General features: G+C 68.4%; 211 protein-coding genes, 1 tRNA gene, 2 pseudogenes and 1 riboswitch (2 of these 215 running past the window's edge). Of the genes and pseudogenes, 105 read left to right on the forward strand and 109 right to left on the reverse strand.

The window, feature by feature from the left end:
• The 5 genes from thiC to G6N26_RS14980 form a co-directional block, all read left to right on the forward strand.
• A protein-coding gene (gene thiC, locus G6N26_RS14960; protein ID WP_067167432.1) for a phosphomethylpyrimidine synthase ThiC crosses the window boundary here: on the forward strand, positions 1-738 show its final stretch. It extends 903 nt beyond the left edge of the window; only the last 738 of its 1641 coding nucleotides appear in the window; its start codon lies off the left edge, out of view; it ends in the stop codon at positions 736-738.
• Positions 739-1001: 263 nt separating this feature from the next.
• Positions 1002-1829 carry a bifunctional hydroxymethylpyrimidine kinase/phosphomethylpyrimidine kinase gene (gene thiD / locus G6N26_RS14965; RefSeq protein ID WP_083019484.1) on the forward strand — a complete coding sequence of 276 codons (828 nt, stop codon included), beginning with the start codon at positions 1002-1004 and terminating at the stop codon, positions 1827-1829.
• The gene (locus G6N26_RS14970; protein WP_067167427.1) at positions 1829-2458 is read left to right on the forward strand and encodes an alpha/beta hydrolase family protein; all 630 of its coding nucleotides are present in this window, start codon (positions 1829-1831) and stop codon (positions 2456-2458) included. The genes thiD and G6N26_RS14970 overlap by 1 nt, the downstream gene beginning before the upstream one ends.
• A gap of 46 nt (positions 2459-2504) precedes the next feature.
• The gene (locus tag G6N26_RS14975; RefSeq protein ID WP_067167425.1) at positions 2505-2939 is read left to right on the forward strand and encodes a MarR family winged helix-turn-helix transcriptional regulator; all 435 of its coding nucleotides are present in this window, start codon (positions 2505-2507) and stop codon (positions 2937-2939) included.
• A gap of 17 nt (positions 2940-2956) precedes the next feature.
• Positions 2957-3832: an LLM class F420-dependent oxidoreductase gene (locus G6N26_RS14980; protein ID WP_083019486.1), complete on the forward strand. Its 876-nt coding sequence runs from the start codon at positions 2957-2959 to the stop codon at positions 3830-3832.
• Positions 3833-3848: 16 nt separating this feature from the next.
• Here the strand turns inward: G6N26_RS14980 and G6N26_RS14985 are convergent, their stop codons facing one another.
• Positions 3849-5297, reverse strand: a complete 1449-nt coding sequence (locus G6N26_RS14985; RefSeq protein ID WP_083019488.1) for a neutral zinc metallopeptidase — start codon at positions 5295-5297, stop codon at positions 3849-3851.
• Between the two features lie 265 nt (positions 5298-5562).
• Here G6N26_RS14985 and G6N26_RS14990 point away from each other — a divergent pair, with 265 nt between their 5' ends.
• The 5 genes from G6N26_RS14990 (at position 5563) to G6N26_RS15010 (ending at position 11837) form a co-directional block, all read left to right on the forward strand.
• Positions 5563-7008, forward strand: a complete 1446-nt coding sequence (locus tag G6N26_RS14990) for a serine hydrolase domain-containing protein (RefSeq protein WP_232067600.1) — start codon at positions 5563-5565, stop codon at positions 7006-7008.
• Positions 7009-7058: 50 nt separating this feature from the next.
• Positions 7059-7970: a class I SAM-dependent methyltransferase gene (locus G6N26_RS14995; protein ID WP_083019492.1), complete on the forward strand. Its 912-nt coding sequence runs from the start codon at positions 7059-7061 to the stop codon at positions 7968-7970.
• A gap of 56 nt (positions 7971-8026) precedes the next feature.
• Positions 8027-9277 carry an HNH endonuclease signature motif containing protein gene (locus G6N26_RS15000; RefSeq protein WP_163648815.1) on the forward strand — a complete coding sequence of 417 codons (1251 nt, stop codon included), beginning with the start codon at positions 8027-8029 and terminating at the stop codon, positions 9275-9277.
• A gap of 390 nt (positions 9278-9667) precedes the next feature.
• The gene (locus tag G6N26_RS15005) at positions 9668-10591 is read left to right on the forward strand and encodes a class I SAM-dependent methyltransferase (RefSeq protein ID WP_083019104.1); all 924 of its coding nucleotides are present in this window, start codon (positions 9668-9670) and stop codon (positions 10589-10591) included.
• A 25-nt stretch (positions 10592-10616) separates the two neighbouring features.
• Positions 10617-11837: a peptidoglycan DD-metalloendopeptidase family protein gene (locus G6N26_RS15010; protein ID WP_083019106.1), complete on the forward strand. Its 1221-nt coding sequence runs from the start codon at positions 10617-10619 to the stop codon at positions 11835-11837.
• On the opposite strand, the gene G6N26_RS15015 is transcribed toward G6N26_RS15010, so the two are convergent.
• The 6 genes from G6N26_RS15015 to G6N26_RS15040 form a co-directional block, all read right to left on the reverse strand.
• Positions 11821-12873: a hypothetical protein gene (locus G6N26_RS15015; protein WP_225323443.1), complete on the reverse strand. Its 1053-nt coding sequence runs from the start codon at positions 12871-12873 to the stop codon at positions 11821-11823. The two genes, G6N26_RS15010 and G6N26_RS15015, sit on opposite strands and share 17 nt — an antisense overlap.
• A 145-nt stretch (positions 12874-13018) precedes the next feature.
• On the reverse strand, positions 13019-14002 hold the full coding sequence (locus G6N26_RS15020) for an NAD-dependent epimerase/dehydratase family protein (RefSeq protein ID WP_083019108.1): 984 nt from the start codon (positions 14000-14002) through the stop codon (positions 13019-13021).
• A gap of 255 nt (positions 14003-14257) precedes the next feature.
• Positions 14258-15730, reverse strand: coding sequence for a M28 family peptidase (locus G6N26_RS15025; protein WP_083019110.1), 1473 nt, complete (start codon positions 15728-15730; stop codon positions 14258-14260).
• The gene (locus tag G6N26_RS15030) at positions 15727-17208 is read right to left on the reverse strand and encodes a M28 family metallopeptidase (protein ID WP_067167285.1); all 1482 of its coding nucleotides are present in this window, start codon (positions 17206-17208) and stop codon (positions 15727-15729) included. Before G6N26_RS15030 ends, G6N26_RS15025 begins: the two co-directional genes overlap by 4 nt.
• Before the next feature lie 53 nt (positions 17209-17261).
• Positions 17262-17687 carry a DUF2752 domain-containing protein gene (locus tag G6N26_RS15035; protein WP_067167321.1) on the reverse strand — a complete coding sequence of 142 codons (426 nt, stop codon included), beginning with the start codon at positions 17685-17687 and terminating at the stop codon, positions 17262-17264.
• Positions 17688-17702: 15 nt separating this feature from the next.
• Positions 17703-18038, reverse strand: a complete 336-nt coding sequence (locus tag G6N26_RS15040) for a CD225/dispanin family protein (RefSeq protein WP_067167289.1) — start codon at positions 18036-18038, stop codon at positions 17703-17705.
• A 337-nt stretch (positions 18039-18375) separates the two neighbouring features.
• Here G6N26_RS15040 and G6N26_RS15045 point away from each other — a divergent pair, with 337 nt between their 5' ends.
• A complete protein-coding gene (locus tag G6N26_RS15045; RefSeq protein ID WP_083019114.1) occupies positions 18376-18906 on the forward strand; it encodes a serine/threonine protein kinase in 531 nt (176 codons plus the stop codon).
• 3 nt (positions 18907-18909) lie between these two features.
• Here G6N26_RS15045 and G6N26_RS15050 read toward each other — a convergent pair whose 3' ends face one another.
• Genes G6N26_RS15050 through thiO form a run of 4 tightly spaced genes read right to left on the reverse strand, consistent with a single transcriptional unit; the run spans position 18910 to position 21641 of the window.
• Entirely contained in the window at positions 18910-19677 is a 768-nt protein-coding gene (locus tag G6N26_RS15050; RefSeq protein WP_067167295.1) for an SGNH/GDSL hydrolase family protein, read from the reverse strand.
• On the reverse strand, positions 19674-20432 hold the full coding sequence (gene thiG, locus G6N26_RS15055) for a thiazole synthase (RefSeq protein ID WP_067167299.1): 759 nt from the start codon (positions 20430-20432) through the stop codon (positions 19674-19676). Before thiG ends, G6N26_RS15050 begins: the two co-directional genes overlap by 4 nt.
• Positions 20425-20622, reverse strand: a complete 198-nt coding sequence (thiS, locus tag G6N26_RS15060; protein WP_067167302.1) for a sulfur carrier protein ThiS — start codon at positions 20620-20622, stop codon at positions 20425-20427. The genes thiG and thiS overlap by 8 nt, the downstream gene beginning before the upstream one ends.
• Complete coding sequence (gene thiO, locus G6N26_RS15065) at positions 20622-21641, reverse strand: glycine oxidase ThiO (protein ID WP_067167324.1); 1020 nt, start codon at positions 21639-21641, stop codon at positions 20622-20624. Before thiO ends, thiS begins: the two co-directional genes overlap by 1 nt.
• A 1-nt stretch (position 21642) precedes the next feature.
• Positions 21643-21761: riboswitch (TPP riboswitch) on the reverse strand.
• 36 nt (positions 21762-21797) lie between these two features.
• Between thiO and thiE the strand changes: the two genes are divergently transcribed.
• Entirely contained in the window at positions 21798-22481 is a 684-nt protein-coding gene (gene thiE, locus G6N26_RS15070) for a thiamine phosphate synthase (protein ID WP_067167306.1), read from the forward strand.
• Here thiE and G6N26_RS15075 read toward each other — a convergent pair.
• Complete coding sequence (locus G6N26_RS15075) at positions 22453-23085, reverse strand: NUDIX hydrolase (RefSeq protein WP_067167308.1); 633 nt, start codon at positions 23083-23085, stop codon at positions 22453-22455. The two genes, thiE and G6N26_RS15075, sit on opposite strands and share 29 nt — an antisense overlap.
• Before the next feature lie 153 nt (positions 23086-23238).
• On the opposite strand from G6N26_RS15075, the gene glnX reads away from it, so the two are divergent.
• Genes glnX through G6N26_RS15090 form a run of 3 tightly spaced genes read left to right on the forward strand, consistent with a single transcriptional unit; the run spans position 23239 to position 27835 of the window.
• On the forward strand, positions 23239-24558 hold the full coding sequence (glnX, locus tag G6N26_RS15080) for a protein kinase G-activating protein GlnX (protein ID WP_067167311.1): 1320 nt from the start codon (positions 23239-23241) through the stop codon (positions 24556-24558).
• A complete protein-coding gene (locus tag G6N26_RS15085; RefSeq protein ID WP_067167313.1) occupies positions 24558-25535 on the forward strand; it encodes a glutamate ABC transporter substrate-binding protein in 978 nt (325 codons plus the stop codon). The genes glnX and G6N26_RS15085 overlap by 1 nt, the downstream gene beginning before the upstream one ends.
• Entirely contained in the window at positions 25535-27835 is a 2301-nt protein-coding gene (locus tag G6N26_RS15090; protein WP_083019116.1) for a serine/threonine-protein kinase PknG, read from the forward strand. The genes G6N26_RS15085 and G6N26_RS15090 overlap by 1 nt, the downstream gene beginning before the upstream one ends.
• A gap of 414 nt (positions 27836-28249) precedes the next feature.
• On the opposite strand, the gene G6N26_RS15095 is transcribed toward G6N26_RS15090, so the two are convergent.
• The 3 genes from G6N26_RS15095 to fgd are packed head-to-tail and all read right to left on the reverse strand — an operon-like array spanning position 28250 to position 32519.
• Positions 28250-29401 carry an acetate kinase gene (locus G6N26_RS15095; protein WP_067167316.1) on the reverse strand — a complete coding sequence of 384 codons (1152 nt, stop codon included), beginning with the start codon at positions 29399-29401 and terminating at the stop codon, positions 28250-28252.
• On the reverse strand, positions 29398-31497 hold the full coding sequence (gene pta / locus G6N26_RS15100) for a phosphate acetyltransferase (RefSeq protein ID WP_083019117.1): 2100 nt from the start codon (positions 31495-31497) through the stop codon (positions 29398-29400). The genes G6N26_RS15095 and pta overlap by 4 nt, the downstream gene beginning before the upstream one ends.
• Before the next feature lie 11 nt (positions 31498-31508).
• Positions 31509-32519, reverse strand: coding sequence for a glucose-6-phosphate dehydrogenase (coenzyme-F420) (gene fgd, locus G6N26_RS15105; RefSeq protein WP_067170576.1), 1011 nt, complete (start codon positions 32517-32519; stop codon positions 31509-31511).
• Between the two features lie 209 nt (positions 32520-32728).
• Between fgd and G6N26_RS15110 the strand changes: the two genes are divergently transcribed.
• On the forward strand, positions 32729-33481 hold the full coding sequence (locus G6N26_RS15110; RefSeq protein WP_083019118.1) for an MBL fold metallo-hydrolase: 753 nt from the start codon (positions 32729-32731) through the stop codon (positions 33479-33481).
• A 42-nt stretch (positions 33482-33523) separates the two neighbouring features.
• Here G6N26_RS15110 and G6N26_RS15115 read toward each other — a convergent pair whose 3' ends face one another.
• Genes G6N26_RS15115 through G6N26_RS15125 form a run of 3 tightly spaced genes read right to left on the reverse strand, consistent with a single transcriptional unit; the run spans position 33524 to position 35295 of the window.
• Positions 33524-34027 carry a GNAT family N-acetyltransferase gene (locus G6N26_RS15115; RefSeq protein WP_067174172.1) on the reverse strand — a complete coding sequence of 168 codons (504 nt, stop codon included), beginning with the start codon at positions 34025-34027 and terminating at the stop codon, positions 33524-33526.
• A gap of 7 nt (positions 34028-34034) precedes the next feature.
• On the reverse strand, positions 34035-34916 hold the full coding sequence (locus tag G6N26_RS15120; protein WP_067174169.1) for an SAM-dependent methyltransferase: 882 nt from the start codon (positions 34914-34916) through the stop codon (positions 34035-34037).
• Positions 34917-34923: 7 nt separating this feature from the next.
• Positions 34924-35295 carry a DUF3054 domain-containing protein gene (locus G6N26_RS15125; protein ID WP_083019119.1) on the reverse strand — a complete coding sequence of 124 codons (372 nt, stop codon included), beginning with the start codon at positions 35293-35295 and terminating at the stop codon, positions 34924-34926.
• 70 nt (positions 35296-35365) lie between these two features.
• On the opposite strand from G6N26_RS15125, the gene G6N26_RS15130 reads away from it, so the two are divergent.
• The 6 genes from G6N26_RS15130 (at position 35366) to G6N26_RS15155 (ending at position 41995) form a co-directional block, all read left to right on the forward strand.
• Positions 35366-36109, forward strand: coding sequence for an SDR family NAD(P)-dependent oxidoreductase (locus tag G6N26_RS15130; RefSeq protein WP_083019120.1), 744 nt, complete (start codon positions 35366-35368; stop codon positions 36107-36109).
• Between the two features lie 27 nt (positions 36110-36136).
• Positions 36137-37321 (forward strand): acyl-CoA dehydrogenase, encoded by a 1185-nt coding sequence (locus G6N26_RS15135; protein WP_067174159.1) that lies wholly within the window; start codon positions 36137-36139, stop codon positions 37319-37321.
• On the forward strand, positions 37321-38478 hold the full coding sequence (locus tag G6N26_RS15140; RefSeq protein WP_083019121.1) for an acyl-CoA dehydrogenase family protein: 1158 nt from the start codon (positions 37321-37323) through the stop codon (positions 38476-38478). The genes G6N26_RS15135 and G6N26_RS15140 overlap by 1 nt, the downstream gene beginning before the upstream one ends.
• A gap of 9 nt (positions 38479-38487) precedes the next feature.
• The gene (locus tag G6N26_RS15145; RefSeq protein ID WP_083019122.1) at positions 38488-39159 is read left to right on the forward strand and encodes a TetR/AcrR family transcriptional regulator; all 672 of its coding nucleotides are present in this window, start codon (positions 38488-38490) and stop codon (positions 39157-39159) included.
• A 5-nt stretch (positions 39160-39164) separates the two neighbouring features.
• On the forward strand, positions 39165-39788 hold the full coding sequence (locus tag G6N26_RS15150) for a hypothetical protein (RefSeq protein WP_083019123.1): 624 nt from the start codon (positions 39165-39167) through the stop codon (positions 39786-39788).
• Positions 39789-40600: 812 nt separating this feature from the next.
• Positions 40601-41995: an NAD(P)/FAD-dependent oxidoreductase gene (locus tag G6N26_RS15155; protein WP_067174144.1), complete on the forward strand. Its 1395-nt coding sequence runs from the start codon at positions 40601-40603 to the stop codon at positions 41993-41995.
• Positions 41996-42011: 16 nt separating this feature from the next.
• On the opposite strand, the gene G6N26_RS15160 is transcribed toward G6N26_RS15155, so the two are convergent.
• From G6N26_RS15160 to G6N26_RS15185, 6 genes are all read right to left on the reverse strand, one after another.
• The gene (locus G6N26_RS15160; RefSeq protein ID WP_067174139.1) at positions 42012-43238 is read right to left on the reverse strand and encodes an O-succinylhomoserine sulfhydrylase; all 1227 of its coding nucleotides are present in this window, start codon (positions 43236-43238) and stop codon (positions 42012-42014) included.
• Positions 43239-43245: 7 nt separating this feature from the next.
• On the reverse strand, positions 43246-43686 hold the full coding sequence (locus G6N26_RS15165) for a rhodanese-like domain-containing protein (RefSeq protein ID WP_067174135.1): 441 nt from the start codon (positions 43684-43686) through the stop codon (positions 43246-43248).
• A gap of 118 nt (positions 43687-43804) precedes the next feature.
• A complete protein-coding gene (gene purT / locus G6N26_RS15170) occupies positions 43805-45001 on the reverse strand; it encodes a formate-dependent phosphoribosylglycinamide formyltransferase (RefSeq protein ID WP_083019124.1) in 1197 nt (398 codons plus the stop codon).
• A gap of 73 nt (positions 45002-45074) precedes the next feature.
• Positions 45075-45722 (reverse strand): PaaI family thioesterase, encoded by a 648-nt coding sequence (locus tag G6N26_RS15175; protein ID WP_067168598.1) that lies wholly within the window; start codon positions 45720-45722, stop codon positions 45075-45077.
• Positions 45719-47017: an adenylosuccinate synthase gene (locus G6N26_RS15180; protein WP_067168595.1), complete on the reverse strand. Its 1299-nt coding sequence runs from the start codon at positions 47015-47017 to the stop codon at positions 45719-45721. The genes G6N26_RS15175 and G6N26_RS15180 overlap by 4 nt, the downstream gene beginning before the upstream one ends.
• 275 nt (positions 47018-47292) lie before the next feature.
• The gene (locus G6N26_RS15185; RefSeq protein ID WP_179960215.1) at positions 47293-48207 is read right to left on the reverse strand and encodes a histidine phosphatase family protein; all 915 of its coding nucleotides are present in this window, start codon (positions 48205-48207) and stop codon (positions 47293-47295) included.
• Positions 48208-48492: 285 nt separating this feature from the next.
• Here G6N26_RS15185 and G6N26_RS15190 point away from each other — a divergent pair, with 285 nt between their 5' ends.
• The 3 genes from G6N26_RS15190 to G6N26_RS15200 are packed head-to-tail and all read left to right on the forward strand — an operon-like array spanning position 48493 to position 50869.
• Positions 48493-49140 (forward strand): peptidase M50, encoded by a 648-nt coding sequence (locus tag G6N26_RS15190; RefSeq protein ID WP_083019126.1) that lies wholly within the window; start codon positions 48493-48495, stop codon positions 49138-49140.
• A 9-nt stretch (positions 49141-49149) separates the two neighbouring features.
• On the forward strand, positions 49150-49932 hold the full coding sequence (locus G6N26_RS15195) for a site-2 protease family protein (protein WP_067168591.1): 783 nt from the start codon (positions 49150-49152) through the stop codon (positions 49930-49932).
• A gap of 40 nt (positions 49933-49972) precedes the next feature.
• Positions 49973-50869, forward strand: a complete 897-nt coding sequence (locus G6N26_RS15200; protein WP_067168589.1) for a cation diffusion facilitator family transporter — start codon at positions 49973-49975, stop codon at positions 50867-50869.
• Between the two features lie 4 nt (positions 50870-50873).
• On the opposite strand, the gene G6N26_RS15205 is transcribed toward G6N26_RS15200, so the two are convergent.
• The gene (locus G6N26_RS15205) at positions 50874-51287 is read right to left on the reverse strand and encodes a DUF3151 domain-containing protein (protein WP_014381301.1); all 414 of its coding nucleotides are present in this window, start codon (positions 51285-51287) and stop codon (positions 50874-50876) included.
• A 123-nt stretch (positions 51288-51410) separates the two neighbouring features.
• On the opposite strand from G6N26_RS15205, the gene G6N26_RS15210 reads away from it, so the two are divergent.
• Positions 51411-52280, forward strand: coding sequence for an Rv0361 family membrane protein (locus tag G6N26_RS15210; RefSeq protein WP_067168587.1), 870 nt, complete (start codon positions 51411-51413; stop codon positions 52278-52280).
• A 46-nt stretch (positions 52281-52326) separates the two neighbouring features.
• Here G6N26_RS15210 and fbaA read toward each other — a convergent pair whose 3' ends face one another.
• The gene (fbaA, locus tag G6N26_RS15215) at positions 52327-53361 is read right to left on the reverse strand and encodes a class II fructose-bisphosphate aldolase (protein WP_083019128.1); all 1035 of its coding nucleotides are present in this window, start codon (positions 53359-53361) and stop codon (positions 52327-52329) included.
• An 83-nt stretch (positions 53362-53444) separates the two neighbouring features.
• Here fbaA and G6N26_RS15220 point away from each other — a divergent pair, with 83 nt between their 5' ends.
• Positions 53445-54137 carry a DedA family protein gene (locus tag G6N26_RS15220; protein ID WP_083019130.1) on the forward strand — a complete coding sequence of 231 codons (693 nt, stop codon included), beginning with the start codon at positions 53445-53447 and terminating at the stop codon, positions 54135-54137.
• Between the two features lie 13 nt (positions 54138-54150).
• Here the strand turns inward: G6N26_RS15220 and G6N26_RS26350 are convergent, their stop codons facing one another.
• The 9 genes from G6N26_RS26350 to clpB all read right to left on the reverse strand — a co-directional run bounded on the left by G6N26_RS26350 (position 54151) and on the right by clpB (position 64630).
• Complete coding sequence (locus G6N26_RS26350; protein WP_083019133.1) at positions 54151-55500, reverse strand: 3-oxoacid CoA-transferase; 1350 nt, start codon at positions 55498-55500, stop codon at positions 54151-54153.
• Positions 55497-56636, reverse strand: a complete 1140-nt coding sequence (locus G6N26_RS15230; RefSeq protein ID WP_083019135.1) for a glycoside hydrolase family 76 protein — start codon at positions 56634-56636, stop codon at positions 55497-55499. The genes G6N26_RS26350 and G6N26_RS15230 overlap by 4 nt, the downstream gene beginning before the upstream one ends.
• Before the next feature lie 161 nt (positions 56637-56797).
• A complete protein-coding gene (locus G6N26_RS15235) occupies positions 56798-57445 on the reverse strand; it encodes a TrmH family RNA methyltransferase (RefSeq protein WP_083019137.1) in 648 nt (215 codons plus the stop codon).
• The gene (locus tag G6N26_RS15240; RefSeq protein WP_083019139.1) at positions 57442-58344 is read right to left on the reverse strand and encodes a hypothetical protein; all 903 of its coding nucleotides are present in this window, start codon (positions 58342-58344) and stop codon (positions 57442-57444) included. Before G6N26_RS15240 ends, G6N26_RS15235 begins: the two co-directional genes overlap by 4 nt.
• A 13-nt stretch (positions 58345-58357) precedes the next feature.
• Positions 58358-58897, reverse strand: a complete 540-nt coding sequence (gene pyrE, locus G6N26_RS15245) for an orotate phosphoribosyltransferase (protein WP_067171911.1) — start codon at positions 58895-58897, stop codon at positions 58358-58360.
• Positions 58884-59657, reverse strand: a complete 774-nt coding sequence (locus tag G6N26_RS15250; RefSeq protein WP_083019160.1) for an SDR family NAD(P)-dependent oxidoreductase — start codon at positions 59655-59657, stop codon at positions 58884-58886. Before G6N26_RS15250 ends, pyrE begins: the two co-directional genes overlap by 14 nt.
• 57 nt (positions 59658-59714) lie before the next feature.
• Complete coding sequence (ttfA, locus tag G6N26_RS15255) at positions 59715-60593, reverse strand: trehalose monomycolate transport factor TtfA (protein WP_067171891.1); 879 nt, start codon at positions 60591-60593, stop codon at positions 59715-59717.
• 89 nt (positions 60594-60682) lie between these two features.
• Positions 60683-61966, reverse strand: a complete 1284-nt coding sequence (locus G6N26_RS15260; protein WP_083019141.1) for an acyl-CoA dehydrogenase family protein — start codon at positions 61964-61966, stop codon at positions 60683-60685.
• A gap of 117 nt (positions 61967-62083) precedes the next feature.
• Entirely contained in the window at positions 62084-64630 is a 2547-nt protein-coding gene (gene clpB, locus G6N26_RS15265; RefSeq protein WP_083019143.1) for an ATP-dependent chaperone ClpB, read from the reverse strand.
• 132 nt (positions 64631-64762) lie between these two features.
• Here clpB and G6N26_RS15270 point away from each other — a divergent pair, with 132 nt between their 5' ends.
• From G6N26_RS15270 to G6N26_RS15280, 3 genes are read left to right on the forward strand one after another with little or no spacing between them, the layout of a single operon-like run.
• Positions 64763-65200 (forward strand): DUF3060 domain-containing protein, encoded by a 438-nt coding sequence (locus tag G6N26_RS15270; protein ID WP_225323440.1) that lies wholly within the window; start codon positions 64763-64765, stop codon positions 65198-65200.
• Between the two features lie 32 nt (positions 65201-65232).
• Complete coding sequence (locus G6N26_RS15275; protein WP_067171885.1) at positions 65233-66423, forward strand: FAD-binding oxidoreductase; 1191 nt, start codon at positions 65233-65235, stop codon at positions 66421-66423.
• Positions 66424-66425: 2 nt separating this feature from the next.
• A complete protein-coding gene (locus G6N26_RS15280; protein WP_067171883.1) occupies positions 66426-67337 on the forward strand; it encodes an aldose 1-epimerase in 912 nt (303 codons plus the stop codon).
• A gap of 139 nt (positions 67338-67476) precedes the next feature.
• On the opposite strand, the gene G6N26_RS15285 is transcribed toward G6N26_RS15280, so the two are convergent.
• Genes G6N26_RS15285 through dnaK form a run of 4 tightly spaced genes read right to left on the reverse strand, consistent with a single transcriptional unit; the run spans position 67477 to position 71588 of the window.
• Complete coding sequence (locus tag G6N26_RS15285; protein WP_067171905.1) at positions 67477-67860, reverse strand: heat shock protein transcriptional repressor HspR; 384 nt, start codon at positions 67858-67860, stop codon at positions 67477-67479.
• Positions 67860-69038 (reverse strand): molecular chaperone DnaJ, encoded by a 1179-nt coding sequence (dnaJ, locus tag G6N26_RS15290; RefSeq protein WP_067171881.1) that lies wholly within the window; start codon positions 69036-69038, stop codon positions 67860-67862. The genes G6N26_RS15285 and dnaJ overlap by 1 nt, the downstream gene beginning before the upstream one ends.
• A 46-nt stretch (positions 69039-69084) precedes the next feature.
• Entirely contained in the window at positions 69085-69726 is a 642-nt protein-coding gene (gene grpE, locus G6N26_RS15295; protein ID WP_067171879.1) for a nucleotide exchange factor GrpE, read from the reverse strand.
• Positions 69723-71588: a molecular chaperone DnaK gene (dnaK, locus tag G6N26_RS15300; protein ID WP_083019145.1), complete on the reverse strand. Its 1866-nt coding sequence runs from the start codon at positions 71586-71588 to the stop codon at positions 69723-69725. Before dnaK ends, grpE begins: the two co-directional genes overlap by 4 nt.
• A 351-nt stretch (positions 71589-71939) precedes the next feature.
• Between dnaK and G6N26_RS15305 the strand changes: the two genes are divergently transcribed.
• From G6N26_RS15305 to G6N26_RS15325, 5 genes are all read left to right on the forward strand, one after another.
• Positions 71940-72533, forward strand: coding sequence for a hypothetical protein (locus G6N26_RS15305; protein WP_067171875.1), 594 nt, complete (start codon positions 71940-71942; stop codon positions 72531-72533).
• 115 nt (positions 72534-72648) lie between these two features.
• Complete coding sequence (locus tag G6N26_RS15310) at positions 72649-73854, forward strand: putative alpha/beta hydrolase (RefSeq protein ID WP_067171873.1); 1206 nt, start codon at positions 72649-72651, stop codon at positions 73852-73854.
• Positions 73855-73865: 11 nt separating this feature from the next.
• Positions 73866-74426: an LpqN/LpqT family lipoprotein gene (locus G6N26_RS15315; RefSeq protein ID WP_232067461.1), complete on the forward strand. Its 561-nt coding sequence runs from the start codon at positions 73866-73868 to the stop codon at positions 74424-74426.
• Positions 74416-75144, forward strand: a complete 729-nt coding sequence (locus G6N26_RS15320; RefSeq protein WP_083019147.1) for a hypothetical protein — start codon at positions 74416-74418, stop codon at positions 75142-75144. The genes G6N26_RS15315 and G6N26_RS15320 overlap by 11 nt, the downstream gene beginning before the upstream one ends.
• A gap of 82 nt (positions 75145-75226) precedes the next feature.
• A complete protein-coding gene (locus tag G6N26_RS15325) occupies positions 75227-75958 on the forward strand; it encodes a hypothetical protein (protein ID WP_083019149.1) in 732 nt (243 codons plus the stop codon).
• 47 nt (positions 75959-76005) lie between these two features.
• On the opposite strand, the gene G6N26_RS15330 is transcribed toward G6N26_RS15325, so the two are convergent.
• Entirely contained in the window at positions 76006-77556 is a 1551-nt protein-coding gene (locus G6N26_RS15330) for a sugar porter family MFS transporter (protein ID WP_232067462.1), read from the reverse strand.
• 566 nt (positions 77557-78122) lie between these two features.
• Between G6N26_RS15330 and G6N26_RS15335 the strand changes: the two genes are divergently transcribed.
• From G6N26_RS15335 to G6N26_RS15355, 5 genes are all read left to right on the forward strand, one after another.
• Positions 78123-78665 carry a hypothetical protein gene (locus G6N26_RS15335; protein WP_083019150.1) on the forward strand — a complete coding sequence of 181 codons (543 nt, stop codon included), beginning with the start codon at positions 78123-78125 and terminating at the stop codon, positions 78663-78665.
• A 93-nt stretch (positions 78666-78758) separates the two neighbouring features.
• Positions 78759-80432 (forward strand): Hsp70 family protein, encoded by a 1674-nt coding sequence (locus tag G6N26_RS15340; protein ID WP_083019152.1) that lies wholly within the window; start codon positions 78759-78761, stop codon positions 80430-80432.
• Between the two features lie 253 nt (positions 80433-80685).
• A complete protein-coding gene (locus G6N26_RS15345) occupies positions 80686-83667 on the forward strand; it encodes a heterodisulfide reductase-related iron-sulfur binding cluster (protein ID WP_167386429.1) in 2982 nt (993 codons plus the stop codon).
• 32 nt (positions 83668-83699) lie between these two features.
• Positions 83700-85004 (forward strand): pyridoxal phosphate-dependent aminotransferase, encoded by a 1305-nt coding sequence (locus G6N26_RS15350; RefSeq protein WP_067171861.1) that lies wholly within the window; start codon positions 83700-83702, stop codon positions 85002-85004.
• A 32-nt stretch (positions 85005-85036) separates the two neighbouring features.
• On the forward strand, positions 85037-86302 hold the full coding sequence (locus G6N26_RS15355) for a YibE/F family protein (protein WP_067171898.1): 1266 nt from the start codon (positions 85037-85039) through the stop codon (positions 86300-86302).
• Here the strand turns inward: G6N26_RS15355 and rfbA are convergent.
• The 3 genes from rfbA to G6N26_RS15370 are packed head-to-tail and all read right to left on the reverse strand — an operon-like array spanning position 86244 to position 88303.
• Positions 86244-87119, reverse strand: a complete 876-nt coding sequence (gene rfbA / locus G6N26_RS15360; RefSeq protein WP_067171859.1) for a glucose-1-phosphate thymidylyltransferase RfbA — start codon at positions 87117-87119, stop codon at positions 86244-86246. The genes G6N26_RS15355 and rfbA overlap by 59 nt on opposite strands.
• Before the next feature lie 24 nt (positions 87120-87143).
• Positions 87144-87518, reverse strand: coding sequence for a nuclear transport factor 2 family protein (locus G6N26_RS15365; RefSeq protein ID WP_083019156.1), 375 nt, complete (start codon positions 87516-87518; stop codon positions 87144-87146).
• Between the two features lie 29 nt (positions 87519-87547).
• On the reverse strand, positions 87548-88303 hold the full coding sequence (locus tag G6N26_RS15370) for a maleylpyruvate isomerase family mycothiol-dependent enzyme (protein ID WP_067171855.1): 756 nt from the start codon (positions 88301-88303) through the stop codon (positions 87548-87550).
• A 101-nt stretch (positions 88304-88404) separates the two neighbouring features.
• On the opposite strand from G6N26_RS15370, the gene G6N26_RS15375 reads away from it, so the two are divergent.
• Positions 88405-89052, forward strand: a complete 648-nt coding sequence (locus G6N26_RS15375) for a class I SAM-dependent methyltransferase (protein ID WP_083019158.1) — start codon at positions 88405-88407, stop codon at positions 89050-89052.
• Positions 89053-89115: 63 nt separating this feature from the next.
• On the opposite strand, the gene G6N26_RS15380 is transcribed toward G6N26_RS15375, so the two are convergent.
• From G6N26_RS15380 to G6N26_RS15405, 6 genes are all read right to left on the reverse strand, one after another.
• On the reverse strand, positions 89116-90441 hold the full coding sequence (locus tag G6N26_RS15380) for a UDP-glucose dehydrogenase family protein (RefSeq protein ID WP_067171851.1): 1326 nt from the start codon (positions 90439-90441) through the stop codon (positions 89116-89118).
• A gap of 97 nt (positions 90442-90538) precedes the next feature.
• A complete protein-coding gene (locus tag G6N26_RS15385) occupies positions 90539-91972 on the reverse strand; it encodes a DUF7159 family protein (RefSeq protein ID WP_443677763.1) in 1434 nt (477 codons plus the stop codon).
• Positions 91973-92136: 164 nt separating this feature from the next.
• Positions 92137-93252: a DUF7159 family protein gene (locus G6N26_RS15390; RefSeq protein WP_163648817.1), complete on the reverse strand. Its 1116-nt coding sequence runs from the start codon at positions 93250-93252 to the stop codon at positions 92137-92139.
• Positions 93253-93399: 147 nt separating this feature from the next.
• Positions 93400-95652 (reverse strand): DUF7159 family protein, encoded by a 2253-nt coding sequence (locus tag G6N26_RS15395; protein ID WP_179960216.1) that lies wholly within the window; start codon positions 95650-95652, stop codon positions 93400-93402.
• A gap of 48 nt (positions 95653-95700) precedes the next feature.
• Positions 95701-96273 carry a dCTP deaminase gene (gene dcd, locus G6N26_RS15400; RefSeq protein ID WP_083020451.1) on the reverse strand — a complete coding sequence of 191 codons (573 nt, stop codon included), beginning with the start codon at positions 96271-96273 and terminating at the stop codon, positions 95701-95703.
• A 29-nt stretch (positions 96274-96302) separates the two neighbouring features.
• A complete protein-coding gene (locus G6N26_RS15405) occupies positions 96303-96938 on the reverse strand; it encodes a hypothetical protein (RefSeq protein WP_179960217.1) in 636 nt (211 codons plus the stop codon).
• Between the two features lie 172 nt (positions 96939-97110).
• Between G6N26_RS15405 and G6N26_RS15410 the strand changes: the two genes are divergently transcribed.
• The 3 genes from G6N26_RS15410 to G6N26_RS15420 all read left to right on the forward strand — a co-directional run bounded on the left by G6N26_RS15410 (position 97111) and on the right by G6N26_RS15420 (position 100061).
• A tRNA-Gly gene (locus G6N26_RS15410) sits at positions 97111-97184 on the forward strand.
• Positions 97185-97401: 217 nt separating this feature from the next.
• Complete coding sequence (locus tag G6N26_RS15415; RefSeq protein WP_120312715.1) at positions 97402-98886, forward strand: biotin carboxylase; 1485 nt, start codon at positions 97402-97404, stop codon at positions 98884-98886.
• Positions 98883-100061, forward strand: coding sequence for a serine hydrolase domain-containing protein (locus G6N26_RS15420; RefSeq protein ID WP_083020452.1), 1179 nt, complete (start codon positions 98883-98885; stop codon positions 100059-100061). Before G6N26_RS15415 ends, G6N26_RS15420 begins: the two co-directional genes overlap by 4 nt.
• Before the next feature lie 70 nt (positions 100062-100131).
• Here the strand turns inward: G6N26_RS15420 and G6N26_RS15425 are convergent, their stop codons facing one another.
• Positions 100132-100911, reverse strand: a complete 780-nt coding sequence (locus G6N26_RS15425) for an emopamil-binding protein (protein WP_083020453.1) — start codon at positions 100909-100911, stop codon at positions 100132-100134.
• Positions 100912-101174: 263 nt separating this feature from the next.
• On the opposite strand from G6N26_RS15425, the gene G6N26_RS15430 reads away from it, so the two are divergent.
• Positions 101175-101981 carry a L,D-transpeptidase gene (locus tag G6N26_RS15430; protein ID WP_083020454.1) on the forward strand — a complete coding sequence of 269 codons (807 nt, stop codon included), beginning with the start codon at positions 101175-101177 and terminating at the stop codon, positions 101979-101981.
• Between the two features lie 141 nt (positions 101982-102122).
• On the opposite strand, the gene G6N26_RS15435 is transcribed toward G6N26_RS15430, so the two are convergent.
• Positions 102123-102620 carry a hypothetical protein gene (locus G6N26_RS15435; protein ID WP_225323502.1) on the reverse strand — a complete coding sequence of 166 codons (498 nt, stop codon included), beginning with the start codon at positions 102618-102620 and terminating at the stop codon, positions 102123-102125.
• A gap of 413 nt (positions 102621-103033) precedes the next feature.
• On the opposite strand from G6N26_RS15435, the gene G6N26_RS15440 reads away from it, so the two are divergent.
• The 4 genes from G6N26_RS15440 to G6N26_RS15455 all read left to right on the forward strand — a co-directional run bounded on the left by G6N26_RS15440 (position 103034) and on the right by G6N26_RS15455 (position 106754).
• Entirely contained in the window at positions 103034-103372 is a 339-nt protein-coding gene (locus G6N26_RS15440; RefSeq protein WP_067175872.1) for a DUF732 domain-containing protein, read from the forward strand.
• Positions 103373-103525: 153 nt separating this feature from the next.
• A complete protein-coding gene (locus tag G6N26_RS15445) occupies positions 103526-103870 on the forward strand; it encodes a DUF732 domain-containing protein (protein WP_067175868.1) in 345 nt (114 codons plus the stop codon).
• Between the two features lie 44 nt (positions 103871-103914).
• Entirely contained in the window at positions 103915-105318 is a 1404-nt protein-coding gene (locus tag G6N26_RS15450; protein WP_083020455.1) for a mannitol dehydrogenase family protein, read from the forward strand.
• A complete protein-coding gene (locus tag G6N26_RS15455) occupies positions 105315-106754 on the forward strand; it encodes an FGGY family carbohydrate kinase (protein ID WP_083020456.1) in 1440 nt (479 codons plus the stop codon). The genes G6N26_RS15450 and G6N26_RS15455 overlap by 4 nt, the downstream gene beginning before the upstream one ends.
• On the opposite strand, the gene G6N26_RS15460 is transcribed toward G6N26_RS15455, so the two are convergent.
• On the reverse strand, positions 106690-108198 hold the full coding sequence (locus tag G6N26_RS15460) for a bifunctional phosphatase PAP2/diacylglycerol kinase family protein (RefSeq protein WP_083020457.1): 1509 nt from the start codon (positions 108196-108198) through the stop codon (positions 106690-106692). The two genes, G6N26_RS15455 and G6N26_RS15460, sit on opposite strands and share 65 nt — an antisense overlap.
• A gap of 41 nt (positions 108199-108239) precedes the next feature.
• On the opposite strand from G6N26_RS15460, the gene G6N26_RS15465 reads away from it, so the two are divergent.
• Positions 108240-109013 (forward strand): hypothetical protein, encoded by a 774-nt coding sequence (locus tag G6N26_RS15465; RefSeq protein WP_083020458.1) that lies wholly within the window; start codon positions 108240-108242, stop codon positions 109011-109013.
• Here G6N26_RS15465 and G6N26_RS15470 read toward each other — a convergent pair.
• The 3 genes from G6N26_RS15470 to G6N26_RS15480 form a co-directional block, all read right to left on the reverse strand.
• Entirely contained in the window at positions 109001-109672 is a 672-nt protein-coding gene (locus G6N26_RS15470; RefSeq protein ID WP_067175849.1) for a GAP family protein, read from the reverse strand. The genes G6N26_RS15465 and G6N26_RS15470 overlap by 13 nt on opposite strands.
• Positions 109673-109738: 66 nt before the next feature.
• Positions 109739-110413, reverse strand: a complete 675-nt coding sequence (locus tag G6N26_RS15475; RefSeq protein ID WP_067175846.1) for a GAP family protein — start codon at positions 110411-110413, stop codon at positions 109739-109741.
• A 37-nt stretch (positions 110414-110450) separates the two neighbouring features.
• Positions 110451-110756 (reverse strand): hypothetical protein, encoded by a 306-nt coding sequence (locus tag G6N26_RS15480; RefSeq protein WP_083020459.1) that lies wholly within the window; start codon positions 110754-110756, stop codon positions 110451-110453.
• Between the two features lie 73 nt (positions 110757-110829).
• Here G6N26_RS15480 and G6N26_RS15485 point away from each other — a divergent pair, with 73 nt between their 5' ends.
• Complete coding sequence (locus tag G6N26_RS15485) at positions 110830-112365, forward strand: glycosyltransferase family 39 protein (protein WP_083020460.1); 1536 nt, start codon at positions 110830-110832, stop codon at positions 112363-112365.
• Between the two features lie 3 nt (positions 112366-112368).
• Here G6N26_RS15485 and G6N26_RS15490 read toward each other — a convergent pair whose 3' ends face one another.
• Entirely contained in the window at positions 112369-113196 is an 828-nt protein-coding gene (locus G6N26_RS15490; protein ID WP_067175835.1) for a glycoside hydrolase family 16 protein, read from the reverse strand.
• Positions 113197-113313: 117 nt separating this feature from the next.
• Complete coding sequence (locus tag G6N26_RS15495; protein ID WP_179960218.1) at positions 113314-114333, reverse strand: NADP-dependent oxidoreductase; 1020 nt, start codon at positions 114331-114333, stop codon at positions 113314-113316.
• A 57-nt stretch (positions 114334-114390) separates the two neighbouring features.
• Here G6N26_RS15495 and G6N26_RS15500 point away from each other — a divergent pair, with 57 nt between their 5' ends.
• Positions 114391-115041 (forward strand): DUF3060 domain-containing protein, encoded by a 651-nt coding sequence (locus tag G6N26_RS15500; protein WP_083020461.1) that lies wholly within the window; start codon positions 114391-114393, stop codon positions 115039-115041.
• Positions 115042-115055: 14 nt separating this feature from the next.
• Here G6N26_RS15500 and G6N26_RS15505 read toward each other — a convergent pair whose 3' ends face one another.
• From G6N26_RS15505 to G6N26_RS15520, 4 genes are all read right to left on the reverse strand, one after another.
• Entirely contained in the window at positions 115056-115442 is a 387-nt protein-coding gene (locus tag G6N26_RS15505; RefSeq protein ID WP_067175826.1) for a hypothetical protein, read from the reverse strand.
• 66 nt (positions 115443-115508) lie between these two features.
• Positions 115509-116900 carry a DUF7159 family protein gene (locus G6N26_RS15510; protein WP_170296247.1) on the reverse strand — a complete coding sequence of 464 codons (1392 nt, stop codon included), beginning with the start codon at positions 116898-116900 and terminating at the stop codon, positions 115509-115511.
• Between the two features lie 133 nt (positions 116901-117033).
• Positions 117034-119013: an Hsp70 family protein gene (locus G6N26_RS15515; RefSeq protein WP_163648819.1), complete on the reverse strand. Its 1980-nt coding sequence runs from the start codon at positions 119011-119013 to the stop codon at positions 117034-117036.
• Between the two features lie 154 nt (positions 119014-119167).
• On the reverse strand, positions 119168-120397 hold the full coding sequence (locus G6N26_RS15520; RefSeq protein WP_083019274.1) for a hypothetical protein: 1230 nt from the start codon (positions 120395-120397) through the stop codon (positions 119168-119170).
• A gap of 38 nt (positions 120398-120435) precedes the next feature.
• On the opposite strand from G6N26_RS15520, the gene G6N26_RS15525 reads away from it, so the two are divergent.
• Together G6N26_RS15525 and G6N26_RS15530 are read left to right on the forward strand one after the other, a co-directional pair.
• Positions 120436-121056 (forward strand): TetR/AcrR family transcriptional regulator, encoded by a 621-nt coding sequence (locus G6N26_RS15525; protein WP_067174181.1) that lies wholly within the window; start codon positions 120436-120438, stop codon positions 121054-121056.
• 4 nt (positions 121057-121060) lie between these two features.
• Positions 121061-121537, forward strand: coding sequence for a nuclear transport factor 2 family protein (locus G6N26_RS15530; protein ID WP_179960219.1), 477 nt, complete (start codon positions 121061-121063; stop codon positions 121535-121537).
• A gap of 4 nt (positions 121538-121541) precedes the next feature.
• On the opposite strand, the gene G6N26_RS15535 is transcribed toward G6N26_RS15530, so the two are convergent.
• Together G6N26_RS15535 and G6N26_RS15540 are read right to left on the reverse strand one after the other, a co-directional pair.
• A complete protein-coding gene (locus G6N26_RS15535) occupies positions 121542-122201 on the reverse strand; it encodes a L,D-transpeptidase family protein (RefSeq protein WP_067174227.1) in 660 nt (219 codons plus the stop codon).
• Between the two features lie 98 nt (positions 122202-122299).
• Positions 122300-122944 (reverse strand): phosphatase PAP2 family protein, encoded by a 645-nt coding sequence (locus tag G6N26_RS15540; RefSeq protein ID WP_139799181.1) that lies wholly within the window; start codon positions 122942-122944, stop codon positions 122300-122302.
• 79 nt (positions 122945-123023) lie between these two features.
• On the opposite strand from G6N26_RS15540, the gene G6N26_RS15545 reads away from it, so the two are divergent.
• Positions 123024-123506, forward strand: a complete 483-nt coding sequence (locus G6N26_RS15545; RefSeq protein WP_067174188.1) for a hypothetical protein — start codon at positions 123024-123026, stop codon at positions 123504-123506.
• Here the strand turns inward: G6N26_RS15545 and G6N26_RS15550 are convergent.
• The gene (locus G6N26_RS15550) at positions 123490-123774 is read right to left on the reverse strand and encodes a hypothetical protein (protein WP_067174203.1); all 285 of its coding nucleotides are present in this window, start codon (positions 123772-123774) and stop codon (positions 123490-123492) included. The two genes, G6N26_RS15545 and G6N26_RS15550, sit on opposite strands and share 17 nt — an antisense overlap.
• Positions 123775-123822: 48 nt before the next feature.
• On the opposite strand from G6N26_RS15550, the gene bluB reads away from it, so the two are divergent.
• Entirely contained in the window at positions 123823-124491 is a 669-nt protein-coding gene (gene bluB, locus G6N26_RS15555) for a 5,6-dimethylbenzimidazole synthase (protein WP_067174217.1), read from the forward strand.
• 69 nt (positions 124492-124560) lie between these two features.
• Positions 124561-125991, forward strand: coding sequence for a sulfatase family protein (locus G6N26_RS15560; protein WP_083019277.1), 1431 nt, complete (start codon positions 124561-124563; stop codon positions 125989-125991).
• A gap of 116 nt (positions 125992-126107) precedes the next feature.
• On the opposite strand, the gene G6N26_RS15570 is transcribed toward G6N26_RS15560, so the two are convergent.
• A complete protein-coding gene (locus G6N26_RS15570) occupies positions 126108-126887 on the reverse strand; it encodes a trans-aconitate 2-methyltransferase (protein WP_083019279.1) in 780 nt (259 codons plus the stop codon).
• 176 nt (positions 126888-127063) lie between these two features.
• Between G6N26_RS15570 and G6N26_RS15575 the strand changes: the two genes are divergently transcribed.
• The gene (locus tag G6N26_RS15575; protein WP_139799186.1) at positions 127064-128251 is read left to right on the forward strand and encodes an alpha/beta hydrolase family protein; all 1188 of its coding nucleotides are present in this window, start codon (positions 127064-127066) and stop codon (positions 128249-128251) included.
• On the opposite strand, the gene eccE is transcribed toward G6N26_RS15575, so the two are convergent.
• The 13 genes from eccE to G6N26_RS15640 form a co-directional block, all read right to left on the reverse strand.
• Positions 128241-129269: a type VII secretion protein EccE gene (gene eccE, locus G6N26_RS15580; protein ID WP_067164987.1), complete on the reverse strand. Its 1029-nt coding sequence runs from the start codon at positions 129267-129269 to the stop codon at positions 128241-128243. The two genes, G6N26_RS15575 and eccE, sit on opposite strands and share 11 nt — an antisense overlap.
• Positions 129266-130684 carry a type VII secretion-associated serine protease mycosin gene (gene mycP, locus G6N26_RS15585; RefSeq protein ID WP_083019282.1) on the reverse strand — a complete coding sequence of 473 codons (1419 nt, stop codon included), beginning with the start codon at positions 130682-130684 and terminating at the stop codon, positions 129266-129268. The genes eccE and mycP overlap by 4 nt, the downstream gene beginning before the upstream one ends.
• On the reverse strand, positions 130681-132105 hold the full coding sequence (gene eccD, locus G6N26_RS15590) for a type VII secretion integral membrane protein EccD (RefSeq protein WP_095578318.1): 1425 nt from the start codon (positions 132103-132105) through the stop codon (positions 130681-130683). Before eccD ends, mycP begins: the two co-directional genes overlap by 4 nt.
• 78 nt (positions 132106-132183) lie before the next feature.
• A complete protein-coding gene (locus tag G6N26_RS15595; protein WP_083019284.1) occupies positions 132184-133080 on the reverse strand; it encodes an ESX secretion-associated protein EspG in 897 nt (298 codons plus the stop codon).
• Positions 133081-133100: 20 nt separating this feature from the next.
• Complete coding sequence (locus tag G6N26_RS15600) at positions 133101-133391, reverse strand: WXG100 family type VII secretion target (RefSeq protein WP_008261663.1); 291 nt, start codon at positions 133389-133391, stop codon at positions 133101-133103.
• Positions 133392-133434: 43 nt separating this feature from the next.
• On the reverse strand, positions 133435-133728 hold the full coding sequence (esxG, locus tag G6N26_RS15605; protein ID WP_008261664.1) for a type VII secretion system protein EsxG: 294 nt from the start codon (positions 133726-133728) through the stop codon (positions 133435-133437).
• A gap of 64 nt (positions 133729-133792) precedes the next feature.
• Complete coding sequence (locus tag G6N26_RS15610; protein ID WP_179960220.1) at positions 133793-135280, reverse strand: PPE family protein; 1488 nt, start codon at positions 135278-135280, stop codon at positions 133793-133795.
• A 2-nt stretch (positions 135281-135282) separates the two neighbouring features.
• Positions 135283-135591, reverse strand: a complete 309-nt coding sequence (locus G6N26_RS15615; protein ID WP_067165003.1) for a PE family protein — start codon at positions 135589-135591, stop codon at positions 135283-135285.
• A gap of 2 nt (positions 135592-135593) precedes the next feature.
• Positions 135594-139583 carry a type VII secretion protein EccCa gene (gene eccCa / locus G6N26_RS15620; protein WP_083019286.1) on the reverse strand — a complete coding sequence of 1330 codons (3990 nt, stop codon included), beginning with the start codon at positions 139581-139583 and terminating at the stop codon, positions 135594-135596.
• Positions 139580-141187 carry a type VII secretion protein EccB gene (eccB, locus tag G6N26_RS15625; protein WP_083019288.1) on the reverse strand — a complete coding sequence of 536 codons (1608 nt, stop codon included), beginning with the start codon at positions 141185-141187 and terminating at the stop codon, positions 139580-139582. The genes eccCa and eccB overlap by 4 nt, the downstream gene beginning before the upstream one ends.
• Complete coding sequence (gene eccA3 / locus G6N26_RS15630) at positions 141184-143037, reverse strand: type VII secretion system ESX-3 AAA family ATPase EccA3 (RefSeq protein ID WP_083019290.1); 1854 nt, start codon at positions 143035-143037, stop codon at positions 141184-141186. The genes eccB and eccA3 overlap by 4 nt, the downstream gene beginning before the upstream one ends.
• Positions 143038-143270: 233 nt before the next feature.
• The gene (locus G6N26_RS15635) at positions 143271-143423 is read right to left on the reverse strand and encodes a hypothetical protein (protein ID WP_163648821.1); all 153 of its coding nucleotides are present in this window, start codon (positions 143421-143423) and stop codon (positions 143271-143273) included.
• Between the two features lie 93 nt (positions 143424-143516).
• Positions 143517-144422 carry a class I SAM-dependent methyltransferase gene (locus G6N26_RS15640; protein ID WP_083019327.1) on the reverse strand — a complete coding sequence of 302 codons (906 nt, stop codon included), beginning with the start codon at positions 144420-144422 and terminating at the stop codon, positions 143517-143519.
• A gap of 404 nt (positions 144423-144826) precedes the next feature.
• Between G6N26_RS15640 and G6N26_RS15645 the strand changes: the two genes are divergently transcribed.
• From G6N26_RS15645 to G6N26_RS26425, 3 genes are all read left to right on the forward strand, one after another.
• Positions 144827-145183: a Fur family transcriptional regulator gene (locus tag G6N26_RS15645; protein WP_067165017.1), complete on the forward strand. Its 357-nt coding sequence runs from the start codon at positions 144827-144829 to the stop codon at positions 145181-145183.
• Positions 145184-145240: 57 nt separating this feature from the next.
• On the forward strand, positions 145241-146383 hold the full coding sequence (locus G6N26_RS15650; protein ID WP_082991263.1) for a GTP-binding protein: 1143 nt from the start codon (positions 145241-145243) through the stop codon (positions 146381-146383).
• Positions 146384-146493: 110 nt separating this feature from the next.
• Positions 146494-146742: a transcription antitermination regulator gene (locus G6N26_RS26425; protein ID WP_332107713.1), complete on the forward strand. Its 249-nt coding sequence runs from the start codon at positions 146494-146496 to the stop codon at positions 146740-146742.
• Here G6N26_RS26425 and G6N26_RS15660 read toward each other — a convergent pair.
• Both G6N26_RS15660 and mrf read right to left on the reverse strand, forming a co-directional pair.
• Positions 146694-146981, reverse strand: a complete 288-nt coding sequence (locus G6N26_RS15660) for a type B 50S ribosomal protein L31 (protein WP_067165023.1) — start codon at positions 146979-146981, stop codon at positions 146694-146696. The genes G6N26_RS26425 and G6N26_RS15660 overlap by 49 nt on opposite strands.
• Positions 146981-148177 carry a ribosome hibernation factor-recruiting GTPase MRF gene (gene mrf, locus G6N26_RS15665; protein ID WP_083019292.1) on the reverse strand — a complete coding sequence of 399 codons (1197 nt, stop codon included), beginning with the start codon at positions 148175-148177 and terminating at the stop codon, positions 146981-146983. Before mrf ends, G6N26_RS15660 begins: the two co-directional genes overlap by 1 nt.
• Before the next feature lie 104 nt (positions 148178-148281).
• Between mrf and rpmB the strand changes: the two genes are divergently transcribed.
• Genes rpmB through rpsR form a run of 4 tightly spaced genes read left to right on the forward strand, consistent with a single transcriptional unit; the run spans position 148282 to position 149253 of the window.
• Positions 148282-148518 carry a 50S ribosomal protein L28 gene (gene rpmB, locus G6N26_RS15670; RefSeq protein ID WP_083019294.1) on the forward strand — a complete coding sequence of 79 codons (237 nt, stop codon included), beginning with the start codon at positions 148282-148284 and terminating at the stop codon, positions 148516-148518.
• Positions 148518-148682, forward strand: a complete 165-nt coding sequence (gene rpmG, locus G6N26_RS15675; protein WP_003873955.1) for a 50S ribosomal protein L33 — start codon at positions 148518-148520, stop codon at positions 148680-148682. The genes rpmB and rpmG overlap by 1 nt, the downstream gene beginning before the upstream one ends.
• Before the next feature lie 2 nt (positions 148683-148684).
• Positions 148685-148990 (forward strand): 30S ribosomal protein S14, encoded by a 306-nt coding sequence (gene rpsN / locus G6N26_RS15680; protein ID WP_067165031.1) that lies wholly within the window; start codon positions 148685-148687, stop codon positions 148988-148990.
• Positions 148990-149253, forward strand: a complete 264-nt coding sequence (gene rpsR, locus G6N26_RS15685) for a 30S ribosomal protein S18 (protein WP_083019296.1) — start codon at positions 148990-148992, stop codon at positions 149251-149253. The genes rpsN and rpsR overlap by 1 nt, the downstream gene beginning before the upstream one ends.
• 67 nt (positions 149254-149320) lie before the next feature.
• Here the strand turns inward: rpsR and G6N26_RS25930 are convergent, their stop codons facing one another.
• The 3 genes from G6N26_RS25930 to G6N26_RS15700 all read right to left on the reverse strand — a co-directional run bounded on the left by G6N26_RS25930 (position 149321) and on the right by G6N26_RS15700 (position 152265).
• Positions 149321-149512: a hypothetical protein gene (locus G6N26_RS25930; RefSeq protein ID WP_179960221.1), complete on the reverse strand. Its 192-nt coding sequence runs from the start codon at positions 149510-149512 to the stop codon at positions 149321-149323.
• Between the two features lie 160 nt (positions 149513-149672).
• Positions 149673-151262 carry a PPE family protein gene (locus G6N26_RS15695; RefSeq protein WP_083019297.1) on the reverse strand — a complete coding sequence of 530 codons (1590 nt, stop codon included), beginning with the start codon at positions 151260-151262 and terminating at the stop codon, positions 149673-149675.
• A 94-nt stretch (positions 151263-151356) separates the two neighbouring features.
• Positions 151357-152265: an oxygenase MpaB family protein gene (locus G6N26_RS15700; protein WP_083019298.1), complete on the reverse strand. Its 909-nt coding sequence runs from the start codon at positions 152263-152265 to the stop codon at positions 151357-151359.
• Between the two features lie 82 nt (positions 152266-152347).
• Between G6N26_RS15700 and G6N26_RS15705 the strand changes: the two genes are divergently transcribed.
• Positions 152348-153010: a TetR/AcrR family transcriptional regulator gene (locus tag G6N26_RS15705; RefSeq protein WP_067165047.1), complete on the forward strand. Its 663-nt coding sequence runs from the start codon at positions 152348-152350 to the stop codon at positions 153008-153010.
• Here G6N26_RS15705 and G6N26_RS15710 read toward each other — a convergent pair.
• From G6N26_RS15710 to G6N26_RS15735, 6 genes are all read right to left on the reverse strand, one after another.
• On the reverse strand, positions 153007-154380 hold the full coding sequence (locus G6N26_RS15710; protein ID WP_169925534.1) for a hypothetical protein: 1374 nt from the start codon (positions 154378-154380) through the stop codon (positions 153007-153009). The two genes, G6N26_RS15705 and G6N26_RS15710, sit on opposite strands and share 4 nt — an antisense overlap.
• 2 nt (positions 154381-154382) lie before the next feature.
• Positions 154383-155858 carry a condensation domain-containing protein gene (locus G6N26_RS15715; protein WP_083019299.1) on the reverse strand — a complete coding sequence of 492 codons (1476 nt, stop codon included), beginning with the start codon at positions 155856-155858 and terminating at the stop codon, positions 154383-154385.
• Between the two features lie 296 nt (positions 155859-156154).
• Positions 156155-157510, reverse strand: coding sequence for a hypothetical protein (locus tag G6N26_RS15720; RefSeq protein WP_083019300.1), 1356 nt, complete (start codon positions 157508-157510; stop codon positions 156155-156157).
• 2 nt (positions 157511-157512) lie between these two features.
• Positions 157513-158988 (reverse strand): condensation domain-containing protein, encoded by a 1476-nt coding sequence (locus G6N26_RS15725; RefSeq protein WP_083019301.1) that lies wholly within the window; start codon positions 158986-158988, stop codon positions 157513-157515.
• Between the two features lie 405 nt (positions 158989-159393).
• Positions 159394-159942 (reverse strand): hypothetical protein, encoded by a 549-nt coding sequence (locus tag G6N26_RS15730; protein WP_067165068.1) that lies wholly within the window; start codon positions 159940-159942, stop codon positions 159394-159396.
• A 32-nt stretch (positions 159943-159974) separates the two neighbouring features.
• The gene (locus tag G6N26_RS15735; protein ID WP_067165071.1) at positions 159975-160556 is read right to left on the reverse strand and encodes a VOC family protein; all 582 of its coding nucleotides are present in this window, start codon (positions 160554-160556) and stop codon (positions 159975-159977) included.
• 96 nt (positions 160557-160652) lie between these two features.
• Here G6N26_RS15735 and G6N26_RS15740 point away from each other — a divergent pair, with 96 nt between their 5' ends.
• The 3 genes from G6N26_RS15740 to G6N26_RS15750 all read left to right on the forward strand — a co-directional run bounded on the left by G6N26_RS15740 (position 160653) and on the right by G6N26_RS15750 (position 164785).
• Positions 160653-161303 carry a TetR/AcrR family transcriptional regulator gene (locus tag G6N26_RS15740; RefSeq protein ID WP_083019302.1) on the forward strand — a complete coding sequence of 217 codons (651 nt, stop codon included), beginning with the start codon at positions 160653-160655 and terminating at the stop codon, positions 161301-161303.
• The gene (locus G6N26_RS15745) at positions 161287-162435 is read left to right on the forward strand and encodes an alpha/beta hydrolase (protein ID WP_095577930.1); all 1149 of its coding nucleotides are present in this window, start codon (positions 161287-161289) and stop codon (positions 162433-162435) included. The genes G6N26_RS15740 and G6N26_RS15745 overlap by 17 nt, the downstream gene beginning before the upstream one ends.
• 139 nt (positions 162436-162574) lie before the next feature.
• Entirely contained in the window at positions 162575-164785 is a 2211-nt protein-coding gene (locus tag G6N26_RS15750; protein ID WP_083019304.1) for an acyl-CoA dehydrogenase, read from the forward strand.
• A gap of 125 nt (positions 164786-164910) precedes the next feature.
• On the opposite strand, the gene G6N26_RS15755 is transcribed toward G6N26_RS15750, so the two are convergent.
• Complete coding sequence (locus tag G6N26_RS15755; RefSeq protein WP_139799184.1) at positions 164911-165231, reverse strand: hypothetical protein; 321 nt, start codon at positions 165229-165231, stop codon at positions 164911-164913.
• Positions 165232-165787: 556 nt separating this feature from the next.
• Between G6N26_RS15755 and G6N26_RS15760 the strand changes: the two genes are divergently transcribed.
• Positions 165788-166150, forward strand: a complete 363-nt coding sequence (locus G6N26_RS15760) for an ATPase (protein ID WP_067165083.1) — start codon at positions 165788-165790, stop codon at positions 166148-166150.
• Between the two features lie 3 nt (positions 166151-166153).
• Here G6N26_RS15760 and fadD2 read toward each other — a convergent pair whose 3' ends face one another.
• Positions 166154-167842 carry a long-chain-fatty-acid--CoA ligase FadD2 gene (gene fadD2, locus G6N26_RS15765; protein WP_067165130.1) on the reverse strand — a complete coding sequence of 563 codons (1689 nt, stop codon included), beginning with the start codon at positions 167840-167842 and terminating at the stop codon, positions 166154-166156.
• A 57-nt stretch (positions 167843-167899) separates the two neighbouring features.
• Between fadD2 and G6N26_RS15770 the strand changes: the two genes are divergently transcribed.
• Entirely contained in the window at positions 167900-169189 is a 1290-nt protein-coding gene (locus G6N26_RS15770) for a DNA polymerase domain-containing protein (protein WP_083019307.1), read from the forward strand.
• On the opposite strand, the gene G6N26_RS15775 is transcribed toward G6N26_RS15770, so the two are convergent.
• The gene (locus G6N26_RS15775) at positions 169186-170577 is read right to left on the reverse strand and encodes an MFS transporter (protein ID WP_083019309.1); all 1392 of its coding nucleotides are present in this window, start codon (positions 170575-170577) and stop codon (positions 169186-169188) included. The two genes, G6N26_RS15770 and G6N26_RS15775, sit on opposite strands and share 4 nt — an antisense overlap.
• Positions 170578-170781: 204 nt before the next feature.
• On the opposite strand from G6N26_RS15775, the gene G6N26_RS15780 reads away from it, so the two are divergent.
• From G6N26_RS15780 to G6N26_RS15810, 7 genes and pseudogenes are all read left to right on the forward strand, one after another.
• On the forward strand, positions 170782-171789 hold the full coding sequence (locus tag G6N26_RS15780; RefSeq protein ID WP_067165093.1) for an ABC transporter substrate-binding protein: 1008 nt from the start codon (positions 170782-170784) through the stop codon (positions 171787-171789).
• Between the two features lie 102 nt (positions 171790-171891).
• A complete protein-coding gene (locus tag G6N26_RS15785) occupies positions 171892-172566 on the forward strand; it encodes a 5-oxoprolinase subunit B family protein (RefSeq protein ID WP_067165096.1) in 675 nt (224 codons plus the stop codon).
• Between the two features lie 13 nt (positions 172567-172579).
• Positions 172580-173505: pseudogene (locus G6N26_RS15790) on the forward strand (5-oxoprolinase/urea amidolyase family protein).
• Positions 173506-173779: 274 nt separating this feature from the next.
• The gene (locus G6N26_RS15795; protein ID WP_067165102.1) at positions 173780-175225 is read left to right on the forward strand and encodes a nitrate/nitrite transporter; all 1446 of its coding nucleotides are present in this window, start codon (positions 173780-173782) and stop codon (positions 175223-175225) included.
• Between the two features lie 89 nt (positions 175226-175314).
• Positions 175315-176466 (forward strand): uroporphyrinogen-III synthase, encoded by a 1152-nt coding sequence (locus G6N26_RS15800; RefSeq protein ID WP_095578322.1) that lies wholly within the window; start codon positions 175315-175317, stop codon positions 176464-176466.
• Positions 176457-177224 (forward strand): sirohydrochlorin chelatase, encoded by a 768-nt coding sequence (locus G6N26_RS15805; RefSeq protein ID WP_067165109.1) that lies wholly within the window; start codon positions 176457-176459, stop codon positions 177222-177224. Before G6N26_RS15800 ends, G6N26_RS15805 begins: the two co-directional genes overlap by 10 nt.
• Positions 177225-177255: 31 nt before the next feature.
• Complete coding sequence (locus G6N26_RS15810; RefSeq protein WP_067165112.1) at positions 177256-177708, forward strand: TetR/AcrR family transcriptional regulator; 453 nt, start codon at positions 177256-177258, stop codon at positions 177706-177708.
• Positions 177709-177720: 12 nt separating this feature from the next.
• On the opposite strand, the gene nirD is transcribed toward G6N26_RS15810, so the two are convergent.
• Positions 177721-178089: a nitrite reductase small subunit NirD gene (gene nirD / locus G6N26_RS15815; RefSeq protein WP_067165115.1), complete on the reverse strand. Its 369-nt coding sequence runs from the start codon at positions 178087-178089 to the stop codon at positions 177721-177723.
• Positions 178086-180680, reverse strand: a complete 2595-nt coding sequence (nirB, locus tag G6N26_RS15820; protein ID WP_083019313.1) for a nitrite reductase large subunit NirB — start codon at positions 180678-180680, stop codon at positions 178086-178088. The genes nirD and nirB overlap by 4 nt, the downstream gene beginning before the upstream one ends.
• A 227-nt stretch (positions 180681-180907) precedes the next feature.
• Between nirB and G6N26_RS15825 the strand changes: the two genes are divergently transcribed.
• On the forward strand, positions 180908-181348 hold the full coding sequence (locus tag G6N26_RS15825) for an Hsp20/alpha crystallin family protein (protein WP_067165121.1): 441 nt from the start codon (positions 180908-180910) through the stop codon (positions 181346-181348).
• A gap of 67 nt (positions 181349-181415) precedes the next feature.
• Here the strand turns inward: G6N26_RS15825 and G6N26_RS15830 are convergent, their stop codons facing one another.
• Complete coding sequence (locus G6N26_RS15830; RefSeq protein WP_083019315.1) at positions 181416-182189, reverse strand: isocitrate lyase/PEP mutase family protein; 774 nt, start codon at positions 182187-182189, stop codon at positions 181416-181418.
• Positions 182190-182294: 105 nt separating this feature from the next.
• Between G6N26_RS15830 and G6N26_RS15835 the strand changes: the two genes are divergently transcribed.
• The 5 genes from G6N26_RS15835 to G6N26_RS25810 all read left to right on the forward strand — a co-directional run bounded on the left by G6N26_RS15835 (position 182295) and on the right by G6N26_RS25810 (position 186521).
• On the forward strand, positions 182295-182600 hold the full coding sequence (locus tag G6N26_RS15835) for a hypothetical protein (protein ID WP_067166401.1): 306 nt from the start codon (positions 182295-182297) through the stop codon (positions 182598-182600).
• A gap of 95 nt (positions 182601-182695) precedes the next feature.
• Complete coding sequence (locus G6N26_RS15840; RefSeq protein ID WP_067166398.1) at positions 182696-183523, forward strand: hypothetical protein; 828 nt, start codon at positions 182696-182698, stop codon at positions 183521-183523.
• 46 nt (positions 183524-183569) lie between these two features.
• The gene (locus G6N26_RS15845) at positions 183570-185486 is read left to right on the forward strand and encodes a fumarate reductase/succinate dehydrogenase flavoprotein subunit (RefSeq protein WP_067166395.1); all 1917 of its coding nucleotides are present in this window, start codon (positions 183570-183572) and stop codon (positions 185484-185486) included.
• Positions 185483-186229 carry a succinate dehydrogenase/fumarate reductase iron-sulfur subunit gene (locus G6N26_RS15850; protein ID WP_067166391.1) on the forward strand — a complete coding sequence of 249 codons (747 nt, stop codon included), beginning with the start codon at positions 185483-185485 and terminating at the stop codon, positions 186227-186229. The genes G6N26_RS15845 and G6N26_RS15850 overlap by 4 nt, the downstream gene beginning before the upstream one ends.
• A 127-nt stretch (positions 186230-186356) precedes the next feature.
• Entirely contained in the window at positions 186357-186521 is a 165-nt protein-coding gene (locus G6N26_RS25810) for a hypothetical protein (protein WP_095577939.1), read from the forward strand.
• Positions 186522-186535: 14 nt separating this feature from the next.
• On the opposite strand, the gene G6N26_RS15855 is transcribed toward G6N26_RS25810, so the two are convergent.
• Positions 186536-187024, reverse strand: coding sequence for a flavin reductase family protein (locus G6N26_RS15855; RefSeq protein WP_083019317.1), 489 nt, complete (start codon positions 187022-187024; stop codon positions 186536-186538).
• An 80-nt stretch (positions 187025-187104) separates the two neighbouring features.
• The gene (locus tag G6N26_RS15860) at positions 187105-188163 is read right to left on the reverse strand and encodes an isopenicillin N synthase family dioxygenase (RefSeq protein ID WP_179960222.1); all 1059 of its coding nucleotides are present in this window, start codon (positions 188161-188163) and stop codon (positions 187105-187107) included.
• A gap of 160 nt (positions 188164-188323) precedes the next feature.
• Between G6N26_RS15860 and G6N26_RS15865 the strand changes: the two genes are divergently transcribed.
• The gene (locus G6N26_RS15865; protein ID WP_067166385.1) at positions 188324-190159 is read left to right on the forward strand and encodes an acyl-CoA dehydrogenase; all 1836 of its coding nucleotides are present in this window, start codon (positions 188324-188326) and stop codon (positions 190157-190159) included.
• 299 nt (positions 190160-190458) lie between these two features.
• On the opposite strand, the gene G6N26_RS15870 is transcribed toward G6N26_RS15865, so the two are convergent.
• A complete protein-coding gene (locus tag G6N26_RS15870; RefSeq protein ID WP_067166382.1) occupies positions 190459-191805 on the reverse strand; it encodes an acetyl-CoA C-acetyltransferase in 1347 nt (448 codons plus the stop codon).
• Positions 191806-191956: 151 nt separating this feature from the next.
• Between G6N26_RS15870 and G6N26_RS15875 the strand changes: the two genes are divergently transcribed.
• Both G6N26_RS15875 and G6N26_RS15880 read left to right on the forward strand, forming a co-directional pair.
• Complete coding sequence (locus G6N26_RS15875) at positions 191957-193321, forward strand: 3-oxoacyl-ACP reductase (protein ID WP_067166379.1); 1365 nt, start codon at positions 191957-191959, stop codon at positions 193319-193321.
• A gap of 16 nt (positions 193322-193337) precedes the next feature.
• On the forward strand, positions 193338-194180 hold the full coding sequence (locus G6N26_RS15880; RefSeq protein ID WP_083019319.1) for a MaoC/PaaZ C-terminal domain-containing protein: 843 nt from the start codon (positions 193338-193340) through the stop codon (positions 194178-194180).
• 27 nt (positions 194181-194207) lie between these two features.
• Here the strand turns inward: G6N26_RS15880 and G6N26_RS15885 are convergent, their stop codons facing one another.
• From G6N26_RS15885 to G6N26_RS15895, 3 genes are all read right to left on the reverse strand, one after another.
• Positions 194208-195461, reverse strand: coding sequence for a chloride channel protein (locus G6N26_RS15885; protein ID WP_067166373.1), 1254 nt, complete (start codon positions 195459-195461; stop codon positions 194208-194210).
• Positions 195462-195486: 25 nt separating this feature from the next.
• Positions 195487-196122 (reverse strand): TetR/AcrR family transcriptional regulator, encoded by a 636-nt coding sequence (locus G6N26_RS15890; protein ID WP_067166370.1) that lies wholly within the window; start codon positions 196120-196122, stop codon positions 195487-195489.
• Between the two features lie 63 nt (positions 196123-196185).
• The gene (locus G6N26_RS15895; RefSeq protein ID WP_095577943.1) at positions 196186-197340 is read right to left on the reverse strand and encodes a glycoside hydrolase family 3 N-terminal domain-containing protein; all 1155 of its coding nucleotides are present in this window, start codon (positions 197338-197340) and stop codon (positions 196186-196188) included.
• Positions 197341-197425: 85 nt separating this feature from the next.
• On the opposite strand from G6N26_RS15895, the gene G6N26_RS15900 reads away from it, so the two are divergent.
• The 8 genes from G6N26_RS15900 (at position 197426) to G6N26_RS15935 (ending at position 208527) form a co-directional block, all read left to right on the forward strand.
• Entirely contained in the window at positions 197426-197620 is a 195-nt protein-coding gene (locus G6N26_RS15900; protein WP_067168353.1) for a DUF2613 family protein, read from the forward strand.
• Positions 197621-197710: 90 nt separating this feature from the next.
• A complete protein-coding gene (locus G6N26_RS15905) occupies positions 197711-197884 on the forward strand; it encodes a DUF2613 domain-containing protein (RefSeq protein ID WP_007769006.1) in 174 nt (57 codons plus the stop codon).
• Between the two features lie 52 nt (positions 197885-197936).
• Positions 197937-202145 carry an alpha-(1->3)-arabinofuranosyltransferase gene (locus tag G6N26_RS15910; RefSeq protein WP_083020394.1) on the forward strand — a complete coding sequence of 1403 codons (4209 nt, stop codon included), beginning with the start codon at positions 197937-197939 and terminating at the stop codon, positions 202143-202145.
• A gap of 98 nt (positions 202146-202243) precedes the next feature.
• Positions 202244-203692: a lipase maturation factor family protein gene (locus G6N26_RS15915; RefSeq protein ID WP_083020393.1), complete on the forward strand. Its 1449-nt coding sequence runs from the start codon at positions 202244-202246 to the stop codon at positions 203690-203692.
• A gap of 230 nt (positions 203693-203922) precedes the next feature.
• Positions 203923-204924: an ABC transporter substrate-binding protein gene (locus tag G6N26_RS15920; protein WP_083020392.1), complete on the forward strand. Its 1002-nt coding sequence runs from the start codon at positions 203923-203925 to the stop codon at positions 204922-204924.
• Between the two features lie 600 nt (positions 204925-205524).
• Positions 205525-206778, forward strand: a complete 1254-nt coding sequence (locus G6N26_RS15925; protein ID WP_083020391.1) for a PPE family protein — start codon at positions 205525-205527, stop codon at positions 206776-206778.
• 14 nt (positions 206779-206792) lie between these two features.
• Positions 206793-208145 (forward strand): PPE family protein, encoded by a 1353-nt coding sequence (locus tag G6N26_RS15930; protein WP_083020390.1) that lies wholly within the window; start codon positions 206793-206795, stop codon positions 208143-208145.
• Between the two features lie 34 nt (positions 208146-208179).
• Positions 208180-208527 carry a DUF732 domain-containing protein gene (locus tag G6N26_RS15935; protein WP_067168359.1) on the forward strand — a complete coding sequence of 116 codons (348 nt, stop codon included), beginning with the start codon at positions 208180-208182 and terminating at the stop codon, positions 208525-208527.
• A gap of 24 nt (positions 208528-208551) precedes the next feature.
• Here G6N26_RS15935 and G6N26_RS15940 read toward each other — a convergent pair whose 3' ends face one another.
• Both G6N26_RS15940 and G6N26_RS15945 read right to left on the reverse strand, forming a co-directional pair.
• Positions 208552-209706, reverse strand: coding sequence for an NAD-dependent formate dehydrogenase (locus G6N26_RS15940; RefSeq protein ID WP_067168360.1), 1155 nt, complete (start codon positions 209704-209706; stop codon positions 208552-208554).
• A 110-nt stretch (positions 209707-209816) separates the two neighbouring features.
• Positions 209817-210728 carry a LysR family transcriptional regulator gene (locus G6N26_RS15945; RefSeq protein WP_083020389.1) on the reverse strand — a complete coding sequence of 304 codons (912 nt, stop codon included), beginning with the start codon at positions 210726-210728 and terminating at the stop codon, positions 209817-209819.
• A gap of 89 nt (positions 210729-210817) precedes the next feature.
• Here G6N26_RS15945 and G6N26_RS15950 point away from each other — a divergent pair, with 89 nt between their 5' ends.
• Both G6N26_RS15950 and G6N26_RS15955 read left to right on the forward strand, forming a co-directional pair.
• Entirely contained in the window at positions 210818-211030 is a 213-nt protein-coding gene (locus tag G6N26_RS15950; protein ID WP_067168362.1) for a hypervirulence associated TUDOR domain-containing protein, read from the forward strand.
• Between the two features lie 15 nt (positions 211031-211045).
• Positions 211046-211615 carry a DUF488 domain-containing protein gene (locus G6N26_RS15955; protein WP_067168363.1) on the forward strand — a complete coding sequence of 190 codons (570 nt, stop codon included), beginning with the start codon at positions 211046-211048 and terminating at the stop codon, positions 211613-211615.
• 33 nt (positions 211616-211648) lie between these two features.
• On the opposite strand, the gene G6N26_RS15960 is transcribed toward G6N26_RS15955, so the two are convergent.
• Positions 211649-212353: a helix-turn-helix transcriptional regulator gene (locus G6N26_RS15960; protein WP_067168364.1), complete on the reverse strand. Its 705-nt coding sequence runs from the start codon at positions 212351-212353 to the stop codon at positions 211649-211651.
• 199 nt (positions 212354-212552) lie between these two features.
• On the opposite strand from G6N26_RS15960, the gene G6N26_RS15965 reads away from it, so the two are divergent.
• Positions 212553-212951: a hypothetical protein gene (locus tag G6N26_RS15965; protein WP_067168411.1), complete on the forward strand. Its 399-nt coding sequence runs from the start codon at positions 212553-212555 to the stop codon at positions 212949-212951.
• Between the two features lie 24 nt (positions 212952-212975).
• Positions 212976-213281: a UsfY protein gene (locus G6N26_RS15970; RefSeq protein ID WP_225323387.1), complete on the forward strand. Its 306-nt coding sequence runs from the start codon at positions 212976-212978 to the stop codon at positions 213279-213281.
• On the opposite strand, the gene G6N26_RS15975 is transcribed toward G6N26_RS15970, so the two are convergent.
• Together G6N26_RS15975 and G6N26_RS15980 are read right to left on the reverse strand one after the other, a co-directional pair.
• Positions 213246-213731: a DUF309 domain-containing protein gene (locus G6N26_RS15975; RefSeq protein WP_067168365.1), complete on the reverse strand. Its 486-nt coding sequence runs from the start codon at positions 213729-213731 to the stop codon at positions 213246-213248. The two genes, G6N26_RS15970 and G6N26_RS15975, sit on opposite strands and share 36 nt — an antisense overlap.
• 54 nt (positions 213732-213785) lie before the next feature.
• The gene (locus G6N26_RS15980) at positions 213786-215432 is read right to left on the reverse strand and encodes an acetolactate synthase large subunit (protein WP_083020388.1); all 1647 of its coding nucleotides are present in this window, start codon (positions 215430-215432) and stop codon (positions 213786-213788) included.
• 81 nt (positions 215433-215513) lie between these two features.
• Between G6N26_RS15980 and G6N26_RS15985 the strand changes: the two genes are divergently transcribed.
• Complete coding sequence (locus G6N26_RS15985; protein ID WP_083020387.1) at positions 215514-216932, forward strand: NADP-dependent succinic semialdehyde dehydrogenase; 1419 nt, start codon at positions 215514-215516, stop codon at positions 216930-216932.
• Between the two features lie 4 nt (positions 216933-216936).
• On the opposite strand, the gene G6N26_RS15990 is transcribed toward G6N26_RS15985, so the two are convergent.
• Together G6N26_RS15990 and G6N26_RS15995 are read right to left on the reverse strand one after the other, a co-directional pair.
• Positions 216937-217878 carry a R2-like ligand-binding oxidase gene (locus G6N26_RS15990; protein ID WP_083020386.1) on the reverse strand — a complete coding sequence of 314 codons (942 nt, stop codon included), beginning with the start codon at positions 217876-217878 and terminating at the stop codon, positions 216937-216939.
• Positions 217875-218558, reverse strand: a complete 684-nt coding sequence (locus G6N26_RS15995) for a TetR/AcrR family transcriptional regulator (RefSeq protein ID WP_067168413.1) — start codon at positions 218556-218558, stop codon at positions 217875-217877. Before G6N26_RS15995 ends, G6N26_RS15990 begins: the two co-directional genes overlap by 4 nt.
• A gap of 243 nt (positions 218559-218801) precedes the next feature.
• Between G6N26_RS15995 and G6N26_RS16000 the strand changes: the two genes are divergently transcribed.
• Positions 218802-219671 carry a DUF5996 family protein gene (locus tag G6N26_RS16000; protein WP_232067602.1) on the forward strand — a complete coding sequence of 290 codons (870 nt, stop codon included), beginning with the start codon at positions 218802-218804 and terminating at the stop codon, positions 219669-219671.
• 201 nt (positions 219672-219872) lie between these two features.
• On the opposite strand, the gene G6N26_RS16005 is transcribed toward G6N26_RS16000, so the two are convergent.
• On the reverse strand, positions 219873-221582 hold the full coding sequence (locus tag G6N26_RS16005; protein WP_083020384.1) for an acyl-CoA dehydrogenase: 1710 nt from the start codon (positions 221580-221582) through the stop codon (positions 219873-219875).
• Positions 221583-221707: 125 nt separating this feature from the next.
• Here G6N26_RS16005 and G6N26_RS16010 point away from each other — a divergent pair, with 125 nt between their 5' ends.
• The 4 genes and pseudogenes from G6N26_RS16010 to istA all read left to right on the forward strand — a co-directional run.
• On the forward strand, positions 221708-222688 hold the full coding sequence (locus G6N26_RS16010; RefSeq protein ID WP_067168371.1) for a phosphotriesterase family protein: 981 nt from the start codon (positions 221708-221710) through the stop codon (positions 222686-222688).
• Complete coding sequence (locus G6N26_RS16015) at positions 222681-224162, forward strand: AMP-binding protein (RefSeq protein ID WP_067168372.1); 1482 nt, start codon at positions 222681-222683, stop codon at positions 224160-224162. Before G6N26_RS16010 ends, G6N26_RS16015 begins: the two co-directional genes overlap by 8 nt.
• Before the next feature lie 632 nt (positions 224163-224794).
• Positions 224795-225430: an acetylserotonin O-methyltransferase gene (locus G6N26_RS16020; protein ID WP_232067465.1), complete on the forward strand. Its 636-nt coding sequence runs from the start codon at positions 224795-224797 to the stop codon at positions 225428-225430.
• Between the two features lie 53 nt (positions 225431-225483).
• Positions 225484-226008 (forward strand): annotated as a pseudogene (gene istA / locus G6N26_RS16025) (IS21 family transposase); it runs 688 nt beyond the window's last position.

The raw sequence follows: 226008 nt of genomic DNA on the forward strand, positions 1-226008 counted from the left end.
CGGCCGGGCTCGATCGCCGACGCCAACGACGCGGCGCAGTTCGCCGAGCTGCGCACCCTTGGTGAGCTGACCAAGATCGCGAAATCCCATGGTGTGCAAGTCATGATCGAGGGCCCGGGGCACGTGCCGATGCACAAGATCGTCGAGAACGTGCGCCTGGAAGAGGAGTGGTGCGAGGAGGCCCCGTTCTACACGCTGGGCCCGCTGGCCACCGACATCGCGCCGGCTTACGACCACATCACCTCGGCGATCGGCGCGGCTATCATCGCCCAGGCCGGGACCGCGATGCTGTGCTACGTGACGCCCAAGGAACACCTGGGGTTGCCGGACCGCAAGGACGTCAAGGACGGCGTGATCGCCTACAAGATCGCCGCGCACGCCGGCGATCTGGCCAAGGGACATCCGCATGCCCAGGAGCGCGACAACGCATTGAGCCAGGCGCGCTTCGAGTTTCGCTGGAACGACCAGTTCGCCCTGTCGCTGGATCCCGACACCGCGCGGGAGTACCACGACGAGACGCTGCCGGCCGAGCCCGCCAAGACTGCGCACTTCTGCTCGATGTGCGGGCCGAAGTTCTGCTCGATGCGTATCACGCAGGACGTCCGCGACTATGCCGCCAAACACGGCCTGGACAGCGAGGAAGCGATCGAGGCGGCCATGTCCGAGGGCATGGCGGAGAAGTCTCGCGAGTTCGCCGAGCACGGCAACCGGGTGTATCTGCCGCTGGCACAGCAGTGATCGCAGGCGCGGCGCGGCCGGGCGCAGCGGGTCGCCGCCATTTGGCCGCGGCGATCGCCAGCGCGGCGCGGCCGGGCGCAGCGGGTCGCCGCCATTTGGCCGCGGCGATCGCCAGCGCGGCGGCCGGGCGCAGCGGGTCGCCGCCATTTGGCCGCGGCGATCGCCAGCGCGGCGCGGCCGGGCGCAGCGGGTCGCCGCCATTTGGCCGCGGCGATCGCCAGCGCGGCGCGGCCGGGCGCAGCGGGTCGCCGCCATTTGGCACAGTGACGTTCCTGCCTGTTCCACCGCCGGGCGCGATACCCCTGCGGGTGCTGTCTATCGCCGGGTCAGACTCCGGAGGCGGCGCAGGCATCCAGGCCGATATGCGCACCATGGCGCTGTTGGGTGTGCACGCGTGCGTCGCGGTGACCGCGGTTACCGTGCAGAACACGGTGGGAGTCAAGAGTTTTCACGAGATTCCCGAAGATGTCGTCGCCGGCCAGATCGAAGCCGTGGTCAGCGACATCGGCATTCAGGCCGCTAAGACCGGCATGCTGGCGTCGCCGCGCATCATCGACACCGTGGCCACCACCTGGCGCCATCTCGCCCTGACTGTCCCGCTCGTCGTCGACCCGGTGGCGGCGTCCATGCACGGAGACGCACTGATGGCACCTGCGGCGCTGGATTCGCTTCGGAACCAATTGTTTCCGTTGGCCACGCTGGTGACGCCAAACCTCGACGAGGTGCGTCTGCTGGTCGACATCGACGTCGTGGACCCGGCATCGCAGCGGGCGGCGGCCAAGGCCCTGCATGCGCTCGGGCCGCAGTGGGTGTTGGTCAAGGGCGGTCACCTGCGCTCGTCGGACCGCAGCTGTGACCTGCTCTATGACGGCACCTCCTACCACGAGTTCGATGCGGAGCGCATCGCGACCGGCAACGACCACGGCGGCGGGGACACCTTGGCCAGCGCGGCCGCGTGCGCGCTGGCGCACGGCTTCACAGTGCCGGACGCGGTCGGCTTCGGGAAGCGGTGGGTCACCGAATGTCTGCGCGCGTCCTATCCCCTGGGCCACGGCCACGGCCCCGTCTCCCCGCTGTTTAGGCTGTCGTGATGACCCAACACCTCGATCAGATCGCGGGCATCGCGCACGAACCCGACGGTGCCGCGAAAGGTGTGGTCGTACTCACCCACGGTGCCGGCGGCAACAGGGATTCTCCACTGCTGCAACAGGTTTGCGATGAATGGGCCCACCGGGGCTGGCTGGCGGTGCGCTATAACCTGCCCTACCGGCGGCGGCGGCCCACCGGACCGCCGTCCGGGTCGGCAGCCAGCGATCGCGCCGGGATCGTCGAGGCGATCGCGTTGTGCCGCGGCCTCGGCGGGGGCCCGCTGATCGCCGGCGGGCATTCCTACGGCGGCCGGCAGACATCCATGGTGGTTGCCGCCGGCGAGGCCCCGGTGGATGTGCTGACGCTGTTCTCCTACCCGCTGCACCCGCCGGGTAAGCCGGAGCGGCTGCGCACCGAGCACCTGCCCGACATCACGGTGCCGACGGTGTTCACCCACGGAACGTCGGACCCCTTCGGCACGCCCGACGAGCTGCGCACCGCGGCGGCGCTGATCAGCGGAACGACCGCTGTCGTCGAGATCGCGAGCGCCCGACACGATCTGCGGTCCAAGACCCTGAATGTCCCGGCCTTGGCGGTCGACGCCGCGCTGCAGTTGCTCGGTCGGAAATAGGCAGCTAGGACTGGACAGTTTTGACTGTCTAATTTAGAGTAGTGCCGTGGATGGCATCAGCGACTCCGCAGTGGCGGCGGCACGCGATATCCGGGTGGTGTTCAGCCGGCTGCGCCGCCGACTGAAGGACATCGCGGTCGACGGTTTGACGCCGTCGCAGACGGCGGTGCTCACTCGGCTGTGGAAAGAGGGGCCGTCGTCGGCGAGCGTGTTGGCCGGTGCGGAACAGGTACGTCCCCAGTCGATGGCGACCATCCTGGCCGCGTTGGGACAGCGGGGGCTCATCGAACGCTCCGCGGATCCGAATGATGGTCGGCGACAGGTGGTCTCGCTGACCGCGGCGGGGCGAAAGCGCGCCGAGAGCGACCGTCGCGCCCGGGAGGAATGGCTGGCGCGGACCATTCAGGAGCGCTACACCGAGGCGGAACGGCGCGTCATCGTCGACGCGCTCTCGCTCCTCGAGCGCTTGACCGAACAATAGGAAAGGCGGCACCCACAATGGAATTGGGATTGCATTTCATCGACTTTCTACCCGGAGACCCAGCACGGCTGGGTTCGACGCTAGCCGACGCGGCCAAGGCCGCCGAGCAGGGCGGCGCCACGTTGTTCACCCTTGCCGACCACTTCTTCCAGATGGAAGAGCTTGGCCCGGCCCAGAATCCATTCCTCGAGGGCTACACCTCATTGGGATTCTTGGCCGCCCAGACCTCCACGATCGACCTGGCCCTGCTGGTCACCGGGGTCACCTATCGTCACCCCGGCGTGTTGGCCAAAACGGTCACCACCCTGGACGTCTTGTCGCAAGGCCGGTCGATGCTGGGGCTCGGTGCGGCGTGGTACGAGCGCGAGCACACCGCGCTGGGCATTCCGTATCCGCCGCTGAGCGCGCGCTTCGAGATGCTCGAGGAGACGCTGCAAATCTGCCGGCAGATGTGGAGCGACGACGACGGGCCCTATGCAGGCAAGCACTATCGGCTGAACGAGACGATCTGTGCGCCACAACCGATTCGGCGGCCCCCGATCTTGATCGGCGGGGACGGCGAGAGGAAGACACTGCGCTTGGTCGCGCAATATGCCGACATCTGGAACAGCATGTCGAACGACGTCGATGAGCTCGCGCACAAGGTCGATGTGTTGCGCGGGCACTGCGACGCGGTGGGCAGGGATTCAGGCGACATTCGTAAGACGTCCGGCGGCCTGGCAACGACAGACCCGTTCGAGAACATCGACGAATATCTGAAGACCGCGGAACGCTTCGCCGCGCTCGGTGTGGACATGATCAATGTCGGCCCGCTGCCCGGCAACCCCGACCCGGTCGGGTTCGTCCGCCGGCTGGGCGACGAGGTCATTCCACGGCTCGCCGAAATAGGTTGACCCGGAGCGTCTTTCGCTATCCCGGATAACGCGAGTAACACGCGTCCACGTTGCCGGTCACGCCGCCGCGGAACGCCGCAATCCGGGTGAAACCGGCGGGCACGCTGGTGCCATCGGCGTCGCTGGCCACCAGGTGGTTGGTGAGCAACCCAGCGACCGCTTCGTCGAGATCACCGGCGGTGAGCTGCAATTGGTTGTGCGAGGGCAGTTCGATGGGCTCGGCTATCTTGCGGTGCGCCACACCGGTGAGGCACGCGGTGCGCAGCGCGGTCCACGGGCTCTGCATCGGCAGGCCGCGTTCATGCTGCACCGCCAGCGCGTATCTCGACATCACGACGGACAGAGCTGTGTCGTCGCCTTGAGGGAGGGTCTGTTCGCTCTCGTCGGCGACCCTGCCCACGACGGCGAGCTTGGGCAACTCGATCGCGATGGTGTTGGTGGCCGGGCAGTAGGACGCCGGCGGGGTGGGCTTGGCGTCCGGACAATTGGCGGGCTGGTAGGACAGCGTCGGCGGTTTGGCCGGGGCGAAGATCTTGCCCAGCAGTTCCATCAGGGTCGACAGGGTGTCCCGGTTGATCGGGACCTCGCCGGTCTCCGGCGTTCCGGTGGTGGCGTCGACGCGCAAGGCGTTCGGCAGATCGCCGCGGCGCTGCTCGATTTCCCTGCGGTCGATCGTCGCGCAGGCCGATGCGCCGGTGAGGAAACCCATCTGGAAGGCGCTGATCCGGTCCAGTGCCGAGCCGTGTGCGTCGTCGTTTTCGGTCTCGCTGTCCATCACCGGGTCACGTGTGGTGATGATTCCCGCCAGCACGTGGTCGAGCCCGTCGGCGGTGCTCAGCGTGAAGCGCGGCGACTTGCCGTCGGCGACCCAGAACAGGTAGACGCCGGCGAAGCAGTCGGCCTGCTGTTCGTGGACGATGGTCGGGTCCCTTCTGGTCACCAGCTTTGCCATCTGTTGCAGCGCGTGCCCGAATTCGTGTGCGAGCACGCCGGTGACGGACATGTCGCCGAAGTACTTCTGCGCGACGGGCATGAACACGCCGCGGTCCCAGGCGATCAGGTTGCAGCGCGACGTGTAGAAAGCGTTGACGAGCTTGTAGGTGTCGTTGTGGCACACGATCGGGCTGCTCGGGTCGTTGGAGTCGTAGGACACCATCTTGCTGACGGGTTTGAAGGTGCCCTTCAGCGATTGGCTGTACGCCGACTGCCAGTAGTCCTCGATGTCGTTGACCGAGAGCAACGCCAGCCTGTCGACGGGCCCGTCGTCGGTGTTGAGCACCTTGCCCGTGGGGCTGGGCGCGTTCGAGCGAATCCCGCTGGGCCCGTTCGTCGCAGGCAGCCCGCCCACCAGGAAGGGGTCGTTGAGCATCGACAGCGCGCGTCCGTCGACGAACGTCGTGCACCCGGCCACCACGAGCACCGCCGCCGCCCAGACCAGTGCCGACCTGAGCGCATGGCTATTCATGACCAACCTCATCCCGACCGGCGACACGGCAGCACCAAGGGGCCTCATTCTAGAGGTGCCGGAAGTCCGCGGCAGGCGAAATCGAGAGACCCAGCAAACCCCGGCCGGACGCGGCTGCGCTAGAAAGGCGGTGGCTCGCCGTCGCCTTCGGCTGACAGCCCGGCGTGTGTCAGGCCTCGCGATGGTCACATAAGCCCAGCTATATTGACGGTCATGTGGACGGTGCCGCGGAGGGCCAAAGGCATCACGAGGCCATTCGGATCGACTGCCGCACGAAGTCGCCGCTGCAGTGGTTGACACTGCTAACTGCGCGGACCTTGGCGTGGCGTTCGACGAACTCGACGCCAAGATCAACGCCGCCATGAAGGACTATGCGATTCCGGGCGTCGCGGTTGCTGTCTGGGTCGACGGCCAAGAGTTCGTCAAGGGCTACGGGGTCACCAATGTCGACCATCCGTTGCCTGTCGACGGCGACACTGTCTTCCGAATCGGTTCGACCACAAAGACTTTCACAGGCACCGCGCTGATGCGCCTGGTCGAGCAGGGCAAGGTGGACCTGGATTTACCCGTGCGCCGCTACATTCACGACTTCGCGGTGGCCGACGAGTCAGTCGGCGCCACGGTGACCGTGCGCCAACTGCTCAACCACACCGCGGGCTGGGATGGCCGCAACGGCCAGGACTTTGGGCGCGGCGATGATGCGGTAGCGCGTTACGTCGACTCGATGTCACGTTTGCCGCAGCTGACTGCTCCGGGAACCGCGTTCGCGTATAACAATTCGGGTCTTGTAGTGGCGGGGCGCATCATCGAGCTTGTCACCGGAACAACCTACGAGTCAGCGGTGCGGAAGCTGGTACTCGATCCGCTGCAGCTTGCTCACACCCACTACTTTTCCGACCAAATCGTCGGTCTGAATGTCGCGGCAGCGCACGCCGTGGTCGACGGTAAACCCATTGTCGAAACGGACTTTTGGGCGTTTCCACGCAGTTGCAACCCCACCGGCGGATTGATGTCCACAGCGCGAGATCAGCTGCGCTACGCTCGGTTCCATCTCGGCGACGGCAGGGCGCCTCACGGTGAGCAGATGCTGAGCCGATGGTCGCTGGAGGCAATGCGCTCGAACCCTGGCGCGGGCGGAACACTTTGGGTCGAGCTGACCGGGATGGGCGTGACCTGGATGCTGCGGCCGTCCGCGGAGCATGTCACCATCGTCGAGCACGGCGGCACCTGGAAGGGGCAACGCTCCGGTTTCTTCATGGTGCCCGATCGCGACTTCGCCATGACCGTACTCACCAACTCTGACGGCGGATTTCATCTGATCAACGACCTTTTCGCCTGTGACTGGGCGTTGCGAAGATTCGCCGGCATCAGCAATCTGCCTGCCGCACCGCAACGCCTTGGCACCGCCGACTTGGCACCCTACGAGGGCCGGTACATCGCCGGGCAAGTATCCCAAAATGGCAACCTCGAGCAAACGGTCATCGAGTTCCGGGCGAGGGACGGCCAGCTCGCTGGAACCCTGGCTGATGCTGCCAATCCGGATGGTCCCGATAACGCCGAACTGGGGCTCGCCTTCTACCGGCCCGACTACGGGATCGACTTGGGACCCGACGGCAAACCCACCGGCAGTCGATCCAACTTCGTCCGTGGACCGGACGGCGACATCGCCTGGTTCTGCACCCTCCACGGGCGCCTGTTCCGACGCCAATGAATGCACCCAACTCAAACAGCCGACGACGAGGACACGGCTAAGGTGAGTTGATGCCTCGCACCGACGACGACAACTGGGATCTGGCGTCTGGCGTCGGGGTCACTGCGACCATCGTCGCGGCCGGGCGCGCGATGGCCACCAGGGATCCGCGCGGTTTGATCAACGATCCGTTCGCCGAATCTCTGGTCCGTGCGGTGGGGTTGGATCTCTTCACCAAGATGATGGACGGCGAACTCGACATGTCGGCGATCGCAGACGTCTCACCGACCGTGGCGCGGGCGATGGTCGACGGAAACGCGGTCCGCACGAAGTACTTTGACGACTACGTCCTCGACGCCACCGACCGGGGGATTCGACAAGTCGCGATCCTCGGGTCGGGGTTGGACGCCCGGGCCTACCGTCTGCCGTGTCCGACCGGGACGGTGGTCTACGAGATCGACCAGCCACGGGTCATCGAGTTCAAGACGACGACCTTGACCGGCCTGGGCGCCGGACCCTCGACGACCCTGCGCGCCGTGCCCGTCGATTTGCGCGCGGATTGGCCGACGGCGTTGCACACTGCCGGCTTTGACGCGGGAGTACCGACGGCGTGGCTGGCCGAGGGTTTGCTGATGTATCTGAGGCCGGAAGACCAGGACCGGCTGTTCGACAACATCACCGCGCTCAGCGCACCAGGAAGTAGGGTGGCCACCGAATTCGTCACCAGCATCGTCGATTTCGACGCCGAGCGATCGCGGACCATATCCAACCCGTTCCGTGACCATGGCGTCGACATTGACTTGGCTTCGTTGGTCTACACCGGCCAACGCAGCCACGCCCTCGACTACCTCGGCGTCAAGGGCTGGCAGCTCGAAGGTGTACCACTGGCAGAACTGTTTCGGCGCAGCGGCCTCGAGGTGCCCGCTCCGGAAGACGACGACACCCTCTTTATCAGCGGCAGCCTGACCAGCCAGCCGCGGTGATTACTGAGTTCGACGGGCGGCCCGGACTTGTCGTACCTGGCTGCGATGATGGCGTCATGTCTTCGATCGCATCTGCTGACGCCGAGGTGGTGACTGCGAGCGACCGCCTTGAGGTGTTGTTCGAGGAGTTGGCGGAGTTGGCCGGTCAGCGCAATGCGATTGATGGGCGCATCGTGCAGATCGTCGCCGAGATCGATCGCGACCAATTGTGCGGTGTGACCGGTGCGCGCTCGGTGCCGGCGTTGGTGGCCTGGAAGCTGGGGTGTTCGTCGGGCAATGCCCACACGATCAGCACCATCGCTGGCCGGCTGGAGGAGTTTCCCCGCTGCGCGGCAGGCATGCGCGAGGGTCGGCTGTCGGCCGATCAGGTCGGGGTGATCGCCGCACACGCGGGCCAGGGATCTGATGACCATTACGCCCAACTGGCCGCGGTCGCCACGGTCAATCAGCTGCGCACCGCGGTCAAGCTGGAACCGCGTCCTGACCCCGAACCCCGGCCCGAGCCCGAGCGGTCGTTTATCGCGACCGCCACCGAGCAGGGGGCGTGTTATCGAATCACCCTGGGCCACGTGGATGCCGCGAAATTCGACGCCGCGTTGGCCTCGCATCGTGACGCGCTCATCGCCGAGTGGCGCCGCGACCACGGCGAGGGCGCCGGCGTGGGCGATCAGCGTCCGCCGGTGCCGGGCACGGCCGAGGCGTTCATGCGTTTGGTGGAGGCGGGTTGGGATGCCGAGGCCACCCGCCGCCCCCACGGGCAGCACACCACCGTGGTGGCCCACCTCGACATCGAGCGGCGCGTTGCCGCGCTGCATCTGGGTCCGCTGCTGCCCGACGCCGAACGCCGCTACCTGACCTGTGATGCCACCTGTGAAGTCTGGTTCGAGCGCCACGGCGAGCCCATCGGCGCCGGCCGGGCAACCCGGGTGATCAACCGGCGGCTGCGCCGCGCCCTCGAGCACCGCGACCGCATGTGCGCGATACCCGGGTGCGGCGCCACCCGCGGTCTGCACGCCCACCACATCCGGCACTGGGAAGACGGCGGCCCCACCGAGTTGGCCAACCTGGTCCTGGTCTGCCCCTATCACCACCGGCTGCACCACCGGGGCGAGATCACCATCACCGGACCCGCGCACGCTCTCATCGTCACCGACGACACCGGCCGATTACTGAGCCCGGGATCACTGGCACGCCCCCCGACCCAACCCCCACCCGCTGTCCCACCGTGTCCCGGACCTACCGGCGAACGCGCCGATTGGTGGTGGTATGACCCCTTCCAACCCCAACCACCACCGACAAACAACTAGCCCGGCTACCGGGCTAGGCGATCAAACGCCATGGCGCACAACACCGTTCGTCCACAGCATCCGGTCGCCTAGCTCGCCGTGGACCTCGTCCACGCCCACGGTAAGCATGCGCACCAATGTGAGCCAAGTCGGGACTGCGTTGGCGCGATTGCCGACTCCCAATATCCGGGATCTGACACACCCTGGAGTTTCGCGAGCAGGGCAGCGCCCCTTGCCAATCGATCCAGCCCACATCGGAGGCGCAGCAACGACGACCAGGGCCGCGCTCCGCCCGTCTCAGTCGTCCTCGGCTAATCGAATTAGGGCGAATAGCTTCACTTGACACCTCGTTTGTATGCGATTCTTTGACCAGTACGCGTGGGCAGTTGTGCGGGAGGACAGGAAGGAATTGTGGTGCGGAGAGACGACGACAGCTGGGATCTGACCAGCCACGTCGGCGCGACCGCAACGCTGGTGGCCGCGGGCCGGGCCAGAGCCACCAATTCGGCCGAACCCTTGATCGAGGACAGGTTCGCAGAGCCGTTGGTCCGCGCGGTGGGTATCGAATTCCTCATCAGGTGGGCCACCGGAGAACTCCGCGCGTCCGACGTCGACGATCCCGAAGCGGCGTGGGGTCTACAGCGGATGACCACCGAGCTGGTGGCCCGCACTCGCTACTTCGATCGGTTCCTCGCAGACGCCACAGCCACCGGGATCCGCCAGGCGGTGATCCTGGCGTCCGGGCTTGACGCGCGCGGCTACCGACTCTCGTGGCCGCCCGGGATGACGGTCTATGAGATCGATCAACCGGACGTGCTGCAATTCAAGGCCGAAACCTTGGCGCAGCTGTGTGCCGAGCCGACGGCACGTCTGCGGATGGTGCAGGCCGACCTGCGTCACGACTGGCCGGCCGCGCTGCTGCGTAGCGGATTCGAGCCGGCGCAGCCGACCGCCTGGATGGCCGAAGGGCTGTTCGGTTATCTGCCCCCGGAAGCCCAGGATCGCTTGCTGGACAACGTCACCAAGCTCAGCGCGCCGGGCAGCCAGATGGCCATGGAGACGTTCGTGGGCTCGTCGGACCTGGACTCCGAGCGGGTCGAAGAGATCATCCGCAGTGCGACACGCACCTGGCGCGACCATGGATTCCATCTCGACATCTGGTCTTTGAACTATTCCGGGGCCCGCAGCGACGTTTCCGCCTACCTCGACAACCACGGGTGGCGATCGGTGGGGACCACGGCCGCGCAGCTGCTGGCCGATCACCTGCCCGAGATGTCTGGCAATCACGTCGCGCCTTCCGAAAAGCCCAGCTACTACATTTCGGTTCTCGCGTGATACACGCGACTCAGAGGACAACGGGATGCGGATTCTGGCGGTAACGCGCGCGCACAATGCCGGGAAAACCTTGGCCGATACCTTGGACTCGCTGGCCACCTTCAGCGACGAGATCTACGCGATCGACGACCGCAGCACCGACGGCACCGCCGCGATTCTCGCGGACCATCCCGCGGTCACCAATGTTGTTCGCGCCCGGGCGGATTTACCGTCCACACCATGGTTGATCCCCGAGTCCACCGGCCTGGAGCTGCTGTACCGGATGGCCGATTTCTGTCGGCCGGACTGGATGGTGATGGTCGACGCCGACTGGGTTTTCCAGATCGACGTCGACATCCGTGAGGTGCTTGCGCGCACACCGGACGACGTGGCGGCGCTGATGTGTCCGATGGTTTCCCGCTGGGATGATCCCGAATACCCGGACATGGTGCCGGTGATGGGCACCGCCGAGGCGCTGCGCGGGCCGTTTTGGCGTTGGTACCCGGGCCTGTATGCGGGCTCCAAGTTGATGCACAATTCGCACTGGCCGGCCAACATCGCCGACCACGGTCGGATAGGGCAGCTGGACGGAATCCGCTTGATGCACAACGGCTGGTCGACGCTGAAGGAACGGATCGCGCGAGTCAGGCACTACATGCGGCTGGATCCGGATTTTCGGCACAACTTCGGTGTGGCCTATGACCGGTCCCTGCTGTTCGGCTACGCACTCGATGAGGTCGACCTCCTCAAAGCGGACTACCAGCGGCGGATGCGCGGTGATTTCGACCGGACCGAACCGGGGGCACGGCTGCCGATCGAGGCGCAGCCACGCGCGATCGGTCGCGGATACGGACCCCGCGCGGACGGTTTCCATCCCGGCATTGACTTCGCCGCTGACCCCGGGAGCCCGATTTACACCGTCATGTCCGGAACTGTCTGCTGCGCGGGCAAAGTCGATCACCTTTACTCGGTGACCATCTCGAACGGCGATACCGAAATCCGCTACGTGTTTCGGCCCGGTGACGCTACGCACATTCCAGTCGGTGAGCGAATAAGTGCGGGAACCCGGATCGGCAGCATCGGTGCGGAGGACCAATCAACAGACGGTTACCTGCATTTCGAGACGCGGGTTCGGCGCGCACATGTCAATCCGCTGCGCTTTCTGGGCAACATGGGCCTGCGGCCCTGGCCGCCGCCGGGGCGGCTGCGCGCGGTATCGGGCAACTACCCGCCCGCCACACCGTGCACAATCACCGCCGACGGGTGATCTCGGGCGACCTCGGCGCAGTGCGCTGGGCCGCCTCGACGCGTTCCAGCAGACTGCGGCCGGCCCGGATCGTCGACCGGACCTCCTGCAGCAGTTTGGCGGGATGCTGCAGATCCATGTCGTGCAGCCCGTCGTAGCGGTCGATGCCGAAGCCCACTGTCTCGATGCCGATTCCGAACGGCAGGGTCAGAGTTCGCAGCGCGTCAAAGTGCTGATAGGGGACAAACGGCTGACCGGTCACCAGTAGACAACTCGATTGCTGCATATCCAGGCTCCGCGCGGTAAAGGTGAAGGTATCCGCGGAGGTGGCGCGCCGGTTGTGTGGGTCCGGCGACGGTGCCTCGAGCAGCGTGATGGGCACCCCGACGTCGTTGCTGTCTTCGCCGAAGTGCCACACAATCTGGCCCCGATGCGGGTCGTCGACTCGCTGCCGCCCATGACGCACCACCTCGCGGGTATCCATCCCGAATGCGTCGGCCGCAGCGGCCGCCAGCAGCTCGAATTCGGTACGCGCGCCTGGCGCGCACGACGCGGCCGCCTCGTGTTCGGACGGCAGTAGCTGCCGAGAAGCGGCGGCCAGCACGATATGACCGACGCGATTCTCGGCAGCCAGATCCCGAGCCCACCGGGCCCGAAGCATGTTCGAATAACGTCCGGTGCCGATCACCAGCAGGTAGTCGAATGCTGTCTCAGTGGGCCATGATTCATCTGTAAGGCCCAGCTGTTGCGCCAGCGTCGTGATTGTGTCGAGTTGGCGGTCTGGCAGGTCCAGACGGGCGATCATCCACCGCGCCCCGCCGTCGGCGTCTTGGGACCGCATCTGCTCCCCGCTCCGACGTGCCCTCGCTCGGCCCCGGTAATCCCATACCGTGCTGAACTCGTCAAGAGCGGCCAGTCGGGCTGCCAGGTCAGCGTGCCGCGGGAAGACTCCGCCGAACATCGCAACCAACTGCGCTAGCGCGTCATGCGCACTCCACGCGTCGATCTCGCGGCGCAGCGATGTCAAAAACTCACCATCGAAGTCGCCGCGACACATCGACACTTCAGCCGGATTGTTCACTTCAAGTCCCTTGCTCCGCGAACACGAAACACCGAGCCATTTGTGGGATGGAACCTTTCACCAGCCTAACGGCGATGGGCTGGGCAAGATGCACTTTTTCCGAAATCGGTAATCGCGGACCTCATAGGGGAGACAAGACGCCGCTGATCCCGTCTTGTTCATAGGAGTGTTGTGGCTGATCCTTCGCCCATTGGATGTAGCGGTCGATGCCTTCCCAGATACCGACCTCGGGCTCGAATCCCAGGCTTTTGGCGAAGTCGATGTTGGCGGGGAAACGAGCGACTTCGCCGGCCCGTGCCTCACGGCGTTCGATTTTGGCGTCGAACTTGTCGGCAACGTATTCGACAATGTCCTTCACGCGGGTGTTTATGCCACTCGCGAAATTGATCGCCTGTCCACGAAGCGCAGTGTTTTCCAATACAAGCTTGTATGCCCGCACGATATCGCTGACGTACAGATAGTCGCGCGTTGCCGAACCGTCGCCGAAGATCGTCAGGTTTTCGCCGTTGATGGCCTGACGGACGAGTCGTGGGATCAGCGCACCGAATCGCCCGGTCTTCTGGCGCACCCCGAAGATGTTGAATGGCCGAACAATCGTGACGTCAAGGCCATAGGACCGGTAGTAGGAGTAGCACAACCGATCAGCCCCCGCCTTGGAGGCGCCGTAGGGGCTGTTCGGTTTGAGCTCTGCTGTCTCGTCGAGAAGCTCGCCCTCCTGCAAATTGTGTCCGTCGCCGTACACTTCGCAGGTTGACACGTAGATCAACCGGTTCTTGTAGCGTCGTACCGCCTCGAGCACGCGATGCGTACCCATGACGTTGGTTTCGAGAAAGCTCTCCGGATCGCCGAGAGACTGGTCAACGTTGATATTGGCGGCCAGATGAAAAACGACGTGGTGCTCGCGCACCGCGCGATGGACCGTTTCGCCATCGGTCACAGAACCCGAGATAAAGGCCGCCCGCGGGTGCGAACGAAAGTCATTCGTGTTTCGGTTCGCACTCTTCGACGACGTATTCAGGACCGTGACCCAATGCCCGTCGGCCAGTAGCGACTCGCATAGATGGCTTCCCTGGAAGCCTGCGCCCCCCGTGACAAGTATTTCCATCTGTTCAGTCCCTCGCGTGCTACTCGTAAGGCGAGAGCTTAATCGATACTCGCGGGCCAGGTGGGCGATCCGACTTGATAGCCGATGCTCTTATGTTCTCAGGCAAGGAGTTCGGTAATTCCCTACCGGGATCGCGGCTGCCTGCTAAACTCCGCGAGCGATGTAGCGCCTGGCGGGACGCATTATTTCGTTTTACTTTTGCCTCAGGCTTGGCGGTCGGCGAGGTACAGCCGGTTTGGCCCGCGGCGTCCGACACTACGGCATTCGGGTGCGATGCCTCTTCTCGTGTGATGGCACGCCGTTGACCCCACCGAGCGACTCGGCGTAGCTCCCGACCGCGAACCCGACCCCAGAACCCATGATCCCCAACGCTTCCCGGTTCATGTTGTCGACTGTGTCCCGCGGGCTCTGGAAGTTCGGATCGAACGGCACGCCGGCCTGGCCGCCCCATAACCGCGCCTGCACGGTGGTTTTCGTCTGCGAGGAACCGGTCGTCAGCCCCCCGATCGGCACGCCCGCGACCATGAAGGGGTGGTAGTCGGCCCGGGAATTGAGCGGCATGTCCGCGGGGCGCTTACCGGCCAGGTTCAGATAGCCGGCCAGGGTGCGCTCGATGCCCGCCGAGCCCTCGGGGACATCCGCGGCGAAGACGCCGGGTCCGGGCGGACCGGATTGATCGCCGTCGTCGGTGAAGAAGCCCGCGTTGGGCGACCCCAGCATGGTGAAGTTCAGATAGAGCGCGATGTCGTTGAGCTGATCACGGTCCAAGCCGAACACGTAATCCATCACCCCGTTGAGCCCTTCGGCTTCGGCCCCCCAGAACACGAACCGCACCGCGTTGTTCACCGGGGCGAGCGGTCCCAGTTGGCGGGCCGTCTCGAGCACCGCGGCCACCCCGGAGCCGTCGTCGTTGATGCCGGGCCCGGCGCGTGAACCGTCGAGCTGCGCACCCACCACGACGACGTCATGGGGCGATCCGGTTTTGGTCTGTGCCAAGACATTTCGGGAGGTGATCTTGGTGTGGACGGCATCGAGCACGAGGCGGATCGGTGCGGTCACACCGGACAGCGCGGAGGCGCCGTAGGGGTTGACGACGGCGACCGGCACGGTCAGCTGCTTGAAGTAACCGGGGCTGAACAACGTGGGCGGAGCCCCCCGCCCGTTGGGGGCGCTCAGCACGATCAGTGCGCTCGCCCCCTTGGCCAGGGCGCTGTTCTGTTTGTCGACCACCGAGCAGCGGGTGTCGTCGACGATGGCGATCGCGCCCTTGGGTATCACGGCCGGGTAGTCGTGGGCCGCGCAACCCGACGGCTGCGCCGGCCGGATCGGCTGTCCCGTCAGGCCGCCGGGCGGTGTCTGCACCAGCAGCGACGCCTGATCGACGGGGTAGGTGCGGCCCGCGACGGTCAGCGACGGCTTACCCATAGACACGGTGTACAGCCGGTCGAACTGCGGTGTCTGCACGTCAAAACCCTTGTCGCGCAGCGTTTTGGCTACGTAGTCCACGCTGCCGCTGAAACCCGGGGTGCCGTCCGCGCGGTTGCCACCGTTGGCATTGGCGATGTCCTGCAGGGCGCGCAAATGAGTGACCATGCCCTCGACGCTGATCTTTTTGGCCAGGCCGTGCCCGAGATCCGGTGTCGCGGCGTGCGGGCCGGGCCGCATCGACGAACACCCGGCCACGAGACCCGCGATCACCAACAGCGTTGCGCCCCAACGGGAAATCATGACTTGGCGAGAACGTGCCGGACGCGGTCTTCCATGACCGGGACCCCGTTGTGTCCGCTGAGGTCTTGAGCGTAGAGCCCGAGCGCGTAGGCCACCCCGCCGCCGTTGATTCCCAGCGCGGTGCGGTCGATGTGATCGAGGGTGTCACCTTTTTGGTGGTAATTCGGGTCGAACGGTTGGTCGGCCGTCCCGCCCCACAGCTTGGCCTGGTCCGCGGACATCTTCCCCTCGGCGCCGGAGAACAGGCCGCCGGCGGGAATCCCCGCCAGGGTGAATCCGTCGTAGTCGGACCGGCCGTCGAAGGAGGTGTCCTGTGCGGTCTTGCCGGCCGACTTCAGGTAGGCGGCCAGCGTGCGCTCGATGCCGGCCGAGCCTTCGGGCACCACCGGCTTGCCGCGGGCGTCCATCGGCAGCGATTGGTCCCCGTCGTAGGTGAAATAGCCGGGGTTCGGCGACGCCAGCATGTCGAAGTTGAGGTACAGCGCAATGTTTTTGAGCGCGGCCAGGTCCAGCGACTCGACGTAGTTCCGCGACCCGATGAGCCCGAGCTCCTCCGCACCCCAGAAACCGAATCGCAGCTTGTTGTGCACCGACGGCGAACTGCCCAGCCGCACAGCGGTTTCCAGCACGGCCGCCACTCCGGATCCGTTGTCGTTGATCCCCGGCCCCTCGGGCACGCTGTCCAGGTGCGCCCCGGCCATCACCACGTTGGCGTCCGAACCGGTCTTGGTCTGTGCGATCACGTTGCGGGCCTTGAAGCTTTGCGCGCTGGCGTCGAGCTTGATCGTGGTGGGTCCCGGCTGGCCGCGCAGCTGCACGCCGGTGGATTTCGTCACGCTGAGCACCGGGATCTTCACCTCGGTGGTCGGACCGAGCGTGCCGCCCATCTGTTCCTCGTCGACGTTGTCGGCGATGATCATCGCCACGGCTCCGCGCTGCGCCGCGACGTCTTCCTTCTGAGCGAACGGGCACGTACCGCGATCGACGAGCACCACCGCGCCCCGCACCGGGAGATCGCCGTAGTCGGAGACCGCACACCCCAAGCTGTTGGCCGGCGCGGGGACCAGCGGACCGCTCACCCCGCCCGGCGGGGTTCCCAGGCTGAAGTCCAGGGCGCGCGCCTCCACCGGCCTGCCGCCGACGGTCAGCTCCGGCTTCTCGGCGTGGAACACCCGCGCCGAGAACTCGGGCGTCTGCACGTCAAACCCGCTGTTGCGCAAGGTATTCACTACATAGTCGACGCTGGCCTCGTACCCGGGGGTGCCCACCGCCCGGGTGCCGTTGTTGGCGTTGGCGATGTCTTGCAGCTTGGACAGATGCGCCATCATGGCGTCGGTCGTCACCTTGCCGCGCAAGGCGGACGCGAACTCGGCCGCACCCGTCGTTTGCTCCGAGGACCGGTGGGAGCAACCGGTCGAGAATGCGGTCAGGGCGATCACGGCGAGCGCCGCCGGCAACGTCGCGAGTTTTTTCACCATCGCGCCCCAGGTTAGACCGCGGCCCCAGCCGCCGGGATCAGGACACGTCGGGATCAGACATACAGCGCAGTGAAGGGCGCAAAGGGGATGTTGCGCACTACGAACCACGCCAGCACCAATGACAGTGTCACGGCGGCGGCCCAGCGGCGGTGTTGCCAACTACGGACCCGCCGTCCCACCACGTGCCCGTAGGTCCAGGCCACGTACGCCCACACCAACAGCCCGACCGCCGCCAGGCCAAGAGCGTTGAACCTGGCGGCCGCCAACACATTGCCGTGCATGAGGGAATACAGCATGCGTAGGCTGCCGCAACCGGGACAGTCGATTCCCAACAACGCCTTGGTGGGGCATACCGGCAGCGGGCCGTTCGGAGTGGTCGGGTCCGCCGCCCAGATGGCGGCGCACATCAACGTCGTGGATGCGGCCACCACCAGTGGTGCACCCAGGCCCGCGTGCGCCGCCCCCCGGCGGGTCACCAACATCGGAACCCGCGCTTAGAACATCGCGGCGAGCGCCGCGTTGGTGTCCGTGTTCAGCGCGCCGACCGACATCAAGATGACGTAGATGATGCCGACGACGACGCCGATGGCCGCCGACCAGATCGCCCATTTCTTGGCGCTCTCGGCCGATGCCTGCGCCTCGGCGTAGCGGCCCTGCGCCCACAAGCCGTTGACCTGGCTGGATTTGACGATCGCCACGATCCCGAACGGAAGACAGCAGAACAGGGTCACCAGGATCGACCACACCAGATAGTTGTTCGGCGCTTGGGCGGCCGGCTGCTGCGGCGGGTAACCGGGAGGAGGCGGCGGCGGGGGCGGCGGTTGTGTCATGGATTCTCCAGTCAAGAGAAGTTAGCTGGCGTAAAGCGGTGCTAACCATACCCGCTCAGCGCCGCGACGGCACTAGCAATGAAAAAACCTGGGCTGCGCAACGGCCGTCGCGGCGCCTCGGCGGCGGCCGCGCATCGGCGGGAAGACCCGATTAATGCCCGGCCTGAACATCATTCGATATCCAGCGCGGTGAAATGCCCGCAAGCTTGGTTGCCCAGGGCCTTTGGAAGCAAAGGACGAGAAAGGTGCCCACACAGACAATTGCCGCCGGAACGTGTTGCATTACCACGACATAGCCCTACTATCCGTGTTAGCAACGGCCGTTAAGGAGCCATTCATGTCTGATTTCAGCAACGCGCTGAAGGCGGCGATGGCAACCACACTCACGGCCGGGTCCGCGTTAGCGGGCAGCGTCACGGCGGCGGCCGACCCCGCCGGCACCGGCAGCTCGTCGGACATCGACACACTGGCGGCCACGCTGTCGAAAGGCTACGGCCTGAACAACTGCACCGCCCAGAACATCGACCGCGGCACGCAACTAGCCGTACTCACGTGCGGACAAAGCCCCGATCCGAATGGACCGGCACAGGCCAAGTACGTCCTGTTCACCAGCGCCGACAACCTGGCCACCGCGTTTCGGGCCACCATCAAGGAGGACGTCCTGACGCCGTGCGGGGACGCCAACCAGTCGCCGTCCAGCTGGCACAAGGACGGTTCGTCCGCCAGCGCCGGGCAGGCGGCGTGCGGCACGTACCACAACGCCGCCGAGATCATCTGGACGACGGACGCGAAGAACACGCTGAGCTATCTGCGCGCGTCCAACACCGACGTCAACGCGCTCTACCAGTGGTGGCGCACGAACGGCTGACGTTTACAGTTGAGCCGCAATCAAATCCGCGACCGCGCACATCCCGGCGGGGTTCGGGTGCACCGGTGCGGGGCGACCCGGTAGCGGAATGCCGAAGCGCACCGGCAGCGTCGTCCATGGCTCGACCGACCAGGCGTGGTGCTCGCGGCTGGCCGCGGCGGCGCGGATGATTCCGCAGCCGGTCGCCGCGGCGGCGTCGGCCGTCATCCGTTCCAGCACGGCGGCCACGTGCCGGCCCAGGTCGGCGTCCGCCGTCGACAGCGGCGGCGCCGCCGTGCCCGCGGGCGGCAGCATCGTCAGGTAGTCGACGAAGAAGATCCGCGCCCCGGCGGATCGCTGACGCACCGCGCGCCCGACCGCACACAGCGATTCGAACACCGCGTCAAGGGCCTGATTTCGCGCGTCGGGATCGAGCAGTTCGCCGATGCGATCGCCCAGCAGCGGCACCCGCCGCAGCGGGCGCGGCAGCGAGGCCGCCATCAACAGCGGGACGTAGCCGACGTCGTTGCCGCCGATGGTGACGGTGACCAGGTCCTCCGAACCGTCCAGGGCGTCGATTTGCGGCGGCGCGCCGCGTTGACGCTCGGTGAGTAGGTTCGCGGTGGTCGCCCCGGAGAAGGTGACGTCGACCAGGTCGTAACCGTATCGCCCGGCGATCAGATGGGCGTAGTTGCGCGCGGACCGGCCCGACCAGCGCGGGGCGCCCGCGGCGCGCGGTCGGATGCCGGGCCCGGCGGCCATCGAACTGCCCAGCGCGACATACCGTTTCATCGCTGTGGGCTCGAGGCCTGCGCCCAGAACCGCTTCGGGATCCGCCCGGCCCGCCGGGCCAGATAGCCGGCGGTGACGGCGGCCGACATCGCGGCGGCCATCGCGGCGGGATCGGCGGCGCGGGTCACCGCGGACGCCAGCAGCACGGCGTCGCAACCCAATTCCATGGCCAGCGCGGCGTCGCTGGCGGTACCGATGCCGGCGTCGAGCACCACCGGAACGTGGGCCCCGGCGACGATCATCTCGATGTTGTGCGGATTGGTGATGCCCAGCCCGGTCCCGATCGGCGAGCCCAGCGGCATGACCGCCGCACATCCGGCGTCCTCGAGCCGGCGTGCCAGAACCGGGTCATCGTTGGTGTAGGGCAGGACGACGAACCCGTCGTCGACCAATTGCTCTGCTGCCCGGACCAATTCGACCGCGTCGGGCAGCAGTGTGCGCTCGTCGGCGATCACTTCGAGCTTGATCCAGTTGGTATTCAACGCCTCGCGCGCCAACTGCGCCGTGAGCACCGCCTCGGCGGCACCGCGGCATCCCGCGGTGTTGGGCAGCGGCGTGATGCCCAGCCGGTTGAGCAGATCGAGCAGCCCGGTGCCGCCCTCGGCGTCGACCCGGCGGATCGCGACGGTGGTCAGTTCCGTGCCCGACGCGACCAGGGCCTCTTCCAGCACTGCGAGGTTGCTCGCTCCCCCGGTTCCCATGATGAGCCGCGAGGCGAAGCTGCGGTCCGCGATGGTCAGTTTCGAGTCAGCCACCTTGCACCGCCGTCACCACCTCGAGTCGGGCGCCGTCGGAAAGCTCTGTCGCCCAGCGTGATCGCGGCAGCACCGCGTCGTCCATCGCCACGGCGACGCCGCGGTCGGGGAAGCCGAGCGACTCGAGCAGCGCGGACACCGTGGTGCGCGCGTCGACGTCGACCCTTTTCTCGTTCACCAGGACAATCATCAATGTGCTCCCACCGGTGCCAGTTCGGAAACGATCTGTTCTGCCGTCCACGGCGCCAACAGGAACCCCGACCGGCCATGGCCGGCGGCGACCAGCGTGCGCTCGTCCAGGCGATGCACCAACGGCAGATTGTCGGGTGTCATCGGGCGCAGGCCGGCGCCGCACTCGGCCAGTTCGTATTCACCCAGGGCCGGCAGCACCGCGCACGCGTCGTCGAGAAGGTCACGCACGCCGGAGACGACCGGGGCAGTGTCGCGCCCGTGCTCGTATTGGGTGGCGCCGACCACGACCCCGTCCGCGCGCGGCACCAGGTAAACCTGCCGGCCGTGCACCCGGGCGCGAATAACCCGCCGCGGCAACGGCATACAGCCTTTTCGCCACCGCAGTCGCAGCACCTCGCCCTTGACCGGGCGCACCGGCAGCCCGGGCCACAACGCCGGAGCGTCGATGCCGTTGGCGATCACCACCGCGTCGGCCTCGACCGCCGACAGGTCGTGAACCGGCGGTGCCCACCGCACCCCGAGCCGCTCGCACTCCGTCTCCAGCGCGTCGAGCACTGCCCGGTTGTCCACGGCCAGCTCGGTGGGCGCCCGAAAGCCATGGCGGATGCCCTGCGCCAGTAGGGGTTCCACGTCGCGGGCGGCCGACTCCCAGACCACGGGATGTCCTTGCGCGGACAACCAGTCCGCAACGGTGCGCAGGTCGGCGGCGTCGGCGCGGTCGACGGCCACCACCAGCGACTCGCGGGCGGTGACCACCCCCGCCGGCAGCCCGTCGAGGAAACCGCCCTCGCGCCACAGCCGCAAGGATTCCAGGCCCAGCCGCAACAACCGCTCTTCGCCCGGCCAGCCTTCGCTGTGCGGGGCCAGCATGCCGCCGGCGACCCAGGACGCGCCCCGCTCTCCGCTGCGGTGCACCCGCACCGACCAGCCGGCCCCCGCGGCGCGGCGCGCGACCGCCAGCCCGATGACGCCGCCGCCGATGACGGCGAGCGACCCCAGCGGTGGCCCCGAGGGCATCCCGGTCATTGTCGAGCCTCCCTTCGCCGGCATGATCCGGATCAGGTGTGACGGTAAGGGCAGGTCCTTGCGGCTGTGCCCACTCTCAGCCCCGCTCCCGGGACTCCCGTGTCTGGTAGTTCTCTGCGCTCCACGCTAGCGCGCTAGCGTCTCGGTGTGCACCGTCCCTTTGACACACGGCTCTCCCGCCTCGCCACTGCGCGGCTGTATCTGTGCACCGACGCGCGCCGCGAACGCGGCGACCTGGCCGAGTTCGCCGACGCCGCCCTGGCCGGCGGGGTGGACATCATCCAGCTGCGCGACAAGGGGTCGGCCGGGGAGCAGCGGTTCGGGCCGCTGGAGGCGCGCGAGGAGCTTGCCGCGTGCGAGATCCTGGCCGACGCCGCCCGCCGGCACGGCGCCCTGTTCGCAGTCAACGACCGCGCCGACATCGCCCGCGCGGCCGGCGCCGACGTGCTGCACCTCGGGCAGGGCGATCTGCCGCTGGCCGTCGCGCGCGACGTCGTCGGGCCGGAGGTGCTGCTCGGCGCGTCTACCCACAGCGCCGACCAGGCCGCCGCGGCGGCGCGCGGGGCGGCGGACTACTTCTGCGTCGGACCCTGTTGGCCGACGCCCACCAAGCCGGACCGCGAGGCCCCGGGTCTGGGACTCGTGCGCGCCGCCGCCGAGTTCGGGACCGAGAAACCGTGGTTCGCGATCGGCGGCATCGACGCGCAGCGGCTGCCCGAGGTGCTCGACTCCGGCGCCCGCCGCGTCGTGGTGGTGCGCGCGATCACCGCGGCGTCCGACCCGCAGGCCGCGGCGCGGCTGCTCAGTTCGGCGCTGGCAGCAGCGAGCTGATCCGGCGGGTCAGCTGCGAGGGCACCTCGTCGGCGTCGCCGGGCATGCACCACACGAAGACGCCGGCGTCGACCTCGATCGTGCGGGGCAGGTACTGGCGCCGTTCGTCGCCGTGGCCCAGCGGCACCAGCGCCGTCGCGGTGCGCAGCCGTTGCCAGCTGGCCGCGAAGCCGGGATGGAGCGGCAGGTCGGCGACCTCGTCCTCGGCCACCCAGCGCATTTCGGCGCTTTCCCGGTTGGGGACGGTGTGCAGTAACTCGTCGGCGTCGGCGACGACGGTGGTGTAGCTCCACTGGGTGCCGCCGATCCCGGCGACCTCGGCGGTGACCAGCGTCGCGCGCACCGCGAGCCGATCGGCGAGCAGCCCGGCCTCTTCGTTCGCTTCGCGGACAGCCGTCTGCTCGGCCGTTTCGTGACTGTCCCGGGCCCCGCCCGGCAGCCCCCAGGTTCCGCCCTGATGGCTCCACACCGCCCGGTGTTGCAGCAGCACCGCGGGCGTGCCGTCGGGTCGCGGGGCGCGCAGCAGAAGACCGGCGGCGCCGTATCGGCCCCAGTAATGGGCGCCGCGCTCCGAAATCACCCAACCGTCGCCGTCGCCCTGCACGGATCAAGGATAGGCAGACTTGGTTGCGGGCGGTCGTCGGCGCGTCGGCAATTGCGTCGGCCTCCACCCATCCACCCGAACATGCTCTTAGACTTCGCTTATAGAGGTCCGTGCAGCGAAATCTAGTGGCCAAGAGATGAGGGCTGATCAGACGTGACGGTTGAGCTGGCGCACCCGTCGACCGAGCCGCAGGGATCGCGGTCACCGGCCGAACCAGCCCATCCCCGCTGGTGGTTCATCTCGACGACGCCGGGCCGCATCCTGACCATCGGCATCGTCCTGGCCGCCCTCGGCGGAGTCAGCGCCTTCGCCACCTCGACCACCATCAACCACCGGCAACAGGTGCTCACCACGGTGCTCAACCACACCGAGCCGCTGTCGTTCGCCGCCGGGCGGCTCTACACCACGCTGTCGGTGGCCGACGCCGCGGCGGCCACCGCATTCATCGCCGAAGCCGAACCGCCGCCCGTGCGGCAGCGCTACGAGCAGGCCATCACCGACGCGGCCGTGGCCGTGACCAGGGCGTCCAGCGGGCTCACCGACGAACCGCAGGTGCAACTGCTGGGCCGGATCAACGCCCAGCTGGCCGTCTACACCGGGCTGATCGAAATCGCCCGAACCAACAACCGCGCGGGCAACCCGGTCGGTTCGTCGTACCTGTCGGAGGCGTCGGGGCTGATGCAGTCGACAATCCTGCCCGACGCGGCGCGGCTCTACCGGGCCACCTCGGAGCGGGTGGACGGGGAAACCACCGCCTCGACCCAGATCCCGGCGCCGGTCATCCTGGTAGTCGCCACCACCGTCGTCTTCGGCGCGTTCTCGCATCGCTGGCTGGCCCGGCGCACCCGACGCCGCATCAACCCGGGCCTGGTCGTGGGCGCGCTCGCTATTCTCGTCATGGTGGTGTGGGTCGGGACTGCGCTAACCATCTCTACGACGGCGAGCCGTAGCGCGAAGGACACCGCCGCGGAATCCCTCAAGACCGTCACCAACGTCGCGATCACCGCCCAGCAGGCGCGCGCCGACGAGACGCTGTCGCTGATCCGCCGCGGGGACGAAGAGAAGCGCAAGCAGTCGTTCTATCAGCGCATCGACTCGATGCACCGCCAGCTCGACCAGTACATGTCCCGCAGCGACGCCGTGGACAAACCCGATCTCGAAGGCGCCGATCAGCTGCTGTTGCGCTGGCGTCAGGCCAACGACCGGATCAGCTCCTACATCTCGGTGGGGAACTACCGCGCGGCCACCCAGGTCGCGCTGGGCAGCAGCGAGGAAGATTCCACCCCGGCGTTCGACAAGCTCGAAGACGAGCTGGTCAAGGCCATGGACCAGGGCCGCATCCACCTGCGCAACGACGTCATCAACGCGCGCAGCGGGCTGTCCGGCGCCCAGGTGGGCGGCGTAGTGCTGAGCCTCGGGGCGGCCATCGCGGTGGCGCTGGGCCTCTGGCCGCGGCTGAAAGAGTATCGATAATGGTCCGCCTGCCTTTGCTGCGCCGGGCGGCCACCGTCGCCGCCACGGTTGTCGTGCTGGCGGGCTGTGGGCACACGGAATCGCTGCACGTGGCCAGCGTCCCGACATTGCCGCCGCCGACCCCGGTGGGCATGGAACAACTACCGCCGCAGCCGCCGCTGCCGCCCGACGGCCCCGACCAGGACTGCGACCTGACGGCCAGCCTGCGGCCCTTCCCCACCAAGGCCGAGGCCGACGCCGCGGTCGCCGACATCCGCGCGCGGGGCAGGCTGATCGTCGGGCTCGACATCGGCAGCAACCTGTTCAGCTTCCGCGACCCGATCACCGGCGAGATCACCGGCTTCGACGTCGACCTGGCCGGCGAGATCGCCCGCGACATCTTCGGCGCGCCATCCCACGTCGAGTACCGGATCCTGTCGTCGGACGAGCGGGTCACCGCGCTGCAGCGCGGCGAGGTCGACGTCGTCGTCAAGACGATGACCATCACCTGCGACCGGCGCAAGCTGGTGAACTTCTCTACCGTCTATCTCGACGCCAACCAGCGCATCCTCGCCCCGCGCGACTCGTCGATCGTCAAGGTGAGCGACCTGTCCGGCAAACGCGTCTGCGTGGCCAAGGGCACCACCTCGCTGCACCGCATCCGCCAGATCGCCCCGCCGCCGGTCATCGTGTCGGTGGTGAATTGGGCCGACTGCCTGGTCGCGATGCAGCAGCGCGAGATCGACGCCGTCAGCACCGACGACTCGATCCTGGCCGGTCTCGTCGAAGAGGACCCCTACCTGCACATCGTCGGGCCCAACATGGCCACCCAGCCCTACGGCATCGGCGTCAACCTGAACAACACTGCGTTGGTGCGGTTCGTCAACGGCACGCTGGAAAGGATCCGCCGCGACGGCACGTGGAACACGTTGTACCGCAAGTGGTTAACCGTGCTGGGCCCCGCACCGGCCCCGCCCACACCGAGGTATCTGGACTGATGGCCGAGCCGGATAAGCCATCCGAGCAGCCGGAATCCGGCTCAGACGACGTGGCAGACGTGGCAGACGTGAACCCCGGCACCCAGCCGGCGGAGGTTCAGACCGGCGCCTCGACGGGGCGGCTGCAGGCCACGCAGGCGCTGTTCCGGCCCGACTTCGACGATGACGACGACGACGACTTTCCGCACATCTCGCTGGGCGCGCTGGACACCGACACCCCCGATCGCATGACGGTGGCGACGCGGGCACTGCCGGCGGTCCGGCAACTCGGCGGTGGGCTCGTCGAGATCCCCCGGGGACGCGACATCGACCCGCGCGAAGCGCTGATGACCAACCCGGTGGTACCCGAGTCCAAGCGCTTCTGCTGGAACTGCGGGAAGCCGGTGGGCCGGTCCAGCAAGAAGGACAAGGGCGCGTCAGAGGGTTGGTGCCCGGCCTGTGGCAGCCCGTATTCGTTTCTGCCGCAACTCAATCCCGGTGACATCGTCGCGGGCCAGTACGAGGTCAAGGGCTGCATCGCACACGGCGGGCTGGGCTGGGTGTATCTGGCCGTCGACAAAAACGTCAACGACCGGCCCGTCGTGCTCAAAGGCCTGGTCCACTCCGGCGATGCGGAGGCGCAGGCGATCGCGATGGCCGAACGGCAGTTTCTCGCCGAGGTGGTCCACCCACAGATCGTGCAGATCTTCAACTTCGTCGAACACAAGGACCAGCACGGCAATCCGGTCGGCTACATCGTCATGGAGTACGTCGGCGGGCAGTCGCTCAAGCACGGCAAGGGCGAGAAGCTTCCCGTCGCCGAGGCGATCGCCTACTTGCTGGAAATCCTGCCCGCGCTGAGCTATCTGCACTCTATCGGCCTGGTCTACAACGACCTGAAGCCAGAGAACATCATGCTCACCGAGGAGCAGCTCAAACTCATCGACCTGGGCGCGGTGTCGCGGATCAATTCGTTCGGATACCTGTATGGCACACCGGGTTTCCAGGCGCCGGAGATCGTGCGCACCGGCCCGACGGTCGCCACCGACATCTACACGGTGGGGCGCACGCTGGCGGCACTCACGCTCAACCTGCGCACCCGCAACGGCCGCTACGTCGACGGCCTGCCCGAGCACGACCCGGTCCTGAGCACCTACGACTCGTTTCACCGGTTACTGCGCCGCGCAACCGATCCCGACCCGCGCCGCCGGTTCGCCAGCACCGAGGAGATGTCGGCGCAGTTGATCGGCGTGCTGCGCGAGGTGGTCGCGCACGATAGCGGCGTGCCGCGGCCGGGCCTGTCGACGATCTTCTCCCCCAGCCGCTCGACGTTCGGGGTGGACCTGCTGGTCGCGCACACCGACGTGTACCTGGACGGGCAGGTGCATTCGGAGAAGCTGACGGCCCGCGAGATCGTCACCGCTTTGCAAGTGCCGCTGGTCGATCCGGCCGATGTCGCCGCATCCGTGCTGCAGGCGACGGTGTTGTCGCAGCCGGTGCAGACCCTGGACTCGTTGCGCGCGGCCCGGCACGGGACGCTGGACGCCGACGGCGCCGAGCTGTCCGAGTCCGTCGAGCTACCGCTGATGGAGGTGCGAGCGCTGCTGGATCTCGGCGACGTCGCCAAGGCCACCCGCAAGCTCGAGGACTTGGCCGAGCGGGTCGGTTGGCAATGGCGGCTGGTCTGGTACAAGGCCGTCGCCGACCTTCTCACCGGCGACTACGATTCGGCCACAACGCATTTCATCGAGGTACTTGACACGTTCCCGGGTGAGCTCGCACCCAAGCTGGCGTTGGCCGCCACCGCCGAGCTCGCGGGCGACGTCGATGAGCACAAGCACTACGAGACGGTGTGGAAGACCAACGACGGCGTGATCTCGGCGGCGTTCGGGTTGGCCAGATCGCTGTCCGCGGAAGGCGATCGGTCCGCCGCGGTGCGCACGCTGGATGAGGTGCCCGCCACCTCCCGCCACTTCACCACCGCGCGCCTGACGAGCGCGGTGACGCTGTTGTCCGGCCGGACCAAGAGCGAGATCAGCGAAGAGGACATCCGGGACGCGGCGCGACGGGTGGAGGCGCTGCCGCCCACCGAGCCCCGCGTGCTGCAGATCCGCGCGCTGGTGCTGGGCTGCGCGATGGACTGGCTGGAGGACAACAAGGCCAGCACCAATCACATCCTGGGCTTCCCGTTCACCGAGCACGGGCTGCGGCTCGGCGTCGAGGCGGCGCTGCGCAATCTGGCGCGCGTCGCCCCCACGCAGCGGCACCGTTACGAACTGGTCGACATGGCCAACCGGGTGCGGCCCACGAGCACGTTCTGAGGGTTTGCGGGCTTTCGCGCCTTCGCACCTTTCGCCGGTCTTCGCCGGTCTTCGCCGGTCTTCGCCGGTCTTCGCCGGTCTTTCGCCGGTTGAGTGTGAATCCTGGGCTTTCAGTGTGAACACCGGGCGGCGACACGGCGAAAAATCCCGCCATAGGTTCACACTGAAAGCCCCGAGTTCACAGTCGATTTCGCCAGAGCCTCGCGAACCCGGCGGACGATACCGGCCGGCCGGTCCTCCGCGACCACCCGGACGACGACCCACCAACACCAGGCGGTATCCCGCCCGCAGCTGGCGGCGATTCAGCCTTCCCGAGGCCAGCGCCTCGCTGCCGATGAACGGCTCTTGGGTCATGCCGCGAACCATCGCACACCCGCGAGGGACCGCGCGTGCGGCTGCGCACAGGGTGAACCGCTAAGACGCCAGCACGTTCACGCAGTCGCGGGCGATGGCGAGTTCTTCGTTGGTCGGGATCACCAGCACGGCGATCGGCGAATCGTCGGCGGAGATCTGCCGCGCACCCTTGCCCCCGCCGAGGTTACGGCGCTCGTCGAGCACGATGCCCAGCTCCTCCATGCCCGCGACCGCATCGCGGCGCACCGCCGCGTCGTTCTCGCCGATCCCGGCGGTGAAGCTGATGACGTCGGTGTGCCCCAGCACGGCCAGGTAGGCGCCGACGTACTTGCGCAGCCGATGCGTGAACACGCTGTAAGCCAATTGCGCTGACTCGTCACCGGATTCGATCATCGTCCGCAGCCGGCGGAAGTCGCGCTCGCCGGACAGACCCAGCACCCCGGACCGCTGATTGAGCATGGTCTCGACGTCGTCGACGCCCATCTCGGCCGTGTGGGACAGGTAGCTGACGACGCTGGGATCGATGTCCCCGCTACGGGTGCCCATCACCAGCCCCTCCAGCGGCGTGAGGCCCATCGAGGTGTCGAGCGGGCGGGTGCCGGCGATCGCCGAGGCCGAGCAGCCGTTACCCAGATGCAGCACAATCTGTTTCAGGTCGCCGGGCGAGCGGTCCAGGAAGGCGGCGGCCTGCTCGCCGACGTAGCGGTGCGAGGTGCCGTGGAACCCGTACCGGCGGATCTGATACCGCTGCGCCAGCTCGCGGTCGATGGCGTAGGTCGCGGCCGCGGGCGGCAGGTCGTGGAAGAACCCGGTGTCGAAGACCGCGATGTGCGGGATCTCGGGCAGCAGCCGTCGCGCGACCTCGATCCCCTTGAGCGCGGGCGGATTGTGCAGCGGCGCGAGGTTCGACAGTTCACCGAGCCGGGCGATCACCGCGTCGTCCAGCGGCGTGGGGTCATAGAAGGTGTTGCCGCCGTGCACCACTCGATGACCCACCGCGACGACGCCGGATGTCTTCAGGTCGATGCCGTCGTCGGCCAACGCGTCGAACGCGCGCCGCAGCGCCGCGTCGTGATCGGCAACCGGCGACCCCGCCTCGCCGATCCGCTCCACCAGGCCCGTCGAAAGTGCCGTGCCCGAATCGGGATCGACCAGCTGAAACTTCAGGGATGACGATCCTGAGTTGATCACCAGCACCAAGCGAGCGGTCATGGGATTCCCTGCGCCTGAATCGCCGTGATGGCAACGGTGTTCACGATGTCCTCCACCAGCGCACCCCGCGACAGGTCGTTCACCGGCCTGCGCAGGCCCTGCAGCACGGGTCCGATGGCCAGGGCTCCGGCGCTGCGCTGCACGGCCTTATAGGTGTTGTTGCCGGTGTTGAGGTCGGGGAAGATCAGCACCGTGGCACGCCCGGCCACCGGCGAGTCGCGCAGCTTGGTGGCCGCGACCGAGGGTTCGATCGCCGCGTCGTACTGGATGGGACCCTCGACCGGCAGGTCGGGGTTACGCTGGCGCACCAATTGCGTTGCCGTCCTGACCTTGTCGACGTCGGCGCCGGTTCCGGAGTCGCCGGTCGAGTAGGACAGCATCGCGACACGCGGCTCGATCCCGAACTGTGCGGCGGTGCGCGCAGAGGAAATCGCGATGTCGGCCAGCTGCTCGGGTGTCGGGTTGGGGATGATGGCGCAGTCGCCGTAGGCCAGGACACGATCGGGCAGGCACATCAAGAAGATGCTGGACACCGTGGACACGTCCGGGACGGTCTTGATGATCTCGAACGCCGGCCGCACGGTGTGCGCGGTGGTGTGCGCGGCACCGGACACCATGCCGTCGACCATCCCGTTGTGCACCATCATGGTTCCGAAATACGTTGTGTCACGCATGATCTCGCGGGCTTGCTCGACGCTGACACCCTTCGCCTTGCGCAACTGTGCGTACTGGTCGGCGAACTCGTCGCGCAGCCGGCTGGCGCGCGGATCGATCACGGTCACGTCGGCCAGATCGACCCCGAGTTCGCCCGAGCGCTGGCGGATTTGGGCCTCGTCGCCCAGGATGGTCAGGTCCGCGACGCGGCGCTGCAGCACGCGCCCGGCGGAGCGCAGGATGCGGTCGTCGTCGCCCTCGGGCAGCACGATGTGCTTGCGATCCGAACGCGCCTGCAGCGTCAGCTGATAGATGAACATCTGCGGCGTCGTCACGGTGGGGATCGGAATGGCCAGCTGCGCCAGCAGATCGGTGACGTCGACGTGGCGGTCCATCAGCTCGAGCGCGGTGTCGATCTTGCGCTGCGACGCCGCCGTGACCCTGCCCCGGGCGGAGGCCGCCGCGCTGGCCGTGTCGTAGGTGCCCAGCGCGGTGGCGACGATGGGAAGCCGCAGCCGCAGCCCGGCGACCAGGGCTGCGATGGACGTGTGCAGTTCGAAGCCGCCGTTGAGGACGATGCACGACAAGGACGGAAAGCCTTCCGCCGCATGGGCGCTGGCGACGGCGAGCACCACGTCGGAGCGATCACCGGGGGTGATGACCGCCATGCCGTCGCGCATCCGCTCCAGCACATGGTCGGCGGTCATCCCGGCGACCATCACGCCGGTCACCTCGCGCTCGCGCAGTGACTCTTCGCCGCTGACCGGCGTTCCCCGCACCGCGTTTTGCAGTTCGGCCACTGTCGGCGCCGACAACAGCGGTTCGTCGGGCAGCACGTAGCTGCGCAAGGCCGACGGGCGCAGCGCCTCGTCCAACTTCTTTCGGATGGCGTCCAGCTCGGCGGGTTCGCAGCGGTTGGCCACCACAGCCGCGGTGTGGGCGTGTTGGGCGTCGAGCTCGGCGAGGCAGACCTTGACGACGTCGGCCACCTCACCGGCGGTCCGGCCCTTGCCGCTGACCGTCAGCAGGAGCGGCGCGCCGAGGTTGACCGCGATGCGCGCGTTGGTGGACAGCTCCGCGGGCCGGACCGCCTGTCCGAGTTCGGAATAGTCACTGCCGACGATCACCACGACGTCGCACTGCTCGGCGACGGCGTGGTAGGCGTCGACAATCGCGGCGATCGCCGCGTCATCGTCGGCGTGCAGCTGCTGGTAGGTGACGCCCACGCATTGCTCGTACGACAGGTCCGCCGTGGTGCGCGAGAGCAGCAGTTCCAGGATGTAGTCGCGGTCTCCGTCGGCAGAGCGCGTAATGGGCCGGAACACACCGACTTTCGCCACCGTCGCGGTCAGCCGGTGCAGCAGGCCCAGCGCGATCGTCGACTTCCCGGTCTCCGGCTCGGGCGCGGCGATGTAGATTGCCGTTGCGGAGCCCGAGGCCACCCGTCCGCCCCTCAGGCCAGCCGCCGCAGCCGCGGCGCCAGGTCCTTCTCGAAGAGGTCCAGGAAACGGCGCTGGTCGTGACCGGGCGCGTGGAACACCAGGTGGTTAAGGCCCCACTTCACATACTGGCCGACCTTCTCCACGGCCTCGTCGGGATCGGATGCCACGATCCAGCGCTTGGCGACCTGTTCGATCGGCAGCGCGTCGGCGGCCTTCTCCATTTCGATCGGGTCGTCGATGCTGTGCTTCTGCTCGGCGGTCAGTGACAGGGGCGCCCAGAACCGGGTGTTCTCCAGCGCCAGTTTGGGATCGGGGTCATAGGAGATCTTGATCTCGATCATCTTGTCGATGTCGTCGACGTTGCGCTCGTTGATCGCCGCGCCCTCCTTGACGGCGGGCATCAGCTTGTCCTTGTACAGCTCCTCGCCCTTGCCCGAGGTGCAGATGAAGCCGTCGCCGGCGCGCCCGGCGTACTTGGCCACCGCCGGGCCCCCGGCCGCGACGTAGATCGGGACCCCACCCTCGGGCACGTCGTAGATCGAGGCACCCTTGAGCCGGTAATACTCGCCGTCGAAGTCGACGCGGTCACCGCGCCACAGTTCGCGCATCAATCGCACCGACTCGCGCAGCCGGGCGAAGCGTTCCTTGAACTCGGGCCAGTCGCCCTCGTATCCCGTGGCGATCTCGTTCAGCGCCTCGCCGGTGCCGACCCCGAGGAAGATGCGATCCGGGTACAGGCAGGCCATGGTGGCGAAGGCCTGCGCGATGACGGCCGGGTTGTAGCGGAAGGTCGGGGTGAGCACCGAGGTGCCCAGCGTGATCCGCTTGGTGCGTTCGCCGACCGCGGTCATCCAGGCCAGCGAGAACGGCGCGTGCCCGCCCTCGTGCCGCCACGGCTGGAAATGGTCACTGACGGTTGCGCTGTCCATGCCGTGACCTTCGGCGGCGACGGCAAGCTCGACGAGCTCACGCGGTGCAAATTGTTCGGCGGACGCTTTGTATCCGAGTTTCAGTTCAGCCACCCGTTCTTTCTACTCCTGTCCTGAGGGTCGCGACCCGCCGCGCCCGACTACGCCGCGCTTGCGATCGCTCCGGTCCTGAGGGTCGCGACCCGCCGCGCCCGGCTACGCCGAGCTTGCGATCGCTCCGGGCCTGAGGGTCGCGACCCGCCGCGCCCGGCTACGCCGCGCTTGCGATCGCTCCGGGCAGCGACGCTCCTACACTCGCGGGCATGGGACCGGCGCCAACACTTGTTCACGTCACCGACACGGTGCACCTCGCCCGGGGCGACGCCGTCAACTGGACGATCGTCGCGGATACCGCCGGCGTGATCCTGATCGATGCCGGCTATCCCGGGGACCGCGCCGACGTGCTGGCGTCGCTGCGCGAGCTGGGCTTCGACGCCGGCGACGTGCGCGCCATCCTGCTCACCCATGCCCACATCGACCACCTGGGCTCGGCGATCTGGTTCGCCAACGAATACGGCACCGACGTGTACTGCCACGCCGACGAGGTCGGTCACGCCAAGCGCGAATACCTAGAGCAGGCCTCCGTTTTCGATGTGGCCCTGCGCATCTGGCGGCCACGCTGGGCGGCGTGGGGACTGCACGTGGTGCGCAGCGGCGGCCTGAACCGCGAGGGCATCCCGTCGACGCGGCCGCTGACCGCCGACGTGGCCGCCGCTCTGCCCGGGCATCCGATGGCCGTTTTCACCCCCGGGCACACCAGCGGGCACTGCTCGTATGTGGTCGACGGGGTCCTGGTCAGTGGCGACGCCCTGATCACCGGCCACCCCCTGCTCAAGCACGACGGGCCGCAGCTGCTGCCGGAGGTGTTCAGCCACAGCCAGCAGAATTCGCTGCGCAGCCTGGACGCGTTGGCCCTGCTTGACACCGAGGTGTTGCTGCCCGGGCACGGCGACGTGTGGCGCGGCCCGATCCGCGAAGCCACCGCCCGGGCCATCTCGCTGGCCAGTGGTGGGTGAAATCGCATCGCCGGTCGGCGGTGAAACCCGTTGCGACGCTGGCTATGCCAGCCACTTCTCGAAGGCGATCGGGATGAACGGCCCCCAGGACGGCAGCGGGTCTGGAGTCACCCGGGTATAGCCCGTCGCGTCGTAGAGCGCCTCGGCCTCGGGCTGCCGGTTGCCGGTGATCAAGTAGAGCCGCCGGTACCCGCGCGCCAGCGTTTCGGCCTCCAGCGCGACCAGCAATGCCCGCGCATAGCCGCGGCGCCGGTGGGCGGCGTCCGTCCAGATCCGCTTGAGTTCGGCGGTGTGGGCGTCGTAGCGGCGAAACGCGCCGCCGGTCACGGGCACGCGGCCCACCACGCCGATCAGCAACCCGCCGTCCGGCGCAGCCAACTCGGCCTCGGGCACGGGCAGCCAGGACAGGTGCGTGCTCGGTGTGCCGCCGTACCGCTCGGCGTATTCGACGGCCAATTCGGCCAGCAGGGGTTGTGCCAGCGGGTCGTCGTGGGTGGCCGAGACGAACCGCAGCTGGCCGTCTGGGGCAATGGATTCCGGCATCATCGAAAGCTCAAACGCGTGTCGCGGTGACATATTCCGGGATGAACTCCGCGTCGCCGCGCCCGGTGCGCCGCCGCCTTCCCAACCCCATGGTGCGCAGTAGGTCGGCGATGTCGCTCCCGCGTGTCTCCCAGCCGTGGTTCTCCAAATACTCAGGGACGTAGTGGTATTCGCCCGGATAGGTCAGGCTGGCCAGATCGACGTCGAGGCCGCGGCGCCGCCAGCCGTCGACAAAGGCGCGTTCGGCCCCCAGCTGCAACGGATTCCAGGTGGGCATGTGGTCGGCGGCCAGCCGGCTGCCGCGGGCGCTCGCCGCGGTGACCTCGTGCAGCAGCCGGCTCTGCTCCTGGGGCGGCAGATACCCGACCAGCAACTGCTCGGCCACCCACACCGTGGGCTGTGCCGCGTCAAAACCCACCCGCCGCAAGGCCGCCGGCCAATCGTGGCGCAGGTCGATGCCGACCGCGCAGCGGTTGGTGGCCAGGGTGGCGTCCAGCCCGCGCAGCACGCCGGACTTGAAGTCGAGCACCTGCGGCCGGTCGATCTCGTAGACCGTCGTCCCCCGCGGCCACCACAGCCGGTACGCCCGGGTGTCCAGGCCCGACGCCAGGATCACCACCTGGCGGATGCCCGCCCTGCCCGCGTCGGCCAGGAATTCGTCCACGAAGCGAGTGTGCGCCGCCAGCGCGTCCATCAGCGCCGTCATCGCCGGGTCGTCGCCGTCGTCGGCCGCGAACACGTGGTCCTTGATCGCCCGGGTGAGGTAGTCGATCCCGACGGCGCACAGCAGCGGCTCGGCGAACGGATCGTTCAGCAGCCCCTTGTCGGTGGCCACGGCCCGCGCGGCGGCGCCGAACGTCGCGGTCACCTCCACGTCGGCCGTCGGTGCCATCGCGCGCTCAGACGCCGGAGCGGCGCCGCAGGGTCAGCCCGACGGCCACTCGCCAGCCCAGCAACAACAACGCGGTGACCGTCGTCGCCACCACGACGAAACTGGCGGCCACCCCCGCAGCGGTCGCCTTGCGCAGCACCATGCCGACGACCACGGTCGACAGCCAGACGACGACCCCGGTGGGCGCCACGACGGTGGGCCGCCGCCAGCCGCGTGCGGCCAGCCAACCGATCGCGGTGCCGGTGAGAAACGGCCATGCCGTCGCGGCGACGCCGGTGACATTGAGCCCTTCGTCGTGGCTGCGGCGCCCCACGGCGCAGAACACCAGCACGCCGACGACGTCCACGGCGAGCCAGCCCAGCCACCGGAGCCTAAGCATGCAGCGAGACTACCGGGCAGGGCCGACGATCCTTGACCCGGCGACCGCGGTGAACCTAGATTCGTCAGCAATGAATACTCATTCACCGGACCTCGCGGTGGTCACCGGCGCCGGTTCCGGCATCGGCAGGGCGATCGCGCTGGGACTCGCCACCCGCGGCGACCGCGTCGTGGCCGCCGACCTCGACGAGGCAGCCGCCTCGGCCACCGCCGACGAACACCCCGACCTGATCACCGCGCTGCCGGTGGACGTGGCCGATCCCGAGCAAGTCGGCGCGCTGCGGGATCGCATCCACGCCGATCTCGGGGTGCCCAACGTCGTCGTCAACGCCGCCGGATGGGACCGCACCGACCAATTCCTCAACGCCACAGCGGAATTCGCGCAGAAGGTGGTCGCCATCAACTACCTGGGGCCAGTGCATATCTGCTCGGCATTCCTGCCGGGGATGATCGAGACGCACGGCGGCGGGCGCGTGGTCAACCTGGCCAGCGACGCCGGCCGGGTGGGCAGCGCGGGCGAGAGCATCTACGCCGGCGCCAAGGGCGGGGTGATCGCGCTGACCAAGTCGCTGGCCCGCGAGATGGCGCGCCACCAGATCACGGTCAACTGCGTATGCCCCGGACCCACCGACACGCCGCTGTTTCACGCACAGCCCGAGAAGCTGAAGGAAGCCCTGGTCAAGGCGATCCCCTTTCGCCGCCTGGCTCGGCCCGACGAGGTCGCCGCGCCGGTGTTGTTCTTCGCGTCGGAGGCCGCCTCGTTCATCACCGGACAGGTGATCAGCGTCAGCGGCGGCCTGACGATGGCCGGTTGAGGGCCGGCTAGTGGCAGGCTGACTTCTATGAGCACCAAGACCCCACCCGCCTTCGACCGCTACGACCCCCTGGGCCTGGACGCCTCTCTGTCCGACGACGAACGCGCGGTGCGCGAGACCGTGCGGGAATTCTGCGCCGAACACGTCCTTCCCCACGTGGCGGAGTGGTTCGAGATCGGCGACCTCCCGGTCCGCGAACTCGCCAAGGGGTTCGGCCAGCTGGGCCTGCTGGGCATGCACCTGGACGGCTACGGCTGCGGCGGGGCCTCGGCCGTGCACTACGGGCTGGCCTGCGTGGAGCTCGAAGCCGCCGACTCCGGCCTCCGGTCGATGGTCTCGGTGCAGGGCTCGTTGGCGATGTTCGCGATCTGGAACTTCGGGTCCGAGGAACAGAAACAGGAATGGCTGCCGGGCATGGCCGCCGGCGAACTGCTCGGCTGCTTCGGGCTGACCGAGCCCGACGTCGGATCCGACCCCGCTGCGATGAAAACCCGTGCGCGACAGGATGGTTCGGACTGGGTGCTCAACGGCCGCAAGCTGTGGATCACCAACGGGTCGGTCGCCGACGTGGCGGTCGTGTGGGCCAACACCGACGACGGGATTCGCGGTTTCATCGTGCCCACCAAGACACCGGGCTTCACCGCCAACACCATTCACCACAAGCTGTCGCTGCGGGCCTCGATCACCAGCGAACTCGTGCTCGACGACGTGCGGCTGCCCGCCGAGGCGATGCTGCCCGAGGCGAAGGGACTACGCGGGCCGCTGTCGTGCCTGTCCGAAGCCCGCTACGGAATCATCTGGGGCTCCATGGGAGCCGCCCGCTCGGCCTGGCAGGCCGCCCTCGACTACGCCACGCAGCGCACCCAGTTCGGCCGCCCGATCGCCGGATTCCAGCTGACCCAGGCCAAACTCGTCGACATGGCCGTCGAGCTGCACAAGGGCCAACTGCTGTCGCTGCACCTCGGCCGCCTCAAGGACAGCGTCGGCCTGCGTCCCGAGCAGGTGAGCTTCGGCAAATTGAACAACACCCGGGAGGCGATCGAGATCTGCCGGACGGCCCGAACAATCTTGGGTGGCAACGGGATATCGCTGGAATACCCCGTGATCCGGCACATGGTCAACCTGGAATCGGTGCTGACCTATGAGGGCACACCGGAGATGCATCAGCTCGTCCTCGGCCAGGCGTTCACCGGCAGCGACGCCTTCCGCTGATGAGCGGCCTGACCTACACGCCAGAGCATCACCAGTTCCGCGAACTGGTACGGGATTTCGTCCAGCAGACGGTCGTGCCCAACCACGAGAACTGGGAACGCGACGGCCAGTGGGACCGCTCGCTGTTCATCGAAGCCGGCAAGCTTGGCCTGCTGGGCTTTTCGGTCCCCGAGCGTCTCGGCGGCCCGGGCGTGGACGACTTCCGCTACAACGCGATCGTGATCGACGAGTTGCAGCGGGCCGGGGCGGCGGCCGAGGCCATCGCGTTCACGCTGCAAAACGACGTGGTGCTGCCCTATCTCACCGATTTGACGACACCCGAGCAGCAGCAGCGCTGGCTGCCAGGCGTGGTCACCGGCGAGACGGTGCTCGGCATCGGGATGACCGAGCCCGGCACCGGCAGCGATCTGGCCGGGATCCGCACGACGGCGGTGCGCTCGTCTGATTCGCAAGGCGACCACTACGTCGTCAACGGCGCCAAGACCTTCATCTCCAACGGTCAGGCCGGGGACCTGTTCGTCATCGCCGCGCGCACCTCGCCGGATCGCCACCAAGGACTGTCACTCCTGGTGGTCGACGCCGACACCCCCGGCTTTTCACGCGGCCGCAACCTGGAGAAGATCGGCCTGCACGCCCAGGACACCAGCGAGCTCACCTTCACCGATATGCGGGTGCCGAAAGAGAACCTGCTGCAGGAAGAGGGCCGGGGCTTTTATCAGTTGATGACGAACCTGCCCCAGGAGCGGCTCGCGCTCGGCGTGGGGGCGGTGGCCGCCGCGGAAGCGATCCTGGCCGGAACACTCGACTACGTCCGCGATCGCAAGGCATTCGGATCGCCGATCGCCAGCTTCCAGCACAGCCAGTTCGTGCTCGCCGAACTGGCAACCGAGATCGACATCGCCCGAACGTATCTCGACGACTGCCTTGCCCAGCACCTCGAGGGCGAACTGACCGCGGCCCGGGCCGCCCGGCTGAAATGGTGGACCACCGACCTGCAGGTGCGTACCGCCGACCGCTGCCTGCAGCTGCACGGCGGGTACGGCTACATGCGCGAGTACAGCGTGGCGCGCGCGTTCGTCGACGCCCGCATCCAAACCATCTACGGCGGCACCAACGAGATCATGAAGACGATCATCGCCAAGGACCTGGGCCTCTAGGGGCAGCCGATGGCCACCGACGTCGCCGATTACAGCGCCCTTCCCGCCGAGGAGGCGGTGCGCGCGGCGCGCGTCAGCTCGCGACGCCGCCAGGTGCTCGATGCCGCGGTCAAAGTCATGGGCAGGACCGGGTTTCACCAGATGTCCATGCAGGACCTGGCCACCGAGGCCGAGGTCAGCGTCGGCCTGATCTACAAATACTTCGGCGGCAAGGAGGACCTCCTGCTCGCCACGATCGTGCGCATCCTCGACGTGTTCCGCGATCAGCTGGCGCCGGTCATCGACGCCGCCGGCGACGACGTCGTGGACCAGCTGGCCGCAGGGGTCCGGCGCTACATCCAGATCGTCGACGAGAACCTCGACGGCGTGGTGCTGACCTACCGGGAGAGCCGAACCCTCGGGGCGCCCGGCCGCACCCAGATCAAGGACCTCGAAATCGCCACCGCCGCACCGCTGCGCGCGGTGATCGAGGCCGGCATCGCCCGGGGCGTCTTCCGCGGGGTCGACGTCGACCTCACCGTCTTCGACATCATGCTGCTCGCCCACGGCTGGGCGCTCAAGCACTGGCACTTCGGGCCGATCTACACCATCGACGAATACATCGCCCTGCAGATCCGCCACGTGCTGGGCGGATTGATCGCCGACGACCGCCGCGCCGACTACGCGCACGTGCTGAAATGAGGGGCATGGGAGTCACCGCACGCCGAGTTCGCGGCGCGATCGCGCTGCTGGTACTGGGAACGTCCGCCGGTCTGCCGGCGGCGGGCGCCGACCCGGCCGCGGGGCTGCCCCCGATGGCGTCCACCGGCAGTGGGCCGATCATCGGCGGGGGCTCCGCGGCGGCGCAGGGAATCACTCAACAGCTCTTCAGCTTTGGCAATCCCGACGTCGTGCAGGAGGTCGACGGCTCCGACGCGGCGCAGTTCATCACGTCCGCCGCGGGAGCCGCCAACCCGCAACTCACGGGGCCCTTCTCGCTGCTGCGCCGGGCGTTGGCGTGCCAGACCGATAACGCGGGATTCGGGGCGCGCGCCTATCGGCGCAACGACGGTCAGTGGGGCGGGGCGATGCTGGTCGCGGCCAAGAGCGCGACACCGAGCCTCGACAACCTGGTCGGCTGCGTGAAGACCAATTGGCGCAGGACCGCGGCCGGCGGCGAAACCGCCATGTGCAACAACGGCTGGACCACGCCGACGTCCTACGAAAGCCGCCGGGGCGAGACCTATTACATCCTGCTCGCCGGCACCGCCGCCGACTTCTGCAGCGACCTCAACACCAAGTACAAGAGCGACGCCAGCGGGTGGCCGTGATGACCGGCCGCGATGCGTCGGCTCGTCGCTGAAACCAATTGTCATCCCGGTCGTTTCGCCGCGCGGCCGGCGACGCCGGTTCGCGGCTTATTTGAATTCATATCCAATTTGCGCAGCCGCGCCAGTGAGCAGCGGTTAAATAGCGTTCCAATATAGCCGCGGCATGGCCCCCGCGCAGGATATTTGCAATTCATCGGGACACGGGATTTTGCTGAATTCCGTTCGCGGCCAGGCGGTCGCATCGCAGCAGGGTTCGTCGGTCATCCGTTTGACGAATCGCCGCGCAATATTCGCGAAATCGCTTATCTGCGAGTCACTGACCACGTAAACTCGCCGACATCGGGCCTTAGAATATCGTCTCCCAGACGTAGGGGGTTCTAATGTCACGTCGTACTAGCAAAATCGTCGTCGCCGTGGTGCTGGCTTTCGCAGCTCCAATGACCTCGGCGTGCACGGTTCCGCTCGTTATCGACTGTGGACCCGGTTTGACCTGCACCGGATAGCAGCAACCGAACGGGCCTCGACCTCAATCGAGGCCCGTTCGCTCACTTCACGCTTCGCGTAGCGAAGACCACACGGTGACCGACCCGAGCCGCCGCATGGCTTGGTCCGTGCCGCGGCTCCGGTCGGGATCCGTTACCACACACGCCATTTCGGTCTATGGCGGACGTCGCGACGTCGAGATTCGCTTGGTCACAAGCATTTCGGCTGCTGCGGCTCCTTCTGCTGCCCTGGTCATCCCGATGCGCCGAGCAGCGGCCGGGACGCGCCGGGCCTCGCCTTTCCTGGGTGCGGCGTCGTACGGTGGAGGCATGTCGCGCCATCGTGTGGTCATCATCGGAAGTGGTTTCGGCGGGCTGACTGCGGCAAAGGCGCTCAAACGCGCCCCCAAGGGCAGCGAAGTCGAGGTCACCGTGATCTCGAAAACGACGACGCACCTGTTCCAGCCGCTGCTGTATCAGGTGGCCACGGGCATCCTGTCCGAAGGCGACATCGCGCCGACCACCCGACTGATCCTGCGCCGCCAACGCAACGTCCGGGTGCTGTGGGGGGACGTCTCCGCCATCGACCTCACCGCCAAGACGGTCACATCCCATCTGATGGGCATGGTGACGGTGACGCCTTACGACAGCTTGATCGTGGCTGCCGGCGCACAGCAGTCCTACTTCGGCCACGACGAGTACGCCGCCTTCGCGCCCGGGATGAAGAGCATCGACGACGCCCTGGAGCTGCGCGGCCGCATCCTCGGCGCCTTCGAGGCCGCCGAGGTCGCCACCGACCCGGCCGAGCGCCAACGCCGCCTGACCTTTGTAGTGGTCGGGGCCGGTCCCACCGGTGTCGAGCTGGCCGGCGAGATCGTCCAGCTGGCCGAGCGCACCCTGGCCGGTGCGTTCCGGACGATCACCCCCAGCGAATGCCGGGTCATCCTGCTCGACGCGGCGCCCGCGGTGTTGCCGCCGATGGGCACCAAGCTGGGCCTCAAGGCGCAGCGGCGGCTGCAGAAGATGGACGTCGAGGTCCAGCTCAACGCGATGGTGACCGCGGTCGACTACATGGGCATCACGATCAAGGAGAAGGACGGCGCCCAGCGCCGCATCGAATGCGCGTGCAAGGTGTGGGCGGCGGGCGTGCAGGCCAGCTCGCTGGGCGCCATGCTCGCCGAACAGTCCGACGGCACCGAAACAGACCGCGCCGGAAGGGTGGTCGTCGAGCCCGACCTGACCGTCAAGGGTCACCCGTACGTGTTCGTCGTCGGTGATCTGATGTCGGTTCCCGGCGTCCCCGGGATGGCGCAAGGCGCGATCCAGGGCGCGAAGTACGCCGCCTCCGTCATCAAGCAGGCGGTCAAGGGTGAAGATAATCCCGCCGCGCGCAAGCCGTTCCGGTACGTGAACAAGGGCAGCATGGCGCTCATCTCCCGCTACAGCGCCGTCGCGCAGGTCGGCAAGGTGGAATTCGCCGGATTCTTCGCCTGGCTGGCGTGGCTGGTGCTGCACCTGTACTACCTCATCGGCCACCGGAACCGGCTGGCCGCCATGTTCGCCTGGGGGATCTCGTTTTTGGGTCGCACCCGCGGCCAGATGGCGATCACCAGCCAGATGATCTACGCACGGCCGCTGGTGAACTGGGTGGAACAGCAGGCCGCGGAGGGAACGCTCGCGGCGGCCGAACGCGCCGAGACGGCCGAGCAGAAGGCGGCCGGCTAAAACGCCGGGGAAGCGGTCAGCTCAGGGCCCGATCGATGTCGGCGATCAGGTCGTCGGTGCCTTCGAGCCCGACGGAGATGCGGACCACGCCGTCGCCGAGCCCGATCGCCGCGCGGCCCTCCGGGCCCATCGCCCGGTGAGTGGTCGTCGCCGGGTGTGTGACAAGGGATTTGGCGTCGCCGAGGTTATTGGAGATGTCGATCAGCGTCAACTTGTCCAGCACCTCGAAGGCCCGCTGCTTGGCCCTACTGTCCGGGCAGTCGAGCGCGAAGGTGATCACCGTTCCGCCGCCCGACATCTGGCGCTTGGCCAGGTCGTATTGCGGGTGTGAGGACAGGTAGGGATAGCGGACCCAACTCACCGCCGGATGGGTCTCGAGGAATTCGGCGATCCGGTACGCCGAGGAATTGCTGTGATCGACCCGGATGGCCATCGTCTCAAGGCCTTTCAGCAGCACCCAGGCGTTGAACGCGCTCATCGCCGGGCCGGTGTGCCGCATCAGCTTCTGCACCGGGCCGTCGATGTACTCCTGGTCGCCGAGGATGGCCCCGCCCAGCACGCGGCCCTGGCCGTCGATGTGCTTGGTGCCCGAGTACACCACCACGTCGACACCGAGCGGGATGCCCTGCTGCAGCAGTGGTGTGGCGAAGACGTTGTCCAACACCACCTTTGCGCCGGCCCCGTGGGCGAGTTCGGTCACCGCGGCGATGTCCACCAGCGACTGCATCGGGTTCGACGGCGTCTCGAAGAACACCGCCGTCGTGGGCACCGACAGCGCCTGTTCCCACTGGGCCAGGTCATCGCCGTCGACGAACACGGTTTCGACTCCCCAGCGCGGCAGGATCTCGTTGCACACCACGAAACACGAGCCGAACAGGCTGCGCGACGCGACCAGCCGGTCCCCCGCGCCCAGCAGCGCGCCCAGCGACGTGAACACCGCCGCCATGCCGCTCGCGGTGGCGAACGCCGCCGGTGCGCCCTCGAGGAGGCGCAGCCGCTCCTCGAACATCGTCACGGTCGGGTTGCCGTAGCGCGAGTAGACGAAGCGGTCGACCTCGCCGGTGAACGACTTCTCGGCGACCGCGGCCGATTCGTAGACATAGCCCGACGTCAGGTACAGCGCCTCGGCGGTCTCGTCGAACCCCGAACGCAGCAGCCCGCCGCGCACGCCGATGGTCGCCTGGCTGACGCCGTCGGGCAAGCGTGCGGGCGTGCGGACGGAATCGTGGTCGGCGGGCGTCATGCCCGGATCAGCCTTGCTTCCAAGGCAATCCGATCGCCCGCCACCCCGAATCGCCGCGGTGACCGTTGGCGTCGAGCTGGCCTTCGAAGCCGTCCAGGATGTTGTAGGCCGGGGTGATGCCCAGCTCGGTCGCCACCTCGGCGGCGCCGATGGAGCGGTTTCCGGAGCGACACAAAAACAGCACCGGGCGATCCGCGTCGGCGTCGCCCGGCGCCACCTGCTCGCGCAGCTGGTCGGCGAATTTCGTGTTGGGCCTGCCGTCGGAGGAATTCCATTCGAGGAACAGCACCTCGCGGCCGAGGCTGGACAGATCGGGCACCCCGACGAAGCGCCACTCGGCGTCGGTACGCACGTCGACCAGCACGGCGTTCGGATTGTCGCTGAGCAGTTTCCATGCCTCCAGGGGTGAGATGTCCCCCGCGTAGGAGTGTCCGCGCTCTGTGCTCATGCTCGTATTCCCTCGTCCTTCGTACGCATCGTCAGCCACCCCGGCGAGATTGCCCCCTGCCCGCGGCGATACCTGACCTGCGATCGTATCGAGACCGCCGCGGCGCGCATCTCGGGGCTCAGCCGCGCGAGCCCGGGCCGGCCAGCCGTTCGGCGGCCTGGCCGGCGCGCTCGCGTGCGGCCGTGACCTCCGGCGCCGTCGCCAAGGCCCGGAACCCACGCCCGGAGACGCGCACGTCGCTCTCCGGCACGCTCAGCGCGCCGATCAACGCCGCGGGGTCAGGCGAATCGGCCCGGCCCGCCAGGCGAGCGGCGGCCGGCGACACCATCATGGTGTCCACCGGCAGGCCGAGGATGGTGCGGGCCTGCAGCTCGAACGCCGAAAGCCGCTGGCTGCGCAGGGTCACCCAGGCGCTGTCGGTCGGGCACGACGTGACGTCGGCGAAATACACCTCGTCGCCGTTGATCATCAATTCGACCCCGAACACGCCGCGCCCGCCCAGCGCCTTGACGATCCGCGCAGCGATCGATCGCGCGGCGTCCGTCGCGGCCTCGCTCATCTTCTGGGGCTGCCAGGATTCCAGCACCCGCCCGCCGGATCCGCGATGCCCGATGGGTGAGCAGAATTCGATCGCGGGTCCCGACGGGCCTTCGCTGCGCACCGCCAGCAGGGTCACGTAGAACTCGACCTCGACCACGGTTTCGGCCAGCACCCGGGCGACGGACGCTTCGCCCACCGCGCGACGCCAGGCCGGTTCGATGTCCTCGCGCCGCGCCGCCACCGACTGCCGCTCCCCCGTCGGCCCGGCCGCCGGCGTGACCAGCAGCGGATACCCGGCGTGCGCGCCGACCGCCTCGAGTTCGCCCAACGACCCGACGAACCAAAACGGCGCGGTCGGCAGCCCCAGCTCGTCGGCGGCCAGCCGGCGCAGCCCTTCGCGGTCGGCGGTGAGCCGCGCGGCGCGGGCGCTGGGCACCAGCTCGCCGTCGAGGGCGTCGAGGGCCCGGGCGGCCACCGCGTCGGTGGTGGTGACGACGAGGTTGGGTTGCACGCGCCCGATCGCCTGCGCCAGCTCGTCGGCGTCGGTCATGTCGAACGTCAGCGCCTGGTCGGCGACCCCGTGCGCGGGCGCGTGGGGCTGCCGGTCGGCGGCGATCACGCGGGCCCCGAGGCGCCCCAGGGCGATCGCCAGCTCCCGGCTGATCTCGCCGGCACCCAGCAGCAGCACCGTCGGCCGTGCGTCGGCGGGGGCTGGTGCGGGCACGACGAGCGCCGTGGTCTCGTCGTCCCGTCCGTCCGTCACGCCGTCAGTCACGGCTCAAGGATAGGTCGGGCCTAAGAGTGCGGGGCCGTGCTCGCGCCTGACGAGGGCTGATGCAGAGGCCGCCTCAGGGTTGGCCGGGGAGCAGCCGCACCATCAGGCCGTTGCCCTCGGCCAGCACGGTCTGGTCTTCGCCGACCAATTCCGCGGAGACGAACGCCTTGCGGCCCTCGGTGCCGGTGACCCGGCCGCGCACCAGCAGCGGGACGTCGATCGGGGTGACCTTGCGGTAGTCGACGTGCAGGAAGGCCGTGCGGCTGATGGGCCGGTTGGCGGCGTGGGAGATCATGCCGAACATGTGGTCGAACAGCAGCGGCAGCACGCCGCCGTGCACCGCGTAGTTTCCGCCGACGTGGAACCGGCTGAAGTGGCCGGTCATTTCGACGCCCTCGGGGTCGTACCGCGTCAGGACCCACGGCGGTAGCAACAGGCTGCCCATGCCGGGCAGGTCGGGGGTGCGGCCCGCGGGCGCCTGACCTTCGACCTCTGCCTGAAACGGCCCCAGCAGCTCGGTCAGCGCCGCGACCCGGTCGGCGGCTTGGTCCCAGACGTCGTCGGCAGGGTCGGCCGACACGGCGAGGTCCTGCAGCCGGCGCATGGAGGCGACGAAGCGGGCGAAGCCGGGACCGGGGCTGGCCGGGCCGTACTCCGGGAAGCCGCCGTGGTGTTCGTATTCGGGATCGAGGTCTATCGGGTTGGGCTCCGACTCCGTCACGGGCGGGCCGCCAGGACGTCGCGGCGCACGATGGTCTGTTCGCGCCCGGGCCCCACCCCGATACACGAAACATGAGCTCCCGCAAGCTCTTCGAGGCGAAGTACGTAGTCGCGCGCCTTGGCCGGCAGGTCGTCGAACTCCCGCGCGTGCGAGATGTCCTCCCACCAGCCGGGCAGCTCCTCATAGATCGGCTCCGCGCGGCCGAGGTCGCTTTGGGTCATCGGCATCTCGTGGATGCGCGCCCCGTCGATCTGATAGCCGACGCACACGGGAACGGTTTCCAGGCTGGACAGCACGTCGAGCTTGGTCAGGAAGTAGTCGGTGATGCCGTTGACCCGGGTGGCGTAGCGGGCGATCACGGCGTCGAACCAGCCGCACCGCCGGCGCCGCCCGGTGGTGACGCCGAATTCGCCCCCGGTCTTGGACAGGTATTCGCCGTTCTCGTCGAACAGCTCGGTGGGGAACGGGCCCGAACCCACGCGAGTGGTGTAGGCCTTGAGGATCCCCAGCACGGCGGTGATCCGGGTGGGCCCGATGCCTGACCCCACCGCCGCCCCGCCCGCCGTCGGATTCGACGACGTCACATAGGGATACGTGCCGTGGTCGACGTCGAGCAGCGTGCCTTGGGAGCCCTCCAGCAACACGGCTTCGCCGGATTCCAGTGCGGTGTTGAGCAGCAGCCGCGTATCGGCGATGCGGTGCCGGAAACCCTCGGCCTGCTCCAGCAGGGCCTCGACCACCTGGTGCGGGTCGAGCGCCTTGCGGTTGTAGATCTTGACCAATATCTGGTTCTTCAGTTCCAGCGCGGCCTCGACCTTGTGGGTCAGGACGTCGGGGTCGAGCACGTCGGCGACCCGGATCCCGATCCGCGCGATCTTGTCCTGGTAGCAGGGCCCGATGCCGCGGCCGGTGGTGCCGATCTTCTTGTTGCCCATGTAGCGCTCGGTGACCTTGTCGATGGCCACGTGATAGGGCAACAGCAGGTGCGCGTCGGCGGAGATCAGCAGCCTGGAGGTGTCGACGCCGCGGTCTTCGAGGCCTTTGAGCTCGTCGAGCAGCACGCCGGGGTCGACCACCACACCGTTGCCGATGACGTTGGTGACGCCGGGCGTGAGCACCCCCGATGGGATCAGGTGCAGGGCGAAGTTCTCCCCGGTCGGCAGGACGACGGTGTGCCCGGCGTTGTTGCCGCCCTGGTAGCGCACGACCCACTGAACACGCCCCCCGAGCAGGTCGGTGGCCTTACCTTTGCCCTCGTCGCCCCACTGGGCGCCGATGAGGACGATTGCCGGCATGAGTTCGCTCCCGCCTGCTTATTGTGGTTCTGCTGGCAAGACGCCAGATCTTGCACCGCTGCAACGGTTCTCGGCATCGCCCGAGGGCTGGTAGTGCCGTCGGGTGACGGCATCTCGGTTAGCCGCGTCGTGACCGTGCGCGTTGCTCCACGCGTCTTTGCTTGCCGCGCTCACGTGGCGATCCTAAACGTCGGGTAACGACGGGCTTGCCGCAAGGCCCGTTGATCCCGGCCCGTGTCGCGCCAACACCCGGGCCCGTCTCGTCGCGCTGGCGCTCAGGGGCTCGCCGTCACCGGCGCTTTGGCCGCGCACACGCCGTCGCGGGTCGGCGCGTCCAACATCAGGCACAGGCCGTTCGTGTCGCGGTTGGGCCGTTTGGCCGCCCAACCGGACCACGCCGGTTTGCCGTTCCAGCTGACCAGCGTCCAGCCATCGTGGGGATTGCCCTGGATCTCGACGATGCCGGTGTTGGGCAGCGGGTCGAACAGCAGGAGCAACTGTTCGGGGTTCCTGACGGACGTCATCGTCCCGATACCGATGTCGAATTCGCTGGAGAACGCGACCTCTCTGATCCTGCCGTCGGCCGCCCGGACCGGGTTGGCCAGCGCGCTGCCGTACATCGTTCCGAGCATGTCGTTGAAGCGGCCGGCGCTGGTCGCCGCGTTGCCGTCCATCGTTTGGAGCGCGCCGTTGAAACGCTTGTGGAACTCGTACCCGTTCGGGTCGGCGGAGCCGGGAGCCAGCATCGGCACGATGCGCAGCCCGAGCAGCCACGCGATGGGGGCCAACAGGTATGCCAGCCCGGCGAGGCTGATCTGCGGCATGCCGTTGAAAACGCCCGCGTCGATCTCGTTGAGCCCCGGCAGCACCTGGGCATTCGTCCCCAGCATGGCCGCCAGCGGCGCCGCGGTCTGCTGTGTCCTGATCAACTGCGACGCGAAGATCCCGGCGACCGGACCCTTCGCCGCGAGCACGTTGGCGACGTTCTGCGCCTGTTGTTGGCCGAGCGCGGTGAGCGCCGCCCCGGGCACCGCCGTGTCGATCAGCTTCGCGGCGTTGGCCACCGACTGCCCGTGGCGCACCAGGTCGATCACGATCGATTCGTCGGCCGAGGCCCTCGCCGATGCGAGGCACAGCAGGACAGCCGAAAGCAGCACGGCGCCAACGCGGCCGAGGTGCGTCGTCAGCACCGGAGGCGAGTAGGGCCGGCGTCGCACCCGGGCGGCGCGGGCCGCACGGCGGACAGCATGGCGGTGAGGCGGTGAATGGTCGTTCTCCGTTCTCTCAACCACTCGTTGGCGGGAATCCGCTCAACGTCGGCCCTGTGGCAGGAGTAAAGTATCCGGTTGTTTCCAGGCGGCGCGGCAACAACTTTCGCAGTCCGAAACCATGTTGTGACTGTGTCGTTATAGCCCATTGATCGGGCGAGAGTCGTTGGAAGTCAAACAGATTGGGCCACCGCGATTGGATAGCTTGTGACACAAGGGAATCGAGGCGCCGCAGTCCTACTGTTCGGCCGCGGGCGAACGCATGGCGCGTTGCGGGGTCTGCGCTCCCACCGGGTCGCCGGCGAACCCGACCTCGACGCCGCGATAGGCCCCTACCGGCGGCTGGTCGTGGTGGGCGCCGACGCCGACCTGGCGGCCGTGCTGACCCGCCTGCTGCGCGCGGAGCGCCTCGACATCGAAGTGGCGTACGTGCCGCCGCGGCGCACCCGGGCAGCCCGGATCTATCGCCTGCCTGCCGGACGCCGGGCGGCGCGCCGGGCCGTCCGCGGTTCCGCGCAACGGGTGACGCTGATCCGCGACGAGACCGGCTCGGTGATCGTCGGGCGCGCCGCCTGGGTGCCGACGAAGGACGAGCGGGTCATCCACGGCGAGGCGGTCGTCGACGACACCACGCTGTTCGACGGCGACGCCGCCGCGGTGTTCATCGAGCCGACGCTGGCCATGCCCGGCCTGCGGGCCTCGCTCAAGGGTCGCTGGCGCCCGTGGGTCACCGGCCGCGCGGCCCAGCTCGGCAGCACGGGCGCCGTCGTGCTGCGCGACGGTGTCCAAGCGCCCCGCCCCGGCCGCCGCTCGGCGTTCTACCGCAACATCGAGGGCTGGCTGCTGGTCCGCTAGTTTCGTGCGGTGAGCTTCCCCTCGCCCCAACGCGAATCGGTCCGACCCAGCCCGATCTTTCTGGCCCTGCTCGGGTTGACGGCGGTCGGCGGCGCGCTGGCCTGGCAGGCCGGCTACAGCGCCCGGCCGCTCGCCTATGTCGGGGTGTTCATTTTCGTCATCGCCGGCTGGCTGGTGTCGCTGTGCCTGCACGAATTCGGGCACGCGGTGACCGCCTGGCGATTCGGCGACCACGATGCGGCCGTGCGCGGGTATCTGACGCTGGATCCGCGCCGGTACACCCATCCCGCGCTGTCGCTCGTGTTGCCGCTGGTGATCGTCGCGCTGGGCGGGATCGGCCTGCCCGGCGCGGCGGTCTACGTGCGGACGTGGTTCATGACGCCGGCCCGCCGCACCCTGGTCAGCCTGGCCGGCCCGGCGGCCAACCTGGTCTTGGGGGCGCTGCTGCTGACGCTGACCCGGTTGTTCTTCGACCCGACGCACGTGGTGCTGTGGGCCGCGGTGGCGTTCCTGGGATTCCTTCAGGTCACCGCGGTCGTGCTGAACCTGCTGCCCATCCCGGGGCTGGACGGCTATGACGCCCTGGAGCCGCACCTGAGCGCCGAGACGCAGCGCGCGCTGGCGCCGGCCAAGCAGTGGGGCTTCGTCATCCTGTTGTTTCTGCTCCTGGCGCCGGTGCTCAACCACTGGTTCTTCGGGATCGTGTTGTCGCTGTTCGACCTGTCCGGGGTGCCCGACGTGTTGGTGAGCTGGGGCAACGGGCTGACCCGCTTCTGGAGCCGCTGGTTCTGACCCTTGCAATATATGCGTCGCCACGCATATATTTCCGGGCATGGGCGCCGGCCACAACCACACTCCCGCCGAGACGAACGACGCCCGGCTGATCCCGCGCATGGTCATCGCCGCGGCGATCCTGGCGGCGTTCTTCGTCGTGGAACTGGCCACCTCGTTGCTGATTAATTCGATCGCGCTGCTGGCCGACGCCGGCCACATGCTGACCGACGTCGTCGCCGTGTTCATGGGGCTGGCCGCGGTCACGCTGGCCCGGCGCGGCAGCTCGTCGCCGGCCCGCACCTACGGCTGGCATCGCGCCGAGGTGTTCACCGCGGTCGCCAACGCGGGGCTGCTGATCGGGGTGGCGGCGTTCATCCTCTACGAGGCCGTCCAGCGGCTCAGCGAGGCGCCCGCCGTCCCCGGCGTGCCGATGATCGTCGTCGCGCTGGCGGGGCTGGCCGCCAACTTCGCCGTCGCGCTGCTGCTGCGGTCCCACTCCTCGGGGAGCCTGGCCGTCAAAGGCGCCTACATGGAGGTGGTCGCCGACACCGTGGGCAGCCTGGGCGTGCTGATCGCCGGGGTGGTCACCGTGACGACGCACTGGCCCTACGCCGACGTGGTGGTGGCCGTGCTGGTCGCGCTCTGGGTGCTGCCCCGGGCGATCGCGCTCGCGCGCGACGCGCTGCGGATCCTGTCCGAATCGTCGCCGACCCACATCGACGTCGAGGAGCTGCGCTCGGCGCTCGGCGCCATCGGCGGCGTGACCGGGGTGCACGACCTGCATGTGTGGACGCTGTCGCCCGGCAAGGACATGTGCACGGCGCACCTGACCAGCACCGGGGACCCCGCCCAAGTTCTGCACGACGCGCGAGAAGTGTTAGCGGGCCGGGGGCTGGAACACGCCACCGTCCAGATCGACTGCCCCGACGACACCGATTGTTCGGAAAGCTTTTAAAGCGTTACAGCCCCAGCGCTTTGCGCGCTTCGGGGTCGCAATCGTCGAGCAGGTCCAGGCAGCGCGCGTACTCGTCGGTTTCGCCGATCGTGTCGGCGGCCCGCGCCAGCGCGGCCACACAACGCAGGAAGCCGCGGTTGGGCTCGTGCGAATACGGGACGGGTCCGAAGCCCTTCCAGCCGTTGCGGCGCAGCTGGTCCAGGCCGCGGTGATAGCCGGTGCGGGCGTACGCGTAGGCGGTGATGGCCTGGTCGTCGGCCAGCGCCTGCTCGGCCAGCGCCGCCCAGGCCAGCGACGCCGTCGGATGCGCGGCGGCGACGATGCCGGGCTTCTCGCCGGCCAGCAGTTCGGCCTCGGTATCGGGGTCTCCGGGCAGCAGGATCGGGTCGGGCCCTAGCAGATCCTTCATCGGCGTCATGGCTCTATTCTGCAGCTCGCCCGTTTTGCCCGTGGGACGCACCTCGGCCGTCGCCCCGGGCCGGGGTCTCGGTCGCTAAGCTCTGCAACTACCCCACTCGACAGCGGGAGGACAGTAGTACTCATGCCCAACCCATCCGAGCCCGACCGCGGCGGCGCGCCGAACCGGCCCGGGTTCGACCCACGTGAGGCGCGCGGCGAACCGAGCGACGAGTGGGGGGCCGAATCCGGCCCCGAGACTGGTGACGACGCCACCGAGAGCGTGCCGCTGGTCCCCAGGGACGCCGAGACCGAGACCGTGGTGATCAAACCCGATCCGCACAGCGGTCCCCAGGAAGTGCCCGACTCGCCGCAGCGCGAACGTCGCTTCACCGCGCCCGGCTTCGACGCCAAAGAAACCACGGTCATCTCCACCACCCCGGAGCCCGCCACCGAGGTCTTCGCCACGGCGCCGGGACCGGACGGCACCACCCAGTTTGGGGTCCCCCCCAAAGCCGCTGTCCCGCAATCGATCCCACCCCGGCTCGGCGGGAAGCTGCGCACCTCCAGGCAGTTCAACTGGGGGTGGATCCTGGCGATCGTCGTGATCGTGCTGGCGCTGGCGGCGATCGCGATCCTGGGCACCGTGCTGCTCACCCGAGGCAAACACACCGGTGTTTCGCAGGAGGACCAGGTCCGGCACACCATCGGCAACTTCGACGTCGCGATTCAGCGGGGCGATCTGACCACGCTGCGCACCATCACCTGCGGCACCACCCGCGACGGCTACGCGGATTACGACGAGCGCGCCTGGGACGAGACCTATCGGCGCGTCTCGGCGGCCAAGCAGTATCCGGTGATCGCCAGCATCGACCAGGTCGTCGTCAACGGCCAGCACGCCGAGGCCAACGTCACCACGTTCATGGCCTACGACCCGCAGGTGCGCTCCACCCGCAGCCTCGACCTGCAGTACCGCGACGACCAGTGGAAGATCTGCCAGTCCCCCAGCGGCTAGCGTTCGGTGTCGAGTGTGCGGCCAGCCGCACGTTCGGGGCCAAGGGTTAGCCCGACAGGGACTTTCCGGCGCAGTGCAGGTCGGCGCACGCCTCGACCACCCGCTCGGACATCGACGCCTCGGCCTTCTTGAGGTAGCTGCGGGGGTCGTAGACCTTCTTGGCCCCGACATCGCCGTCGACCTTCAGCACGCCGTCGTAGTTGCTGAACATGTGACCGGCGATCGGGCGGGTGAACGCGTACTGCGTGTCGGTGTCGACGTTCATCTTCACCACGCCGTAGCGCAGCGCCGCCTCGATTTCCGACTTCTCGGAGCCGGAGCCGCCGTGAAAGACGAAGTCGAACGGCTGGGCACCGTCGGGCAGCCCGAGCTTGGCGGCCGCCACCTTTTGGCCCTGGGCCAGGATGTCGGGGCGCAGCTTGACGTTGCCGGGCTTGTAGACGCCATGGACGTTGCCGAACGTGGCGGCCAGCAGATACTTGCCGTGTTCGCCGTGGCCCAGCGCGTCGAGGGTCTTCTCGAAGTCCTCCGGCGTGGTGTAGAGCTTGTCGTTGATCTCGTTGGCGACGCCGTCCTCTTCCCCGCCCACCACGCCGATCTCGATCTCGAGGATGATCTTGGCGGCCGCCGCCTCGGCGAGCAGTTCCTGCGCGATCGCCAGGTTCTCGTCGATCGGCACCGCCGACCCGTCCCACATGTGCGACTGGAATAGCGGGCCCTCGCCTGCTGAAACACGCTCGGCCGAGATCGCCAGCAGCGGGCGGACGTAGGTGTCGAGCTTGTCCTTGGGGCAATGGTCGGTGTGCAGCGCGACGTTGATCGGGTACCTGGCCGCGATGGACCGGGTGAACTCGGCCAGCGCCACCGCGCCGGCGACCATGTCCTTGACGCCCAGGCCGGACGCGAATTCGGCACCGCCGGTGGAGAATTGGATGATGCCGTCGCTGCCCGCATCGGCGAAGCCCTTGATGGCGGCGTTCACCGTCTCCGACGAGGTGCAGTTGATCGCTGGGAAGGCGTACGAGTGATCCTTGGCGCCGCGCAGCATCTCGGCGTAGACCTCGGGCGTGGCGATGGGCATCAGAACCCCCTTCTGCGGCCGGGTCCACCCAGTATCGTCCAGGTCGGTCAGCGGCTCACCGCGGGCCGGTATGTTGATGGATCATGAGCTCCGCCGTGACGGCCCTGCCCGCCATCCTCGATCCGCTGTATTGGCTGGGCGCCGACGGCGTCTTCGGGTCGGCGGTGCTGCCCGGGATCCTGGTCATCGTCTTCATCGAGACCGGGCTGCTGTTTCCGTTGTTGCCCGGCGAGTCGCTGCTGTTCACCGGCGGCCTGCTGGCCGCGCATCCGCATCCCCCGGTCAGCATCTGGGTGTTGGCGCCCTGCGTCGCCACGGTCGCGGTGCTGGGCGATCAAACCGGGTACTTCATCGGGCGGCGGATCGGGCCCGCGCTGTTCAAGAAGGAAGACTCGCGGTTCTTCAAGAAGCACTACGTGACCGAGTCACACGCGTTCTTCGAGAAGTACGGGCCCTGGGCGATCATCCTGGCCCGGTTCGCGCCGTTCGTCCGGACGTTCGTCCCGGTGATCGCCGGGGTGTCCTACATGCGCTATCCGCTGTTTTTGGGCTTCGACATCGTCGGCGGTATCGCCTGGGGCGGCGGCGCGACGCTCGCGGGCTACTTCCTGGGCAACGTGCCGTTCGTGCACCACAACTTGGAAAAGATCATCCTGGCCATCCTGTTCGTGTCGATGATCCCGGCATTCGTCGCGGCCTGGCGCGGCTATCGGGGCCGCCGCCGCGCGACGGACACGGAGGCGCGGGAACCCGAGCGGCTACCGGCCTCCGAGTAGCCGGCCGCGCGGGTCAGACCGCGACCCGGAAATCGCACCCGGTCTTGGCGCGGACATCCTCGACCGTCACCCCGGGGTGCAGCTCGGTGAGCACCAGCCCCTCCCCCGGCTCGACGTCGAAGACGCAAAGGTTGGTGATGATCATGTCGACCACGGCCTTGCCGGTCAGTGGCAACGTGCATTGCTTGAGGATTTTCGGGCTGCCGTCCTTCGCGGTGTGATCCATGACGACGATCACGCGCTTGACGCCCGACACGAGATCCATTGCGCCGCCGGGCCCTTTGACCATCTTGCCCGGCACCATCCAGTTGGCCAGGTCGCCGTTCTCGGCCACCTCGAGCCCGCCCAGGATGGACAGGTCGATGTGGCCGCCGCGGATCATCGCGAACGAGTCGGCGCTGCTGAAAAAGCTGGAGCCGGGCAGGCTCGTGATGGTCTGCTTGCCGGCGTTGATGAGGTCGGGGTCGACGGTGTCCTCGCTCGGGTAGGCCCCGATGCCGAGCAAGCCGTTCTCCGACTGCAGGGTGACGTTGATGTTGTCGGGAATGAAGTTGGCCACCAACGTCGGGATGCCGATGCCCAGGTTCACGTAGTAGCCGTCGCGCAATTCGCGGGCGGCGCGCTGGGCCATGAGCTCGCGAATGGGGCTGTCGCTCTTCAGGGCGGCTCCGCCGCTGGTGGTGCGGAACTCGATGCGCTTCTCGTAGCCGGTTCCCACGATGATGCGGTCCACGTAGATGCCGGGGGTGTGGATCAGGTCCGGATCCAGCTCGCCGACCTCGACCAGCTCCTCGACCTCGGCCACCGTCACCGCGGCGCACGTGGCGATCATCGGGTTGAAGTTGCGCGCGGTCTTGCGGTAGACGAGGTTGCCGGCCGTGTCACCCTTCCACGCCTTGACGAGCGCCACGTCGGCCCGAATGCCTTCTTCCAGAACGTATTCCGTGCCGTCGAAGACCCGGGTGTCCTTACCTTCGGCGAGGTTGGTGCCGTAGGCCGTGCGCGTGTAGAACCCGGGAATGCCCGCGCCGCCGGCGCGCAGCTTTTCGGCCAGCGTGCCCTGGGGCGTGAGCGCGAGGTCGAGCTCGCCGGCCAGCACCTGGCGCTCGAATTCTTTGTTCTCGCCGACGTAGGAGGCGATCACCTTCTTCACCTGCCTGCCCTTGAGCAGCAGGCCCATGCCGAAATCGTCGACGCCGGCGTTGTTTCCGACGATGGTGAGGTCCTTGATGCCGCTGTCCACCAGAGCCCGGATCAGCTTCTCCGGGATGCCACACAGACCGAAGCCGCCGGCGGCGATGGTGATGCCGTCCTTCAGCAGGCCGTGCAGCGCCGACTCCGCGTCGGGGTGGACTTTCTTCACAGGGCGCTCCTGTCTTCGTGCGACGATTCGGCGGAGACGTTACAGGCGGCCTCCATGAGCATCCACCCCGACAGCTGCACCGACAGATCGCGTTCGGGGACCTCCGAGGCCATCACCGCGCCCTCGACGAACTCCGCCTGTTTGCCCTCCGCCGTGGGCACCTGGGCGTCGCGGTCCCAGAACGGGCCGAACACCGGCAGCCCGTCGACCGTCTGGCGGTAGTCCCACGCCGACTTCGCGCTGGCCAGCACGATCTTTCGGGCGGTGTCGCGGGCCACCGCGTCCTCCGGCGACTCCCCCGGCAGCATGGTCGCCACCAGCGCCAGGTAGCGGGCGGTCACGCCGGCGAACAGGCCGCCGTCCCCACCGCCACCGCCGGCCAGCACGCCCGCCGGCGCCATGTGCTCGCGCACGGCCGCGACCAGCCGATGCACTCGGGCGGCGTGCCGCGCCCGGACCTCGGCCCCGGCGCGGGCGGCCAGCTCGGTCTCGAGCCCAAGCACCACGCCCTGGCAGTAGGTGTACTGCGCGCGCACCAGCGAACCGGCCTTGATGCCGTCGAACACCAGGTGCGTCTCCGGGTCAACGAGCGTCTGATCGATCCAATTCGCCATCTGCTCGGCACGTTTCAGGTGATCCCCATACCGGGCGAGGAAGATCCCCGCGGGACCATTGGCCGGGGCATTGAAGAACTTGTCCTGCTTGCGCCACGGGATGCCGCCGCCGTCCTGCGGCGACCACGCCCGGAGGAATTGGTTGGCGAGCTTGGGCAAGGCTTTTCGGCGCTCGACGCCGGCGATGCGGGCGGCGCGTTCGAGCGCGAGCGCCAGCCACGCCATGTCGTCGTAGTAGTTGTTGATCCACGAGAAGTTGTTGCGCAGCCGGTGCGAGCGAACCTGCCGGTTGATCTCGGTGTGCCGGTGCGGCTGCGGATCACGCGCTTCGGCGTCGACGAGGCAGTCCAGCAGGTGCGCCTGCCACCAGTAGTGCCAGGTCCCGAACAACCGGTCTTTGCGCTGCGCGGGCCAGGACACCACGCCGAGCTGGGTGGTGGGTAGTCCCCACAGCCGCTTCAGGTGCCGTTGTGTGACAGCGGCTTCGCAGCTGGCCGCCCGGTTGGCCCATAGCTGATCCATACCTGCCGATCCTGCCGCATGGGGTTTCAGCGTGCGGCCGGGGCGTCGAGTGTGCACACCGGGCTTTCGGTGTGCCTGTGCGGCGGCGACACGCCGAGCTCGGCCACCCTCTGCGCACACTCAAAGCCGTCAGCGCATACTCGACGCGTTCGGGGGCCGGCTCACCAGGCGCGGGAGAGGTCGGCGTGCTGCTCGACCCAGGCGTGCATGGCGATCCCGGCGGCGACACCGGCGTTGATGCTGCGCGTCGAGCCGAACTGCGCGATCGACACCGTCAGCGTCGCGCCGGTCCGGGTGTCGTCGGTGATGCCGGGCCCCTCCTGGCCGAACACCAGCAGGCACTCGCGCGGCAGCGCGGTCTCCTCGAGGCGCGCCGCGCCCGGGACGTTGTCGACGGCGACGACGCTCAGACCGGCGTCCGCCGCGAAGTCGAACAGCTCGGCGGTGCTGTCGTGGTGGCACAACCGCTGATAGCGGTCGGTCACCATGGCGCCGCGCCGATTCCACCGCCGCCGCCCCACGATGTGCACGGTGTGCACGGCGAAGGCGTTGGCGGTGCGCACCACCGAACCGATGTTGGCGTCGTGGCCGAAGTTCTCGATCGCCACGTGCAACGGATGCCGGCGCCGGTCGATGTCGGCGACGATCGCTTCGCGGGTCCAGTACCGGTAGGTGTCGACGACGTTGCGAGTATCGCCCTCGCGCAACAGGATTGGGTCATACCGTGGGTCGTCGGGCGGTTCGCCCGGCCAGGGCCCGACGCCGGCGGGCGGGGCCGCGGACCATTCGGTGGGTCCGGGCCCGCTCATCGCTGCGTCCACACGCCGGCGTGGGTTCCGTCGATGGCCAGCGTCGCGTAGAGCAGCGCGTCGTTGATTTCGCCCTGGGTGCACAGCGACGCGTTGACGTGCACCGCGTCCAGGGACGCGTCGGGCAGGATCAGCACCGACGAACCGTACGTCGCGCAGGCCGGGTTGAGCCCCGGGGCGGGCAGCGTCGGCGAGGCCAGCAGCATCATCGGGCCGCCGCGCTTGGCGGATTCGTCGCGATAGCGGGCCGCGACCGCGTTGGCTTCCAACCCGAGCAGCATGTAGCCGTTGCCGGTGAACGCCCCCGGGTCGCCCAGCTGCGCCTTGGTCACCGGTTTGCCGTCGGTCCGCCATGCCGTCAGGCTGGCGGTCTTGACGGCCAGGCCGCCGCTGTCGTTGGGATTGGTCGGCAAGAGGCCGACCGGGAAGGCGACCGGGTAGGCCGACGAGCTGTTCGGGATCCGGTCGCGCGGCGAGTAGGTGTAGACGCCGCGGACCTGGCTCCGATCCTTCAGCGGCCCAAGGCAAACCGTGCCGGTGAGCCGGTCGCGCGGAGCCGACAGCGGCGCGGGGATGTCCCGCAGGCCGGTCTTCGCGTTGTCGCAGCTGCCCAGGCCGTCGGCTTCCATGGGGTGGGCCAGCGCGCCGTAGAGGCCGAAGCGGACGTCCTCGGGTTTGGCGTGCGGGTCCTTGGAAGAGGACGGGCTCGCGTCAACGTCGACCAGCACGTAGTCGCCGTCCCAGCGCAGGTTGGACACCGACATGTTCCAGCCCAGCAGTGCCAGCGATTCGCCGAGCCGCGCGCCCTGGGCCCCGTAGGGCCGCGCGGCAGGGTTGCTCGCTGAGCAGCCGGTCAGGCAGAGCGCCAGGCACGCGGCTATCGCAAGGACGGTGCGCATCGGTCAGACTTGCCTAGGCCAGCCGCAGCTCGGCCAGGCCCAGCACGCTGCGGTACGGCAGCCCCTCGGCCTCGATGGTCTCGGCGGCGCCGGTGGCGCGGTCCACCACGGTGGCCACCCCCAGCACCTCGCCGCCCGCCTGCTGCACGGCGCGCACCGCGGTGAGCGCCGAATTGCCGGTGGTGCTGGTGTCTTCGACCACCAGCACCCGCTGCCCGGAAACCTCGGAGCCTTCGATAAGTCGTTGCAGCCCATGGGCTTTGGCCGACTTGCGCACGACGAACGCGTCGATGGGCCGGCCCGGCGCGTGCATGATGGCCGTGGCCACCGGGTCGGCGCCCAGGGTCAGCCCGCCCACCACCGCGTAGTCCCAGTCGCTGGTCAGTTCACGCATCAGCTTGCCGATCAACGCCGACGCGCGGTGGTGCAGGGTGGCACGGCGCAGGTCGACGTAGTAGTCGGCCTCCTTGCCGGACGACAGCGTGACCCGGCCGTGCACCACCGCCAGACGGCGCACCAGTTCGGCCAGCTCCTCGCGCTCAGGTTCGGCCACGGCCACCCCCGACTCGTTTGGTGACCGCCCGCATCAGGGTCCGCGGGATCATCCGCTCGGCGGCGATGATCGCCTTGTACTGCAGACCGGGGATGCTGATCACCTTGCCGCGGGCGATGTCGGCGAGGCTCTGGTTGACCACGTCGTCGACCTCGAGCCACAGGAACGACGGCGACTTGGACATGTCGATCCCGGCGCGGGCGTGAAATTCGGTGCGCACGTAGCCCGGACACACCGCGTGCACCGAAACCCCGGTGCCCTGCAGACCGACGGACAGGCCCTCGCTGAACGAGACCACCCACGCCTTGGAGGCCGAGTACGTCGAGCCCCGCCCCGGCACCAGGCCGGCGACGCTGGCGATGTTGATGACCGTGCCGGCGCCGGCGTCGAGCATGCCCGGTAGCGCCGCCCGGGTGAGGTGCATGACCGCGGTGACGTTGACGTCGAGCTGGGACTGCAGCAGCGCGGGGTCGGTGGTCCAGAAGTCGCCGGAGGTGGCGAAGCCGGCGTTGTTCACCAGCACGCGCACGCCGGCGGCGAGGCGATCGCACACCCGTTGCCGCTCAGCGGCATCGCCCAGGTCGGCGGGCAACACCTCGACGTTGCCGCCGCCGCTCTTCACCTCGTCGGCGAGCCTCGTCAACCGTTCGGCGTCGCGGGCGACCAGCACCAGGTCGTAGCCGTCGCGCGCGAAGCGTCGCGCATACCCGGCGCCGATCCCGGAGGTCGGCCCGGAGATCAGGGCGACGGGGCGAGGCATGAGCGACATCTTAATGACGGCGACGGCACCGGCCCCCGGGCTACCCGGGGCCCGCCGTCAGCGCTGATAGTTGCTGGCCTGGTGGCCGTTGCGCCCGTTCGGGGGCGGACGGCGCAGCGCGTCGGGGCGCTCCTCCGGTCGCGGCTGGTCGCGGCGGACCGGCTCCGGCGCGCGGCGTCCGGGCGCGACGTCGGGACCGAGCAGGCCGGCCACGTCTTGCTGCGCGCGCCTCGGCGGCAGCTCGGCGCGGCCCGCCGGCGCCAACGGGCGGCTCGGCGACGCGTTGCGCAGTCCCGCCGGCGCTCCCGTCTCTTGCGGGGTCTCCTCCGGCAGCGGCGGCAACACCCGCAGCAGGTCGTTGAATTGCCGCACGGTGCGCAGACCCTCGTCCCACTGGGTGCGGGTGCTGGTGATCGGCATGGCGACCAGCGTCCAGTTCTGCTCGTTCCACATGATCTCGGCGGAATCCGGCGCGGTGTGGGCGAAGGTCACCATGCGGCGGTCGCAGGCGCGGCGGGCGGCGTCGAGGTTGGTGGAGTACACCATCCGCGGCCCGATCGCGCCCAGCAGCCAAATGTCGCTCTCCCGAGGCTCTTTGAGCCCCTTGAGCCGCAGGTCCACCACGACATTGGTGCCCACCTTGCGGTGCAGCGCGATCACCGTGGCGACTTCCTCGAGGTCGAAGATGTACACCGCCTCGCCGCGGATCTGGCCCAGCACCACGTTCTGGGCGGCCACGTCACCCACGGTCGACATCACGCCGCGCTTCCAGCGTTTGAGGATGTCGGTCGATTCCCGCTCGTAGTCGAATCCGTGCGACCGCGCCCACGACTTACGGCGCCTGCTGCGCCCACGCCGACGGTCGACATCGACGTACAGCAGCACGCCCGCGCCGACAAAGCACAGCGCGGAAAGCGTGAACCAGAGGGGGACCATCCAAAACAGGGTATCTGCTATTGGCCCGGAACACAGAAGGCGACCAGGTCACAACCCAATCACAGGATGCATTACCGCCCGGACGGACGTCAGCGCCGGCGCGCGAAGTACTTCTTGGAGTCCTCGGCCGCGGCCCGCAGTTCGGGTTCTGCCTGGAACTTCGGCTCGAATTTCGCCCACGCCGCCTCCCGCTTCGCCGGGAAATACTCCGTCGGCCAGTACGGATGCTGCTGCGGGCTGTAGTCGCGCAGCAGGCGGCGGGCGACGGTGGCCTTGTGGACCTCGTCCGCGCCGTCGGCCAGCCCCATCGTCGGCGCGCTCGCATACATCGCCTGCAGCGGCGTCAGGTCCGTGGTTCCGAGTGATCCGAGGATGTGCAGGGCGTTGAATGACACGTCGCGCAGCACCTTGGCCATCGTGAACTTGACCGTCGCGATGTCGGTGCGGGCCTCCTTGGTGCTGGAATTGTCGATCTTCCACGCCGTTTCGAGCACCAGCAGCCGCAGCATGCGGATCGCGGCATAGGAGTCGGCGATCTTCTCCTGCACCATCTGGTGCTCGGCGATGACCTTGCCGTGCGACTCCCGCGACAGCGCCCGCTCGCACATCATGTCGAACGCGAGCCGACACTGGGCGATGGTGCGCATCGCGTGGTGGATGCGGCCACCGCCGAGGCGACGCTGGGCCAGCGTCTTAGCGCCGTCCTCGGGGCCGAGCAGGTGGTCGAGCGGCACCCGGACGTCGTTGTAGATGATGTGGTTGTGGTTGCGCGGTTCCGGCTGGATCTCGACGCCCGGGGTGCGGCGCGGCACGACGAACATGCCGTTGGTGCACATCACGAAGAGGATGTCGGCCACCCGTCCCGCCGAGGTGAACCACTTCTCGCCGTTGATCACCCACTCCTCGCCGTCGCGCACGGCGTGGGTCTTGAACAGGCTGGGGTCCGATCCGCCCTGCGGCTCGGTCATCGAATACGCCGAGAACATGTCCTGGTTGAGCAGCGGCTCGAGCCACCGCTTCTTCTGCTCCTCGGTGCCGAACGCGGCGAGCATCTCCATGTTGCCGGTGTCGGGGGCGGCGGCGCCGAACATCTGCGGGGCCTGCGAGTAGCGGCCGATGACCTCGTTCAGTAGCGCCAGCTTGAGCTGGCCGAAACCGGGGCCACCCAGCTCCTCGTCGAGGAAGATCGCCCACAGCCCCTGGTCCTTGATCTGCTGCTGCAGGCCGCGCACATAGGCGTTCACCCGGGGATCGGGCGAACGCACCGCGTACGGGAACACGAAGTCCAGCGGCTCGATCTCCTCGCGGCAGAAGTCCTCGACCCAGTCGAGCTTCGCCTGGAAATCCGGCTCGGTGCTGAAGTCCCACGCCATGCTGGGACGCTACCAATGCGCGTTCAAACGCCGAACGTCGACTTGTTGGGCGGTTTCCGGGGAAGAACCGCAACAAGTCGACGTTCGAGCGGGCCTAGCCCAGATAGTGGCGACCCACTAGCCCAGGATCAGGGAGTCACCGTCCGGGCTGACGTTCACCGGCACGGTGTCACCGTCGTGTACGTCGCCGGCCAGCAACAGCTTGGCCAGCTGGTCACCGATGGCCTGCTGCACCAGCCGCCGTAGCGGCCGCGCGCCGTAGACCGGGTCGAACCCGCGGTGCGCCAGCCACTGCTTGGCCGGCAGCGACACCTCGAGGGTGAGGCGGCGCTGCGCCAGCCGCTTCTGCAGCTGCGCCAACTGGATGTCGACGATGGCCACCAGCTCACCGGGCTCGAGGCCGTGGAAGACGATGACGTCGTCGAGCCGGTTGATGAACTCCGGCTTGAACGCCGAGCGCACAGCGGCCATCACCTGCTCCTCGGTGCCACCCGACCCCAGGTTGGACGTCAGGATCAGGATCGTGTTGCGGAAGTCGACCGTGCGGCCCTGCCCGTCGGTGAGCCGGCCCTCGTCGAGCACCTGCAACAGCACGTCGAACACGTCCGGGTGCGCCTTCTCGATCTCGTCGAACAGGATCACGGTGTAGGGACGCCGGCGCACCGCCTCGGTCAGCTGACCGCCCTGGTCATAGCCGATGTATCCCGGAGGCGCTCCGACCAGGCGGGCCACCGAGTGCTTCTCGCCGTACTCGCTCATGTCGATGCGGACCATCGCGCGCTCGTCGTCGAAGAGGAACTCCGCCAGCGCCTTGGCCAGCTCGGTCTTCCCGACGCCGGTGGGCCCGAGGAACATGAACGATCCGGTCGGCCGGTTGGGGTCGGCGACACCGGCGCGGGCGCGCCGCACGGCGTCGGACACCGCCGTCACCGCTTTCTTCTGGCCGATGACGCGCTGACCCAGTTCGTCCTCCATGCGCAGCAGCTTGGCGGTCTCGCCCTCGAGCATCCGGCCGGCCGGGATGCCGGTCCACGCCGACACCACGTCGGCGATGTCGTCGGGGCCGACCTCCTCCTTGAGCATCACGTTCTCGCGGGCCTCGGCCTGTGGGAGTGCGGCGTCGAGCTTCTTTTCGACCTCGGGGATGCGGCCGTAACGCAGCTCGGCGGCCTTGGCCAGGTCGCCGTCGCGCTCGGCGCGCTCGGACTCCCCGCGCAGCGCTTCGAGCTGTTCCTTGAGCTCGCGCACGACGTCGATCGCGTTCTTCTCGTTCTGCCATCTCGTCGTCAGCTCCGCCAACTTCTCTTTCTGGTCGGCCAGCTCGGAGCGCAGCTTCTCCAGCCGCTCCTTGGACGCCTCGTCCTCTTCCTTGGCCAGCGCCATCTCCTCGATCTCGAGGCGGCGCACCAGGCGTTCGACCTCGTCGATCTCGACGGGCCGCGAGTCGATCTCCATCTTCAGCCGGCTGGCGGCCTCGTCGACCAGGTCGATGGCCTTGTCCGGCAGGAAGCGCGCGGTGATGTAGCGGTCGGACAGCGTCGCCGCGGCCACCAGCGCCGAGTCGGTGATGCGCACCCCGTGGTGCACCTCGTAGCGGTCCTTGAGGCCGCGCAGGATGCCGACGGTGTCCTCCACCGACGGCTCGCCGACCAGCACCTGCTGGAAGCGGCGCTCCAGCGCGGCGTCCTTCTCGATGTACTTGCGGTACTCGTCGAGCGTGGTGGCGCCGACCAGGCGCAGCTCGCCGCGGGCCAGCATCGGCTTGATCATGTTGCCGGCGTCCATCGCGCCCTCGCCGGTCGCGCCGGCGCCCACGATGGTGTGCAACTCGTCGATGAAGGTGATGATCTGCCCGGCGGAGTTCTTGATGTCGTCGAGGACCGCCTTGAGGCGTTCCTCGAACTCGCCGCGGTACTTCGCGCCGGCAACCATCGAACCGAGGTCCAGGCTGATGACGGTCTTGTCGCGCAGGCTCTCGGGCACGTCGCCGGCGACGATGCGCTGGGCCAGGCCCTCCACGATCGCGGTCTTGCCGACGCCGGGCTCGCCGATCAGCACCGGGTTGTTCTTGGTGCGCCGGCTCAAGACCTGCACGACGCGGCGGATCTCGTTGTCGCGGCCGATGACCGGGTCGAGCTTGCCCTCACGGGCCCGCGCGGTCAGGTCGGCGGAGTACTTTTCCAGCGCCTGATAGGTGGCCTCGGGGTCGGCGCTGGTGACCCGGGCGCTGCCGCGGACCTTGACGAACGCCTCCCGCAGGGCCTGCGGCGACGCGCCATGCCCGGTGAGCAGCTTGGCGACCTCGGAGTCGCCGGTGGCCAGGCCGACCATCAGGTGCTCGGTGGAGACGTACTCGTCGTCCATCTCGGTGGCCAGTTGCTGGGCCGTGGTGATGGCCGCCAGCGACTCCCGCGACAGCTGGGGTTGCGAGCTGGCCCCGCTGGCCTGTGGCAGCGCCTTCAGCAGACGCTCGGCTTCGGCGCGGATGGTGGCGGGCTCGACGCCCACGGCCTCCAGCAGCGGCGCGGCGATGCCGTCCGCCTGGGTCAGCAACGCCATCAATAGGTGGGCGGGCCGGATCTCGGGGTGGCCGGCGGCCGACGCCGCCTGCAGCGCCGAGGTCAGCGCCGCCTGGGTCTTGGTGGTCGGGTTGAAAGAGTCCACGACGCCTCCATTCGGTAGAAAAGGAGCTGGCAAAAATGCTTGTCTGCTTGTTCAACGTCGTCAAGGTTGAGTGTGTTCCGCTCAACTCTATCGAGTTTTGGGCAATACCCCCGACGGGGTACCCCCGTAGCGATGACGCAGACGATGCAACACCCCGACCAGGCCGCCGACCTCGCAAAAGCCCCGCGCCAACACACCGGCTTATGGCTGGCCGCCCTGGCCGCTGGACTGGCGGTCGCCGGCCTTGTCTCGGTCGGATTGCATACCGACCTCGCCCACGGCAGCCAGCCGAGTGAAGTGCCCGACGCCGGGACGCTGCAGGTCAGCGGCGCCGGCACGACCAAGACGCTGCCCTGTCACGCCGGCTATCTGTCAGTGAGCGGAAAAAACAACACGATCACCCTCACCGGCCACTGCACCAGCGTCACCGTCTCCGGCAACAACAATCGCGTCGCGGTCGACAGCACGGACGCGCTGAGCGCATCGGGAACCGGCAATGTCGTTGTCTATCACTGGGGTTCACCCAAGGTCGTCAACGCCGGGACCGCCAACGTCGTCCGGCAAGGCTGAATCCACGGAGTCCGAGCCTAGAATCGGGGCCCGTGAGCCTCGAGGACGTCCAAGCGCTGGCCGTGCTGCGCGACGCCTTCGACCCGGACGGCGCGGGCCGCGCGGGCTCCCAGGGTGATTCCGGCGACCTCGTGCACCGCTTCTACACCCATTGGTTCAACCTCGACGCCTCGGTGCGCGATCTTTTCCCACCCGAAATGAGCGCCCAGCGCGCGGCTTTCGGTCATGCCCTGCACTGGGTGTACGGCGAACTGGTCGCGCGGCGCGCGCAGGAGCCGGTGGCGTTTCTGGCCCAGCTCGGACGGGACCATCGCAAATACGGTGTGCTGCCGCACCACTACGACACCCTGGGCCGCGCGTTGCTCGCGACGCTGCGCTCCCATCTGGGTGCGGCCTGGACCGGCGCCGTCGACGATGCGGCCCGGCAGTCGCTGCACCTGATCACCGGGGTGATGAGCGGCGCCGCGGACGCCGAGGAGGGACCCGCCTGGTGGGACGGCACCGTCATCGAGCACCTGCGGGTGTCACGGGACCTGGCGGTCGTTCGGCTGCAGCTCGATCAGCCGATGCACTACCACCCCGGGCAATACGTCAACGCCCATGTGCCGCAATGCCCGCGCCGCTGGCGGTATCTGAGCCCCGCCATCCCGGCCGATCCGGGCGGCGGGATCGAGTTCCACGTGCGCCAGGTGCCCGGCGGCCTGGTCAGCACCGCGATCGTCAACGAAACCCGGCCCGGCGACCGGTGGCGACTGTCCAGCCCGCACGGCGGCCTGGGCGTCGACCGCGAGGGCGGCGACGTGCTGATGGTCGCCGGCAGCACGGGTCTGGCGCCGCTGCGGACGCTCATCATGGACCTGTCCCGCTACGCGGTGAACCCGCGGATACATCTGTTCTTCGGCGCGCGCTACCGCTGCGAACTCTACGACCTGCCCACCTTGTGGCAGGTCGCGTCGCACAATCCGTGGCTGTCGGTCTCGCCGGTCTCGGAGTACAGCGCCGACCCCGCCTGGGCCGCCGACTATCCCGACGTCACCCCGCCGCGAGGCCTGCACGTGCACCAGATCGGCCGGCTGCCCGACGTGGTGACCAAGTACGGCGGCTGGGGCGACCGGCAAATCCTGATCTGCGGCGGGCCGGCGATGGTCAGCGCCACCAAGTCCGCGCTGCTCGCCAAAGGCGCTCCGCCCGAACGCATTCAGCACGATCCGCTCTGGAGGTAGCCATGCACGTCGTCACCCTGCGGGATCCTTCGTCGCAACTGGTTGCCCAGTTCGTTCCCGACGCCGGGATGATCGGCACGTCGCTGCGCGACGCCGGCGCGGAGTTGCTCGGCCAGCGTCGGGGCCTGGACGCCTACATCAGTGACGGCAAGACGATGGGGATCCCCATCCTGTATCCGTGGGCAAACCGGTTGGGCGAGAACACCTATACCGCGCAGGGCGCGGCGGTGGACCTGACACCGGGAGACAACGGGGTGCGCGCCGACCCCAATGGGCTGCCCATCCACGGCGTGCTGGCCGCCTACCCCGGCTGGCACGTGGTTGACGAGTCTGCCAACGAGCTGACCGCCCAACTGGATTTCGGCGCCGATCCCCACCTGCTGGCCAGCTTCCCGTATCCGCATCTGCTGACGGTGACCGCGCGACTGGCGGAGCGGACCCTGACGGTGCAGACCACGGTCGCCGCCACCGGCGACGCGGCGGTGCCGCTGTGCTTCGGCTTTCACCCCTACCTGCAGCTGCCGGGTGTCCCTCGCGGCGACTGGGTCATCGAGACGCCGGCGCTGCGGCACCTGGGCCTCGACGACAAGGGCCTGCCCAACGGCGACTCGGAGCCGCAGCCGGCGCGCAAAGAGGCGCTGCGCGACAAGACCTTTGACGACGCCTACGACCAGGTAGCCGGCGGCGCCGTCTTCGCGGTGTCGGGGGGCGGGCGCCGTATCGAGGTGCATTTCGAGCGCGGCTACCCGGCGGCACAGATCTTCGCACCGCCGGTCGATGATCCCGGCAAGGCCATCGTGTGCTTCGAGCCGATGGCCGCGCCGACCGACGCGCTGCGCCGCGGCGGCTATCGCTGCGCTTCGCCGGGCGAGCCGGCGGAGACGCAGTTTTCGATCCGGGTGCGATCACAGTGACCACATTCGTCACTGCAGTCGCTGTCTGGTGGCTATTAGGTGAATGCGAAAAGCGCTAGCACATGCGCTAGCGCTTTTGCGACCTTTGCATCCCCCCGGAGACAGGAACCCTTGGGGCGCAAGTGAAACCGAGCGGGAATCAGCGTCCCCGGCGCGGCTGCCACACCACCAGCGCGGTGCTCTTGGGCACCACCGCCACGTCGCGGCGCTGGCTGGCACGCGTCTGAGCCAACTCCTCACTCAACTCTTTGATCCGCGCCTGCAGCGCATCGACCTGATTGGTCAGCTCGATGATGCGCTTGATCCCGGCGAGGTTGACCCCCTCGTCCTGCGAGAGCCGTTGCACCTCGCGCAGCAGGTCGACGTCGTGCTCCGAATAGCGGCGTCCCCCACCGGAAGTGCGGCGCGGGCTCACCAGGCCGAGGCGGTCGTAGGTGCGCAGCGTCTGGGCGTGCATGCCGGCCAGCTCCGCGGCGACCGAGATCAGGAACGTTCGGGCATCCTCTTTACGACTCTTGGCCATCAGCGATTGCCCGCCCATCCGGCCCGAGGGTCAAACCCGCTGGAGCGCTCGGCGGCGGCATACGCCTCCAGCGCCTCCTGAGCCTCGCCCTCCAGATTCGGTGGCACGGCGACCTTTACGGTGACCAACAGGTCCCCGTTGCCGCCGCTGCGCTTGGGCACACCGCGTCCGCGCACCCGCAGGATGCGGCCGTCGGAAGTGCCCTTGGGCACCCTGACACCGACTTTGCCATCCAGTGTGGGCACCGAAATGGTTGAGCCCAAAGCCAATTCGGTGAAGCTGACGGGGACGGTGACGGTCAGGTCATCGCCGTCGCGCCCGAACACCTTGTCCGGGCGCACATGCACCGTCACGTACAAGTCGCCCGACGGCGCCCCGCGCAGGCCGGCTTCACCCTGGCCGGGCAGCCGGATGCGCTGTCCGTCCTCGACGCCGGGCGGGATGCGCACGTTGATGGTGCGGGTGCGCGTGGTGACCCCGGTGCCCTTGCATTCGTCGCAGGGGTGCTCGATGATCGAGCCGCTGCCCCGGCAATCGGTGCACGGCTCGGAGAAACCGAACGCGCCCTGGTTGCGGTTGATCACGCCGGAACCGTTACAGGTGGGGCAGACCTTCGGGCTCGTGCCCGGCCGCGCCCCGCTGCCATGGCAGTTGGTGCACGGCGCCGGGCTGGTCAGCCGCAGCGGCATCGCCACGCCCTTGGCGGCCTCGACGAATTCCAACTGGGTTTCGGTCTCGAGGTCGTTGCCGCGGCGCGGCCGGCTGGGACGGGCGCTCGAGCCGCGCCCGAACAACCCGCCGAACAGGTCGCCGATGTTGGTGCCGCCACTGCGGCCGGCGGCGTCGAACAGGTCGTTGAGGTTGAATTCCGCCCCATCGCCGCCGACGTTGAAGCCACCGAAGTTGCCGGAATCGAACCGGCGCCCGCCAAAACCGCCGCCGGCGAAAAGCCTTCGGGTTTCGTCGTATTCCTTGCGCTTGGCCGGATCGGAGAGCACGTTGTGCGCCTCCGACACCGCTTTGAACCGTTCACCGGCGGCGGGATTGTCCGGGTTGGCGTCCGGGTGCAGATCGCGCGCCAATTTGCGATAGGCGCGTTTGATCTCTTCGGGACTGGCGTCAGAGGAGACGCCCAGCTCCTTATAGAAGTCTTTTTCGACCCATTCACGCTGGGCCATGTCGCGTCACCCCCTCACCTTTGGCGTTGTGTGCTGATTGTGTGGTCTAGTCACCGGGTGTGCCGGCGTTATCGTCCGATTCGACCGGCGCGGTTTCGTCAGTCTCACCGGCCGCGGCCGATTCGTCGCCGTTGTCGTCGACCGTGTCGACGACGCCGACCATGGCGTGGCGCAGGATTTGATCGCCGAGCTTGTAGCCCTGCCGCATCACGGTGCCGATCACCGGGCGGGACCCATCGCCCTCGTGCTGAACGGCTTCGTGCAGCACCGGGTCGAAGTCTTCGCCCTCCTCGCCGAAAGCCGTGAGGCCGAGCCCGGTCAGCGCGCCTTCCAGCTTGTCGGCCACCGCCTTCAGCGGGCCCGACTCCAGGTCGCCGTGCTTGCGTGCGCGGTCGAGATCGTCGAGCACGCCCAGCAATTGGTTCACGACGGCGGCCTTGGCCCGGTTCTCCGCGGCCTGCTGGTCACGCAGCGCCCGCTTGCGGTAATTGGCGAAGTCGGCCTGCACGCGTTGCAGGTCGGCGGTCAGCTCAGCGAGTTTGCCCTCGCCCTGGACCGCGGCCTCGGCGGCCGGCGCCGCCCCTCCCGGCGTATCGCCGGGAGGGACCTGCCGTACTTCACCGGTCTCAGGATCGATTCGCCGCTTGTCGGTGACGGTCACCTGTTCCTGTGGATTTCCTTCTGTCACTTGGACTCCCGGTCATCGTCGACCACCTCCGCGTCCACGACGTCGTCAGCGGAGCCTGCCGGCCCGCCCGTCGCGTCGGCCTGCTCGCCGGCGGCCTGGGTGGCCTCGTAGATCGCCTGCCCGAGTGCCTGCGACTCCTGGCCCAGCTTCTCCATCGCCGACTTGATCGCGGTGATGTCGGTGCCGCCCAGGGCCGTCTTGGCCTCGGCGATCGCGGCGTCGACCTTGGACAGCGTGTCCTCGGGAACCTTCGACCCGCCGGACTCGGACGCTGCGCCCCTCTGTTCAGCGACGAACTTCTCCGTCTGGTAGACCAGCGATTCCGCCTGGTTGCGGACGTCGGCCTCCTCGCGACGCTGACGGTCCTCCTCGGCGTGCGCCTCGGCGTCCTTGATCATCCGGTCGATCTCCTCCTTGGACAGGCCGGAGCCCTCCTGGATTTTGATCGTGTTCTCCTTGCCGGTGCCCTTGTCCTTGGCCGTGACGTGCACGATGCCGTTGGCGTCGATGTCGAAGGTGACCTCGATCTGCGGGACTCCGCGCGGCGCCGGCGGGATGCCGGTCAGCTCGAAGGAGCCGAGCAGCTTGTTGTGCGAGGCGATTTCGCGCTCACCCTGGTACACCTGGATCTGCACCGAAGGCTGGTTGTCATCAGCCGTGGTGAAGGTCTCCGACCGCTTGGTCGGGATCGTGGTGTTGCGCTCGATGAGCTTGGTCATCACGCCACCCTTGGTCTCGATACCCAAGCTCAGCGGCGTAACGTCCAGCAGCAGAACGTCTTTCACCTCGCCCTTCAGCACGCCGGCCTGAAGAGCCGCTCCCACCGCTACAACTTCGTCGGGGTTGACGCCCTTGTTGGGCTCCTTGCCGCCGGTCATTTCCTTGACCAGTTCCGAGACCGCGGGCATGCGGGTGGAACCACCCACCAGGACCACGTGGTCGATCTCGGACACCGAGATGCCGGCGTCTTTGATCACGGACTGGAACGGCTGACGCGTGCGGTCAAGCAGATCCTGTGTGATGCGCTGGAACTCGGCGCGGGTGAGCTGTTCGTCGAGGAACAGCGGGTTCTTGTCCGCGTCGACGGTGATGTAGGGCAGGTTGATCGAGGTGCTCTGCGAACTCGAGAGCTCGATCTTGGCCTTCTCGGCGGCCTCACGCAGCCGCTGCATCGCCATCTTGTCCTTGGTCAGGTCAATTCCGCTGGTGCCCTTGAACTTGTCGACGAGCCACTCGACGACCCGGTCGTCCCAGTCGTCCCCACCAAGGTGGTTGTCACCGCTGGTGGCGCGGACCTCGACCACGCCCTCACCGATCTCGAGCAACGACACGTCGAACGTACCGCCACCGAGGTCGAAGACCAGGATGGTCTGCTCCTTCTCGCCCTTGTCCAGGCCGTAGGCCAGTGCGGCCGCGGTCGGCTCGTTGACGATGCGCAGCACGTTCAGGCCGGCGATCTGGCCGGCCTCCTTGGTCGCCTGACGCTGGGCGTCGTTGAAGTACGCCGGCACGGTGACGACCGCGTCGGTGACGTCCTCACCCAGGTACGCCTCGGCGTCACGCTTCAGCTTCATCAGCACGCGGGCGCTGATCTCCTGGGCGGTGTATTTCTTGTCATCGATCTCGATGGACCAGTCGGTGCCCATGTGCCGCTTGACCGAACGGATGGTGCGGTCGACGTTGGTGACCGCCTGGTTCTTGGCGGGCTGGCCAACGAGCACCTCGCCGTTGCGCGCAAACGCGACAATGGACGGGGTAGTCCGCGAGCCCTCGGAGTTGGCGACGACGACGGGGTCACCGCCCTCGAGGACTGCGACGACGGAGTTGGTGGTCCCGAGGTCGATACCGACCGCACGAGCCATAGTGATTCCTCCTGATTGTGTAGAGCTTGCTTGGTGCCACTATGCTGAGTGAACCCCGCTCAAGCCTGCCCCTGAGGGCGATCGGCTGTCAACCTAGTCTTGAGTCTGGTTCACTCAACTTGTCGATCATGTTAACGGCCCGCGGTCCCGTGTTGTTCCCGGGGGCCGGATATCCGCCCGCGGCGCCGACGACCCACGCAGCGGTGGCGGCGCGTAGTCGCCCCGCGAGTCGGTCACGCGGCGATAAAACTTCACCATCGGCGCCGCATCGATAGGCACTCGAGTGCAGCGACTGTCGTCGGAGGGTGAGTAACCTGAGTGCCGCCATTCGAATCGTCTGGGGAGCGGCGGGTGCGGTTATCGGATAATGCGCGGCGGAACCTGGCCGGTGGTTCGCTGCTGCTCGTGGCCCTGTTCGCCGGTTCCGGGCTGGTGTCGGGCTGCAGCTCGGTCATCGGCGGCCGCCCGGTGGCTTCGCCGGGGGCGGGCGCAGGCGAACCGTCCTTCCCCACGCCCCGATCCACGCCGGCGCCGCCGTCGGCCACCGCCGCTCCGGCCCCGACGGCTCCGGCCGCGCCAACGGGCCCCACGAATCCGGCCGGCGCCATCCCGCTGCCGCCTGACGAGAACGGCTACGTCTTCATCGAGACCAAATCCGGCGTGACCCGCTGCCAGATCAACAAGGACACCGTCGGCTGCGAGGCGCCCTTCACCAACTCCCCCCTGCAGGACGGTGAGCACGCCAACGGCGTCAGCATCACCACCGGCGGCAAGGTGCAGTGGGTGCTGGGCAACCTGGGGGCCATCCCGACCGTCAAGATCGACTACCAGACCTACGCCGCCCAGGGCTGGACGATTATCGCCAACGCCGACGGCACCCGCTTCACCAACGACCAGACCAAGCACGGCATGTTCGTGAGCATCGACAAGGTCAACACGTTCTAGGCGCTAACCTTGTCGGCAGCGCGGCGGGGGCGGGTATCGGTCTTCCGCGTGATGTCGCCGACCAGCTACCGGTGCTCGCTCAGGCCCGGCCTAACCAAGAAGACCTCACGATTCCATGCAACTCCGCTACATCAGCGTCGCGGCGCTGATCGCCGAAGCCGGTGGTGATCCGTGGGCGGTCAACCAAAGCCTGCAGGCCGGTAGCCCGTTTCAGATTTCTCAGCTGGCGGAGGCGTTTCTCAAGGCGGGCCGATGCACTGCCGAGGCCAGCAATGCGTTCGACCAAGCCCGTAGCCGCTTTGACGCAGCCTGGAACCATCAGAATGGGGATCATCCGATCACCGGCACCGACGAAGTGCAGCGAGTCACGAAAACCCTTGGGGCGCAGTCTTTGCAGCTGCCCAAGATCGGTGCGGACCTGGAAAACATCGCTGCCAACCTGGCCGAGGCGCAAAAGGCCGCGGCGGGACAGATCGCGGCGCTAGAAAGTCAGTTGCAGCAGCTGGACGGCTTCATCGGCCAAGCGGTGGAGCTGGAAAAAGATCCCACACTCACCGCGGAAGACCGACACGCGCTGGATGCGTTTATCAGCGGCCGCGAAGACGACGCGATCCGCGACACCAAAGCCGCGCTGGGCCAGCTGCAATCGACCCGCAACGGCTACGCCAACTCGTTCCAGAACGCAATGGGGACCTTGCACGCGGACGGATACGACCTCACACCTACCCCGGCAGGTCCCGGCCCGGCGCCGGCCGAGCAGCCCGGCGCGGGGCCCGCGTTGGCCCCGACGAAGGGCGAGGTGCTCACCGGGGCCGCGGGCGCGATCGCCGGTGGCACCGCCGACGGTGTGCGCGGGGCGACGACCAAGTTGATCGCCGAGTCCCCCGGTACCGGCCCCGGCAAGGCTGATCCGGGCTTGTTGAAGTGGTTCGAGGATCCGAAGATCGGCGGCATCGAGCTGAAGGGATTCTCCCGCGTCGGCGGGGTGGTTGCTGCCGCCAGCGCGGTACCCGCCGTCATGTCCGATATCCATGACGGCAATTCGGTGCCAGAGGCCGTCACTCGAGAGGGCGCAGGTGTCACCGCCGGTCTCGCAGTTGGCGGTTGGGTAGGCGGCGCGGTGGCTGGTTCGGAGTTCGGTGCAGCGCTTGGTTCGGTCGTTCCGGGGGCGGGCACCGCACTTGGCTTGGTCGCCGGCGCTGCTATCGGAGGTATTGCGGGCTACGCGGCATCTAAGGGTGTCGAATTGGCCTGGCAACCTGTCGCGGATGCCGTCGGTAGCGCGGTGCACGGCGTGGAATCGGTCTTCGGCTTCGGGTAGGGGCGTTTTCAATGCGGTTCGATGAGTTCGTGCAGGCATCTGGCATCTCGGTGTCCCCAGTCGACCGGTTTGTCGGTTTTGTGGTGGAGGTGGGAGTACCGCAAGGTTGGGAACCACTCGACTCGGCTCTCGGGGCCCGTGTGTGGGCCTGTCGCAACGACCCGTGCATCGACATGTTCTGCGCTAACGCAGTGTTGACGATGCATCGCGTCGAGGCCACTTTGGATCCCGCCGAAGCGTTCGGGATGCTGAGTGAGCAGCAGCTGCAGTCTGTGCCGGCCTGTCGTGAGGTGCGCCGTGAACTCGCCGCAGCCACCGAGGGTCCGGGCCTAGTGGGGTTGCTCGCGATGGAGATCGCGCATGAACTCGGCACCATCGACAGCGTGTCACGATCGCGGATCATCACGGCCGAACAGGAGACCCTGATCGCGCAACTCACGACGACCGAGTTACACGACTCACCAGTGGACGGATCAGGTGTCTGGCTGACCGCTCGATCGGGTCCGGCACCCGCACGTTACCGCGGCACTGTACCGCGAACCGAACAAGGGACCGTTGCAGATGGCAAGTAGTACAGCGAAAGGCCGTCGCGTGCCGAAACTGCGTTACGCCTTTGGTGGGGGCCTGTGTCTGTTGGCCGGCATCAACGCGCTGATTGGATCGGCTTGGTACCTCTGGCTCGGCATTGCTGCGTGCGGTGTCGGCATCATTTATGGGAGCGGCCGCCGGACTTTTGGCGCTGGGGTCAGCCGGACGGGGGACGCGATTGTCTGCCGCTACATTCCTTGGTTCGAGGGAAACACATACGTTTTCGGCACTTTTTTTCCGCTGATGAGTGCCGTTGCTATCGCCGCAGGATGTGCTCCCGGTAATCCGGTTTGGCTCTGGTACAGCGGGATCGTCCTGCTCGCGATTTTTGCCTTACTGGTGGTAGTTGCCATTTGGATTTGGCGGCGATCACTTCTTCGTATCACCCCGTCGGTGTTGACGGTGCGAATAGCAGAGCGCGGCAGCGAGTTGACCGACATCCGGCGCGAGCACGTCCGTTCGATCGAGCCCAAGCTCGTCTCGAACGCGGCGGCTGGTACCGAGCGGTTGCAGGTCGAAATCGCCTACCAGCCCGCTGATGTCAGCAACGAGACGACCGCCACGGTGATGCTCGGGATGTATCTGACCGTTCAACCGATCAACCTGCTAAACGCCCTGGTGGCCTGGAAAGACGGTGCCCACCAAAACCCGAGCGAGCTGCTGGACCGGGTCGAAGGGATTCTTCGAGGCAATCCACAGTGACCGCCAGACGGGGGCCGGCGGCGTGCTCAGTGTCTGCGGGCCGGCACCCCGACCCGGTCACCGCAACACGAGACGGTCACTGATGGCCGACGGCACCGCGAAATACCGTCGGAGGCGGGCGCTGCGCCATTCCATCGGTGGCGCCTCGTGCCTAATGGCGGTCATCGGCGTGATGGTCGGAGCTAGTTGGTCTTTGTCTGTCACCCTCGCTGCGATCGGCGCAGTCATCCTTATCGGTCCGCGCCGGATTTTCCATGCCGCGGTCAGCCGGACCGGTGGTGAAATAGTCTGCCGCTACATTCCCTGGTACGAGGGCAGCGCCTACAGCACCACATTGCTTCTTCCGCTGATAGGAATCGCCTCGGTCGCTCTGGGATTCGAGCCGGGCAATCCAGCGTGGTTGCGATTTACCGGCCTCCTCCTTCTTGGCGTGACCCCGTTGACCGTGTACGGCGTCGTACGCATGTGGCGACGTTGCCTTCTCTGCATTACCCCGTCGGTGTTGACCGTGCGGTTGGTCGACCGTGGAAGCGAGCTGACCCAAATCCGGCGTGAGCTGGTTGTGTCGATCGAACCCCAAATAGTCCCGTTGCCACGGGGTGCTCAATCGTTGCAAGTCGCTGTTACTTACTGGCCCGTGGCGGTCGGCGGGGACGCCACCAAGACGCTGTTGCTCGGCCTGCGGCTGACTGTTCAGCCCGTCAACCTGCTCAACGCCCTCGTCGCCTGGAACGACGGCGCCCACGACAACCCGAGCGAACTGCTGGACCGGATCGAACGGACCCTTCGAGGCCAGTCAACGGCCGTTGTGTGACCGCGTCGCACAGCAGCCCGAAAAATCCCGCCGCGCAAAGACATTCGTCAGCGTGCGAAGTCAGACGGCCGGAATTTCCCCTCGGCCAGGTTCTTTTCGATTTCTTCCAGGCTTTTACCGGTGAGGTCGGGCATGCGGAAGAAGACGAAGATCCACGCCGCCACGTTGAACAACGCGTAGAGCCACATCGAGGGTCCGACCCCGATCGCATTGATGAGCGACAGCAGCGTCAGCGTGATGAGTAGGTTGGTCCCCCACAGCGTCGCCGAATGCACGGCGGTGCCCTCCGGTCGCACCGCCAGCGGATAGGTCTCCGAGCCGGTCAGCCATCCCATCAGCTGCAGGCCGCCGGCATTGAACACCATGAAGGCGATCAGGCAGATCATGATGTAGGTGATCACGTCGTGACCGCTGTCGGCGGTGACGAAGATCAGGCCGAGCGCGAACAGGCTGATCGCCGCACCCGGCACCATGATGAGGGTGAGCCGGCGCCGACCGACCCGGTCGATAATGGCCAGCCCGACCAGTTGGGCGATCACGTAGGTCGCACCCAACATCACCGACACCAGCAGGGCCACGGACCGGTACACGCCGTCGTCGGTCAAGATGGTCGGCGCGTAGTAGATGATCATCTCAATGCCGCTGAGCTGGGTGAACACCGCGATGCCGCAACCCAGAACCAGGGCCGGGCGCACCCAGGCGTCGCGCAGCCCACTCCAGCCGCGGGTGCTGGCCTTGCGTTCCATGCGCGCGAGTTCGGTCGCTTCGTCCAGCTCGGCACCCACGTCGTACCCGTCGGGCCGGACCCGCTCCAACACGGCTCGTGCAGCGTCTCGATCATCTTGCTTGACCAGCCAGCGCGGACTTTCCGGGAGCCGCAGCAACAGCCACAGCATGATCGCGGCGGGTACGCACGCGATTCCGGTCGGGCCCCGCCAGGAGACCGAGTCGAAGACCCCGACGACGTTAGCGGCGAGGATGCCCACCCCGATGGCGATTTGGAAGCACAGCACCAACCGCCCCCGGTAGGCCGACGGCGAGAGCTCGGCGACATACATCGGCGCCGTCTGCGTCGCCCCGCCGACCGCGAAGCCCAGGACCAGCCTTCCCAGCGACAGCACCACGACATCCGGCGCGTCGGCGCACCACACCGCACCGACGATGAACACCACCGACAGCATCAACAGCGTGCCGCGCCGGCCGAACCGATCCGAAAGCCAGCTGCACGCCAAAGCCCCGATGATGGCGCCGAACAGGATGCTGGCGGCGACCACCTGCTTCCAGGCCGCGCCGATGTTGAACTCCTCGGTGAGCTGCAAGAGGGCCCAGGAGATGACACCGGTGTTGTAGCCGTAGAGCAAGCCCGAGATCGCCGAGACGAGCGCGATGACGACCACGGCGCTCGTCAGTTGGTTTCCCGTCTCCGCGCCGGCGCCGACGGCACTCTGCGACGCTTTCTCGTGAGCCGCATCTGTGCACTTTGCCGGGTCGGTCCCGTTTTGCGATCCCGCCTCGGGATGCCACTGGTTCGCCGCGGGCAGAGCGTCATCGCCGGCCTCTGACCACCATTCGCGGTATGTCGAATCGTCGGTGGCCACTAGCAGAGCCGAACGTGGTAGCGGAGATGACGAATCCGGGGCGCATCGGCGGGCCGGCCGGACATCGTGATCGTCCCCCTGCCCTGTGCTCGGATTTCCTGCTCGCTCGCCGCGCTTCAGGGGCCCGATGTCATAACCGGCGTCCCTGCTGTCACGGCAGGTGCGTGGTCGCTGGCACGGTCAAGGTATTCGCGTATCGCGCGATTCCGCTCGGCTTGGTCACAGATCTGCCCAGGCGCGACGCTGGGTGCGGGACTGCCGTTCGACTTTACATCTCGATGCGGAAAACGAGCCTGTCACGAATTTTTTTATTAGTCAAAGTTGACGTGCCAATCGAATTTCATTGTAGAAGAACACTATTCGGCCCGGACGGTCAAGCGATTGTGTTAAGCGCCACAGTCCAGCGGTGGGCTGCGGTCCGCGCTTGGCACCTTATCGGCGACCGACGAGAGCGGCCCTGAGGAACTGCACGCACCCAGCGCGCCGGCCCTGCTGAGCCACGCCACGCGACCCCCTCAGGGGTTGGCATCAGCGGACTGGCAGGTGCGGTCAGTACCATCGGACCCGTGGCATCCAACGGTCCACGCGATGACTTCCACAACCGGCCGACCCAGCATGCCGATTTCGACGTGAGCGAGCCGCCGACCGGTGAAGTCCCGCCACCGAACTTCCCGCCCCAGCCGCCCCACGGGTTCGAGCACCCCCCGGGCTTTGACCCGTTCGACCAGGAACCCGAGCCCACGCCCTGGTACCGCAAGCCCGCGATGCTCGTCGCCTGGTTGATCTCCGTCGTCATCCTGATCGGGCTGATCGTGTTCGGCATCATCGAGCTCATCAACGGCGACCAGTCCGTCAGCCACGTGCCCAAGTCGACGACGAGCACCACCACGACGACAACCACGACGACCACGCCGACGACCACGACGACCACCACCGAGCCCAGCAGCAGCGCCGAAGAACAACCGCCGGCCCAGCAGCCGACGCAGCAGCGGCCCACTGGACAACAAACGCAGCAACCCACGCATCGCCACCATCTGCCACAGCTGCCGCCGGTGATCACCATTCCGCAGGTGCCGACCGTCATCACGGTGCCGCCGGGCCTTCGCTAGCAGTCGGCGCCGGGCCGATCATGCGCGGCGACGCGGCGCCGGCGGCGCCCTAGACTCGCTGCAATCCACGGGACAACACACAGGGGTGCGGACATGAGCCAGTCGCTCGGGCTATCGATCGGGGTGGCCAACCTGGTGGCGGCCCGCGCCGGCAGCGCTCCGGTCACCCGCAGCTCGGTGCTGACCCTGTTCGAGCACCGCCCCACCGAAGTTGGCCTGCCGGAAGAGAACCCGAACCTGACCACACCCGGCCTGGTACTGCGCGGGTTCGTCGAGCGCGTCGGCGACCGGGCTCCGCTGGTGGCGGCCGACGGCACCAAGTACCTCGGCGCGGCGCTGACGGTCGAGGCGATCGAGGCGATGGCCCGCACGGTCGGCTACGGGACACCGATCAGCATCGCGGTCCCCGCCTACTGGTCCGACGAGCAGTTCGCGGCGCTGCGCGAGGAGTTCTTCGCCCAGTCGGACCTCGCGCGTGGCGGGGTCGCGCCGATGCTGGTCTCCGACGCCACGGCCGCGGTTGCGGCGCTGCGCGGCACGCCGGGTTTCCCGGCGGACGGCGTCGTCGCGCTGTGCGACTTCGGCGCGGGCGGCACCACCGTCACGGCGCTGGACGCCCAGGCCGGCTTCGCGCCCGTCGGCCCGGCCGTGCGGCACACCGATTTCTCCGGCGACGCGATCGATCAGCTCATCGTCGATCACCTGCTGGCCTCCGACGTCAGCACCGCCGTCCTGGGCGGCAGCGCGCGGATGGGCTCGCAGTCCCGCCTGCTCGCCGCATCCCGCCGCGCCAAGGAGCAACTGACGACGGCCGCAGTGAGCACCGTCGCGGGGGCGTCCGGGGAAGCCGCTCAACTGACCCGGACCGAGCTCGAGCAACTGATCTCCCCGCCGCTGGACCGGTTTGTCACAACTCTCCAAGAAACGTTGCGGCGCAACGGAGTTCCGAACACCAACCTGCGCGCCGTGGCGATCGCCGGGGGCGGCGCGAGCATCCCGCTGATCACCGCGCGATTGTCGCAGCGCTTCGGGGTCCCGGTCCGCAGCGCGGCGCAGCCGGCGTCGCTGGCCGCGCTCGGCGCGGCGGTGCTCGGTGCGCAGTACGCAGCGGGGGGCGCTGAAACCGCCGCGGCCGCCGCCGTGGAGACACCGACCGAAATGGTGGGCACCGCGGGGATCGGGGTGACCCAGGCCGCGTGGGCGGCCCAGGCCACCGACGTGGACGACGCCCTGGCGTGGTCGCAAGACGCCGATTCCGACGAACCGGTGCCCTACACCGGCCGCGATGCCACCGGCGAATACGCCAGCGAGGCACGGGAATTCGAGTACCCGGCGCAGGGCGGGCTGCCCTGGTACAAGCGCACGGCCCTGGTGTTGACCGTGGCCGGGGCGGGGGTGGCGGTGCTGGTGGCCGTGGCACTGGCGATCGGCCTGTTGATGACGAAGTCCACCCCGGCCCCTCCGACGTCGCCGACCCAACCGCCACCGCCGCAGACGGTGACCATCACCGGCCCCAACGACAGCACCACCGTCACCGTGGTTCCGGCTCCACCACCCCCGTCCAGCGAGGCGCCGCCCGCCACGACCACCACGACACCGCCGCCGGAGCCGTCGACCACGACAACGACGCCCCCGCCGACCACCACGACGACCACCACCGCGCCGCCCACCACGACGTCACAGGCGACCACCACCGCGGCACCGACAACCACGACGCGGGTACGACCGACCTTGCCGCCGATCTTCCAGCCCCCATTCGGGCGCTGACGCGAACGATTGCGCCCCGGCCCCAGAAAAGGGCTCCGGAAAAGGGTCATTTAGCGAAATTTGGTGGCGCTGGTCACTCCGACAAACGTCACATCCGGCGAGTGGGTATCAACTAGCAGGCCAGAGGCGTCGACGACTCCCAAGTTAGGGCAGCCTTTCTCGCGCCGAAAGCCGCGAAGATGTAACTATGAGCGGGGCTTAAGCAGGCAAATAAAGCACAGGCCGAATTATCTATGCATTGGGGAGACCTTCTGTGACAACGCAGATGCTCATCAGGCTGGTCGTGGGCATGGGCATGACGCTGGTCGTGGCCGCGCTCGCCGCACGACGGGTCCTGTGGCTGTTCAAGCTGATCACGTCCGGCAAGCCGTCCCCGGGGCACACCGACGAACCCGGCAAACGAATCTGGGCCGAGCTCTCCGAGGTCTTCGGGCAGCGCAAGCTGTTGAAGTGGTCGATCCCCGGCCTGGCGCACTTCTTCACCATGTGGGGCTTCTTCATCCTGCTCACGGTGTATATCGAGGCCTACGGTCTGCTCTTCCAGGACAACTTCCACATCCCGTTCATCGGGCGGTGGGACGCGCTGGGGTTCCTGCAGGACTTCTTCGCGACCGCCGTCTTCCTGGGCATCGTCACCTTCGCCATCATCCGGTTGATGCGCAGCCCGAAGGAGATCGGGCGGTCATCCCGGTTCTACGGCTCCCACACCGGCGGTGCCTGGCTGGTGCTGTTCATGATCTTCAACGTCGTCTTCACCTACGTGTTCGTGCGCGGAGCCGCGGTCAACAACGGCACGCTGCCTTACGGCAACGGCGCCTTCCTGTCGCAACTGTTCGGCGTCATTCTGCGTCCGCTGGGCCAGCCCGCCAACGAGATCATCGAAACGACGGCCCTGCTGCTGCACATCGCAGTCATGCTGGCGTTCCTGATCATCGTGCTGCACTCCAAGCACATGCACATCTTCACGGCGCCGATCAACGTCATCTTCAAGCGGCTGCCCGACGGGCTGGGCCCGCTGCTGCCGCTCGAGCACGACGGCAAGCCGATCGACTTCGAAAACCCGCCCGACGACGCGACATTCGGGCGCGGCAAGGTCGAGGACTTCAGCTGGAAGGCCATGCTGGACTTCGCCACCTGTACCGAGTGTGGCCGCTGCCAGTCGCAGTGTCCGGCGTGGAACACCGGCAAGCCGCTGTCGCCCAAGCTCGTCATCATGGATTTGCGCGATCACTGGATGGCCAAGGCGCCCTACATCCTGGGTGACAAGGAGAGCCCCCTCGAGAGCACGCCGGCGGGCGGGCTCGGCGAGGAGCTGTCCGGCGAAGAACACGCCGAGGCCCACCACGTTCCCGAGTCCGGGTTCGGCCGCGTCATGGGGTCCGGTCCGGAGCAGGCGACCCGGCCGCTCGTCGGCACCGAGGAACAGGGCGGCGTCATCGACCCCGACGTGTTGTGGTCCTGCGTGTCCTGCGGCGCCTGCGTCGAGCAGTGCCCGGTGGACATCGAGCACGTCGACCACATCATCGACATGCGCCGCTACCAGGTGATGATGGAGTCCGAGTTCCCCTCGGAACTGTCGGTGCTGTTCAAAAACCTGGAGACCAAGGGCAACCCGTGGGGTCAGAACGCGTCGGACCGCACCAACTGGATCGACGAGGTCGACTTCGACGTGCCGGTCTACGGCGAGGACGTCGACAGCTTCGACGGCTACGAGTACCTGTTCTGGGTCGGTTGCGCCGGCGCCTACGACGACAAGGCCAAGAAGACCACCAAGGCCGTCGCCGAGTTGCTGGCCATCGCCGGGGTGAAGTACCTGGTGCTGGGCACCGGCGAGTCCTGCAACGGCGACTCCGCGCGCCGCTCGGGCAACGAGTTCCTGTTCCAGCAGCTGGCCGCCCAGGCCGTCGAGACCCTGGACGGCCTGTTCGAGGGCACCGAGACCGTCGACCGCAAGATCGTGGTGACCTGCCCGCACTGCTTCAACACCCTCGGCAAGGAATACCGGCAGCTGGGCGCCAACTACAGCGTGTTGCACCACACCCAGTTGCTGAACCGGCTGACCCGGGACAACAAGCTGGTGCCGGTGACGCCGGTGTCCCAGGACATCACCTACCACGATCCCTGCTACCTGGGCCGGCACAACAAGGTCTATGAGGCGCCGCGTGAGCTGATCGGGACCTCCGGGGCGAACCTGACCGAGATGCCGCGGCACGCCGAGCGCAGCTTCTGCTGCGGCGCCGGTGGCGCGCGGATGTGGATGGAAGAGCACATCGGCAAGCGGATCAACCACGAACGCGTCGACGAGGCGCTGGCCACCGGGGCCACCACCATCGCCACCGCGTGCCCGTTCTGCCGCGTGATGGTCACCGACGGCGTCAACGACCGGCAGGAGGAGGCCGGGCGCTCCGGCGTCGAGGTGCTCGACGTCGCCCAGATCCTGCTCGCCTCCCTCGAGTACGACAAGGCGACGCTGCCCGAAAAGGGCACGGCCGCCAAGGAAGCCGAAAAGCGGGCGGCTGAGGCGCCCAAGGCCGCGACGGCCACGGCAACGGCTCCCGCCGAGGAGGCCGAGGAGGCACCCGCCGAGGCGGCCCCGAAGTCTGAGGCCGCAGCCGCACCCGCCGCCCCGGTCAAGGGCCTGGGCATCGCCGGGGGCGCCAAGCGGCCCGGGGCGAAGAAGGCGGCACCGGCCGCGGAGGGCAAGGCCGAGGCGGCAGCGCCGGTCAAGGGCCTGGGCATCGCCGGCGGCGCCAAGCGGCCCGGCGCCAAGAAGGCGGCACCGGCCGCGGAGGGCAAGGCCGAAGCGGCCGCGCCGGAGGCCGAGACCGAAACCAAGGCGCCCGCCGCGCCCGTGAAGGGTCTGGGCATGGCCGCGGGCGCCAAGCGACCCGGCGCCAAGAAGGCGGCGCCGAAAGCCGAGGCCCCCACGGCGGAAGCGCCCAAGGCGGAAGCGGAAGCGGAACCGAAAGCCAAGGACGAGCCCACGGCGCCCGCCGCGCCCGTGAAGGGCCTGGGCATCGCCGCGGGCGCCAAACGACCCGGCGCCAAGAAGGCGGCACCGAAAGCCGAGGTCCCTAAGGCCGAGGCTGAGCCCGCCGAACAGGCCCAGGCCGAGGCCGAGCCGGCACCGAAAGCGGAGCCGGCAAAGCAGTCCGACGGCGCCGACGCGCCGCCGCAGCCGCCGGTCAAAGGCCTGGGCATCGCCCGCGGGGCGCGTCCCCCGGGCAAGCGCTGACCTGCGAATTTTGCGCTTGACAGCAAATTTCAGTGGACAGTGATGGCACCATTGGTGATGTGACCACCCACCAGCTGCCTCATCAGCTGCCACCGCACCCGTCGGCCCATCACCGGCAGCAGCGTAGTTTCGCGCAGTCGTCGAAGCTCCAGGACGTCCTGTACGAGATCCGCGGCCCGGTACATCAGCAGGCCGCGCGGCTGGAGGCCGAGGGTCATCGCATCCTCAAGCTGAACATCGGCAACCCGGCGCCGTTCGGTTTCGAGGCGCCCGACGTCATCATGCGCGACATGATCCAGGCCCTCCCCTACGCGCAGGGCTACTCCGACTCGCAGGGCATCCTCCCGGCCCGCCGGGCGGTGGTCACCCGCTACGAATTGGTCGACGGTTTCCCCCGCTTCGACGTCGACGACGTCTACCTGGGCAACGGGGTGTCCGAGCTGATCACGATGACGCTGCAGGCCCTGCTCGACAACGGCGACGAGGTGCTGATCCCGTCGCCCGACTATCCGCTGTGGACGGCGTCGACGTCGCTGGCGGGCGGCACCCCGGTGCACTACCTGTGCGACGAGACGCAGGGCTGGCAGCCCGACCTCGCCGACATGGAGGCAAAGATCACCGACCGCACCAAGGCGCTGGTGGTGATCAACCCGAACAATCCGACGGGCGCGGTCTACACCAGCGAAGTGCTCACGCAGATCGTCGAATTGGCGCGCAAGCACGAGCTGCTGCTGCTCGCCGACGAGATCTACGACAAGATCCTCTACGGCGACGCCAAGCACATCAACTTGGCCTCGCTCGCGCCGGACATGTTGTGCCTGACGTTCAACGGCCTCTCCAAGGCCTACCGGGTGGCCGGGTACCGGGCCGGCTGGCTGGCGATCACCGGGCCCAAAGACCACGCCGGCAGCTTCATCGAGGGGATCAACCTGCTGGCCAACATGCGGCTGTGCCCCAATGTCCCGGCGCAGCACGCGATCCAGGTCGCGCTGGGCGGCTACCAGAGCATCGACGACCTGGTCCTGCCCGGCGGCCGGCTGCTCGAGCAGCGCGACATCGCCTGGACCAAGCTCAACGAGATTCCCGGGGTGTCCTGCGTCAAGCCGGACGGCGCGCTCTACGCCTTCCCGCGGCTGGACCCCGAGGTCTACGACATCGACGACGACGAGCAGCTCGTCCTCGATTTGCTGCTGCAGGAAAAGATTCTGGTCACCCAGGGCACCGGCTTCAATTGGCCCGCACCGGATCACCTGCGCATCGTGACCCTGCCCTGGGCCCGCGATCTGGCGGCCGCGATCGAGCGGCTGGGCAACTTCCTCGTCGGCTATCGCCAGTAAGCACCCAGGAAACCGTCTCTACGGTGGAGCGCGTGACGCACTCCCACTCGCACAGCATGCCGCCGGGCCCGTCCGGCGTTGATCCATTGCCCGCCAGGATCGTCGTCGGGCTGCTCGTCGCGATCGGCGTGGCGGTGGCCGTCGGCGCGATCCTGTTGTGGCCCAGTCGGCAGCGCGTCGACATTCCGATGCCGCTGCAGAGCGCGTCCGGCGGCGCGGTGAGCACGCAGGCCGGGCACGTGGTGTCCAGCGGGTTGGGCGACTGCGGCAGTCCGTCGGTCAGTCAGGTCCTCACCGGCCCGCCGCAGCCCGCCGCGCCGGGAGCCGGGCGCTGCGTGTTGACCCAGGTCGCCATCGATTCCGGCCCGAACGCGGGCGCCACCACCCTGCTCGAGTCCTCCCCCGGACCCAGTCAGCCGAAATTCGCGGTGGGCGACCGTATTCGGGTCGTGCGGCAGGTCGACGATCAGGGCGCCACCAGCTACGCGTTCTACGACTTCGAACGGGGTTGGGCGCTGGTCGGTTTGGCGATCGCGTTCGCGGTGGTGATCGTGGCCGTGGCGCGCTGGCGCGGGTTGCTCGCGCTGGTGGGCATCGTCGTCGCGTTCGTGGTGCTGGTGCTGTTTCTGCTGCCGGCCCTGCGGGACGGTGCGCCCGCGGTCCCGGTGGCTCTGGTGGCGTCGGCGGCGATCCTCTACGCGGTCATCTACCTGGCACACGGGGTCAGTCTGCGGACCAGCGCCGCATTGCTGGGCACCCTGTCGGCACTGCTGTTGGCCGCCGGATTGTCATGGGCAGCAATACAACTGGCGCATCTCACCGGTCTGTCAGACGAGCAGAACACCACCGTCAGCGCGTACCTGGGCAACGTGTCGATCGGCGGCCTGCTGCTGGCCGGGTTCATCATCGGGTCGCTGGGTGTGCTCAACGATGTGACGGTGACCCAATCCTCGACGGTCTTCGAGCTCGCGCGGCTCGGGGGTTCGCGGCGGGCGATCTTCGTGGGGGCCATCCGGGTGGGACGCGATCACATCGCCAGCACCGTTTACACACTGGTGCTGGCCTACGCCGGGAGTTCGCTGCCGCTGCTGTTGCTGTTCAGCGTCGCCAACCGCTCGTTGACGGACGTGCTGACCGGCGAGAGCGTGGCGATCGAGATCGCCCGCTCGGCGGTGGGCGGGATGGCGCTGGCGCTGTCGGTGCCGCTGACGACGGGGATCGCCGCGGTGCTGGCCAAGCCTAGTGAAACCGGCTCCGCTCCAACAGATTCAGCAAATAGGAGCCATACCCGGACTTGAGCAGGCTGTGCGCGCGCTCGGCCAGCTGCTCGTCGCTGATCCAGCCCTGCTGCCACGCCACCTCCTCCGGCACGCTGACCTTGAGGCCTTGCCGTCGTTCCAGCGTGCGCACAAAGTCACTGGCGTCCAGCAGCGAATCGAACGTGCCGGTGTCCAGCCAGGCCGTTCCGCGGGCCATCACCTCGACCGAGAGCCGGCCGCGGTTGAGGTAGATCTGGTTGACCTCGGTGATCTCGTACTCGCCGCGCGCCGATTTCTTGAGCCCCTTGGCGATTTCGATCACGTCGTTGTCGTAGAAGTACAGACCCGGCACCGCGTAATTGGATTTCGGTGTCTGGGGCTTTTCTTCCAGCGACAGCGCCAGGCCGTCGTCGCTGAATTCGACCACACCGTAAGCCGACGGGTTGGCCACCCAGTAGGCGAAAACCGCTCCCCCGCTTATGGTTTGGAAGCGGCTCAAGCTGGTGCCCAGCCCGGGCCCGTAGAAGATGTTGTCCCCCAACACCAAAGCCACCGACTCGTTGCCGATGTGCTCGGCGCCCAGGACGAACGCCTGGGCCAGGCCGTCGGGGCGGTCCTGCGTCACGTAGGTGATGTTGACGCCGAACTGCGCGCCGTCGCCCAGCAGTCGCTGGAATCCGGGCGCGTCATGCGGGGTGGTGATCACCAGGATGTCGCGGATTCCGGCCATCATCAGGGTGGACAGCGGGTAGTAGACCATCGGCTTGTCGTAGACCGGCAGCAACTGCTTGCTGATGCCCGTGGTGATCGGGTGCAGGCGGGTGCCCGACCCGCCGGCCAAGATGATTCCGCGCATGGATAGCTCCTGGTGCCTGTGGTCCTAGTCGATGGCGTCGGATTCGGTGAGCTCGGTGGCCGCCAGCGCCGACGCCAGGCTGTCGTGCCGGAACACGGAGGTGACGTGGTCGTGGACCACCCGGAACGTCAGCGCACCGTCGGTGGCGGTCCCCGGCTCGCCGGGGCTGCCGGGTTTCAGTTCGACGGCCACGACGCCGTCGTGCACATACATCCGGCCGAGCTCCGTGGCCGGGCGGTGCGAGGCCGCCCACGTGCGCAGCGCCTCGTGGCCCTGGGCGGCCCCGTGCGCATCGCCCATCTCGATATCGTCGCTGGACAGGGACGCCAAGGTCTCGATGTCGGCGGCGTTGAGGGCGTCGTGCCATGCCAGAACGGTGGCGATCTCCGATGTGGTCATGGTGTGCAAATTACCGTGCGGCCCCGCGGCTAGAGAGGCGTACGGTCCAACCAGCGCTGCCACACGGCGTCGTCCCCGAACAGTTGGACGCCCGTGTCGGCGATCGGGCGCCGGCGCAGGATCGCCAGCAGCAGCTCGGTGGCGCCGCCGCGCAGTGCCACGCTGCCCTTGCCGTGCTCGTGTGACCACGTGACCCGTCCCTGCTCGACGGCGGCCGTCCACTCCCCGGCTTCGCCGAGGCCGGGGTCGGTGGCGTGCAGGTGCAGCGTGGTCCCTTCCTCGAGCGGCAGCGGCGACCCCTCGGTTCCCGCCTGGATCGCGAGGCGCTCCAGCCATTCGGTGATTCCGTCGGCCGCGATCTCGGGTTCGAGACTGAAATCGCCGCCCAGCGCGATCGCGGCGTCGGCCCGATGCACGGCCACCTCGTGCAGTCGCCGCCGGATCCACCAGTTCGCCGGACGCGGCCCGAGGAACGTCCAGACCGGAGTTTCGACTCCCGTCAGTTCCACGGCGTCGACGAGGCGCTGAGCGCCGCCGTGGAGCCAGGAGATCGCGTCGGCGGGGTCGGGCGGCGGCTTGCCGCCTTCCACCGTGCGGGGGTCGAGGTAGCTCTCGAGTCGGTCGCGCACGATCTGGGCCGCCCAGCGGTCGCCGCGCCCGACGTGGCGGAACAGGTGCCGTAGCGTCCACTCCGGGCAGGTGGGCACCGGTGTGGATTCGTCGGCGCCGTCGAACAGCTCCGCGAAAGCTCGGTTCTCGTCGAGGAATGCGCCGGCATAGTCCACGCCGGTCAGGCTACTCGCGCGGGCCGCGCCCGCCCTCCTTGCGGTGACGATCGCGTCCCCTGCAGACTTGTCGACGATGACGAGACGATGGGGCGTGTGCAGTGCTTGCTGACAGCGTGGGGCTTCCCGGCGCGCACGCGGCGATCCGGGCCTTTTGGGAGCGTGAGGGTTCGGAATACGACCAGCGGGCCGCGCACGGCATCTCCTCGGAGCCGGAACGCCAACGGTGGACGGCGGCGCTGAGCGCAATCCCCGATCATTCGCGGGTGCTCGATATCGCCACGGGCACAGGCTTTGTTGCGTTGTTGCTGAGCGAGCTCGGCCACCGGGTGACCGGTGTGGACGCCTCCGAGGCGATGTTGGCCCGGGCGCGCGCCAAGGCCGCACCGACTGTCACGTTCGTGGAGGGAGTGACCGAAAAGCTGCCGTTCGCCGATGCCAGCTTCGACGCGGTGACGGCGCGGCACTTCATCTGGACGCTGCTCGAGCCGGAGAAGGCCTTCGCGGAATGGCGCCGGGTGTCGGTGCCGGGCGCAACGCTGATCGCCGACGTCTCGCTGAACCCACACGTGGCAGGCCACCACTACGACGACGACGTCGCGGCCACGTTGCCCTTCCGCGCACTTTCCGATCCCGCGCCGGTTGCCGACGCGCTCCGGTCGGCCGGGTTCGCCAACGTTCAGATCGAGCTTTCCCGAGATGGCGGGGAATACCCGCGAGCCATGCTGCGCGCCCGGGTCAGCCGATAGCGGGTTCGGTCGACCAATACCTTCTGAGCCGCAACGCATTTCGTCTGTTGCGCTTGGCCCCAGCTACGGTCGCGGCGCGCCGAGCCGGTACACCCGCCAGCCCGCCCGCTGCCAGCGCCCTACGTCCAGGCAGTTGCGGCCGTCGACGATGACGCGGGCCCGCACACCGCCGGCCAGGTCGGCGGGATCGAGCTCGACGAATTGGCGCCATTCGGTGAGCACCAGCACCGCATCCGCGCGCTCGCAGGCCTCTTCGACCGAGACCGCGTAGTTCAGGGTCGGGAACAGGCGTTGCGCGTTGTCGAGCGCCTTGGGGTCATAGACGTTGACCGCGGCGCCGTTGAGTTGCAGTTGGCCCGCGACGTTGAGCGCGGGCGAGTCGCGCACGTCGTCGGATTCGGGCTTGAACGCCGCGCCCAGCACCGCGACGTTGGCACCCAGCAGCGAGCCTCCACACGCTGCGCTGGCCAGTTCCACCATCCGGGTGCGGCGGCGCATGTTGATGCTGTCCACCTCACGTAGGAACGTCAGCGCTTGGTCGGCGCCCAGTTCGCCGGCGCGCGCCATGAAGGCCCGGATGTCCTTGGGAAGGCAGCCGCCGCCGAAACCCAAACCGGCGTTGAGGAATTGGCGTCCGATCCGGGGATCGTATCCGAGCGCATCGGCCAGCAGGCTGACATCCGCGCCGGCGGCCTCGCACACCTCGGAAATGGCGTTGATGAACGAAATCTTGGTCGCCAGAAAGGCATTCGCGGAGACCTTGACCAACTCCGCGGTCTGCAGATCTGTCACCAGGAACGGCACCCCCGCGTCCAGCAGCGGCCCGTACAGCTCACGAACGGCGGCCTCGGCGCGCGCCGAATCGTGGTGGATGCCCAGCACAATCCGGTCCGGCCGCAGGGTGTCCTGCACGGCGTAGCCCTCGCGCAGAAACTCCGGGTTCCAGGCGATTTCGACGTCCACGCCGCGGGGCGCCAGCGTGGCCGCACGGTGGTTCAGCTCGGCCGCGGTGCCCACCGGAACGGTCGATTTGCCCACCAGCACCGCCGAACTCGTCAACCGGGGCACCAGCTCATCGATCACGGCATAGACGTGGCGCAGATCGGCGCCGTATTCGCCCTTCTTTTGCGGGGTGCCCACGCCCAGGAAGTGCAGGTCGGAGAACTCAGCGGCCGCGTCGTAGTCGGTGGTGAAGCGCAGCCGGCCCGCAGCCAGGTTCTCGTTCAACAACTTTCGCAAGCCGGGCTCGTAAAAGGGGATGTCGCCCCCGGCGAGCTTGGCCACCTTGCCCGGGTCGATGTCGATCCCGAGGACGTCGTGCCCCAGGGCCGCCATCCCGACCGCGTGGGTGGCGCCGAGGTATCCCGTGCCGAACACGGTGCATCGCATACCACTGGTGTAAGCGACCCCGATGAGCTAACTGCGTCCCGGGGCTAAGCGGGAGGCAAACGGCAGATGACGGGTGGCCGCCGATGCCGGGTACGTCTTACAGCCCGGGGATGCCCGGGATGCCGATGTGGGGGCCGCCGAAGCCGCCGTGACCGTGGCCACCGCCGAACCCGCCGCGCGGGCCGCCGGGGAAGCCGCCGCCGTCGTGGTCGCCGTGGCCTCCGCCGTGACCGGGGCCCCACCCGCCGCCGGGCGGGCCACCGATGCCCGGGATCGGCAGCGGGATCGGCACGGGAACGGGCGCCACTGGAGGCGGCGCGGGCGGCGGGGCCGCCGGAACCGGGATCGGAGCGGGCGCCGGGGCCACGGGGGCGGGCGCCGGGGCGGCCGGGGCCGGCGCGGGAGCCTCTGGTGCGGGGGCCGGCGCCTCCGGGGCCGGCGCAGGAGCCGCGGGCGCCTGGGCAGGAGCCGGGGCCGCGGGTGCCGGTGCGGGCCTTGTGGGCGCGACGACGACGTTCTCATTCGGGCTGGGCCGCACGTTCGCCGTCGGGCGGATGGCAATGGCCAGCGAGACGACCAGCGCCACCACGCCGATGACGAAGACCGCCGCCACGGCGCTGCCCACCAACCTGAAGTTGCGCGCGCGATAGTCCGCGCCGACGAGTTCTGTCGCCGCGGTCTGCGAGCCCGTGAAGAAGTCGTCGGGGTCGTCGGGCACGGCGCTGTATGCCAGGGCATCCACCCCGGCATCCCCGGGCGCATCGAAGTAGCCGGGAGCCACGGCGAGCGGGTTGATCGCACCGGTGCCGGGGTCCTGCGCGTAGGCCAGGGCCGCGGTGGACGACGCGAACAGCGGCGCATGCGCCGACGCCAGCGCCGCACCGCGGGCCAGCGCCGTCTCCGGTTCCTCGGCCGCGGTCAGTGGCAGCGTGGTCGCCGCCTCCAGCGCGGGCTTGATCAGCGGGATGTCGATGCCGGAGCCCACGACGAACACGGCGTCCGGGCGGCTTTCCATGTTCTCCGCGCCGGAGACCAGGCGAGTCAGCTCGGCCACGGCCGCCTCGTCGTCTTCGGGGAGGACCTGGCGCCGTACGTCGGCGATGGAGCCGTCGGCGCTGTCGACGATCGCCAGCGTCGCGGTGTCGGGCTCGATGTAGAGCAGCGCGGTCTGCGCGTAATTGGTTCGGTGGCCGACCGCCTGGGCGAGTGCGGCCGCGGCCAGAAAGGCCGAGACCAGCATCACATTTTCGACCTTGTGGGCGGCGAGCTTGTCGCGCAGCGCGGCGGCCTCGACGGGGTCGGTGAACGTGACCCCGGTCGACGCCAGTTGGTAGCCACCCTCCGCTGCGCCCTGACGCGTCCCCAAGATGGCCGAGACTACCTGGTCCGAGGCGGTGACAGTTGCTGCATCGGCAGCCGTCGTCACGTCGAAATTGTCTTCATCGACGGTGGCACCGTCGCCGTTTTCCCCCTCGACCAGCACCATCCGGACTGCGGTCGGCGCCATCGACACACCAAGTACGGTGTCCAAAGCTCCTCCAATAGTCGGTTGCTAGTCATTCACGGTGAGGGCGTCGTCGTCGCACAAAATGGTGGCGCGCGACATCGCTGAGTCCCCACCGTTATTCCCCTAGGGTCCCGATTTTACGCGTGATCGGCCGTCGGGGGGTGGGCCGGGACCCGGTCGTGGTCGGACTACGGGACCGGAAAATCGGGCCCCAAATGGCGATGCAGCCAGTCGTCCCAGTGTGGGTGGTCGCCGGACTGCGGCGGGGGCGGTGCCGGCGACTGGGGTCCCTCGGGCGGTGCCGGCGCCTCGGGCGTCGCTGGTGCGGGGGCCGCAGGTGGGGGCGGGCCGGGCGAACCGGCGTTCGGGGGCGGCGGGCTCTCCGGAGCGACGACGTTCGTGCTCACCTCCGGTGCTGGGTCGGCGTCCGGACCGCTACCGAAGAGCAGCGCCCACGCCAACGTCACGAAGCCGGTGACGAAGATGATCATCACGCCGACGACGGTGGCCACCGGCTTCCGGCTGTGCCGTTCGCGGGGCCGGGTGTCGCGCGCGTCGGCGTCGTGGTCGATCTCGGCCGCGGTCGAGGAAATCCGCGCGGACGGCATCGTGATCGTCCGCGGCGCTCCCATCCGTGCGTTCGCCGCGGCCAGCGAGGCGCCGCGGGCCAGGGCCATCTCGGGTTCCTCGGGTGTGGTCACCGCGAGCGACGTCGCGGCCTCCAGCGTGGGCTTGATCAATGGGATGTCCACGTCCGAGCCGACCAGGAACACGCCGTCCGGTCGTGCCCGCATCGATTCGGCGCCCGAGACCATCGCGGTCAGCTTCGCCAGCGCGACGTCGTCGCGGCCGGGCAGTGGGTGCCGGTGGACGTCGGTGACCGTCCCGTTGGAGGTGTCGACGACCGCCAGGGTCGCGCTGGTGGGTTCGACGAGCAGCAGCGCGGTGCGGGCCCAGTTGGTGGCGCTGCCCATCGCCTGGGCCAGCGCCGCGGCGGCCATCACCGCCGAGACCAGCATCACGTTCTCAATCCTGCGCGCCGCCAAGACATCTCGCAGGGCCGCCGCCTCGGCGGGGTCGCTCCAGCTCACCCCGCTCGATTTGAGCTGATAACCGCCCTGGGCCGCGGTGTCGCGGGTGCCGAGAATGGCCGCAACGACGTGATCGGCCGCGGCAGCTGGGGTCGGATGGCCGACGACGTCGAAGCCGTCCTGATCGACGGTCACCCCGCCCGCGGCCGCACCTTCGACGAGCACCATGCGGACGGTCTCCGGTGCCATCGACACACCAAGTACGACCTCCACCGCTCCTCCAAATCGCCCGACGCTTGGTTGCTGCGCTGCGCCGGCACACCTGCGCCGGCGCCGCATGGGGGTTCGCGACGCCACCCTAGCGCGCTGCGCTATCGGCGCCCGTGACCGCTTGCTGCGGGGAGGTTCGACAAACCAGGGCTATTTGTGGCCGCCGCCACCGCCGCCGCCGTGACCGCCACCGAAGCCACCGCCACCGCCACCGCCGTGACCACCGCCGAAACCGCCCAAGCCGCCGCCGCTGTGGCCGCCCCCGAAACCGCCCAGGCCACCGCCGCTGTGCCCGCCGCCGAAGCCTCCGCCGCCGCGAGGTGCTGGAGCGTGGCCGCCGCCAAGTCCGCCGCCGGGCGCAGGAGCGTGCCCGCCACCAAGTCCGCCGCCGGGCGCAGGAGCGTGCCCGCCACCAAGTCCGCCCGGACCGCCACCACCCGGCTTGGGAACATGGCCACCGCCCGAACCGGGCGTCGGGACATGGCCGCCACCGGAACCACCCGAACCCGGCGTCGGAACGTGACCGCCACCCGAACCACCCGAACCCGGCGTCGGCACATGGCCACCACCCGAACCACCCGAACCCGGCGCCGGCACATGGCCACCACCCGAACCACCCGAACCCGGCGCCGGCACATGGCCACCACCCGAACCACCCGAACCCGGCGCCGGCACGTGACCACCACCCGAACCACCCGAACCCGGCGTCGGCACATGGCCACCACCCGAACCACCCGAACCCGGCGTCGGCACATGGCCACCACCCGAACCACCCGAACCCGGCGCCGGCACATGGCCACCACCCGAACCACCCGAACCCGGCGTCGGCACATGGCCACCACCCGAACCACCCGAACCCGGCGTCGGCACGTGACCACCACCCGAGTTACCCGGAGCGCCCGGCTTGGGCGGAGTGCCCTCACCGGGAGGCGTTTGATGCGGCGGCGACTGCGGAACCGTGCCGCCCACCTTCGGGGGCGTCGGCGGCTGAGGAAGGTGCACCGGCGGTTGGGGCAACACCGGCTGAGGGACCGACACGCGCGGCGGGACCTCGAACAGCGGCGGCCTGACGACCGGATTGGGGATCGGGATACGCACCGGCACCGGAACGGGAACGGGCGGCACCACGACGGGAACCGGAACCACCGGCGGCGCCGCGGGAACGGGCGGGGCTTCCGGCGGCGGAGCCGCGGGCAGCGGGGCGGCGGCCGGGGGATTCAACGGCTTGGGGGCCGCCACCGGCTCCGGCAGGCTGATCTTGGGCTCCGGCACGGACGCCTGCGCCGGCGCCGGGGCCTGCTCGGTGGGAACGATCAGGTGCTGGTTCGGGGTGGGCTGCAGCGCGACGGTTCCCGTCGTGCGGATGCCGATCGCCAGCGCGATCTCGAGCGCCAGCACCGCGCTGATGCCGGCCACCGCCAGCCCGCTACCGACCAGCAGGGCCGGCCGCCGCTGCGGCTGACTCTCTTCGGGGAGAAAAAGCCGTTCGATGACGACTGTCGGCGAGTCGGCGTCCTCATCGTCCAGCGCGCTGTAGGCGAGCTCGTCGTCGCCGGGCTCTGGAGCGAAGGGAACATAGAGGTATTCGGGCAGGGAGTACTGGTCGACCGCGCCGGTGCCGGGGTCTTGCGCATAGGCCAGCGCGGCGGTCGAGGAGGCAAACAGCGGGGCGTTCGCCGACGCCAGCGCCGCGCCGCGGGCCAGCGCGGTCTCGGGTTCCTCGGCCACACTCACGTCGAGCGATGTCGTCGACTGCAGGGCCGGCTTCAACGGGGCGACATCGACGCCCGAGCCGACCAGGAACAGCCCGCCCGGCAGCGATTCCAGCTTCTCCAGCCCGGCGACCATCGCGCTGAGCTGCTCGGTGGCGGCGCCATAGGACTCGGCGTGGATCTGCTGCTTGTAGACATCCGGGATGGAGCCGTCGGAGGTCTCCACGACGGCCAGCGTGGCGGTCTCCGGCTCGACCAGCAGCACCGCGGTGCGCTCGTAACCCATTGCGCCGCCGACATTTTGCGCCAGCGCCGCGGCGGCGAGAAACGCCGAGACCAGCATCACATTGTCGAGCCGGTGAGCGGTCAGCGCGTCGCGCAAGGCGACCGCCTCGAATTGATCGGTCCACGTCACGCCGATGGACGACAGCTCGAGGCCGGCCTCGGCGGCGCCCTCGCGGGTACCCAGAATCGCCGAGATCACCTGGTCGGGTGCGCTCGCGGTGGCTGTGTCGTCGGCGGCGGTGACGTCGATCGCGTCCTCTTCTACCGTGGCGCCGTCGGCGTATTCGCCTTGCAGGACAACCATTTGGATCGACGACGGTGCCATCGACACCCCGAGCACGATATCCAAAACAAACCCCTCCAAAGGCATTGCGGTGAACCACGGCCAGGCGGAGGTAAAAACCATGGCTAACTAAGTATCGCGCAGAACGAGGGCGAGCGGGCCCCGCAGAACCTATGTAGACGATATGAAGTTCTGATAGGAGCGCGACGGCGTGGGTCCTCGCTGGCCCTGGTACTTCGACCCCACTCGCGAACTGCCGTAAGGATGTTCGGCCGGGCTGGTCAACCGCAGGATGCACAGCTGGCCGATCTTCATGCCCGGCCACAGCGTGATCGGCAGGTTCGCGACGTTGGACAGTTCCAGGGTGATGTGACCGCTGAAGCCGGGATCGATGAACCCGGCGGTCGAATGTGTCAGCAGGCCGAGACGGCCCAGCGACGACTTGCCCTCCAGCCGCCCCGCCAGGTCCTCGGGCAAGCTGATGAGCTCCAGTGTGGAGCCGAGCACGAACTCGCCGGGGTGCAGCACGAACGGCTCCCCCTCGACGGGTTCGACCAGGGTGGTCAGCTCGTCCTGTTGCTTTGCCGGGTCGATGTGGGTGTAGCGGGTGTTGTTGAACACCCGGAACATGCAGTCAAGGCGAACGTCGATGCTGGACGGCTGCACCAGGGCGTCGTCGAAGGGGTCGATGCCCAACCGCCCGGCGCTGATTTCGGCCCTGAGGTCGCGATCGGAGAGCAGCACGCGACGAGCCTATCTGCTGCGGGACGGGCTCAGCGGAGATAGACCTCGTCGCCGGTCGGATATCCGCCGCCGAGGGTCGTGACGTGGACGTGGTCGTAGTGGCCGAGCCGGCTGGCCTGAGATCCGCCGGGCGTGTAGTAGACGCCCCGCCAGATCGCATCCTGGATGCCGAACCGGGTGGCGTTCTGCATCACGTAGGCGACGATCGAGTTGCCCAGCGCGATGCCCTCGGCGCTGCCGGGGTCGGGGATCATGACGTCGAGCGCCAATCCCCGGGGGTGCCAGGGCAGCGGATCCGGCCGCACCCCACCGATCTCGTGGACCTGGGGGAACTCCGCGCTGATGCTGCGCTCGACCAGGATCGTCCGGACCTGTAGCCCCTGCTCGGGCGCGAGCCCGGCGGGCAGGAAACGCGATCGCGTGTGGTAGCGCGAGGCCGCGGTGGGCTGGCCGTCATCGAGTCCTTTGGCGGGCCGCTTCGACGCGGCTGTCACGATTTGCACGCAACAGGGAGCGACCTCGTTGATAACGGGCTTGGGTTCCTGGCGGGCGGCAAATGGATGAACGTCGCCAGAGACCGCGAAGAACACGGCCGCGGGGGCGAGCACTGCAGCCAGGGCCACTGACGGCCTGCGCCGCTTCCTGGCTAATGCGTGTCGACCCACCCGGTGCACATTACGTTGCGATAACGAAATAATAAATCTGAGCGTTATGAGAATAGTTAGATAGGCGTCTTAGATTTCGTGGTTGCGCTCTTAATCGGGCCGTCGGGGGAGGTCAGGCCCCCGCGCGGGCGAGCGCGCCCCCTTACGGATGCTAGCCTTCTGAGGCAACTGTGCCGATGTAGTTCAATGGCAGAACATCAGCTTCCCAAGCTGAATACGCGGGTTCGATTCCCGTCATCGGCTCCACCCCCGATCAACTGAGCGCGCCTTGGACGCCCGCGCGCTCGATATGCCGCAGGTCATCCGCACCCGCGCCAGATGGCGCAGCTGCTCGAGCGGGAAGCCCAGCGGCGCAGCCGCATTCGACCAGCGAAACGCTTGCACTTCCACAGGCTCATGGGCGGGTGCAGACTTGTGGGATGCAGGAACGTGAGCTCGCCACCGTTACGCCACCGCGGCCGGCCTGATCGTGTCCGCCGGGGAGACGGAGCCCGCACCCCGCCGGGTGTTGAACGGAATCTCGGACGTACGCGCGTTCTTTCACACCAACACCGTGCCGCTGTATTTCATCTCGCCGACCCCGTTCAACCTGCTGGGCGTCGATCGCTGGATACGAAACTTCTTTTACTTGACCTACTTTGACTCGTTCGAGGGCATACATTCGCGCGTGTTCGTGCCCCGCCGGCGCGACCGCATTGATTTCGACTCCATGGGCGATGTGTGCAACCACCTCCTGCGCGATCCCGAGACACTCGAGTTCATCGCCAGCCGAGGACCTGGCGGCAAGGCCTGCTTCGTGATGCTCGATGAAGAGACACAGGGCCTCGCGCGTCAGGCGGGTCTCGAGGTCATGCATCCGCCGGTGGAGCTGCGCAAGCGCCTAGGTTCCAAGCTCGTCATGACGCGCCTGGCCGACGAGGCGGGCATACCCAGTGTGCCGCACGCGATCGGGCGGGCCGGCTCCTACGACGAACTGACGGCGCTCGCGCAAAGCGCCGGACTGGGAGATGACCTCGTCATCTCGGTCGCCTATGGCAACGCCGGCAGCGGGACGTTCTTTGTGCGCGGTCAGAGCGACTGGGACGAGCACGCCGGCGACCTGACCTCGCAGCAAGAAGTCAAAGTCATGAAGCGCATCCGCAATGTCGAGGTGTGCCTCGAGGGTGCCGTAACCCGCCACGGCACCGTGGTCGGTCCCGCGATGACGAGTCTCGTCGGTTATTCGGAGCTGACCCCGAGCCGGGGCAGCTGGTGTGGCAATGACATCTGGCGCGAGGTGCTGCCGCCCGCCCAGACCCACGCCGCGCGGGAAATGGTGGCAAAGCTGGGCGACGTCATGCGTCGCCAGGGTTACCTCGGCTACTTCGAGGTGGACCTTCTGCATGACCTGGACTCCAACGAGCTCTACCTCGGCGAAGTGAACCCCCGCCTGTCCGGCGCCAGCCCGATGACGAACCTGACCACCGAGGCCTACGCCGACATGCCGCTGTTCCTCTTTCATCTGCTCGAGTACATGGACGTGGAGTACGAGCTCGACATCGATGAGATCAACTCGCGCTGGGAGCGCGGCTATGGCGAGGACGAGGTCTGGGGTCAGGTGATCATCACGGAGACGTCGCCGGACGTCGAGCTGTTCACGGCAACGCCACGCACCGGGGTGTGGCGCATCGACGACGACGGCCGGGTCTCCTTTTCGCGGACCGCCAACGACTGGGCCACACTGCTCGACGGCTCCGAGGCCTTTTACATGCGGGTCGCGGCGCCCGGCGACTTACGTTCCGAGGGTGCCCAACTCGGCGTGCTCGTCACTCGCTCACACCTGCAGACGGACGACTACAAGCTCAGCGAGCGCTGCCAGCGCTGGGTCAAGGGCATGAAGGCGAAGTTCGTCTCGACACCGTTGACGCCGGCCGCGCCGATCGTCTCTCGGCTCGTCGCACGAGCGTGAAAGACGCCCCGACCGGTATCTCACTGGACAACTGGCTGTCGGCGCCCTACGCGCACTGGTCGTTTCAGCACGTCGAAGACTTCGTGCCGACGGCGGTGATCTCGCGCGGGACCGGGCCGACGGCGGCATTGCCCGCCGCGAGCGCTGCGATCGCCGACATCGGGGTGACCGGCACTGATGGCGTGGCCACCACCGTTGGCGCGGTGATGGCCCGCACCGCCACCGACGGATGGGCCGTTGCCCACCGGGGTTCGGTGGCGGCCGACGAGTACCTCGGCGGGATGGGGGCTCGGACGCGTCACCTGGTGTTCTCGGTGAGCAAGTCCTTGGTGGCCGCCGTGGTCGGCGCGTTGCACGGCGCCGGCGCGATCGAGCTCGACGCGCCGGTGACGAAATACGTTCCCGCCCTGGCGAACTGCGGCTACGCGGGTGCGACGGTGCGTCAGCTGCTCGACATGAGGTCGGGGATCGCGTTCTCGGACAATTACCTCCACCCGACCGCAGAGATCCACGTCCTGGACCAGGCGGTCGGGTGGGCGCCACGCAGCCATCCGGAAGTCCCGGCCACGCTGCGTGACTTCCTGCTGACCTTGCGCCAGAAGTCTCCTCACGGCGGCCCGTTCGAATATCGGTCGTGCGAAACCGACATGCTCGGCTGGATCTGCGAGGTCGCAGGCGGCCAGCGAATGCCCGACCTGATGTCGGAACTGTTGTGGAGCCGCATCGGCGCCCAATGCGACGCCACCATCGGGGTGGACGCGGCCGGCACCGGATTCTTCGACGGCGGCATCAACGCCTGTCTCACCGACATGGTCCGATTCGGGTCGCTGTTCCTGCGCGACGGCGCCTCCTTGACCGGTCAGCAAGTGGTGCCGGCCGCGTGGATCGCCGACACCCTCGACGGCGGTCCCGACTCGCGCCAGGCCTTCGCCGCCAGCCCCGACGACACCCAGATGCCCGGCGGCATGTACCGCAACCAAGTGTGGTTTCCCTACCCGGGCAACAACGTGGTGTTGTGCCAGGGCATGTGCGGCCAGATGATCTATGTCAACCGTGCGGCGGAGTTGGTCGCCGCCAAGTTGTCCACCCAGCCGGACGCCGGGGACCCGCAGATGCTCTTGGACACGTTGCGCGCATTCGATGCGGTGGCGGACAAACTGGCGCGGGATCAGTAGTCAGCCCGAAATTCCGCTACCCGCATGCCGGCCCGACCTTACGGCCCGGCGGTCGCACCTAACTCTTTAGCTACACACCGGCGTTGACCGGCGCGGGCGCCTGTGTCGTCGCCCCGACGCGCCTGGTCAGGTAATCGACCTGGAGATAAATGGCGTAGAGGACGAAGACCGGCAGGATCATGTAAGGGACGTTCTCCCCGACCAGCTTGAACCACAGGCCGTAAGCGCCCTGGCCGATGTCGTTGAAGCCGGTGCGGATTTCGCTGACGTAATAGACGAGGGTCCCGGTGAGCAGCACCGCGACGCCGAAGAACGTCAGCCAAAGACACTTGATCCGCGACTCGTCGGGTAAATCCTTGCGCAACAAGCGAAGCCACACGATGGTGAGCATGATGCCGACGAGCACTGCGCCGAATTCCAGGCCGAAGATCCACGGGTCGTCGCTGCGGTAGCGGGTATCGGCCAGGCCGTACTGCCACCACAGCCACCGCCACCCGGGGTCCGTGGTGGCGGTCCACAGGTTGAACGGGTGGCCGAGCAAGAACGGCAACTCATACGTCAGCTGGCTTCCCGCCGTCAGAGGGATGTAGATCAGCGTCAGCTCGGCCGCAAGCTGCAGACGCGATCGCTGCTCTCCTCGTCCCTTCCAGAACAGGATGAGGGGCAACAGCAGCACCGGGATGCCGAAGATCAGGTTCGCCGCCACATCCACCGTCAGCGTCGGCGGCAACAGCCGAGTGGCCTCGGCGATGGTCATAAGGATGAAAACGACGCCGACGACGGTCAGCAAGCCGACATAGGCGCGCTGTCGGTGCGGTGCGAACGGACGGGCAAGCTCGGGTGATTTCATGACGCAACCCCTGCTTCGACGAACTAGTGTCAAGTAGTTGATATCAGGTAGTTGACCTTATTGCCGCCACGATCGGCCGTCAATAACTTCCTGGTCGCGTCGTGTCCGGGCGCCTGATCACGAGCGCCATTGCCGAACTAAACGCCCGTGGCCAAAACGTGACCGAGGCGTGCCCAAATATCAACGTGCCGTTGCGCTTCCGCAGGTCAGCGCCCATTTATCATCCCTATTGCAACGATGTCAGTTAAAAGGGAATTGAGGCCATGCGGACGGGTGTTCGAGGTGTTCTTGCGATGGCGGGGGTTGCTGCGAGTGTGGTCGCCACGCCGGCCGGTGTGAGTCTGGCGTCGGCCAGCCTGTCGCACGGCCCGGCCGTGGCGTCGATTTCACCGGCGCGCGGCGAAGTGGTGGGCGTGGCGCACCCCGTGGTGGTGACGTTCCGCGCCCCCATCGCGGATCGGAGCGCCGCTGAGCGTGCCGTCGAGGTCAAGTCGACGCCCGCGATGACCGGCAAGTTCGAATGGCTCGACAACAAGGTCGTCCAGTGGGTCCCGGACCGATATTGGCCGGCGCACACCACTATTGCGCTGACGGTCGGCGAGGCGACCTCGGAGATCAAAACGGGTCCCGCCGTCATCGGAGTGGCCAGCATCTCGCAGCACACCTTCACCGTGAGCATCGACGGCGTCGAGGCGGGACCGCCCACCCAACTCCCGGCGCCGCACCATCGGCCGCACTTCGGCGAGCAGGGCGTGATGCCGGCCTCGCTGGGCAGGCCGGAATACGCGACGCCGGTCGGCTCGTACACCGTGCTCTCCAAAGAGCCTGCGGTGACCATGGATTCGAGCAGCGTCGGCATCCCCGTCGACGATCCCAACGGCTACCTGCTCACGGTCAATGACGCCGTCCGCATCACCAGCCGCGGCCTGTTCGTGCACTCGGCCCCGTGGGCCGTCCCCTCGCTGGGGCTCGAGAACGTCAGCCACGGCTGCATCAGCCTGAGCCCCGATGACGCCGAGTGGTACTACAACCACGTCAACGTCGGCGACCCGGTGATCGTGCAGGAATAACCCCGGCCCATTTCACGAAGCTGCGCACCCACGAGCAGGACGGGTGCGGAGCTTCGATTGTGTCGAGGGCCCATTTATCCCAACGGAACGGGCCCGCTGGTGGCAAACCAGCGGGCCCGTCCGACGGAAAGAGCGTTGACGTCAGCTCGCGGGGCCGGGGCGAACCGGCTCACCGGCCACCGGCCCACCGGTGGGCGCCGGACCGGTCGGCGCGTCCTTCACCCCAGCCATGTCGATGAGCGGCGCAGCCGCCTCCAGGGGCGCACCCGCCACCGGCCCGCCCAGGGCGATCAGTGGCGCACCCGCGGGCACCACCGGCACCGGCGGCACCACCGGCACGGGCGGCGCCAGCGGCAGCGGCGGCACGATCGGCACCGGCGCACCGAGCGGCAGCGGCCCGGGCACGGCCATGGGCACGCCGGACATGTCAGTGAGGGGAGCCGCGCACATGTCCGCCGGCGCACCCGCGGCCACGGGACCTCCGGCGGCTGGCGCCGCATCGCCCGCTTGCCCCTGGATGCACGCGTGGCCGCCCGTTATCAGCGGGGCGGCCGCCGCGTCGGGGCTCAACGCTATAGCTGCTCCGCACAACCCAGCGCCGGCAACTACCTTCATGTTGAACCGATCGACGATCGCCATCAGCGCCAACTCTCCTTTATTCACGCTCAGCTATTTCCGCAATCAATCAGTGCAGCAGGCCCGCCTAGCCGTACCGAGGCCGTCTTTTCACGACCGGGCCAATTGTCAGCAGCCGACACGCGACACGAGCCACGCCGCACCGAGCCGTTTCCAAATGGTGACGTCACAACGGTGTTACGAAACAGAACACCGCCGGAAAACATCCCCGACCTGCGCCAACGCGCCCGGGCGTGTGGCTCGCTCGGCCGGTCGCGCCGACACGCCGCCGGGCCCGCGGCCGACTTCGAATCGCGCGGACTTTTTCTTCCCGCAGGTCATTCACAGGGAAAATTTGGTGCACAAAGCTTGTCCGCGAGGTTACATAGAGGTGAACACCGTGAGAGCAACAGTTGACAGACAGAGGGGAAGGGCATATGTCACCACGTCGTCTAGCTGGCGGTTTCATGGCCTCGGCGCTGTTCGGTGCCCCGCTTCTCGCCGGCCTCGTCTGGGCCAGCCCCGCGCAGGCTGACGCGGCCAGCTTTCTCAGTGACATGCACAAGGACGGCGTCCACGCCGTGAGCGGCGGCGACGCCGCGCTCCTGGAGGCGGGCCTGAACATCTGCCAGCAAATATCGTGGGGCGCCCCGCCCGCGCAGCTCCAGGGCCTGGCGCTGCAGCGTTCCGACGAGCGGCAGGGCGCGGGCGGGCTGAGCCCCCAGCAGGCCGGCGACATCGTCGTCTACGCCATGCGCGATCTGTGCCCGAGCTAGCCATCCTGACCTAATTTTTCGCCCTCCGCGCGCATAGCCGCGCGGCCAATCTTCGCCGACTGTTCATCCGCCGGATTTTCTGCACGGCGGATCCTGCGCTGTTGTGTAAAGGTGCATCATCCACATCGCGCAGAGACACAAGGAGAATGTTGGATGGCGGCACGCAGGCTGCCCGGCCGGTTGATCGGCGCGGCGCTGACGGTGGGTCCACTTCTGGTCTCGGGGATCGTCTGGGCCGGCCCGGCACGCGCCGACCAGGCCGCTTTTCTCACCGACCTGCACAATGCCGGGATCCACGCCGTCGACGGCGGTGATGAGGCGCTGCTGCAGATGGGTGCGGATCTGTGTCAGCAGCTTTCGTGGGGCGCCTCGCCACAGCAGCTGGAGGTGCTGGCCGTGCAGCGCTCCGATGCCGACCAGGGCGCCGGCGGGATCAACGGCCGCCAGGCCGCCGACGTCGTGATCTTCGCGCTGCGCGACCTGTGCCCCAACGCCTAGCAATGAGCTAGCCGCGGTGGAGTCCGCGCTAAGGTGACACTCGAGTGAAGCTGAACGCACGGAACCTGACCGGTCTCGACATCCCCGTCCCGACCTATGACCGCTGCCAAATCGGCATCGGCATAGCGCATTTCGGCGTGGGCGGCTTTCACCGCGCCCACCAGGCCATGTACATCGACCGGCTGCTCAACGCCGGCCTCGCCCGGGACTGGGGCATCTGCGGTGTCGGCGTGCTGCCGGGCGACCAACAGATGCGCGACGCGCTGCGCGACCAGGACCACCTGTACACGCTGATCCTCAAACGCCCCGACGGCACCCGGGAGCCGCGAGTCATCGGCTCCCTAGTCGACTTCCGTTATGCGCCTGAGGATCCCGACGCCGTCATCGAGTTGCTCGCCGACCCGGCCACCCGGATCATCTCCCTCACCATCACCGAGGGCGGCTACCAGCCGCCCCTGAGTGCCGTGTTCGGGTTGGTGGCCGAGGGGTGCGACCGACGCCGGGCGCGCGGCCTGCCCTCCCCGACCATTGTGTCCTGCGACAACATCGTCGGCAACGGGGACGTGGCACGCCACGCGTTCACGTCCTACGCGGAGCGGATCAATCCCGAACTCGCGCAGTGGATGCGGGAGACGACCCGGTTTCCGAACTCGATGGTCGACCGGATCACGCCGGTCACCACCCCCGACGTGGCGCAGCGGCTGGAAGCCGAATACGGCGTGCGCGACGCCCGGCCCGTCGTGGCCGAGCCGTTTGCCATGTGGGCGCTCGAGGACGATTTCGCCGACGGGCGCCCGCCCTTGGACCGGGCCGGCGTGCAGCTCGTCGACGACGTGGCGCCATACGAGGCGATGAAGCTGCGGCTGCTCAACGCCGGCCATCAGGGCCTGTGCTATTTCGGGTATCTGTCCGGATACCGGCTGGTGCACGAGGCCGCCCAGGACCCGGAGATCGCCGAATTCCTTGTCCGCTACCTGGATTCGGAGGCGATGCCGACGCTGACGCCCATCCCGGGGCTGGCCGAGTTCCGCGGCGAACTCCTCCCCCGCTTCGCCAACACCCACGTGCGCGACACGATCGCCCGGCTGTGCGCCGACTCCTCGGACCGCATCCCGAAATGGCTGCTGCCCGTCGTGCACGACAATCTGCGCACCGGGGGCCCGGTGCGACTGTCCGCGGCGATCGTCGCGAGCTGGGCCCGCTACGCCGAGGGCAGCGACGAACAGGGACGGCCGATCGAGGTGAGCGACCGGCTCGCCGACACGCTGGTCCCGATCGCCCGCTCGCAGCGCGACGACCCGGACGCGTTTCTGGCCAACCGCTTGGTATTCGGCGACCTCATCGATGCCCCGCGCTTTCGCGAGGCCTACCGGTGGGCGCTGGACTGCCTGCACCGCCGTGGCGCGCGCGCCACGCTGCAGGCCCTGCTCGGGTACGACGAGTCATGACGCTGGTCGCCGGGATCGACTCCTCGACGCAATCCTGCAAGGTGCTAGTGTGTGACGCCGCCACCGGCGAGGTGGTCCGCGAGGGACAGGCCGCCCACCCGGACGGAACCGAAATCGACCCGGCCGCTTGGCAATCCACCGCCCACGAGGCCATCGCTAACGCGGGCGGGCTCGACGGCGTCGATGCTCTCGCCGTCGGCGCGCAGCAGCACGGCATGGTCTGCCTGGACGCAACCGGCCGGGTGGTGCGCCCCGCGCTGCTGTGGAACGACGTGCGCTCGGCCGACGCCGCACGCGCACTCGTGCGCGAACTGGGCGGGGCGCGGGCGTGGGCCCAGGCCGTCGGTGTCGTGCCGCTGGCCGCGATCACCGTGGCGAAGTTGCGCTGGCTCGCCGACCACGAGCCACGCCACGCCGACCGCACCGCGGCCGTCTGCCTGCCCCACGACTGGCTGACGTGGCGCCTCCGCGGGGAGGCCGACATCGCGGCGCTGACCACCGACCGCAGCGACGCCAGCGGCACCGGCTACTACGACGCCGCCACCGGCGACTACCGCCTCGATCTGCTGGAACTCGCCCTGCGTGGCCGCCGTCCGCAGCTGCCCACCGTGCTGAGCCCGTCGGCCGGAACCACCAGTGGCGCAACGACGTTCGCTGCGGGTCTCGGCGACAACACCGCCGCGGCGCTGGGCCTCGGCGCCGAAGAGGGCGACGTGATCGTCTCGATCGGCACGTCGGGGGTGGTGGCTGCGGTCACCGCGGACCCGGTCCGCGACGACGCGGGCTACGTCGCCGGATTCGCCGACGGCACCGGGCGCTACCTTCCGCTGGTGTGCACGCTCAACGGCGCGCGGGTGCTCGACGCCGCGGCCGCGATGCTGCGGGTCGACCACGACGAGCTGTCCCGCCTCGCGTTGTCGGCGCCGCCGGGAAGCGATGGGCTGGTGATGGTCCCCTACCTGGAGGGTGAGCGAACCCCCAACCGGCCCAATGCAACTGGTGCCCTGCACGGGCTGCGGGTCTCCAATGCGGCCCCGGCCAATCTGGCCAGGGCGGCGGTGGAGGGGCTGCTGTGCTCGCTCGCCGACGGCCTGGCGCATCTGGTCGCGCGCGGCGTCGTCGCGCGGCGCGTCCTGCTGGTCGGCGGCGGCGCCCAATCCAGGGCGCTGCGCGAGATCGCGCCGGCGGTGTTCGGCATGCCGGTGCTGGCGCCCGCACCGGCGCAGTACGTCGCGGCGGGAGCGGCGCGGCAGGCGGCCTGGGCGTTGAGCGGCTCCCCGCGACCGCCGGCATGGGATCCGCCGCCGACGCACGAATACACCGCCGACCCCTCGCCCGAGGTGGCGGCGCGCTACGCGCAGGTGCGCGACCTCACCGAGGGGGCGGCAAGTCGGGAAGCGGACGAAACACGGGAAGAATCCGGTATTTCGCGCTGAAGCTGGCGTTGTCGTAGCGGTCGTCGACCTCGCCGTCGCGGGCAATGGTCGTGGGGCCGTCGACGGCGCTGAAGCTGAATTCGGGCACCTGCAACTCGTGATAAAGCGGGCTGCGTTCGAGCCGGCCCAGCGCCAACGCGGTCAGGATCCGGGTCCTGGCCCACGGCCGGCCCGCCTCGAGGATGCGGACGTCGATCAGGCCGTCGTCCATGCGGGTCCGCCGCGCGGGTGCGAACCCGGTGGGCAAATACAGCGAATTGCCCAGGAAGAACAGCGAAGTCAGCAGGGTCTTGTTGTCGTAGCGGATGCACACCGGTTCGTCCTTGCGCAGGGTGCGCAGCATCGCGTAAAGACCCGCCAGCGGCTTGCCGATGCGCTTCTCGAGCTTTTCGCGCCGCCGCACGAACGCCGGGTACGCGCCGATGCTGACGGTGTTGAGGACCATCTGAGAGTCGTTGAGGCACACCAGGTCCACGTACGCCACGCTGCCGCACCGAATCGCGTCGACCGTCTTGGCCACGGTGTCGCAGCCGATGTCCTTGGCGAAGTGGTTGAACGTGCCGGCGGGGAAGACCGCGAGCGGGAGGCCGGCGTCGATGGCCACGCCCGCGGCGGCCGCCACGGTGCCGTCGCCGCCGCCCACCGCCAGCACCTCCGCGCCGGCGGCCGCGCCGCGCAAGATCTCCACGGGGTCGTCGTCGGGGCCCAGCTCGCGGATGTCCACCTTCGGCAACTCGGCGCGCACCTCGTCGACGACGCGGGCCCCGGTACCGCTGCCCGACTCCGGGTTGATGACCAGGACCACTCCGGCGCCATCGGGCCGCGGCGGCGTCTCGACGCGCAGCGGTTCCGTTCGCGGAAGGGCGGTTTCGACGATCGGCGGCACGAGCCGGCCGCCGATCACGGCCAGCCCGGACCCGATCCCGAATCCGGCGAGGACGTCGCCCGGGTAATGCGCGCCGGTCGCCACCCGCGACAGGCCCACCAGCCCGGCCAGCAGCGCCAGCCCGGAGCCCAGCGGGGGATTCTCCAGCCCCACTCCGACGGCGAACGCGGCCGCGCTGGCCGAATGCCCCGACGGCAGGGAATTCGACGTCGGGCGGCGGCGGACCTGCCGGACCAGGGGCACCAAGTCGTAGCCGGGACGGGGGCGCCGCCGGATGCGCTTGGCGAACTGGTTGGTGACCAGGCTGGTGGCGGCCAGTGTCACCATGCCGCGGGTCGCGCCGCGCTGCGCGCTCTGCCTGCCGGTGGCGAGCAGGGCCGCGCCGATGGCCAGCCACAGCTTGGAGTGGTCGGCCGCTCGGGTCAGCGGCGGCATGACGGTGTCCAGCAGCGGGGTGTCCGTCTCGGCGATCGCATCGAACAGTTCGCGATCCAGCGTGCCGAGTCCTCGGGTGATCTGTTTGATGCCGCGCGCGCGTCGCCAGGGCCGACTGTTCATCCGCTCCACCCTAACCATGGATAACAATTGACCGGAAAGACATGGACGCACAGGGTTATTGCACGAGATGGCGGGAGAACGCCGAGCGCCGCGGCGTGCTCCCGCACGCGGTCACCGAGATCGGCCGCCGCCACGACATCACGCGCAGCAGCTTCGCGGTCCTCGCGAGGATGCAGGAGATCAGGGATCCGGCCGGCCAATCCTTCTTCCTGCTGCCGCCCGGCGCCCGCGGGGGCGAGGCCCGCGCGGCGGTGCTGATGACCTACATCCTGAACGCCGGCACCGGCTACGGCGTGAAGGGCAAGCGGCCCACCGACTTCCCGGCCACCCCGTACAGCGCCGCCGAGGTGACCCGAATCCGCCTGCGCCAGCACGCAAACGCCTGGAGCTACGGCCGCGACGTCCCGTTCGTGCACCGCAACGGGGGTCGCCTGGTCACCACGCCCAACGGGATGCTGATGGGGCTGGGCGGCAACTGGATCCAGCGGCTGTTCAGCCAGCGGGGCGGCACGACCTGGGGCGAGGTCTTCATGGTGAACCTGGGCCGTGTCACCGACCCGGCCGAGCAGCTGCGCCGGGTCGTCGCCTCCGGGCACACTTGGTGCCTCGACGGGGACGGCGCGCCGCGCTGCACCCGCCTGGATCTGGACCGGGTGCTGCACCACGAAGAGCGGCACGCGCAGCAATGGGCGGCCCGCGGCTATCTGGGCATGCTGACCGGCTACGGCCGGGAGCTGTTCCGCGAGTTGGCCTTTGGGGCGATCAACAGGCTCGAAGCCGACGCCGGCCTGGCCGATGGCGGCTACAGGGCGTGAATCCCGTGGTAGAGCACCATCGCACCGATCACCACGAGGACGGCCGCAAGCAGGGCGGCGTTGTTGCGGTCCATCCAGTCCTTGAGGCGTGCCAGCGTGTCGTCGAGGCGGCTGCCGGCGGCCACGTAGGCCAGTATCGGGATCGCGACGCTCGACGCCGCGATGGCGACGAAAAACGCGGCGGCCGCCCAGTCGCCGGCGGCGCCGAGCCCGCTGGTCCCGATGCCCAATCCGGCCGGGACGCAGATGAGCGCCACATCCGGGCGCACCAGGGCCAGCACCGCTCCGGTGATCCCGGCGCGGGCCGGGGTGATGTTGGCGAACGACCGCATCCACGCCGGAGACTCGGCCTGGCCGTTCCGCCTGAGCCACCGGAAGACGCCGAACACGATCAGCGCCGCCCCCAGCACCACCCGCAGCCACGACGACCACCGCGGCGGCGCCTTGTCCAAGCCACCAAGCAGGCCGGAGGCCGCAACCGCCAGCGCCGTCAGCGCGGCCAGACTGAGCAGCCAACCGCCCAGAAACGCCAGGCTGCTCGGCCGCGGCCGCGGCGCCTGCAACACCAGTACCGCGGGAATGACCGTCAGTGGCGACAGCGAGATGACCAGACCGAGCGGCACCAGCCCCGTCAGGACGGTGCCCCAGCTTCCTGCCATGGGCGGCATCCTCCCATCGCCGCGCCGCTGTGCGGCCGAAACTCGCCGGAGACGGCCGAACGCGGATCAGGCCAGCGCGCGAATCCCGTTGTAGAGCACGATCAACCCGATCAGAAACAGGATCACGGCCAGCATCGCGTCGTGGTTGGCTTCCATCCAGGCCTTGAGACGCTCCAGCGTTCCCTCGAAGCGGTCGCCGGCGCCGACGTAGGCCAAGATCGGGATGGCCACCGTCGACGCGGCGACGACCACGAAGAGCGCGGCCGCGACGAGCTCGCCGCCGGCGCTCAGGCTGCTGTTGCCGACGGCCAGACCGGCCGCCGCGCACAGGATGAGCACCTCGGGCCGCAGCGGCACCAGGACAGCGCCCACCACGCCGGCGCGCGCGGGGGTGAGCGTGGAGAACGACCGCATCCAGCGCGGCATGCTGCGATTGCGGTGCCGGGTGAACCAGTGGAACGCCGCCAGCGCGAGGAGCGCCACCCCGAAGGCCAGACGCACCCACGAGGCCCATTTCGGCGGGGTCGCGTGGAAACCGCTGAGCGCCTCCGAGCCGGCGACGAACGCGGCCGTGAAGGTGACCAGCCCGAGCAGCCAGCCGCCAAGGAAGGCGAGGCTGGCCGGGCGCGGCCGCGGCGCGTGCAGCACCAGCACCGCGGGAATGACCGTGATCGGCGACAGCGCGATGACGGCCGCCAGCGCGATGAGCTTGCTCAGGACCGAGGCCCAACTTGCTTCCACGGGCAGCAATCATCGCATTGGCACGGCGCCCGCGCAGTCAGGCTTTGCGGCGCAGCGTCCAGGCCGGCACCCAGTGCGTCACGGTCTTGCGCTGGGATCCGTAGGCGACCGGATAGGTGACCAGCCCCCACCAGTCGCCCTGTTCGCAGAGGGCCCAGCAGCTCAGCCACCCCTCGACGACCTTGTGCAGCTGCAGGCCGTTGGGCTGATAGCGCCCCGAGCGGTGCGGCTCACGCGGGAAAAGCACCGTCAGGTCCACCAGCACGGCGACGGCCGGGCGGACCACCCGGAACGGGCTACGGACCGGCTGGCCGTTGTACCCGATCGATGCGAGCCGTCCCATTGATCGATCATACGTTCGAATCACGGGCCGGAGCCGGCCGATCGCCCCGGTGGGGTTCTGGCACCATAGCGGTGTGTTCAGCCCCGGCGTGCTTGGCGGCTGCCGAGCTGCCGTGGTGACGGCGCTGGACCCGCTGCTCGCCGCGGTGCTGGCCGTCGCGGTGAGCATGGCCGGGGCCGCCCGGCCCTCCTTCTGGTACGACGAGGCCGCGACGATCTCGGCCGCCTACAGCCGTTCGCTGGCCCAGATGTGGCACATGCTGGGCAATGTCGACGCCGTCCACGGCCTGTACTACCTGCTCATGCACGGGTGGTTTCAGGTCTTTCCGCCCACCGAGTTCTGGTCCCGCGCGCCCAGCGGCCTGGCGGCGGGGGGCGCGGCCGCCGGCGTCGTGGTGCTGGGCAAGCAGTTCTCGTCGCGGACCGTCGCTTTGGCCTCCGGGGTGTTCTGCGCGATCCTGCCCCGCACCACGTGGGCGGGCATCGAGGCGCGCCCCTATGCCATGTCGATGATGGCCGCGGTGTGGCTGACCGTCCTGCTCGTCTACGCCGCGCGCCGCGACACCCGGGGGGTGTGGCTGGGTTACGTTGTCGCGCTGGCTCTCTCGATCGTGCTCGACGCCTATATCGCACTGTTGCTGGGGGCGTACGGCGTCTTCGTCGTCGTCTTCCATCGCCGCCGAACCGTGTTGGTGCGCTTCGGTATTGCCTCGGCCGTCGCGGTGGGCGCCCTGCTGCCGTTCCTGCTGACGGTCGCCGGGCAGGCGCACCAGATCAGCTGGGTCGCCCCGATCGGTCACCGAACCTTCGAAGACGTGGTGATGCAACAGTATTTCGAACGCAGCCCCCCGTTCGCCATCCTGTCGGCGCTGGTGCTGTGTGCGGCGATGGTGTTGTGGCTCAGTGGGTCCGCGCGATTGGCGCCACCGCAGCGGCAGCTGTTGGTGCTCGCGGCGGGATGGCTTGCCCTACCCACCGCCGCGATCCTGACCTATTCGGCGTTGGTGCACTCGATCTACACGCCGCGCTACTTGTCCTTCACCGCGCCCGCGATGGCGCTGGTCCTGGGGATCTGCGCCGGCGCGGTGACCGCCAGACCCTGGGTCACTGCGGCGCTGGTCGGCCTCTTCGTCGTGGCGGCGGCACCGAATTATGTTCGGGCGCAGCGCAACCCGTACGCCAAATACGGGATGGACTACAGCCAGGCGGCCGACCTGATCACCGCGCAGGCGGCGCCGGGTGATTGCCTACTGGTCAACGACACGGTGACGTTCATGCCGGCCCCCATGCGCCCGCTGTTGGCGGCGCGCCCGGACGCCTACCGCAAGCTGGTCGACCTGACGCTGTGGCAACGCGCGACCGACCGCAACGACGTCTTCGACACCAACCTCATCCCCGAGGTCGTCGCCACGCCGTTGGGCCACTGCGGCGTCGTCTGGATCATCACCCAGGCCGACCCGGCACAGCCGGCGCACGAGCGCGGCGCCGCGCTGCCGCCGGGCCCCCGCTACGGGCCGACCCCGGCGTTCGCGGTGCCGCACGACCTGGGCTTCCGGCTCGTCGAGCGGTGGCAGTTCAACCTGGTTCAGGTGCTCAAAGCGACGAAATGACGGCTACCAGATGCGCAGGTAGTCGACCAGCATGGACGACGGGAACACGCCCGCGGCGGGGTCACCGGCGCCCACCCCGCCGACGGCGAGCGTGAACATCGGGGTCATCCAGTAGCCGGGGTTGTTGAACGGCCACCGGAAGTCGTCGGGGGCGCCGCCGGCGACGTGGATGGGCTTGTTCGCCACCTTGTAGTACTGCGCCCCGTCCCGGAAGAACTCAAATCCCTCTTCGCCCCAGTGCATTCGCCACGTGTGCCAGTTGCCGTCGACCAGACCGGGAATCGACCTGCCCTCCCAGGTCTTCCCGTTGGACGCCGCGTGGACGGTGGTGCCGGGGGCCCAGTCGCCGTTGCCGTACCACTCGAAGATGTCGACCTCGCCGTCGGGCAGCGGGTCCTCGTTGACGCCCCAGAACGACGGCCACAGGCCGGGGAACAGGCAGTCGAGCTTGATCCGTGCCTCCCAGGTCTGGTTGATCATGCTGCGGAAGTTGCCGCGCAGCTTGCCGCTGTAGTAGGTGTTGCTCATCAGATCGTGGGTGGCGCACAGGACGAGGTTGGAATTGCCGTCCTGGAACACGTTTTGGCGATCGTCGCGGTAGATCCCCTCCACGGGTGGGAACACGTCGTCCTGCCAGGTCTGGATGGTCCACTTGCCCGGATCGGGAGGCGAGCCCGCGGGCCCGTCGAACTCGTCGGCGAAGATGTAGGGCCCGCCGCCTGCCGCCGGCGGCGCCTGCGGCGCCGAGGGGGTCGCCCACGCGCCCGGCAAGCGCATCGCAGCCCCCAACATGCCGAGCCCCGAGATCAACATCATGCTGCGACGATCCATCTACAAACCACCCATCGTTGAAAGCCGGCTCGTCAAGCCCCGGCAAAATCTCCCCAGGCAACTCTCGCAAACGGTGTTATAACACCACGCGGTGGGGGTGTGGCGCATCCCGCGGCCTCAGCGCGCGCCGGGTTCGCTGATTTTGACCAGCGTCTTGCCGACGTTGACGCCGGTGAACAGGCCGTTGAGGGCGTCGACACACGACTCGATGCCCTCAAAGATGGTCTGCCGGTGGTGAAGTCGGCCCTCGGCCTCCCAGCCGCGCAGGGCCGCGAACGCCTCGTCGAAGCGGCCCCACTGATCCAGCGCGTTGAAGCCCTGCATCAGCGCGGTCTTGGACAACAGGTTCACATAGTTCGCCGGCCCCGGATGGTCTCCGGTCAGGTAGCTGGAGATGACGCCGCACAGCACCACGCGCGCGCGGGAGGCCAGCCGACCCAGCACGGCGTTGAGGATGGGACCGCCCACGTTGTCGAAATAGACGTCGACCCGTTGCGGGCAATGCTTTTTGAGCGCCGCGACGACATCGTCGTTCTTGTAGTCGATGCACGCGTCGAACCCGAAGTCCTCCACCACCGCCCGGCACTTTTCCGGGCCGCCCGCGATGCCCACCACCCGGGCGCCCGCGATCTTGGCGATTTGCCCGGCCACCGACCCGGTGGCCCCCGCCGCCGCCGACACCACGACGGTCTCCCCGGGCTGCGGCCGGCCGATGTCGGTCATCCCGAAATAGGCGGTGGCGCCGGTCGGCCCGTACACCGACATGATCGCGAGTTGATCGTCCTCGCCCGGGATCGGCGTGCTGAACAGGTCGTCGCGGATGATCACGTATTCCTGAAACCCGGTCAGCGTGGTGACGACGTCGCCGACGGCGAACGCGTCACACCGCGACGCGACCACCTCGCCGATGCCGGCCGCGCGGATGACCTCGCCCAGCTGCACCGGCGGAAGGTAGCTCGGCTGGTCGTCGAGCCAGGTGCGGGCGGCCGCGTCGATGCCGACGTAGGTGGTGCGCAGCAACGCCTCCCCCGCGGCGGGTTCGGGCGCGGCCGCGGTGACCATTTCGGTGTCGTCCGGTTGGACGAGCCCGGACGGGCGGCGACGCAACAACACCTGGCGGTTCGGCAAATCGGGCACGATCCCCAAAACTACCGAACGGGCCGAAAACGCAGAAGCGAATGGCATATTCAATGCATGGCAGCAAACGACGACCCGGAAGAGCGGATCCGGGAGCTCGAGCGCCCGCTCGCCGAGTCTGCGTGGGCCTCAGAGCAGGGCAGCGCCGTGTCCGCCGGCCGGGATCAGCCGCCGACCGCCCCGGGCGCCCCGCCGCCGTGGACCTTCGGCGGCCCGATTCCCGGACCGCCTCCGCGGCGCCCCTCGGGCAACCGCGCGTGGTGGATCCTGGGGACCGTCATCGCCGTCGGAGTGGTCGCGCTCGCGGGCGGCATCGCCGCCTTTGCCGCACACCAGATTTCCGGGGTGAAGTCCTTCATCACCTCGCCGCCGAGCGTCTCGACGGGCCCCGCCCCACCGACCTCCCGGCGCACCTCGCCGTCGACCTCACCCACCCCGCCGCGCGGCGCCCGGCTCAGCGTCGCCGGCGTCAACGAGAACCGGACCATCGCCTGCAACGAGAACATCGTCAGCGTCAGCGGGGTGTCCAACACGGTGACGATCACCGGGCACTGCGCCAGCCTCTCGGTTTCCGGTGTGCAAAACGCGGTCTCCATCGAGGCCGTCGAGGCCATCACCGCGTCGGGCTTCAACAACAAGGTGACCTACCACTCGGGCGCGCCGAAGATCAGCAACTCTGGCGACTCGAACGTCGTCGCCCCAGGCTGAGCCGAAACCGACTGCTACACAGGGTCTTCGGAGTCGTCGTCGAGGACGCTGACCGCGATCCCATAGGGCAGGAAACGGACTTTGCGTTTCGGGTCGAGGTTGTCCTTGTTCGCGCGCAACGCGTCGAGTTCGGTCGCATAGACCTGTTCGACGTGGGCGCCGCCGCCGTCGTCCACGGTGTAGATGGCCCACACGCCGTCGCCGGCCTCGCCGGCGGTCTCCGGCGCGGGGCGGGGGCGCCGCGACAAGTCCTCGAAGATCGTCGACCAGCCCGACCGGGCGCCGGGTGCGGCGACGAACCGGCTGACGCGCTCGAACACGTCGCGCAGCCCTTCGCTGCCTTCGCGGATCATGCGATCGAATTCATCGGGGTCGAATCCGAACCCACCGTGCTCGCCCATGCGACCTCCTCGCCAGCGCGTGCCGTCATTGCCAGTGTGCGCTCAACCGGCCGGGTGTGCCACGTGTCACGGGGGCGGGGGCGGCGCCGGTGGGGTGATGGGGATCGGCACCGTGACGAATGGGAAGTGCAGGTACATGGTCACCGGCGCCGGCCTGGGCGGCGGCGGTGCGGCCGGCGGCGGTGGTGGCGGCGCGGCGGGCGGGGCTGCCGGGGGCGGCGCGGCCGGCGGGGGCGCCGCCTTCTCGACCGGTTGCGGCACGTACTGCGGCGTCTGTCGGGTCGGGGCGCGATAGACCGGCGCCGGGGGCTTCGACGTGGCCGTGGTCTGCGGCGCCGGTTGCTGCACGACCGGCGCGGGCGCGGGCGCGGGGGCGGCCACCTCCGCAGGCGGCGCGGGCGCCGGCGGGGTGGTGCTGGGGGCGGGCGGCTGGGCTTGCGGCGGGCTGCTCGGCGGCGCGGCGGGCAACTGGATGCCCGGGGTGGCCACGTTGACGCCCGCGTTGTGCCCTTCCCCCGTCGGCTTATCCGACGTCAGCGTCACCAGCACGACCCCGGCGATCACGGCGGCGATGCCGGCCAGGGCGCTGCCGGCCAGCAGCATCGCCCGGCTCCGGCGCGGGGGTTTGTGCTCTTCGGTTTCGTCAACCTCGTCGGCCAGGGCGCTGTAGGCGCGGAAACCGGTGCCCGTGCCCCCCTCGCCCCAGACGTCGAGGTAGGACGGGCCCAGCGCCGGCGGGCTGAATTCGCCGGTACCCGGGTCCAGCGCGTAGGCCAGGGCCGCCGTCGACGACGCGAACAGCGGCGCGTTCGCCGACGCCAGCGCGGCCCCGCGAGCGAGCGCCATGTCCGGCTCCTCGGGGCCGGTGACGCGCAGCGAGGTGGTCGCCTCGATGGCGGGCTTCAGGGCAACGATGTCGGTTCCGCAGCCGACGATGAACACGCCGTCGGCCCCGGACCCGCCCGCCTCGAGACCGGCGACCATCGTCGCCAGCTCGGCGGGCGCCGCCGCGTCTGTGATCCGGCGGCGGTGCAGGTCGACGATGGAACCGTCGCCGACCTCCACGACGGCCAGCGTCGCGCTCGCGGATTCGACGAACAGCATCGCGATGCGCTCGTAGGCGAGGGCGTAACCGACCGTCTGCGCCAGCGCGGCCGCCGCCAGCAACGGCGCGACCATCATCACGTCGCCGAGGTCGCTGGCGTTGATCGCCTGCCGCAGCGCGGCGACGTCGGCGGGGTTGGTCCAGGTGACCCCGGTCGAGCTCAACCGGTGGCCGCCCTCGACCACCCCTTCGCGGGTGCCGCTGATCGCATCGATCACCCGATCGACCGCACTGCCGGCGGAGCCCACCTCGAACTCTTCTTGTTCGACGGTCACACCGTCGGCGTCTTGGCCTTCGATCGCTACCAGGCGGACCGTCCCGGGAGCCATCGACACCCCAAGCACGATGTCCACGTAACGCCTCCAAGGTTCTCTGAACGCCCTCCGAGTGAGGGCATGACGGGGTAAACCCCATCCGAACTTGGTGACACAAACGTTACCCGTGCGCGACAAGCCGCGCAGGCGGACCGCCTAAGCAGGACGGACGCTAATAACCCGGGCCCAGGAAGGGATTCTGGGAGCTCCCCGGATATGGCTGATACTGCGGATACTCATTCCCCGGATACGGCTGGTACTGCGGATACTCGTTCGACGGGTACTGGGACGGGTACTGCGGGGTCGCGGGAGCCTGCTTCTGCGGGACCTGGATCGGTATCGGCACCGGCAGCAGCGGGACGTGAATCCACTCCGTCGTCATCGGCACCGTCGTCGTGGTGCTGGTGGTGATCGGCTCCTCGCTGGTGGGCGGAGGCGGCGGTGTCGTCGTCGTCGGCGGGGGCGGCACCGTGGTGGTGACCGACGGCTGCGGCGGCGCGGTCGTCGTCGGTGGCGCCGTGTGCCTCGGGGTGTAGACCGGCGCCGGCGGCGCAGACGTCACCACGACCGGAGGCGGGGGCGGTGGCGGCGGCGGAGGTTCGGGGGGTGGCGGCGCCGGGCTGGGGATGGGTTGTGCGCTCGGCGGCGGGGGTGGGGGCACCGCGGTGGGCGGCGGTGGGGCGGCCGGAGGCGGCGCCGCGGGCTTGACGGACGGCACCGGCGGCGCGACCGACGGCGCCGGCGGGGCCTGACGGTTTTCGATCCCGGTCAGCGTGTAGGCCACGCCGCCGACCGCCGTCATGGCGACCACCGCGGACATCCCGATGATCAACTGGGAGAACCGAAGCCGCCGCCAGGGCCGGCGTTCCCGCGGCGGGTCGATGACGTTGAGCCGCATCGACCAGCCGGCCGGACCGTCCTCGTCGTAGGTTTCGCCGCCGAACCGCATCCGCAGGTCGCCGGGATCGTCGGTCTGCGACCAGGCCAGTTCGCGATCCGTGAGCGCCTCGTCGTCGATCACCAGCACATCGCCGGCGCCGAGGTCCACGACGTCGCCGGCGGCGTCGGCCGCGGCGAGCAGCCCGATCGACGTGCGAGTCCGCAGATCCAGCTCTCCCCCGCGGGAGGCCAGGAGCAACGCCCCGCAGGCCGCCGCGAAGGCCGGTTGCGATGGTGTCAGGATCGGCGTGCGCCCGTGCATCGAAAGCCGTTCGGTCACAAGCGGAATGCGCGCGCCGCCACCGACCGTGACCACCGCCGCGAGGTCCGACCAGCTCTTGCGGTAGCGCACCAGCATGTCATCGAAGGCGTAGATGAAGCCGGTCAGCCGATCCTGGATCAGTTCCTCGAGGTCGTCCTGTGTCACCGTCATGCTGCAACTGCGGCCGCCCAGCACCGCGGCGATGTCGGTGGCCATGTCGACCGACAGCCGCTCCTTGGCCGAGCGGCACTGTTCCCGGAGTTCGCCGAGCTGCCCGACGCCGGCGGTGCTGCCCGGGTCCAGGCCGCTGCCGTGGCCCAGCTCCTCGAAGGCGCGCAGCTGCAACTCCTGGTCGATCTCGTCCCCGGACAGCGCGGTGTACCGCATTGTGGCACTGACGAGTTCGAAGTCTCCGGCGATGTTCACCAGGGTGGCCGACGTGCCGCTGCCGCCGAAGTCGAGGAGGCCGACGATGCCCTCGTCGGGCAGGCCGAGCTCGGATTTCACCGCCGTCACCGACGCGATTGCATCCGAGACCAGGCGCGGCGCCATTCCGCTGCGGACGAACCCCACGTGCGTCCGCAGGGCGTCGCGCAGCGCCTGGACCGTGCTCGGTTTCCAGTGGGCGGGAACGGCGATGGAGATCTCCGACGACGCCGCGTCCGCGCCGGCGGCGAGCACCATCGCGTCCAGGGCCTCCACCGTCAGCAGCTCCGGATCGTGCGCGGAACCGTCGGGCGACACCAGCGCGACCGAGTCCCCGATGCGCTCGACGAAATTCTTCATCGGCACGCCGGGCTCGGCGAGTGGCGGATTCTCTTCGGGCACACCAATTTTAGGTGCACAGTGCGGATAAAGGGTGAGCACGCAGCGGCGGTTAACCGGCGGGCTTCCATTACGCGCAGCGACCAGGTTCGTGGTCCCGATCGACAACCCAAGTGGGTCGTACATAGAGCGAAAACCTTCGTCTATAGGGGTCGGTGGCCAGCGTTAACGATAGCCTCGGACACGCCCAAAGCCGATGCTTCGCAATGTCATTGGTATCCGCTCGATGCGCTTGCGTCACCGAAGCGGTACCAAAAACCCCTTGACACGTAGCTTTCTGTTACAACACGGTCAGCGGCAGCGAACGCCTGGGCTCGAACTGGAAGGTCGATCCGCCGCTGACCCGGACCACCGAAACCTCTGGCAGTTCCTCGGTGGGCGAGTCGGTTTCGACCAGTTCCGCCGTCCAGTCGGTGGCCGTTCCGCTAACTCGAACCTCGATGCGCGGCTCCACCGCGGTGGCGATCGCCTGCAGCGGCTGCACGGATTCCGGGGAGCACAACGAGATCCAGGAACGGTCGTCGTGGGCCGGCGACGGGCGGACGTGCAGCCGGTTCGACTCCGTCTCGGCGACAACGTAGCCCGCGGGGTTCAGCAGGGGGTGCAACTCGAGCACCCGCAGCACGCCTTCGGTCCCGCCCGGCAGCTTCAGCGCGCGGTGGATGCGTTCGGCGGCCACGCCGGCGATGCCGATCAGGCCGCGGGTGCACACGCCGAGCGCTTCGTCGTCGGTGGCGGCTCGCGCGGCCACCGCGATCGCGAACGACAGGTAGAGCAGGTGCATCTGCAGGCACACCTCGTCGGCCATCCGGACCAGCGCCGAATGCGAGAAGGCGGCGAAGTCGAAATCGGACAGCAACGGACCCGAGTAGTCCGCCTGCCCCTCGTCCGAGCGATCGATCGGATCGAGTTTCCATCCGGCGGCGCGGGTTTGGCTGACGATCTCCAGAGCCGGGATGGCCTGCGCCTCGGGGTAGGACTCGTCGATGATGACGGTCCACGCGCAGTGCGGATGCCGGTCCGCCGGCGTGCGCGGCGGGCGGTGGATGGGGCGCACCTGCGCGCGCGGGTTGGTCGCGATCGCGGTGGCGTCGAAGGTCGGGTCCTCGATGGTATGGCACATTCCGAACACGTAGTCTTCGCCCATCGGCTCCACGTCGAGCAGGGCGCCGCAGTGGTCGAGCTGGAATTCGCCGTGCCACCGGTCGTGCACGGTGTAGCGGAAATCCATGAATTGCGGTGGCGCGCCGATATCGAGCTGCAGGCCCTTGAAGATCGTCGGCACGTCATCGCCCTCGTAGTTCAGCGCTTTCTGCATGCGCCTGGTGTAGATCGGGCTGGCGCCCGCCCACTCCTCGATGGCGATCTGCACCATCTCGTCGCGGCCGAAAGAGGAAATGCACCACGCCATTCCGGATCGGTCGATCAGCTGTCCGATCAGCAACAGTTCGGGGACCAGGACGACGAGCTCGTCACGGGACAATTGCGCGTATCGCGAGGGGCTGCTCACGCCACAAAAATAGACGCGACTATGTTATAAAGTCAACAATGTCCATTGTCGCCGGCCAGCCGCCCGGTCGCCCCGTCGGCCCCACCAGGCGAACCACCGCGCCCCGCAAGCGCGGCGATGACACCCGCGCGAAAATCATCGACGAGACGGTCCGCTGCATCGTGGAGGAGGGATTCTCCGCCGCCACCGCCAAGCATGTCGCCGAACGCGCGGGCGTGACGTGGGGGGTCATCCAGTACCACTTCGGAGACCGCAACGGCCTGCTGATGGCCGTCGTGGACGACGGGGTGGCCCGCCTGGTGGACAGCCTGTCGTCGGCCGACGTCAGCGAGCTGCCGCTGCGGGAACGGATCGAGGTCGTCGTCGACACCGCGTGGAGCTGCTACAGCAGCCCGACGTCGATGGCCGCCTTCGAAATCCTGCGCGAGACCCGCGGCGGCCCGGACCCCTCGTCGCGACGCCACCTGCTCGACATGAACGCCGCGGTCGGCCAGCTGGGACGGTTGATCACCACCGAACCCGCGCATGCCGGTGTGGCCGAGGTCATTTGGGCCACGCTGCGCGGCGTGGTGCTGGCGCAGATGCTCACCGGCACCGCCATCGATTGGAGCCTGGAGCGACGTGCCCTCATCGACATGGTCACCCGTGTGCTGCAATGACCTGATGACCCTCGACGATCTCGCCGATATCGAAGCGATCAAGCAAGTCAAATACCGGTATCTGCGCGCGCTGGACACCAAGCATTGGGATGACTTCGCCGACACCCTGGCCGAGGACATCAAGGCCGACTACGGGCCATCGATCGGCAACGAGCTGCACTTCACCAACCGTGCCGAGTTGGTGAAGTACATGCGGACCTCGCTGCCCGGCAACGTCATCACCGAGCACCGGGTGACGCATCCGGACATCACCGTCACCGGCGACACCGCAACGGGCAGTTGGTATCTGCAGGACAGGGTCATGGTCGCCGACCTGAACTTCATGTTGATCGGGGCGGCCTTCTACCGCGACACCTACCGTCGCACCGAGGCCGGCTGGAAGATCAGCGGTACCGGCTACGACCGAACCTATGACGCCACAATGTCTTTGGAGGGCATGAACTTCACGCTCAAGCCCGGTCGCGCCATCGCCACCGACTGAGGCGCTACTTCGTGATGGCGATGACGGCGCCGGGCCGCAGCCATTTCATGATCGACACCAGCTGAGCGTCGTCGACGGCCACGCACCCCTCGGTGGGCTTGCCGTCGGTGGTATGGAAGAAGAACGCGGCGCCCCCGCCCGGGGTCTTGTTCTTGTTGACGCCCATCACGACCGCGTGCTTGTACTGGGGGATCTGCAGGTTCTCGCTTTCGGCGGTGCTGAACGGGCACTGGGCCTTCTGGCACACCTGCATCGAGTTGAAGGTGGCGCTGTGGTCGTCGCCGCTCCACCAGTAGTTGGGCCCGGACACCTGGGTGTAGGGCAATCCGGTACCGGGATTCGGCGCGGTGCCGAACGCGGAGTCCAGCGTGTAGACGCCCATCGGGGTGGCCGGCACGCCGCTCTTGGCCTGCGGCGCCATCCCCGCCGAACCGACGTGGGTGGGAATGCCGGACCGCAGCGACTGCCAGCCGGTGCCGGTGCGTTGGAAGATCTCCATCGTCGCGTTCGAACCGCCGGTGCTGACCACCGAAACCACCTGTGTCGCATTGCCAACCGCATTCGCGAACCAGGGAGCGCCGGCGGCCGCGCCGATCGGCGCGAGCACCACCGAGGCGAATATCACGCACGCCGCAGCGCACAGTGACGTGAGCAGTCGGTGCATGCACTCCATCGTCAGACCCGCACATCCTGTGGGTCAAGTAAAGGTTTAGCCCCGGTTAGGTCACCGCACCGTGACCAAATACCCACCGCCGCAGGGCTTTAGCCTGAACGGGCGGGAGCGGGTGGCCGAAAAACCCAGAGGCACACCAGGAAATACAGGTATCCCAGCGACCAGCCGGCCAGCACGTCGGACGGGTAATGCACGTTCAGCGCCACCCGGGAGAGGCCGACGGCCGGCAGCGCCACGGCCACCGCCGCGATCGCGACGCGCCGCGCCGGCGCGTTCATCATCGGCAGCGCAAAGCACAGCATCGCGAGCAGCCCGGCGGTCGCTTCGAGCGCATGGCCGGACGGAAACGAGGTGGCGTCCGCCGGGACCAGCATGGTCGGCGGCCGCGGGCGCCCGGCCAGCGCCTTGGCCGCCGCCGTCGCGAACTCGTTGCATGGCGCGCACGCCAGCAACAGCACCAGCGCGGCCCGCAGCCGGCGCATCACCAGGGCGAACACCGTCACCGCGATCCCCAGCACGGCCAGCACGCCCGGGCCCAGCACGAACGACACCGATTCGGCGAACCGAAGCCACGACGGGTGCTTGATCGCGAGCGCCCGCGCCCCGTCCAGCAGCGACCAGTCCACGCGATACAGCCACGCCCAGTGCTGGCGGTAGCCCACCCACAGCAGCGCGTACACCGCGGCGGCCAGCGCGGCGATCGGAGCGGCCAACGACGTCCTCGGGCGGGTCATCATCCACCGATACCAGCACGGCCGCGGCGCCGGCCGTGCGCCCGCCCCACGCAGCCGCCGGCGCGGTCATACTGGCGGTATGGCCGTCTTTGTCCGCAGGTTGTTCGGCATCGGCAAGCTGCCCGACGAGCTGCATGCCCAGGTCGAATCGGAAGGGCTCACCTATCTTGCCGATTACGTCGCGGTGACCCGGCGGTTCAGCGGCACCATCCCGGGTGTGCGGTTGCCGCACAGCGTGGCCAGCTACACGGGGTCACTGGCCTTCACCTCCGAGCGGGTGCTGGCAACGCTGTCCATGCTGCCCCGGCTGGCGGGCCCGACGGTCAACGTGCGCTGGGACGCGCCGCAGACCGGCCCGGCGAAGGTGGAGATCTCGTCGACGGGCCTGCAGGTCGACGTCGACGTCTCCCGGGTCGACGAAAAGTTCAGCGGCGAATTGTCGCTGCACTACAAGGTCGCCATTCCCCCCGACGTGCTCGACGGCCTGCCGCGCCGGTCGCTGGCGTTCGACATGCCGCCGGAATACGTGTTCCGCGCGGTCGGCGTTACCTATAGTCCCTGATCGTGATCCGCGGCCAGGGCGGCTGCCGCAGCACCGCCAGGCTGCCGATCACCCCGGCCAGCAGGCCGGTGACCACCCCGATCAGGGCGATGCGATTCGCGTCCACGGCCGGCGTCCAGGTGGCCCGGCCGTTGCGGATGGCGAAGACCCCCAGCGGCTTGGCGACCACGATGACGGTGGTGCCGTCAGCGGTCTGGTAGGGCTCGCCGTAGGTGCGGCCGGCGGCGGTATCGGCGGCCAGCTGCTCGAGTACGTCGGAAGGCTTCACGCGGACACTCCCTTCAGGACACGTCCACGCTAGTGCGGATTTCCTACGATGGCTGACGTGACCGGTCAGGCATTCAGCCCGCAGGAGCGACGGGCCGTCTATCGCGTCATCTCCGAACGCCGTGACATGCGCCGGTTCGTGCGCGGCGCGGTGGTGGACGAGGACGTGCTGGCGCGGCTGCTGCAAGCCGCGCACGCGGCGCCCAGCGTCGGGCTGATGCAGCCGTGGCGGTTCATCCGGATCACCGACGACGCGTTGCGGCGGCGCATCCACGCCCTCGTCGACGAGGAACGTCCGCTGACCGCCGCCGCGCTGGGCGAGCGCGCCGACGAATTCCTGGCGCTCAAGGTGGAGGGCATCCTCGATTGCGCCGAACTGCTCGTGGTGGCGCTCGGCGACGACCGCGACAAGCACGTCTTCGGCCGGCGGACGTTGCCGCAGATGGACCTGGCGTCGGTGTCGTGCGCCATCCAGAACCTGTGGTTGGCGGCGCGGTCGGAGGGCCTCGGCGTGGGCTGGGTGTCGCTGTTCGATCCGCGCCGGTTGGCCTCGCTGCTGGACATGCCCGCCGGCGCCGAACCGGTGGCCATCCTCTGCCTGGGGCCGGTACCCGAATTCCCCGACCGCCCGGCCCTCGAACTCGACGGCTGGGCGGTGGCGCGACCGCTGTCGGAGTTCGTCTGCGAGAACCGCTGGGGCCGCCTCGAGTCACCCTGACTCGCCGACGTGGCGGGGATCGCCGCAGGACGTTGCGGTATCGTCGCCGGTCGCAAGGCAAGGTGAGAGGTGACGCAATTGACGTCGGGCGAGACCGCGGACACGACAGGCGACCCGCGGCCCAAGGACAACGTGCTGATCGTGCACTGGCACGACCTGGGCCGCTACCTCGGCGTCTACGGCCACCCCGACGTCTCGAGCCCGCGCATGGACCGCCTTGCGGCCGAGGGCATCCTGTTCACCCGGGCCCACGCCACCGCGCCGTTGTGCTCGCCGTCGCGGGGATCGCTGTTCACCGGGCGCTATCCGCAATCCAATGGCCTCATCGGCCTGGCCCACCACGGCTGGGAATACCGCAGCGGAATCCGGACCCTCCCGCAAATCCTGTCCGAATCGGGTTGGTATTCGGCGCTTTTCGGCATGCAACACGAGACGTCCTACCCCAAGCGGCTGGGCTTCGACGAGTTCGACGTGTCGAACTCCTACTGTGACTACGTCGCCGACAAGGCCGACGAGTGGCTGCGGCAAAGCGCCGATGGCCTTGTGGGACAACCCTTTTTGTTGACCGCCGGCTTTTTCGAGACGCACCGCCCCTACCCCGAGGACCGGTACACGCCGGCCGAGCGCGCCGACGTCGACCTGCCCGACTACCTGCCCGACACCCCCGAGGTGCGCGGCGACCTGGCCGCCTTCTACGGGGCGATCAGCGCGGCTGACGCCGCCGTCGGGCGGTTGCTGGACACGCTGGCCGAAACCGGGTTGGATGCCACCACCTGGGTGGTGTTCTTCACCGACCACGGCCCGGCGTTCCCGCGGGCGAAATCCACCCTGTACGACGCCGGCACCGGCATCGGCATGATCGTCCGCCCGCCCACCAACCGGGCCGTGTCCCCCCGCGTCTACGACGAACTGTTCAGTGCCGTCGACCTGGTGCCAACCCTGTTGGGGCTGTTGGGAATCGACGCCCCCGCCGACGTCGAGGGGGTGTCGCACGCGGGCGTCCTGCTGGAACCGGACCCGCCCACCACGCCGGTGCGCGACGAGGTGTACACGATGAAGACCTATCACGATTCGTTCGACCCGATCCGCGCGATCCGCACCAAGGACTACAGCTACATCGAGAATTACGCGTCGCGGCCGCTGCTGGATCTGCCGTGGGACATCGAGGAAAGCCCGTCCGGGATGGCCGTCGCGCCGCTGGCCACGGCGCCGCGGCCCGAGCGCGAACTCTACGATCTGCGCGCCGATCCCACCGAAACCACCAACCTGCTGGCCGGCGACGGCGCGGACGTCGACGACGTCGCAGCCAATCTTGCCGTCCTGCTCCATGATTGGCGTCAGCGCACCGGTGACGTCATCCCCTCGGAGTTCGCCGGGACCCGCATCGCCGCGCGGTACACCGAGACCTACCTGCAGATCCATCACGGCACCAGGCCGACCCCACGGTCGGCCATCGCCGCCGATCGGGGTATCGAAGAAGGCAAGCCCACGCAGCGGTAGTCGCCACTGGTCCGATGGTGGCGACCCGCCGCGCCCGGCTACGCCGCGCTTGCGGTCGCCACTGGTCCGATGGTGGCGACCCGCCGCGCCCGGCTACGCCGCGCTTGCGGTCGCCACTACGCGCGATCCGCCCCGCCCACCACGGCGACCACGAACACCCGCCGGAACGGAAAGATCGTCGTGCCGTCGGATCGGGGCGGGTAGGCGTCGGACAGCAGCGGAATCAACTCCTCGCGGAACTGCTCCCAGGTGTCGTCGTCGAGCCGCTCGCGGACCGGGACCAGCGCCGTGCCGGTGATCCATTCCAGCACCGGATGCTCGCCGGTCAGCTGATGCAGATAGGTGGTCTCCCAGACGTCGACCCGGCATCCCGCGTCGAGCAGCAAGTTAGCATAGTGCGCGGGTGGCTGTACCACCGCGCCGACGCGAAACGGTATGTCGCGCAGCAACTTCGCGTACGGCTCCCGGCGGGCCAGCGCCCGCACCGCCGCGTAGGACGGTGACTCGAAGTTGCCCGGCATCTGCACCCCGATCCACGATCCGGGCGCCAACTCGCCCGCCCACCGCAGCAGCAGATCGGCATGCTCGGGCACCCAGTGCAGGGCCGCGTTGCTGACCACCACGTCGGTGTCGGGCTGGGGCTTCCACTCGCGCAGGTCGCCGGTGACCGCGTCGATGCCGCGTTCCTTGGCCGCGGCGACCATCTCCGGGGAGCTGTCCAGCGCCTCGATCACGGCGTCCGGCCAGCGCCGGCCCAGGTATTTCGTCAGGTGTCCGGGCCCGCACCCGAGATCGACGACGCGGCGCGCCCGCTCCGCCCCCACCCGCGACAGCAGGTCGTAGAAGGGCCGGCCCCGGTGGTCGGCAAAGGCCAGGTAGACGTCCGGGTCCCACATGTCGGTCCTCCTGATCAACGCGCCGTCGCTAGCCGGCTGATAGCAAACCGTATTACTCCTATGGTGCCCCCACACCACTGCGGTGGTCCCGCGATAAGACCGTAGCGACCGAAACCGGTCAAAGGCCCTGGAAGCGCGAGTCCCTCCGGCTACCATCGGCGTTCGTGGCGCCCGACATGGATCCGATCGACCCGCCCGTCCCCGTTCCTGACGTCCCCGGCGCCGACGTGCCGGCCGGCGCCGGCGGATTACCCCCCAACTCGGCGTTGTCGCCCCGTCAGCGAATGGTAGTCGAGGCATCGGCCCTCGGCGATCTGGCCCTGCGCACCTGGGTCGCCTCGCTGCTCACCACCACGGTGGCGCCGTTCGTGGTCGCCAACGCCCTGCGGCGGGCCGACGTCGCGTCCGAGCGGAGCAACCTCGATTTCTACGCCGAGCTGGGCGCGGCAGGAGATCCCGCGCGGTCCTTCCCACCGCCCCCCGAACTGCCCCGGGTGACCTCGCGGCGCGCCAGCCCGCTGGCGGAGTGGGTCGCGCGCGGCACGGTCGACAACATCGCGTTCCCCAGCAGCTTCACCGCGATCAACCCAGCGATGCGTGCGCGCTGGAGCGCGTGGGGCGCCAACAACATGGTGCGCGCCCAGCACTGGCGCCACGACGACGGGCCGCGGCCCACGCTATGCGTCATCCATGGCTTCATGGGCTCGTCGTATCTGGCCAACGGCCGGTTCTTCTCATTGCCCTGGTACTACCGGGCGGGCTACGACGTGTTGTTGTACACGTTGCCCTTTCACGGCAAGCGGGCCGAAAAGTTCTCGCCCTTCAGCGGTTTCGGCTATTTCGCCGGCGGACTCAGTGGTTTCGCCGAGGCGATGGCCCAGGCCGTCCACGACTTTCGTTCCATCATCGACTACCTGCGCCACACCGGTGTCGACCGGATCGCGCTCACCGGCATCTCGCTGGGCGGCTACACCTCGGCGCTGGTGGCCTCGGCCGACGATCGGCTCGAGGCCGTCATCCCCAACTGTCCCGTCGTCACCCCCGCGACGCTGTTCGACGAATGGTTCCCGGCCAACAAGCTGGTCCGCATGGGCCTGCGCCTCTCCGACATCGGCCACGAGGAGCTCAGTGCCGGCCTGGCCTATCACTGCCCGCTCAACTACCGCCCGCTGGTCGGCCGGGAGCGCCGGATGATCATCACCGGACTCGGCGACCGGATGGCACCGCCGGACCACGCCGTCAAGCTATGGCACCACTGGGATCAGTGTGCGCTGCACTGGTTTCCGGGCAGCCACGTGATGCACGTGAGCCAGTTGGACTACCTGCGTCGGATGACCGCATTCCTGCAGAAGGTCATGTTCTAGCGGCCTCGAGGGTGTCGGTGGTCTCGGAGTTTTCCGCGCCGCCGGTCGACGATGCCCGATGCGCCCCGCCGGCCAGGGTGGGCCAGTGCAGCTGGGCGAGCAGCCCCGCGGGCGCGGGCGTGTGTCCGTCCAGTCGCGCCGTGGACAACAGGTCCAGCGCCGTCAGCGCGGGCAGGTGATTGCCGCGCTGCGGGGTCAGCCCGTCCAGCGGAGCCCCGCGGTCGGGCGGGGTGTCGGTCTGGAATGCGCACGCCACCGCGACGGTGGGGTGGTCCTTGTCGCCGGCGAGCTCCAGCGCGGTGCAGGTCTCGCGGGCCGAATGCGACCGGATGGCGTCCAGCGTCTCCGGCAGGGCCTCGTCCACCCGGATCTCGTATGCCGCAAGGTAATCCGATGCACCGCGCTGCACCCCGCGCCACTTCTCGCGGGGGTTGGACGTGACCAGCCGGGGGACGTCGTCGGGTGCGACGGCGGTGGCCTCCCATCCGGTCTCCCGGAGGTGGTCGGCCAGCCGCCGCGCCACGACCTGAGCGGTCTCCTGCAACGGGATCCGCGACGAGCGGGCCCGCAGCGCGGCCAGGTTCTCCGGCGCCGACACGGTGAGCCCGATCCAGGTCTCCCGCCGCGAGGCATCGGATGCGTTGTCCCGGCTGGTGATCCGGATCTTGTCCGCCCGGATGCCGTAGCGGTCCAGGTAGCCGGCGATCAGCGGCAGCGGCAGCACATCTGAGTCGTCCTCCGGCGCGCCCACCCGGATCAAAGCGGTGGTCGCCGTGGCGGGGGACTGCGGGGTGAACGCGTTGGCGCGCCCGATGATCGCCACGCGCCGACGCAGCAGGGTGGTGAAATACAGGCCGCCCCACCAACCAAACAGCACGATCACGACGGCCGCGGCGATGCCGAGCAGCCAGTAGTCCCGGGGCGACCGCCACGGGTAGGCCATCACCGCGGGCACGATGGCCAACAGCGCCAACGTGATTCGCCCGCTCCCGGGGGTGGGGATCGAAATCTTGCTCACGGGGTGGGGTCCTTTCGACGGCGAGCGGCGATGGTGGTGACCGCGGCGGCCACCGCGACCAGCACGGCCAGCACGGCGGTGCCGGCCACCGCGACGGTCCGCGGCGTGGTGTTCTCGGGCGTCGGCGTCGGCGGCAGGGCGACCTGCTTGGCCGCCGCCCCACTCGGCTGATCACCGGCGGGCAATTGCCAGGTCAACGCAGCCACCGGGTCCACGCTGCCGGCGCCGACCACGTTGGACGGGTCGCGGGCGCCGTTGTGCGCGGTCGCGGTGATGCGATGCGTCACCGCGGTGGCGGACAGGTCGGGATACTTGCTGCGCACCAGCGCGGCGACGCCGGCGACGTAGCCGGCCGCATAGCTGGTGCCCTTGAGGGCGACCAGTTGCTGATGGTCATCGGGCAGGCCGTTCGCCAGGCCCGCGCCGTCGCCGTTGCCGACCGACACGATGCGCTCGCCCGGGGCCGCGACACCCACCCACGGGCCCGCCACGGTGAATTTCGATGGCTGGCCCTCCGGCGTCAGCGACGCCACCGACAGCACGTACGGCTGCCACAGCGACGGGATCGACACCGAGGTGACACCGGCCCAATTGCGCGGATCGTTCGGGCGGCTCAGGTCGGTGAGCGGGTTGGATTCGCACGATGTCCCACCGGCGAACGATCCGGTCGGACCGCTGTTGCCCGCGGCGGCGACGATTACCGCGTCCTTGTCCACGGCCGCGTAGCGCACGGCGGCGCCGAGCGCGGCCTGGTCGACGGGGCGGTCGACGGGCAGGCAGGTCGCCGAGCCGACGTCGATCACCCGGGCGCCGAGGTCGGCCGCGTGCACGATGGCCCGGGCGAGGGTCGTGACTTCGGACGACACCCGGGCCATGAGCGGATCGCCGCCCGGTGTGCGGGGGGAGAACCTGGCCGACGACGTCCTGATCGACACCACCCGTGCCGCGGGCGCGACGCCCGAGAACCCGTCGTCAGGCGACGGCTGGCCGGCGATGAGCCCGGCGACCAGCGTCCCGTGTCCGTCGCAGTCGGTCAGGCCGTCGGTGGTCTCGACGAAGTCGCCGCCCGGTTCGACGTTGGGCAGCCGTGGGCCCGGCCGCACGCCGGTGTCGAGGACGGCGACCAGCTGGCCGTCCCCGCGCGAAAACTGCCATGCCGCGGGCAGATTCAGTGCCGACTGGCTGGGCGTGGCGGCGCCTGGGTCGCTGCCCGGAATGACCCCGGACGTGACGCAGGGTCCGCGCTGCTCCATCGGCTGCACCGGGCCCGGCGCCCCGCTCGGTGGGGGGACGCCGGGATCGACCGTCGGCGGGCTGATCGCGAAAGCCGGCGGACTCGTCCACGTCGCGGTGGCGGGCAACAGGGCCAACACCGCCGCGAGGCAGGCTGCTGGACCTTGCCGCGAACGAATCATCGATTGAGCACCAGGCTGAACAACCCGACCACGAACGCCATGACGGGGATCAACGAGGCGTCGAGCCCGGCCGCAGCGAAGCCCACCAGCCGGCGCACGGGCAGCGAATAGCTTTCCGGCTCAGCGATTCCCGGGTTCAGCGCCAGCACGATCCACACCGCCACGAGCGCCAGGAGCACCAGCGCCGCGCCGAGCGCGGCGCCGTAGCGCCCCGTCGCCGTGTAGATCACCAGCAGCACACCGGCGGCCAGATAGGGCTGGGCGAGCAGCCACGCCTTGCAGGCGGCCGAGTCCCACACCCGGGCGCGCAGCACCGACGCCGCGGCGGTCGCCCCGACCACATACCAACCCGCGCCGCTCAGCGTCTCGGGACGCAGCGCGATCGCGACCGAGCCCAGGACACTGAGCAGCACCGCGGCGGCGATGAACCCGCTCTGGTGGGCGTCGCTGACGCGCACGCGGCGCGGCAGGTCCTCGAGCACCTGCAGTGACGGCGCCGACGGCGTGGGATCCCCGGGCGCCGGGATGACCGGCAGCGGGAAGCGCGCCCACAGCGCGGACAGCTGCGCCGCTTCTATGGTGACCAGCAAGGCGGCCACGATCAGCCCGCAACCGATCGCGACAAGTTTGACGTGCCACAGCAATTCGGCCCCGGCGGCGAGCAGCACCGCCGCGCCCAGCACGGCCGTCGCGGTGAAGAATCCGGCAATCCGCTCGCGTTCGGCGCTGGGCACCATCAGGGCGATCAGCGACCACGCGGCGACTCCGGCCGCGGCCAGCATCACCTGCGCCGGGCCGAACCTGCCCGGCACCGCCAGTACCAGGGCGGCGGCGATGGGCACCAGCGCGGCGATCGACAGCGCCATGCCGGTGCGCGCCGAGCGCGCCGTGACCAGCAGGCCGACGATCGCGGTCACCGCCGCCACCGCGCTGACGGCAACCAGCCCGGACAGCGCGCCGGTGGCGAGGCGGTAGGTGACCGACAGGCCGGTCGCCAGGAAGGCCACCACGATCGCCGCGGCCAGCGCCCCACGCTGGATATGCGTTGTGCCCCAAGGCTTGAGCCGAGAGGTGGAGAAGATCATGGCGGCGTCGGCGATGTCCTCGACGATGCCGGGTGCGGCCGGGCCGACCGGGACGGGCTGCAGCGCCAGCAGGTCACCGTCGACGACGCCGACCGTGTCCAGGCTCGCGTCCAGACTGAACGGTGCGCCGCCGATGGGCGCCAGGCTCAGTTGGGTCGCACCGCCGATCTCGGCGGCACCGCGCGCGCCGGAGCCATCCTCCGCGTCGCCGTTCGCGGTGGCCGGAACCACCAAACGCTGGACCGCGGGCAGGATTTCGCGCAGCGGCAGCTCGGCAGGCAAGGCCATTTCCGTCAACCTGCTGTCCGCGAGGATTGCCACGCGGACGATCGGCATGACGGTTCCGGACGTCACCGGACCCTCGAAGAATGTTGTGGCCGTTCCTGGAACATCGTGCTCTCTTCTCTATTTCTCTCAGTGGTGGACGGACAGTGTTGAAGGGGAAAAGTCTCGTGCTAACCGGTGTTCGGAGAACCATCCGGCGTCGGGTAGTTGAGCGGTCAGTTGTTCGATCGCGACGGCGATCGCGAACTGGGAGCCGGGCGCGAAGGTCGAGACCCACTCGCCGTCGAACGCGCGGGACGGGCTGACCAGCACCCGCCCCTCGCTGGTGTCGACGATGCTCATCCCCACCTCGGTGGTCGAGTGCCGGCCGTCGCGGTGGCAGCCGGCGACGATCTCGACGTAGCTTCGCGACCCGTTGAACACCGACTCCACCACCGCCCGCGCCGATTGCGGAATACCAAGATAGTCAAGCACTTCGGCAAGCGGGGCACCGGATCGCAGCCGCTCGTCGGCGCGGGCGCCCACCCGGGTCGGCATGCTGAACTCGTCGAACCGGCCCGGTTGCCGCTGGGCGAGCCCGACGCACAGCACCGGAACCAGGGCGCGCGGATCATCGATGTCCATGGCGGTGAACGTGATCAGCTGCGCGCTGCGCAACGCGACCACCGTCATCGACGACCGCCCGCCGGCACCGGTGCGCTGCGCGACGATGCCGCGCAGCAGCTCGCCGGTGCCACCGGCCGTGTCGTTGGTGGGGCCGACGTAACGCAGGTCGAGCCACCGCTCGGGAAAACACACCACTTTGATCCACTCGGCAACCGCGGGGTTGATGAGTCCGCCTTCTGATACCAGGCCCATTTGGGTGAGCTCCGCCTTCTGACGGTCGAGGAACGCGCTGCGTTCCGCGGCATCACGATAGGGGCAGGTGATTGCCAATACCCACGGGAAGCTTCCCGCCCCAATCGTTTCCGCGATGAACCACGCGTGATCGACCGTCAGCTCGACGGCGTTGGGAGCTGGTTCCATCAGGCTCGTTCAGCCACGAGCTAGCCGCCCCACTTGGCGGCTTCGGCCTGGTCGCGGGCCAGCATCGACATGGTGTTGGCCTCGTGGGTGCTGGCCATCGACTGGTAGGCGCGCACCAGGCTTTCCATGGCCTGGTTCCACTGGGCCTGCCACACCTGGTAGGTCATACCGGTGTCACCCTGCCAGGCGTTGGACAGCGTGGCCTGCTCGGCGGAGATGTCGGCGCCGAGCCCCTGCATCGTGCCGGCGTAGCCGGACATGTCGGCGGCGTGGCTCAACATCGCCGGGTAGTTGTACATGATTTGCGACATCACAAGTCCTTTCGCGGGTTGGTGGCGTCTAGGGGCGGCTGTGTCAGAACGCGGTGTAGCCGGAGGCGGCCGCCGCGTCCGCGGCGACGTAGGTGCCGGCGGCGTCGCCGAGGTTGGCCTGGGCGATGTCCAGCAGCGTGTTGACGCGCGCGGCGACTTCCACGAACCGTGCGTGCGCGGCCTGGAACGCCGCCGAGGACTCGCCCTGGTGGAAGGCCTGGGCCGACATCGCTTCCTGCTCGGCCTGGCTGATTGTGCTGCGCAGCAACGCGGCCTTGGCGCTGAACGCCGACTGCGAGGCGACCAACTGCGGGATATGAGCGTCCAACATACTCATGGTGATTCCTTTCTATTGCGTCCGTTGGGGTGTGAAGTAATTCACCTGGATGTGGCTTACTGCCTTATCCCCCCTTCCCCGGCTCGGTTGGGCCCGTACCGTTGACGGCGTCGTGCTCCCACGTGCCGGGCACCATTGGCATCCGTGGGCCGCCGCCGAAGTCGTCGTCGGCCAGTTTGGTCAGTCCCGCCGCCTGAAACGCCTTGTGTCTCTGCCTGGTTCCGGCGAATCCGAGCGGTCCGGCTCCCTGCGCGGAGGCGACCGCCGCGGCCAGTTCCTCCTCGGCGCCGTAGTCCGGGGATACACCGAAATCGGATTCCATATCCGCGAATTCGTCGGCGTGGTCGTGCAACGCTGCCCGCCGCCGGCGCCGTGCTCGCGCCTCGGCGCGGGCCGGTGCCGCCGCGCCGGCCGCCGGGATCGTCGCCGCGGGCGCCTTGGCCCCGCCGCGGCCACCCAGGGTGGGACCGACGCCGGCGTCCGGGTCAGCGCCGTAGGCGACCGCGTAGGCGAACTGGCCGGCCGCCGCCGCCGGTGCCGGGGCGGCGGGCGCACCGGTGCCGGCCGCGACCGTCGTGGCCGGGGCGCCGGCGGGAGTCGCGACCGTCGGGGCCAGGGCGACCGCCGGCAGCATGGGCGGCTTGTTCGACGTCAGGACGGGGACTACGGCGGCCGGGGCCTCCTCCGGCGCGGCCTCGACGGGCGTGGTGAGCAGGGAACTGAGCCCGACACCCAACAGGATCGGAATCAGGAAGGGCGCGGTCAGGATCGCACCCCAGGTCGGCCAGCCGACGGCGTTGAAGAACACCTGGTAGGCGACGAAGAACAGTAGCGGTCCGTTGGCCGCCAGGAACGCCGGCAGGTTCGAGAAGAAGTCCTGCAGCATCTGCTGGATGTTCTGGAAGAAGTCCTGCAGGAACTTGGTCAACTGCTGGATGAAGTTCTGCCACCAGTCCCCGGGGTTCTGCGTGGCGTTGGACGTGACATTGTTGGTTTCGCCGCCGGGAGTCACGATGGTCGGTGCGGCCATGGTGCGCGGCGCCGCGGCCAGCGCCGAGCCCGAGACGGCCTGGTAGGTGCCCATGGTGGTGGCCGCCTGAACCCACATCCGCGCGTAGTCGGCTTCGTTGACGGCGATCGGAATGGTGTTGATGCCAAAGAAATTCGTCCCCACCAGCACCCCGTGCACGGTGTGGTTGGTGGCCAGCTCCCCCAGCGTCGGCATGGCCGCCAGCGCGGCCGTGTAGGCCGTCGCCGCGACCTCTTGTTGCGCCGCCGCACCCGCGCTGTCGGCACTGGCCTGCTGCAGCCACGCCAGATAGGGCAGGTGGGCCGCCACATACTGCTCCGCGCTGGGCCCTTCCCACGCCCCCGCCTGCGCCTCCCCCAACAGCGCGCTGAGTTCTCCGGCCGCCGTGGCGTATTGGGCGCTGAGCGAGGTCCACGCACCGGCGGCCGCCAACAGCGGCCCCGGTCCTGGACCGGCGCTCAGCAACGCCGAATGCACCTCTGGAGGCGACGCCATCCAGATGGGGCCGAAGGGGGCGGTCATCGTCAGGCGCCCGCGATCCCGAACGTCGCAGCGGCCGCGGTGTCGCCCGCGAGATAGCTTGCGCCGGCTTCCCCGACGCCGAGCCCGGCGCGGCCCAGCTCTTCAACACCCTGGGCCGCCATGGCCGAGTGCTCCTGGCCCTGGGCACTGAACCCCACGGCCGTCTGCAGCGACACCGGATCGACCGCGGGCGGCACCACCGCCGTGATCGCCGGGGCCGCCGCCGCGTGGGCGGCCGCCAGCCGTGCCGTCAGCGCCTCCACCGCGGCGCTGGTGGCGGCCAGTCCCTCGGGAACCACTCGCAGCGTCATCTCTACTCCTCCCGTTGCGCTTCACTTGCCATTACGGATTCCCCGATCAAGGGGTTGACCAACTGCACATACGTCGGGCCATCGCTGTCGCCCAACAGAATCGCCCGCCCGGCCGGCAACCGGCCGAACCGTTGACCGCGGATCTTGCCGCTGTCCTGCGGGTTGCCCGCCAACATCAACGTGGTCGCCTGCAGGTCGTTGAAGCGGCGCAGCAGCGGGTTGGTCATCAACGCGTGCCCCGAACCGGTGGCCCGCGCGGTGACGATCACCCGGATCCCCAAATCGGCTGCCTGCGAGAGCAACCCGATCAACGGAGACCACGGGCGCTGCCCGACGTAGGGGCCGCTCATCGCCGGCGAGTCCGGGATCTGGTCCACGTCGTCGATGATCAGGTAGTGGGTCTGGCCCGCGAACGTCCAGCGGGCCAGTTCGGCCGGCGACAAGCCGGCCGGCGGCCGGCGCGACTCGATGAGGTTGGCCAGCCCCAGCATCGCGGGGATGATGCGGTCGATGTTGGCCGTGTACTCGTTGTCGGCGAACAACGGTTCGTCGACCAGGTGCAGCCGGCGATCCAGCACCGTGAAGGCCACCTGATCCGGCGTGGAGTTTTCGCGGACCGTGCGAATGAGGTGGCGCAGCAGCGTCGTCTTCCCCGACTTGCTGTCCCCGAACACCATCAGCAACGGGTTGTCGGCGAAGTCGACCACCACCGGCGCGAGGTCCTCCTCGCGCTGCCCGATGACCACCTGTTCCGGCCCGCGGTAGAGCGACCCGACGGCCTCGGGGGCGAGATTGGTGGGCAGCAGCCGCACCGGCGGCGCGGCCATGCCCGGGTAGCGGTCGTTGATGGCGCCGACCTGGTCCAGCTCCGGGGCGGCGAACAGGAAATGCTCTGCGGCCATGGTCAATCCGCGACCCGGTTGGTCGTGCGGCACCGCTTCGGCGGGCCGGCGCAGGGCGCCGACCACCCGCACGTTGCTGTCCCGCGGGTCGTGCAGCTTGAGCTCGAGCCGCAGCCCGAGGCCGTCGCGCATCGCCAGCGGCACCTCCAGCCAGCTGGGAGTGGTGATGACCACGTGGATGCCGTAGGCCAATCCGATGTTGACCAGCTCGGTGACCTTGGCCAGCAACGGGTTTCGCGTGTTGAACTGGTCGGTGTTGTCACGGCCGAACGCGTAGAGGTTGTCGATGAGCAGGAACACCTCGCCGAACCCGTCGTCGGGCACCGCACCGCGGGAGTCCCGGAACGCCTCCCGGCGCTGCCGCGACAACAGCAGCTGCTCGAGCTCCCCGAAGGTGCGCCGGATCCGTTCGGGCTCCAGCGCCGAGGCGACGCTGCCGACGTGCGCCAGGCCTTCCAGCGCGCGCAGCTTCCCGCCGCCGTAGTCCAGGCAGTAAAACGTGACCTCGCGCGGCGAGTGCAGGCTGGCCGCCGACAACATGAACGTCTGCAGCGCAGTCGATTTCCCTGACTTGGGGCCACCGTGGATGACCATGTTTCCGGCCGACGACGCGGCATCGAAGATCAGCGGGTCGCGGCGCATCTCGAACGGCTTGTCGATCTCACCCAGCGGCCACTGCCACTGCCGCGGCGGCACGCCGGCCCGGGCCAGCATCGCGCTGACCGGGATCGGCTCGTCCAGCGGCGGCAGCCACAACTGCGGCGCGCGCGGGCCGTAACCGGCCAGCTGCTCGCCGATGGTGGCGATGAGCTTGCGCGGCGGCCCGGTCAGTTCGACCTCGTCCGGGCTGGTGATCACGGTGTCCTGATCGGGCTCGACCCGTCCGGCCGTGAACACCTTGGGTTCCGGGATGGACGGCACCACAAGCGATTTGGCCTTCTGCGGCGGATCGTAGATGCCGTCGACATAGGTGCTGCGGAACTTGATCGGGGTCGCGCCGGGCGCCGGCACCAGGAAGCCCACGCCCTTGTGCTCCTTGCCGGATTCGATGTGGTAGGCGTCCTCCACACCGATGATCTGGCGGGACACGCTGGGACTGGCCACCTTCAACCCGATGCGGTAGGAGGTGTTCTTGTCGATGTCCTTGATCTTGCCCACATCCAGCGTCTGCGACGCGAACAGGATGTGGATACGGAACGAACGGCCCTTGCGGGCAACGTAATCGAACAGTTCCGCGTACTCCGGGTGGTCGGCCAGCATCAACGTGAACTCGTCGGCCACCACGAACAGCGTCGGGATCGGCGGCAGGTCGTGCCCAGCCGCGATGGCGTTCTCGTATTCGACGACCGAGTTGAAGGCGCTGCCCTGCACCCGGCGGCCGGCCTCACGCAGCAGCGTCTCCCGACGGGCCACCTCGCCGCGCAGCGTGTCGGCGAACCGGTCGGCCAGCGACTTCTTTTCGGCCATGTTCGAGATCACCGCGACGACCTGCGGGAAATTGCGGAAGCTGTCGGCCCCGGCCTCACCCTTGAAGTCGGCGTAGATGACGATCAACCGGTCCGCCGAGTGGGTCGTCAACAGCGACAACAGGATCGACATCAGGGTCTGGGACTTACCCGATCCCGTCATACCGATCATCAGACCGTGCGGGCCCATCCCGCCCTCGGCTTCGTCCTTCAGGTCGAACATCAGCGGCTCACCGGTCGCGGTGACCCCGATCGGGATGCGCAGTTCGTCCTCGCGGCGCCGCTGCGCCCACAGCGTCGGCACGTCCAGCTGCGACGCGTCCGGGATGCCCAGCATCGTGGTGAACGTGGCGCCACGGGTGGCCGCCGAGCGCAACCCCGTGTGCGTCGGGTTGGAGTCCCAGCGCGACAGCTGGCGCGCCAGGTGGGCGGCCTCGTCGGCGCCCAGTTGGTCGGCGACGTCGACGTAGGGCTGCCAGCCGCCGGTCTGCCAGCGCTCGAGGGAATGGGTCCGGCCGTCCTCGCCGTCCCGCCCGCTGATGCGCAGGATCGGCTTCTCCGGGTCCGAATACTGCTCGCGGTTCGGGGCGGTGGCGCCGCGGTGCACGACGGTGACACCCGCCCGGCCCATCGCCAGGGTCGAGGCGTTCAGGTCGTAGTCCGGGTCGTCGACGACGATCAGCAGGTGGCGCAGCGCGTCGGCGGGTTCGCCGGTGAACGCTGGGCGGTCGACGAGCGCGGATCCCAGGCTGGCGACCAGCTCGTCGACGTTGGTGGCCATGAAGCGGGCCGGCCCGACACCGTCGAGCTCACCGGGAATGTCGACGTGCGGCAACCACTTCAGCCACGACCAGTCCGCGCTCTCGAGGTCGGGAGTGACCAGCGCGACCCCGAGCACCGTCGGGTCGTGCCAGGTGACGGCCTGGGCGACCCAGGCGCGCATCGCCGAGCGCGCCTCGTCTTCGGAGCCCAGCACGGTGATCCGCGAGACCTTGGCCAGGTCGATTCCGGTCGGCACGTCGCGCACCGTGCGGTGGGTGTCGAGCAGGCTGCGTAATGCGCTGTGCGACACCGGCTCCAGGTCGATTTCATCCGCGGTGTCGTTGACCCGCAGCGCGGTCGCCAGGGGCACGTGGTGGCGCCCGGCCCGCAGCACGAGGAAGTCGGGGTCGTGCGGGTCGCGCTCCCACTGACGCCGCGATCCGGGCACGGCGGCCAGCGCCGCCGGCTCCGGGTGGGACCACTGCGCGGCGGCGCGCTGCGCGGCGGCCTGGGTGCGGATGTTGTCCCGGACCACCGACAGGTAGCGCAGGTAGTCGGCGCGCTCGGCGTCGACCTCCTCGGTGCGCGTCTTGTTGTCGTTGCCGCGATACATCGCCGTCGCGGCGAGCAACAGCACGAACGGGAAGAACAGGGTCTGCGGGGAGATCAACCGCATCCCAGTCGCGAACAGGGCGACGATCATGCCGACGATCAGGATCACCAGCACGTACGGCATCGCCCGGCGCAGGAACGACGGCGGAATCACCCGGGGCAGCTCGGGCGGCGCCTCGATGGCGATGGTGCCCTTGCGGGTCACCGGCGGCGCCAGCCGGCGGCGCGCTTCGAAGATCAATCGACTCATCGGGGGGCTCCCTCAGCAGATGCGACGCGGCCGGGCTTCTGGTCGGGCGTCAGCCCGTCGTGTGCCAGCAACGCGTCGGCGCGCGATAGTGTCGGGCCGCTCGCGAACAGCGACAGCACCGACCACGGAATGGGGACCGGTGACCCGGTAAGGCCAAGGGCTTCAACGGTTTTGCCCTGCCCGGCGGCCGAGTGCTCGGCCTCGTTGTCGATGCCGTAACGGACACCGGTGTCGGAGACCCAGAACAGCGACCCGGCGCCCGGCGAGTTCGGGCCGCCGCCGACGGACTGGGTGAAGTAGCCGGTACCCGGCGCCAGGGCGACGCGGGTGGCGGTGGCCGGCGAGCCGCCGCCCACCAGGTCGACCGTGCGGATCGAGTCGGCGACAGGCAGAGCCGAGCCGGACAGCAGGTTCACCGAACTGCTGGCGGCGCGGGCGGGCTTGCTCCAATAGGCGCACGCGACAGGCGATTTGGCCGCATCCACCAGGCCGACCTGCTGGTCCGGGTACCGCGCGGTGTCCAGCATCCGCGACACCGGCAGCTTGGCCACCGCATCGGCGCCCAGCCGCGGAGGTTGGTCCAGCCCATAGGAATTCGTGTTCCGCAGGATTGCGGCGAGCACCGGTGAGATCTGCTGCAGACCGTCGGGCAACACCGCGTAGTAGCGCGGCGCCCCCGAGGAGCTCTGGTCCAGGGTGTAGGACACCACCACCGCGCCGATCGGGGCCGGCGCGGTAAACGGCGCCGGCGCACCGGCGTTCGGAATGCCGGGCGCGGTCAGCGGCGGCGCTTCGGGAATAGCGTTGAACAGGCCCAGGGCGATCGGGCGAGGCGCGGGGATCTCGGAGTTGCCCTGTCCCAAACCAAGTGCGTTCGTGATCGCGTGGTCGGTCAGGTTGATCTGGCTGCGCTTGCCGTCCCACAGCAGCCAGGTGGTGCCGTCCCGCTCGGCGAGCAGCGCCTGCCGCGGCGCGAGCGTGGCGGCGCGGGCGCCGCTGCTGTCCGGCCGGCCGGCGATCACCGTGACGCCGGTGCTGTGCGCGGCGTGCCCACCGGGGTCACTCACCGCGTCGCACACGGTCCAGTTCGCGTCCGTCGACGGGTTTTGCACCATGCGTTCCGGCGCGCCCGGGATGCCGATCAGGTTGCCGCGCGGAAACCGATCCAGCTCAGTGCTTTTCACCATGGTGGGGTCCACCGGCCGGCCCGTGATCAGGCGGGCCGAGGTCAGGTTGAGCACCGGATGCAGGTCCTCACCGACACGGACATACAGCGCGGCGGTGGACCGGTCGGCGAGCACCGCGTTGGTACCCGCCGTCCCGTTGGGCCGGATCAGCGAGAACACGAAGCAGCCGGCCAGGCCGGTGACCAGGAGGACGATCCCCATCGCGACCGCGCGCGACTGTGTGCGCAGGGGGTCGACGAGCATCCTGGTGTCGTGCAACGCAATACCGGAGGCGATCCGGCGCATCACGAATCGCCAGCCGGTGACCTGGTGCCGGGTGACGAAGCCGCGGCGGTACTCGACCTGGTCGGGGTTGTCGTTGACCGGGGTGCGAGAGGCGAACGAACGCCGCTCGTCAGGTTGATTATTGGAGGTCATGCCGGCACCGACAGCCCGAGGCCGCGCAGCAGCGGCTCAACCGACCTTGCGACGTCGTCGTCGGTGATCGTCATCAGCTCCTCGTCACTGAATTCGCCGGTTCCGGCGTGTTCCGAATGGTCGAGCCGGAACTCTCGTTCTTCTTCGGAGCGTTCGACGATGTTTCGGACAAAACGACCGTTACCGGCGATGTCCAAGTTGCGTCGCGAGATTCCGTTGGCGTCGGGTGTCGACTCGGTCGCCAACTTGGTGAACAACTCCTCCATGTGGTCGAGCGCGGCCTTTTCGAAGATGCTGTCGCGCTGCTCGGCCATCTTGTTCGCAATCTCGACGAGTTCCGACGGTGCGTAGGAAGGGAAGTCGATGTTGCGGGTGAACCGAGAACGCAAGCCCTCGTTGGTGTCCAGGAACTTGTCCAGGTCGGCCCGGTACCCGGCGATGATGACCACCAGGCGGTCGCGGTCGTTCTCCATCCGCGCCAGCAGCGTGTCGATGGCCACCAGGCCGAAGTCATTCTTGGCGCCCGTGGCGACCAGCGCGTAGGCCTCGTCGAGGAACAGCACGCCGTCGAGCGCGCTGTCGATGATGGCGTTGGTCTTGGCCTCGGTCTCGCCGATGTGCTGGCCGATGAGGTCGGCGCGGTGCACCTCGCGGATGTTCTCCCGCTTCAAAAGCCCCAGGCCGCAATAGATCTTGGCGACCACGCGGGCGATGGTGGTCTTACCGGTTCCGGGCGGGCCGGCGAAGACCAGGTGGTGGGCGCGCTGCGCGACCGCGAGCCCGCGCTGCTTGCGGACCAGCTCCATGGCGACCGAGCTCTTCAGCCGCGACACCTGGTTCTTGACCTCCTCGAGGCCGATGAACTCGGCGAGCTGGCGTTCGGCCTCGTGCAGCAGCACGGCCTTGCGTTCGTGGGCGGCGGGATCGACGAAATCCTCGGCGCTGGGCTCGGTTTCGGGATCCCACGGATCGGTGCGGGCCTCGATGCGGGCCGCCGTGGTGGTCACGATGCCGAAACTGGTGTCGGTCAGGGCCTGCTCGACCTGTTCGTTCTCGGGGTGGGCCGCGTACAGGTCCTGCAGCACTTCGCTCGCCGAGTCCTCGTCGACGTGCGCGCGCAGCACCAGAGCTTTGGCCAGCGCGCCGTCCACGGCCGCCACCGCGACCGGTCCCTCGGGCTCTTCCAGATAGGACAGCGCCGGCGCGAACATGCCCAGCCGGGCCAGCGCGGTGCCCAGGGCGATCTTGGCCGCGTGAGAGAACGCCTCGTCGAGATCCGTGTCGTTGACGATCGGGGTCAGCAGCTTGACGACGTCCGACCAGCGCTCGGCGCGGTAGTTGGTGACGACGGACACCCAGCGGGCTTCGCGCCAGTTCGGGCGGTCGGCGGTCAGGCCGGCGACGATCGAGTCGGCCTGCGCAAACCGTCCCGCGGTCGCGAGCGCGGCCGCGTAGGCGAGGTGGAAGTCGTCGGGAGTCGTCGCGCGGAACTGTAGATACAGTCCGGTGTCGTAGCGGAAGCCCAGCGAGTCGGGCGCCAGATCGACCTGACGCTGCAGCACGCCCGCGGTGGCCGCGGTGCGCGACACCGACTCGAGCACCCGCAGGGACGCGTCCCCGGCGGCCGCCAGTCCCGTCCACGCGTCGCATTGGTCGTGGGCGATGCGCGTCAGCGCGGTGAAGCCCGAGCGGGCCGCGGCCAGGTCGGCCGGCCGCTGGCGCTGGTAGACCACGATGCCCAGCGCGCGGCAGCAGGTCGCGAACCGGCTGACGACGTCGCCGTCAACGCGCGTGTCCACTCGCGAATTGACTGGCTGAACTGTGAGCATGCCGGTGTCACCGTGTTCCACGGCCGCGTCTTTTCATGTATGTAGTCTCCCCTAACCTGACCCGCCTGAAGTTAGCATTGCATAAGCTAACTGTCGAGGCGTTTGGGCCTGTCCGACTCACCACTGCACTGCCCTTCTTTTACCGCCGATGAGGACGTTCTGCCTACGGTTTTGCCGCATTTTCGGCATACTCACAGCCGCACGTCGGGGGGTCTCACAGCAAGGCCCCACGTTACTGAAAATCATTTTCATTATCAATCCCGGCGCGCAACTTCGGCGACCGCCGGCGCGGCCGAGCGGAACAGGGACGACACCGTCCGCACCGGCGCGGTCATAGCGGGGTTCTCCTCGACGATCGGGTTGTGCTCGACGATCGCCTCGACCCGGGCGGCCGGTGGAACGATCACGCAGCCACTAGTCGGCTGGCGGGCCGGAAAAGTTCCGCCGCCCGTCGCTTCCCCGGGCGAACTCGCCCGGCCCCCGCAAATCCCGTCGAGGGCTCAGGCCCGGACGGCGCTCACCAACGTGTTACGCGCGATCATCGGACCGGCTTCGGTCTCCGGGCCGGGCACCGGGCGGCCGACCTCGCGCAGGTAGTCGGCCAGCGGGGTGCCGACCGCGGTCCACCCGTGGTTGCCGAACCATTCGGTGGCGGGCGCGCACTGCTCGTTGTAGACGAGCTGGAAGAACACGCGCTGGTCGCCCTGCGCGGTGGCGGCCCGTTCTTCCGCGACGGCGGTCTCGAAGTCCTCGGGCTTCATCGGGGCGCCGTCCTCGACGGCGACGTGGCTGCCGTGGCCGGCCAACCCGTCGATACCGGTGAACAGCTGCTCCTGGGCGCTCGCGGGCAGATAGATCAGCAGGCCCTCGGCGATCCACGCCGAGGGTTTAGCCGGGTCGAAGCCGCTGTCGCGCAGGGCCTGCGGCCAGTCCTCGCGCAAATCGATGGCGATCTCGCGGCGCTCGGCCCGCGGCTGGGCGCCGGCCTCGGCGAGCACCTCACGTTTGAAGTCGAGCACCTGCGGCTGGTCGAGCTCGAAGATCGTGGTCGCGGCCGGCCAGTCCAGGCGGTAGGCGCGCGAGTCCAGCCCCGCCGCCAACACGACCACCTGACGCACGCCCGCGTCGGCGGCGCGCACGAAGTAGTTGTCGAAGTACCTGGTACGGGCGCCCTGGAAGTTGACGAAGTTTTCGCCGAAGTCGGCGGTCTTCAGCTGATGGTCGGGATCCTTACCGTCGAGGACGTCGGCGGCGGTACCGCCGACGGCGCGGCAGAAAATCTCCGCGTACGGATCCACGGCCAGCGGGTCGGGCTTTTGCGCTTCCAGCGCCCGCGCGGTGGCCACGAACAACGCGGTCGAACCGACGCTCGTAGTGATGTCCCAGGTAGCGCCTTCGCTTCGCACCCCGCCCACAGTACGCCGCCGGGCGGTGAGCCCTTTTCCGCTGGCGCGCAACGCGAATGGCGACGGTGGGCGCATGTTGCCGCTCAAGCGGGCCAGCCGGGGTCCCGCGGAACCGGGCCGGCGCGCACCGCGAGGCGGAGCGCCTTTGCGGAAGATCTCGCGCGATCTACATGAAAACGGTTATCGTTTGCAGAGAGGGTGCGGCTCAGGTATTGCCACCACGCATCAGACAGCCGCGGCACTGCCGCGCCGCCCCGCGCTGACGTCAGCCACTGGCCCGCGAGATCGCGGATCTGCAAGGAACCACGTCGGGATCAGTTCGACAAGGAGTAGCACCGGTGCCATCGCCGCCCGCAGCGCCCCGACGGCGACGTACGACGGTCAAGCAGCGCGCCGTCCTAGAGGTGCTGCGTGCGCAGGAGAACTTTCGCAGCGCCCAACAGCTTTATCAGGACATTTGCCAGAAGCGGCAGCTCAGGATCGGCCTGACCAGCGTGTACCGCATCCTGCGCACGCTGGCAGCAGACCGGATCGCCGAGACACAGCGCGCGGAGGACGGCGAGATCCTCTACCGCCTCCGCACGGAGGCGGGCCATCGTCATTATCTGCTGTGCCGGCAGTGCGGCACGGCCGTCGCCTTCACCCCAGTCGACGTCGAGGAACACACCCGCCGGCTGAGTCGCCAACATCACTTCGCCGACGTCACCCACTATGTCGACCTTTACGGCACCTGTCCGCTCTGCCAGGCCCCTCAACCTTGAGCTCCTGCCGGCAGCCGGCCTTTGCGCCCTTAATGAAAATGATTATCATTAACAACCATGCCGCCACAGACTTCTGCGCCGATTCCCGTGACCGTCCTGTCCGGCTTCCTGGGAGCGGGCAAAACCACTTTGCTCAACCACGTTCTGGCTAACCGGGAAGGCCGACGCGTCGCGGTCATCGTCAACGACATGAGCGAAGTCAACATCGACGCGGCCCTCGTCGCCGGTACCGGCTTCCTGGATCGCACGGAAGAAAAACTCGTCGAGCTGACCAATGGCTGCATCTGCTGCACCTTGCGTGAAGACCTCATCGAATCGGTTGCCCGGCTGGCATACGACGGTCGTTTCGATTACCTGCTGATCGAGTCGACGGGCATCTCCGAACCGCTGCCGGTCGCCGCCAGCTTCAGCTGGGAATTCGAAAACGGCTTCAGCCTGAGTCGGATCGCGCGCCTCGACACGATGGTGACCGTGGTCGACGCATCGACGTTTCTGCGCGAACTGGCGCGCGGTGAAGCCCTGGCGGCCCGCCAGCTCGCCGCCGGGGACGCCGATGTCCGAACCATCGCCGACCTGCTTGTCGATCAAGTGGAGTTCGCCGACGTGATTCTGCTCAACAAGACCGATCTGGTGAGCGACAGAACCAACGCGACGGTGGCCGCGGTGCTGCGGCGTCTTAATCCGGCCGCGAAGATCGTGCCCGCCGACCACGGCCGCGTGGCGCTGTCAGAGGTCCTGGACACGGGCCTGTTCGATCCCGACTTGGCCGCCGAGTCACCCGGCTGGGCGGACGAAGTTGCCAACGGGCACTCACCGGAGACCGAGGAATACGGCATCAGCAGCATGACCTTCCGAGCCCAACGCCCGCTGCACCCGCAGCGACTACACGTGGCACTGGAGCGGCTGCAGGGGGTCCTGCGCAGTAAAGGCTTCTGCTGGATCGCCAGCCGACCCGACATCGCGGCCATCTGGTCACAAGCCGGACCCAACCTCGCGATTGAACCGGCCCAGAACTGGTCGACCGCCGGCTTTCCCGCCGGCCAGGAAATCGTGTTCATCGGGGTCAAACTCGACCGCAACCAGGTACTGGACCTTATGCAATCGGCGTTGCTGACCGATACCGAATTGGCCGAAGGTCCCCAGCGCTGGGTCGACTACCCCGATCCCTTGCCGCCGTGGGCCGTCGTCCACGCCCACTAACCCTCGGAAGAACTTCGCCACCGCTGGGAGCGACCATGATCCACACGCCCAACTACCGGCCCGCCGACCATCGGTCCCGACGCGAGATCGATCAGGCGATCGGCGTCGTCATGGGTCTCAAACGTTGCTCGGCAGAACAAGCGCTCACTGAGCTCACGGGTGTCGTGCGCGCCAGCGGGGTCGGGCTGGGTGGGGTATCCCGCGCGTTGCTCGCTCTGGTCACCGGCGATGTCGCTTCGGCCGCGCAAGCGGCCCTCGTCCAGTGGGAAGCGTTTCTGCGCGCGCCCGCACAGGATCAGACCTCGTCAGGTCAGGGAGCCGCGACGTCCGGGTGGTCGGCGGGTCGACGTGCGCCGTAGCGGCGGTGGAATTTCTCCACCTGCCCGGCGGTGTCCACGATGCGCCGGCCGCCCGTCCAGAACGGGTGCGAGTCCGACGTGATCTCGACGACGACCAGGGGATAGTCGCGCACCCCTTGTGGCGTCTCCCACTCGACGGTGCGCGAACTGGTGATGGTCGATCGGGTCAAGAACCTCGCCCCGGTGGTGGCGTCCTGGAAGACGACGGGGTGGTAATCGGGGTGAATGCCGGATTTCATCAGCGGTCTCCCTCGGTGCTGTGGTGGGCGGGCGTGCTCTCGTCGGCATCTTGCGGGGGATCACCACAGGGTTCTTCGTGCCAGTCCCCAAAGGGATCCTCACCGAAAGTCCAGTCACACGAAGCGAACTCGTCATCGGTGAGCAGTGCGCCGTTGAGGGCGTCAAGGATTTCGGTGACGTTCGCGCCGCACACCAGGATGGTCATTGCGATGTGCCGGTCGCCATGGTCGGCGTCCCATTCCAGCTCGGCGAAGGCGCGTCGGGCCGGATCGATACCGGCCAGCTGGTTCGGAGTGAGGGCCGCCAGCCACGTGCCGGCCGAGCTGACCCGCAGGCCGGCGCCGGCCGATTCCAGCCACATCGCGCGGTCGGGCTTGCCGGCCAGCCACAGCCGCCCCCGGGTCCTGATCACGCCGTCGAGCAGCAGATCCAGACAAGCGTGCAGGCGCTGCGGATGAAAGGGACGGCGGGCATTGAACTCCACCAGGGCGATCGGCCCGCGGGACTCCAGCGGCGGCTGTCCGGCCAGCAGCGGACCGTGCGGATCGTCGCTTCGGCCGCGGCGCGCGTCGCGGTACAGATTGCGCAGCGCATCCTCGATGCCGCCGGCGCCCACGCGAACGCGTGCGCGCGGAGAAAGCCGGCGCAGCACGGCCGCCACGAACGGGTTGGGGCGGTCCAGCACGACGACGTCGGCGAACTCGGCCTGTCCGATCACCACCTGTGCCCGGGTGCGCCCATCGCCGAGTTCGTCCTCCCCCAGCGCCTGGTTCAACCACGCCGCCGAGTCGACACAGGTCACCACCGCGGCGATCGCCACGTCCAGTGCGGCGGGCCCGTCGATATACCCGGGCGCCACACGCACCCGAACGTGCTTGATGGCCAAGCAAATTGGTTCGGGTTCCAGCCAGGGCGCGAGGTGCACCACGATCCGGTTCACGTCGTCGCGGCGGTGCAGTTGGCGCAGCAGCACCAACAGGTCATTGCGGATGGTGCATGACACGCAGCCGTGCGCGAGCTCCAGTCCGCTCTCGTGACTGGTCAACACGCCGTCAGAGAGCGTCACGGTCGTGCGGCGCACCACCTGGCCGTCGAATCGGTGATCGACGACCAGCGTTCCCGGGGTCTGCAGCAGCGCACCCACGACGGCGTCGGTGTCCCGCTGGCCGGCAACCAAGATGACGGGGGTCCGCATCAGGCTCCTTATTGATAATCATTTTCATCTAGGCCCTTCCTACGGTACCGTCCGGGGGAGACCTTGTCGAAAATGATTTTCAATAAGCGAGATGGAGGTGCGCGGTGTCCGCCCACTGCCAGGTGACCGGCCGGCGGCCGGGTTTCGGTAACGCGGTGTCCCATTCCCATCGCAGGACCCGTCGCCGGTGGTCGCCGAACATCCAACTCAAGACGTACTACCTGCCCTCGGAGGGCCGCCGGATCCGGCTACGGGTCAGCGCCAAAGGCATCAAGGTCATCGACCGCGACGGCATCGAGGTGGTCGTCGCGCGGTTGCGCCGCGAAGGGCAGCGAATCTGATGGCGCGCAACGAGATCCGCCCCCTGGTGAAACTTCGGTCCACCGCGGGCACCGGCTACACCTACATCACCCGCAAGAACCGGCGCAACGACCCCGACCGCCTGGTCTTGCGCAAGTACGACCCGGTGATCCGCCGTCACGTCGAATTCCGGGAGGAGCGCTGAGCATGGCCAAGAAATCCAAGATCGTGAAGAACGAGCGCCGCCGCGCGATCGTGGCGCGCTACGCCGAACGCCGCGCCGAGCTCAAGGGGATCATCCGCTCGCCGGCGAGCACCGCCGGGCAACGAGCGGCGGCACAGGACGAGTTGGCCCGCCAGCCGCGCGACGCCAGCGCGGTGCGGGTGCGCAACCGCGACGCAGTCGACGGGCGACCGCGCGGCCACCTCCGCAAGTTCGGGCTGTCAAGGGTCCGGGTCCGCGAGCTGGCCCATGCCGGCCAACTCCCGGGCGTACGGAAGGCGAGCTGGTAATGGCCAGAAAAGTCGCGCGCCGCCGGGCCACAGCCCCGGCCGGCCGCTCGCCCAAGCGGAATCTGCTCGACAGCCTCGGGTTGCGCACCGTGGACTACAAAGACACCGCGGCGCTGCGGATGTTCATCTCCGAACGCGGCAAGATCCGTTCCCGCCAGGTGACCGGTCTGTCCGTCCAACAACAGCGACAGGTCGCGGCGGCCATCAAGAACGCCCGCGAAATGGCGCTCCTGCCCTATCCCGGACGGCACACGGCGCCTTGACGTCCCCGCGCCGCGGCACCGATCGCCCATTCACCGTAATCGTCTGTGCCGCATGCGCCGTCGACGATCAACTGTCGGTCATCGACGAATTGCGCCCCGCCATCCGGCGCTGCCCGCGGTCCATGTTGGTCTCGGCCGCCTGCATGCTCGGACCACTCACCTGCGCCTCTCGGCCGACCGGTGGGGGTGTGATGGCCCTGGTCCAGCCCTGCACGATCGATCGCGTGGCCAGCGGCCCGGCCCAGTGGATAGGACCCATCGCCGACAGCGATTCAGCCGCGGCGCTGCGCGACTGGCTGGTGCTCGGTCAATGGGAAAACATCCCCGTCCCAAGGCAACTCGATCGGCATCAGCGTTGGGCACGCGGCTCGCATCGGCGCAACTGACCCGAACGAACCGCGGACCCCGGCGCCCCTTGGCTAGTCGTCCCGCCCCGGCGCCTCATCGGCGCCCCACGTGCCCGGCATCATCGGTGCCGTTGGGCCCCCGTTGAATTCGTCCCCGGCCAGCGTGGTCAATCCGGACGCCGCGGCAACCGCCTCCCTGCTCGCGGTGCCGGCGAACCCCAGCGCGCCGGCTCCCTGCTCGGACGCCAGCGACCCGCTCGGGGGCGACCCGCCCCATTCCGGGTCGACGTCGACATTCATGTCCATGTACTCGTCGCCATAGCCGCGCTGCGTCGCCCGCCTGCGCCGGCGCGCCCGGGCAGCTTTGCGGGTGCGCGCGGCCGCGGCAGCCGCTGCGGCGGCGCTATCCGGTTCCGGCGCCTTCCTTTTGGCGCTGGAGCTGGCGCTGGAGCTCATCCCGGAGCCCGTTCCTATTCCGGGAGGACCGACGACGTACGGAGGGAAGAACCCCGCTGCGGCCGGCGCTGGAGCGGGTGCCGCCGGAGCGGTGGCGACCGTGGTGGCCGTGGGGGCGGGCGCCGGCGCCGGAGCCGTTGCCGGAGCAGCGACCGGCGCCACGGGAGTCGGGGCCAGGGCGATGGCCGGCGGGATGCTCGGCGTCGGCGCCGGCGGCGGTGCCGCGACTACGGCCGGGACGACCGCGGGGTGGGGCAGGGCGGCCAGGCCGGCCAATCCGGCGAAGCCGCCAACGGCAGCGAAGGGGGCCGCGGCGAGCAGGAGGGCGGGGGCGAGCAGCTGCGGCGCGGTGGTCAGAATTTCGAGGATGTGTGTCGGCCAGTCGAACAGCGCGAGTTGCACCAGGTATTGGAAGGCCAGCGCCGGATTGTGCACCAGGTAGTAGCCGAATTGTTCGAAATCCTCCAGCAGTTCTAGCGCGCGCACCACCCAGAAGATGGGCTGCCCGGCGTTCGTATAGGCGTCGTAGTCCAGCCCGTTCACCGTGCCCTGGGCGGGATTCCAGTTGATCCCGAAGTTCTTCAGGATGTTCGCGATGAATTGATTGAACGGATTGTCGATCGTGGGGTCGTGGTCGACGTCACCCGGATCATCGCTTGTTGCATCGGATTTCACGATCGGCGGCGCCGGGTCGGTGTGTGGGGTCGCGGCGACGGCGGCGGTGGACACCGCCTGATAGGTGGACATCGTGGTCGCCGCCTGGGTCCACATCCGCGCATAGTCGGCCTCGTTGACCGCGATCGGGACCGTGTTCATGCCGAAGAAATTCGTCGCCACCAGCGCCCCGTGGACGGCGTGGTTGGTGGCGAGCTCCGGCAGCGTCGGCATCGCGGTCAATGCGGCGGTGTACGCGGTGGCCGCCAGTTCGTGCTGCGCGGCGGTCGTCGCGCTGTCGGCGCTGGATTTCGTCAGCCACGCCAGGTAGGGGGCGTGCGCGGCCACGTAGGACTCTCCGCTGGGCCCCTCCCACGCGCCCGCCTGGACCCCCGCCAGCAAGGTACTCAATTGTTCTGCGGCGGAGGCGTATTCGGAGCTCAGCTCGGACCACGCGCCGGCGGCCGCCAGCAGCGGGGCGGGGCCCGGGCCGCTGCTGAGCAGCGCGGAATGCACTTCGGGAGGCGAGGCCATGAAAATCGGCGCCGTCATAGGTACTCCTCAGGCTGGAAGGGTTACCCGACTGAGGAGAGCTTAATGAATATGATTGTCGTTATCAACATGGCGGGCGCGCCCGCCGGGCCGGCTACACCAGCGGTCGCCCCTTCTTGATCCTGCGATCAAGGTCGTGCAGCAAGACGTTGAACGGGAATTGCCGGAGGAACCGCGGCAGGTACCGGTTCACCGTGGCCAACACGGCGATCAGCCTGTCGAAGCGGCGCTGCTTGGTCGCGTCCCACGGCAGCCGCATCTCGTCGCGGAACCGTTGCGGCAGGAAGCCCGTCGTGATCATCAGCGCGAAGCCCTCGGACAGGCGCTGAATGGGGCCGGGCAGCTTCACGCCCCGGATGCGGTTGGCGGCGATCGGGTACAGGTACTCCCGCACGGCGTCGTCGATGTGCACCTTTTCCAGCGATTCTTCCCAGTAACGGTCGAACGCCGCCCGGTCGGCCGGCCACATCTTCGGCGGCACCTGCAAGGTCGTCGCCAGCGTCATGCCCTCGCGGTAGTGGCGCTCAGCGTCCTCGCCGTCGAGCTCACCGATGAACATCCGATAGATGTCGAGCCCGCCCTTGTACAGGCAGGCCCCCACCCAGAGCTGCAACGCGGGGTCGAAGGCGTTGTAGGACACCGGGCTTTCCGGCATCGAGTAAACCTGCGCGTGGGCCTTGTTCACCGCGCGGCGGAAGGCGTCCTTCTGGGCATCGCTGCCGTTGGTCGCCACCGCCAGGTAGGTGAACGTGGTGCGGGCCCGCTTGAACGGGTGCCTGTCGACGCGGCCGCTTTCGACGCGGCTTTCCATCACGCCGTAGCCGACGCCGGGCTGCGCCAGTTGCATGATCACGTTCGCCGGTCCGGCCAGCAGGGCGACGCCCATCAGACCCTCGTCGATGCCCAGCGTCCGCCCGCGCTTGCGCCGCTGCGGACGCGGCGGATCGGTGGCTCGGCGCTCGACGTGCCCGATCGGTGAGTGCACCGGCTCGTGAATTGCCATCGTCAGATCCTCCCGCAGCGCGGCCCGCTAATGTGCGAACGCTTGTTTCCTGATATTGTCGTGCCGCGCCGTTAGTGTCAAGATGGTCCGCATGAGCGAGTCGTCCAGCACGCGCCCGTATCGGGGCGTCGAGGCCGCCGAGCGCCTGGCCAGCCGCCGCAACCGGCTGCTCGGCGCGGGACTGGACCTGCTCGGCGATCAGCGGCCCGACCTCTCGGCGGTCACCGTACGCGGCGTGTGCCGTCGCGCCGGGCTGGCGGCCCGGTACTTCTACGAGAGCTTCACCGACAAGGACGAATTCGTCTCCTGCGTCTTCGACTGGGTGGTCGCCGAGCTGGCCGCCACCACGCAGGCCGCGGTCGCCGCCGTGCCGGCCGACGAGCAGACCCGCGCCGGCATCGCCAACATCGTGCGGACCATCACCGACGACGCCCGCGTGGGCCGCCTGTTGTTCAGCACTCAGCTGGCCGATCCCGTGGTGGTGCGCAAACGCGCCGAGTCCAGCGCCCTGTTCGCGATGTTGTCCGGCCAGCACGTCGGCAACGCGCTGCGGGTGCCGGCAAATGATCGCATCAAGGCCGCCGCGCACTTCGTGGTCGGCGGGGTCGGGCAGACCATCAGCGCCTGGCTGGCCGGTGCGGTCCGGCTCGAACCCGGCGAGCTCGTCGATCACCTCGCCGCACTGCTCGACGAGCTCGCCGAGCCAAACCTGTACCGGCTCACCGAAACACGTGCCGAAGCCTAGCGGCCCCTCACGCACTCACGCGGGGGGAGACCGTGTGCCAAATCCGTCGTGACAGTGAGCGAGAAGTCGCTCAGAGTGCTCGAAATATGCTGCATCAGCGCATCATTCGAGTTGGGACGCCCCGGTTCGTAGGAGAGGAACGAGACGAAGACCTGTCCGCGCGCCCGTCCAGCCAACAACGCCAGCACCCCGTTGGTGCGCTTCATCGTCGAGCTGGTCACGCCCGGGTACAAGGACTTCATCGCGAAATAGTCGGCATCCGTGCCGTCTGGCCGATTGGCCGCCGAGTCGATCGCACCGAGGTTGGACGACACGACAGCGTTCGAACTACCGGTGGCCACGCTGATCAGTCGCCGGAAGACGCGCTTGGGGATCCACGGAACCAGCGGCAGCAGTGCCCACCGCTCGTCGGGCGAATCCTGGTGGCCGGCCAGCGCTTGCTTGATCGCGGCGCGGATCTCGCGCAGGTCCGGCACCAGCGCGGGGTCGACCACGATGTCGACATTCGTGACCGCGTTGGCGCGGGTATCACCCGGGGCGCGCTCATTGACCGGCATCCCCACATTTACCGAGCCGTCGGCGACGACGCGTCCCACTCGCTGGGCGAGCCGGGCCGCCAATCCCGCCAGCAGCGCATTGCCGGTCCCCCCGAGGGCGCGAGCGCGGTCGTCCCACTGGTCGGCGTTGATGAAGATCGTCGCAGCGGGGAGCGTGAGGCTGTCGTCCGGTCCGGCTGCCGGCGCGCCTCGCTTTTCGGGGGGTGGGGCGACGGATCCGGCTCCGCGGCGATCCGCTCGTCCCAGTCGCGCCGCCGCGACGAGCGCGCGGCCGACATCCGTTGTGTCACGTACAGTTTGCCGTGCATCCTCGCGCAGCGCCCGCCAGCGCCGTCGCGATTGCGCGGCGGGCCAGCGAATCGCGTCGTCGCGTCCGCACGCCGCGTCCGCCACCGCCTCGCACAGCCCGACGCCGTCGCTGAGGCAATGCGTGATGACGAGGCTCACCCCCGCTCCGCCGTCGGTGAACGGCAGCAGCGCAAGGTGCCATCCGGGTCCATGCTCGGCATCCGGCCGCATGTTTGCTTGCTCGTCGCACCAGGTGTCGAACTCCGCCCGCGGCCGGGCCGTCGCGGCGATTTCGAGGCCCGGCCGCTCGCCGGGCGATACCCAGCGGTGGCGGCCGAACGGCAAGGGGGACCGCTCGATTCGGCGGGCCAGGCGCCCCCTGCCCAGATGGTCATGAAACCGTTTCAGACCGCCGATGTCGACGGGCCGGTTGTACACCCAGACACACTGCACCAAGCTGGTGGTGCCCGTCGCGCGCTCCCCCAGGAAGAGGGCCTGGTCGGCCAGATCCAGTACGTTGCTCATTTTTAGGCCGCCTCCGTGTCGTCTTCGTCCGCACGGTCCTGAAGTACATCCGGGCTTCCTTGGGGTGCAATCACACCCGCGTTGGCTCCGACGCTTCTGGCGGCCTGCGTGAACACCTCAATCAATGTCGCGACGTAGCGTCGCACCGACTCATGCGCGACTTCGTTGTCGGGGAAGGAGATGGTCACCGTGGTTTTTTCAGCGTGACGGTTGATCCACATGTTGATGCCGCCGGCGGACAGATTGTCGCCGTAGGTACCGAAATTGGTCTCCCCCCACAATCCGGCGAGGGGTATCTTCCGGAAATCGAGGAAGGACAACATCATCGGCAGAGTCGTCGGCAACTTGATGTCCAGCTGTTCCGGTGTGGCCAACTCCAACACTCTCTCAAACGGCACCTCAGCAAGACCTCGCGCGGCTTCGAAAGACTCCTGGGCTGCTTGGGCCGCCTCGCAGAATGAGACGCCCGTGGCTGGCACGGTAACCGGAATCAGGCTGGCAAACCAACCCAGCGTCATCGTTTCGATGCCTGGCATCCGCGTGTCCTTGGCCGTGAAGCCGCGGTAGATCTCGTTTCCCGTCAATTCGTGTTCGGCCAAGGCGGTGCAGGCCAGCACTCCCCCGATGAACCGGGCGCCGGCCGCCACACATGCGGCATCGAAAGACTCCGTCTCGCCGGCATCCAGCAACTGGACCGTCAGGAAATCGCCCGCGCTGCTCGCCCACGTATCACCCAGCGACAGCGGGAAACTCGGCCATGCGCCGTCGGTGTCACGCGCGAACGCGATCCAGTCCTTGATTTCAGGCGATGACAGGGTCAGGCCCGCCGCGGCCTCGCGCTGGCGCGCGACGTAGTCGCGATAGCTCCTGACCTCGGCGAGCTCGGGCTGATGTCGATGCGTGCCCTGGGACAGTTCCTGATACGTCAGATGGATGTCAACGAAGATCAGGCCGGCGGACAAGCCGTCGATGTGCAGATGGTCGACACTCGCGTAGAACGTGAAATAGTCGGCGTGCTCGACGATTCCGAATGTGAAGCAACCCCATTCGAGTGTTTCCGGGGTCGTCGTCAAGACGTGGGCCCGCACTTCCTCGGCGCTCATGCGCCCGAACGACACCGGAACGAGTTCGATATCGGTGGGGTCGTCGATCGCTCGACGCACGATGGAGCCGTCCTCGAATTCGAACCAATTGTGGTAGGTGTCGTGACGGCGGACGTGCGCGTTGATCGCCGCGGTCATCGTCGGGACGTCGCACGCGCCGGGGATGTCCCACGCCACGACCATCAGGCGCGGCAAGTTCCTGTTCATGGCTCTGCCGACGTTGGCAGCCCAAAGATGTTGATTCTGTTGATAACTCGGACTCATCTCACATCTGCGTGCGGTGCGCGCCGCGTGATGCGCTGCCTGCGTGGGCGTCCACATGGTAAGCGGACCGTGCGGTGGTTGCCATTCGTTGATGTTGCCGAGTGCGACCATTTTCTTAAGTCGTTCCTCCCCGTGATACGGACATTTATTGCGCAGCAAGGGAGCAGCGAAAAGGCGTCGGTCTATGGCCCCCGCGCAGCATGAATTCCATTCGCTGGAACCTTTTACGACGACTTGGCAAGTTGGACTGATGTTGCCGCGCCCCTCTGCGCCCCCTGTGTCGCCGAAGTGACGCTAGTGGACATAGGTCACATAAGGGGGCAATTTGTGAGGATCGTCACATCACGCGCCGGCCCCGCGCTGCCCTCACCAAGCACGCGCACACGACTAGCGGGCCCCTCGCACGCTCACACGGAGCAAACGGTGCGCCAGCCCGTCGTCGCGGTTAGCGAAAAGTCGCTCAGCGTCTGCGAAAGCGCCTCGCGCAGACCCTCATTCGAATTGGTGCGACCCAGTTCGTAGGCCAGGACCGAGACGAAGACCCGGCCGTGGACCCGTCCCGACAGAAGCGCCAGCGCCCCGTTGGTGCGGTGCATCGTCGCCGCGGTCACGCCCGGATAGACCGATTTCATCGCGAAATAGTCGGCGTCCGTGCCGTCCGGTCGGTTGGCCGCCGGGTCGAGCGCGCCGAGATTGGACGACACCACGGTGGCGGCCCCGCCGGTGACCACGCTGAGCAAGCGCCGGAACACCGGCTTCGGGATCAGGGGGACCAGCGGCAGCAACGCCCACCGCTCATCGGGCTCCTCGTGATGGCGAACCAGCGCGTGCTTGATCGCGGCGCGGATCTCGTGCAGGTCCGTGGTGATCGCCGCGGGATCCAGCATGACGTCGACGTTCGTGACCGCGTTGGCGCGCGTGTCGCCCGGGACGCGTTCGTTGACGGGCATGCCCACGTTGACCGACCCGTCGGGGGCGACCCGTCCCACCCGCTGGGCAAGGTGGGCCGCCAATCCGGCGAGCAGCGCGTTGCTGGTGCCGCCCAACGCGTTTGCGCGCGCATCCCAGTCGTCGGCGCTGACGAAGAGCATCTCCATCGGCAGGGTGATGCGGGCCTCCGGCGCGGCGGGACGGGCGGGTCGCTTCCCGTGCGGCGCGGTGACGGCCGTCGTACCGTCGCGGCCCCGCCGGAGCATTCGGGCCGCGGCGCCGATGGCGCGGCCGACATCGCGTGCGTCGTGCGCGGTTTGACGTGCGTCCTCACGCAGGGCCCGCCACCGCCGCCGGGCTCCACCGGCGGGCCAGCGGGTCTCGCCGCCGCGTCCGTGTGCCGCGTCGGCCAAGGCCTCGCACAGCCCGACGCCGTCGGTGAGGCAGTGCGTGGTGACCAGGCTCACCACCGCGCCGCCGTCGTTCAGCGGCAGCATCGCCAGGTGCCAACCGGGGCCGCGCTCGGCGTCCGGTCGCTTCTCGCCTTGCTCGTCCAGCCACGCGTCGATGTCCTCGCGCGCCCGCGGCGCCGCGACGATCTCCAAGGAGGAGCACCCGCCGCTGGCCACCCAGCGGTGACGGCCGAACGGCAGGGCGGAGCGCTCGACCCGCCGCGACAGGCGCCCCCGGCCGAGGTGGCGGTGGAACTCCCGCAGCCCGTCGATGTCGACGGCGCGGTCGTACACCCAGACGCACTGCAGCAGGCTGGTGGCTCCGGTCGCCCGCTCACCGAGAAAGAGGGTCTGGTCGGCAAGGTCCAGCACGTTATTCATCGCTACGCCGCTTCGTGGTCGTCCGTGTCCGGCGCCGGAGCGAACGTGTCGTCCGGGTTCATCTGGGGCGCAACCACAATCGGCTCATCCGCGGTGGGCGTGGCGACACGTCCGAACACCTGGATGAGCGTCGCGATGTAGCGCAGGATCGACTCCCGCGCAATCGCGTTGTCCGGGAACGACATCGTCACCGTGGTGTTCGCGGCTTGGCGGTTGATCCACAAGTTCACCCCGCCATGGGACAGACTGTCGCCGTAGGTGCCGAACTTCGTCTCCGCCCACAACCCGTTGAGCGGGATCTTGCGGAAATCGAGGAACGACAACATCATCGGCAGCTGGGTGGGCAATTTGATGCCCAGTTCGTCCGGTGTGGCCAGCTCCAGCACCCGCTCGACCGGCACATCGGCCAGGCGCTGAGCGTCGTCGAACGATTTCTGGGCCGTCCTGGCCGCCTGGGCGAACGTTTCGCCGGCGGTGGGCACGGTGATCGGGATCAGGCTGGCGAACCAGCCCACGGTCATCGAGTCGACGCCCGGCGTCCGGGTGTCCTTGGCCGTGAACCCGTGATAGGTCTTCTTGCCGGTCAATTCGTGCTCGGCCAGGCCCGTGCAGGCCAGGACTCCCCCGATGAACCGGGCGCCGGCCGCCACACATGCGGCGTCGAAAGACTCCGTGTCGTCCGCGTTCATCAGCTCGACCGTCAGCAGGTCGCCCTTGGTGCTGGACCATGTGTCACCTAGGGGCAGCGGGAAACTCGGCCAGTCGCCGTCGGTGTCGCGGGCGAACTCGATCCAGTCCTTGATCTCGGGTGACGACAGCGTCAACGTTGCGGCCTTCTCGCGTTGGCGCGCAACGTAATCGCGATAGCTGCGGATCTCCGGCAGCCCGGCGGGCTGGTGCCCGGTCTGCGCGAGTTCCTGATACATCAGGTGGACGTCGAGGAAGATGAGGGCCGCGGACAAGCCGTCGATGTGCAAATGATCGACGCTGGCATAGAACGTGAAATAGTCGGCGTGCTGGACGATTCCGTACGTGAAGCAGCCCCATTCGAGTGTGTCCGGGGTCGTGGTCAGGGCGTGGGCGCGGACCTGCTCCGCGGTCTTGCTCCCGAGCGCCACGGGAACGAACTCGATCGCTTCGGGATTGTCGATCACCCGGCGCACAAAGGTGCCGTTATCGTATTCAAACCAGTTGTGATAGGTGTCCTGACGACGCACGTGGGCGTTGACCGTCGCCGTCATCGCCGGGATGTCGCAGGTGCCGGGGATGTCCCACGCGACGATCATCAGGCGGGGCAGCTGCCGGTTCATGGCCTTGCCTTGGTAGGAGGCCCAGAGGTGTTGATTCTGTTGGTAACTCGGTGGCAGGCCGCCGCGCCGCGCGGCGCGGGCCGCTTCCCGTGCGGCGGGCGCGGCCATCCACATGGTGACCGGGCCGTGCGGCGGGTGCCATTCGTTGATATTTCCGAGTGCGACCATTTCCTCAAGTCCTTGTGCTGTGAGACGACGACGGGTACGGGCGGTCTGGGGGGCGCTGGAAGTGCGTTTGGCGCTTGGCTTTTCGAGGACTGTCGATGTGTGTGTCGCGCTTGAAATCTGCCGACGGACTTTCGCCTGTGGTGGCTGACTACCCCGCCGCTCATACCCCCTATGTCGCTGCTGTGGACGCTAGCTGACGCAGGCGCAGATTTCGCGGTTTTGTGAAGACTCGAAATCCGCCGCGAGATCGCCGGCGGTGCAGTAATCTTTCTTCCTTCGACGGCCGCGACGACCCCCGGCAGGGTCAACTCGCGACAATTTATCGCCGATTCGGCTCGCTACGTCTGCAACTCGGGATACAGTTGTTCGGCTTTCGAGCCTGGCTCGGGCCAAACCCTAACCGCCTCACGGGAACAGCGGCAGATCCCAGAGCTTCATCCCGGGACGCAGCAGCCACAAGCGCATCATAGTGAGCCGCATGATCCGCATGGCGCTGAAGATCATGAAGATCGCCAGCGGCACCTCGATCAGCAGGGCGGTGATCACCGATAGCCACACGTCCTTGGGCCCGGCGGTCATGAGGTCGAACCACGCGTCGCAGATCAGCAGCACCCCGGTGGTGAACGCGGCGAGCACCAGCAACTGACGGCGCAGATAGCCGAGGGCGGCCGTCGTCAGCATGAAGGCGACCAGCAGCACGTCGAACCCGATCCAGGTGACCGGCCAGTTGTGGGCGACGTACTTCTCGGGCAGGGTCACGGCCAAATACGCCAGCCAGGGGACCATCGCGATGGAGCCGCCGATCATCAAACTCAGCCGCACGCGTCGCACGCGGTCCAGGAAGTCCGGGTCGATGACGTCGCCCAGGGGCCGCTCCAGCCGGGAGATGAGGTCCCGCCGCTGCCCGGGCGTCAGCGCCGCGATCTGTTCGTCGGTCAAAATGCCGTCGGTCATACCTAGCATTCTCCGGCTCGCCAGCGGCGCGGTCAGCGACCGGCGGCCACCGGGGGGCGGCGGTCTGCCGCGGTCTTGGGCACGGCCTTTGCGTCGCCGCTTTCGAATTCCTTCACCCAACAGGCGAACTCAAGGGTGATGCCGTCGGGGTCCTGGAAGTAGAACGAGCGCACATAGACCCCGGGATGCACGGTCGCCGAGACCTGCATGGGGCTTTCGTCGTGGTTGAGCACCGGGCCCACCCGCACGCCTTTGTCCTTGAGTTGCTGGCGGTAGGCGTCGAACTTCTCGGCCGGCACGTGGAAGGCCAGGTGGTTCATCGTGCTGACCGCGCTGGTGATGTCGCCGATGCCCGGGATGGCGCCGGGCGACGAAATGCCCGGCACCCGGTCGGGGGCGTCGGCGAACCAGAAGAAGGCGACGCAGTCGCCGTTTCCGGCGTCGAAGAAGAAGTGCTGGCCCGCCCCGCCGGGCAGGTCGAGCGATTTGATCAGCGGCATGCCGAGGATGTTGCTGTAAAAGTCCACGGTTTTGGCCATGTCGGCACACACCAGCGCGACATGGTTGATCCCGCCGAGTTCGAATTCCGCGTTGGCGTTGTGCGGCTTGATCATCGTGCGGCTCCCCTCGGTTCCCGGCTCGACGAGCCTGGCCAAGATCCGAATCTGAATCTAACATCAGATTTAGTTTTGGCCCAGGGAGGTGCGTAGGTGTCCACCGCGGCATCCCCTGCGCAGCGGAGCGGGCCGCCTGCGGAACTGCCCACGCGCCGCGGCAGGCGGACGCAGGCCGCGATCGATCTGGCCGCGCGGACCGTCATCGCGCGCAAAGGCGTGCTGGCCACGACCATCGCCGACATCGCCGCGGAGGCCGGCCGCTCGGCGGGGTCGTTCTACAACTACTACGAGTCCAAAGAGGCGATGGTGCGCCAGTGGGCGCTGCGCTTCCGCGACGAGGCCAACGAGCGCGCAATGTCTGTGACCCAACACGGGTTGACCGATCGTGAGCGCGCGTACGGGGCGGCCGCCGCGCACTGGCACACCTACCGCCACCGGCTCGCCGAGGTGATCAGCGTGTCACAGCTGGCGATGGTCAACAACGACTTCGCCCAGTACTGGGCCGAAATCTGCTCGATCCCAATCTCTTTCATTGCCGAGTCGGTCCGCCGCGCGCAGGCCGAGGGCCGTTGCCGCGACGACGACCCGCAGCTGATCGCCGAGGCGATCGTAGCGATGTTCAACCAGTTCTGCTACATCCAGCTCGGTTCGGCGCGTTCCGGGGAACCCGACGACCAGGCCTGCATCCAAACCTTGGCCAACATCTATTACCGGGCCATCTACGCCGATGAGGGGGACCACTGAATTGACTCGTCGTACCGGTGCCGGAGTGATCCGTGAGTTCGTCGGACTGCCGTCGCCCACGGCCGGCCGCGCCGGCGCCGGCGGACACCCCTGCCAGGGGCTGTATCACCGGGGGGTGGGGCGAAAGCCCAAGGTGGCGATGATCGCCGCGCATTACCAGATCGATTTCTCCGAACACTATCTCGCCGACTACATGGCCACTCGCGGCATCGGATTCCTCGGCTGGAACACCAGGTTCCGCGGCTTCGAGAGCAGCTTTCTGCTCGACCACGCGCTGGTGGACATCGGCGTCGGGGTTCGCTGGCTGCGCGAGGTCCAGGGAGTGGATACCGTTGTGCTGCTGGGCAACTCGGGTGGCGGTTCGTTGATGGCCGCCTACCAGTCGCAGGCCGTCGAACCGAACGTGACGCCGCTGGACGGCATGCGCCCGGCGGCCGGGGTGACCGAGTTGCCCCCCGCGGACGGCTACGTGGCCACCGCCGCGCATCCCGGCCGACCCGAGGTGCTCACCGCCTGGATGGACGCCGCCGTCGTCGACGAGAACGATCCCGTCGTCACCGACGCCGACCTCGACCTGTTCGACGGGCGCAACGGCCCGCCCTACGCCCCGGAGTTCCTGGGCCGCTACCGGCGCGCTCAGGTCGCGCGCAACCACGCCATCACCGACTGGGCCGAATCCGAGCTCAAACGCGTTCGCGCGGCGGGGTTTTCCGATCGCCCGTTTTCGGTGATGCGAACCTGGGCCGATCCCCGCATGGTCGATCCCGGCATCGAGCCGACCAAGCGACAGCCCAACATGTGCTACGCGGGCGTCCCGGCCAAGGCGAACCGCTCGGCGCACGGCATCGCGGCAGCCTGCACGCTGCGCAACTGGCTGAGCATGTGGAGCCTGCGGGTCGCCCAGACCCGGGCCGAACCGCACCTGGCCCGGATCCGCTGTCCCGCTCTCGTGATCAACGCCGACGCCGACACCGGCGTCTTTCCCTCTGACGCGCAACGCATCTTCGACGCTCTTGCCGGCGCCGACAAAACGCAGGCATCGGTGGACACCGATCACTACTTCACCACCCCCGGGGCCCGCACCGAGCAGGCCGACACCATCGCCGGATGGATCGGCAAGCGATGGCGCTGAGACTCAGCGAACGGATCGTGACGACCCGCCGCGCCCGCACTTGCGACCGCCACGAGCCCATGTCGTCAACCAACCGACTGGTTGTTAGCTTGGAAGGTACTTGGCCGACACGGCGTCCTGCAGCAACGGAAGGCGACCAATGCCGATCGCGATAAATCCCGAGCATCAAGAACTGGCCGATTCAGTGCGATCGCTGGTGGCGCGCGTCGCGCCGTCCGAGACGCTGCACGAGGCGATGGAGACGGCTCCGGAAAACCTAGTGAACCCTCCCCCGTATTGGCAGGCCGCGGCCGAGCAGGGCCTGCAGGGCGTTCATCTGGCCGAATCCGTCGGCGGCCAGGGCTTCGGCATCCTCGAGTTGGCCATCGTGCTGGCCGAATTCGGTTATGGCGCGGTGCCGGGCCCGTTCGTGCCGTCCGCGATCGCCAGCGCGTTGATCTCCGCGCACGACCCGGACGCGAAGGTGCTCGCCGAGCTGGCATCCGGCGCCCAGATCGCCGCCTACGGCCTGAATTGCTGCGCGCTGACCGCGACCCGGCAAGGCAATTCGCTGGTGATCCGCGGCGAACTCCGGGCGGTGCCCGCCGCGGCGCAGGCCTCGCTGCTGGTCCTTCCAGTCGCGATCGACAGCGGCGAGGCGTGGGTGGTGCTGCGCGCCGACCAGCTCGAGATCGAGCCGGTGAAAAGCCTGGACCCGCTGCGGCCCATCGCCGACGTGCGCGCCAACGCCGTCGAGGTCGGCGACGACGTCGTCTTGACCAACCTGAGCATGGGCACCGCGCACGCGCTGATGACGACGCTGCTGTCCGCCGAAGCGATCGGTGTGGCGCGCTGGGCGACCGATACCGCGTCGGACTACGCCAAGATCCGTGAGCAGTTCGGCAGGCCGATCGGCCAATTCCAGGCCATCAAACACAAGTGCGCCGAGATGATCGCCGACACCGAGCGGGCCACCGCGGCGGTGTGGGATGCCGCCCGCGCGATCGACGAGGCCCGCGAAAACCGTTGGGACACCGCGGGTTCCCACGTCGAGTTCGCTGCCGCCGTGGCCGCGACGCTGGCGCCGGCGGCCGCGCAACGGTGCGCGCAGGATTGCATCCAGGTGCACGGCGGGATCGGCTTCACCTGGGAGCACGACGCAGGCGTCTACTACCGTCGGGCGCTGATGCTGGCCGCCTCCTTCGGCCGCAGCTCGGACTACCCACAGAAGGTGGTCGACACCGCGACCACCACCGGGATGCGCGCGGTGGACATCGACCTCGACCCCGACACCGAGAAGCTGCGGGCGGAGATCCGGGCTGAAGTGGTGGCGCTCAAGGAGATCGAGCGCGAGCAGCGCAAGGTCGCCATCGCCGAGGGTGGCTGGGTGTTGCCGTATCTGCCCAAGCCGTGGGGCCGGGCGGCCGGGCCGGTGGAGCAGATCATCATCGCCCAGGAGTTCGCCTCCGGGCGGGTCAAGCGGCCACAGACCGGCATCGCCACCTGGATCGTCCCGTCGATCGTGGCGTTCGGCACCGACGACCAAAAGCAGCGATTCCTGCCGCCGACCTTCCGCGGCGAAATGATCTGGTGTCAGCTGTTTTCCGAGCCGGGAGCCGGTTCGGATCTGGCCAGTCTCACCACCAAAGCCACCCGGACCGACGGGGGCTGGCGCATCACCGGCCAGAAGATCTGGACCACCGCCGCACAGTTCTCGCAGTGGGGGGCGCTGCTCGCGCGGACGGACCCGAGCGCGCCGAAACACAGTGGCATCACGTACTTCCTGTTGGACATGAAGAGCGAGGGCGTCGACGTCAAGCCGCTGCGCGAGCTCACCGGCAACGCGATGTTCAACACCGTCTACATCGACGACGTGTTCGTGCCCGACGACTGCGTCCTGGGCGAGGTCAACCGGGGCTGGGAGGTCAGCCGCAACACGCTGACCGCGGAGCGGGTGTCGATCGGCAGCAGCGAGGCGAACTTCCTGGCCACGCTGGCGCAGTTCGTCGAGTTCGTCCGTGACGGGCAGTTCGATCAGGTCGCGCAGCACCGCGCCGGTCAGCTCATCGCCGAGGGGCATGCGGCCAAGGTGTTGAACCTGCGTTCCACCCTGCTCACGTTGGCCGGCGGGGACGCGATGCCGTCGGCGGCGATCTCCAAGCTGCTATCGATGCGCACCGGCCAGGGTTACGCCGAATTCGCGGTCTCCTCGTTCGGCACCGACGCCGCGATCGGCGACGCCGAGCAACTGCCCGGCAAATGGGGCGAGTACCTGCTGGCCAGCCGCGCGACCACCATCTACGGCGGAACGTCCGAGGTGCAGCTGAACATCATCGCCGAGAGGTTGTTGGGCCTACCGCGCGATCCGTAGACCGGGCGCAGAAATGGGCCATGCCGGCCTGACGGAGTCAAGCCGGCATGGTTCCCCCCATACGCGGGCCGTCCATCCCGAGGGTTGGCGTGTCGTGATGGCCGGCTACCGCGCGGAGATGGTGGTCACCACCACCAGTTCACCCAGTGCTGGGGGTGGGCCCAATAGCCACCTCCGTGGCCCCAGCCGTTGCCCCAGCCGTTGCCCCAGCCGTTCCCCCAGCCGCCATGTCCCCGACCATCATGGCCGCCCCAGCCATGACCGCCGGGGCGGTCGGGGATGAGGCCCGGTCCGCTGTGCGGCCCGGAACTGGAGAAACCCGTGGAGGGACTCGGGCCGGGGGCGGCCTGAGCCACGGGGGCGCCGCCGAACAGCAGCGCGCCCGCCACGGCCCCAGCACCCAAAACACCTACGGCCGCGCTGCGTAACGATGGTGATGAGATCATCGAGAGCGCTCCTTCCAAAGACTTGATGACGATGCTTAAAACGCTAACCGGACATTTCCAAGCAAACAAGCGAAGTCGGGCAATTTTGGGTGTGAATTGCGCAACAATGGTCCTGAATGCGTGCAATAGACTGCGCGTCGTCAATACGAATTTCCGCAATTCATTTATCTGACAATACTGAATAATTCCCGGTCGACTGGGATAACTTAGCAGCTCACCACCCATCTACTGATGTACTGCGACGCGTTACCGTATTTACTGAAGTCTGGAATTGCGGATTGGCAGATCCACTGATTCACCGCCGAATGACGGCAATGCATGTGGGGATGAATGTCTCGCCATCCGCGGTATTGCTGTCCTTTCCAGCTATCTTCGGTAATTTGCTATTTCACCTGCGCCCGAAGGTGTGGGACCGCCCGTGAATCCGTCGGCGGCCGCCCGGGCCGTCCGCGGCCTGGCGACGCGACTTAGGGTGGCGTCGGTGAGAGAATCAGTATTGACACAGAGGCGACGAGCGCTGATTTACTGATTCACACTCACGGAGGAAGACACCGAAGTGAACTTCAAGCCCAGTCCCAACGGACCCAGCGCCGGATCCTTTCGCGCCCAAACTCCGGCCGGCGGCCCCGCCGGAGACGCCGCCCCGACCGAGCGCCTCAGTCTCGGGCAGCCGCGCGGCCAGCGCATCGCCAGCCAGCCATCGGCCAATCAGGCGGGGCGCACCCAGCGGACCCGCCGGACCGTCGACCTGGCGGCCGCCACCCACCGGGCACTCGACATCTGGCAGCGCGAAGCCGCCGATCGGCTCGGCGTCGCCCGCGTGACCGGACAAGAGGTGCTCACGGCGCTCATCGACCAGCTCCTGGTCGACCCGAAGCTCACGGCCCAGATCACCCGGGCCATCAAAGAACGCCGCTGAGGCTTACTCGATCTCCATCTCGCGCAGCTCGCGCTTGAGGATCTTGCCCGTCGGGTTGCGCGGCAGCTCGTCGAGGAAGATGACCTCACGCGGCACCTTGTAGCGGGCCAGATGGTCGCGCACGTAGTGCTTGACGGTGTCCTCGTCGAGGTCGGCGCCGTCCTTCTTCACCACGAACGCGCGCAGGCGGTGGCCCCACTCCTTGTCGTCGACGCCGATCGCGGTGGCCTCCACGACGTCCGGGTGCCCGGTGATGAGGTCCTCGACCTCGGCCGGGAAGACGTTCTCGCCGCCGGAGACGATCATCTCGTCGTCGCGGCCGCTGATGTAGAGCAGACCGTTCTCGTCGAAGTAGCCGACGTCGCCCGACGACAGCAGCCCGTCGATGATCTGCTTCTTGCCCCCGCCGGTGTAGCCCTCGAACGGGAAGGCGTTGCCGACGAAGATGCGGCCGACCTCGCCCTGCGGCAGCTCCTTGCCGTTGTCGTCGTAGATCTTGACGCGCACACCCTTGACGACCGGCCCGACGGTCGAGGAGTTGTACTCCAGGTGCTTGGGCTCGGCGATCGTCGCAAAGGCGATCTCGGTCGAGCCGTACATGTTGTAGATCACCGGGCCGAGGTCCTTGAGCGAGCGCTCGGCCAGGTCCGCCCCCAGCGCCGAGCCCGACACGAACACGATCTTCAGGCTGGACAGGTCCGGCTTGGAGTCCATCTTCTCGACGGCTTCGAGGATCCGCGACAACATCACCGGCACGACGACCATCGCTGTCACCTTGTACTTCTCGACGTCCTGTAGGACCAACGGCGGCTTGAACTTGCGGCGCAACACCAGCGTCGAGCCCAAGAACATCGCGATGGTGCCGTGCAGATAACCCAGCGCGTGGAACATCGGCGCCGGCAGCGACGTCACCTCGCCGGCCTTGAACGGGACGTGCGACAGGATTCCGCCGACCGGCGCCAGGGTTGGCGGCGTGCTGCGGTTTGCGCCCTTGGGCGTGCCGGTGGTGCCGCTGGTCAGGATGATGATCGACGCGTGCCGGGCCGCCTTGGGGGCGGGCTCATTGCTGCTGCGCCCGATCAGGTCGGCCAGCGTGTCGTCGGTGCTGCCGGACGGCTCGTCACTGTCCGGGTTGGTCCCCAGCGCCCGCAACTTGCCCAGCTCCGGCGAGGCTTTGCTGACCGCCTTGGTGTACTCGTCGTCATAGATGATCAGCTTGGCGCCCTCGCGCTCGGACACCTCTTTGATCTGCGGGCCCGAGAATTCGCTGTTGAGCAGGATGATGCGGGCGCCGACCCGCGCGGCGCCGTAATTGGCGATCAGGAACCAGCGGGAGTTGCGGGCCAGGATGGCGATGCCGTCGCCGCCCTTGACGCCCATGTCGATCAACCCGTTGGCCACCGCGTGCGCCGCCTCGTCGAGTTCGCGGTAGGAGAATTCGCCCTCTTCGTCGATGCACGCCGCCTTGTCGGGGTGGCGCCGCGCGTTGAGGGAGGGCAGCATGCCGAACTCGCCCCACTTGTAGATGTCGGCGGCCATCGCGGCGTAGTTCTGCGGCGGCTCGATGCGGAACGCGCCCGACTCGAAGATCTTGCGCACGTAGTGCAGTTCGGCGGAACCGCGCTCGACGTACTGGTGCAGTTTTGCTACCGCTTTAGAGGCCTGACCGGGCAGACCGAGGAGGTTAGGCATGGAATCCACCATATGTGACGTCCGTCTCAGCACGGCCAGAAATTCTGGCGAATTAACATGAACCGCATGACCCGTCCGGTTTTGCTGGAGGTGGCCGGGCGCGAGGTCACCGTCACCCATCCGGACAAGGTCGTGTTTCCCGGTGCGGACGGCCACAAAACCTCCGGCCCCTACACCAAGCTCGATCTGGTCCGCTATTACCTGTCGGTGGCCGACGGCGCGCTGCGGGGTGTGGCCGGGCGCCCCATGATCCTGAAGCGCTTCGTCAAGGGCATCACGGAAGAGGCGGTGTTCCAGAAACGCGCGCCGGCGAAACGACCGGACTGGATCGACGTCGCCGAACTCCGTTACGCGCGCGGCACTTCCGCGGCGGAGGCGGTCCTCCGCGACGCCGCGGGGCTGGCCTGGGCGATCAACCTGGGCTGCGTCGACCTCAATCCGCACCCGGTGCTCGCCGACGACCTCGATCACCCCGACGAACTGCGCGTCGACCTCGATCCGATGCCCGGGGTCTCCTGGCGGCGCATCGTCGACGTCGCCCTGGTGGCCCGCGAGGTGCTCGAGGACTACGGCCTGACCACGTGGCCGAAGACGTCGGGCTCGCGCGGCTTCCACATCTACGCCCGCATCGCCCGGCGCTGGGAGTTTCGCCAGGTGCGGCTGGCCGCCCAGACCGTCGCCCGCGAGGTGGAGCGGCGCGTGCCCGAGGCGGCGACCAGCCGGTGGTGGAAGGAGGAACGCGAGGGGGTGTTCGTCGACTTCAACCAGAACGCCAAGGACCGCACGGTCGCGTCGGCCTATTCGGTGCGGGCGACCCCCGACGCCCGGGTGTCGACGCCGCTGCACTGGGACGAGGTCGCCGGCTGCGACCCCCAGGCGTTCACGATCGACACCGTGCCCGGCCGGTTCGCCGAGATCGGTGACCCCTGGGCGGGCATGGACGACGCGGCCGGCGAGCTCGACCGGCTACTGGTGCTGGCCGAGGAGATGGGGCCTCCCGAGCGCGCGCCGAAAGGGTCGGGCAAGCGCCGTGACGGCCGGCGGCAATCGTCGATGCCGCTGATCGAGATCGCCCGCACCAAAACCAAGGACGAGGCGATGGCGGCGCTGGACACCTGGCGCGACCGCTATCCCGCGGTGGCCGAGCGGCTGCAGCCGGTCGACGTCCTCGTCGACGGCATGCGCGGGCCCAGCTCGATCTGGTACCGGATCCGGATCAATTTGCAGCACGTGCCCGAAGACCAGCGGCCACCGCAGGAAGAGCTGATCGCCGACTACAGCCCTTGGAAGAGGGAGGGGCAAAAGGAGGGGCAAACCTTCGGCGGCAAGCAGCGGCCCCCGAACTAGATCCCGACCCGCGTGACCGCGTTGTGCTTGCGCAGGTAGCAATACCAGGTGACCCCCAGCAGGGCGAGGAAGAACGCGATGTAGAACCGCAGCGCCGGCTCGATGCTGCCGAACTCCGACTTCGACCAGGCATAGGCCAGCGGCACGATGAAGCCGCCGAAGGCGCCCACCGCCGAGATGACACCCAACGCGCCGGCGGCCTGGCGGCGCATCTGGACCATGGTGTCGGGATCGCCGCCGGCCAGCTCGCCCTTGATCTTGAAGATCCGCGAAATCATCCGGTAGGTCGAGCCGTTGCCGATGCCGGTGGCGACGAACAAGAACATGAAGCTGGCGAAGAACATCGGCAGGTTCACCGCCCGCACCGACCACAACGCGGCCGCCGCCCCGAGGGCGAGCAGCGCGAAGCTGACGGCGGTGATGCGCGCCCCGCCGATCCGGTCGGCCAGCTTGCCGCCGAGGGGCCGGATCACCGATCCGATGCCGGCGCCGAGGAAGGCCCACGTCAGCGCGATGTCGCCGCGGCCGAACACCGTCTTGAGCAGGGTCGGGAAGGCGGCCGAGTAGCCGATGAAGGACCCGAACGTGCCGATGTAGAGCAGCGACATGACCCAGGTGTCGGGATGGCGTAGCGACTGCCACACCGGCGTCACGTCGGCCCTGGCCTCGGTCAGGTTGTTCATGAACAGGAACGCGCAGACCGCGGCCACGACGGCCAGCGGCACATAGCAGAGCCCGGCGCGCGACAGGGCGACCCCGCCGCCGGCGATGACGATCGGCGGGATGATCTTCTGCACGACGGCGACGCCGACGTTGCCGCCGGCCGCGTTCAGGCCCAGGGCCCAGCCCTTGTCCTTCTCCGGGTAGAAGAAGGAGATGTTGGCCATCGACGAGGCGAAGTTGCCGCCGCCGAAGCCGGCGGTCGCCGCGATGGCCACCAGGGCCGCGAACGGGATGCCGGGATGGCTGACCGCCCACGCCAGCAGCAGGCACGGGACGAGCAGCAGCGCCGCCGACATGGTCGTCCAGTTGCGGCCGCCGAAGATGGGGACCGCGAAGGTGTAGGGCAGCCGGAGCAAGGCGCCGACCCCGCTGGGGACGGCGACCAGGCACAACGCCTGGCTGGCGGTCAGCGCCCACCCGGACGCGGCGGGCTGCCCGTGCGCGCCCGCGGTCATCTGCACCACGACGATGCTCCACAGCATCCACACGCTGAATCCGACGTGCTCGGCGAAGATCGAGAAGATCAGGTTGCGGCGCGCGATCGCCCGGCCGGTCGTCGCCCAGAACTCGGGGTCTTCGGGCCGCCAGTCGTCGATCCAGTGCCGTCCCGCGGGACGCTCGCGCGTCGGCGCGGGCTTCGCTGCCGGGCTGATGGTCGTGGTCATCGGATGGGGCTCCCTTGCGGACGAGGCGCGCGGGTGAACGGGCGCCGGGCGGTGACCACTTGACGCTAGAGACGCACTGTTACCGGTCCGGGTGTGCACAGTTACGCGGGCGATACGCAGAAATCGCAACGCCCAACGCCGGTTTGTCAGAACTCTGCAACGCGGCGGTGCATCTGGGCGGGCGGAACGCGATACTCTCACGCGATGCGACAGGGATGGAATCGACGGGGATTCTTGCAGCTCGCAGGGGCTTCCGCCGTCGCCGCGATCGCCGGGTCCGCCGCGCTGTCGGCGGGCTGCTCGTCACGCCAGGCTCCGCCGGGCGGCGGCGGGCCGGGCTCGGTGACCCTCACCCACCTGTTCGGCCAGACCGTCATCAACCAACCTCCCAAGCGCGTCGTCAGCGCCGGCTTCACCGAGCAGGACGACCTGCTCGCCGTCGGGGTGGTGCCGATCGCGGTGACCGACTGGTTCGGCGACCAGCCATTTGCGGTGTGGCCGTGGGCCGCGCCCAAGCTGGGCGGCGCGCGCCCGGTGGTACTGAACCTGGACAACGGCATCCCGGTCGACCGGATCGCGGGCCTGAAGCCGGACCTGATCGTGGCGATCAACGCCGGCCTGGACGCCGACACCTATCAGAAGCTGTCCGCGATCGCCCCGACCGTGGCGCAATCCGGCGGGGACGCCTTCTTCGAGCCATGGAAAGAGCAGGCCACCGCCATCGGGCAGGCGGTGTTCCAGGCAGACCAGATGAAGTCGTTGATCGACGGTGTCGACCAGAAGTTCACCGAAATCGGTAAGAAGAACCCGCAGTGGACCGGCAAGAAAGCGCTGCTGATGCACGGCGCGTTGTGGCAGGGGACCGTCGTCGCCACCATGGCGGGCTGGCGCACGGATTTTCTGAACCAGATGGGGCTGGTCATCGCCGAGGGCATCAAGCCGTTCGGCACCGAGCAGCGCGCCGTCATCCCGCGAGACCACATCAAGTCGGTGCTCGATTCGGCCGACGTGGTGATCTGGACGACCCGCAACCCCGACGATCAGAAGGCCCTACTGGCCGATCCCGAGGTGGCCGGGTCGCTGACCACCGCGCAGAACCGCCACATCTTCACCACCACCGAACAGGCCGGCGCGATCGCCTTCGCCTCGCCGCTGAGCTACCCCCTCGTCGCCGACCAATTGCCTCCGCTGCTCACCAAAATCCTGGGCTAGCATCGCGGCTGTTTGAGCGTTTGCTAAGGCAGCTCTGGCAGTGCTCGAAAATCCCGCCGCCGCCCCTCGCACGAGGCCCGATCCCGGGGTTACCGTCGAGTAATGAGCGTGACGGACCTTAGCGGCGACCTGGCCCACGACCTGCCGACCGAGCTGGCCGGCAACACCGTCCTGGACTACGGCGATCGGGCGCTGATGGTGCAATGTGGCAGTGCCGCAGAGGTTTTGGCGTGGGCGGCCGCGCTGCGCTCCGAGCCGATACCGGGCGTGGTCGATGTCGTGCCGGCGGCCCGCACCGTGCTGGTCAAGCTGGAGGACCCCTGCCGCCAAGGCGTCATCCGCCGGCGACTGCGCACGATGTGCGTCACCGCCACGCCACCGGCCCCGTCCGAGCGCGGCGCCGACGTGGTGATCGACGTGGTCTACGACGGCCCCGACCTCGCAGAGGTCGCCGGCCACACCGGGCTGACCATCCCGCAGGTGATCGACGCCCACACCGCCACCCTGTGGCGGGTCGGATTCAGCGGCTTCGCACCCGGTTTCGCGTATCTGGTCGACGGCGACCCGCGCCTACGGGTGCCCCGGCGTCCCGAGCCGCGGACTGCCGTGCCGGCCGGATCCGTCGCCCTCGCCGGGGAATTCAGCGCGATCTACCCGCGCCGGTCCCCCGGCGGTTGGCAACTCATCGGCCACACCGACGCGGTCCTGTGGGATCTGCAACGTCGCGACCCGGCGCTGCTGATGCAGGGCATGTGGGTTCAGTTCCGGGCCGTCTAGCAAGGAGGCAATCGTGGCAGTCCTGGAGATCCTCCGCACCGGGCCGTTCGCCGTCGTCGAAGACCTCGGTCGGCCCGGGCTGGCCCACCTCGGCGTCAGCCGGTCCGGAGCCGCCGACCGACGCGCCCACAAACTGGCCAACCGGCTGGTGGCCAACCCCGACGACCGCGCCACCGTGGAGGTGACGTTCGGCGGGTTCGCGGCCAGGGTCCGGGGCAGCGACGTCGACATCGCGGTGACCGGCGCCGACACCGATCCGACCGTCGACGGAATCAAGTTCGGCACCAACAGCATTCAGCACGTGCGCGACGGCCAGCTGATCTCTTTGGGTCCCCCCGCGCGGGCCTGCGAAGCTACCTCGCGGTCCGCGGCGGCATCTGGGTGGAGCCGGTGCTCGGCTCGCGCAGCTACGACGTCATGTCGGCCATCGGGCCGTCGCCACTGCAGGCCGGGGATCGGCTCCCGATCGGCGAGCACACCGCGGACTACCCCGAGTTGGACCAGGCGCCGGTGGCGGCCATCCCCGGCAGCGTCGTCGAGCTGTCCGTGGTGCCCGGGCCGCGCGATGACTGGTTCCTCGATCCCGACGCGCTGGTGCGCACCGCTTGGGTGGCGTCCGACCGCAGCGACCGGGTGGGGATGCGGTTGGTCGGCCGCCCCCTGCAATGCCTGCACCCGGACCGGCAGCTGCCCAGCGAGGGTGCCGCCCGAGGCGCAATCCAGGTGCCGCCCAACGGTTTACCGGTGATCCTCGGCCCGGACCACCCCGTCACCGGTGGCTATCCGGTAGTCGGCGTGGTGATCGACGACGACGTCGACAAGATCGCCCAGGTGCGGCCCGGCCAGTCGGTGCGACTGCACTGGGCGCGCCCGCGGACCCCGGTCGGCGCGGTTGCCGGCGCCGGCGTCGGTGCCGCGAGTTGGAGCGACCGACTGTAGGACAGCTCACATCGACCCGCCCGCCGGTGTGAGATCACTTGGCGGCGGCCGATATTCGCGCACCGGCAAACCGCTGTCGCGCGATCGAGGCGCCCTTCAGGGACTTACCAGATAACTGGTAATCAACTAACAGCCGAGATCGGTAGATTCCGGTTGACCCGCTCACGTCCTAGATGTGAGCATCGGAATCTACGGTGGGGCATGCCCCTTCACGCGGGGCGCCCATACGCGTCGCCGGCCAGACCCCGAACTGCTTCTGAGGAGAGGGATCGGTATGCACGCACGCGCAACGCCCACATGCCAACGTGCCCAATCGGTTTCGCCGCGACGCGATCACCGCATCGCGGACTGGAATCCGGAGGACGCGGCGGCCTGGGAGGCCGGCAACAAGAAGATCGCCCGGCGCAATCTGCTCGGCACCATCGCCGGTGACCACGTGGCCTTCTCGATCTGGACGCTGTGGCCCGTGATGGCGCTGTTCATGCCGGGGGCCGTCTACGGCTTCTCCGCCGGCGACAAGCTGCTGCTGGGCGCGGTGGCCACCCTGGTCGGTGGTTGCGCCCGGATCCCCTACACCCTCGGTATCGCCGCCTTCGGCGGTCGCAACTGGACGACGTTCTCGGCCTTCGTCCTGCTGATCCCGACGGCGGGCACGATCGTGCTGTTGGCCAACCCCGGCCAGCCCCTGTGGCTCTTCGTGCTGTGCGCCGCCCTGACCGGGCTCGGCGGTGGCAACTACGCGGCCTCGCTGGCCAACGTCAACGCGTTCTACCCGCAGCGGCTCAAGGGCGCCGCGCTGGCGATCAATGCCGGCGTCGCCAACCTCGGTGTCGCGGTGATCCAGCTGGTGGGCCTGCTGGTGCTGGCCACCGCCGGGCACGAGGCCCCGTACTGGGTGTGCGCGATCTACCTGGTGTTCCTGGTCGTCGTGGGGATCGCGGCCGCGCTGGTCATGGACAACATCCACCACGGCACCCAGCTGAGCACCATGCGCTCGATCCTCTTCGAGCGCGATACCCACGTGATCTCGCTGCTCTACATCGCCACCTTCGGCTCCTGGATCGGCTTCTCCTTCGCCTTCGGACAGGTGATGCAGGTCCACTTCCTGGAGAGCGGGGAAACCGCCAAGCACGCCGCGCTCCACGCCGCGCAGGTGGCCTTCGTCGGCCCCCTGCTGGGCTCCGTGGCGCGCATCTACGGCGGCCGGCTGGCCGACCGCCTCGGCGGCAGCCGCGTCACGCTGGGCGTCCTCGCCGGGATGACCCTGGGGGCCGCGTTGTTGGTCACCATCAGCGCCCTCGAGGACCAGCACGCCGTGGCGCGCTCCGTCAGCATGATCGGCTGCATCGTCGGCTTCATGGTGCTGTTCATCCTGTCCGGCATGGGAAACGGGTCGGTGTTCAAGTTGATCCCGTCGGTCTACGAGGCGCGCAGTCGCGGGCTGGACATGAGCGAGGACGACCGCCGCCGTTGGGCGCGCGCGCAGTCCGGGTCGCTGATCGGCATCTGCTCCGCGGTCGGCGCGTTCGGCGGCGTGGCGATCAACCTGGCGCTGCGGCAGTCCTACCTGAGCACCGGCACCGAAACGGCGGCGTACTGGGCGTTTTTGGCTTCCTACGTCGGTGCCGCGATCATGACCTGGATGGTCTACGTCCGGCGTCCCGCCACGGCCCCGGGCCTGTCCGGCGCCCGACCCGAAGGCGAGGCCGCGCATGTGTGAGCGGACTCGCAACACGGGCAATGCCACAGCAATTGCTCGGTAACGCAACCGAAACGTCGCAGGCATACACACTTCATATGGCCCCGCACCTGGCCCCACCAGACTCCGCGCCGCTGACCGGCTACCGGATCGCCGTGACGTCGGCGAACCGGGCCGAAGAGCTGTGCGCGTTGCTGCGCCGTAACGGCGCGGAGGTCTCCAGCGCCGCGGCCATCAACCTCATCGCGCTGCCCGAAGACGAAGAGCTGCAGCGTCACACCGAGGCGATCATCGCCCAGCCTCCCGATATCCTGGTGGCGCACACCGGCATCGGCTTCCGCGGCTGGGTCGCGGCGGCCGACGGCTGGGGCCTGGCCACCCAGCTGCTGGCGTCGCTGTCCCGGGCGCGGATCGTGGCCCGCGGGCCGAAGGCCACCGGCGCGTTGCGCGCCGCCGGGCTGCACGAGGAGTGGTCCCCCAAATCCGAATCGTCGCGCGAGGTCCTGCGGTACCTGCTCGAGTCGAACGTCGCCGGCAAGAGGATCGCCGTCCAACTGCACGGCGCGGCCGACGGCTGGGACCCGTTCCCGGAGTTCCTCAACGGGTTGCGGTCGGCGGGCGCCCAGGTGGTTCCCATTCACGTATACCGCTGGAAGCCAACGCCGGCCGGCGGTGACTTCGACCAACTCGTTGCCTCGATCGCCCGGCGGCAGTTCGACGCGGTGACCTTCACCTCGGCCCCCGCCGGGGCGGCACTGCTGGAACGCAGCCGCGAGTTGGGCATCGAAGACCAACTGCTGCAAGCACTTCGCAGCGATGTGCATGCGATGTGCGTGGGGCCGGTCACCGCGCAGCCCTTGATCCGCGCCGGTATTCCCACGTCGTCCCCCGAGCGAATGCGGTTGGGGGCGTTGGCCCGTCACATCGCGCAGGAGCTGCCGTCCCTTCGGTCGTGCACCATCCGCGCGGCCGGTCACGAGATGGAGATCCGCGGAACCTGCGTCCTGGTCGACGGTTCGCCGCGAGCCCTGTCGGGATCGGGAATGGCGACCCTGCGGGCACTGGCGGAGCGCCCCGGCGACGTCGTCGCGCGCAACGACCTGTTGCGGGTGCTTCCCGGCAACAGCAACGACCCCCACGCCGTCGACACGGCCGTGCTGCGGCTGCGAACGGCGCTGGGCGACAAGAACATCATCGCGACGGTGGTCAAGCGTGGCTACCGGCTCGCGATCGACCAGCCGGACGTATCCCCATGGCACTGATCCTGGTAGCGCACGGCACCCGCAGAACCGGGGGCGTGGCGATGATCGAAGGCCTTGCGGCACAGGTGAGTACGCTCGTCCGCAGCACCGTCGACGTCGCGTTCGTGGACGTGGTGGGACCCACGCCCAGCGAGGTGCTGGCAAAAGCGAAGGCCGCCGGCCGGCCCGCCATCGTGGTGCCGGCGTTCCTGTCGCGCGGATATCACGTCCGTGCCGACCTGCCCGCCCACGTCGCGATCAGCGGTCACCCGAACGTCACCGTCACCCCCGCGCTGGGTCCGAGCGGCCAGATCGCGCGGATCGTCGGCGATCAGCTGCTGAAATGCGGCTGGCGGCCAGGCGATTCGGTGATCCTGGCGGCCGCGGGCACCTCGGATGACAAGGCCCGGACCGACCTGCACACGACGGCCACGCTGGTGTCGGCGCTCACCGGTTCGAGGGTGAGCCTGGCGTTCGCGGCCACCGGCGATCCGCAACTCCACGAGGCCTTGGAAGGGGCGATGGATCGCGCGAGACGGCGCGGGCACGGTGGACGCGTGGTGGTCGCTTCCTACCTGTTGGCCGACGGCCTGTTCCAGCAACGGCTGCAGGGCTGCGGCGCCGATCTGGTCAGTGAGCCGCTGGGCACCCATCCCGGCCTGGCGCGCCTGATCGCGACCCGATTCCGCCGGGCACTGCCGCCCGCACTGGCCGCCACCGCGCGGCAATCGTCGCGCCGATCGATCCCCCACGCGCGCGCGTTGCGGCCAATTCCTTGATCTTTGGGCCCGAACCGGCGATCCTGGCACCATGCCCCGTCGCGAAGAGCCGTCGCGTGGGCTCCTTGACCCGGTCGCCAAGGTGCTGCGGTTGCCGTTCGGCACACCGGAATTCATCGACCGGATCGTCACCGGCGGGGTCAACCAGGTGGGCCGCCGGACACTGGCGATGTTGATCACCACCTGGGACGCCGCCGGGGGCGGACCGTTCGCGGCCAGCGCCGTCGCATCCACGGGCATGGCCAAGACCGCCGAGATCGTCCAAACCAATTTCGTAGGCCCGGTATTCGGCCCGTTGCTGAAGATTTTGGGCGCGGACAAGGCCGCCACGCGGGCCTCGTTGTGTGCCTCTCAACTCGTGGGCCTGGGGATCATGCGCTACGGCATCCGATCCGAACCGCTGCACTCGATGTCGGTGGACGCGCTCGTCGACGCGATCGGCCCGACGATGCAGCGCTACCTGGTCGGCGACATCACCCGCTGAGCGACCGGGCGCTCAGGCCGCCCGGGCCTCGGCGTCGCGCGCGATCTGGACGAAGCCGTCGGCGGTGATCCGCACCGGATAGACCGGCACCGAAACGGTCGGATCGTCCAGGCAGGAACCGTCTTCCAGCGAGAACGCCTGCTTGAGAATGGGCGACTGCACCGTGGCGCAGCCGCCGCGGTCGCCGACGATGCCGCGCGACAGCACGGCCGCCCCGGAGAACGGGTCGACGTTGCCCACGGCGTGGACCGACCCGTCGTCGAGCCGGAACAAGGCGGCCTGGGAACCGTCGTCGAGCAGGACGCCGACGCCGCGCCCCGGAATGAGGTGGTCGTAAGGGCAAGCGCTCGTCCACACGGCAATGTCGTTGAGAAGCGTCATGATACCTTCCTCGTTCCTCCGGAGTTGTCCTCGCGGATCGTCGGCATGCCAATGGACACAGGGATTTTGCGCCCGGCGTGCTCGGTGAATGTCACCGTCGAATCGACGGCGTCGGGGGCGTTGACGAACGACACGAAGCGCGAGAGCTTGTCCGGGTCGTCGAGCACCCCCTTCCATTCGCACTTGTAGTTCTCCACATGCCGCTCCATTGCGGCCTCGAATTCTTCTGCCAGGCCCAGCGAGTCCTCGCAGACGACCTCGCGCACGTGATCCAGGCCGCCGTCGAGCGACTCGACCCACGGCGCGGTGCGCTGCAGCCGGTCGGCCGTGCGGATGTAGTACATGACGAACCGGTCGACGTACCGGACCAGCGTCTCGGTGTCGAGGTCGCTGACCAGCAGCTGCGCGTGCTTGGGGGTCATCCCGCCGTTGCCGCCGACGTAGAGGTTCCAGCCCTTTTCGGTGGCGATGACACCGACGTCCTTGGAGCGGGCTTCGGCGCACTCCCGCGCGCAGCCCGAGACGCCCATTTTGATCTTGTGGGGCGCCCGCAGGCCGCGGTAGCGCAGTTCGAGGTCGATGGCCAGCTGCACCGAATCCTGCTGCCCGTAACGGCACCAGTCGGTGCCCACACAGCTCTTCACCGTGCGCAGCGCCTTGCCGTACGCGTGCCCGGATTCCATGCCGCCGTCGACCAGGCGCTTCCAGATCTCCGGCAGTTGGTCCACGCGCGCGCCGAACAGGTCGATCCGCTGACCCCCGGTGATCTTGGTGTAGAGGCCGAAGTCCTGGGCGATCTGCCCGATCAGGATCAGGTGCTCGGGCTTGATGTCACCGCCGGGGACCCTGGGCACCACCGAGTAGCTGCCGTTCTTCTGGATGTTGGCCAGGAAGTGGTCGTTGGAATCCTGCAGCGAGGCCTGCTCGCCCTCGAGGATGTGGTCCGAGCCGGTGGACGCCAGGATCGAGGCGACCACGGGTTTGCAGATATCGCAACCCTTTCCGCGGCCGAAGCGCTCCAGCAATCCGGAGAAGGTCCGCAGCTCGGTGGCGGAGATGATCTCGAAAAGCTCGGCGCGCGACTGGCTGAAGTGCTCGCACAGGGCCTTGGACTGCTCAACGCCCTCGGCCTCCAGCAGCTGCTTGAGCAGCGGCACGCACGACCCGCACGACGTGCCGGCCGAGGTGCACGACTTCAGCGCGGGAACATCGGCGCAGCCGTCGGCGATCGCGCACTTCAGATCGCCCTTGGTGACGTTGTTGCACGAGCAGATCTGCGCCGAATCCGGCAGCGCCCCAATGCCCAGCGCCTCACCGCCGCCGGATTGGGCCGGCGCGATCAGCGCGAGCGGATCCCCGGGCAGCTCGCTGCCGACCATCGGCCGCAGCACTCCGTAGGAGGAGGCGTCGCCGACCAGCACGCCCCCGAGCAGGGTCTTGGCGTCGTCGGAGAGCACTAGCTTGGCGTACGTCCGGTTGACCGCGTCGTTGACGGCGACCTCGAGGCAGTTCTCGGTGACCCCCATCGCGTCACCGAAGCTGGCGACATCGACGCCCAGCAGTTTGAGCTTCGTGGACAGGTCCGCCTCGCCGAACTCGGCGACGCCGTCCAGTAGGCGGTCGGCCACTACCTCGGCCGAGGTGTAGCCCGGGCCCACCAGGCCGTAGCACCGGCCGCCGATCGCGGCGACCTCACCGATCGCGTAAATGTCGGGATCGCTTGTCTGGCAAGATACGTCGGTGAGCACGCCGCCACGCTCGGCGCGCGTCAATCCGGCGGCGACCGCCAGCTCGTCGCGCGGCCGGATGCCGGCCGCGAAGATCACCAGGCCGGCATCGACCACCTGCCCGTCGCCCAGGCTCACCCGCACCGACGTAGACCCGTCCGGGTGATCGACCGATTCGATCGACTCGGTGCCGGTGCCGACATGCACGGAGATGCCCAGGTCGCCGACCATCCGGGCCAGCAGTGCGCCACCGGCCTCGTCGATCTGCTGGGCCATCAGCCGCGGCATCATCTCGACGACGTGGGTCCGCAACCCGAACTGGCGCAGCGCATTTGCGGCTTCCAGTCCGAGCAGCCCGCCACCGATGACCACGCCCGCGGTCGCGTGCGAGGTTTCCGCCGCGCGCTGGGCGTCGGCGCGGATCGCGTCGAGGTCGTCAAGCGTGCGGTACACGTGGCAGGCGGGCAGATCGTGGCCGGGTACCGGCGGCACGAACGCGTAGGAGCCGGTCGCCAGGACCAGGGTGTCGTAGTCGTGACGCTGGCCGTCGGCGGTGACCACCGACTTTGTCGCGCGGTCGATTTCGGTGACCCGCTGGTTCAACACCAGCCGGACCCGGTCGTCGCCCTCGTACTCGTTGCCTGGCAGTGCCAGCAGCTTGCGATCCCAGCTTTCGGTGTAGGAGGTGAGCCCCACGCGGTCATAGGCCGCGTCGGTCTCCTCGGCGAAAACCGTGATGCGCCAAAGGCCCTCGGCGTCACGAGCGCGAAGCGCCTCGACGAACCGGTGCCCCACCATGCCATGTCCGACCACGATGATGTGACGCGGCGCACAGCTTGCGCGCGAAATCCCGTCTGCAGACATGGCTTTGAGAGTAACGGCCAGAAATTACGTCTTTTTCGCGCAATGTGACAGTCCTATGACGAGGATCTCACAACTCACAGCTATGGCTGTGATTGATTGTTCGCTGCCGGCGAACGGCCAGTTGGAACTTAAGCGGGGTCGACTCAGGTTTGTATTAGTAGCCGGTCGTCGGAGCGCCGGTCACAGGAATCTCACAACGAAGATCAAGGTATTGAAAGGGAAGCACCATGAGCAACCTCGCACTGTGGTCGCGACCGGCCTGGGACACCGACCGGTGGCTGCGCGACTTCTTCGGCCCCGCCGCCGCGGCGGACTGGAACAACCCGGTGAACAGCGGTTTCAAGCCCGCCGCCGAGATCGTCAAGGACGGTGACGACGCGATCGTACGGGTCGAGCTTCCGGGCGTTGACGTCGACCAGGACGTCAATGTGGAGGTCGAGCGCGGCCGTCTGGTCATCCACGGCGAGCACCGCGACGAGCACGCAGAGGAGAAGAACGGCCGCACGCTGCGGGAGATCCGGTACGGCTCGTTCCGCCGGTCGTTCCAGCTGCCCGCCCACGTCACCGGCGACGCCATCTCGGCGTCCTATGACGCCGGCGTCCTGACGGTGCGGGTCACCGGTGCGTACGCCGGGAACCAGGCGCAGCGCATTTCGATCACCAAGTAAGTCGCCGAGACGACGCAAAAGCCCCCGCACGCACCGCGTGTCGGGGGCTTTTTGTGTCTGTTCGGCGTCAGCCCCAGCGGGCGAGCAGCTCGGTGGCCCGCCCCGTGAGTGCGGCCTGCAGGAAGGGCCCGAAGCTGATTCGCGCGACGCCCAGCGGGCCGAAGGATGCGGGGTCGTCCTGGTCGGGCAGCGCGATCGCGTTGACCGGCAATGCCAATTCCGCGGTCAGGCGCCGCAACGTGTCGGGCTGGTGGCGGCCGACCGGGTAGAGAACGTCGGCGCCGGCGGCGGCCGCCTGATTCAGCCGCGCCACGGCGCGGTCGACGCGGTCGGACTCCTCACCGTCTTGGCGCAGGAACAGATCGGTCCGGGCGTTGATGACCACGTGCACTCCGGCCGCATCGGCGGCCGACCGCAGCTCGCCGACCAGTTCGGCGTGTTCGTCGGCGGACCGCAGCCGCCTGCCCTCGGAGTGCACGGTGTCCTCGATGTTCAGCCCCACGGCCCCCACACTCAGCAACCCCTCGATCAGTCGGGCCGCCGGCAGGCCGTAGCCCGATTCGATGTCCACCGACACCGGGACACCTTCCGTTTCCGAGACGGCCGCGGTGATCTGGGCGACGCGGGTCAGGACTTCGTCGAACGACATGCCCTCGTTGTCGGGTTTGCCGATGGAGTCCGCCATCGGATGGCTGCCCACGGTGAGTGCGGCGAACCCGGCGCCGGCCGCCAGCCGCGCCGACCAGGCGTCCCACACGGTCGGCAGGATGACCGGGTTGCCGGGCCGGTGCAGCTTCAACAGGGTGGCGGCGCGCTCGGCCGGCGTGGTGGGGCCCGTCATAAGTGTTTGCTCCCTTGGCGTCCGGGCTCAATGGTCTGACGTTCGCGTGTGCCGTGGATAGTATTGGGGACGTACTGTGATCCGAAACACTGCCGAGGAGATGCCTTGACGAGCACGACTGGCACGACCGAATTCGCCGAACTGCACGATCTGATCGGCGGCCTGCGGCGGTGCGTGAGCTCCCTGCGGTCGCGATACGGCGACAGCCCCGCGATGCGCCGCATCGTCATCGACGCCGACCGCATCCTGTCCGACGTCGATCTGCTCGACACCGACGTGTCCGAGTTGGATCTGGCGGGCGCCACCGTGCAGCAGTCCGGTGAGAAGATCGTCATTCCCGACACCCAGTACGACAGCGAATTCTGGCGTGATGTCGACGACGAGGGCGTCGGCGGTCACAACAGGTCCTGAACAACCCGAACGCCCCGACTCCAAGCCCCCCGCAGGAGGGGGCCTTCTCTCTGTGTACCCTTCGACAGACAGCCCGTTCGAAGAGGAACAACTAGATGAGCGCACCCACGGCGAACCGTCCTGCGTCCGGTGTCTTTTCACCCACGCGCGCCCGTATCCAGCAACGCACCCTACGCACCGACCGGTGGTGGATGTCGCCGCTGAGGATCGACCTCGGCTTCGCCGCATTCGTCATCTACGCGACGGCGCGGGCATTCCAGCAGAATTACTTCTTCGTCCCGAAATACCACTACCTGACACCGTTCTACTCGCCGTGTGTCAGCAAGGGTTGTGGTGAGGCCGGCGACATCTGGCCTCAGTTCCTGCCCGACGTGTGGTGGCTGCCGTATGCGGCGGTGTCGCTGCCGTTCCTGCTGCTGTTCCGGTTGACCTGCTACTACTACCGCGGCGCCTACTACCGCACGGTGTGGCAGTCGCCCACCGCGTGCGCGGTGGCCGAGCCCCGCGCGCACTACACCGGCGAGACCAAGTTCCCGCTGATCATCCAGAACACCCACCGGTACTTCTTCTATATCGCCTGCCTCATCTCGATCGTCAACAGCTACGACGCAATCGTCGCGTTCCATTCCGACAGTGGGCCGGGCGGATTCGGCTTCGGTCTGGGCAACCTGATCCTGTTGGGCAACGTCATCATGCTGTGGGTCTACACGCTGTCCTGCCACTCCTGCCGGCACGTCACGGGTGGCCGACTCAAGCACTTCTCCAAAAACCCTGTGCGGTACTGGATCTGGACGCAGGTCAGCGTGATGAACACCCGGCACAAGCAGTTCGCCTGGATCACGCTGGGCACCCTGATGCTCACCGATTTCTACATCGCACTGGTGGCCAGCGGCGCCATCAGCGACCTGAGATTCGTTGGCTGAAAAGCCATTTGACTTACAAATCAGAACGTAGCTAGCGAGGATTTTCATGGTTGATGTCGAGCGGCATGCCTACGACGTAGTCGTCATCGGCGCCGGCGGCGCGGGATTGCGCGCGGTCATCGAAGCGCGTGAACGCGGCCTGCGGGTCGCGGTGGTGTGCAAGTCCCTGTTCGGCAAGGCCCACACGGTGATGGCCGAGGGTGGGTGCGCGGCCTCGATGGGCAACACCAACCCCAAGGACAACTGGAAGACCCACTTCGGCGACACGATGCGCGGTGGGAAGTTCCTCAACAACTGGCGGATGGCCGAATTGCACGCCAAGGAGGCCCCGGATCGCGTCTGGGAGCTGGAAACCTATGGCGCGCTCTTCGATCGCCTCAAGGACGGCAAGATCAGCCAGCGCAACTTCGGCGGGCACACATACCCGCGGCTGGCGCACGTCGGTGACCGCACCGGCCTGGAGCTGATCCGCACCATGCAGCAGAAGATCGTCTCGCTGCAGCAGGAGGATTTCGCCGAGCTCGGCGACTACGAGGCCCGCATCCGGGTGTTCGCCGAGACCACGATCACCGAGCTGATCAAGGACGGCGACGCGATCGCCGGCGCGTTCGGCTACATCCGCGAAAGCGGAAACTTCATCTTGTTCGAGGCGCCCGCGGTGGTGCTGGCCACCGGCGGCATCGGCAAGTCGTTCAAGGTCACCTCGAACTCCTGGGAGTACACCGGCGACGGGCACGCCCTGGCGCTGCGGGCGGGCGCGTCGCTGATCAACATGGAGTTCGTCCAGTTCCACCCGACGGGCATGGTGTGGCCGCCGAGCGTGAAGGGGATCCTGGTCACCGAGGGTGTCCGCGGTGACGGCGGGGTGCTGAAGAACTCCGACGGCAAGCGGTTCATGTTCGACTACATCCCGTCGGTGTTCAAGGGGCAGTACGCCGAGTCCGAGCAAGAGGCCGACCAGTGGCTCAAGGACAACGACTCGGCCCGGCGCACCCCGGACCTGCTGCCGCGCGACGAGGTCGCGCGCGCGATCAACTCCGAGGTCAAGGCCGGCCGGGGTAGCCCACACGGTGGCGTCTTCCTCGACATCGCGTCGCGGCTGACGCCGGCGGAGATCAACCGCCGCCTGCCCTCGATGTACCACCAGTTCAAGGAGCTGGCCGGAGTCGACATCACCAAGGAGCCGATGGAAGTCGGGCCGACCTGCCACTACGTGATGGGCGGCGTCGAGGTCGACGCCGACACCGGGGCGGCCACCGTGCCCGGGCTCTTCGCGGCCGGCGAATGCTCCGGCGGCATGCACGGCTCGAACCGGCTGGGCGGCAACTCGCTGTCGGACCTGCTGGTGTTCGGGCGGCGGGCCGGCCTGGGCGCCGCCGACTACGTGCGGGCGCTGAGCAGCCGTCCGACGATCGGCGACAGCGCCGTCGACGCGGCGGCGAAGCGGGCGCTGTCCCCCTTCGAGGCGCCGGCCAACGGCCCCGGCGAGAACCCCTACACCCTGCAGCTGGAGCTTCAGCAGTCGATGAACGACCTGGTCGGCATCATCCGCAACGCCGACGAGGTTGCGGAGGCGCTGGCCCGGCTGGACAAGCTGCGGGAGCGGTTCAAGAACCTGCACGTGGAGGGGGAGCGCCGCTACAACCCGGGTTGGAACCTGGCCATCGACCTGCGCAACATGCTGCTGGTCAGCGAATGTGTCGCCAAAGCCGCGCTGCAGCGCACCGAGAGCCGCGGCGGGCACACCCGCGACGATCACCCGTCGATGGACTCGTCGTGGCGCAAGCTGCTGCTGGTCTGCGAGGCGGGCGGCGGCGACGAGGTGATCCCCGACATCACCATCACGAAGAAAGAGCAGACGCCGATGCGGCCCGATCTGCTGGAACTGTTTGAAATCGGTGAGCTGGAGAAGTACTACACCGACGAAGAACTCGCCGGGCACCCAGGACGGAGTGGCAAATGACCTACAACGCGACGATGCGGGTGTGGCGCGGCGACGACGCCAACGGTGGTCTGCAGGACTTCACCGTCGAGGTCAACGAGGGTGAGGTCGTCCTCGACATCATCCACCGCCTGCAGCAGACCCAGACGCCCGACCTGGCGGTCCGGTGGAACTGCAAGGCGGGCAAGTGCGGCTCGTGCTCCGCGGAGATCAACGGCTATCCGCGGTTGCTCTGCATGACCCGGATGTCCACGTTCGCCGAGGACGAGGTCGTCACCGTCACGCCGCTGCGGGCGTTCCCGGTGATCCGGGACCTGGTCACCGACGTCTCGTTCAACTACGAGAAGGCCCGCGAGATACCGTCTTTCGCGCCGCCTAAGGACCTGCAACCCGGCGAGTACCGGATGGCGCAGGCGGATGTCCAGCGCTCCCAAGAGTTCCGCAAGTGCATCGAGTGCTTCCTGTGCCAGAACGTCTGCCACGTGGTCCGCGACCACGAGGAGAACAAGAAGGCGTTCGCCGGCCCCCGGTTCCTGATGCGGATCGCCGAGCTGGAGATGCACCCGCTCGACACCCGGGACCGGCGCAAGGATGCACAGGAAGAGCACGGCCTGGGCTACTGCAACATCACCAAGTGCTGCACCGAGGTCTGCCCGGAGAACATCAAGATCACCGACAACGCGTTGATCCCGATGAAAGAGCGCGTCGCCGACCGCAAGTACGACCCGGTGGTGTGGCTCGGTAACAAGCTGTTCCGCCGCTGAGCGCAGGCGCCGCGCGCGCCCACCCGGTCTACGGGGTTAGGCCGTCGCGGTACCCGGGTAACCAACCTGCATCCTGTCGGGCCGTCCGGATGGATGGCCGCTGTACCAACGACCGGAAAGGCAGCTCATGGAACCCAGGCGAGAAACCGCCAGCATCAACAACATTCGGACCGCAATTCGGCAACTGTCGGTGCGCGCTCAGCTCGCGCAGAAGGAAGGGCGGCACGGCGACGCCGCCGAGCTCGAGACGCGCATCCAGGGTTTTCGGGAAGAACTGAGCCACCGCCCCTGACGGGCGGACCGGATTCAGGCGCCCAGGCGCCGGAAATTGCTGCGGTGGAACACGATGGGCGCCACCTCGGCGTCCACGGTCACCTCGCTGACCCGCAACACGACGATCGTGTGGTCGCCGGCGGGAATGAGTTGCTCGATCGCGCTTTCCAGCCAGAGGCCGGTGCCCTTGATGAAGACCGCACCGGTGGCCCGGGACACGGTCTCCAGCCCGGCGAACCGGTCGCCGGTCTTGGCGGCCAGCGTGCGGGCGGCCTCGTCGTGCGCCTCGCCGAGCACGCTGATGCCCAGCATGGGCAGCTCCTTGAGTTTGGGCCACGTCGTCGAGGTGTTCTGCACGCAGAACGACACCAACGGCGGGTCCAGCGAGACGGGCACGAAGGTGCTGGCGGCCAGCCCTTCCCGGGTTCCGTTCACCTCGGCGGCGATGGCCACCACGCCGGACGGGAAATGACCGAAGGCCTCACGAAGTGACGACGCTGTCAGCTTGTTGTTCGAGTTCACCGGCTTTTTCGCCCCTAGAGCGCCAGACGTAATTTCGGGCTCGACCCTACCCGGCGCGGGTCGCCCCGGCGCGGCCACCCTTACCCGTTTTCTAAGCGTTCTGCCGAATACCCGTGCGCGGAAGCGACATCGGGGTGCGAGCGCAGCCGGCTCTTCCAGGCATTGCGGCCGTAGACGGCGAAGATGGGGTCGGCGGGGTCCTGCGCCGCGCTCCACTCCGCCGCGGACGCGCGTAGTTCGGCGGGCAGCGACAGCACCGGTATCCGGGCGTCGAGGCGCGGATTGAAGAAGTAGGGCACCGAGATCCGCTGGGTCGCCGGACCTTGCAGGCTGACCCGGTGCTCGGTGGCCCGCAGGTAGCCGCGCGTCGCCGCCTCCAGCAGCTCGCCGATGTTGACGATGAACGCACCGTCGCGCGGGGGGACGTCGATCCAGGCGTCGTCGAAGGCCCGCCGCACCTGCAGGCCCTGGCTGCCCGGCTCCGCCAGCAGCAGCGTGAGCACCCCGGCGTCCCGGTGCGCGCCCACGCCCTGGGAGCCGGCCGCGCGCCCCGGGTAGCGGATGATCTTGATCAGCGTGGCCGGGGTCTCGGCGAAGGCCGCGTCGAACACGTCGGCCGGGCTGCCCAGTGAGGCCGCCCAGTGCCGCAGCAGGGTGCGGGCCACCGCGGACAGCGCGGCGTCCCATTCCTCGACGAGTCCGGGCAGCTCCGGCAGCGCGGCCGGCCACTGGTTAGGGCCCTGTAGCCACCGGTAGTCGGACTTGCCCAGCCCGCCGATCGGCGGGCGTTGCGGACCGATGTCGATCTGCTCGCGCCAGTCCACCTCGCCGCGGGTCACTTCGCCGCCCAGGCGGGTGTAGCCGCGGAAATGCGGGCTGCGCACCATGGCGACCGAGTCCTTGTCCTGCTGTGGCAGCGCGAAGAGCCGGCGCGCGCCCTCGAGCACCCGCGTCACCAGGTCCGGTGGGACCCCATGGCCGGTCAAATAGAAGAATCCGACCCGGTGGCCGGCCTCGCGCAGGCCGTCCCGCAACCGCCTCGGATCGGACCGCAGGTCGACGGCCGGCACCGGAGTGACGCCCCGCACATCGGTCGCGCCGTTCCCGTCGCCGCAGGTAGAGCGGGTATTCGACGGCATCGGCGCACCCTCCCCAACCGGTTGGTTAATTAGGCAATGAAATCTAGCTCACATCCGCTTGCATCCCACTGACGCTAACGATATTTTAGGTGTTGTTACTGGTGGGTAACTTAGACCTAGTACCCAACCACAAGTGGCATTCTCAACGAGGAGGACCGTAGTGAGCCACTACAAGAGCAACGTCCGCGACCAGGCGTTCAACCTGTTCGAGGTATTGGGCGTTGACAAGGCGTTAGGCCAGGGCGAATACAGCGACCTGGACGCCGACACCGCCCGCGAAATGTTGAACGAAATCAGCCGGCTGGCCGAAGGGCCGATCGCCGACTCGTTCGTCGAGGGCGACCGCAACCCGCCGGTCTTCGACCCGAAGACGCACTCGGTGACGCTGCCGGAATCCTTCAAGAAGTCCGTACACGCCGTCATCGAGGCCGGGTGGGACAAGGTCGGCATCGACGAGGCCCTCGGCGGCGTGGCAATGCCCAAGTCGCTGCTGTGGGCGCTGCACGAGCACATCCTGGGCGCCAACCCGGCCGTGTGGATGTACGCCGGCGGCGCGGGTTTCGCCAACATCCTGTACCACCTCGGCACCGAGGAGCAGAAGAAGTGGGCCGTCCTGGCCGCCGAGCGCGGCTGGGGTTCGACCATGGTGCTGACCGAGCCGGATGCCGGCTCCGACGTCGGCGCCGGGCGGACCAAGGCCGTCAAGCAGGACGACGGTTCCTGGCACATCGACGGTGTGAAGCGATTCATCACCTCGGCCGACTCCGGCGACCTGTTCGAGAACATCTTCCACCTGGTGCTGGCGCGTCCCGAGGGCGCCGGACCCGGCACCAAGGGGCTGTCGCTGTTCTTCGTGCCCAAGTTCCTGTTCGACTTCGAGACCGGTGAGCTGGGCGAGCGTAACGGCGTGTACGTCACCAACGTCGAGCACAAGATGGGCCTGAAGGTGTCGGCGACGTGTGAGCTGAGCTTCGGCCAGCACGACGTTCCGGCCAAGGGCTGGCTGGTCGGCGAGGTGCACAACGGGATCGCGCAGATGTTCGACGTGATCGAGCAGGCACGCATGATGGTCGGCACCAAGGCCATCGCGACCCTGTCGACGGGCTACCTGAACGCGTTGGAGTACGCGAAGTCTCGCGTCCAGGGCGCGGACATGACCCAGATGACCGACAAGACCGCCCCGCGGGTGACCATCACGCACCACCCCGACGTGCGCCGCTCGCTGATGACCCAGAAGGCCTACGCCGAGGGTCTGCGCGCGCTGTACCTGTTCACGTCGACCTATCAGGACTCGGCGGTGGCCGAGGCCCTGCACGGTGTGGACGCCGAGCTGGCCGTCAAGGTCAACGACCTGATGCTGCCGGTGGTCAAGGGTGTCGGCTCGGAGCAGGCCTACGCCAAGCTCACCGAGAGCCTGCAGACCTTCGGTGGGTCCGGCTTCCTGCAGGACTACCCGATCGAGCAGTACATCCGTGACGCCAAGATCGACTCGCTGTACGAGGGCACCACGGCCATCCAGGCGCAGGACTTCTTCTTCCGCAAGATCGTCCGCGACAAGGGTGTGGCGCTGGCCCACGTGTCCGAGCAGATCCAGAAGTTCGTCGACAGCGAGTCCGGCAACGGGCGGCTGAAGACCGAACGGGAGCACCTGGCCAAGGCCCTGACCGACGTTCAGGCAATGGCGGCCTCGCTGACCGGCTACCTGATGGCGGCCCAGGAGGACGTGACCAGCCTGTACAAGGTGGGTCTCGGTTCGGTGCGCTTCCTGATGAGCGTCGGTGACCTGGTCATCGGCTGGTTGTTGCAGCGTCAGGCGGCCGTGGCCGTGGCGGCGCTCGACGCCGGCGCCAGCGGCGAGGAACGGTCCTTCTACGAGGGCAAGATCGCGGTGGCGTCGTTCTTCGCGAAGAACTTCCTGCCGATGCTGACCAGCACCCGCGAGGTCATCGAGACGCTGGACAACGACATCATGGAGCTCGACGAGGCCGCCTTCTAGGCCGCGGTCGACAGGACGCACAAATCCCCCGCTTCGCGTGCGAAGCGGGGGATTTTGCGTACGTCGGCCCGCCGGAACAGCACAAAAGACCAAAAAGGCCGCCGCTGGATCCCCTCACTCCAGCGGCGGCCCTTTTCGGACGCCCGTCGGCAAAGACTGACAGGCGGTCGTTCCGGGGGATGCCCCGTATTGCCGTCGGGGTCGGGGGGTCAGACCACAACACGGGGCTATCCGGGGTCACGGATACCCGTCGTCTCTGATCGCTAATCCGATGTGACCCATCTCATGGGCCCGGGTGGTCAGGCCTGAAGGATCGCGGCCACTCCCTGGCCGCCTGCCGCGCAGATCGAGACCAGGGCGCGCACGGGTTTGCCCCCGCCCTTCTGCTCGGCCTTGCGTTGCGCGAGCTGCTTGGCGGCCTGGGCCAGGATCCGTCCGCCGGTGGCGGCGAACGGGTGGCCGGCGGCCAGCGACGAGCCGTTGACGTTGAGCTTGGACCGGTCGATCGAACCCAGCGCGGCGTCCAGACCCAGCCGCCCCTTGCAGTACTCCTCGGACTCGAAGGCCTGCAGATGGCACAGCACCACCGACGCGAACGCCTCGTGGATCTCGTAGAAGTCGAAGTCCTGGAGGCTCAGGCCGTTGCGGGCGAGCAGCCGCGGCACCGCGTACGTCGGGGCCATGAGCAGGCCGTCGCGCCCGTTGACGTAGTCGACCGCCGCCGTCTCCGAGTCCACCAGGTAGGCCAGCGGGGTCAACGAGTGGGCCTCGGCCCACTCGTCGGTGCCCAGCAGGGCGACCGAGGCGCCGTCGGTCAGCGGGGTCGAGTTGCCCGCCGTCATCGTCGCGTCGCCGGCCTTCACGCCAAACACCGGCCGCAGCTTGGCCAGCTTCTCCGCCGACGAGTCCGGTCGCAGGTTGTCGTCGCGGTACAGCCCCAAAAACGGCGTGACGAGGTCGTCGAAGAAGCCGCGATCGTAGGCGGCGGACATGTTGCGGTGGCTGGCGGCGGCCAGCTCGTCCTGGGCGACGCGGGAGATGCCCATTTGCTTGGCGGTGATCGCCTGGTGCTCCCCCATGGACAGCCCGGTGCGCGGTTCGCTGTTGACCGGGATCTCGACGCCCAGGGTCGCGGGCAGGGTGCCCACCAGCTTCAGCCGCTGGACGTTGGACTTGGCGCGGCGCAACTTGAGCAGCGTGCGGCGCAGGTTGTCGCCGAGGCCGATCGGCGCGTCGGAGGTGGTGTCCACCCCGCCGGCGGCGGCCACCTCGTAGCGGCCGGCCGCGATGCCCTCGGCGGCGGCGATCGCCGCCTGCAGCCCGGTGCCGCAGGCCTGCTGCAGGTCGAACGCCGGCGTATACGACGCCAGCTGCGAGCCGAGCACGCATTCGCGGGTCAGGTTGAAGTCCCGGCTGTGCTTGAGCACGGCCCCGCCGACCACCACGCCGAGCCGCTCCCCGGCCAGCCCGAAGCGCTCCACCAGCCCGCCCAGTGCGGCGGTGAACATGTCCTGGTTGGAGGCCTCGGCATAGGCGCCGTCGGATCGCGCGAACGGGATGCGGTTGCCGCCCAGGATGGCGACGCGCCGCCGCTCGGAGCTGCGCTGAGCAGCCGGTGTACTTGCCTCAGAACTTGCAGGGGCCACTGTTTTCTCCGTGCTCGTGCGGTCTTCTGGTTTGGGATTCGCCCGTCTGGGGCCATACTACCCACTGTTCTTACTCTGCAGTAAGTTCGTCCTCGATACGGTTGTGCTGTAGGCATACCCCGACTTCGCAAGAACATGGAAGGTAGCTCCGGTGGCTCCCAAGGTCTCGTCCGATCTGTTCTCCCAGATCGTCAACTCCGGTCCTGGTTCGTTCCTCGCCAAGCAGCTCGGCGTTCCCCAACCCGAGACGCTGCGCCGCTACCGCGCCGGTGATCCGCCGCTGGCCGGGGCGCTGCTGATCGGCGGGGAGGGCAGAGTCGTCGAGCCGCTGCGCGCGGCGCTGGCCGCCGATTACGACCTGGTCGGCAACAACCTGGGTGGGCGTTGGGCCGACAAGTTCGGCGGACTGGTATTCGACGCCACCGGCATCACCACGCCCGAAGGGCTCAAGGGGTTGTACGAGTTCTTCACCCCGCTGCTGCGCAACCTCGGCCACTCGGCGCGCGTGGCGGTGGTCGGCACCACGCCCGACGCGGCCACCAGCCCGCACGAGCGGATCGCGCAGCGCGCGCTGGAGGGCTTCACCCGCTCGCTGGGCAAGGAACTGCGCAACGGCACCACGGTGGCGCTGGTGTACCTGTCGCCGGACGCCAAACCCGCTGCGACAGGCCTGGAGTCGACCATGCGGTTCATCCTGTCGGCCAAGTCGGCGTACGTCGACGGCCAAGTGTTCTACGTCGGGGAGGCGGACTCCACCCCGCCGGGCGACTGGGAGCGTCCGCTGGACGGCAAGGTCGCGATCGTGACGGGCGCGGCCCGCGGCATCGGTGCGACGATCGCCGAGGTGTTCGCCCGCGATGGCGCGCGCGTCGTGGCGATCGACGTCGAATCGGCCGCCGAGGCACTGGCCGAAACGGCCAGCCGGGTCGGGGGCACCGCGCTGTGGCTCGATGTCACCGCGCCCGATGCCGTCGACAAGATCACCGAGCACCTGCGCGAGCACCACGGCGGTCGCGCCGACGTCCTGGTCAACAACGCCGGGATCACCCGCGACAAGCTGCTGGCCAACATGGACGACGCGCGCTGGGACGCCGTCTTGGCCGTCAATCTGCTTGCCCCGCTGCGCCTTACCGAGGGGCTGGTCGGCAACGGCAGCATCGGCGAGGGCGGCCGGGTGGTCGGCCTGTCGTCGATGGCCGGCATCGCGGGCAACCGCGGGCAGACCAATTACGCCACCACCAAGGCGGGAATGATCGGCCTGACCCAGGCGCTGGCGCCGGAGCTCTACGACAAGGGCATCACCATCAACGCCGTCGCACCGGGATTCATCGAAACCCAGATGACGGCCGCCATCCCGCTGGCCACCCGCGAGGTCGGCCGCCGGATGAACTCGCTGCTGCAGGGCGGCCAGCCGGTGGATGTCGCGGAGGCCATCGCCTACTTCGCCAGCCCAGCCTCGAACGCGGTGACCGGCAACGTCATTCGCGTCTGCGGCCAGGCCATGCTGGGCGCCTGAGCGTCAGGAGACAGTGATGAACCAGCCAAGCGGCCTGAAGAACATGCTGCGCGCGGCCGCCGGGGCCCTGCCCGTGGTGTCCCGCGGCGGCGGGTTGCCCACCCGCACGGTCACCATCGAGGAACTGCCCATCGACCGCACCAACGTGGCCGAGTACGCGGCGGTCACCGGCCTGCGCTACGGCAACTGCGTGCCGCTGACGTACCCGTTCGCGCTGACATTTCCGGCGCTGATGTCGCTGGTCACCGGGTTCGACTTTCCTTTCGCCGCAATGGGATCGGTGCACACCGAAAACCACATCACGCAGTACCGGCCGATCGCGGTCACCGACACCGTCGGCGTGCACGTGCACGCGGAGAACCTGCGCGAGCACCGCAAGGGTCTACTGGTCGACCTGGTGACCGATGTCAGCGTCGGCGACGACACCGCGTGGCATCAGGTGACGACCTTTTTGCACCAGCAGCGCACCAGCCTGTCCGACGAACCCAAACCGCCCCCGCAGAAGCAGCCCAAGCTGGCGCCACCGCCCACCGTGCTGCGCATCAGCCCGGGCCTGATCCGGCGCTACGCGGCCGCCGGAGGCGATCACAACCCGATCCACACCAACCCGGTCGCGGCCAAGCTGTTCGGATTCCCGACCGTGATCGCGCACGGAATGTTCAGCGCCGCAGCCGTACTGGCCAACATCGAGGCCGCGATCCCCGACGCGGTGCGGTACTCGGTGCGCTTCGGCAAGCCGTTGGTGCTGCCCGCGACGGCCGGCCTCTACATCGACGAAAACGACGATGGCTGGGATCTTTCGCTGCGCAACATCGCCAAGGGCTACCCGCACCTGACCGGGACGGTCCGACCGCTCTAGCCCGACGGTGGCGACCCGCAATCGCCACTAGCCCGCGTGCGTCGAATTGCGGCCGCAGACAAGCACTTTCAGCCCGTGGGCCGCGGTCGAGGTCAGCAGGAACAGCACAAACAACCACAGCGGCGGGCGGGCGAGCTCCCACACGAAGATCGCCGCCCAGATCGGTGAGCCCTGGGTCACCGCGAGCACACCGGCGGCCCCGGCCAGCGACACCGCCGGCACGTGCAGGTGCGTCCCGCTCGCCCAGTTGATCGCCAGCACCAGCGCCGCCCCCGCGGCCGCGCCGGTGGCCAGCGACGGCGTCAGCAGTCCGCCTGCGCCTCCGGCACGCAGAAACAGCGCTGTCAAAAGGGGTTTCAACGCCAGTATCGCCAGCGCCGACACCAGGGTCATGCCGCTGGCCAGGCTGACCGTCAGGATGCTGCGGCCGTTGCCGGGTAACTCGGGCCACCAATGCGAGCAGATGCCCATCACCAGGCCCGCCCCGGCCAGCGCCGGGACCAGCACCCAGCTTCGCATCGGCCGGGCCGGCCGCGCCGCGACCATCAACCGGTTGAAAGCCCAGCCCGTGGCGAAAGCCACCGGCGCCAACAACAATCCGTGCGCGGTCAACAGATAGGTCGACTCCCCGACCGGCCATTGCAGGTTGGCTTGGTCGCGCGTGACGGCCGAGCCGACGGCGACCGCCAGGCCGGAGGACAGGAACGCCGCTCCCACCGCCCGCGGCCGCCAGGTGCCCAGCAAGATCCGGATCGAGAAGAGCGCCCCGGCCAGGGGAACGGCGTACACCGCGCCCAGCCCCGCCCCCGCCGCGCAGGCCAGCAGGATCTCGCGGTCGCGGGGGCACAGCCGCCTGAGCCATCCGGTTCCCAAATCGCCCAGCGCCGCGGCGAATTGTCGCGGCGCGCCTTCCCGTCCGAGCGATGCCCCCGACCCGACGAGAAGCACCTGCAGCATGGCGTCGACGCTCCAGGAAAGCCGCGGCACGCGTTCTCGCTGAGAAAGCGTTTCCGCCAGGGGCGGCACGTCGGCGCGGCGCCGCAGCAGCCACCACCCGAGCGCGGCCAGCGTCGCGCCGATCATCGGGCCGACCACGCGGCGTACCGGGCTGCTGGCAGCGACCCCGGTCAGTAGCGCGCCGAAACTGTAGTTGTAGGTGGCGTGCTCGACTGCCCGCAGCACGAGGGTCGTCGCCAATCCGGCCACGCCGGCCAGCAGCCCGACGATGATGACCGCACAGAAGAAGTCGAGGTTGCCGCGGTCCGTGCGGGGGACGGGCATTCGGGCCACCTGACGAAGAAGGGATTTAGTCGCCGGCGGCGTCCGGCTGGGACCGGGCCGCTTCCCGCTCCTCGGGCGAGCCCTTGAGGCCGTACCAGAACAGGTCGATCATCAGCTGGGCCGCCTCGTCGACGTCGATGTCGCCGGTGGACAGCCGATTGGCCACCGCCTCGCCCGCACCCACCAGCGCCACGGCCATCATCTCGTGCTCGATGTCGGGTCGCGGCGCCCGGCTGCCGGCCCGCATCAGCCCGGCGACCAGGTCGATGATCTGCTCGCGTCCCTCGCGCACCATGTGCGCGAACGCCTGCGAGCTGGTGGCCTGGGTGTACATCACGATCCAGGACGCCCGGTTGGCGTCGATGTAGCGCATGAACGACGCGATCGTGTTGCGCAGCATGTCATTCGGGCTCTGCCGAAAGTCGATGTCGGCGCGCAACACGTCGATGAACCGGCTCATCTCCCGGTTCAGGCAGGCGCCGAACAGGTCCTCCTTGGAGCCGTAATACAGGTACAGCATGGGTTTGGAGATCTGCGCCTGGGCGGCGATGGCGTCCATCGAGGTCTCGTGGTAGCCGTTGACTGAGAACATCTGCACGGCGGCGTCGAGCATCTGCTGCTCGCGAACGGCACGCGGTAATCGCTTGGTACCACCCGCCATCGCTCGCCTCTCTAGACCGTCTATCTGACTCAAGAGTAAGCAATGCGGCCGCGCGGCACAGCGCTAGTGCCCGCAGGCCGGGCCGGGGCCCTTCATCTTCGCCACCCGCACCAGCGCCTCGTCGACCCGTTGAGCCGGCAATTCGCCTGAGGCCACGGCCTTTTGCAGCCGGTCCAGGACCGCCGGCACCTCATCGGTGGTGACCCACAGCGCGATGTCGACGCCGGCCAGCAGGGTCCGCAGCACCGCCTCGGAGACCCCGTACCGGTCGGAGATGGCGGCCATGCTGGACAGGTCGTCGCTGAACACCGGCCCGGTGAACGGCGGCCCCTTGTAGCCGACACCGTTGCGCAGCAACTGCACCGCCTCGGGGCTCAGGCTGGCGGGGACGTCGCCGGTGAGCCCCGGGACCTGCAGGTGGCCCACCATCACCGCGACCGGCGACGCGGCCGCCAGCGACCGGTAGGGCACCAGGTCACTGGTTTGCAGGTCGCTCAGCGGCGGCGTGACCACACCGCCGGTGTGCGAATCGCCCGAGCCGTGCCCGTGGCCGGGGAAATGCTTGAGCACCGGCAGCAGTCCGGCGTCGCGGAGGCCCTGCGCGTAGGCCCCGGCGTACTCGGTCACCGTCTGCGGGTCCGCGCTGAACGAACGGTTGCCGATGACGGCGTCGTCGTCCTCGTCGCTGACGTCGACCACGGGGGCGAAGTCGACGGTGATGCCCAGCTCGCGCATCTTGCGGCCGCGGTCGGCCGCCAGATCGTGGACCTGCTGGACGGTCTGTGTCTGCGCCAGCTCCCGGGCCGAGGGCGACGTGCCGATCAGGGTCTTCAACCGCGACACCCGGCCACCCTCTTCGTCGACGCTGACCGCCAGCGGCAGCGGTCCCGCCTTGGCGCTGATGTCGGCCAGCGACCCCTGGAAGATCGCCAGGTCGGTCCAGCTGCCGATGAAGATCCCGCCGACGTGGTAGCCGTTGACGACAGCCCGGGCGTCGTCGGCGTTCTTCACGCCCACCATCAGCAGCTGGGCCAGCTTGTCGCGGATGCCCAGCGCGGCCGGCACTGCGGTCGGGTCGGCGCACACCGGGGGCGCCGGCGCGGCCGCCGGTTTGCTCGAGGTCGATGAGTGGGCGGGTGGGGGTGCGGGGTGGTGGGCGCAGCCGGCCACCAGCGCCGACGCGGCCACGAGCACGGCGAAGGTGCGCGAAAATGCCATCGGGCCATGTTTTCACGCGGGGCGTTTCGTCCCCGGCGCCAGGGGGCACTAGCGGTACGTTGCCGATCAGGGGAGGTCAGAGGTGATGAGCGGTTTCACCGTGGCGGCCGCCGCCAGCATCGCGGTGGGTTTGTCCATCGGGGTCGCGACGACGGTCGGCATCACGCTCGCCGTGGCCGACGACACCGCCGTCCCCGTGCCGGCGCCGCCGCGTCCTGCCGCGCCCTATCAGGTGCAATACGGCGACCGCTGTTTCCACGGACACTGTCTGCACTGGTGACGAGCGCTCCCGTCGAGCGACCGCCCTTCTGCTAGGTTGGCGCTAGGTTGAAGTCACGACCGCAAGCCCCGCAAAACCCAGGAGCCGTCGATGAACCGGATCGTTGCGCCCGCCGCAGCGAGCGTTGTGGTTGGCCTGTTGCTCGGCGCGGCCGCGATCTTCGGGATCACGTTGATGGTCCAGCAAGACACGAAACCGCCACTTCCCGGGGGCGATCCGCAGTCGTCAGTGCTCAACCGGGTCGAGTACGGCAACCGTAGCTAGCCGATCGAGGTCGGGGACCGCGTCGTCGGTCCCGTGCTCGACGGCCGCGCCCCTGTCGCGCCGCTGGTTGTGGTTGGTCGGCGCGATCGCGCTGGCGCTGACGTTCGCCCAATCGCCGGGGCGGATCTCGCCCGACACGAAGCTCGACCTGACCGCCAACCCGCTGCGCTTCCTGGCGCGCGCGACCAACCTGTGGAACAGCGAGCTGCCGTTCGGGCAGGCGCAGAATCAGGCCTACGGATACCTGTTCCCGCACGGCACCTTTTTCCTGATCGGTCACGCGCTGGGCGTGCCCGGCTGGATCACCCAACGGCTGTGGTGGGCGGTGCTGCTCACCGTCGGCTTCTGGGGCCTGCTGCGGGTCGCCGAGGCGCTGCGGATCGGCAGCCCGGCGTCGCGGGTGATCGCCGCGGCCGCGTTCGCGCTGTCGCCGCGAGTGCTGACCACGCTCGGCTCGATCTCGTCGGAAACCTTGCCGATGATGCTGGCGCCCTGGGTATTGCTGCCCACGATCCTGGCGTTGCGGGCGTCGACGGATCGATCCGTGCGCGCGCTGGCCGCGCGGGCGGGCCTGGCCGTCGCGCTGATGGGCGCGGTCAACGCCATCGCGACCCTGGCCGGCTGCCTACCCGCGGTGATCTGGTGGGCATGCCACCGACCGAACCGGCGGTGGTGGCGTTACACCGGGTGGTGGCTGCTGGCGCTGCTGCTGGCCACGCTGTGGTGGCTGGTCGCGCTGGTGATGCTGCGCGCCATCAGCCCGCCGTTCCTGGACTTCATCGAATCCTCCGGCGTGACAACGCAATGGTCGTCGCTGACCGAGATGCTGCGCGGGACCGACAGCTGGACCCCGTACGTGGCGCCGAACGCCACCGCGGGCGCCCCGCTGGTCACCGGGTCGGCGGCCATCCTGGGCACCTGCCTGGTCGCCGCGGCCGGGCTGGCGGGGCTGGCCTCGGCCGCCATGCCGGCGCGCGGCCGCCTGGTCACGATGCTGTTGGTCGGGGTGGTGTTGATGGCCGTCGGCTACAGCGGCGGGCTGGGCTCGCCGGTGGCGCACGCGGTGCAGGCGTTCCTGGACGCCGGCGGCGCCCCGTTGCGCAACGTGCACAAGCTGGGGTCGGTGATCGGCATCCCGGTGGCGTTGGGCATCGCCCAGCTGCTGGGGCGGATACCGTTGCCCGGCAGCGCCCCGGCGCCGGTGTGGCTGCGCGCGTTCGCCCACCCGGAGCGGGACAAACGCGTGGCGGCCGCGATGGTGGTCCTCACGGCGCTGATGGTCAGCACGTCGCTGGCGTGGACGGGCCGGCTGGCGCCGCCGGGGACGTTCACCGCCATCCCGCCGTATTGGCATGAGACGGCCGACTGGCTCACCGAGCACGACACGGGCTCGCCCACGCCGGGGCGGGTGCTCGTCGTCCCGGGGGCGCCGTTCGCCACTCAGGTGTGGGGCACCAGCCACGACGAGCCGCTGCAGGTGCTGGGCAGCAGCCCGTGGGGGGTGCGGGATTCGATCCCGCTAACCCCGCCGCAGACCATCCGGGCGCTGGATTCGGTGCAGCGCCTCTTCGCCGCCGGCCGACCCTCGGCCGGGTTGGCCGATACCCTTGTGCGGCAAGGAATTTCCTATCTCGTGGTGCGCAACGACCTGGATCCCGACACGTCACGCTCGGCGCGGCCGATCCTGGTGCACCGCGCGGTGGACGGATCGCCGGGGCTGCGGAAGGTGGCGCAGTTCGGCGCCCCGGTGGGCCCGGGCACGCTGGCCGGCTTCGTCGCGGACAGCGGGCTGCGGCCGCGCTACCCGGCGGTCGAGATCTACCGGGTCACCGGCGGCGGTGAGGTCGCCGACCCCGCCACGCCCTACCTCGTCGACGCCGACCGGCTGGCGCGCATCGACGGCGGCCCCGAAGTCCTGCTGCGCCTTGACGAACGGCGACGGCTGCTGGGCCAGCCGCCCCTGGGTCCGGCCCTGATGACCGCCGACGCGCGCGCCGCCGGGCTGCCGCCGCCGCCGGGAGCGGGCGTGACCGTCACCGACACACCGGTGGCCCGGGAGACGGATTACGGTCGGGTGGACCACCATTCGTCGGCGATCCGCGCCCCCGGCGACGCGCGGCACACCTACAACCGGGTGCCGGACTATCCCGTCCCCGGCGCCGAGCCGGTGGCCGGCGCCTGGACGGGCGGGCGGATCACGGTGTCGAGCTCGTCGTCGGATTCCACCGCGATGCCCGACGTCGCCCCGGCGACCTCCCCGGGCGCCGCGATCGACGGTGACTCAGCGACCGCCTGGGTGTCGAACTCGCTGCAGGCCGCCGTCGGCCAGTGGATGCGGATCGATTTCGACCACCCCGTGACCAACGCGGCAATCACGTTGACTCCCAGCGCAACCGCCGTCGGCGCCCAGGTGCGCCGCATCCTGATCGAAACCGCCACCGGCAGCACGACGCTGCGGTTCGACGAGCCGGGCAAGCCGCTCGCCGCGGCGCTCCCGTACGGCGAGACCCCGTGGGTGCGGATCACCGCCGCCGGCACCGATGATGGATCCGCCGGCGTGCAGTTCGGCATCACCGACCTGACGATCACCCAGTACGACGCCTCCGGTTTCGCCCACCAGGTCGACCTGCGGCACACCGTGCGCGTGCCCGGACCGCCGCCCGGCGCGCCGATCACCGGCTGGGACCTGGGCTCGGAACTGCTCGGCAGACCGGGCTGCGCCCCCGCGCCCGACACCGTGCGGTGCGCGCCGTCGATGTCACTGACCCCGGAGGAGCCGGTCAACTTCAGCCGGACGCTGACCGTGCCGGCGCCGCTGTCGGTGAGCCCGACGGTCTGGGTGCGGCCCCGGCAAGGCCCCAAGCTGGCCGCCCTGATCGCCGAGCCCAATACCACCGTGGCCCATGGTGATTCGGATGCAGTGGACGTTCTTGGCTCGGCCTACGCGGCCACCGACGGCGACCCGGCCACCGCCTGGACGGCGCCGCAGCGGGTGGTGCAGCACAAGAGCCCGCCGACCCTGACGCTGACCCTCCCCCGGCCCACCGAGGTCACCGGGCTGCGCCTGGTCCCCAGCCGGGCGGCCCTGCCCGTGCGTCCGACGATGGTGGCCGTCAACCTGGGGGACGGCCCACAGGTGGCGGCGATCAAGGCCGACGGCGACGCGGCGCAGACGCTCACGCTGAAACCCCGGGTGACCGACACCGTGACCGTGAGCCTGCTGGACTGGGACGACGTCATCGACCGCAACGCGTTGGGCTTCGACCAGCTCAAGCCGCCCGGGCTGGCCGAGGTGGCCGCGCTCGGCGCCGACGGGAAGGCGATCGCGCCGGCCGACGCCGCCCGCAACCGCGGCCGGGAGGTCACCGTCGGGTGCGATCAGGGCCCGGTCATCGCGGTCGCGGGCCGATTCGTGCACACCGCGATCCACACCACCGTCGGGGCGATACTGGACGATCGACCGCTGGCGGCGGTGCCGTGCGACCGCGACCCGATCGCGCTGCCCGCCGGTGACCAGGAGCTGCTGATCAGCCCGGGCGCACAGTTCGTGGTCGACGGGGCCGAACTGTCGACCTCAGTGGGCACCGAAACCGCACGGGCCGAACGCCTTTCGTCGTGGCGGGCGTGGGGCCCGGACCGCCGTGAGGTCCAGGCTCCCCCGTCGGCCACCCCCCGGATCCTGGTCATCCCGGAAAGCATCAACCCCGGCTGGGTGGCGCGCACCGGCACCGGGGCCCGGCTGACGCCGATCGCCGTCAACGGCTGGCAGCAGGGCTGGGTGGTCCCCGCCGGCGACCCCGGCACCATCACGCTGACGTTCGCCTCCAACCCGCTCTACCGCGCGGGCCTGGCCGTGGGGCTGGGCGTATTACCGCTGCTGGCGCTGCTGGCATTCTGGCGCACCCGAAGAAGCGACGCGGCCGCCCCCGCGCAACCATGGCGGCCCGGGGCATGGGCGGCCGCCCCGGCCATAGTCGCAGCGGCGCTGATCGCCGGCGCCGGCGGCGTCGCGGCGATGGGTGCCGCCCTCGGGCTGAGGTACACGCTGGACGGCCGGCGCTGGGAGCGCCTCGCGCTGGTGGGCAGCGCCGGCGGGCTGATTGTGGCCGGGGCGGCGCTGTCGCGGCAGCCCTGGCGCTCGGCGGACGGTTACGCGGGCCATGCAGCGAATATCCAACTGCTGGCGCTGGTTTCGCTCGCGGTGCTGACCGCCTCGGTGATCGTGCTGCCCAACCGGCGGCGCGGGCCGGGCGACGAATAGTGCCGAATAGTTTTGGCGGGTAGTGGCTATCCCGTTTATCGGCTGATTGACTGGATATGCGGGTCGGTGCAACAGCCACCGATCGAGGAGTGAGCGCCATGAGCTGGTTTTCCGCGCCCGAATACTGGGTGGGCAGACTGGTCCTCGAGCGCGGCGCCGCGGGGATCTATCTGCTGGCGTTCGTCGCCGCCGCCGCGCAATTCCGCGCCCTCATCGGCGAACACGGCATGCTGCCCATTCCGCGGTTTGTGGCGGCGCAGTCGTTTTGGCGCACGCCGAGCATCTTTCACCTGCGCTATTCCGATCGGCTGTTCGCCGCGGTCGCCTGGTTCGGCGCGGCGCTGTCGGCGGCCGTCGTCGTCGGGGCGGCCGATGCGGTGCCGCTGGGGGCCGCGATGGCGATGTGGTTCGTGCTGTGGGTGCTCTATCTGTCGATCGTCAACGTCGGGCAGACCTGGTACTCGTTCGGGTGGGAGTCGTTGCTCCTCGAGACCGGGTTCCTGATGATCTTTCTCGGCAACCACGACGTGGCGCCCCCGGTGCTCACGTTGTGGATGGCCCGATTGCTGTTGTTCCGGGTCGAATTCGGTGCGGGGCTGATCAAGTTGCGCGGCGATCCCTGCTGGCGCGACCTGACATGTCTGTACTACCACCATGAGACGCAGCCGATGCCGGGCCCGCTGAGCTGGTTCTTTCACCATCTACCCAAGCCGCTGCACCGAATCGAGGTGGCGGGCAACCATTTCGCGCAGCTGATCGTGCCGTTCGGGTTGTTCGCGCCACAACCGTTCGCCAGCATGGCCGCGGCGATCATCGTGATCACCCAGCTGTGGCTGGTCGCGTCGGGGAATTTCGCCTGGCTCAATTGGGTGACGATTCTGTTGGCGTGCAGCGCCATCGACGACGCGTCGGTCGCGTTGCTGCTGCCCGGGAACCTTGTTCCGGCGCACGACGGCCTCGGGGCGCCCGCATGGTTTGTCGGCCTGGTGGCCGCGGTGACGGCGGCGGTGCTGTTCATGAGTTACTGGCCGATACGCAACATGTTGTCGTCACGTCAGCGAATGAACATGTCGTTCAACTCATTCCACTTGGTGAACACCTACGGCGCCTTCGGCAGCATCGGACGGATCCGCCGCGAGGTGGTGATCGAGGGCACCGACGACGCGCACCTCACCGACCAGACGGTCTGGCGCGAATACGAATTCAAAGGCAAGCCAGGCGGAGTGCGCCGGCTGCCACGACAGTGGGCTCCCTATCACCTCCGACTGGACTGGCTGATGTGGTTCGCCGCGATCTCCCCGGGCTACGCGCAGCCCTGGCTGCGGCCGTTCCTACAGCGGCTGCTGCGCAACGACCGGCCGACCCTGCGCCTGTTGCGCCACAACCCGTTCCCCGATGCGCCGCCGCACTATGTGCGCGCCCAGCTCTACCAGTACCGCTTCACCACGCCGGCCGAGTTGCGGCGCGACCGGGCATGGTGGCATCGCGCGCTGGTGGGTGGCTACGCACCGCCGATGACGCTGTCGACGTCGACCACCACCAAGTGATGGCCAGTTGGCCAGGACGCTACGCACCAATGCTTGAAACCGCCGTCTAGGCGCCGTTCCGTTCACCGCAATTCAAACCCTTTTCAGCCCAACCGATCTGCCATAGCCTCGCCTTCCACAGCGCCGCAGTCTTGCCGGCGCGAAATCGCACGCGCAAAAGCGCGCGGCCCGACCACCGGTGCCGCACCGAACTGCTGAGCCAAGCTCGGTGTCCGAATCTGAGGAGCTCAATGTCGACACGACGCCGTACCGCGCTACTGCTGGCTGCCATCGCTGTGCTGCTGCCGGCGTGCGTCACCCGCCAGCAGGCCGCCGGCCCCAGCGCGGAGCCCGACCGGGTTCCGCTGTCACAGCTGGCCGGCCTGACGCTCAGGGTCGGCGATCAAAAGAGCGTCGGCACCGAAGCCATGCTGCGGGCCGCCGGCGAGCTTCAGGATCTTCCTTACCGGATTGACTTCTCCACCTTCTCATCCGGACCGCCGATGATCGAGGCTGCCACCGCCGGCAAGATCGATTTCGCAATCACCGGTGACACCCCACCAATTTTCGGCGCGGTCGCCAACGCCCGCATCAAGGTGGTGTCCGCATTCGACGGCGGGGGCCCCGGCGATCAGATTCTGGTACACGCCGATTCCCCCATTCACTTGGTCACCGACCTGCGCGGCAAAACCATCGCCCTGGCCAAGGGCAGTTCGGCGCACGCCAACGTGCTTGATCAGCTGGACCAGACCGGCCTCAAACCCACGGATGTCCACCTCGTGTTCCTGCAACCGGCCGACGCCCTGTCGGGATTTCGCAATGGCCAGGTCGACGCCTGGGCCGTGTGGGATCCCTACACCGCGCAGGCCGAGCAGCAACTCTCGGTGCGGGGCCTGGTCGTACGCAAGCACAAATACTCGTTCGGGATCGCCTCCGACCACACGCTGGTCGACGCCAAACGGAACACCGCCCTGGCCGATCTGCTGGCGCGATACGCCAGAGCCGCGGCCTGGGCGCGCGAGCACCCGCCGGAGTGGGCCGCTCAGTACGCCGAGTCGGCCGGTATCGACCCCGCCGTGGCCGCCGTCGCGCAGGGGCGCACCCTGCGGCGCCCGATCCCGCTCGACGACACCGTGGTTGACGCCGAGCAGCGCCTCACCGATCTATTGGCGGCGGCGGGCCAGATTCGGTCCGCACCGCGATTCGGCAACTGGGTGGATCATCGCTTCACCACCACCGCCGAAACTCGCTGACTCCCCTGAGATAGGACTTCTGACCACGAAGTCGGACCGCCTCGTGCGGTAGGCCGATGTGTTGATGGTCGCACGGGTGCACGCCGACTCGGCCGGCTCCGGCACCGGAGGCCCTGGAGCGAAACACCATTCGCGGTCATCGCCGCGCTAGTGATTGACCCCGCGACGCCGTGTTGCCAGTGTTCTTGGGACAAGGGTGCACGGATGACTACGCCCGGGCCGGGTCCGCGAATTTTGGATGGCGAGATTTTTATTGGGAAAACCGCGCGGCCGGCGCATGTTTGCTTCGTGTTGATCGTATTTTCACTCCGGGACGTGTATGAATTCGCCCGAGGTAGGCGGGGCTATCGGCGCCTTGCCTACCGAACTGCGGCGTTGCGGGCCTTGCCCATTCGAACGCGGCGATGACGCGGCATCAGCCTGAGTTGCCACAAGTCTCGTCGGGTTTTGCTGGCTAGTCTTCTGAGCACCCGAGCACTCAAGCATCTGGCATCCCCTGGTGGGTGTTGGCCGAAGTTGCTCAATGTTGTTGAAGATCAACCTTATCGGCACGGAAGTCGCGGTGCGTGCGGTGATCGCAGCCGGAGGCGGAGGAACCACATGGAATTCGGAGCGTTACCGCCGGAGATCAACTCCGGGAGGATCTACTCAGGTCCGGGGGCGGCGCCCTTGTTGGCCGCGGCGGTCGGTTGGGACGGATTGGCGACCGAATTGCGCGCCACGGCAGCGTCTTACGGGGCCGCTGTCGCGGAGCTGAGATCCGGATGGCATGGTCCCTCGTCGACGTCGATGGCTGCCGCGGCCGCACCGTACATTGCGTGGCTGAGCAGCAGCGCTGCGCAAGCCGAGCAGTCGGCAATTCAGGCGAAGGCGGCGGCGGGCGCGTATGAGGCCGCGTTCGCGGCCACCGTGCCGCCGCCGGTGATCGCGGCCAACCGGGCGTTGTTGGCGGCACTGGTGGCGACCAATGTTTTGGGTCAGAACACGCCGGCGATCGCGACCACGGAGGCGCATTACACCGAGATGTGGGCCCAGGACGCGGTCGCGATGTATGGCTACGCCGGGTCCTCGGCGGCAGCGACGCAACTGGCCCCGTTCACCGCGCCACCGACGACCGCCGACAGCGCTGGGGAGACGAACCAGGCCGCCGCGGTCGCCTCCGCCTCCCAGTCATCGGCGTCCTCCAGCACGGAAAGCGCGCTGTCCCAGGCGCTCTCGCAGACCCCGGCCGCGGCACAAACAGCGGCGGCGACGACCTCGCCCGGGATCTCGCTCGGTCTTGGGGAAGCCACCGGGGGCCTGAAGAGTTTCAACAGCTTCCTCAGCACCCTTACCGGGCCCTACTCGCCGCTGGGGGTCGCAGACGCGGGGAAGGGTTTTTATCAGCTTGCGCTCAACACCAAGGCGATGGGCGGTAACGTCCAAAGTGTCGACCCCACACTGCATCCCAAGGGGATGCACGGCGTGCTGACGCCGCTGCTGCACAGCGACCTGTTGACCGGGTCGACCTCGTTGCAGGCGCCCAGTGCGGGAACGGTGTCGGCGGCGGTGGGCCGTGCCGGTGTCGTCGGTACGTTGTCGGTGCCGGCGAACTGGGCCTCGGCCGCGCCGGTGATCAGGACCCTGGCCGCCGAGTTGCCCGAGACGATGCTGGACGCCGCGCCCGCGATGACCACCGTGAACCCCGGCCAGGGTCTGTTCGGGCCCACGGCCCTGTCGAGCCTGGCCGGACGGGCCGTCGGTGGCACCGCCACCCGCGCGGTGTCCCGGCCCGTCCGCGTGCCCGGTGCCGTGGCCCTCGACGACATCGCGACCACCTCCACGGTCATCGTGATACCGCCGAACGCGAAATAAGGAAAGGCATAGCAATGGTTTTCGGTGATTTCGCAGCGCTGCCACCCGAGGTGATCTCCGCCCAGATCTACTCTGGTCCCGGCGCGGCGTCCATGCTGTCGGCCGCCGCCGCGTGGGAGGCGCTCGCCGCCGAATTGCACTCCACCGCATCGTCGTACGGCTCGGTGATCTCAGAACTCGTCAGCGAATCGTGGGAGGGGCCGTCATCAGCCACCATGGCGTCCGCCGCGGCACCGTACGTGGGCTGGATCTCGACCACGGCGGCCCAAGCGGAGCAGACCGCCGCCCAGGCCCAGGCCGCCGCCAGCGCCTACGAAGCCGCGCTGGCCGCCGCCGTCCCCCCAGCGTTTGTCGCGGCCAACCGCAGCCAACTGGCAACACTGCAGGCGACCAACATCTTTGGCCAAAACGGGGCGGCGATCGCGGCCACCGAAGCCGAGTACGGCCAGATGTGGTCCCAAGATGTCGCCGCGATGTTCAGTTATGCCGGTGCGTCAGAAGCCGCCGGGGAGCTGACCCCGTTCGAGCAAGCACCCGCTGTCACCAAAGACACCGGGCAGACGACCCAGGCGACCACCACGGCCGCCGCCGCCTCAAGCTCGTCGTCGTCGTGGTCGCAACAGCTGCAGGACTACATCAACTCGCTTACCACGGGATACACCCAATCGTGGCAGAAGCTGATCGAGGGAATGACCGGCAGTAAGGAAGTCGCGCCCCTGTGGGAGGCGCTGTTTTCCGGTGTCAAGGGAATCGGCGGCCAAGCCACCTGGACCAACGTCGTCGGCGCGAGTGGCGGACTCGGCATCTCGGAATGGAAGGGCGCCTTCGTCTATGCGCCATGGAGCGCCGGCATGCCCAAAGCATCGCTGGGCGCCGGTCTGGCATCCCCCGGCCATCTCGTCAGCGGCGTCCCGGTCAGACCCGCATCAGCGGTGCTGGGCAACGCGCCCACCGTGGGAAAGTTGTCGGTGCCCTCCAGTTGGGCCGCCGCCGCGCCAGCGATCAAGCTGGCCTCCACTGCGCTCCCGGGAACCAGCGCGGCCGCGGCCGCCGTGGCCGGTTTCCCCGGCGGGCTGGTCAACGAAGCCACCCTGGGCAGCCTGGCCGGCGGCGCGCTGGGCGGTCCCGCCTCCCGCGTCATGAACTCAACACACATCCAGACCCGCGCCATCGCCGGCCAGCGCCGGACAGAACCGGTCAAGCTCGACCGCATCATCGCGCAACTGCAAGAGATGCCCGACCAGGTGCAGCACTGGAACGTCGACGAAGCCGGCCTCGACGACCTCGTTGCCAAACTGCGAACGACACCGGGCGTGCACGCGGTGCACGTCAGCGACGAACCGGCGGCCGCGGCCGCACGGCCCTAATCCCGGTTGGGATAACCACGCCGAAGGAGGCTTTATGAAACTGCTGCTAGCGCTGATCGGGGTATCGATGGGCATCGTTGCCGCGGCGCCGGCTCACGCCACGCCGGGCGAGGACGAGGCGCCCACCGATGACAACAATGGATCCTTCCTGTCCGACCTCCACACCGTAGGGATCAGCTTCAAGGATCCGGGCCAAGCCGTAGCCGCTGGAAAGTCCGTGTGCGGCATGATTTCTCGCGGCGTGTCCGGACTCCAACTCCTCACCGACATCCGGGACAACAACCCCGCCCTGACCACCAGCGGCGCCGCCCAATTCGCGACGATATCGGCGAAGGCGTACTGCCCGAGCCAACTCGAAGGCGGCAAGGGCAAAGGGGGCTGAGCGCCGCCTGGCAGCTGCCCGCGACTACTTCTGGTACGACAGCGCCCCCGTGCCCGCGAGCTTGCCGCCCTCGACGATCAGGTACTCCGGACGGATCGGCGTGCCGGCGAACCAGCTTTCCAGGATCTCCCGGGTGCCGGCCGCGTAACGGGCCTGGGCCGACAGCGTGGTGCCCGAAACATGCGGCGTCATCGCGTTGTTCGGCATAGTCCGCCACGGATGGTCGGCCGGTGGGGGCTGCGGGTACCACACGTCGCCGGCGTAGCCACCGAGTTGCCCGCTGCGCAGCGCGTCGGCGATCGCTTCCGGGACCGTCTCCTCGGCGCGGGCGGTGTTGACGATGTAGGAGCCGCGCCGCATCGTCGAGATCAGCTTCTCGTCGAACATCCCACGGGTGTCCGCGTACAGGGGCGAGTGGACCGAGACCACGTCGACCGCCTGCACCAGTTCCTCCACGGTCGGATGAAACGTCACGTTCAGTTCCTTCTCGACCTCGGGGGACAGCCGGCGGGTGTCGGTGTAGTGCAGGTTGACGTCGAACGGCGCCAGTCGGCGCAGCACCGCGCGACCGATCCGTCCGGCGGCGATCACGCCCACGTCCATGCCCTCGAGGTCGTAGGCGCGCTCGACGCAATCGGCGATGTTCCAGCCGCCTTCGGTGGCCCACCGATGGGACGGGACGAAATTGCGTACCAGCGCGAGGATCTGCATCACCGCGTGCTCGGCGACGCTGATGCTGTTGCTGTAGGTCACCTCGGCCACGGTGATGCCGCGCTCCTTGGCCGCATCCAGATCCACGTGGTCCGAGCCGATGCCCGCGGTCAGGGCCAGCTTGAGCTTGGGCGCTTTGGCGATGCGCTCCTTGGTCAGGTAGGCGGGCCAAAACGGTTGCGAGATCACGATTTCGGCGTCGGGCAACGCGCGCTCGAACTCCGAGTCGGGTCCGTCCTTGTCCGACGTCACCACCAGTTCGTGCCCGGCGTCTTCGAAAAACTTGCGCAGCCCCAGGGCACCCGACACGCAGCCGAGCAGCTCACCGGGGGTGAAGTCGATCGTCGACGGGGTCGGCACCGTGCTGCCGTCGGGATACCCGTGAATCGTCGGGATGCTGTCCCGCGCGTAGGCCGGGGGGTATCCGTCGACGGGGTCGGGATAGAGCACCATCACACACTTGGCCACTGAATTCTCCTTTGACTGGCGATCAACCCAGTCTCACGGCGCGGCCGCTGGGCTGTCCAAGACGAGATTCCGACCGGCTGATAGGCCACGCCGATCAATGGAGGCGGCGGCTAGGACTGCTCGCTGAGGGTGGCGCCGATGCGGGCCTCGCGCGCGGTCCGTCGCAACGCCCGGGCCAGCAACGAGCCCGGCTCGGCCCGGTTGGTGACCAGCGCGATCAGCGCGGTGACCGAGGGCCGTCGCAGCCGCAGCACGCTCGCCCCGGCAGGGACCCCCAGGGTGTGGATCCACGGTTGCGGCACGATGCTCGCCCACCGCCCGGTGCGCACGTGCGCGAATAGCGCTGCCACGGAATCGGTTTCCAGCTGCGGTGTCACGTGCAGATCGTGGGTGGCCAACGCGTCGTCGATGACCCGCCGCCCGCGCATGCCCTGGACCAGCAGGCACAGCGGCAGCTGCACCGCGTCCGCCCACGCGATGGTGTCCGTCTCGCCGCCCAGCAACTCGGCGGCGGCGATGAGCACCGGCTGTTCGTGGTAGAGCGGGGTGACCAGCAGGTCGGCGGTGTCCTGTTGGTCCGGATAGAGGATGCCGGCGTCCAATTCGAACTTGCGGACGCGTTCGACGATGCCGGCCGAACGCAGATTGACCTCGAGTCGGACCCGCACCAGGGGATGCGCGGCGCAGAACGGATCCGTAAGCAACGCAACGGTGGTCGAGGCCGCCGGGACCACCCCGAGCCGCAGCTCTCCGGTCAGCCCGGCCTGCAGCGCGGTGACCTCCCGTTTGAGCGCGTCGCGGTCGGCGAGGATGCGCCGCGCCCACGGCACCAGGCGCTCGCCTTCGGGGGTGAGGCCCTCGAAGCGCTGCCCCCGCCGCACCAGCGGGACGTTGAGTTCGGATTCCAGCTTGCGGATGGCCTCCGACAGTGCGGGCTGCGACACGTAGCACGCCCGTGCGGCGCGCGCGAAGTGGCGCTCGGAGGCGAGCGCGACGAAGTACTCCAGCTGACGAAACAGCATGCGCCCATTCGACCACGCGAGCGGTTACTCGTCGCAGTCGCGGGGGAACCCTCGCAACGAACCACAAACGCAAGCCAAGGAGGCGCACGGTGGCGAAACAGTTCGAGGTCGGGGACCACGTCAGATGGAATTCGGAAGCCGGTCACGTCAGCGGCGTCATCGTCAAGAAGCACACCCGTGACACGGAGTACAAAGGCCACAAACGGCATTGCACGAAGGACGACCCGCAATACGAGATCAAAAGCGACAAAACCGACCACATCGCGATGCATAAGGGCGACGCCCTGGAGAAGACCGACTAGGACGGCCACCACACCATGAGCGACGGCGGCGAGATCTGGACCATCGGGCACTGGACGTGCCCGGTGCCGACCTTCCTGGAACCCCTGGATAGCGTCGGCATCACCCTGCTCGTCGACGTGCGCGCCCAGCCCGGCTCGCGGCGCAACCCTCAGTTCGGCAGCGCGGAGATGTCGCGCTGGCTCAACGAGGCCGGCATCGGCTACCGCCACCTTCCCGAGCTCGGGGGACGCCGCCGCCAACAAAGCGTCGATCCCACCATCAACGCGGGCTGGCAGAACGCGAGCTTCAAGAACTACGCCGACTACACCCTCACCGACGAATACCAGCGCGGCCTCGCCGAATTGATCGCCCTCGCCCGCTCCCACCGGGTGGCGATCATGTGCGGTGAGCCTGTGCCGTGGCGGTGCCATCGACAGTTGATCGCGAACAGCCTTGTCGCCCAGGGCTGGACGGTATGGCACCTCATCAGCGGATCCGCCCCGCGCGAGCACCGGCTCGGGCAGTGGGGCGCCACACCGGTCGTCGACGAGGGCAAGCGCGTGACCTATCCGGCGGAGGCCGGCAGCGCCCCAACGGCGGTCTGACGCAGCGGGTTTGGTGCGTCGTAGCGCCGTGAGCTAATCAGCGTCGGGTGCGACGACTACGCAGCAGCGGCCCGGGGTCGGCTGCAGCCGGGCATGCAGGCATTGCGGGGTCATCGCGTCGACCATCCCGTTGATCAGCGCGTGGTTCATGCCGCAGGCCAATTCGGTCTGTTCCTGAGCCAGCGCGTGGAAGGGACAGTTGACCAGGTACACGCCGTCGTCGCCCTGCCGCGGTTCGTAGCCATGCTCCTGCAACACCCGTGCCACCAGCCTGAGGGCCGCCCGCGCGTCGGACAGCGGCCGGCGCGCGGCACTGAGCGCGGTAGCGGCGATGCTGCGGCCGTAGTCGTGGGCGATGCGGTGCAACGCCTCTACCACGGGCGCGCCGTCTTGCTGGGATTGGACGATGGCGTGGGCCATCAGCCGCCCGGCCAACTCGTATTGGCGTTGCGGCAAACTGACCGCGATGTCGCGACGGACCCGCCGATACAGTTTCGAGGTGCGTCCCGCTCCCGGGCCGGACCGGCCCGTCAACCGGGCGTAATCGCATTCCAGTAGGCCCTCGGCGGTCAGCCGGTCCAGGTGAAACTTGGCCTGGTGCCGAGCGATTCCCACCTCTTCGGCAGCCTGGTCACGGCTCACCGGTCCCGGTTGCGAACACACGAACCGGTACAGCTCGTAGCGCACCGGGTCGGCGAGGGCGCCGATCCCGGCGGCGTCGCGTCGCAGTTGGTCCATCACGCCTACTTCTCGATCACAGAGCCTTGACGTTACCGCCATTGATTTCTAAAGTTTAGTTAATTATCCGTTAGCTTTCAGGAGCAGTCGTGATCACCTTCCCGAACGGCGCCGCCCTCAGTGAACGGTTCGACGATCAGGCTACGCGCGCGCATTGCCGACCGCGATGCGCTGGCGCCGGAGTAAAGCCGTCGGCGTCGTGAAGCACTTTGTGCTGCGTACCGCCGCGCGATCGGCCACCTGGACCATCGGATTGGCGTTGGCGGCCAAGATTGTTCCCCACGTTGCGTTGTCGGTGTCCGGCCTCATCGTCGCCGCGGTGTTTTTCTCGATCACGCAAACCACTTTGTCGCTGAAGATCTTGAAGTTGCCTTACGGCTACGCGTCACTCCTGCTGGGTTCCACCGGCCTGATCCTGACGCTTGTCGCGATGGGCCTTGCTTCCCTGTCGACGCACGGGCTCAGCATCTATGGCGCCGCGTCCTGGCTCGCCGCGACGGTCATGGTGTGGCTGGTGACGACGATCGGCGCGATTCTGCTCTTCGACGTCTACCTCCCGCGGTATCCAGCGCAAGCGCGGGTCATCCACCGCTACTAGGGAATTGACTCACGAAAGGGAGAAATGGGCGACACACACCACGACCCGACCGATCGGCACCGGACAGCGCAGCCGCGCGCCGGCCTCACCATGAAAGACAATTTCTTTTGGCCCGGGTTCATTCTCCTGGGCGTCGCCCTGTCCGGCATCATTGCCACCGTCGCGGTCGCCGCCTATCAACATTACGAGTGGCTCACCACGTTGGCGCTCATCGCGTTGCTTGCCACCGCGGCGGCGATCCTGTGGTTCGTCGTGGAACTTCGCCGGGTCACCCTTTTAGAACAGCAGCTCAGGCTACTCGGCGCTTCCGACCACCAGGCGGGGCCGTAGCCGCGACGCGCTGATACCGGCCCCGCGGGCGAGGTCGTCGATCAGCACATCGGCGAAGTCCGCCAGTCCACGGGCGTCGATGGCGTGCGGCGCCGGCCGTTGCTGCTGCGCGAGGTGGGCGGAGGCACGGCGAAGCAGCGTCATCGCACCCTTGAGGTTGCCCCGCTGGGCGTGGGTGAGCCCCACCGCGAGCTGCGTCAGGCCCTGCCACAGGGCCTGCTCGTCGGCCGGACCGTTCTTCCAGGCGGCCTCGAGCACCTCGTGCGCGTTGAAGGCGAGGCCTCGGTCCAGCAGATCCTGGGCATAGGCGAGCGTTTCGGCCGGCGTCAACGCCAGGTCGTCCGGAATGCGGGGAACGCCTTCGCTGCCCGGCGGCAGTGGCCGGCCCAACGCGTCGCGGGGTCGGGCGCTGCGCGGCCGGCCCGATTCGTCGCGATCACGCCCGGTCATCTCTCCATCATGACAAGCGACCCGCCCGGCACGCTCGCGGTATGGGTGGGCGGATTACAGCGTTTCGTCCAGCTCGCCGAGCCGGTCGGTCAGCCGCAGGTTCTCCGAGTAGTCGACCGGACAGCTGATCAGCGAGACACCGTCGTCGTCGAGGGCGGCGCGCAGCGTCGGCAGCAGCTCCTCGGCATGAGAGATCCGATATCCCTTGGCGCCGAAGCTTTCCGCGTACGTCACCACGTCCGGGTTGTTGAACTTCACGTAGTAGTGCGCCCCGAGTTCGAGATCCATCTTCCATTCGATGAGGCCATACCCGCCGTCGTCCCAGATCAGCACCACCAGCGGTATCCGCTCGCGGACGGCCGTCTCGATCTCCTGCGAGTTCATCAAGAACGCGCCGTCGCCGACGACGGCCAGCACCTTGGACTCCGGCTGCGCCAGCTTGACGCCCAGCGCCCCCGGGAGGGCAAAGCTCATGGTGGACAGGCCGTTTGAGATCAGGCAGGTGTTCTTTTCATACGTCGGGTAGAGCCGGGCCATCCACATCTTGGTGGCGCCGGTGTCGACCAGGACGACGTCGCTGCGTCCCAGCGCCGCGCGGGTGTCGGCGACCACCCGGGCCGGCGCCAGCGGGTAGCGCGAATCCTGTTGTCCGCGGGCGAATTCCTCGGCGAGCAGCCCCGACCCAGGCACCTCGGCGGACTGGCTGAAGCTGTGACCGGAGAGCGCGTCGGTGAGCGCGTTCAGCGAATCGCTGATGTCCCCGATGATCCCCACGTCGACCGAGTAGTGCGCGTCGACCTCGGCGGGGAACCGGTGAATGTGGATGATCTTCTTGTCGGCCTGCGGGTTGATGCGGACAGGGTCGAATTCCTGCAACTCGTAGCCGACGGCGATGACGACGTCGGCGTTGTCGAATCCGAAGTTGACGTAGTCGTGCCGCATGAAGCCCAGCGTGCCGATGCTGTTGCGGTGGTCGTCGGGCATGACGCCCTTGCCGTGGAAGGTGTTGGCCACCTGGATGTCGAACTCGTCGGAGAAGCGGACCAGGGCTTTGGTGGCGTCGGCGCGCGCGGCACCGTGCCCGGCCAGCACCACCGGTCGGCGCGCGCTGCGCAGGATTTCGACGGCGCGTTCCACCTGGCGGGGCGCCGGGGCGTCGGGACGGACGACGTTGCGCGGCAATGGCCCCAGGTCGTAGTCCTTCTCGTCGGCATCGATGTGCTCCGGCACCGCGAGATACACCGCGGCCGGGCGTTCGGACTCGGCCAGCTTGAACGCCTTGCGCACCATCTCGGGAATGGCGCGCGGGGTCGGGATGCCGGCCGCCCATCGGGTGATCGGGGCGAACATCGACACCAGGTCGACGTATTGGTGTGACTCCTTGAACTCCCGGTCGTGGCCCACCTGCGCGGAGATGGCGACCAGCGGGGTGCTGTTGGTGGTGGCGTCGGCCACGCCGAGCTGCATGTTGATCGCGCCCGGCCCCAGGGTGGCCGACACCACCGCCGCCCGGCCGGTGACCCGCCCGTACATCTCGGCCATGAAGGACGCCGCCTGCTCGTGCCGGGTGAGCACGTAGCGGATGGGCGACGACGCCAGCGCCTGCACCAATCGGATGTTCTCCTCGCCGGGCACCCCGAACACGACGGAAACACCCTCGTTTTCCAGGCACTTGACGATCAGCTCAGCGGCTTTGCTCATCCGACACCTCCCTTAGGGGAACGATAGTGGCAGGCTGGGGGTTGGACTTTTCAGCTACTCATCCGATGAAGGAGGGCCAACGTGGCCATCGCCACCATTAACCCGGCTACCGGCGAGACGGTGAAGACCTTCACCCCGGCCACCGACGAAGAAGTCGATGCCGCGATCGCCCGTGCCTACGAGCGCTTTCTCGACTACCGTCACAACACCACGTTTGCCCAGCGCGCCGCGTGGGCAAACGCCACCGCCGATCTGCTGGAAGCGGAGGCCGACGAGGTCGCCGCCATGATGACGCTGGAGATGGGCAAGACCCTGAAATCGGCCAAGGCCGAGGTGCTGAAGTGCGCCAAGGGTTTTCGCTACTACGCCGACAACGCCGAGCAGCTGCTCGCCGACGAGCCGGCCGACGCCGAGGCGGTGGGCGCGAAGAAGGCCTACATCCGCTATCAGCCGCTCGGAGTGGTGCTGGCCGTGATGCCGTGGAACTTCCCGCTCTGGCAGGCCGTGCGGTTCGCCGCGCCGGCGCTGATGGCCGGCAACGTCGGGATCCTCAAGCACGCCTCCAACGTCCCCCAGAGCGCGCTGTACCTCGCCGACGTCATCACCCGCGGCGGCTTCCCCGAGGGCTGCTTCCAGACCCTGCTGGTTTCCTCCAGCGCCGTCGAGCGCATCCTGCGCGACCCGCGCGTGGCGGCGGCCACCCTGACCGGCAGCGAGCCGGCCGGCCAATCGGTGGCGGCCATCGCCGGAGACGAGATCAAGCCGACGGTGCTCGAGCTCGGCGGCAGTGACCCGTTCATCGTGATGCCCTCGGCGAACCTGGACGAGGCCGCCAAGACGGCGGTCACCGCCCGGGTGCAGAACAACGGCCAATCCTGCATCGCCGCAAAGCGATTCATCGTCCACGCCGACATCTACGACGCATTCGTCGACAAGTTCACCGAGCGCATGCAGGCACTCACCGTCGGCGACCCCACCGACCCCGACACCGACGTGGGCCCGCTGGCCACCGAGTCGGGCCGCGACGAGATCGCCAAGCAGGTCGACGACGCCGCCGCCGCGGGCGCCACCATCCGCCTCGGCGGCAAGCCCATCGACCGGCCGGGCTGGTTCTACCCGCCGACGGTGGTCACCGACATCAGCAAGGACATGGCCCTCTACACCGAAGAGGTGTTCGGTCCGGTCGCCTCGATGTACCGGGCCGCCGACATCGACGAGGCCATCGAGATCGCCAACGCCACCACCTTCGGCTTGGGCTCCAACGCCTGGACCAACGATGAGGCCGAGCAGCAGCGCTTCATCGACGACATCGAGGCCGGCCAGGTCTTCATCAACGGGATGACGGTGTCCTACCCCGAATTGGGGTTCGGCGGCGTCAAGCGGTCGGGATATGGACGCGAACTGGCGGGCCTGGGCATCCGCGCGTTCGTCAATGCCAAGACCGTGTGGGTCGGCGAATCCGAAAGCGGCTCCTCGTCGAGCGACGACAAGGTGGAGTGAGCCGCTAGGCGGACACCCCCGCCAGCAGCTTCTCGTCCTCGTCGGCGAACGTGTCCTCGAGTTGCAGCGGGGAGTAGTCCAGGTCGATCTCGCCGAGCGGGCGGCCCCGGGCGCTGGAGATGGTGCCGAACCGTCGCATCCCCTTGTCGCTGGCGTACTGCATGAACTCGTCCAGCGACAGGTTGAAGGGCATCGGGTCGTAGAGGGCGAAGCCCTCCTCGATCAGCCGCAGCCCGAGCGGCATGAGTTCGTTCATGCGCGTTTCGAAGACGCCCCAGTTGGCGTCGTCGGCGGCGACGTGGCGGCGGCAGGTGAAAGTGCCCCACGCCATGTGGCGTCGCTCGTCGTCACCGATGCGACGCACCAACTCCTGCATGCCGGGCAAGATGCCGCGTTCCACGCAGATCTTGTGCCAGCCGAAGTAGCCGGTGAGCGCCAGCATGCCTTCGACCATGTGGTTGTAGGTGACCGACGCGCGGACCTGGGCGGCCGGAGACGGATCAAGCGTCAGCGCGTTCAGGCAGTCGGGCAACTCCTCGTAGAAGATCGTCTTGTAGGTGGGAACGTCCTCGAGGAAGTCGTGCAGGTCCTCGGTGATGCCGACGGCATCGAGCCACATGCGGAACACCTGGACGTGCTTGGCTTCCTCGAACGCGAACTGCGTCAGATACATCTCGTCGCCAAGGCGGCCCTCGGCCCGCATCGCGGCCATGAACGGCTGGATGTCCTGGGTCACCGATTCCTCGCCGGCGATGAACTCGGCGCACAACCGGGTCGCATAGCTGCGTTCGTCGTCGGTGAGGCGTTCCCAGTCCTCCCGGTCGCGGGAGAAGTCGATGTCGGCCGGATTCCAGAATTTCGCGTTGCCTCCCGCAAACAGCTTGAGCGGCAAGCTGTCCCAGTTGAGGCCGCCCTCGGCCATCGAGGCGATTCGGGTTCTGTTCATGTGACCTCCTCAGATCGTTTGGGGGCGGAGCTGACCGGCGCGGCCGAGAACGCGGCCGCCAGCACGGCGACGAGCCTGCGCACGGCCAGCGCGGGCTGCTCGGGGGTGGGCTCGTCGAGCCCTAGGATCGGATCCAGGCCGCGCATGTAGGGCGCCAGCGCCAGGTGCGGAAAGATCAACAGCAGCAACGACAACAGCGCGTCGGTGTCCGAATCCGCGCGCAGGTCGCCGCGCACGTGCGCGTCGCGGACCAGCGGGCGCATCACTTCCAGGTAGTGCCGGTGGATGACGTTCTGCACGCTGACGCGGGCCTCGGTGTCGACTTCGAGGGTCGCCGCGGCGTGCAGCGCGCGCTCGTGCGGGTGGTCGGCGAAGTAGGCCACCCAGGCGTCGAGCCAGTCGGTGAGGAACTCGAAGAAGGGCCGGCTGGGGTCGAGCTCGCGGATGCGGCCCTCCATGTAGGCGCGCACCCGCTGGCTGGCGATGTCGGCGATGAACGCGTACAGATCGCGCTTGTCGGCGAAGTACTGGAAGAGGCTCCCCTTGGCGACCGACGCGCGGCGCGCGATGACGTTCAGGCTGCCGCGGGAGAAGCCGTGCGCCCCGAATTCGGCCTCCGCGGCCTCGATGATCGCGGCGCGACGAGCGGGGTCGACGCGTGCCCAGGTGACCGTCGGCAATGTTGCCTCCTCGATCGAGTGACCACTGGTCATCCTACTGTGAGCCACGCCACAGTCAAGGGCTGCGGCCGAGTGGCAGACCGCGAGCAACCCTCAGCGGGAAATCCGACGAGCGAGCACTATCGGTGGTAGCGACCCCGCCGAAAAAGCCGAGGAGTAACCGTGACGACGCACCACGACGACAGCGATGCGTGGCCCAGCCTGCGGGTAGACGACTGGGCTCCAACCAGGCAGACACTGCACATGTGGGCACAGATCGTCGGCAAGGTCCGGCTGGCCCATTCGCCGTTGGTCAACCACTGGTGGCAGGTCACCTCGTATGTGACCCCCCGCGGCTTGACGACGTCGGCGATTCCGTATGGGACAGCGGTCTTCGATATGGAGTTCGATTTCATCGACCACGTGCTGATGATCCGCAGCAGCACCGGCGCGACCCGCAGTGTGCGCCTGGAACCGAAGCCGGTCGCCGAGTTCTACGCGCAGACGATGCGGGCACTCGACGAGCTGGGTTTCTCCACGCGCATCCAGCCGCACCCCAACGAGGTGGACCCGGCCGTGCCGTTCGCCGAAGACATCGATCACGCCTCATACGACCCTGATGCGGCAAACCTGTTCTGGCGTCAGTTACTTGCGGCCAATCGCGTGCTCGGCCAGTTTCGGTCCCGCTTCATGGGTAAGGTGAGTCCCGTCCATTTCTTCTGGGGTGCAATGGATCTCGCGTGCACCAGATTTTCCGGGCGCGCTGCGCCTCGCCACCCGGGTGGCGCACCCAACTGCGGAGACTGGGTGATGGTCGAGGGCTACTCGCGAGAACTGAGCAGCTGCGGATTCTTTCCCGGCGGGGGTGACGAGGGCGCTTTCTACGCCTACGCCTATCCCGAACCCGATGGCTTCGCCGACCACCCCGTCGGTCCCGAAGAGGCGCGCTACGACAAGGATCTCGGTGAATACCTGTTGCCGTACGAGGCGGTGCGGCAGGCAGCCGACCCCGACCAGGCGCTCCTGGGGTTCTTGCAAGACACCTACGAAGCGGCCGCGGTGCATGCCGGCTGGGACCGCGCCGCGCTCGAAGACGACCCCGATCGCTGGAAGGCCCATCAAACCCGCGCATGAGCGCGTTTGGTATCGGGCCTTGGTTCAGCTTGTCGAGCGTGACGTAGCGCCAGTGTGCGGCCAGGCGCGCACACGGCGTCGAGGGTGCGGCTGGTCGCACACTCGACGAGAGAACCTCGGGCCTTGGTTCAGCTTGTCGAGCGTGACGCCACAGTCACTCTCGAGCTCCAGCGTGACTGCAGGGTCACGCTCGGCGGGAAGCTACGGCCGCATCGCGTAGGCGCCGCTGAGCGGCAGCACGTGCTCCTTCCAAATCTGGTCATACCGCGCGGGGTCGTGGAGCGGGCGACGGATCATCCGCAACGCGTAGCGCGCCTGCGCGTCCGTCGTCGCGGGCTTGTCGCTCAGCTCCACGGCGTAGGCGTTGAAGTCGCGGACCAGCACTGCGAAGATCCCGTCGATCAATCCCTCGTCGACTCCCGACAGCCCGGCCTCCTCCAGGATGAGCTGGGCGTAGGGCACCGTGGCGAACAGTTGGCCGACGGCGAACGCGAAGTCAATGTCCTTCTGCTGCACCGCATCCGGGGTCGCGCTGGCCAGCATCTCGGCGAGCACGTCGATCTGTGCGCGCAGCAGCGCGACATTGGGTAAGTGGGCGAAGCTCTCGAACGGCGCGCGCCAATCGTGGAACCGCACCTTGCCCAGGCCGCCGGTCGCGCCCTGCGCGAACAGGAAGGTGTCGTCGGCCGCGTCGTCGCGGCGGCCGATCAACGGCAATTCGCCGCTGGGCGCGAACAGAAAGTTGGGCATGAACTTGCCCAGCAGCCCGATGTTGATGTGGACCGTGCCCTCCAGCCGCGGCAGCAGGCCGATCTCGCGGGTCATCGCCTCGAAGATGGTGTCCTTCTCCACGCCCTTGGCCGCGATCACGTCCCACAGCGCGGTGATGACACGTTCGCCCTCGCTGGTGATCTTGGCCTTGGTCAGCGGGCTGTAGAGCAGGTAGCGGCGGTCGTCGGCCGACGCGCTGCGCATGTAGTCGCAGGCCCGGGTGGCGACCAGTCGCATCGCGACCAGCCGCGCGTAGGCGTCGGTGAGTAGGCGCCGCACGTGGGTGAAGTCGGTGACGACAGTGCCGTACAGGATGCGGTTGGACGCGTGGGTGACCGCCTCGTACATGGCGTGCGTGCACATGCCGACCGCGCCCCAGCCCAGGTTGTACTTGCAGACGTTGACGGTGTTCAGCGCGGCGTGGAAGGCAGCCGGGCCGCGGTGCAGGATGTCGGCCTCGCTGACCGGGTAGTCGCGCAGCGCGTAGTTGGCGACGAAGTTCTGCGAGTTCACCACGTTCTTGATCAGCTGGTAGCGCTCGTGCTGGGAGTCGGCGGCGAAGAACACGTACTCGGCGTCGTTCTTCGAGGCGCCGGCGAACTTGCCGAAGGTGGACACCATCCGGGCGACGTTGGCGTTGCCGATGTAGTACTTCTCCCCATTGGCGACCCAGCCCCCATTGGAGGGCGTCAGGTTCATGTCGGTCTGGTAGACGTCGGCGCCGTGCGTCTGTTCCGACAGGCCGAACGCGAACACCTCGCCGGCCTCGAGCAGCGCCGCGGCCTTGCGCTTGGCGTCGGAGTTGGCGCTCATCCAGATCGGGCCCAGGCCCAGGGCGGTGACCTGGAACGGGTACCAGTAGTTGAGCCCGTAGAAGCCGACGATCTCGGCGAACGCGCTGATCCGGTAGGTGTCCCAGCGGCAATCTTCGGCGCCGTACTCCTTCGGCGTCAGCAGCGACGCGAAGATGCGCTCGCGGCCGATGTGGTCCAAAAACTCGGAGTACCAGACCCGTTCGTGGTCGTCGGACTTCAACCGCGCCTTGCCCCGGGACTCGAAGAAGTCCACCGTCGCGGCCATGATCTCGCCGGAGCGGCGGTCGGGGTACTGGCGTTGCAAGTGGTTGGGATTGAGCAACATGGCGGGACTCCCAGCGGGTTCTCGACGCAGACGAGGGTGAGGGTACTGCAATAACCCGGCCATCGGGCCGCACCGAATAAAAACGACCCTGTTGGTCGGGTGCCCGTCGCCCTAGCATCAGTGGCGTGTCAGAACTCAATACCGCCCGCGGCTCGATCGACACCGGTCAGTTGGGCGTGACCCTCATGCACGAGCACGTGTTCATCATGACCACCGAGATCGCCGAGAACTATCCCGAAGCGTGGGGCGACGAAGAGCGGCGGGTGGCCGACGCCATCGACCGACTCAACGAGCTCAAGTCGCGCGGCGTGGACACCATCGTCGACCTCACCGTGATCGGCCTGGGCCGCTATATCCCGCGCATCGCCCGCGTCGCGGCGGCCACCGAGCTGAATATTGTTGTGGCGACCGGGCTTTACACCTACAACGACGTGCCGTTCCGGTTCCACTACGAGGGTCCGGGCGGGATGCTGGGCGGCCCGGAGATCATGACCGAGATGTTCGTCCGCGACATCGAGCAGGGCATCGCCGACACCGGCGTCAAGGCCGGAATCCTCAAGTGCGCCACCGACGAACCGGGCATCACCCCCGGCGTCGAGCGGGTGCTGCGCGCCGTCGCCCAGGCGCACAAGCGCACCGGGGTGCCCATCTCCACGCACACCCACGCCGGCCTGCGCCGCGGCCTCGAGCAGCAACGCATCTTCGAAGAAGAGGGCGTCGACCTCACGCGGGTGGTGATCGGGCATTCCGGTGACAGCACCGACATCGGCTACCTCGAAGAGCTCATCGCGGCCGGATCGTATCTGGGCATGGACCGGTTCGGCCTCGACGTGATCTCGCCGTTCGAGGAGCGGGTGCGGATCGTGGCGGAGATGTGCGAGCGCGGGCACGCCGACCGGATGGTGCTCTCCCACGACGCCAACTGCTACTTCGACGCGCTCCCCGAAGAGCTGGTACCGCAGATGGCCCCGAACTGGCATTACCTGCACATCCACAACGACGTCATCCCCGCGCTCAAGCAACGCGGCGTCACCGACGAGCAGCTGCACACCATGCTGGTCGACAACCCGCGCCGCATCTTCGAGCGTCAGGGTGGCTATGAGTGAGCCGGTCCCGCCGATCGGCACCCAGATTTCGCAGCTTGCCCAGCTCGCTCCCGACGAGCCCGCCGTCACCTGTGACGGGCTGACCCTGACCCGCGCCGAGCTCGACCGCTCGACGAACCGGTTGGCCCGCGCCTACGCAGAACGCGGCGTCGGCGTCGGCGACTACGTGACCATGGTGCTGCCGAACTCCGTCGAGTGGATCCAGGCCGCGGTGGCCTGCTGGAAACTGGGCGCGGTGCCGCAGCCGCTGTCGGCGCGGCTGCCGGACGCGGAGTTGGCGGGCCTGCTCGAATTGCGCCCGCCGGCGCTGCTGGTGGGACGTGACCACGATGAAATCCCTAGCGTGCCAGCGGGTTTCGTCCCTGATCCGGCGCTCTCGGACGACCCGCTGCCCGAGGCCGTCTCACCGGTGTGGAAGGCGATGGGATCCGGCGGCAGCACCGGGCGGCCCAAGCTGATCGAATCCGGCGGCGACAGCCGGATACCGGCGCTGATCGGCTACCCGCTGGGCGCGCAGGAGGGCGACACCACGTTGGTGCCGGTGCCGCTGAGCCACAACACCGGCTTCACCACCGCCACCATCGCGCTGCTGATGCGCCACCACCTGGTGCTGATGAGCCGGTTCGACCCGCACCAGTTCCTCCGGCTGATCACCGATCATCGCGTCACGTTCCTGACGACGGTGCCGACCATCATGCAGCGGACGCTGCCGGTCTATCACGCCGACCCGGACTCCTATGACCTGTCCTCGCTGCGGCGGTTCTGGCACCTGGGGGCGCCGTGCCCGCCGGCCATCAAGCAGGCGTGGATCGACCTGCTCGGTGCGGAGAAGATCTGGGAACTCTACGGCGGCACCGAATTACAGGCGTTGACGTTCATCTCCGGTGACCAATGGCTGGCGCATCGGGGTTCGGTGGGCGTGGTGGTCGCCGGGGAGATGAAGGTGCTCGACGACGACGGCAACCCTTGCCCGCCCGGCGTGGTCGGTGAGATCTACATGCGGCCCGCGCCCGGCAGCGCGCCCACCTACCGCTACGTCGGCGCCACGGCGAAAAGCCGCGACGGCTGGGACTCGCTGGGCGACCTCGGCTATTTCGACGCCGACGGCTTCCTGTACCTGTCGGACCGCCGGGTCGACATGTTCACCGTCGGGGGCCGCAACGTCTACCCCGCCGAGATCGAGAACGCGCTGTCGGCGCACCCGGACGTGTTGTCCTGTCTGGTCGTCGGTGTCCCGCACGAGGATCTGGGCCAGGTGCCCTACGCTCTGGTGCACACCGCCGACGGCTGCGCCCTGGATTCCGCGGGCGTGCAGGCATTTCTGCGCGAACACCTGGCGGCGTACAAGGTTCCGCCCACCCCCGACCTCATCGAATTCGTCGACACCCCGTTGCGCGACGACGCCGGCAAGGCCCGACGCTCGGCCGTGCGGGACCGGATCCTGCGGCGACTGCAGACCGCGGGGGCCGGCTGACGGGCCACAGGTTCGAGAAGGGCATAACATCGACGATCCGCGGGGCGTGCACCGCGCGGCGTTGACGCGATCAAGCCCGAGTTTCAGGTGACGGTGAGAATGGTTCCGAGCACCACGGTGACTGATGGCAGTCTGGCGGTAAGCCGCCATACGGTACTAGTCGAGCGAGTGGAAACCTTCGAAATCGACAGTAAGCCAATCGATATAGAAGTGATAGAGGCGCTCGACGTCAACAGCGATGGACACACTACACGCTGGCGTGAGTACTACGATTGCCGACCGTAGAGCGAGTTACCGCCGCGACAAGATCGCCAGGCTGACGGCGGCGCTCGACGCCATCTTCTCGCGGCGAGTTCTGCAAGTAATCCGACCTACGCAATGCAGTCGGGCGCGACGCTGCGCGCGGGTCTATCGCGACCGATCTTTGCAATAGACCAGAAATTGGCGCCATCGCCCAGGTTTCTGGGATGAGAGCAGATCGAACGCGCGAAAATCCTCAAGAAGGAATACTTGTTCCCTCGAGTCCTGTAATCACGGCGTAATGGAGAACGATGCCGCCTAAGTCACCGACCTCACCCCCGAAACAGCCGCCTGCCCAAGTGGCTCGCGCGGTCGAACGAGTCCGTCATCACGTGGGGCGGCTATACCAGCGACTGGCACCTCCCCCGATCACGGTCATCGACCTCCTCTTCGGAGCCTTTCTGTCGCAGGCCATCTCGGCATCCGCGCAACTGGGTATCGCCGACGCGCTGGCTGCGGGCCCGTTGACCAAGGAGGAGCTGGCGGGCCGCATCGGGGCCGACCCGGATAGCGTGGCTCGGCTGATGCGGTTGCTGATCAGCCGCGGCGTGTTTCGCAGACGCCGCGACGGCCGTTTCGCACTGAACGCGCTGGCCGACACACTGCGCACCGACTCGCCGATCTCGATGCGTGGGGCTGCGCTGTTCTACGGCTCGCCGCAGCATCGAGCGAACTGGACACGGCTCTCCGATGCGGTGCGCACCGGAGAGCCGAACCCCCCAAAAGTGTTCGGAAAGGACTTCTTCGCTTACCTACCCGACGACCCTGAATTCGCGGAGATTTTCAACAACGCCATGACCTCCACGTCGTCAGTGTTGGAGGCGGCGGTGGTCGCGGCATACGACTTCAGCAATTTCGGCGTCATCGCCGATATCGGTGGCGGCCACGGCCGGTTGCTGTCGTCCGTTCTCGCCGCCGCCCCCAATGCCCGGGGCGTGCTGTTCGTGTCGGCTCCGGTCGAAAAGTGAGCAGGTAGTTCCGGTCGAAAAGTGAGCACCCTTCTGATTGGAGAGTGATCACTGTGGAGGATTGGGCGGAGATTCGCCGGCTGTATCGGTCGGAGAACCTGTCGCAGGCCGCGATCGCGCGGCGGTTGTCGCTATCGCGCAACACCGTGGCCAAGGCGATTAGCGCTGAGGCACCACCACGCTATGAACGCGCACCGTCAACGACGTCGGCGTGGGCGCAGATCGAGATTGCGGTACGGGTGCTGCTGGGCCAGTTCCCAACAATGCCGGCCACCGTGATTGCCGAACGGGTCGGCTGGACGGGTGGGCATTCCTGGTTCGCCGAGAATGTGGCCAGGATCCGCCCGGAGTACGCTCCAGCCGATCCGTGCGACCGACTGGTCCATCGGCCCGGTGAGCAGGTGCAGTGCGACCTGTGGTTTCCCGGAGCGCTGGTACCCGATCACGCCGGGGTGCTTCGGTCGTTCCCGGTGCTCGTGATGGTTGCGGCATATTCGCGGTACATCGCGGCGATGATGATCCCGTCGCGAGTGACTGGGGATCTGCTGGCGGGGATGTGGCAACTGGTGCAGGATGTC

It is taken from the genome of Mycobacterium marseillense, from assembly GCF_010731675.1.
Taxonomy (GTDB): domain Bacteria; phylum Actinomycetota; class Actinomycetes; order Mycobacteriales; family Mycobacteriaceae; genus Mycobacterium; species Mycobacterium marseillense.

What these genes read in the sequence shown, in the direction of transcription:
- G6N26_RS14970 (WP_067167427.1), top strand. Translation starts at nt 1,829, where the DNA reads ATGACCCAACACCTCGATCAGATCGCGGGCATCGCGCACGAACCCGAC.
- G6N26_RS14980 (WP_083019486.1), top strand. Translation starts at nt 2,957, where the DNA reads ATGGAATTGGGATTGCATTTCATCGACTTTCTACCCGGAGACCCAGCA.
- G6N26_RS14985 (WP_083019488.1), bottom strand. Translation starts at nt 5,297, where the DNA reads ATGAATAGCCATGCGCTCAGGTCGGCACTGGTCTGGGCGGCGGCGGTG.
- G6N26_RS14995 (WP_083019492.1), top strand. Translation starts at nt 7,059, where the DNA reads ATGCCTCGCACCGACGACGACAACTGGGATCTGGCGTCTGGCGTCGGG.
- G6N26_RS15000 (WP_163648815.1), top strand. Translation starts at nt 8,027, where the DNA reads ATGTCTTCGATCGCATCTGCTGACGCCGAGGTGGTGACTGCGAGCGAC.
- G6N26_RS15010 (WP_083019106.1), top strand. Translation starts at nt 10,617, where the DNA reads ATGCGGATTCTGGCGGTAACGCGCGCGCACAATGCCGGGAAAACCTTG.
- G6N26_RS15015 (WP_225323443.1), bottom strand. Translation starts at nt 12,873, where the DNA reads ATGTGTCGCGGCGACTTCGATGGTGAGTTTTTGACATCGCTGCGCCGC.
- G6N26_RS15020 (WP_083019108.1), bottom strand. Translation starts at nt 14,002, where the DNA reads ATGGAAATACTTGTCACGGGGGGCGCAGGCTTCCAGGGAAGCCATCTA.
- G6N26_RS15025 (WP_083019110.1), bottom strand. Translation starts at nt 15,730, where the DNA reads ATGATTTCCCGTTGGGGCGCAACGCTGTTGGTGATCGCGGGTCTCGTG.
- G6N26_RS15030 (WP_067167285.1), bottom strand. Translation starts at nt 17,208, where the DNA reads ATGGTGAAAAAACTCGCGACGTTGCCGGCGGCGCTCGCCGTGATCGCC.
- G6N26_RS15040 (WP_067167289.1), bottom strand. Translation starts at nt 18,038, where the DNA reads ATGACACAACCGCCGCCCCCGCCGCCGCCTCCTCCCGGTTACCCGCCG.
- G6N26_RS15045 (WP_083019114.1), top strand. Translation starts at nt 18,376, where the DNA reads ATGTCTGATTTCAGCAACGCGCTGAAGGCGGCGATGGCAACCACACTC.
- G6N26_RS15050 (WP_067167295.1), bottom strand. Translation starts at nt 19,677, where the DNA reads ATGAAACGGTATGTCGCGCTGGGCAGTTCGATGGCCGCCGGGCCCGGC.
- thiS (WP_067167302.1), bottom strand. Translation starts at nt 20,622, where the DNA reads ATGATTGTCCTGGTGAACGAGAAAAGGGTCGACGTCGACGCGCGCACC.
- thiO (WP_067167324.1), bottom strand. Translation starts at nt 21,641, where the DNA reads ATGCCCTCGGGGCCACCGCTGGGGTCGCTCGCCGTCATCGGCGGCGGC.
- G6N26_RS15085 (WP_067167313.1), top strand. Translation starts at nt 24,558, where the DNA reads ATGGTCCGCCTGCCTTTGCTGCGCCGGGCGGCCACCGTCGCCGCCACG.
- G6N26_RS15090 (WP_083019116.1), top strand. Translation starts at nt 25,535, where the DNA reads ATGGCCGAGCCGGATAAGCCATCCGAGCAGCCGGAATCCGGCTCAGAC.
- G6N26_RS15095 (WP_067167316.1), bottom strand. Translation starts at nt 29,401, where the DNA reads ATGACCGCTCGCTTGGTGCTGGTGATCAACTCAGGATCGTCATCCCTG.
- G6N26_RS15110 (WP_083019118.1), top strand. Translation starts at nt 32,729, where the DNA reads ATGGGACCGGCGCCAACACTTGTTCACGTCACCGACACGGTGCACCTC.
- G6N26_RS15115 (WP_067174172.1), bottom strand. Translation starts at nt 34,027, where the DNA reads ATGATGCCGGAATCCATTGCCCCAGACGGCCAGCTGCGGTTCGTCTCG.
- G6N26_RS15120 (WP_067174169.1), bottom strand. Translation starts at nt 34,916, where the DNA reads ATGGCACCGACGGCCGACGTGGAGGTGACCGCGACGTTCGGCGCCGCC.
- G6N26_RS15125 (WP_083019119.1), bottom strand. Translation starts at nt 35,295, where the DNA reads ATGCTTAGGCTCCGGTGGCTGGGCTGGCTCGCCGTGGACGTCGTCGGC.
- G6N26_RS15130 (WP_083019120.1), top strand. Translation starts at nt 35,366, where the DNA reads ATGAATACTCATTCACCGGACCTCGCGGTGGTCACCGGCGCCGGTTCC.
- G6N26_RS15135 (WP_067174159.1), top strand. Translation starts at nt 36,137, where the DNA reads ATGAGCACCAAGACCCCACCCGCCTTCGACCGCTACGACCCCCTGGGC.
- G6N26_RS15140 (WP_083019121.1), top strand. Translation starts at nt 37,321, where the DNA reads ATGAGCGGCCTGACCTACACGCCAGAGCATCACCAGTTCCGCGAACTG.
- G6N26_RS15145 (WP_083019122.1), top strand. Translation starts at nt 38,488, where the DNA reads ATGGCCACCGACGTCGCCGATTACAGCGCCCTTCCCGCCGAGGAGGCG.
- G6N26_RS15150 (WP_083019123.1), top strand. Translation starts at nt 39,165, where the DNA reads ATGGGAGTCACCGCACGCCGAGTTCGCGGCGCGATCGCGCTGCTGGTA.
- G6N26_RS15155 (WP_067174144.1), top strand. Translation starts at nt 40,601, where the DNA reads ATGTCGCGCCATCGTGTGGTCATCATCGGAAGTGGTTTCGGCGGGCTG.
- G6N26_RS15160 (WP_067174139.1), bottom strand. Translation starts at nt 43,238, where the DNA reads ATGACGCCCGCCGACCACGATTCCGTCCGCACGCCCGCACGCTTGCCC.
- G6N26_RS15165 (WP_067174135.1), bottom strand. Translation starts at nt 43,686, where the DNA reads ATGAGCACAGAGCGCGGACACTCCTACGCGGGGGACATCTCACCCCTG.
- G6N26_RS15180 (WP_067168595.1), bottom strand. Translation starts at nt 47,017, where the DNA reads ATGCCGGCAATCGTCCTCATCGGCGCCCAGTGGGGCGACGAGGGCAAA.
- G6N26_RS15200 (WP_067168589.1), top strand. Translation starts at nt 49,973, where the DNA reads ATGGGCGCCGGCCACAACCACACTCCCGCCGAGACGAACGACGCCCGG.
- G6N26_RS15205 (WP_014381301.1), bottom strand. Translation starts at nt 51,287, where the DNA reads ATGACGCCGATGAAGGATCTGCTAGGGCCCGACCCGATCCTGCTGCCC.
- G6N26_RS15210 (WP_067168587.1), top strand. Translation starts at nt 51,411, where the DNA reads ATGCCCAACCCATCCGAGCCCGACCGCGGCGGCGCGCCGAACCGGCCC.
- fbaA (WP_083019128.1), bottom strand. Translation starts at nt 53,361, where the DNA reads ATGCCCATCGCCACGCCCGAGGTCTACGCCGAGATGCTGCGCGGCGCC.
- G6N26_RS15220 (WP_083019130.1), top strand. Translation starts at nt 53,445, where the DNA reads ATGAGCTCCGCCGTGACGGCCCTGCCCGCCATCCTCGATCCGCTGTAT.
- G6N26_RS15230 (WP_083019135.1), bottom strand. Translation starts at nt 56,636, where the DNA reads ATGGATCAGCTATGGGCCAACCGGGCGGCCAGCTGCGAAGCCGCTGTC.
- G6N26_RS15235 (WP_083019137.1), bottom strand. Translation starts at nt 57,445, where the DNA reads ATGAGCGGGCCCGGACCCACCGAATGGTCCGCGGCCCCGCCCGCCGGC.
- G6N26_RS15240 (WP_083019139.1), bottom strand. Translation starts at nt 58,344, where the DNA reads ATGCGCACCGTCCTTGCGATAGCCGCGTGCCTGGCGCTCTGCCTGACC.
- G6N26_RS15250 (WP_083019160.1), bottom strand. Translation starts at nt 59,657, where the DNA reads ATGCCTCGCCCCGTCGCCCTGATCTCCGGGCCGACCTCCGGGATCGGC.
- ttfA (WP_067171891.1), bottom strand. Translation starts at nt 60,593, where the DNA reads ATGGTCCCCCTCTGGTTCACGCTTTCCGCGCTGTGCTTTGTCGGCGCG.
- G6N26_RS15260 (WP_083019141.1), bottom strand. Translation starts at nt 61,966, where the DNA reads ATGGCGTGGGACTTCAGCACCGAGCCGGATTTCCAGGCGAAGCTCGAC.
- G6N26_RS15270 (WP_225323440.1), top strand. Translation starts at nt 64,763, where the DNA reads ATGACGCAGACGATGCAACACCCCGACCAGGCCGCCGACCTCGCAAAA.
- G6N26_RS15280 (WP_067171883.1), top strand. Translation starts at nt 66,426, where the DNA reads ATGCACGTCGTCACCCTGCGGGATCCTTCGTCGCAACTGGTTGCCCAG.
- G6N26_RS15285 (WP_067171905.1), bottom strand. Translation starts at nt 67,860, where the DNA reads ATGGCCAAGAGTCGTAAAGAGGATGCCCGAACGTTCCTGATCTCGGTC.
- dnaJ (WP_067171881.1), bottom strand. Translation starts at nt 69,038, where the DNA reads ATGGCCCAGCGTGAATGGGTCGAAAAAGACTTCTATAAGGAGCTGGGC.
- dnaK (WP_083019145.1), bottom strand. Translation starts at nt 71,588, where the DNA reads ATGGCTCGTGCGGTCGGTATCGACCTCGGGACCACCAACTCCGTCGTC.
- G6N26_RS15310 (WP_067171873.1), top strand. Translation starts at nt 72,649, where the DNA reads ATGCAACTCCGCTACATCAGCGTCGCGGCGCTGATCGCCGAAGCCGGT.
- G6N26_RS15315 (WP_232067461.1), top strand. Translation starts at nt 73,866, where the DNA reads ATGCGGTTCGATGAGTTCGTGCAGGCATCTGGCATCTCGGTGTCCCCA.
- G6N26_RS15320 (WP_083019147.1), top strand. Translation starts at nt 74,416, where the DNA reads ATGGCAAGTAGTACAGCGAAAGGCCGTCGCGTGCCGAAACTGCGTTAC.
- G6N26_RS15325 (WP_083019149.1), top strand. Translation starts at nt 75,227, where the DNA reads ATGGCCGACGGCACCGCGAAATACCGTCGGAGGCGGGCGCTGCGCCAT.
- G6N26_RS15340 (WP_083019152.1), top strand. Translation starts at nt 78,759, where the DNA reads ATGAGCCAGTCGCTCGGGCTATCGATCGGGGTGGCCAACCTGGTGGCG.
- rfbA (WP_067171859.1), bottom strand. Translation starts at nt 87,119, where the DNA reads ATGCGCGGAATCATCTTGGCCGGCGGGTCGGGCACCCGCCTGCACCCG.
- G6N26_RS15365 (WP_083019156.1), bottom strand. Translation starts at nt 87,518, where the DNA reads ATGACCACATCGGAGATCGCCACCGTTCTGGCATGGCACGACGCCCTC.
- G6N26_RS15380 (WP_067171851.1), bottom strand. Translation starts at nt 90,441, where the DNA reads ATGCGATGCACCGTGTTCGGCACGGGATACCTCGGCGCCACCCACGCG.
- G6N26_RS15395 (WP_179960216.1), bottom strand. Translation starts at nt 95,652, where the DNA reads ATGGTTTTTACCTCCGCCTGGCCGTGGTTCACCGCAATGCCTTTGGAG.
- G6N26_RS15425 (WP_083020453.1), bottom strand. Translation starts at nt 100,911, where the DNA reads ATGAAATCACCCGAGCTTGCCCGTCCGTTCGCACCGCACCGACAGCGC.
- G6N26_RS15430 (WP_083020454.1), top strand. Translation starts at nt 101,175, where the DNA reads ATGCGGACGGGTGTTCGAGGTGTTCTTGCGATGGCGGGGGTTGCTGCG.
- G6N26_RS15435 (WP_225323502.1), bottom strand. Translation starts at nt 102,620, where the DNA reads ATGGCGATCGTCGATCGGTTCAACATGAAGGTAGTTGCCGGCGCTGGG.
- G6N26_RS15440 (WP_067175872.1), top strand. Translation starts at nt 103,034, where the DNA reads ATGTCACCACGTCGTCTAGCTGGCGGTTTCATGGCCTCGGCGCTGTTC.
- G6N26_RS15445 (WP_067175868.1), top strand. Translation starts at nt 103,526, where the DNA reads ATGGCGGCACGCAGGCTGCCCGGCCGGTTGATCGGCGCGGCGCTGACG.
- G6N26_RS15455 (WP_083020456.1), top strand. Translation starts at nt 105,315, where the DNA reads ATGACGCTGGTCGCCGGGATCGACTCCTCGACGCAATCCTGCAAGGTG.
- G6N26_RS15460 (WP_083020457.1), bottom strand. Translation starts at nt 108,198, where the DNA reads ATGAACAGTCGGCCCTGGCGACGCGCGCGCGGCATCAAACAGATCACC.
- G6N26_RS15465 (WP_083020458.1), top strand. Translation starts at nt 108,240, where the DNA reads ATGGACGCACAGGGTTATTGCACGAGATGGCGGGAGAACGCCGAGCGC.
- G6N26_RS15470 (WP_067175849.1), bottom strand. Translation starts at nt 109,672, where the DNA reads ATGGCAGGAAGCTGGGGCACCGTCCTGACGGGGCTGGTGCCGCTCGGT.
- G6N26_RS15480 (WP_083020459.1), bottom strand. Translation starts at nt 110,756, where the DNA reads ATGGGACGGCTCGCATCGATCGGGTACAACGGCCAGCCGGTCCGTAGC.
- G6N26_RS15490 (WP_067175835.1), bottom strand. Translation starts at nt 113,196, where the DNA reads ATGGATCGTCGCAGCATGATGTTGATCTCGGGGCTCGGCATGTTGGGG.
- G6N26_RS15500 (WP_083020461.1), top strand. Translation starts at nt 114,391, where the DNA reads ATGGCAGCAAACGACGACCCGGAAGAGCGGATCCGGGAGCTCGAGCGC.
- G6N26_RS15505 (WP_067175826.1), bottom strand. Translation starts at nt 115,442, where the DNA reads ATGGGCGAGCACGGTGGGTTCGGATTCGACCCCGATGAATTCGATCGC.
- G6N26_RS15515 (WP_163648819.1), bottom strand. Translation starts at nt 119,013, where the DNA reads ATGTACGACCCACTTGGGTTGTCGATCGGGACCACGAACCTGGTCGCT.
- G6N26_RS15525 (WP_067174181.1), top strand. Translation starts at nt 120,436, where the DNA reads ATGTCCATTGTCGCCGGCCAGCCGCCCGGTCGCCCCGTCGGCCCCACC.
- G6N26_RS15530 (WP_179960219.1), top strand. Translation starts at nt 121,061, where the DNA reads ATGACCCTCGACGATCTCGCCGATATCGAAGCGATCAAGCAAGTCAAA.
- G6N26_RS15535 (WP_067174227.1), bottom strand. Translation starts at nt 122,201, where the DNA reads ATGCACCGACTGCTCACGTCACTGTGCGCTGCGGCGTGCGTGATATTC.
- G6N26_RS15540 (WP_139799181.1), bottom strand. Translation starts at nt 122,944, where the DNA reads ATGACCCGCCCGAGGACGTCGTTGGCCGCTCCGATCGCCGCGCTGGCC.
- G6N26_RS15545 (WP_067174188.1), top strand. Translation starts at nt 123,024, where the DNA reads ATGGCCGTCTTTGTCCGCAGGTTGTTCGGCATCGGCAAGCTGCCCGAC.
- bluB (WP_067174217.1), top strand. Translation starts at nt 123,823, where the DNA reads ATGGCTGACGTGACCGGTCAGGCATTCAGCCCGCAGGAGCGACGGGCC.
- G6N26_RS15570 (WP_083019279.1), bottom strand. Translation starts at nt 126,887, where the DNA reads ATGTGGGACCCGGACGTCTACCTGGCCTTTGCCGACCACCGGGGCCGG.
- G6N26_RS15575 (WP_139799186.1), top strand. Translation starts at nt 127,064, where the DNA reads ATGGATCCGATCGACCCGCCCGTCCCCGTTCCTGACGTCCCCGGCGCC.
- mycP (WP_083019282.1), bottom strand. Translation starts at nt 130,684, where the DNA reads ATGATTCGTTCGCGGCAAGGTCCAGCAGCCTGCCTCGCGGCGGTGTTG.
- eccD (WP_095578318.1), bottom strand. Translation starts at nt 132,105, where the DNA reads ATGCCGATCGTCCGCGTGGCAATCCTCGCGGACAGCAGGTTGACGGAA.
- G6N26_RS15595 (WP_083019284.1), bottom strand. Translation starts at nt 133,080, where the DNA reads ATGGAACCAGCTCCCAACGCCGTCGAGCTGACGGTCGATCACGCGTGG.
- G6N26_RS15600 (WP_008261663.1), bottom strand. Translation starts at nt 133,391, where the DNA reads ATGTCGCAAATCATGTACAACTACCCGGCGATGTTGAGCCACGCCGCC.
- esxG (WP_008261664.1), bottom strand. Translation starts at nt 133,728, where the DNA reads ATGAGTATGTTGGACGCTCATATCCCGCAGTTGGTCGCCTCGCAGTCG.
- G6N26_RS15610 (WP_179960220.1), bottom strand. Translation starts at nt 135,280, where the DNA reads ATGACCGCCCCCTTCGGCCCCATCTGGATGGCGTCGCCTCCAGAGGTG.
- G6N26_RS15615 (WP_067165003.1), bottom strand. Translation starts at nt 135,591, where the DNA reads ATGACGCTGCGAGTGGTTCCCGAGGGACTGGCCGCCACCAGCGCCGCG.
- eccCa (WP_083019286.1), bottom strand. Translation starts at nt 139,583, where the DNA reads ATGAGTCGATTGATCTTCGAAGCGCGCCGCCGGCTGGCGCCGCCGGTG.
- eccB (WP_083019288.1), bottom strand. Translation starts at nt 141,187, where the DNA reads ATGACCTCCAATAATCAACCTGACGAGCGGCGTTCGTTCGCCTCTCGC.
- G6N26_RS15650 (WP_082991263.1), top strand. Translation starts at nt 145,241, where the DNA reads ATGCCGCCACAGACTTCTGCGCCGATTCCCGTGACCGTCCTGTCCGGC.
- G6N26_RS26425 (WP_332107713.1), top strand. Translation starts at nt 146,494, where the DNA reads ATGGGTCTCAAACGTTGCTCGGCAGAACAAGCGCTCACTGAGCTCACG.
- G6N26_RS15660 (WP_067165023.1), bottom strand. Translation starts at nt 146,981, where the DNA reads ATGAAATCCGGCATTCACCCCGATTACCACCCCGTCGTCTTCCAGGAC.
- mrf (WP_083019292.1), bottom strand. Translation starts at nt 148,177, where the DNA reads ATGCGGACCCCCGTCATCTTGGTTGCCGGCCAGCGGGACACCGACGCC.
- rpmG (WP_003873955.1), top strand. Translation starts at nt 148,518, where the DNA reads ATGGCGCGCAACGAGATCCGCCCCCTGGTGAAACTTCGGTCCACCGCG.
- rpsN (WP_067165031.1), top strand. Translation starts at nt 148,685, where the DNA reads ATGGCCAAGAAATCCAAGATCGTGAAGAACGAGCGCCGCCGCGCGATC.
- rpsR (WP_083019296.1), top strand. Translation starts at nt 148,990, where the DNA reads ATGGCCAGAAAAGTCGCGCGCCGCCGGGCCACAGCCCCGGCCGGCCGC.
- G6N26_RS25930 (WP_179960221.1), bottom strand. Translation starts at nt 149,512, where the DNA reads ATGGGTCCTATCCACTGGGCCGGGCCGCTGGCCACGCGATCGATCGTG.
- G6N26_RS15695 (WP_083019297.1), bottom strand. Translation starts at nt 151,262, where the DNA reads ATGACGGCGCCGATTTTCATGGCCTCGCCTCCCGAAGTGCATTCCGCG.
- G6N26_RS15700 (WP_083019298.1), bottom strand. Translation starts at nt 152,265, where the DNA reads ATGGCAATTCACGAGCCGGTGCACTCACCGATCGGGCACGTCGAGCGC.
- G6N26_RS15705 (WP_067165047.1), top strand. Translation starts at nt 152,348, where the DNA reads ATGGTCCGCATGAGCGAGTCGTCCAGCACGCGCCCGTATCGGGGCGTC.
- G6N26_RS15710 (WP_169925534.1), bottom strand. Translation starts at nt 154,380, where the DNA reads ATGAGCAACGTACTGGATCTGGCCGACCAGGCCCTCTTCCTGGGGGAG.
- G6N26_RS15715 (WP_083019299.1), bottom strand. Translation starts at nt 155,858, where the DNA reads ATGGTCGCACTCGGCAACATCAACGAATGGCAACCACCGCACGGTCCG.
- G6N26_RS15720 (WP_083019300.1), bottom strand. Translation starts at nt 157,510, where the DNA reads ATGAATAACGTGCTGGACCTTGCCGACCAGACCCTCTTTCTCGGTGAG.
- G6N26_RS15725 (WP_083019301.1), bottom strand. Translation starts at nt 158,988, where the DNA reads ATGGTCGCACTCGGAAATATCAACGAATGGCACCCGCCGCACGGCCCG.
- G6N26_RS15730 (WP_067165068.1), bottom strand. Translation starts at nt 159,942, where the DNA reads ATGACCGACGGCATTTTGACCGACGAACAGATCGCGGCGCTGACGCCC.
- G6N26_RS15735 (WP_067165071.1), bottom strand. Translation starts at nt 160,556, where the DNA reads ATGATCAAGCCGCACAACGCCAACGCGGAATTCGAACTCGGCGGGATC.
- G6N26_RS15745 (WP_095577930.1), top strand. Translation starts at nt 161,287, where the DNA reads ATGAGGGGGACCACTGAATTGACTCGTCGTACCGGTGCCGGAGTGATC.
- G6N26_RS15750 (WP_083019304.1), top strand. Translation starts at nt 162,575, where the DNA reads ATGCCGATCGCGATAAATCCCGAGCATCAAGAACTGGCCGATTCAGTG.
- G6N26_RS15755 (WP_139799184.1), bottom strand. Translation starts at nt 165,231, where the DNA reads ATGATCTCATCACCATCGTTACGCAGCGCGGCCGTAGGTGTTTTGGGT.
- fadD2 (WP_067165130.1), bottom strand. Translation starts at nt 167,842, where the DNA reads ATGCCTAACCTCCTCGGTCTGCCCGGTCAGGCCTCTAAAGCGGTAGCA.
- G6N26_RS15770 (WP_083019307.1), top strand. Translation starts at nt 167,900, where the DNA reads ATGAACCGCATGACCCGTCCGGTTTTGCTGGAGGTGGCCGGGCGCGAG.
- G6N26_RS15775 (WP_083019309.1), bottom strand. Translation starts at nt 170,577, where the DNA reads ATGACCACGACCATCAGCCCGGCAGCGAAGCCCGCGCCGACGCGCGAG.
- G6N26_RS15780 (WP_067165093.1), top strand. Translation starts at nt 170,782, where the DNA reads ATGCGACAGGGATGGAATCGACGGGGATTCTTGCAGCTCGCAGGGGCT.
- G6N26_RS15785 (WP_067165096.1), top strand. Translation starts at nt 171,892, where the DNA reads ATGAGCGTGACGGACCTTAGCGGCGACCTGGCCCACGACCTGCCGACC.
- G6N26_RS15795 (WP_067165102.1), top strand. Translation starts at nt 173,780, where the DNA reads ATGCACGCACGCGCAACGCCCACATGCCAACGTGCCCAATCGGTTTCG.
- G6N26_RS15805 (WP_067165109.1), top strand. Translation starts at nt 176,457, where the DNA reads ATGGCACTGATCCTGGTAGCGCACGGCACCCGCAGAACCGGGGGCGTG.
- G6N26_RS15810 (WP_067165112.1), top strand. Translation starts at nt 177,256, where the DNA reads ATGCCCCGTCGCGAAGAGCCGTCGCGTGGGCTCCTTGACCCGGTCGCC.
- nirD (WP_067165115.1), bottom strand. Translation starts at nt 178,089, where the DNA reads ATGACGCTTCTCAACGACATTGCCGTGTGGACGAGCGCTTGCCCTTAC.
- nirB (WP_083019313.1), bottom strand. Translation starts at nt 180,680, where the DNA reads ATGTCTGCAGACGGGATTTCGCGCGCAAGCTGTGCGCCGCGTCACATC.
- G6N26_RS15825 (WP_067165121.1), top strand. Translation starts at nt 180,908, where the DNA reads ATGAGCAACCTCGCACTGTGGTCGCGACCGGCCTGGGACACCGACCGG.
- G6N26_RS15830 (WP_083019315.1), bottom strand. Translation starts at nt 182,189, where the DNA reads ATGACGGGCCCCACCACGCCGGCCGAGCGCGCCGCCACCCTGTTGAAG.
- G6N26_RS15840 (WP_067166398.1), top strand. Translation starts at nt 182,696, where the DNA reads ATGAGCGCACCCACGGCGAACCGTCCTGCGTCCGGTGTCTTTTCACCC.
- G6N26_RS15845 (WP_067166395.1), top strand. Translation starts at nt 183,570, where the DNA reads ATGGTTGATGTCGAGCGGCATGCCTACGACGTAGTCGTCATCGGCGCC.
- G6N26_RS15850 (WP_067166391.1), top strand. Translation starts at nt 185,483, where the DNA reads ATGACCTACAACGCGACGATGCGGGTGTGGCGCGGCGACGACGCCAAC.
- G6N26_RS25810 (WP_095577939.1), top strand. Translation starts at nt 186,357, where the DNA reads ATGGAACCCAGGCGAGAAACCGCCAGCATCAACAACATTCGGACCGCA.
- G6N26_RS15860 (WP_179960222.1), bottom strand. Translation starts at nt 188,163, where the DNA reads ATGCCGTCGAATACCCGCTCTACCTGCGGCGACGGGAACGGCGCGACC.
- G6N26_RS15880 (WP_083019319.1), top strand. Translation starts at nt 193,338, where the DNA reads ATGAACCAGCCAAGCGGCCTGAAGAACATGCTGCGCGCGGCCGCCGGG.
- G6N26_RS15885 (WP_067166373.1), bottom strand. Translation starts at nt 195,461, where the DNA reads ATGCCCGTCCCCCGCACGGACCGCGGCAACCTCGACTTCTTCTGTGCG.
- G6N26_RS15890 (WP_067166370.1), bottom strand. Translation starts at nt 196,122, where the DNA reads ATGGCGGGTGGTACCAAGCGATTACCGCGTGCCGTTCGCGAGCAGCAG.
- G6N26_RS15895 (WP_095577943.1), bottom strand. Translation starts at nt 197,340, where the DNA reads ATGGCATTTTCGCGCACCTTCGCCGTGCTCGTGGCCGCGTCGGCGCTG.
- G6N26_RS15900 (WP_067168353.1), top strand. Translation starts at nt 197,426, where the DNA reads ATGAGCGGTTTCACCGTGGCGGCCGCCGCCAGCATCGCGGTGGGTTTG.
- G6N26_RS15905 (WP_007769006.1), top strand. Translation starts at nt 197,711, where the DNA reads ATGAACCGGATCGTTGCGCCCGCCGCAGCGAGCGTTGTGGTTGGCCTG.
- G6N26_RS15915 (WP_083020393.1), top strand. Translation starts at nt 202,244, where the DNA reads ATGAGCTGGTTTTCCGCGCCCGAATACTGGGTGGGCAGACTGGTCCTC.
- G6N26_RS15920 (WP_083020392.1), top strand. Translation starts at nt 203,923, where the DNA reads ATGTCGACACGACGCCGTACCGCGCTACTGCTGGCTGCCATCGCTGTG.
- G6N26_RS15925 (WP_083020391.1), top strand. Translation starts at nt 205,525, where the DNA reads ATGGAATTCGGAGCGTTACCGCCGGAGATCAACTCCGGGAGGATCTAC.
- G6N26_RS15930 (WP_083020390.1), top strand. Translation starts at nt 206,793, where the DNA reads ATGGTTTTCGGTGATTTCGCAGCGCTGCCACCCGAGGTGATCTCCGCC.
- G6N26_RS15935 (WP_067168359.1), top strand. Translation starts at nt 208,180, where the DNA reads ATGAAACTGCTGCTAGCGCTGATCGGGGTATCGATGGGCATCGTTGCC.
- G6N26_RS15945 (WP_083020389.1), bottom strand. Translation starts at nt 210,728, where the DNA reads ATGCTGTTTCGTCAGCTGGAGTACTTCGTCGCGCTCGCCTCCGAGCGC.
- G6N26_RS15955 (WP_067168363.1), top strand. Translation starts at nt 211,046, where the DNA reads ATGAGCGACGGCGGCGAGATCTGGACCATCGGGCACTGGACGTGCCCG.
- G6N26_RS15960 (WP_067168364.1), bottom strand. Translation starts at nt 212,353, where the DNA reads ATGGACCAACTGCGACGCGACGCCGCCGGGATCGGCGCCCTCGCCGAC.
- G6N26_RS15970 (WP_225323387.1), top strand. Translation starts at nt 212,976, where the DNA reads ATGGGCGACACACACCACGACCCGACCGATCGGCACCGGACAGCGCAG.
- G6N26_RS15975 (WP_067168365.1), bottom strand. Translation starts at nt 213,731, where the DNA reads ATGACCGGGCGTGATCGCGACGAATCGGGCCGGCCGCGCAGCGCCCGA.
- G6N26_RS15980 (WP_083020388.1), bottom strand. Translation starts at nt 215,432, where the DNA reads ATGAGCAAAGCCGCTGAGCTGATCGTCAAGTGCCTGGAAAACGAGGGT.
- G6N26_RS15990 (WP_083020386.1), bottom strand. Translation starts at nt 217,878, where the DNA reads ATGAACAGAACCCGAATCGCCTCGATGGCCGAGGGCGGCCTCAACTGG.
- G6N26_RS16000 (WP_232067602.1), top strand. Translation starts at nt 218,802, where the DNA reads ATGTGGGCACAGATCGTCGGCAAGGTCCGGCTGGCCCATTCGCCGTTG.
- G6N26_RS16005 (WP_083020384.1), bottom strand. Translation starts at nt 221,582, where the DNA reads ATGTTGCTCAATCCCAACCACTTGCAACGCCAGTACCCCGACCGCCGC.
- G6N26_RS16015 (WP_067168372.1), top strand. Translation starts at nt 222,681, where the DNA reads ATGAGTGAGCCGGTCCCGCCGATCGGCACCCAGATTTCGCAGCTTGCC.